At 58.8% G+C, this 230,686-nt stretch carries 201 protein-coding genes, 7 tRNA genes, 1 other RNA gene and 1 pseudogene (1 of these 210 cut by a window edge); 131 read left to right on the forward strand and 79 right to left on the reverse strand.

Annotated elements, in window-relative coordinates; all coding sequences use genetic code 11:
- Nucleotides 1–242 precede the first annotated feature (242 nt).
- Together IOD40_RS20250 and IOD40_RS00010 are read right to left on the reverse strand one after the other, a co-directional pair.
- Nucleotides 243–2,219 (reverse strand): tyrosine-type recombinase/integrase, encoded by a 1,977-nt coding sequence (locus IOD40_RS20250; RefSeq protein ID WP_210336750.1) that lies wholly within the window; start codon nt 2,217–2,219, stop codon nt 243–245.
- A gap of 302 nt (nt 2,220–2,521) precedes the next feature.
- Nucleotides 2,522–2,595, reverse strand: a tRNA-Gln gene (locus IOD40_RS00010).
- 263 nt (nt 2,596–2,858) lie between these two features.
- On the opposite strand from IOD40_RS00010, the gene IOD40_RS00015 reads away from it, so the two are divergent.
- Nucleotides 2,859–4,274, forward strand: a complete 1,416-nt coding sequence (locus IOD40_RS00015; protein WP_456061948.1) for a Ppx/GppA phosphatase family protein — start codon at nt 2,859–2,861, stop codon at nt 4,272–4,274.
- Nucleotides 4,275–4,276: 2 nt separating this feature from the next.
- Complete coding sequence (locus IOD40_RS00020) at nt 4,277–5,017, forward strand: RlmE family RNA methyltransferase (protein WP_198473049.1); 741 nt, start codon at nt 4,277–4,279, stop codon at nt 5,015–5,017.
- Nucleotides 5,018–5,062: 45 nt separating this feature from the next.
- Here IOD40_RS00020 and IOD40_RS00025 read toward each other — a convergent pair whose 3' ends face one another.
- Nucleotides 5,063–6,469: an MFS transporter gene (locus IOD40_RS00025; protein WP_198473051.1), complete on the reverse strand. Its 1,407-nt coding sequence runs from the start codon at nt 6,467–6,469 to the stop codon at nt 5,063–5,065.
- Nucleotides 6,470–6,688: 219 nt separating this feature from the next.
- Between IOD40_RS00025 and IOD40_RS00030 the strand changes: the two genes are divergently transcribed.
- On the forward strand, nt 6,689–7,672 hold the full coding sequence (locus tag IOD40_RS00030) for an MBL fold metallo-hydrolase (RefSeq protein ID WP_198473053.1): 984 nt from the start codon (nt 6,689–6,691) through the stop codon (nt 7,670–7,672).
- Between the two features lie 17 nt (nt 7,673–7,689).
- On the opposite strand, the gene IOD40_RS00035 is transcribed toward IOD40_RS00030, so the two are convergent.
- Nucleotides 7,690–8,871, reverse strand: a complete 1,182-nt coding sequence (locus tag IOD40_RS00035) for an amino acid aminotransferase (protein ID WP_198473055.1) — start codon at nt 8,869–8,871, stop codon at nt 7,690–7,692.
- A 245-nt stretch (nt 8,872–9,116) separates the two neighbouring features.
- Here IOD40_RS00035 and IOD40_RS19905 point away from each other — a divergent pair, with 245 nt between their 5' ends.
- Nucleotides 9,117–10,346 (forward strand): NAD(P)/FAD-dependent oxidoreductase, encoded by a 1,230-nt coding sequence (locus IOD40_RS19905; protein ID WP_198473057.1) that lies wholly within the window; start codon nt 9,117–9,119, stop codon nt 10,344–10,346.
- A 5-nt stretch (nt 10,347–10,351) separates the two neighbouring features.
- On the opposite strand, the gene pbpC is transcribed toward IOD40_RS19905, so the two are convergent.
- On the reverse strand, nt 10,352–12,421 hold the full coding sequence (gene pbpC / locus IOD40_RS00045) for a penicillin-binding protein 1C (protein WP_198473059.1): 2,070 nt from the start codon (nt 12,419–12,421) through the stop codon (nt 10,352–10,354).
- Nucleotides 12,418–17,883, reverse strand: a complete 5,466-nt coding sequence (locus IOD40_RS00050) for an alpha-2-macroglobulin family protein (RefSeq protein WP_198473061.1) — start codon at nt 17,881–17,883, stop codon at nt 12,418–12,420. Before IOD40_RS00050 ends, pbpC begins: the two co-directional genes overlap by 4 nt.
- Before the next feature lie 235 nt (nt 17,884–18,118).
- Here IOD40_RS00050 and IOD40_RS00055 point away from each other — a divergent pair, with 235 nt between their 5' ends.
- Nucleotides 18,119–19,756 carry an ABC transporter substrate-binding protein gene (locus IOD40_RS00055; protein WP_198473063.1) on the forward strand — a complete coding sequence of 546 codons (1,638 nt, stop codon included), beginning with the start codon at nt 18,119–18,121 and terminating at the stop codon, nt 19,754–19,756.
- An 18-nt stretch (nt 19,757–19,774) separates the two neighbouring features.
- Here the strand turns inward: IOD40_RS00055 and IOD40_RS00060 are convergent, their stop codons facing one another.
- Nucleotides 19,775–20,368, reverse strand: coding sequence for a transglycosylase SLT domain-containing protein (locus IOD40_RS00060; RefSeq protein ID WP_198473065.1), 594 nt, complete (start codon nt 20,366–20,368; stop codon nt 19,775–19,777).
- A gap of 212 nt (nt 20,369–20,580) precedes the next feature.
- Between IOD40_RS00060 and IOD40_RS00065 the strand changes: the two genes are divergently transcribed.
- From IOD40_RS00065 to IOD40_RS00080, 4 genes are all read left to right on the forward strand, one after another.
- Nucleotides 20,581–21,948: an NAD(P)-dependent oxidoreductase gene (locus IOD40_RS00065; RefSeq protein WP_198474165.1), complete on the forward strand. Its 1,368-nt coding sequence runs from the start codon at nt 20,581–20,583 to the stop codon at nt 21,946–21,948.
- A gap of 2 nt (nt 21,949–21,950) precedes the next feature.
- The gene (preA, locus tag IOD40_RS00070; protein WP_198473067.1) at nt 21,951–23,264 is read left to right on the forward strand and encodes an NAD-dependent dihydropyrimidine dehydrogenase subunit PreA; all 1,314 of its coding nucleotides are present in this window, start codon (nt 21,951–21,953) and stop codon (nt 23,262–23,264) included.
- Between the two features lie 229 nt (nt 23,265–23,493).
- The gene (locus tag IOD40_RS00075; RefSeq protein ID WP_233713774.1) at nt 23,494–24,450 is read left to right on the forward strand and encodes a DMT family transporter; all 957 of its coding nucleotides are present in this window, start codon (nt 23,494–23,496) and stop codon (nt 24,448–24,450) included.
- Nucleotides 24,451–24,514: 64 nt separating this feature from the next.
- Entirely contained in the window at nt 24,515–24,769 is a 255-nt protein-coding gene (locus IOD40_RS00080; protein WP_198473069.1) for a hypothetical protein, read from the forward strand.
- Between the two features lie 15 nt (nt 24,770–24,784).
- Here the strand turns inward: IOD40_RS00080 and IOD40_RS00085 are convergent, their stop codons facing one another.
- The gene (locus IOD40_RS00085; protein WP_198473071.1) at nt 24,785–25,420 is read right to left on the reverse strand and encodes a TetR family transcriptional regulator C-terminal domain-containing protein; all 636 of its coding nucleotides are present in this window, start codon (nt 25,418–25,420) and stop codon (nt 24,785–24,787) included.
- Between the two features lie 221 nt (nt 25,421–25,641).
- Between IOD40_RS00085 and IOD40_RS00090 the strand changes: the two genes are divergently transcribed.
- The 9 genes from IOD40_RS00090 (at nt 25,642) to IOD40_RS00130 (ending at nt 34,623) form a co-directional block, all read left to right on the forward strand.
- Entirely contained in the window at nt 25,642–26,970 is a 1,329-nt protein-coding gene (locus tag IOD40_RS00090) for an aspartate aminotransferase family protein (RefSeq protein ID WP_198473073.1), read from the forward strand.
- Nucleotides 26,971–27,043: 73 nt separating this feature from the next.
- Nucleotides 27,044–28,294 carry a Zn-dependent hydrolase gene (locus IOD40_RS00095; protein ID WP_198473075.1) on the forward strand — a complete coding sequence of 417 codons (1,251 nt, stop codon included), beginning with the start codon at nt 27,044–27,046 and terminating at the stop codon, nt 28,292–28,294.
- A gap of 71 nt (nt 28,295–28,365) precedes the next feature.
- A complete protein-coding gene (gene hydA, locus IOD40_RS00100) occupies nt 28,366–29,817 on the forward strand; it encodes a dihydropyrimidinase (protein WP_198473077.1) in 1,452 nt (483 codons plus the stop codon).
- A gap of 1 nt (nt 29,818) precedes the next feature.
- Entirely contained in the window at nt 29,819–30,286 is a 468-nt protein-coding gene (locus tag IOD40_RS00105; protein ID WP_198473079.1) for a hypothetical protein, read from the forward strand.
- Nucleotides 30,283–31,071: an ABC transporter ATP-binding protein gene (locus IOD40_RS00110; RefSeq protein WP_198473081.1), complete on the forward strand. Its 789-nt coding sequence runs from the start codon at nt 30,283–30,285 to the stop codon at nt 31,069–31,071. Before IOD40_RS00105 ends, IOD40_RS00110 begins: the two co-directional genes overlap by 4 nt.
- 174 nt (nt 31,072–31,245) lie before the next feature.
- Complete coding sequence (locus IOD40_RS00115) at nt 31,246–31,647, forward strand: endonuclease domain-containing protein (RefSeq protein ID WP_325099629.1); 402 nt, start codon at nt 31,246–31,248, stop codon at nt 31,645–31,647.
- A complete protein-coding gene (locus tag IOD40_RS00120; RefSeq protein WP_198473085.1) occupies nt 31,644–32,525 on the forward strand; it encodes an ABC transporter permease in 882 nt (293 codons plus the stop codon). Before IOD40_RS00115 ends, IOD40_RS00120 begins: the two co-directional genes overlap by 4 nt.
- Nucleotides 32,522–33,634 (forward strand): ABC transporter permease, encoded by a 1,113-nt coding sequence (locus IOD40_RS00125; protein ID WP_198473087.1) that lies wholly within the window; start codon nt 32,522–32,524, stop codon nt 33,632–33,634. Before IOD40_RS00120 ends, IOD40_RS00125 begins: the two co-directional genes overlap by 4 nt.
- Before the next feature lie 23 nt (nt 33,635–33,657).
- Nucleotides 33,658–34,623: an ABC transporter substrate-binding protein gene (locus IOD40_RS00130; RefSeq protein WP_198473089.1), complete on the forward strand. Its 966-nt coding sequence runs from the start codon at nt 33,658–33,660 to the stop codon at nt 34,621–34,623.
- Nucleotides 34,624–34,675: 52 nt separating this feature from the next.
- Here the strand turns inward: IOD40_RS00130 and IOD40_RS00135 are convergent, their stop codons facing one another.
- Nucleotides 34,676–35,566 (reverse strand): helix-turn-helix domain-containing protein, encoded by an 891-nt coding sequence (locus IOD40_RS00135; protein WP_198473091.1) that lies wholly within the window; start codon nt 35,564–35,566, stop codon nt 34,676–34,678.
- Between the two features lie 120 nt (nt 35,567–35,686).
- Between IOD40_RS00135 and pobA the strand changes: the two genes are divergently transcribed.
- From pobA to IOD40_RS00160, 5 genes are read left to right on the forward strand one after another with little or no spacing between them, the layout of a single operon-like run.
- Nucleotides 35,687–36,856, forward strand: a complete 1,170-nt coding sequence (gene pobA, locus IOD40_RS00140; RefSeq protein ID WP_198473093.1) for a 4-hydroxybenzoate 3-monooxygenase — start codon at nt 35,687–35,689, stop codon at nt 36,854–36,856.
- Nucleotides 36,857–36,868: 12 nt separating this feature from the next.
- Nucleotides 36,869–37,261, forward strand: a complete 393-nt coding sequence (pcaC, locus tag IOD40_RS00145; RefSeq protein ID WP_198473095.1) for a 4-carboxymuconolactone decarboxylase — start codon at nt 36,869–36,871, stop codon at nt 37,259–37,261.
- Nucleotides 37,261–38,016: a protocatechuate 3,4-dioxygenase subunit beta gene (gene pcaH / locus IOD40_RS00150; RefSeq protein WP_198473097.1), complete on the forward strand. Its 756-nt coding sequence runs from the start codon at nt 37,261–37,263 to the stop codon at nt 38,014–38,016. Before pcaC ends, pcaH begins: the two co-directional genes overlap by 1 nt.
- A gap of 3 nt (nt 38,017–38,019) precedes the next feature.
- Complete coding sequence (pcaG, locus tag IOD40_RS00155) at nt 38,020–38,634, forward strand: protocatechuate 3,4-dioxygenase subunit alpha (RefSeq protein ID WP_198473099.1); 615 nt, start codon at nt 38,020–38,022, stop codon at nt 38,632–38,634.
- An 11-nt stretch (nt 38,635–38,645) separates the two neighbouring features.
- The gene (locus IOD40_RS00160; RefSeq protein WP_198473101.1) at nt 38,646–39,704 is read left to right on the forward strand and encodes a 3-carboxy-cis,cis-muconate cycloisomerase; all 1,059 of its coding nucleotides are present in this window, start codon (nt 38,646–38,648) and stop codon (nt 39,702–39,704) included.
- Nucleotides 39,705–39,832: 128 nt separating this feature from the next.
- Here the strand turns inward: IOD40_RS00160 and IOD40_RS00165 are convergent, their stop codons facing one another.
- The 4 genes from IOD40_RS00165 to IOD40_RS00180 form a co-directional block, all read right to left on the reverse strand.
- Nucleotides 39,833–40,489, reverse strand: coding sequence for a TerC family protein (locus IOD40_RS00165; protein ID WP_198473103.1), 657 nt, complete (start codon nt 40,487–40,489; stop codon nt 39,833–39,835).
- Nucleotides 40,490–40,655: 166 nt separating this feature from the next.
- Nucleotides 40,656–42,305 (reverse strand): thiamine pyrophosphate-binding protein, encoded by a 1,650-nt coding sequence (locus IOD40_RS00170; RefSeq protein ID WP_198473105.1) that lies wholly within the window; start codon nt 42,303–42,305, stop codon nt 40,656–40,658.
- Nucleotides 42,302–43,477, reverse strand: coding sequence for a CaiB/BaiF CoA transferase family protein (locus tag IOD40_RS00175; protein WP_198473107.1), 1,176 nt, complete (start codon nt 43,475–43,477; stop codon nt 42,302–42,304). The genes IOD40_RS00170 and IOD40_RS00175 overlap by 4 nt, the downstream gene beginning before the upstream one ends.
- A gap of 54 nt (nt 43,478–43,531) precedes the next feature.
- Nucleotides 43,532–44,488 carry an alpha/beta fold hydrolase gene (locus tag IOD40_RS00180; RefSeq protein WP_198473109.1) on the reverse strand — a complete coding sequence of 319 codons (957 nt, stop codon included), beginning with the start codon at nt 44,486–44,488 and terminating at the stop codon, nt 43,532–43,534.
- A 183-nt stretch (nt 44,489–44,671) separates the two neighbouring features.
- Between IOD40_RS00180 and IOD40_RS00185 the strand changes: the two genes are divergently transcribed.
- The 3 genes from IOD40_RS00185 to IOD40_RS00195 all read left to right on the forward strand — a co-directional run bounded on the left by IOD40_RS00185 (nt 44,672) and on the right by IOD40_RS00195 (nt 47,358).
- Complete coding sequence (locus IOD40_RS00185) at nt 44,672–45,706, forward strand: ABC transporter substrate-binding protein (RefSeq protein ID WP_198473111.1); 1,035 nt, start codon at nt 44,672–44,674, stop codon at nt 45,704–45,706.
- Between the two features lie 72 nt (nt 45,707–45,778).
- Complete coding sequence (locus tag IOD40_RS00190) at nt 45,779–46,570, forward strand: ABC transporter ATP-binding protein (protein WP_233713776.1); 792 nt, start codon at nt 45,779–45,781, stop codon at nt 46,568–46,570.
- Entirely contained in the window at nt 46,567–47,358 is a 792-nt protein-coding gene (locus IOD40_RS00195) for an ABC transporter permease (RefSeq protein WP_198473113.1), read from the forward strand. Before IOD40_RS00190 ends, IOD40_RS00195 begins: the two co-directional genes overlap by 4 nt.
- A 70-nt stretch (nt 47,359–47,428) precedes the next feature.
- Here IOD40_RS00195 and IOD40_RS00200 read toward each other — a convergent pair whose 3' ends face one another.
- On the reverse strand, nt 47,429–47,839 hold the full coding sequence (locus tag IOD40_RS00200) for a curlin (protein WP_198473115.1): 411 nt from the start codon (nt 47,837–47,839) through the stop codon (nt 47,429–47,431).
- A 190-nt stretch (nt 47,840–48,029) separates the two neighbouring features.
- Between IOD40_RS00200 and IOD40_RS00205 the strand changes: the two genes are divergently transcribed.
- Entirely contained in the window at nt 48,030–49,895 is a 1,866-nt protein-coding gene (locus tag IOD40_RS00205) for a PhoX family protein (RefSeq protein WP_198473117.1), read from the forward strand.
- 64 nt (nt 49,896–49,959) lie between these two features.
- Here the strand turns inward: IOD40_RS00205 and csgH are convergent, their stop codons facing one another.
- From csgH to IOD40_RS00220, 3 genes are all read right to left on the reverse strand, one after another.
- Complete coding sequence (gene csgH / locus IOD40_RS00210; protein ID WP_198473119.1) at nt 49,960–50,331, reverse strand: curli-like amyloid fiber formation chaperone CsgH; 372 nt, start codon at nt 50,329–50,331, stop codon at nt 49,960–49,962.
- A gap of 63 nt (nt 50,332–50,394) precedes the next feature.
- On the reverse strand, nt 50,395–50,829 hold the full coding sequence (locus tag IOD40_RS00215) for a curlin (protein WP_198473122.1): 435 nt from the start codon (nt 50,827–50,829) through the stop codon (nt 50,395–50,397).
- A 104-nt stretch (nt 50,830–50,933) separates the two neighbouring features.
- Nucleotides 50,934–51,362: an AprI/Inh family metalloprotease inhibitor gene (locus IOD40_RS00220; RefSeq protein ID WP_198473124.1), complete on the reverse strand. Its 429-nt coding sequence runs from the start codon at nt 51,360–51,362 to the stop codon at nt 50,934–50,936.
- 352 nt (nt 51,363–51,714) lie between these two features.
- Between IOD40_RS00220 and ettA the strand changes: the two genes are divergently transcribed.
- The 3 genes from ettA (at nt 51,715) to IOD40_RS00235 (ending at nt 55,356) form a co-directional block, all read left to right on the forward strand.
- Entirely contained in the window at nt 51,715–53,364 is a 1,650-nt protein-coding gene (gene ettA, locus IOD40_RS00225; protein WP_198473126.1) for an energy-dependent translational throttle protein EttA, read from the forward strand.
- A gap of 166 nt (nt 53,365–53,530) precedes the next feature.
- A complete protein-coding gene (locus IOD40_RS00230) occupies nt 53,531–54,646 on the forward strand; it encodes a beta-ketoacyl-ACP synthase III (protein ID WP_198473128.1) in 1,116 nt (371 codons plus the stop codon).
- A gap of 95 nt (nt 54,647–54,741) precedes the next feature.
- Nucleotides 54,742–55,356, forward strand: a complete 615-nt coding sequence (locus tag IOD40_RS00235; RefSeq protein ID WP_198473130.1) for an MOSC domain-containing protein — start codon at nt 54,742–54,744, stop codon at nt 55,354–55,356.
- A 96-nt stretch (nt 55,357–55,452) separates the two neighbouring features.
- On the opposite strand, the gene IOD40_RS00240 is transcribed toward IOD40_RS00235, so the two are convergent.
- From IOD40_RS00240 to tsaA, 3 genes are all read right to left on the reverse strand, one after another.
- Complete coding sequence (locus IOD40_RS00240) at nt 55,453–56,706, reverse strand: Nramp family divalent metal transporter (RefSeq protein ID WP_198473132.1); 1,254 nt, start codon at nt 56,704–56,706, stop codon at nt 55,453–55,455.
- Between the two features lie 163 nt (nt 56,707–56,869).
- Nucleotides 56,870–57,187, reverse strand: coding sequence for a DUF2293 domain-containing protein (locus IOD40_RS00245; protein WP_198473134.1), 318 nt, complete (start codon nt 57,185–57,187; stop codon nt 56,870–56,872).
- Entirely contained in the window at nt 57,184–57,678 is a 495-nt protein-coding gene (gene tsaA / locus IOD40_RS00250) for a tRNA (N6-threonylcarbamoyladenosine(37)-N6)-methyltransferase TrmO (RefSeq protein ID WP_198473137.1), read from the reverse strand. The genes IOD40_RS00245 and tsaA overlap by 4 nt, the downstream gene beginning before the upstream one ends.
- 80 nt (nt 57,679–57,758) lie before the next feature.
- Here tsaA and IOD40_RS00255 point away from each other — a divergent pair, with 80 nt between their 5' ends.
- A complete protein-coding gene (locus tag IOD40_RS00255) occupies nt 57,759–58,763 on the forward strand; it encodes an ArsR/SmtB family transcription factor (protein ID WP_233713777.1) in 1,005 nt (334 codons plus the stop codon).
- A 640-nt stretch (nt 58,764–59,403) separates the two neighbouring features.
- On the forward strand, nt 59,404–60,624 hold the full coding sequence (locus IOD40_RS00260) for an alanine racemase (protein WP_198473139.1): 1,221 nt from the start codon (nt 59,404–59,406) through the stop codon (nt 60,622–60,624).
- 10 nt (nt 60,625–60,634) lie between these two features.
- Here the strand turns inward: IOD40_RS00260 and IOD40_RS00265 are convergent, their stop codons facing one another.
- Nucleotides 60,635–61,447, reverse strand: coding sequence for a glycoside hydrolase family 25 protein (locus tag IOD40_RS00265; RefSeq protein ID WP_198474173.1), 813 nt, complete (start codon nt 61,445–61,447; stop codon nt 60,635–60,637).
- A 241-nt stretch (nt 61,448–61,688) separates the two neighbouring features.
- On the opposite strand from IOD40_RS00265, the gene IOD40_RS00270 reads away from it, so the two are divergent.
- From IOD40_RS00270 to IOD40_RS00400, 27 genes are all read left to right on the forward strand, one after another.
- A complete protein-coding gene (locus tag IOD40_RS00270; RefSeq protein ID WP_198473141.1) occupies nt 61,689–61,868 on the forward strand; it encodes a hypothetical protein in 180 nt (59 codons plus the stop codon).
- Between the two features lie 114 nt (nt 61,869–61,982).
- Nucleotides 61,983–62,696 carry a J domain-containing protein gene (locus IOD40_RS00275; RefSeq protein ID WP_198473143.1) on the forward strand — a complete coding sequence of 238 codons (714 nt, stop codon included), beginning with the start codon at nt 61,983–61,985 and terminating at the stop codon, nt 62,694–62,696.
- On the forward strand, nt 62,693–63,460 hold the full coding sequence (locus tag IOD40_RS00280) for an N-acetylmuramoyl-L-alanine amidase (RefSeq protein ID WP_198473145.1): 768 nt from the start codon (nt 62,693–62,695) through the stop codon (nt 63,458–63,460). Before IOD40_RS00275 ends, IOD40_RS00280 begins: the two co-directional genes overlap by 4 nt.
- Nucleotides 63,461–63,640: 180 nt before the next feature.
- Nucleotides 63,641–64,225, forward strand: a complete 585-nt coding sequence (locus tag IOD40_RS00285; protein WP_198473147.1) for a lytic transglycosylase domain-containing protein — start codon at nt 63,641–63,643, stop codon at nt 64,223–64,225.
- 48 nt (nt 64,226–64,273) lie between these two features.
- Nucleotides 64,274–64,675: RNase P RNA component class A (rnpB, locus tag IOD40_RS00290), an RNA gene on the forward strand.
- A gap of 387 nt (nt 64,676–65,062) precedes the next feature.
- Nucleotides 65,063–65,530, forward strand: a complete 468-nt coding sequence (mraZ, locus tag IOD40_RS00295; protein ID WP_198473149.1) for a division/cell wall cluster transcriptional repressor MraZ — start codon at nt 65,063–65,065, stop codon at nt 65,528–65,530.
- Nucleotides 65,527–66,537: a 16S rRNA (cytosine(1402)-N(4))-methyltransferase RsmH gene (rsmH, locus tag IOD40_RS00300; RefSeq protein ID WP_198473151.1), complete on the forward strand. Its 1,011-nt coding sequence runs from the start codon at nt 65,527–65,529 to the stop codon at nt 66,535–66,537. The genes mraZ and rsmH overlap by 4 nt, the downstream gene beginning before the upstream one ends.
- Entirely contained in the window at nt 66,534–66,917 is a 384-nt protein-coding gene (ftsL, locus tag IOD40_RS00305) for a cell division protein FtsL (protein WP_233713778.1), read from the forward strand. The genes rsmH and ftsL overlap by 4 nt, the downstream gene beginning before the upstream one ends.
- Nucleotides 66,914–68,626, forward strand: a complete 1,713-nt coding sequence (locus IOD40_RS00310; RefSeq protein WP_198473153.1) for a peptidoglycan D,D-transpeptidase FtsI family protein — start codon at nt 66,914–66,916, stop codon at nt 68,624–68,626. The genes ftsL and IOD40_RS00310 overlap by 4 nt, the downstream gene beginning before the upstream one ends.
- 46 nt (nt 68,627–68,672) lie before the next feature.
- Nucleotides 68,673–70,124 carry a UDP-N-acetylmuramoyl-L-alanyl-D-glutamate--2,6-diaminopimelate ligase gene (locus tag IOD40_RS00315; protein WP_198473155.1) on the forward strand — a complete coding sequence of 484 codons (1,452 nt, stop codon included), beginning with the start codon at nt 68,673–68,675 and terminating at the stop codon, nt 70,122–70,124.
- On the forward strand, nt 70,121–71,566 hold the full coding sequence (locus IOD40_RS00320) for a UDP-N-acetylmuramoylalanyl-D-glutamyl-2,6-diaminopimelate--D-alanyl-D-alanine ligase (RefSeq protein ID WP_198473157.1): 1,446 nt from the start codon (nt 70,121–70,123) through the stop codon (nt 71,564–71,566). Before IOD40_RS00315 ends, IOD40_RS00320 begins: the two co-directional genes overlap by 4 nt.
- 24 nt (nt 71,567–71,590) lie before the next feature.
- On the forward strand, nt 71,591–72,673 hold the full coding sequence (gene mraY, locus IOD40_RS00325) for a phospho-N-acetylmuramoyl-pentapeptide-transferase (RefSeq protein ID WP_198473159.1): 1,083 nt from the start codon (nt 71,591–71,593) through the stop codon (nt 72,671–72,673).
- 2 nt (nt 72,674–72,675) lie between these two features.
- On the forward strand, nt 72,676–74,076 hold the full coding sequence (murD, locus tag IOD40_RS00330) for a UDP-N-acetylmuramoyl-L-alanine--D-glutamate ligase (RefSeq protein ID WP_198473160.1): 1,401 nt from the start codon (nt 72,676–72,678) through the stop codon (nt 74,074–74,076).
- A complete protein-coding gene (ftsW, locus tag IOD40_RS00335) occupies nt 74,076–75,230 on the forward strand; it encodes a putative lipid II flippase FtsW (RefSeq protein WP_198473162.1) in 1,155 nt (384 codons plus the stop codon). The genes murD and ftsW overlap by 1 nt, the downstream gene beginning before the upstream one ends.
- A 2-nt stretch (nt 75,231–75,232) precedes the next feature.
- Nucleotides 75,233–76,360 (forward strand): undecaprenyldiphospho-muramoylpentapeptide beta-N-acetylglucosaminyltransferase, encoded by a 1,128-nt coding sequence (murG, locus tag IOD40_RS00340; protein WP_198473164.1) that lies wholly within the window; start codon nt 75,233–75,235, stop codon nt 76,358–76,360.
- Nucleotides 76,357–77,757 (forward strand): UDP-N-acetylmuramate--L-alanine ligase, encoded by a 1,401-nt coding sequence (gene murC, locus IOD40_RS00345; RefSeq protein ID WP_198473166.1) that lies wholly within the window; start codon nt 76,357–76,359, stop codon nt 77,755–77,757. The genes murG and murC overlap by 4 nt, the downstream gene beginning before the upstream one ends.
- On the forward strand, nt 77,754–78,722 hold the full coding sequence (murB, locus tag IOD40_RS00350) for a UDP-N-acetylmuramate dehydrogenase (RefSeq protein WP_198473168.1): 969 nt from the start codon (nt 77,754–77,756) through the stop codon (nt 78,720–78,722). Before murC ends, murB begins: the two co-directional genes overlap by 4 nt.
- A gap of 285 nt (nt 78,723–79,007) precedes the next feature.
- The gene (locus IOD40_RS00355; RefSeq protein WP_198473170.1) at nt 79,008–79,934 is read left to right on the forward strand and encodes a D-alanine--D-alanine ligase; all 927 of its coding nucleotides are present in this window, start codon (nt 79,008–79,010) and stop codon (nt 79,932–79,934) included.
- Nucleotides 79,931–80,815: a cell division protein FtsQ/DivIB gene (locus IOD40_RS00360; RefSeq protein WP_233713779.1), complete on the forward strand. Its 885-nt coding sequence runs from the start codon at nt 79,931–79,933 to the stop codon at nt 80,813–80,815. The genes IOD40_RS00355 and IOD40_RS00360 overlap by 4 nt, the downstream gene beginning before the upstream one ends.
- The gene (gene ftsA, locus IOD40_RS00365) at nt 80,812–82,125 is read left to right on the forward strand and encodes a cell division protein FtsA (protein WP_198473172.1); all 1,314 of its coding nucleotides are present in this window, start codon (nt 80,812–80,814) and stop codon (nt 82,123–82,125) included. Before IOD40_RS00360 ends, ftsA begins: the two co-directional genes overlap by 4 nt.
- A 69-nt stretch (nt 82,126–82,194) precedes the next feature.
- Nucleotides 82,195–83,934: a cell division protein FtsZ gene (ftsZ, locus tag IOD40_RS00370; RefSeq protein WP_198473174.1), complete on the forward strand. Its 1,740-nt coding sequence runs from the start codon at nt 82,195–82,197 to the stop codon at nt 83,932–83,934.
- A gap of 235 nt (nt 83,935–84,169) precedes the next feature.
- The gene (gene lpxC / locus IOD40_RS00375) at nt 84,170–85,120 is read left to right on the forward strand and encodes a UDP-3-O-acyl-N-acetylglucosamine deacetylase (protein ID WP_198473176.1); all 951 of its coding nucleotides are present in this window, start codon (nt 84,170–84,172) and stop codon (nt 85,118–85,120) included.
- A gap of 138 nt (nt 85,121–85,258) precedes the next feature.
- Nucleotides 85,259–86,131 carry an outer membrane protein assembly factor BamD gene (locus tag IOD40_RS00380; protein ID WP_198473178.1) on the forward strand — a complete coding sequence of 291 codons (873 nt, stop codon included), beginning with the start codon at nt 85,259–85,261 and terminating at the stop codon, nt 86,129–86,131.
- A gap of 104 nt (nt 86,132–86,235) precedes the next feature.
- A complete protein-coding gene (recN, locus tag IOD40_RS00385; protein ID WP_198473180.1) occupies nt 86,236–87,909 on the forward strand; it encodes a DNA repair protein RecN in 1,674 nt (557 codons plus the stop codon).
- 67 nt (nt 87,910–87,976) lie between these two features.
- A complete protein-coding gene (ligA, locus tag IOD40_RS00390) occupies nt 87,977–90,133 on the forward strand; it encodes an NAD-dependent DNA ligase LigA (protein ID WP_198473182.1) in 2,157 nt (718 codons plus the stop codon).
- Between the two features lie 104 nt (nt 90,134–90,237).
- Nucleotides 90,238–90,939 (forward strand): AzlC family ABC transporter permease, encoded by a 702-nt coding sequence (locus IOD40_RS00395; RefSeq protein WP_198473184.1) that lies wholly within the window; start codon nt 90,238–90,240, stop codon nt 90,937–90,939.
- Nucleotides 90,936–91,229 carry an AzlD family protein gene (locus tag IOD40_RS00400; protein WP_198473186.1) on the forward strand — a complete coding sequence of 98 codons (294 nt, stop codon included), beginning with the start codon at nt 90,936–90,938 and terminating at the stop codon, nt 91,227–91,229. The genes IOD40_RS00395 and IOD40_RS00400 overlap by 4 nt, the downstream gene beginning before the upstream one ends.
- On the opposite strand, the gene IOD40_RS00405 is transcribed toward IOD40_RS00400, so the two are convergent.
- A complete protein-coding gene (locus IOD40_RS00405) occupies nt 91,226–93,046 on the reverse strand; it encodes an aminopeptidase P family protein (RefSeq protein ID WP_198473188.1) in 1,821 nt (606 codons plus the stop codon). The two genes, IOD40_RS00400 and IOD40_RS00405, sit on opposite strands and share 4 nt — an antisense overlap.
- 205 nt (nt 93,047–93,251) lie before the next feature.
- On the opposite strand from IOD40_RS00405, the gene IOD40_RS00410 reads away from it, so the two are divergent.
- Nucleotides 93,252–93,431, forward strand: a complete 180-nt coding sequence (locus tag IOD40_RS00410) for a hypothetical protein (RefSeq protein WP_198473190.1) — start codon at nt 93,252–93,254, stop codon at nt 93,429–93,431.
- A 74-nt stretch (nt 93,432–93,505) separates the two neighbouring features.
- Here IOD40_RS00410 and IOD40_RS00415 read toward each other — a convergent pair whose 3' ends face one another.
- From IOD40_RS00415 to IOD40_RS00425, 3 genes are read right to left on the reverse strand one after another with little or no spacing between them, the layout of a single operon-like run.
- A complete protein-coding gene (locus IOD40_RS00415) occupies nt 93,506–94,372 on the reverse strand; it encodes a 50S ribosomal protein L11 methyltransferase (RefSeq protein ID WP_198473192.1) in 867 nt (288 codons plus the stop codon).
- A gap of 5 nt (nt 94,373–94,377) precedes the next feature.
- Complete coding sequence (locus IOD40_RS00420) at nt 94,378–94,953, reverse strand: SCO family protein (protein ID WP_198473194.1); 576 nt, start codon at nt 94,951–94,953, stop codon at nt 94,378–94,380.
- Between the two features lie 37 nt (nt 94,954–94,990).
- Nucleotides 94,991–95,155 carry a hypothetical protein gene (locus IOD40_RS00425; protein ID WP_210336784.1) on the reverse strand — a complete coding sequence of 55 codons (165 nt, stop codon included), beginning with the start codon at nt 95,153–95,155 and terminating at the stop codon, nt 94,991–94,993.
- A gap of 100 nt (nt 95,156–95,255) precedes the next feature.
- Here IOD40_RS00425 and IOD40_RS00430 point away from each other — a divergent pair, with 100 nt between their 5' ends.
- The 3 genes from IOD40_RS00430 to IOD40_RS00440 all read left to right on the forward strand — a co-directional run bounded on the left by IOD40_RS00430 (nt 95,256) and on the right by IOD40_RS00440 (nt 96,922).
- A complete protein-coding gene (locus IOD40_RS00430; protein ID WP_198473196.1) occupies nt 95,256–95,750 on the forward strand; it encodes a cytochrome b in 495 nt (164 codons plus the stop codon).
- 2 nt (nt 95,751–95,752) lie between these two features.
- The gene (locus IOD40_RS00435; protein WP_198473198.1) at nt 95,753–96,382 is read left to right on the forward strand and encodes a DapH/DapD/GlmU-related protein; all 630 of its coding nucleotides are present in this window, start codon (nt 95,753–95,755) and stop codon (nt 96,380–96,382) included.
- 180 nt (nt 96,383–96,562) lie between these two features.
- On the forward strand, nt 96,563–96,922 hold the full coding sequence (locus IOD40_RS00440) for a hypothetical protein (protein WP_198473200.1): 360 nt from the start codon (nt 96,563–96,565) through the stop codon (nt 96,920–96,922).
- 411 nt (nt 96,923–97,333) lie between these two features.
- Here the strand turns inward: IOD40_RS00440 and IOD40_RS00445 are convergent, their stop codons facing one another.
- The 3 genes from IOD40_RS00445 to IOD40_RS00455 all read right to left on the reverse strand — a co-directional run bounded on the left by IOD40_RS00445 (nt 97,334) and on the right by IOD40_RS00455 (nt 101,614).
- A complete protein-coding gene (locus IOD40_RS00445) occupies nt 97,334–99,916 on the reverse strand; it encodes an ATP-dependent helicase (protein ID WP_198473203.1) in 2,583 nt (860 codons plus the stop codon).
- Between the two features lie 75 nt (nt 99,917–99,991).
- Entirely contained in the window at nt 99,992–101,050 is a 1,059-nt protein-coding gene (locus IOD40_RS00450) for a serine/threonine protein kinase (protein ID WP_198473205.1), read from the reverse strand.
- A gap of 75 nt (nt 101,051–101,125) precedes the next feature.
- Nucleotides 101,126–101,614, reverse strand: coding sequence for a thioesterase family protein (locus IOD40_RS00455; protein ID WP_198473207.1), 489 nt, complete (start codon nt 101,612–101,614; stop codon nt 101,126–101,128).
- Between the two features lie 112 nt (nt 101,615–101,726).
- Here IOD40_RS00455 and IOD40_RS00460 point away from each other — a divergent pair, with 112 nt between their 5' ends.
- Both IOD40_RS00460 and IOD40_RS00465 read left to right on the forward strand, forming a co-directional pair.
- Nucleotides 101,727–103,142 (forward strand): FAD-binding oxidoreductase, encoded by a 1,416-nt coding sequence (locus IOD40_RS00460; protein WP_198474179.1) that lies wholly within the window; start codon nt 101,727–101,729, stop codon nt 103,140–103,142.
- Nucleotides 103,143–103,228: 86 nt separating this feature from the next.
- Nucleotides 103,229–107,017 (forward strand): AsmA-like C-terminal region-containing protein, encoded by a 3,789-nt coding sequence (locus IOD40_RS00465; protein WP_198473208.1) that lies wholly within the window; start codon nt 103,229–103,231, stop codon nt 107,015–107,017.
- A gap of 55 nt (nt 107,018–107,072) precedes the next feature.
- On the opposite strand, the gene IOD40_RS00470 is transcribed toward IOD40_RS00465, so the two are convergent.
- Complete coding sequence (locus tag IOD40_RS00470; RefSeq protein ID WP_198473210.1) at nt 107,073–107,768, reverse strand: orotate phosphoribosyltransferase; 696 nt, start codon at nt 107,766–107,768, stop codon at nt 107,073–107,075.
- Nucleotides 107,769–108,146: 378 nt separating this feature from the next.
- On the opposite strand from IOD40_RS00470, the gene IOD40_RS00475 reads away from it, so the two are divergent.
- Together IOD40_RS00475 and IOD40_RS00480 are read left to right on the forward strand one after the other, a co-directional pair.
- Nucleotides 108,147–108,902, forward strand: a complete 756-nt coding sequence (locus tag IOD40_RS00475; RefSeq protein WP_198473212.1) for a sulfite exporter TauE/SafE family protein — start codon at nt 108,147–108,149, stop codon at nt 108,900–108,902.
- A gap of 60 nt (nt 108,903–108,962) precedes the next feature.
- Nucleotides 108,963–109,220, forward strand: coding sequence for a hypothetical protein (locus tag IOD40_RS00480; protein ID WP_325099632.1), 258 nt, complete (start codon nt 108,963–108,965; stop codon nt 109,218–109,220).
- A 63-nt stretch (nt 109,221–109,283) separates the two neighbouring features.
- Here the strand turns inward: IOD40_RS00480 and IOD40_RS00485 are convergent, their stop codons facing one another.
- Nucleotides 109,284–113,573, reverse strand: a complete 4,290-nt coding sequence (locus tag IOD40_RS00485) for a translocation/assembly module TamB domain-containing protein (protein ID WP_407649030.1) — start codon at nt 113,571–113,573, stop codon at nt 109,284–109,286.
- Nucleotides 113,573–115,510 carry an autotransporter assembly complex protein TamA gene (locus tag IOD40_RS00490; protein WP_407649032.1) on the reverse strand — a complete coding sequence of 646 codons (1,938 nt, stop codon included), beginning with the start codon at nt 115,508–115,510 and terminating at the stop codon, nt 113,573–113,575. Before IOD40_RS00490 ends, IOD40_RS00485 begins: the two co-directional genes overlap by 1 nt.
- 330 nt (nt 115,511–115,840) lie before the next feature.
- Between IOD40_RS00490 and IOD40_RS00495 the strand changes: the two genes are divergently transcribed.
- The 5 genes from IOD40_RS00495 (at nt 115,841) to hpaH (ending at nt 120,478) form a co-directional block, all read left to right on the forward strand.
- Nucleotides 115,841–116,227 (forward strand): 5-carboxymethyl-2-hydroxymuconate Delta-isomerase, encoded by a 387-nt coding sequence (locus IOD40_RS00495; RefSeq protein WP_198473214.1) that lies wholly within the window; start codon nt 115,841–115,843, stop codon nt 116,225–116,227.
- A 10-nt stretch (nt 116,228–116,237) separates the two neighbouring features.
- Nucleotides 116,238–117,749 carry a 5-carboxymethyl-2-hydroxymuconate semialdehyde dehydrogenase gene (gene hpaE / locus IOD40_RS00500; RefSeq protein WP_198473216.1) on the forward strand — a complete coding sequence of 504 codons (1,512 nt, stop codon included), beginning with the start codon at nt 116,238–116,240 and terminating at the stop codon, nt 117,747–117,749.
- Nucleotides 117,750–117,812: 63 nt separating this feature from the next.
- Nucleotides 117,813–118,793, forward strand: coding sequence for a 3,4-dihydroxyphenylacetate 2,3-dioxygenase (gene hpaD, locus IOD40_RS00505; protein ID WP_198473218.1), 981 nt, complete (start codon nt 117,813–117,815; stop codon nt 118,791–118,793).
- A 12-nt stretch (nt 118,794–118,805) separates the two neighbouring features.
- A complete protein-coding gene (locus IOD40_RS00510; RefSeq protein ID WP_198473220.1) occupies nt 118,806–119,681 on the forward strand; it encodes a fumarylacetoacetate hydrolase family protein in 876 nt (291 codons plus the stop codon).
- Entirely contained in the window at nt 119,678–120,478 is an 801-nt protein-coding gene (hpaH, locus tag IOD40_RS00515; RefSeq protein ID WP_198473222.1) for a 2-oxo-hept-4-ene-1,7-dioate hydratase, read from the forward strand. Before IOD40_RS00510 ends, hpaH begins: the two co-directional genes overlap by 4 nt.
- Nucleotides 120,479–120,481: 3 nt before the next feature.
- Here the strand turns inward: hpaH and IOD40_RS00520 are convergent, their stop codons facing one another.
- Nucleotides 120,482–121,648 (reverse strand): diphosphate--fructose-6-phosphate 1-phosphotransferase, encoded by a 1,167-nt coding sequence (locus tag IOD40_RS00520; protein WP_198473224.1) that lies wholly within the window; start codon nt 121,646–121,648, stop codon nt 120,482–120,484.
- A 128-nt stretch (nt 121,649–121,776) separates the two neighbouring features.
- Between IOD40_RS00520 and IOD40_RS00525 the strand changes: the two genes are divergently transcribed.
- Nucleotides 121,777–122,079 carry a hypothetical protein gene (locus IOD40_RS00525; protein WP_198473226.1) on the forward strand — a complete coding sequence of 101 codons (303 nt, stop codon included), beginning with the start codon at nt 121,777–121,779 and terminating at the stop codon, nt 122,077–122,079.
- Between the two features lie 8 nt (nt 122,080–122,087).
- On the opposite strand, the gene IOD40_RS00530 is transcribed toward IOD40_RS00525, so the two are convergent.
- Nucleotides 122,088–123,284, reverse strand: a complete 1,197-nt coding sequence (locus tag IOD40_RS00530; protein WP_198473228.1) for a pyridoxal phosphate-dependent aminotransferase — start codon at nt 123,282–123,284, stop codon at nt 122,088–122,090.
- A 25-nt stretch (nt 123,285–123,309) separates the two neighbouring features.
- Nucleotides 123,310–125,763 (reverse strand): GcvT family protein, encoded by a 2,454-nt coding sequence (locus IOD40_RS00535; protein WP_198473229.1) that lies wholly within the window; start codon nt 125,761–125,763, stop codon nt 123,310–123,312.
- Between the two features lie 165 nt (nt 125,764–125,928).
- Here IOD40_RS00535 and IOD40_RS00540 point away from each other — a divergent pair, with 165 nt between their 5' ends.
- From IOD40_RS00540 to IOD40_RS00560, 5 genes are all read left to right on the forward strand, one after another.
- Nucleotides 125,929–126,639 (forward strand): nitroreductase, encoded by a 711-nt coding sequence (locus tag IOD40_RS00540; RefSeq protein ID WP_198473231.1) that lies wholly within the window; start codon nt 125,929–125,931, stop codon nt 126,637–126,639.
- Between the two features lie 87 nt (nt 126,640–126,726).
- A complete protein-coding gene (locus IOD40_RS00545; protein WP_198473233.1) occupies nt 126,727–129,054 on the forward strand; it encodes a mechanosensitive ion channel family protein in 2,328 nt (775 codons plus the stop codon).
- Between the two features lie 95 nt (nt 129,055–129,149).
- Nucleotides 129,150–129,419, forward strand: coding sequence for a hypothetical protein (locus IOD40_RS00550; RefSeq protein ID WP_210336752.1), 270 nt, complete (start codon nt 129,150–129,152; stop codon nt 129,417–129,419).
- A gap of 120 nt (nt 129,420–129,539) precedes the next feature.
- Complete coding sequence (locus IOD40_RS00555) at nt 129,540–132,101, forward strand: GcvT family protein (protein WP_198473235.1); 2,562 nt, start codon at nt 129,540–129,542, stop codon at nt 132,099–132,101.
- A 125-nt stretch (nt 132,102–132,226) separates the two neighbouring features.
- Entirely contained in the window at nt 132,227–133,051 is an 825-nt protein-coding gene (locus tag IOD40_RS00560) for a DUF1194 domain-containing protein (RefSeq protein WP_198473238.1), read from the forward strand.
- 4 nt (nt 133,052–133,055) lie between these two features.
- On the opposite strand, the gene IOD40_RS00565 is transcribed toward IOD40_RS00560, so the two are convergent.
- Nucleotides 133,056–133,988, reverse strand: coding sequence for a GlxA family transcriptional regulator (locus IOD40_RS00565; protein WP_233713780.1), 933 nt, complete (start codon nt 133,986–133,988; stop codon nt 133,056–133,058).
- 564 nt (nt 133,989–134,552) lie between these two features.
- Here IOD40_RS00565 and IOD40_RS00570 point away from each other — a divergent pair.
- Nucleotides 134,553–135,449 carry a LysR family transcriptional regulator gene (locus tag IOD40_RS00570; RefSeq protein ID WP_198473240.1) on the forward strand — a complete coding sequence of 299 codons (897 nt, stop codon included), beginning with the start codon at nt 134,553–134,555 and terminating at the stop codon, nt 135,447–135,449.
- A 19-nt stretch (nt 135,450–135,468) separates the two neighbouring features.
- Here the strand turns inward: IOD40_RS00570 and IOD40_RS00575 are convergent, their stop codons facing one another.
- The 4 genes and pseudogenes from IOD40_RS00575 to IOD40_RS00590 all read right to left on the reverse strand — a co-directional run.
- Complete coding sequence (locus tag IOD40_RS00575; RefSeq protein WP_198473242.1) at nt 135,469–137,538, reverse strand: ASKHA domain-containing protein; 2,070 nt, start codon at nt 137,536–137,538, stop codon at nt 135,469–135,471.
- 11 nt (nt 137,539–137,549) lie between these two features.
- A complete protein-coding gene (locus IOD40_RS00580) occupies nt 137,550–138,521 on the reverse strand; it encodes a methyltetrahydrofolate cobalamin methyltransferase (RefSeq protein ID WP_198473244.1) in 972 nt (323 codons plus the stop codon).
- A 69-nt stretch (nt 138,522–138,590) separates the two neighbouring features.
- The gene (locus IOD40_RS00585) at nt 138,591–138,893 is read right to left on the reverse strand and encodes a virulence factor (RefSeq protein ID WP_198473246.1); all 303 of its coding nucleotides are present in this window, start codon (nt 138,891–138,893) and stop codon (nt 138,591–138,593) included.
- A 121-nt stretch (nt 138,894–139,014) separates the two neighbouring features.
- Nucleotides 139,015–139,614 (reverse strand): annotated as a pseudogene (locus IOD40_RS00590) (DUF1638 domain-containing protein); the annotation flags it as partial.
- Between the two features lie 53 nt (nt 139,615–139,667).
- Between IOD40_RS00590 and IOD40_RS00595 the strand changes: the two are divergent.
- The gene (locus tag IOD40_RS00595) at nt 139,668–139,829 is read left to right on the forward strand and encodes an entericidin domain-containing protein (protein ID WP_198473250.1); all 162 of its coding nucleotides are present in this window, start codon (nt 139,668–139,670) and stop codon (nt 139,827–139,829) included.
- Between the two features lie 22 nt (nt 139,830–139,851).
- On the opposite strand, the gene IOD40_RS00600 is transcribed toward IOD40_RS00595, so the two are convergent.
- The gene (locus IOD40_RS00600; protein WP_198473252.1) at nt 139,852–140,547 is read right to left on the reverse strand and encodes a corrinoid protein; all 696 of its coding nucleotides are present in this window, start codon (nt 140,545–140,547) and stop codon (nt 139,852–139,854) included.
- Nucleotides 140,548–140,799: 252 nt separating this feature from the next.
- Between IOD40_RS00600 and IOD40_RS00605 the strand changes: the two genes are divergently transcribed.
- From IOD40_RS00605 to IOD40_RS00620, 4 genes are all read left to right on the forward strand, one after another.
- On the forward strand, nt 140,800–142,365 hold the full coding sequence (locus IOD40_RS00605) for a trimethylamine methyltransferase family protein (protein WP_198473254.1): 1,566 nt from the start codon (nt 140,800–140,802) through the stop codon (nt 142,363–142,365).
- A 96-nt stretch (nt 142,366–142,461) separates the two neighbouring features.
- Nucleotides 142,462–143,118, forward strand: coding sequence for a hypothetical protein (locus IOD40_RS00610; protein WP_198473256.1), 657 nt, complete (start codon nt 142,462–142,464; stop codon nt 143,116–143,118).
- A 149-nt stretch (nt 143,119–143,267) separates the two neighbouring features.
- Entirely contained in the window at nt 143,268–143,819 is a 552-nt protein-coding gene (locus IOD40_RS00615; protein WP_198474191.1) for an RNA polymerase sigma factor, read from the forward strand.
- Between the two features lie 2 nt (nt 143,820–143,821).
- Nucleotides 143,822–145,786 carry a vWA domain-containing protein gene (locus tag IOD40_RS00620; protein WP_198473258.1) on the forward strand — a complete coding sequence of 655 codons (1,965 nt, stop codon included), beginning with the start codon at nt 143,822–143,824 and terminating at the stop codon, nt 145,784–145,786.
- A gap of 120 nt (nt 145,787–145,906) precedes the next feature.
- Here the strand turns inward: IOD40_RS00620 and bmt are convergent, their stop codons facing one another.
- Nucleotides 145,907–146,923 carry a betaine--homocysteine S-methyltransferase gene (bmt, locus tag IOD40_RS00625; protein WP_198473260.1) on the reverse strand — a complete coding sequence of 339 codons (1,017 nt, stop codon included), beginning with the start codon at nt 146,921–146,923 and terminating at the stop codon, nt 145,907–145,909.
- 250 nt (nt 146,924–147,173) lie between these two features.
- Between bmt and IOD40_RS00630 the strand changes: the two genes are divergently transcribed.
- A complete protein-coding gene (locus IOD40_RS00630; RefSeq protein WP_198473262.1) occupies nt 147,174–147,392 on the forward strand; it encodes a hypothetical protein in 219 nt (72 codons plus the stop codon).
- Nucleotides 147,393–147,455: 63 nt separating this feature from the next.
- Here the strand turns inward: IOD40_RS00630 and IOD40_RS00635 are convergent, their stop codons facing one another.
- Nucleotides 147,456–147,833, reverse strand: a complete 378-nt coding sequence (locus IOD40_RS00635; RefSeq protein WP_198473264.1) for a COG4315 family predicted lipoprotein — start codon at nt 147,831–147,833, stop codon at nt 147,456–147,458.
- Between the two features lie 130 nt (nt 147,834–147,963).
- Here IOD40_RS00635 and IOD40_RS20145 point away from each other — a divergent pair, with 130 nt between their 5' ends.
- Entirely contained in the window at nt 147,964–148,089 is a 126-nt protein-coding gene (locus IOD40_RS20145) for a hypothetical protein (protein WP_267905037.1), read from the forward strand.
- A 53-nt stretch (nt 148,090–148,142) separates the two neighbouring features.
- Nucleotides 148,143–149,519, forward strand: coding sequence for an aspartate aminotransferase family protein (locus tag IOD40_RS00640; protein WP_198473266.1), 1,377 nt, complete (start codon nt 148,143–148,145; stop codon nt 149,517–149,519).
- Nucleotides 149,520–149,928: 409 nt separating this feature from the next.
- Here IOD40_RS00640 and mmsB read toward each other — a convergent pair whose 3' ends face one another.
- The 7 genes from mmsB to IOD40_RS00675 form a co-directional block, all read right to left on the reverse strand.
- The gene (gene mmsB, locus IOD40_RS00645; RefSeq protein ID WP_198473268.1) at nt 149,929–150,819 is read right to left on the reverse strand and encodes a 3-hydroxyisobutyrate dehydrogenase; all 891 of its coding nucleotides are present in this window, start codon (nt 150,817–150,819) and stop codon (nt 149,929–149,931) included.
- Between the two features lie 65 nt (nt 150,820–150,884).
- Nucleotides 150,885–152,048 (reverse strand): isobutyryl-CoA dehydrogenase, encoded by a 1,164-nt coding sequence (locus IOD40_RS00650; RefSeq protein WP_198473270.1) that lies wholly within the window; start codon nt 152,046–152,048, stop codon nt 150,885–150,887.
- Nucleotides 152,049–152,157: 109 nt separating this feature from the next.
- On the reverse strand, nt 152,158–152,907 hold the full coding sequence (locus IOD40_RS00655; protein WP_407649035.1) for a TSUP family transporter: 750 nt from the start codon (nt 152,905–152,907) through the stop codon (nt 152,158–152,160).
- A 6-nt stretch (nt 152,908–152,913) separates the two neighbouring features.
- Nucleotides 152,914–154,560, reverse strand: coding sequence for an ABC transporter ATP-binding protein (locus tag IOD40_RS00660; protein ID WP_198473272.1), 1,647 nt, complete (start codon nt 154,558–154,560; stop codon nt 152,914–152,916).
- On the reverse strand, nt 154,557–155,423 hold the full coding sequence (locus tag IOD40_RS00665; RefSeq protein ID WP_198473274.1) for an ABC transporter permease: 867 nt from the start codon (nt 155,421–155,423) through the stop codon (nt 154,557–154,559). The genes IOD40_RS00660 and IOD40_RS00665 overlap by 4 nt, the downstream gene beginning before the upstream one ends.
- A complete protein-coding gene (locus IOD40_RS00670) occupies nt 155,420–156,367 on the reverse strand; it encodes an ABC transporter permease (RefSeq protein WP_198473276.1) in 948 nt (315 codons plus the stop codon). The genes IOD40_RS00665 and IOD40_RS00670 overlap by 4 nt, the downstream gene beginning before the upstream one ends.
- A 210-nt stretch (nt 156,368–156,577) precedes the next feature.
- On the reverse strand, nt 156,578–158,062 hold the full coding sequence (locus IOD40_RS00675; RefSeq protein WP_198473278.1) for an ABC transporter substrate-binding protein: 1,485 nt from the start codon (nt 158,060–158,062) through the stop codon (nt 156,578–156,580).
- Nucleotides 158,063–158,265: 203 nt separating this feature from the next.
- Between IOD40_RS00675 and IOD40_RS00680 the strand changes: the two genes are divergently transcribed.
- From IOD40_RS00680 to IOD40_RS00700, 5 genes are read left to right on the forward strand one after another with little or no spacing between them, the layout of a single operon-like run.
- Nucleotides 158,266–159,738, forward strand: a complete 1,473-nt coding sequence (locus IOD40_RS00680) for a DegQ family serine endoprotease (protein ID WP_198473280.1) — start codon at nt 158,266–158,268, stop codon at nt 159,736–159,738.
- Nucleotides 159,739–159,740: 2 nt separating this feature from the next.
- The gene (locus tag IOD40_RS00685) at nt 159,741–161,057 is read left to right on the forward strand and encodes a replication-associated recombination protein A (RefSeq protein ID WP_198473282.1); all 1,317 of its coding nucleotides are present in this window, start codon (nt 159,741–159,743) and stop codon (nt 161,055–161,057) included.
- Between the two features lie 12 nt (nt 161,058–161,069).
- On the forward strand, nt 161,070–161,444 hold the full coding sequence (gene crcB / locus IOD40_RS00690) for a fluoride efflux transporter CrcB (RefSeq protein ID WP_198473284.1): 375 nt from the start codon (nt 161,070–161,072) through the stop codon (nt 161,442–161,444).
- Between the two features lie 37 nt (nt 161,445–161,481).
- Nucleotides 161,482–162,471, forward strand: coding sequence for an RluA family pseudouridine synthase (locus IOD40_RS00695; protein WP_198473286.1), 990 nt, complete (start codon nt 161,482–161,484; stop codon nt 162,469–162,471).
- Complete coding sequence (locus IOD40_RS00700; RefSeq protein WP_198473288.1) at nt 162,471–163,256, forward strand: ATP12 family chaperone protein; 786 nt, start codon at nt 162,471–162,473, stop codon at nt 163,254–163,256. The genes IOD40_RS00695 and IOD40_RS00700 overlap by 1 nt, the downstream gene beginning before the upstream one ends.
- Here IOD40_RS00700 and IOD40_RS00705 read toward each other — a convergent pair whose 3' ends face one another.
- From IOD40_RS00705 to moaA, 5 genes are all read right to left on the reverse strand, one after another.
- On the reverse strand, nt 163,257–164,126 hold the full coding sequence (locus IOD40_RS00705; protein WP_198473290.1) for an NAD(P)-dependent oxidoreductase: 870 nt from the start codon (nt 164,124–164,126) through the stop codon (nt 163,257–163,259).
- A gap of 11 nt (nt 164,127–164,137) precedes the next feature.
- Complete coding sequence (gene mobB / locus IOD40_RS00710) at nt 164,138–164,650, reverse strand: molybdopterin-guanine dinucleotide biosynthesis protein B (protein ID WP_198473292.1); 513 nt, start codon at nt 164,648–164,650, stop codon at nt 164,138–164,140.
- Between the two features lie 9 nt (nt 164,651–164,659).
- Nucleotides 164,660–165,862 (reverse strand): multidrug effflux MFS transporter, encoded by a 1,203-nt coding sequence (locus IOD40_RS00715; protein ID WP_198473294.1) that lies wholly within the window; start codon nt 165,860–165,862, stop codon nt 164,660–164,662.
- A gap of 75 nt (nt 165,863–165,937) precedes the next feature.
- A complete protein-coding gene (locus IOD40_RS00720; protein WP_198473296.1) occupies nt 165,938–166,858 on the reverse strand; it encodes a DMT family transporter in 921 nt (306 codons plus the stop codon).
- Nucleotides 166,859–166,951: 93 nt separating this feature from the next.
- Nucleotides 166,952–167,962: a GTP 3',8-cyclase MoaA gene (gene moaA, locus IOD40_RS00725; RefSeq protein ID WP_233713781.1), complete on the reverse strand. Its 1,011-nt coding sequence runs from the start codon at nt 167,960–167,962 to the stop codon at nt 166,952–166,954.
- 169 nt (nt 167,963–168,131) lie between these two features.
- Here moaA and IOD40_RS00730 point away from each other — a divergent pair, with 169 nt between their 5' ends.
- Entirely contained in the window at nt 168,132–168,485 is a 354-nt protein-coding gene (locus IOD40_RS00730) for a gamma-butyrobetaine hydroxylase-like domain-containing protein (protein WP_198473298.1), read from the forward strand.
- A gap of 61 nt (nt 168,486–168,546) precedes the next feature.
- On the opposite strand, the gene IOD40_RS00735 is transcribed toward IOD40_RS00730, so the two are convergent.
- A complete protein-coding gene (locus tag IOD40_RS00735) occupies nt 168,547–169,044 on the reverse strand; it encodes an outer membrane protein assembly factor BamE (protein WP_198474197.1) in 498 nt (165 codons plus the stop codon).
- Nucleotides 169,045–169,155: 111 nt separating this feature from the next.
- Between IOD40_RS00735 and IOD40_RS00740 the strand changes: the two genes are divergently transcribed.
- The 6 genes from IOD40_RS00740 (at nt 169,156) to IOD40_RS00765 (ending at nt 173,502) form a co-directional block, all read left to right on the forward strand.
- Nucleotides 169,156–169,695 (forward strand): ubiquinol-cytochrome C chaperone family protein, encoded by a 540-nt coding sequence (locus tag IOD40_RS00740; RefSeq protein WP_198473300.1) that lies wholly within the window; start codon nt 169,156–169,158, stop codon nt 169,693–169,695.
- 7 nt (nt 169,696–169,702) lie between these two features.
- A complete protein-coding gene (locus tag IOD40_RS00745; protein WP_198473302.1) occupies nt 169,703–170,251 on the forward strand; it encodes a YceD family protein in 549 nt (182 codons plus the stop codon).
- 113 nt (nt 170,252–170,364) lie between these two features.
- Nucleotides 170,365–171,432: a phosphate acyltransferase PlsX gene (gene plsX, locus IOD40_RS00750; RefSeq protein WP_198473304.1), complete on the forward strand. Its 1,068-nt coding sequence runs from the start codon at nt 170,365–170,367 to the stop codon at nt 171,430–171,432.
- 3 nt (nt 171,433–171,435) lie between these two features.
- A complete protein-coding gene (locus IOD40_RS00755; protein WP_198474199.1) occupies nt 171,436–172,407 on the forward strand; it encodes a beta-ketoacyl-ACP synthase III in 972 nt (323 codons plus the stop codon).
- 129 nt (nt 172,408–172,536) lie between these two features.
- Nucleotides 172,537–172,860, forward strand: a complete 324-nt coding sequence (locus tag IOD40_RS00760; RefSeq protein ID WP_198473306.1) for an integration host factor subunit alpha — start codon at nt 172,537–172,539, stop codon at nt 172,858–172,860.
- A 93-nt stretch (nt 172,861–172,953) separates the two neighbouring features.
- On the forward strand, nt 172,954–173,502 hold the full coding sequence (locus IOD40_RS00765) for a MerR family transcriptional regulator (protein WP_198473308.1): 549 nt from the start codon (nt 172,954–172,956) through the stop codon (nt 173,500–173,502).
- Between the two features lie 18 nt (nt 173,503–173,520).
- On the opposite strand, the gene IOD40_RS00770 is transcribed toward IOD40_RS00765, so the two are convergent.
- Nucleotides 173,521–174,108 carry a hypothetical protein gene (locus IOD40_RS00770; RefSeq protein WP_198473310.1) on the reverse strand — a complete coding sequence of 196 codons (588 nt, stop codon included), beginning with the start codon at nt 174,106–174,108 and terminating at the stop codon, nt 173,521–173,523.
- A gap of 448 nt (nt 174,109–174,556) precedes the next feature.
- Between IOD40_RS00770 and IOD40_RS00775 the strand changes: the two genes are divergently transcribed.
- The 20 genes from IOD40_RS00775 to IOD40_RS00870 all read left to right on the forward strand — a co-directional run bounded on the left by IOD40_RS00775 (nt 174,557) and on the right by IOD40_RS00870 (nt 196,061).
- Nucleotides 174,557–174,630: transfer RNA gene (locus tag IOD40_RS00775), tRNA-Pro, on the forward strand.
- A 167-nt stretch (nt 174,631–174,797) separates the two neighbouring features.
- A complete protein-coding gene (locus tag IOD40_RS00780; RefSeq protein ID WP_198473312.1) occupies nt 174,798–175,973 on the forward strand; it encodes an MHYT domain-containing protein in 1,176 nt (391 codons plus the stop codon).
- Between the two features lie 183 nt (nt 175,974–176,156).
- The gene (locus IOD40_RS00785) at nt 176,157–177,020 is read left to right on the forward strand and encodes an FAD binding domain-containing protein (protein WP_198473314.1); all 864 of its coding nucleotides are present in this window, start codon (nt 176,157–176,159) and stop codon (nt 177,018–177,020) included.
- A gap of 11 nt (nt 177,021–177,031) precedes the next feature.
- Nucleotides 177,032–177,544 (forward strand): (2Fe-2S)-binding protein, encoded by a 513-nt coding sequence (locus tag IOD40_RS00790; RefSeq protein ID WP_198473316.1) that lies wholly within the window; start codon nt 177,032–177,034, stop codon nt 177,542–177,544.
- Nucleotides 177,541–179,961, forward strand: coding sequence for an aerobic carbon-monoxide dehydrogenase large subunit (locus tag IOD40_RS00795; RefSeq protein WP_198473318.1), 2,421 nt, complete (start codon nt 177,541–177,543; stop codon nt 179,959–179,961). Before IOD40_RS00790 ends, IOD40_RS00795 begins: the two co-directional genes overlap by 4 nt.
- Before the next feature lie 5 nt (nt 179,962–179,966).
- Entirely contained in the window at nt 179,967–180,842 is an 876-nt protein-coding gene (locus IOD40_RS00800; RefSeq protein WP_198473319.1) for an AAA family ATPase, read from the forward strand.
- Nucleotides 180,839–182,050 (forward strand): vWA domain-containing protein, encoded by a 1,212-nt coding sequence (locus tag IOD40_RS00805; protein ID WP_198473321.1) that lies wholly within the window; start codon nt 180,839–180,841, stop codon nt 182,048–182,050. Before IOD40_RS00800 ends, IOD40_RS00805 begins: the two co-directional genes overlap by 4 nt.
- A gap of 11 nt (nt 182,051–182,061) precedes the next feature.
- Nucleotides 182,062–182,886 carry an XdhC family protein gene (locus IOD40_RS00810; RefSeq protein ID WP_198473323.1) on the forward strand — a complete coding sequence of 275 codons (825 nt, stop codon included), beginning with the start codon at nt 182,062–182,064 and terminating at the stop codon, nt 182,884–182,886.
- 20 nt (nt 182,887–182,906) lie between these two features.
- Entirely contained in the window at nt 182,907–183,380 is a 474-nt protein-coding gene (locus IOD40_RS00815; protein WP_210336754.1) for an SRPBCC family protein, read from the forward strand.
- A 475-nt stretch (nt 183,381–183,855) separates the two neighbouring features.
- Nucleotides 183,856–184,482, forward strand: a complete 627-nt coding sequence (locus tag IOD40_RS00820; protein WP_325099634.1) for a sugar transferase — start codon at nt 183,856–183,858, stop codon at nt 184,480–184,482.
- Between the two features lie 334 nt (nt 184,483–184,816).
- On the forward strand, nt 184,817–186,160 hold the full coding sequence (locus tag IOD40_RS00825) for a UDP-glucose dehydrogenase family protein (RefSeq protein WP_198473327.1): 1,344 nt from the start codon (nt 184,817–184,819) through the stop codon (nt 186,158–186,160).
- Nucleotides 186,157–187,167, forward strand: a complete 1,011-nt coding sequence (locus IOD40_RS00830) for an NAD-dependent epimerase/dehydratase family protein (protein ID WP_198473330.1) — start codon at nt 186,157–186,159, stop codon at nt 187,165–187,167. Before IOD40_RS00825 ends, IOD40_RS00830 begins: the two co-directional genes overlap by 4 nt.
- A 46-nt stretch (nt 187,168–187,213) precedes the next feature.
- Nucleotides 187,214–188,272 carry a GDP-mannose 4,6-dehydratase gene (gene gmd, locus IOD40_RS00835; RefSeq protein ID WP_198473331.1) on the forward strand — a complete coding sequence of 353 codons (1,059 nt, stop codon included), beginning with the start codon at nt 187,214–187,216 and terminating at the stop codon, nt 188,270–188,272.
- Nucleotide 188,273: 1 nt separating this feature from the next.
- The gene (locus IOD40_RS00840) at nt 188,274–189,218 is read left to right on the forward strand and encodes a GDP-L-fucose synthase family protein (protein WP_198473334.1); all 945 of its coding nucleotides are present in this window, start codon (nt 188,274–188,276) and stop codon (nt 189,216–189,218) included.
- Nucleotides 189,215–190,480 carry a WcaI family glycosyltransferase gene (locus IOD40_RS00845; protein WP_198473336.1) on the forward strand — a complete coding sequence of 422 codons (1,266 nt, stop codon included), beginning with the start codon at nt 189,215–189,217 and terminating at the stop codon, nt 190,478–190,480. Before IOD40_RS00840 ends, IOD40_RS00845 begins: the two co-directional genes overlap by 4 nt.
- A gap of 2 nt (nt 190,481–190,482) precedes the next feature.
- On the forward strand, nt 190,483–192,027 hold the full coding sequence (locus IOD40_RS00850) for a polysaccharide biosynthesis protein (RefSeq protein ID WP_198473338.1): 1,545 nt from the start codon (nt 190,483–190,485) through the stop codon (nt 192,025–192,027).
- Nucleotides 192,027–193,454, forward strand: a complete 1,428-nt coding sequence (gene wzy / locus IOD40_RS00855) for an O-antigen polysaccharide polymerase Wzy (protein WP_198473340.1) — start codon at nt 192,027–192,029, stop codon at nt 193,452–193,454. The genes IOD40_RS00850 and wzy overlap by 1 nt, the downstream gene beginning before the upstream one ends.
- Nucleotides 193,448–193,939, forward strand: a complete 492-nt coding sequence (locus IOD40_RS00860; RefSeq protein WP_198473342.1) for an acyltransferase — start codon at nt 193,448–193,450, stop codon at nt 193,937–193,939. Before wzy ends, IOD40_RS00860 begins: the two co-directional genes overlap by 7 nt.
- An 11-nt stretch (nt 193,940–193,950) precedes the next feature.
- On the forward strand, nt 193,951–195,000 hold the full coding sequence (locus IOD40_RS00865) for a glycosyltransferase (protein ID WP_198473344.1): 1,050 nt from the start codon (nt 193,951–193,953) through the stop codon (nt 194,998–195,000).
- Nucleotides 194,997–196,061, forward strand: coding sequence for a glycosyltransferase family 4 protein (locus IOD40_RS00870; protein ID WP_198473346.1), 1,065 nt, complete (start codon nt 194,997–194,999; stop codon nt 196,059–196,061). Before IOD40_RS00865 ends, IOD40_RS00870 begins: the two co-directional genes overlap by 4 nt.
- A 46-nt stretch (nt 196,062–196,107) precedes the next feature.
- On the opposite strand, the gene IOD40_RS00875 is transcribed toward IOD40_RS00870, so the two are convergent.
- The 3 genes from IOD40_RS00875 to IOD40_RS00885 form a co-directional block, all read right to left on the reverse strand.
- A complete protein-coding gene (locus tag IOD40_RS00875) occupies nt 196,108–197,724 on the reverse strand; it encodes a hypothetical protein (RefSeq protein ID WP_198473348.1) in 1,617 nt (538 codons plus the stop codon).
- Nucleotides 197,724–197,984, reverse strand: a complete 261-nt coding sequence (locus IOD40_RS00880) for a spike base protein, RCAP_Rcc01079 family (RefSeq protein ID WP_198473350.1) — start codon at nt 197,982–197,984, stop codon at nt 197,724–197,726. Before IOD40_RS00880 ends, IOD40_RS00875 begins: the two co-directional genes overlap by 1 nt.
- Nucleotides 197,985–198,198: 214 nt before the next feature.
- Nucleotides 198,199–198,274: transfer RNA gene (locus IOD40_RS00885), tRNA-Val, on the reverse strand.
- A gap of 219 nt (nt 198,275–198,493) precedes the next feature.
- On the opposite strand from IOD40_RS00885, the gene IOD40_RS00890 reads away from it, so the two are divergent.
- Together IOD40_RS00890 and IOD40_RS00895 are read left to right on the forward strand one after the other, a co-directional pair.
- Nucleotides 198,494–198,570, forward strand: a tRNA-Asp gene (locus IOD40_RS00890).
- 160 nt (nt 198,571–198,730) lie between these two features.
- A tRNA-Asp gene (locus tag IOD40_RS00895) sits at nt 198,731–198,807 on the forward strand.
- A 164-nt stretch (nt 198,808–198,971) separates the two neighbouring features.
- Here IOD40_RS00895 and IOD40_RS00900 read toward each other — a convergent pair.
- Nucleotides 198,972–199,409 (reverse strand): MarR family winged helix-turn-helix transcriptional regulator, encoded by a 438-nt coding sequence (locus IOD40_RS00900; RefSeq protein WP_233713782.1) that lies wholly within the window; start codon nt 199,407–199,409, stop codon nt 198,972–198,974.
- Nucleotides 199,410–199,561: 152 nt separating this feature from the next.
- On the opposite strand from IOD40_RS00900, the gene IOD40_RS00905 reads away from it, so the two are divergent.
- The gene (locus IOD40_RS00905; RefSeq protein ID WP_198473354.1) at nt 199,562–201,481 is read left to right on the forward strand and encodes an FAD-binding monooxygenase; all 1,920 of its coding nucleotides are present in this window, start codon (nt 199,562–199,564) and stop codon (nt 201,479–201,481) included.
- 43 nt (nt 201,482–201,524) lie between these two features.
- On the opposite strand, the gene cobT is transcribed toward IOD40_RS00905, so the two are convergent.
- Together cobT and cobS are read right to left on the reverse strand one after the other, a co-directional pair.
- On the reverse strand, nt 201,525–202,538 hold the full coding sequence (gene cobT, locus IOD40_RS00910; RefSeq protein WP_198473356.1) for a nicotinate-nucleotide--dimethylbenzimidazole phosphoribosyltransferase: 1,014 nt from the start codon (nt 202,536–202,538) through the stop codon (nt 201,525–201,527).
- 8 nt (nt 202,539–202,546) lie between these two features.
- Nucleotides 202,547–203,317, reverse strand: a complete 771-nt coding sequence (cobS, locus tag IOD40_RS00915; RefSeq protein ID WP_198473358.1) for an adenosylcobinamide-GDP ribazoletransferase — start codon at nt 203,315–203,317, stop codon at nt 202,547–202,549.
- Between the two features lie 174 nt (nt 203,318–203,491).
- Between cobS and cobU the strand changes: the two genes are divergently transcribed.
- Nucleotides 203,492–203,989 (forward strand): bifunctional adenosylcobinamide kinase/adenosylcobinamide-phosphate guanylyltransferase, encoded by a 498-nt coding sequence (cobU, locus tag IOD40_RS00920; RefSeq protein ID WP_198473359.1) that lies wholly within the window; start codon nt 203,492–203,494, stop codon nt 203,987–203,989.
- On the opposite strand, the gene IOD40_RS00925 is transcribed toward cobU, so the two are convergent.
- The 7 genes from IOD40_RS00925 to IOD40_RS20255 all read right to left on the reverse strand — a co-directional run bounded on the left by IOD40_RS00925 (nt 203,982) and on the right by IOD40_RS20255 (nt 211,200).
- Nucleotides 203,982–205,160: a DegT/DnrJ/EryC1/StrS family aminotransferase gene (locus tag IOD40_RS00925; RefSeq protein ID WP_198473361.1), complete on the reverse strand. Its 1,179-nt coding sequence runs from the start codon at nt 205,158–205,160 to the stop codon at nt 203,982–203,984. The genes cobU and IOD40_RS00925 overlap by 8 nt on opposite strands.
- Entirely contained in the window at nt 205,157–206,164 is a 1,008-nt protein-coding gene (locus tag IOD40_RS00930; protein ID WP_198473363.1) for an SDR family NAD(P)-dependent oxidoreductase, read from the reverse strand. The genes IOD40_RS00925 and IOD40_RS00930 overlap by 4 nt, the downstream gene beginning before the upstream one ends.
- Before the next feature lie 63 nt (nt 206,165–206,227).
- On the reverse strand, nt 206,228–207,343 hold the full coding sequence (locus tag IOD40_RS00935) for a DegT/DnrJ/EryC1/StrS family aminotransferase (RefSeq protein ID WP_198473365.1): 1,116 nt from the start codon (nt 207,341–207,343) through the stop codon (nt 206,228–206,230).
- Nucleotides 207,340–208,377: a Gfo/Idh/MocA family protein gene (locus IOD40_RS00940; protein WP_198473367.1), complete on the reverse strand. Its 1,038-nt coding sequence runs from the start codon at nt 208,375–208,377 to the stop codon at nt 207,340–207,342. The genes IOD40_RS00935 and IOD40_RS00940 overlap by 4 nt, the downstream gene beginning before the upstream one ends.
- A complete protein-coding gene (locus IOD40_RS00945) occupies nt 208,374–208,874 on the reverse strand; it encodes an acyltransferase (protein WP_198473369.1) in 501 nt (166 codons plus the stop codon). The genes IOD40_RS00940 and IOD40_RS00945 overlap by 4 nt, the downstream gene beginning before the upstream one ends.
- A 141-nt stretch (nt 208,875–209,015) precedes the next feature.
- On the reverse strand, nt 209,016–210,128 hold the full coding sequence (locus tag IOD40_RS00950) for a glycosyltransferase family 2 protein (protein ID WP_198473371.1): 1,113 nt from the start codon (nt 210,126–210,128) through the stop codon (nt 209,016–209,018).
- Nucleotides 210,129–210,168: 40 nt separating this feature from the next.
- Nucleotides 210,169–211,200 carry a glycosyltransferase family 4 protein gene (locus tag IOD40_RS20255; protein WP_198473373.1) on the reverse strand — a complete coding sequence of 344 codons (1,032 nt, stop codon included), beginning with the start codon at nt 211,198–211,200 and terminating at the stop codon, nt 210,169–210,171.
- A gap of 226 nt (nt 211,201–211,426) precedes the next feature.
- On the opposite strand from IOD40_RS20255, the gene IOD40_RS00960 reads away from it, so the two are divergent.
- Complete coding sequence (locus IOD40_RS00960; protein WP_210336756.1) at nt 211,427–212,641, forward strand: GNAT family N-acetyltransferase; 1,215 nt, start codon at nt 211,427–211,429, stop codon at nt 212,639–212,641.
- A 36-nt stretch (nt 212,642–212,677) separates the two neighbouring features.
- Here the strand turns inward: IOD40_RS00960 and IOD40_RS00965 are convergent, their stop codons facing one another.
- The gene (locus IOD40_RS00965; protein ID WP_325099636.1) at nt 212,678–213,604 is read right to left on the reverse strand and encodes a glycosyltransferase family 2 protein; all 927 of its coding nucleotides are present in this window, start codon (nt 213,602–213,604) and stop codon (nt 212,678–212,680) included.
- A 369-nt stretch (nt 213,605–213,973) separates the two neighbouring features.
- On the opposite strand from IOD40_RS00965, the gene IOD40_RS00970 reads away from it, so the two are divergent.
- Genes IOD40_RS00970 through wecC form a run of 3 tightly spaced genes read left to right on the forward strand, consistent with a single transcriptional unit; the run spans nt 213,974 to nt 217,214 of the window.
- Complete coding sequence (locus tag IOD40_RS00970; RefSeq protein ID WP_198474205.1) at nt 213,974–215,140, forward strand: hypothetical protein; 1,167 nt, start codon at nt 213,974–213,976, stop codon at nt 215,138–215,140.
- Nucleotides 215,137–215,946 carry a WecB/TagA/CpsF family glycosyltransferase gene (locus IOD40_RS00975; RefSeq protein WP_198473377.1) on the forward strand — a complete coding sequence of 270 codons (810 nt, stop codon included), beginning with the start codon at nt 215,137–215,139 and terminating at the stop codon, nt 215,944–215,946. Before IOD40_RS00970 ends, IOD40_RS00975 begins: the two co-directional genes overlap by 4 nt.
- Nucleotides 215,947–215,957: 11 nt before the next feature.
- Entirely contained in the window at nt 215,958–217,214 is a 1,257-nt protein-coding gene (gene wecC / locus IOD40_RS00980) for a UDP-N-acetyl-D-mannosamine dehydrogenase (RefSeq protein WP_198473379.1), read from the forward strand.
- Between the two features lie 83 nt (nt 217,215–217,297).
- On the opposite strand, the gene IOD40_RS00985 is transcribed toward wecC, so the two are convergent.
- From IOD40_RS00985 to IOD40_RS01000, 4 genes are all read right to left on the reverse strand, one after another.
- On the reverse strand, nt 217,298–218,215 hold the full coding sequence (locus IOD40_RS00985) for an ExeA family protein (protein ID WP_198473381.1): 918 nt from the start codon (nt 218,213–218,215) through the stop codon (nt 217,298–217,300).
- Complete coding sequence (locus IOD40_RS00990) at nt 218,215–219,057, reverse strand: CpsD/CapB family tyrosine-protein kinase (protein WP_198473383.1); 843 nt, start codon at nt 219,055–219,057, stop codon at nt 218,215–218,217. The genes IOD40_RS00985 and IOD40_RS00990 overlap by 1 nt, the downstream gene beginning before the upstream one ends.
- A gap of 20 nt (nt 219,058–219,077) precedes the next feature.
- Nucleotides 219,078–220,637, reverse strand: coding sequence for a GumC family protein (locus IOD40_RS00995; RefSeq protein ID WP_210336757.1), 1,560 nt, complete (start codon nt 220,635–220,637; stop codon nt 219,078–219,080).
- A gap of 140 nt (nt 220,638–220,777) precedes the next feature.
- A complete protein-coding gene (locus tag IOD40_RS01000; protein WP_210336758.1) occupies nt 220,778–222,364 on the reverse strand; it encodes a GMC oxidoreductase in 1,587 nt (528 codons plus the stop codon).
- A gap of 138 nt (nt 222,365–222,502) precedes the next feature.
- Here IOD40_RS01000 and IOD40_RS01005 point away from each other — a divergent pair, with 138 nt between their 5' ends.
- Complete coding sequence (locus IOD40_RS01005; RefSeq protein ID WP_198473388.1) at nt 222,503–223,426, forward strand: glycosyltransferase; 924 nt, start codon at nt 222,503–222,505, stop codon at nt 223,424–223,426.
- A 430-nt stretch (nt 223,427–223,856) separates the two neighbouring features.
- Nucleotides 223,857–224,537, forward strand: coding sequence for a sugar transferase (locus tag IOD40_RS01010; protein ID WP_198473390.1), 681 nt, complete (start codon nt 223,857–223,859; stop codon nt 224,535–224,537).
- A gap of 4 nt (nt 224,538–224,541) precedes the next feature.
- Here the strand turns inward: IOD40_RS01010 and IOD40_RS01015 are convergent, their stop codons facing one another.
- Entirely contained in the window at nt 224,542–225,285 is a 744-nt protein-coding gene (locus tag IOD40_RS01015; RefSeq protein ID WP_198474207.1) for a LuxR family transcriptional regulator, read from the reverse strand.
- A gap of 738 nt (nt 225,286–226,023) precedes the next feature.
- Between IOD40_RS01015 and IOD40_RS01020 the strand changes: the two genes are divergently transcribed.
- Nucleotides 226,024–226,749: a Crp/Fnr family transcriptional regulator gene (locus IOD40_RS01020; protein WP_198473392.1), complete on the forward strand. Its 726-nt coding sequence runs from the start codon at nt 226,024–226,026 to the stop codon at nt 226,747–226,749.
- A gap of 28 nt (nt 226,750–226,777) precedes the next feature.
- Here the strand turns inward: IOD40_RS01020 and IOD40_RS20260 are convergent, their stop codons facing one another.
- Complete coding sequence (locus IOD40_RS20260) at nt 226,778–227,530, reverse strand: helix-turn-helix transcriptional regulator (protein WP_198473394.1); 753 nt, start codon at nt 227,528–227,530, stop codon at nt 226,778–226,780.
- Between the two features lie 309 nt (nt 227,531–227,839).
- Between IOD40_RS20260 and IOD40_RS01030 the strand changes: the two genes are divergently transcribed.
- Nucleotides 227,840–229,105, forward strand: a complete 1,266-nt coding sequence (locus IOD40_RS01030) for a polysaccharide biosynthesis/export family protein (protein ID WP_198473396.1) — start codon at nt 227,840–227,842, stop codon at nt 229,103–229,105.
- 133 nt (nt 229,106–229,238) lie between these two features.
- Here the strand turns inward: IOD40_RS01030 and IOD40_RS01035 are convergent.
- From IOD40_RS01035 to IOD40_RS01045, 3 genes are all read right to left on the reverse strand, one after another.
- Nucleotides 229,239–229,313, reverse strand: a tRNA-Glu gene (locus tag IOD40_RS01035).
- 503 nt (nt 229,314–229,816) lie between these two features.
- Nucleotides 229,817–229,891: transfer RNA gene (locus IOD40_RS01040), tRNA-Glu, on the reverse strand.
- Nucleotides 229,892–229,987: 96 nt separating this feature from the next.
- Nucleotides 229,988–230,686, reverse strand: partial view of a YcbK family protein gene (locus IOD40_RS01045; RefSeq protein ID WP_233713785.1) — the 3' portion only. The gene runs 312 nt beyond the window's last position; 699 of the gene's 1,011 nt are visible here — the last part of the coding sequence; the start codon falls outside the window, past its right edge — the gene reads right to left on this strand; its stop codon occupies nt 229,988–229,990.

Below are 230,686 nucleotides of genomic sequence, written 5' to 3' on the forward strand. Positions count from 1 at the left end.
ACTCCACGGTCGGCTCGACCGCCGCTACCGCTCAAAGGCTGAGAATACTATGCCATCTCAGGCCGTGGCACCCCTCCCGCGAAGCGGGTTCGTGCATGGGGGCGGGAGCAGACTAGGCACACTTTGCCTTTACCGCGAAATGGGAACGGCAGCTTACCGCCGAGCGAATCCCAAAACCGGAATATCCGCTTTCGGCCCCTGAATAGCCACTTTGCGCAGCAAGTTTATTGTCCCGAGGTTCGTCACACCCTGTCCTTCTTCGGACGGCGCCCGCGTTTGTCACCAAAGCGGTCGCCGCTCTTGCGACCAGCCCACGGGGGCGGCAACTTCTGCTCAACCCAAGGCAGCAGACGGATCGGACGAGGCTCGAGATGGTCGGTGATCGTCGGGTATTTCAGGAGTATATTTTCCAGGAGCGAAAGACCTGCGGGATTGGTGTATCTCGTTGCCGTCTCGGTGTTGCCGAGGCGCCCGGAAAGGTCCTCAATGACGCCCTCCGATACACCTTCCTGTTTCAGGGTGTCTGCGAAGCCGTGTCGAAGTGCGTGGATGGGGCGCTGCCATAGCTCATCTGACATGCACTTCTTCGCGATTCGGACGAAGTCCTTATAGAAGCGATCGCCAAGGTCCTGTGTCTTCCGGAAGGGCGAGTATAGCTCCGGGAACAGCAGTTCGTGGCCCAATTGCTTGAGGCGGGTGACGTAGTCGAGGAAGTTCAGGCGCAGTAGCTCTGTCGGGACGGGCAGCATGCGCTCTGACTGGGTGTTTTTGACTGTGCGGTACTTGTTTGGCTTGATGTCGATCGCCCACCGTCCGTCTTTCAGGACGATATCATTTACCATCAGACTCGCGAACTCGTTTCGTCGCGATCCAAGGTAGGTGAACAGCATCGGCAGGAAGTAATTAGCCGAGTGAAACACCAGATCGCCGTGTGCCTCCGGTTTGTCCGCGTTCAACTGTCCTGTGAAGATCGGTAAATCAAAGAGCGGCCGAACCTGGTCAGGGCCCGGCTTGATCTGTTGGTGGCGAACGTCGCCTCGTTTCGGTTTTCGCGGGCGCAGACTTTTGAGCGTCCAGTCCGCTATCGTGTAGTTGGAAGCCTGAAGATGCGTCTGAAAGTGGGTCAGATTGCCAAGATGGCGGCGGATGGTTGCGCCCGCCAATCCAAGTTTTGCGGGTCTGCCCTCTGCTTTCTTTTCCTCCACGATCCTAGCGGATTCCTCGCGCATGGCTTTGGTCGACAGTGCCCGCAGCCGGGCACTTCTGCCCCACGATGGGATCACTTGATTGAAGTGCTGTCTGAGCGCGGCTACGTGAGTCTGTGTTATCTGACCGGAATGCGTGACGCCGTGCTCCTCAAGGATGCCGCGGAATAGGTTGACAAGGACACGCGCGTCCGCTGCCGTCTCGGCGGTCCACTCCTTTCCCTTGTTTGCGATCATCTTGTCGACTTCATCGTCAAACCGTGACAGGGGCAGATCAGTTCTCCCTAGAGCTGCCGCGTCATGAACAGAGGTCGAGACATCGACAATTGGTGTAGCGGGAAGCGTCTGGATCTCAGGCTGCTGCTCCGGGATTGATGACGCCTGTAATGACGCGTCGGCCGTCCATATAACCTGTGGCTGCGGAGGTGGTGCAACCGCGAGTGCTTCGATGGGCGAGGGCGCTTGTGGGCGCGACAGCTTGTGCAGGCTCGGCTTTCTTGGATCATCTGCAGAGGCGAGAAAGGCGTCGGCGCGTGCGCGGAAGATTTCCTCTGACGCAGCATCGCGGTTCAGCCCTGTGTCGTCCAGCCCGACCTGCGCCATCCGCTGAAGAACGTCTCTCAGAAAACGGCCGCGCGATTGTCCGCGCAGGTCAGTGCGCACGCCTTCGCTTTCGGATCGGAATGTCTCGGCGATCGCGGGGATGTCGTCCTCGCTCGCCCTGGCCTCGATGAGTGCCTCACGGACCTCTGACCCAGGTTCAAAATTCAGCGTGCCAGTTGGACCGTAGGCTTCGAGCAGACGATATGCATATCCGACGTGTCGATCTGCATCCCGTTGTTCGGGATCGCGCAGCGACCCAAGCCGTTTGGCGCCGCGATCGAGGTTGTCTATCTCGGCGCGTACGGCCTCGCTTTCGAGCGCGAATATCTTTGCCAGCTGTTCCCTCGTCGCCATCCTCGCCCCCGGCAACAGTTCGATCTCCACAAGCAGGGCGTTAAGCCGCCGTGCCACGACGCTGGCGATCTTGCGGTCCGATAACCTAAGGCTCAGTGAAAGGCGGGTGTTCTTTCCAGCTGCCCTAAAACCGACGGGGATTCGGGCCCGCCAATAAAAGTTCGGACCTCTTCGGATGAGGTTTTCGACCTGGTGTCGACGCAGTCCCATTCGCCGTGCTCCCGCTTGGCCCGAGGCGAATGGGCATCACCTGTGGGCATCAGTTATGGGCACCACTTGTGGGAGACGGATTCGGCGCGGTATGCTGGCCTTTCGAAAGGCTTGCAGATCCAGCGTTTCAGGCGATTCTGGAGAACAATTGGCTGGGGAACCTGGATTCGAACCAGGACTAACGGAGTCAGAGTCCGCGGGTCTACCGTTAACCTATTCCCCAATTTCAGGTTCTGTTTGAGGCGTCCTGAAGTCGGTGGCGCCGTTGGGCGGCAGCGATGGGCTCGATATAGACAGCGTCAGAAAATAGTCAACCGCAATTTTGTCGGCAGGTCGAAAATCCCGAATTTTTGTCGCGCGGCAGGGGATGGGGATGCGCAAATGCGGGTCTTGGTGTTTCGGGTCGTCGCTGATATTCTGGCTGCAACGTAAGATATGAACGCGCCAGCAGCGTCTTTGGTTCGCGCGGCGTTGAAGGAAAATCGAGTGGAAGACCCTGATCGAGGCGCGAAGGCGCCACAGAACGGGGCGTTTGGCGGCGTTGGCGGGCGGAATCCGTCTGCAGCACCGCCTCGAGGCCGGCAATCATTGCAGGCTGGCGGTGACTCCGCAGATTCGCGAAGTGGCCGTAACGCTCCGCAAGGCAAGGGACCGAATCGAAAGCGGCGAAAGCGCCGGCGGGGCAGGAAGGTTTTTGCCCGCGAAGGCTCAGATTCAGCGCCTCCGGCTGCGGAAAAACGACCTGCGGCATCTGTCGGGTCGGCACAGTCAAATGCACGGCCCGTTGCGCCAGCCAAGTCGCGTGCGAACGCGCCTGTGGGGCCCCGGCAGGAAATGCCGGCCCGGCGGAGTGCGCCTGCCACCGGGAGCGGGGTTTCGTCCGGACCCAGATCGCATCAATTGCCGGTCTATGCAGCGCTTGATCTCGGCACGAACAATTGCCGCCTCCTTGTGGCTGTTCCAACGAGGCCAGGTCAGTTCCGGGTAATCGACGCCTTTTCGCGTATTGTTCGGCTGGGGGAGGGGCTGTCGACGTCCGGCCGCCTTGGGAAACCGGCAATGGACCGTGCAGTCGAGGCCTTGAAGGTCTGCGGTGACAAGCTGCGATCGCGACAGGTGCGGCGGGCCAGATTGATCGCTACCGAGGCGTGTCGCGCAGCGGAAAATGGCAGCGAGTTTCTCGACAGGGTTGAACGGGAGGCAGGCATCTCGCTTGAGATCATCGATCGGAAGACCGAGGCACGTCTGGCAGTTTCCGGCTGCGGCTCGCTGGTCGATCGAAGCACCGATGGGGTCGTCCTTTTCGATATAGGCGGCGGCTCCTCCGAGATCGCCCTTATCGACCTGTCCTCGGCAAGAACGCCGCGCCTCGCCAACCACATCGTGTCATGGACGTCGCTGCCGGTCGGCGTGGTCTCGCTGGCGGAACGCTTCGGCGGACGCGATGTCACTCCCGATCTTTTTCACGCGATGGTGGACGAAGTCGCGGGCATGCTCGACCGTTTTGAGGGCCGGTTGCGCCTCGCGCATGTTACGTCCGACCGCAAGCGCTTTCACCTGCTCGGTACTTCCGGGACGGTGACGACGCTGGCCGGCGTGCATCTTGGGCTTGACCGCTATGACCGTCGCAGGGTTGACGGGCTGTGGATGGACAATGCGCAGGTCGATGCGATGATCCAGAAGCTGCTGGGATGGAATTTCGAGCAGCGTGTGGCAAATGCGTGTATAGGCGCGGACCGAGCAGATCTGGTTCTGGCGGGCTGTGCCATTCTCGAAGGTATCCGCCGTCACTGGCCTGCGGAACGACTGCGTGTGGCAGATCGTGGCCTGCGGGAAGGGATGCTGTCGGAACTGATGGCAGATGACGGCGCATGGCGCCGATGGCGCAAGGGAGCGTCTTGAGTATGAAGAAACCCGGTAAAGGTCCGTCCACTGCAGGCAGTGGTGCGCGCGCGCTAAGGACGCGGGTCAAGAAAAAGAGCGGGTTGAAAGAATCGTCTCGCCGCTGGCTGGAGAGGCACCTGAACGACCCTTATGTGCATCGGTCGAAGGCGGAAGGCTGGCGCTCTCGCGCTGCATTCAAGCTCATAGAAATTGATGACAAGCACAAGCTCTTGAAGCCGGGGCATCGCGTCGTTGATCTGGGTGCGGCGCCAGGCGGCTGGCTACAGGTGGCGGCCAAGCGGATCAATTCTCCGGATGAAGCGCCTACGGTCGTCGGCATCGACTATCTGGAGATCGATACCATCCCAGGTGCCACGATCCTGCAAAAGGATTTTCTGGACGATGACGCGCCGGACATGCTGATCGAGGCATTGGGCGGTGCGCCGGACGTCGTTCTGTCGGATATGGCCGCGCCGACCACCGGACATCGCCGCACGGACCATATTCGGACGATGCATCTGTGCGAGGTTGCCGCTCATTTTGCGGTGTCGGTGCTGAAGCCTGGCGGACATTTCCTCGCCAAGACTTTCCAGGGTGGTACGGAAAATGTGCTGCTCGATATGCTCAAGCGAAACTTCCGCACGGTCCAGCATGTGAAGCCGCCAGCATCGCGCGATGAATCTGTCGAGCTCTACCTTCTGGCAAAGGACTTCAGGGGGCGAGACGTTTCGGCTCCGGATGATGCGGATGACGCTGCCTGAGGGTGCAGCAGGCCGGAAGCTGGAACCGGCTTCGCAACCGATTATTTAGCGGTCAGAGGAAGGCCGGGAGCGTTTCGGCGCGCCGTGGCCCGAAATGTTCACTCCCGCATCGGGCGGGAGTTTGAACAGCGGAATAAGGGCAAGACACGAGAGACCACCGACGGCGAAGAAGGCGATTGAGAAGGCCGCATTGCCGATCTCCTCGCCGGTGAAAATGTGATGCGCCTCCAGCATCATGCCCGCGACAGCCACGCCCAAAGCAATCGACACCTGCTGCGAGACAGACGCGAGCGCTGATGCCTGTGCCGTTTCACGATCATCAATATCGGCAAAGATCAGTGCGTTGCTGGATGTGAAGAACATGGCGCGTGTGAAGCCTATCAGCACTAGCGTCGCGATGATCAGCCAATAAGGCGTCTCCCGGGAAAAGAGCCCGGCGGATCCGATTAACGCCGACCCGGCCGCGATGGCGATGATGAGGACCGCGCGAAAGCCCATCTTGCGCAGCATCCACGTCACAACCACCTTCACTGACATTGCCCCGAGCGCTGTAGCGAAAGTCAAAAGCCCGGATTCGAATGGATTGAGGCCGAACCCGATCTGGAACATCAGCGGCAACAAAAATGGCACGGCGCCTATACCGATACGGAAGATGGTGCCCGCCAGAATAGAGATGCGCAGCGTGGGGTTGCTGAACAGTCGGATGTCCAGGATCGGTATAGGTGCCTGACGGGCATGGCGCACATAGCCAAAGGCGGCTAGCAGTCCGATGATCAGCGTGATGAACCCAACGACTGGCGGCAGTGCGGGCATGCTGACAACGGACAGGCCGAAGACGACGCCTGAAGCGGCTACACCCGCGAGTACAAAGCCGGGCCAGTCAATCCGCCCGGCATCACCGCCAGGCGTTGCGGGCAGCACCCAGCCCGCCAGAACCACGCCAATCAACCCGATCGGGACATTGATCAGGAAGATCCAGTGCCAGGAGAAGAAGGTGGTGATGAAGCCACCGACCGGGGACCCAAGAAGTGGGCCGATCAAAGCCGGCATGGTCAGCCAGGCCATTGCCGATACCAATTGCTGACGCGGTGTCGAGCGAACGAGTATGAGGCGGCCGACAGGTGTCATCAGGGCACCGCCCATGCCTTGAAGGAAACGAGCGCCAACGAATTGTAGCAGGGTGGCGGAGACCGCACAGGCGACCGAGCCGATCACGAAGACGAGGATGGCAGCCCTGAAAACCTGCTTGGCACCGTAACGATCAGCCATCCAGCCTGAGATCGGGATGAAGATGGCCAGCGAAACGAAGTAGCTGGTCAAGGCAAGCTTCAGGGCGATCGGTGTCGTACCGATATCCGCGGCGATCGAAGGAAGAGCGGTGGCAATGATCGTCGAATCCATTGTTTCCATGAACAATGCCACGGCAAGGACAAGAGGGATCGATCGTTTCAATGCGAAATGCCTGGAAATGAAGGACGGGGTGGGGTGTGCCGACAGGAAGCTTACGATGCGTTAGCACAGGCGAGGCTTGGACTTCAATCGATAAGCTTACCTTATTATTTCGAGCGGCGATCGGAGCGTTACGCTACGCCACTTTGATGTGAGGTTGGCGGCGCGGGGTTGCGCTCGCGCCGTCAGGCTGTGAACCTTTCCTCCCCAGGAGGAAATCCGATGACCTTCATCACTGACCGCAGATCTGCCCTGAAACTATCCATAGCCGCCGGAGTGGTGGGCTTGGCCACCCCGCAGATCATGGTGCGCGCCGCATATGCGCAAGCGTCATCAGGCCCAATCAATAATCCCGGACTTAGCAGCTTCAAGCTCGGTACCTTCAAGCTCCTCACTCTCAATGACGGGTTGGTCGCGTCGGACGCGCCCCACACGACGTTCGGCGTTAATCAAGACCCTGCTGACGTTGCAGCGTTGCTAGAGGAGAACTTCCTGCCAGCCGACCGGGCGATGAACTCGTTCACACCAGTCGTTGTTAACACCGGTGGCGACGTGGTCTTGTTTGACACGGGGCTTGGGGCGCGTGCGAGAGAGAATGGCGGGGGCTTGCTGCGTGAACGGTTGCAGGCTGCTGGCTACAATCCTGAGGATATAAGTGTTGTGGTGCTGACCCACTTCCATGGTGATCACATCGGCGGGATACTGGAGGAGGGACAGCCTGCGTTTCCCAACGCACGATATGTCGTGGGGCGCACGGAATTTGACTTCTGGACCGCCGAAGACCGGCTATCTGGTGCGACCGAAAACAGTGCGCGGGCCGTCCAGGCGTCCATCGTGCCCCTCGCCGAAAAGATCACCTTCATTGAAGATGGAGGGGAGGTTGTCCCGGGGATCAATGGTCTGCTGGCCGCCGGCCACACGCCGGGGCACATGATCTTCAACATTGAGTCAGGAGGCAGCCGGATCGTCCTGACAGCAGATACCGCCAACCACTATGTGGCTTCACTACGGCGCCCAGATTGGCATGTGAGGTTTGACATGGATAAGGAGGCAGGTGCGGAGACGCGCAAGCGGGTCTTCGACATGGTTGCCACCGACAGGGTGCCCTTCATCGGCTACCACATGCCGTTTCCGGCGGCGGGCTTCATCGAGAAGCTGGAAGTCGGATACCGCTATGTGCCGGTCAGCTACCAGCTGCTTCTGTAGCTGACCGGCGAGTTTTCTTAGAGAACTGCGACGATCTTGGCCGCAAGTTCCTCCAGGCGATCACCCGGCAGTCCCGCGACGTTGAAGCGGCTGTCCCCGACGATGTAGACACCATGCTCTTCGCGAAGGCGCTTCACCTCGTCGCCGGAGAGGCCCAGGCGGGAGAACATGCCACGCTGGTCCGCAATGAAGTCAAAGCGCGCGGAATTCGACTGGCGGCGCAGTGCCTCCGCAAGACCCTGCCGAAGGCCAAGCATGCGTGAGCGGGTAGCCTCAAGTTCCGCGCGCCAATCGGCGGCGAGTGCCTCATCTTCAAGGATAATGCGGACACATGCTGCCGCATGGTCTGGGGGCATAGACCACAACACACGGCCTGCGCCCTGGAGCTGGCCCTGTGCGATGTCTGCCTCGCCGGAATTGCGACCAAGAAGAAAAGCAACGCCCGCACGGTCGCGGTAGACGGAGAAGTTTTTCGAGCAGCTGGCAGCAGCCATGAGTTCCGGGACTGCATCGGCAAGAATTCGCAGGCCTGCAGCGTCTTCATCCAGCCCGTCGCCAAAGCCCTGATATGCGATGTCGACGAAGGGGATAAGGCCGCGTTCTGCCAGAACTCCTGCCAGGACGTTCCACTGCTCGATGGTGAGATCGGCGCCGGTCGGGTTGTGGCAGCAGCCGTGGAGAACGACGATGTCTCCCGCCGGCAGCGCCTTCAGCGCGTCGATCATGGCATCGAAACGCACGCTCGAGGTGGCTGCGTCAAAATATGGATAAGTCGCCGTCTTCAGAGTGGCGCTGCGCAGGATCGGGATATGGTTCGGCCAAGTTGGATCCGGCACCCAGACGGTGGCGTCCGAATTGGTGACCTTGATCAGCTCCGCCAGCATGCGGATGGCACCTGAACCACCGGGTGCCTGGACTGCGCGGAGACGGGTCTTGTCGACTGAGCCGCCAAACACAAGGTCCGTCATCTGTGCGTTGAAGCGGACGTCGCCAGCCAGGCCCAGATATGCCTTGGTATTCTGTTCCTCGAAAAGCCGTTTTTCGGCTTCACGCACCGCGCGCATAATAGGGGTATGGCCTTGAGCGTCTTTATAAACGCCGACGCCAAGGTCCAGCTTGTCGCTGCGGGGATCGTCTCGGTACAGTCCCATGAGCATAAGGATTGCATCGGGAGCTGCGGGCTTGAGGGTGTCGAACATTGTGGCTGCCTCCTGTTAAGGGGCAGAAAGCCGAAAATGCCGGGTTTGGCAACCTGTATCGGCCTCGGCGGCAGCCGTGCGTGTCATAGCTGGAAAATTGTATACCGCAACAGCGAGGGAGGGAATGTCTCCTAGTTGCCGGGCGCGTTTGTCCGTTGTTTTTCTGCGAGTTTCAGAAGTTTTGCGTTTTGTGGCTGTAGTGCCTGTGATACAGAAACTGCACGATTGTATACGGAGGAGCGGTCGTGAGCATTTCCAGAGTGGTGATTATCGGCAGCGGACAGGCAGGTGTCGAATGTGCCGTTGCGCTTCGGCATGAAGGATTCGAAGGCTCGATCGTGATGATCGGTGACGAGCCTGACCTGCCGTATCAGCGCCCGCCACTTTCCAAGGAATTCCTCAAAAGCGTTGAGGACAGCTCACTGCCGCTGAAAGGCGAGGGCGTCTACTCGAGCAGCCATATTGAGCGCAGGTTGGGTGAGACCGTCAGGCGCATCGATCGGGAGGCGAAGCAGGTTGAACTGTCATCCGGCGAGCGCCTTTCCTATGATCACTTGGTGATCGCCACTGGCGCGCGAAACAGGTTTCCGCCGATCGAAGGACTAGACGTATCCAAGGTCCTGGAGCTGAGGACGCTAGCGCATGCACGGGTGCTCACGGCGCGGCTGGATGGCCTGAGGCATGTCACGATCATCGGCGGTGGCTTCATAGGCCTCGAAGTCGCGGCACTCCTCCGCCAGCGTGACATTGCCGTCGATGTCCTGGAATTTGCTGATCGGCTGATGGGGCGGGTTCTATCGCCCCTGATGAGCGAGCAATTCTTGTCGCTGCACGCAGAGATGGGGACACGCATCAGGTTGCAGACGGTCGCGCATGCGGTCGCTGAGAATGCCACAGGCTTTACCGTGACCCTTTCCGACGGCGACACGCTGGAGACCGATGCGATCGTAATGGCTGCGGGTGTGGTTCCCAACGCGGAGCTCGCCATGGAAGCGGGCCTTGAGGTCGAGAACGGCGTGGTGGTCGATGAGATGCTTCGTACCTCGGATGCCTCCATCTCCGCGATTGGAGATGTCGCCGCTCACCCGAACAAGTGGGGTGTGGGGCGGATCCGTCTTGAATCCGTTCAGAACGCGGTCGATCAGGGCAAATGCGTCGCAGCCCGGATCGCCGGCAAGCCGTACGAATATTCTGACCTGCCATGGTTCTGGTCCCACCAGGGAAAGGCCAAGCTCCAGATCGCCGGGCTCAACATGGGCATGGATTCGTCGGTCCTCCGCGGCGATCCAGCCGACGGAAAATACTCGGTCTTCGTTTATCGCGGGGATCAGCTCGTGGCCGTCGAGAGCATGAACGCACCCGCAGATCACATGGTCGCTCGTCGACTGTTGGCCGCAGGCGTCAACGTGACAAAGGAGCAGGCGGCGGATCGGTCGGTGGATCTGAAGGGCATGATCCCGCGCCCTACGGCCTGAAAGGTCTATTCGACGTATATCTCGACGCTCGCGCTACGGCCGACCGCGTCAATCACCGTTAGGCGCGAGAAGCCGACACTGTCAGGTTCCCAGCGGCTGGTTCGCCGCCGGGAGGGCGTGTCGAGCGGCTTTCCATTGGCGAGCCAGCGAAACGGTGCGCGGCCGCCCTGCAATTTGAGCACCAGTGGCAAGATTTCGTTGCCCGCCGAGACAAGATCCACCCGCGCGCCGGATGGCGGAAAAACAATCTCAGGAGCCGGCTCGGCAATACCCTTCTCCTCGATGCTCTCCTTGCCTGATGAGTAGCGCTTGAGAGTGACCGGCAACTCGCTGCGTGCGGTTCTACTTGTCCCGGAAGGCGGTCGAGGTAGAGCAGCGATCGGAAAGCTGGAACGTGCGAAAGCCTCGAAAAGTATGGGAGCCGCAGACTGGTAGCCTGCTAGGCCTGGGACCGGCGCCCCGTCCGGCCTTCCCACCCAGACGCCAATTACGCGACGGCCATCAAACCCTACTGACCATGCATCACGGTAGCCGTAGCTGGTTCCGGTCTTGTAACCAATGCCCAGGCGCGTAGCTCCTTCAGGCGGCTGAATCCCGGACAAGATGTCGGCGATCTGCCAGTTCGCCCGATGATCAAGAAGCGTCGCTGTATGCCGGACACCAGTCTGGTTGCTGATGCTGGTTGCGAGGCCTCTGTTCGCGACCCCAGTGTAGAGTTGGACAAGATCTCGTAGAGTGAGGCCTGCGCCGCCGAGCGCGATAGCAAGCCCCGGAGCCTCGTCGCGAGGCAGCACCGGAGAGACGCCGATTTGCCTGAAGCGTGAAGTCAGCCGCGTCGGGCCAACCGTGTCCAGCAAGCGGACTGCCGGTACGTTGAGCGACATCTGCAGAGCCGTGCGCACAGATACGTCGCCTTGATATTCCATATCGAAGTTGCGGGGGCGGTATGCGCCAAAACTGGAAGGGCGATCCTCGATGATCGTTTCCTGCGCAACCATACCTTCCTCGAAGGCGAGGCCGTATATGAATGGTTTGAGGGTCGAGCCGGGCGAGCGCACCGCCCTCGTCATATCAATCCAGCCGCGACGACGATCGTCGAAATAATTGGCGGAGCCAACCTCGGCGAGAACATCACCGGTCTGTGCGTCAGCCATCAGAATGGCGACGGAAATATTCGGGCCGAGGCGTTCGGCGGCGTCGCGTGCCACGCGCTCAAGCCCTTCCTGCGCACGGCGGCTGAGCGTCAATTGGTGTCGCTCTGTGCCCGGGTTTTCTCGGAGGATGCGCTCAGCAGCATGAGCGGCGAGGAATGGGATAGGCTGTCGCTGGCGGGGAGCGCGGTCGTGAAGGCCCCGTGCGATTTCAGTTGGGTCGATCGCGCCGGCACTTGCCATGCGACGGAGAACGCGATCTTTCGCAGCTTCGGCACCTTTGGGGTTGCGATCCGGGCGACGACGCTCCGGCAATTGCGGGAGCGCTACAAGGAGGGCCGCTTCGCCGACGCTCAGTCGTTTGGGCTCCTTGCCGAACCACGCGAGTGTCGCTGCTCTTATACCTTCGAGATTCCCGCCATAGGGCGCAAGAGTCAGGTATCGCTCCAGAATCTCTTTTTTGCTTAACCGCCGCTCTACCTGCACAGCGCGCACCATCTGCCTCAATTTGGCGGTGTAAGACCTTTGCTGTCTTGGCTCCAGCAGACGCGCGAGCTGCATCGACAGGGTGGATCCTCCGGAGACGATCCTGCCATTCGTAACAAGCTGCCAGGCAGCACGGGCGATCGCCAGAAGGTCGACGCCGCCGTGCTCGTAGAAACGCTTGTCCTCATAGGCGATCAGCATGGAGACGAAATGCGGATCGATATCGTCGAGCGCAACCCGAAAACGCCAGGCACCTTCGCGCGTCGCGAGTGCGCGCAGCAAGGCACCATCGCGGTCGACTATCTCCACGGAGGTTTCAGCCGGATCGAGAGGGGGAGGATAGGCGCGATCCAGCCTGTCGAGGCCAAACATGACCAGCGTGCCCGCAACTGCCGTTGCTGACAGAGACATAAGGGCGCGCTGGAGCACTCGCTTCATCGTGCAGCAGTCACTTCCATCATCCCGGCGGAGGTGCGCCCGTTAAACTGAGGCCTGTACATGTCCTGCACAATTGCGGCTGGATGCGCGTAGACACCCGGCGTGACCGCTCGTACGACGTATGCCACCATGAACTCACCGCCGCCGTCTCGATCAAAGGCGGCGATGAAGCGATCATCCAGGAACTCGGAATGCACAGCGGCTGGCTCGCCCAGCCATTCAAAATTCGACAACGCCGCGCTGCCAACGAGGCTCGGATTGTCGATTTCGAAGCCCGCAGGCAGAAGATCGGTGACGATGACGCGTGAGAACCAGTCGTTGTGCTCGTGGACGCGAAGGACGACCACGAAGCGGTCATTCTGAGCCGCTTCCGTGATATTCGCCTGGTTGCCGTCGAACGTGTAGTAGGTGCGCTCGATCGAGAAACCGTTGCCGCCCGCAGGCAGTGGATCGATGGGAGCCGCGACGGTTGTGATAACCGCTTCCACGGGCTCACTGCCACGATTGGTAATGGTGAGTGGCGTTGACATCACCTCATCCCCGGTCATGCGGCGGGCAAAATTGCCTTCATACCCGGCACCATCCACTTCAAGTTTCAGATCCTTGCCAGCGTCGGCAATTGCGCGCGCGGCCAGCACCAGCCAGGCTTCTTCCTGCGTACTTGTATAATCTTTCCGATCTCGCTCGGAGGAAACGAAGCGGAGGAGTTCCGGGATCACGCCGGATGCCGCGTCAGTTTCGGCTGCCAATGCGAGGATTGCCGCACCGTCACGAAGAGGAGAGCCATAATCGGAGCGGTAGAGGCTGTTTCGCGCCGTATCCGTCTGTGCCTGCGAAACGGCGGAGTAGAAAACTGCTTCAGAGCGAACATTGTCGCCGTAAAGCGCTAGCGCGGCGGCAAGATGCGCACGAGCGAGCGGGCTCGTGAATTCATCCAGACGTGCGTCGGCGTAGTATCGCAGGTCCCCAATGGAGGCTCGACGATTGCGGGCCAGCACGTAGAGGGAGTAGGCAATCTCTGTTCCTCGTTCGGCTACATCTGTCGTGTAGGCCAGCGTGTTCTGAAGGTTGTCGAGTGCGCTGGCGAAACCTTGCACCGGAACGTCATAACCGGCTTCCCGGGCTCGGCTGAGAAACTCGGTGATGTAGGCGTCGAGCCACGGGTCGTTCCAGTCCGGTCCCCATAGACCGAACGTGCCGCCAGATGTCTGGAAGGTCATGACGCGCAGGATCGCATCTTGTACCCGCTTGCGAAGATCGGGGTCGACCGCAAGACCAGCCGTTGACGAGAGTTCGCTGACGTATAGCAGTGGCATCGCGCGGCTGACCGTCTGTTCAGCGCAGCCATAGGGATAGCGCTCCAGCGTCATCAGCAGCGAAGGTAGGTCAAGTGCTGCCGAACGCGAAACGCCCACCGACACGGATGCGCCATCAAGCAGGTGTTCGGCCAGGAGCTGGTTGTCGATACGGATGGAGCCGCCATCGCCGTTCAGCCTGACAATACGCTGGCTGGCCAAGGGCAGGGCAGGCTCGCGCACAGGCAGATATAGCGTACGTTCCACGTACAATCCGTCCGAATGCCGGAGTGCAATGCTGATCGTTGCGTCGCCGGTCGTCGTCGCTTTGATCGGGAGGAAGAGGGTCTCGCGTGCGTTTTCGCGAAGCGCGACAGACGAGGGCAGTCCGCCGAAGTCGAACGAGGCTTTCCCGTCGCTTTCAACGGAAATTGCGTAGTCGCCGGTTGGTCCATCGGTGTTGTGGATGTCGAGGCGGATCGTGGCGCTATCGCCCTTGGCGAGGAAACGCGGCTGACCGGCGGTAACGACCAGAGGATCGCGAACGATTACATCGCTTGCGGCTTGCCCGACCGCATGTTTTGACCATGCCACCGCCATCACGCGAACCGTGCCGTTAAATTCCGGCAAGTCGAAGGAGATCGCGGCATTGCCATCACCATCGACCTGAACCGGACCGGAGAAAAAGGCGACCAGCTCTTCTGTCGGCGGGTTTCCTTGTGTGACGATCCCTCCGCCATCTCCACCCGTTCGGATCCGCCCGAAGGTGCCCGCCGAGCCATCGATCAAGCGGCCATAAAGATCTCTGACTTCGACACCGAGTCGTCGCTGTCCAAAATAAAAATCGGTCGGGGAAGGTGGCGTATAGCGTGTCAGGTTGAGGATGCCGACGTCGACGGCGGCGACCATGACGAGGGCCTGTTCGTTGGGGGCCATGCCGCCTAGCGACACGGGTATGGACAGCGCTTCACGCGGAGCACCGCGCTCTGCCGTCCCTAACTCAACCTCAAGCTTGCGCTCTGCAGGCTCAATCGTAAGCCATTTCACACCGATCGCGCGCGCCGGCATCCGGGTTTCGGCATCAGCCGCACGAAAAAGCGTCGCTGTAATGTAAGCACCTGCACCCCACTCACTTGAAACTGGGATTTCGACTTCGCCGCCTTCAGCGGGGATGAATGCCGTTGTGGTGGTGAACAGCCGTTCCGATCCAATCGCTACCAGCAATTCACCTGCAAAGCGGGACGAGACTTTCAGCCGAGCCGTATCTCCAACCTTGTAGCTGTCACGATCGAGCGCGATCTCGAGACCATCCGGCGTTTCGGTCGAGACTTCGGAAACGAACCATCCGGCGTTGAACTCGACACTGGCTACCGGACCGTCCATCGACGATCCCGCTACTTCCAGACGATAGCGTCCCCACTCAACGGGCAGGGTCAACGCCGCAGGCTCTCCCGTCGAGAGCTCGATCTGTCCGCTCGCGACCTTTCGCTCAACGGTAATCGGCTCGTAGTTCCATGAATTGTTGCTGCGGTACCACTGGTAGCGGCGCTCAATGTTCGTAAGTGTCCATTGCGCGTTGCGGATGCCTATACGCTCACCTTGCGGTGACACGGCAATGACGCGGAAGCCGGCGGTGGAATTTTCAGCGACCTCATTTCCCGCAAAGTCAGGGCGGATGCCGATGATGTCGGCTTCGGGGCGGATGCGTATCGTCGTGCTGCGTTCAACCGCGCGACCGCCACCTTCCCGCATCCGCACATTGACCTTAGCGTCTAGCAGCCGCGTGGTTGCGGGAGCTTGGTCAACAAATGCCTCGAACTTGGCATTACCAGTCTGATCGGTCGGCTGCAGATCGAGTTCGCTGGAGAGACTTATCTGCTCTTCATCGGCGAGCCCGAAATGATATCCGGGGAATTTTTCCCAAATGCGAGAGGTCGTGACTGTCACATCCCCCTCCAGGGAAAGTCCTGCCGCAGGCGCGCCGTAGAGGTAGCGACCCTCGACACTCAATCCTGCAGGTTCGCCAAGGGCGATCTCCGGGGTCAGCGCTGTCAGCTCGAATTCGATCCGGTCAGGGACGAAATCCTCGACGAGGAACTTTACTTCGGCGATCGCGGGAGCTTTGGGATCGCTATGGATGCGGGCCGTCCACGAGCCCCGCATGGCCGTGGGCTGCAAGTTGAACGGCACGTGGTGCCCGCCAAGAGCTTCGCCTCCGCTGACTTTTGTCGCCTCAATCACGCCATCGGGCCGCTCGAAAACAAAGGTAAGCGGCAGGTTTTCTATTGCGTCAGCGCTGGCATCGCGAGCAAGTGCCGCGGCATGGACCGTCTCGCCAGCTCGATAGACGCCCCGTTCGGTCCAGGCGAAAACGTCGATTGCACCGGGCGACTTTCGGCCAGTGACGCCGCGATCGGACAAGTCAAAGCCCGCTCGGGTAAGGTCGAGAAATACGAAATCGGCATCGCCGGACTTTGCCGTGATTGCCGATGGAGCCATTCCGGCAGACCCGCGCATGGTACCTGGTTCCAGGAGAGCATGTCCCTTAGAATCGGTGGTGGCCCTGCCCAGAACCTCGTTATTGCGGGCGAGAAGCTGAATTTCAACGCCAGCAAGTGGTTTTGCCGTTTCGAGGGAGCGGGCGAATACGGTCAGGCCGTGATCGCCGGAATATGTTGTAAGGCCGATGTCCGATACGACGAACCATTGTGTGGCCTGGCTGGCCCAGCTTTCGCTAGTGTCGCCTTCCGCCTTCGCAGTCAGGACGTAGACGCCAGGCTGTCGCTCCGCCAGCGCTTCGTTGACCGGGAAGCTGGTGAGCACGTCCTTGTTCAGGTCAATCTCAAGATCGATCGAGCCTTCCCAAACCAGTTCGCCGAGATTTTGAGAGACGGTGCTCAGCGAGTACTCATCCACTTGTCGCAGGAAGAGATTGTTGTTGAGCATCGCTGCGAGCCCGCGATCGCCGACCCGGTGCAGTTTCAGTTTAGCGGATGCGGAATTGACGCTGACCATGGGGATGCCGTGTCGGCCAGCCGCAGGCAGAACGAAGTTTTCGGTCGAGAAGCGAACAGACGGCGCGCGGTCGCGAACATAGATCGAGAGATCAACGGGTGCGGTCGTTTTCTCGCCAATCGTCGAAGGCAGTCCCTGGCGCACGGTGATCTGGTATTGCTTGCCGTGGTCAAGGCCTTCGACACAGACCTGCTGTTCCCGAGCTTCAACGGCTTTTGGAGCAGCGCCATCGACGGTGAAGAAGGTTGCGTAATCAACTCCGGCCTTCACCAGATTTTCTGAGAACTGAACGCAGACGCGCGGGCTCGCGAGATCAGAATCCACAGTGTGGTTGAGGATACGGAAGCCCTTTCGTTCACGCAGATCCAGATATGCCGCCTCAATCTCGTCGTCCTGGACCAGGTCCAGGCTGGCCTCGTAGGCCGTGAGCGCTGCGCGAGACAGGCTGCGCATCTCCAGCCCGATGGCGAGAAGTTGAAGTGCGGTCGCACGGTCCTGCGTGCTGCGTGAGCGCGTATAGGCATTCAGCACCGGATAGAGCGCATTTGTCTGAGCTGAGTTGGCGTCGTTTCCTGTGCCGCCAGCAAGGGAAATGTAGGCCCGGGCAAGATCAAGCCAGGTTGTAACGTTGTCTGGCTCTATCGTGACTGCGGCACTGTAGGCTGCAACTGCATTGGCTGCGTCACCTGAGGAGGCGCTGGAGGCACCTTGAATAAGAAGTTGCACCAGCCCCGAGCCTTCTGGCTTCGGTCGCGCGGCAAGTTCCCGGCTAAAACGATTTGCTTCATCGCGTATATAGTCTGGCACGTAGCTTAACCCTGCCGGGGCGCCGATATCTTCTTCTTCGCCGCGCTCGACGATCTTGCCTGCGATCGCGCCGACGAAGGGCTTGGTGACGCCGTAGTCGCTCTTGAGGAAGCACCACTGCGCCTTGGTGTTATAGGTGAAAGCGCGGCAGTCATTGTCTGCCAGGCAAACCGCCTCGCAGGCATCGAGAGAGACGTTCGGTTCAGTCCGCAGATCAAAACCGAAATAGTCGGCATCCTGCGTGATCTCCACGCTGCGCTCTGCGTTTTGGGCGAAGGCAGGGAGAGTGGAGGTCAGCGCCAAGCCTGCGATTACTGAGATAAGTCTGACAGTGCGCAGAAACATGTTGTCCTCCAAACGTCACCTGTGCCGCAAGGGAATGTTGAGCAGCCTCCGCTTCGTATTGTCAACAAATTGCGGGGGGCTGCCGCAGTGAGACGATGTGCATTCTTAGATGTGCACTGGAAAAATCGGGACGGGCACATTTTCGTGCCAAATCCGTTTTAGGGGTCGCCGCTGATTTGTGATGATTCTGCGAGGCACGGTGATTTTTACTGTGTCGCAGTGGCGGGAGTTGTTGATGAGCATAAGGTCGGATGAGGTGCAAAAATGCGTGGAGCAGTTGGCTCGCTCCGCTTCATCCGGAGCTGTGAGCCGCCGTGACTTCCTCGCGCTGGCAACCTCGTTTGGTGCCACCGCCGCCGCTGCCTATGGTCTGCTGGGCCTGACCGCGCCTGCGCAGGCAGTGCACGCTGAACCTCGCCGCGGGGGAGTTCTGCGCGTTGCAATGGCTGTCCGCCCGGACAAGGACCCCCGGCTTTCCGATAGAGATGAAATCGGTAACATACATCGACAGGTGCTGGAGCCACTCATCCGCTACACGCGCGACTTCACCTTCGAGGGCTGCCTGCTCTCAGACTGGGAAATCAGCGAGGACGCTACACGCTATACGTTGCATGTTCGCCAAGGAGTGACCTGGAACAACGGCGACCCGTTTACGGCAGGTGATGTGGCGTTCAACATTGCGCGGTGGTGCGATGAAAGCGTTGCCGGCAACTCCATGGTCGAGCGAATGACAGCTCTCATCGAAGAAGGCAAAGTTCGGCGGGGAGGCATTGAGAAGGTTAATGATTTCACGCTTCGGCTGAACCTGAAGACGCCAGATGCAACGCTGGTGCCGAGCATGTCGGACTACCCGGCGCTCATAGTTCATCCGCAATATGCCCAGAACGAGGGTGGTTGGATCGTCAATCCCATTGGGACCGGTCCCTTCGAACTTGTGTCCCATGAAGTAGGCAAGGAGGCAGAGTTTCGTCGCCGTACTGGTGGCGGCGGCTGGTGGGGTGGAGAGAGCTATCTGGATGGGGTGACCTTCATCGACTTAGGGAGCAAACCCGAAGCCGTCGTGGACGCATTTGAGCGTGGCGAAATAGACATTAATTACCAGACGAACGTCGATTACCTCGACGCTCTCGACGCGCTTGGCCTGGTTCGTTCCGAGCTGCAGACTGCTAACACGATAGTAGCTCGGGTGAACGTCTCGCATGAACCCTACAATGACGGAAGGGTTCGGAGGGCGTTGCAGCTCGGGGTGGACAATGCAGCGCTCCTTGAGCTCGGCCACCGTAATGCCGGTGTGAAGGCAGACAATTTTTTCGTCAGCCCCGTCCATCCTGATTTTGCGAAACTTGATGAGGTCAAGCGTGACGTCAATCGGGCGAAGGCGCTGATGCAGGAGGCGGGTCAGCTCGATTTCACCCACGAGCTTATTTCGACCGACGACCATTGGCAGCGAAATACCGGCGATGCGATCGCCGCCCAACTACGTGAAGCGGGGTTCAAGGTGAACCGCAAGGTTCTGGCCAGCGACGAATATTGGCGCAGCTGGAAGGAGTTTCCGTTCTCTCTCACGACCTGGGGACACCGGCCGCTGGGCATCCAGAACGTCTCGCTAGCGTTTCGGAAGGGGGCAGCCTGGAATGAGACTGGTTTCTCGAGCGACGAACTGGACGAGGCTATCGCCAGTGCCTTGGCCGTAACCGATTCAGATGCCAGGCGAGAATTCATGTTCCAGATCGAGAAGATCATCCGCGACCCGGGTGTGTTCATCCAGCCTTTCTGGCGCAAGATCTATTGTCACTGCGCCCCGCATGTCCGCGGGCATGAGATCCACCCGGCATTTGCATTGGATCTCACGCACGTCTGGCTGGCGCAGTGACCTGCCAGCTAGCCGGGTCTACCAGCAAGACTGCATCTGCGATTGGAAGCGATTGGCCATCGCAGCGGTCTTTCGAGCGTAGCCCTGGATAGCAGCGTTGCCCCGCCACCTGCCGCGGGCGTAGCCTGCGTGGCCATGGTAATATGCCAAGTATAGGTTGTGGGTGTCATGCGGTGCGATGCCGAGCGTACGCACGGACTTGTTGTGATACCAGCCCACGAAATCTGCGGCGTCCCCGAAATTGGTGCGGCGCGCGGAGTAGTTGCCGGTTTCCTTCTGGTACTGAAGCCAGGTTCCGTCGAGTGCCTGCGAGTATCCGTAAGCAGAGGAAAGGCGCGAACCGGGGATCAGTCCGAAGAACGTACTCTTGCGTCGAGGCCTTGCCTTGCTGTCAAAGCCGGATTCCATCCTGATGGTGGCCATCATCACGTGGGGCGGAATCCCGTATTTTTTCGACGCCTTTCCGACGTCGCGGCGCCAGTTGTTGATCCACCCGTCGTTCTGAGCGAACACGGCGCAGACGTTGTTGATTTGTGACGGCTTGGTCGCGCAGGCGGAGACGCCGAGCAGGACGACCAAGGGCAGAAAACGCAGAACACGAGATCCAGACATGCGGAGGATGATAACTCAGCGACGTAAACTAAAACTTTCGGCAAATCTTAACGATTGTGTCCATGCAAAGGCAGATCATTGCGCCGTAAGGTGAGAAAATTAGTCAGGTATCTGTCTATGCTTTTCAATGAGTTGTTCTGTTTTTTGACCGATTGATAAAAAGTTGTTTCGTGTTACGATTTCCCCAAAACCAATAAAGGGGAACATCGATGATGGCCGAGGGCCAGTTGAAGCAGGGGATTGCCGCCGGCAGGTTGGCGCCCGGGCAGTATACTGCCAACTTTACTGATCTACATCCGCCGCTGACGCAGCATGAAGCAGTCGTCGAGGCGGATCGCTGCTATTTTTGCTATGACGCGCCATGCATGCAGGCATGTCCGACCTCGATCGACATCCCGCTGTTCATCCGTCAGATCGCAACTGGCAATCCGCTTGGAGCGGCAAAGACCATCTTCGACCAGAACATTCTGGGCGGGATGTGTGCTCGCGTCTGCCCTACGGAAACGCTTTGCGAAGAGGTTTGCGTCCGCGAGGTGGCTGAAGGAAAACCCGTTCAGATTGGACGGCTGCAGCGCTATGCGACCGATGAGGCGATGAACCGCAACAAGCAGTTCTATGAACGTAGTGGTTCGACCGGCCGCCGCATCGCAGTTGTCGGGGCCGGACCGGCTGGTTTGGCTGCTGCCCATCGACTGGCCATTTACGGGCATGACGTCACCATTTTTGAGGCGAAGCCCAAGCCCGGCGGACTGAACGAGTACGGTATCGCAGCCTACAAGGCGACGGATGATTTCGCACAGGCGGAAGTTGACTACGTCACGGATGTTGGCGGGATCGCCATCGATTATGACAAGGCGCTGGGCCGCGACTTTTCGCTGGACGAGTTGACGGCGAATTTTGACGCTGTTTTTCTTGGCATGGGGCTCGCGGGCGTCAACGCGCTGCGCGCTGAAGGTGAGGAAGCCTTCGGTGTGCATGATGCGGTGGACTTCATCGCACAGCTGCGGCAGTCGAACGATCTTTCTCAGCTCCCGATCGGGCGCAGGGTGGTCGTTATCGGCGGCGGCATGACAGCGATCGACGCCGCGATCCAGTCCAAGCTTCTCGGCGCCGAACAGGTCACGATCTGCTACCGGCGCGGCAAGGAGCATATGAATGCATCGGAATTCGAACAGGATCTGGCAGCGGCGAAGGGTGTGAGCATCCGTCATTGGCTTCAGCCAAGGCGCGTGATCACCGAGGGCGGAGCCGTGCGTGGCATCGAAGTCGAATACACCCAGCTCGTCGATGAGCGTCTGGTCGGAACAGGGATGACCGAGACGCTCGAAGCGGACCAGGTGTTCAAAGCCATTGGCCAAAGCTTCGAAAGCGCTCCGCTAAATGGCAGTGGCGACGCCATCGAGACGGAAGGTGGACGGATCAAGGTCGACAGTGAGGGGCGTACATCACACCTCAAGGTTTGGGCGGGCGGAGACTGCGTATCTGATGCCCGTGAAGACCTGACCGTCGCCGCGGTTGCTGCAGGGCGCGACGCGGCTGAAAGCATCAACCGGGCATTGACCTCTAATGGGAGGGCATGAGCATGGCCGATATTCGTTCTGATTTCGTAGGTATCAAATCACCGAACCCATTCTGGCTTGCTTCAGCTCCGCCGACAGACAAGGCCTACAATGTTGTCCGCGCCTTCAAGGCCGGATGGGGCGGCGTCGTCTGGAAGACGCTTGGCGAAGAGGGGCCGCCCGTCGTCAACGTCAACGGACCCCGCTACGGGGCCATTTGGGGGCCGGATCGCCGGTTGATCGGGCTTAACAACATCGAACTCATCACCGATCGCGACCTGCAGGTGAACCTTCAGGAAATCAAGCAGGTGAAGCGCGACTGGCCTGACAGGGCGCTTGTCGTCTCACTTATGGTTCCCTGCGTGGAGGAGGCGTGGAAGGCAATCTTGCCGGTCGTGGAAGACACCGGGGCGGATGGCATCGAACTGAACTTCGGTTGTCCGCATGGCATGAGCGAGCGCGGTATGGGCGCGGCCGTCGGGCAGGTCCCCGAATATGTCGAGATGGTTGTGCGCTGGTGCAAGCAGAATACGCGCATGCCGGTCATTACCAAGTTGACGCCGAACATCAGTGACATTCGCAATCCGGCGCGTGCCGCTCATGCAGGCGGCACGGATGCTGTTTCGCTGATTAACACGATCAATTCGATCACCTCGGTTAATCTCGACTCTTTCTCACCAGAACCATCGATCGACGGGAAGGGGACCCATGGCGGGTATTGCGGACCTGCGGTGAAGCCGATCGCGATGAACATGGTTGCAGAGATTGCCCGAGATCAACAAACGCGTGGTTTGCCGATTTCGGCCATCGGCGGCATTACTACCTGGCGAGACGCTGCGGAGTTCATGGCTCTCGGGGCAGGGACCGCGCAGGTCTGTACCGCAGCGATGACCTATGGCTTCAAGATCGTCGAAGAAATGATCGAAGGCCTCAAGAACTGGATGGACGAAAAGGGTCATTCAACACTCGATGACTTCATCGGGCGAGCAGTGCCAAACGTGACCGATTGGCAGTATCTCAACCTGAATTACGTCGCCAAGGCGCGCATTAATCAGGATGCGTGCATCAAGTGTGGCCGCTGCCACATCGCCTGTGAGGATACCTCGCACCAGGCGATCACGCATATGGTCGATGGTGCCCGCCACTTCGAAGTGATCGAGGCGGAATGCGTTGGCTGCAATTTGTGCGTCAATGTCTGTCCCGTCGAGGGTTGTATCACCATGGAGCCTCTCGCCGTTGGCGCACTGGATCAGCGAACGGGCCTTTGGGTCGACAGTGCCTACGCCAACTGGACGACGCACCCGAACAACCCATCTGCACGCCAAGCGGCGGAATAGTTCCTCCCGGAGCGGGGCCGCACGGCGTTCGAGTATCGCGCGGCCCCGTTTCAAACGTCAATTTGCGACGTCGCGCGCGGCGACTATCTTCCTTCCGTCTTTCGATCGGTCGCAAGCGCCCATGTGCAGCAAGCTCATCTTTATGCGTTCACGCGCGTCCGAAGCTCCTTAGCGCTCTTCCCTCGTCCAAGCCGCTCGGCTACTGATTGTATACATCAGGAGGAAGAGCATGAGTCTCGCGCAAAATTCTGTGGCGGGTGCCAGTAAGCCAGCGGCAGACGGTTCAGCCCTCGCGGTCGGAAGAGAGAAGTTGAAGGGCCATCTCGCGATGCTGCTCTTCACGGCTCTTGCTTCTGGCTCGTATTCTTTGGGCGCGATTGCGATGCGCGAGCTTGGGGCAAGTGCTGCCAATGGCGTGCGCTTCCTCATCGGAGTCGCAGCGATGATGCTGGCTGCATTCGTCCTATCTAAGGGGAGAGTCTATCGCGCGCCTGCGCCATGGCGGTTCCTCGTGCTCGGCGGACTGATGGCTGTGTTCTTCGTGACAATGTTCATGTCGTTGAAGCTAACCAGCCCCGTTTCCAGCGGCGCGGTCTTCACGCTGATGCCACTCATGGCAGCGTTGTTTGGCTATCTGCTCCTGGGGCAGGTCCCGCGCAAGATAGTCGTCGGTAGCCTGCTTTTCGCGGCGGTGGGTGCGATCTGGGTTATCTTCAACGGTAGTCTGGAAGCCTTGCTGGCTTTTGATATTGGCCGGGGGGAGATCATCTTTCTCGTTGGGGTGGCTGCGCACGCGCTCTACTCACCTATGGTGAAAAAGCTGAACAAGCCCGGAGAACCGCTTCCCTGGATGACTGCCTACACCATGCTGTGTACCGGCATCCTTATCGCGATCTACGGCTTTGATGAGATCATCGCCACTGATTGGGCATCGCTCTCCGCCAGCATGTGGGGCATTATTCTGTACCTTGCCATCGTCACCGGGGCGTTCTCGACATTCCTGGTGATGTACGGTTCGATGAAGCTGCCCGCAGCGAAAGTTCTCGCCTACACGTACCTATCGCCATGCTTCATCATCATTTTTGAGGGGCTGCTCGGGCATGGCTGGCCAAGCCTTTCCGTGGCGGTGGGAGCCTTGATCATCGTGGTAGGGCTGATCGTCATGGCGATGGCGAAGGAAGTTTGACGTAACGTTAACCTTGAACAGGCAACCATCGCATTGAAAGACAGCGTTGGAATGCAGGGAAGATATGATCGTCATCAAGGCCAGCGGGGCCCCTGATGTAAAATCGCTCAAGAAGCTCGCTCGATCACTTGGGGCGGAAGACAGCGATATCTCGATCGAAGATCTGGGGCCGGCCCAATCCGCTTCACCCGCGAAGAAAGCGGGAAAGCCGAGCGTAAGCACGTTGCCCGGGGCGACAGTCTCAGCAAGGACGCAAGCGGCGATGGAGCTGCTTCGTCCGGTAGAGATCGAGCGGTCGGGGCAGTACGAGCTGTCGTAGGCTGAAGGTTCGGTTTCAGACTTTTATGGGCTTCAGCCCGTCCAGGAACAGTTGTTCCAGAAACCGTGCTGCATCCTCGAACCGCCCTTCGCCGCCTCTGTCAGGACCCAGGACGGAGCGCACCTGAACGTCAAAATCTGCGTAATGCTGGGTTGTAGCCCAGATTGCGAAGATCAGGTGGTACGGATCCGCCTTGGCGATTTTGCCCTCGCGCATCCATCCTCTCATGACTGCTGTCTTTTCCTCAACGAGCGTCTTCAGCTCTCCCTCGATCATCGGCATGATGCGCGGGGCACCCTGGATGATTTCGTTGGCAAACAGACGGCTCTCACGTGGGAAATCACGCGCCATCTCCAGCTTGCGCCGTATGTAGCTGCGAAGCTCATCAATCGGATCGCCGGAGTTGTCGAGTTCATGAAGTGGCGCCAGCCAGGTTTCCAGCAGCCGCTGCATCAAGGTGACGTGCATGTCTTCCTTGGAGCGAAAATAATAGAGCAGGTTTGGCTTCGACATGCCGGCCGCTTCAGCGATCTGGTCGATCGTGGTTCCGCGATAGCCGTGCTGCGAGAACATGTCGAGCGCAGCCTCAAGAATCGTCTCACGCTTCTCGATCTGAATCCGTGTCCGCTTCCTTGGCTCTCCCGCGTCCACCAATGTCCCCCAGGCTAGATCTGGCCCAATTCGCTGGACCAGTTTTACTCTGGCCCGTGGAGCGCTTCAGGGACCAGTTAATTAGGCTAGTAATGTCTTGACCGCCTTAATGGCGGTGCTAACGTTTGTCCATTCGGTCAAAAATAAAGCGTAGCATATATGCGGCCGAAGCACCAAGCGTTGTCGGGAAATTGTGCGATTCAAGAAGGGGTAGCTTGGTCATGTCCAACAGGCTCAATGTAGCGCCGAACGATCTCAGCGCATTCTGGATGCCGTTTACCGCAAACCGGCAGTTCAAGCAGACGCCGCGAATGCTGGTTGCTGCAAAGGACATGCATTATACTGCCTCTGATGGCAGGCAGGTGCTCGACGGGACTGCTGGTCTGTGGTGCGTGAATGCTGGCCACTGTCGGCCCAAAATCACCGAGGCAATCCAGCGTCAGGCTGCAGAGCTTGACTACGCGCCAGCCTTCCAGATGGGCCATCCTGTCGTCTTCGAACTGGCTAACCGCCTGGTCGACATCGCGCCGGAAGGCATGGACCATGTCTTCTTTACCAATTCAGGCTCGGAATCGGTCGAGACAGCGCTGAAAATAGCGCTTGCTTATCATCGCGTCCGCGGAGAGGGCAGCCGCACCCGTCTGATCGGTCGCGAGCGCGGCTATCACGGTGTGAACTTCGGGGGCATCTCGGTCGGCGGCATCGTGGCGAACCGCAAGATGTTCGGCACTTTGCTCAACGGCGTGGACCACCTTCCTCACACGCACCTGCCTGCGAAGAACGCGTTCACAAGGGGCGTCCCTGAACACGGCGCGGAGCTTGCCGACGAACTCGAGCGTATCGTGACGCTTCACGATGCGTCGACGATTGCGGCGGTCATCGTCGAGCCAATGGCTGGCTCCACCGGTGTTCTGATTCCGCCGAAGGGCTACTTGCAGCGCTTGCGTGACATCTGCACCAAGCACGGCATCCTGTTGATTTTTGACGAAGTCATTACCGGGTTTGGTCGCCTCGGCACCCCATTCGCCGCAGACTACTTTGGGGTAACGCCGGACATAATGGTCACGGCCAAGGGCGTCTCGAACGGCGTGATCCCGCTGGGCGCAGTGTTCGTGAAGAAGGAAATTCACGACGCGTTCATGACGGGACCGGAGCATCTGATCGAGTTTTTCCACGGTTACACCTATTCGGGTAACCCGATCGCCTCCGCAGCAGCAATCGCCACTCTCGACACCTACAAGGAAGAGGGGCTGCTGACGCGCGGTGCGGAACTCGCGTCATATTGGGAAGACGCTCTGCATTCGCTGAAGGACGCTCGACATGTCATCGACATTCGCAACATCGGTCTCGTCGGTGCCATCGAGTTGCAGCCGTTGGAAGGGCATCCGACCAAGCGTGCATTCACTGCTTTCATCAAGGCGTTTGAAAAAGGGCTGCTGATCCGCACGACCGGTGACATCATCGCGCTCTCGCCGCCTCTGATTGTTGAGAAGGAACAGATTGACGAAATCGTCGACTGCATCCGTGACGTGCTACAGACGATAGACTGACGCATGACAGACCGAAGAGTCGGCGTCGGGAACCGCCGTCTCTTCGGGTTCATAACAGGGAGTGTTCATACCGATGGCAGCACCGGGGGAAAATCTGCGGATAAATCCTGATCGTCTGTGGGATTCGTTGATGCAGATGGCGCAGGTCGGCCCAGGCATAGCAGGGGGCAATAACCGTCAGACGCTGACCGACGGGGACGGCGAGGGGCGGCATCTGTTCAAGAAGTGGTGCGATGAAGCCGGACTGTCGATGGGAGTCGACAAGATGGGTAATATGTTCGCTCGACGTGAAGGCACAGATCCTTCGCTTCCACCCGTCTATGTCGGCTCCCATCTCGACACCCAGCCGACGGGCGGAAAATATGACGGTGTGCTCGGCGTGCTGGGCGGCCTCGAGGTTGTACGTACGCTCAACGATCTCGGCATCAAGACACGTCATCCCATTGTCGTTTCCAACTGGACCAACGAAGAAGGCACACGTTTTGCCCCGGCCATGCTGGCGTCGGGCGTCTTCGCCGGAATTCACGAGCTCGATTGGGCTTATGACCGGGTCGATGCGGCGGGCAAGCGTTTTGGTGATGAACTGGAGCGGATTGGCTGGAAGGGGGATGAGGAAGTCGGCAACCGCCCGATGAAGGCATTCTTCGAATTGCATATCGAGCAGGGACCGATCCTCGAAGATGAAGGCATCGACATTGGTGTCGTCACACACGGGCAGGGGTTATGGTGGCTGGAAGTCACGTTGACGGGCAATGCCGCACATACCGGCTCGACCCCAATGCCAAAGCGTAGAAATGCAGGTCTCGGCCTGGCGCGTGTCACCGAACTTGTTCACGAAGTCGCAATGGACTATCAGCCGGAAGCTGTAGGCGCCATTGGCCATATCGAGGTCTATCCAAACTCTCGAAATGTAATCCCGGGCGAGGTGGTTTTTACCATCGATATCCGCTCACCGAACGCAGATGTACTCGATGAGATGCGTGCGCGCATCGAGCACGGCATTGCCAATATCTGCGACGCACTCGACATTTCGTTCGACATCGAACCGGTCGGTCATTTTGAACCGGTTACCTTCGACGAGGGCTGCGTAACGGCCATACGCAATGCTGCGGATCGCCTGGGCTACTCTCACCGGAACATTGTCTCAGGCGCCGGGCATGATGCCTGCTGGATCAATCGCGTCGCGCCGACCGCAATGGTCATGTGCCCGTGCGTTGACGGCCTGTCGCACAATGAAGCGGAGGAAATCTCGAAGGAATGGGCGGCGGCAGGCGCCGACGTGCTGTTCCATGCAGTGGTGGAGACTGCGGAGATCGTCGAATGATCTGAATCCTTTAAGTTCGGATTTTGAAGCTGCTCGGCAGAAGCGGCTCGAAAGCATAGGGGAACTGAAGCATGACCAAAGTTATCAGGAACGGCACCGTCGTAACGGCGGATCGTACCTATAAGGCCGACGTACTGATCAGGGATGGCACGATCGTCGCGATTGGTAATGACCTGCAAGGCGATCATGAGTTCGATGCGTCGGGCTGCTTTATAATGCCCGGCGGCATCGACCCGCACACCCATCTCGAAATGCCCTTTATGGGCACTTACTCGGCCGATGATTTTGAAAGCGGCACCCGCGCGGCGCTGTCCGGTGGAACAACGATGGTGGTCGATTTTTGCCTGCCATCGCCGAACCAGTCGCTGCTCGAAGCCATCACCATGTGGGACAACAAGTCGACGCGCGCTTGCTGCGACTACTCGTTCCACATGGCGATCACCTGGTGGGGGGAACAGGTCTTCAACGAGATGCCGGAGGTCGTGAAGCGCGGCATTCCCTCGTTCAAGCATTTCATGGCTTATAAGGGCGCGCTGATGGTCGATGACGACGAGATGTTCTCGTCGTTCCAGCGCTGCGCCGAACTCGGCGCGCTGCCGCTTGTTCACGCCGAAAACGGGGACGTGGTTGCAGCCCTTTCGCAGAAGCTTTTGGCCGAGGGCAACAATGGTCCTGAGGCGCATGCCTATTCGCGTCCGCCGGAAGTCGAGGGCGAAGCGACCAACCGTGCGATCATGATTGCCGACATGGCCGGCGTTCCGCTCTATGTCGTGCACACGTCGTGTGAGCAGAGCCATGAAGCCATCCGCCGCGCCCGCCAGAAAGGCATGCGTGTCTTCGGCGAGCCGCTGATCCAGCATCTGGTGCTCGATGACAGCGAATATGCCAACAAGGATTGGGACCATGCCGCACGCCGCGTCATGAGCCCTCCGTTCCGCAACAAGCAGCATCAGGATTCGCTCTGGGCGGGTCTTGCGGCCGGCTCGCTGCAGGTCGTCGCGACCGACCACTGCGCCTTCACCTCCGAGCAGAAGCGCTATGGCGTTGGCGATTTCACAAAAATCCCGAACGGCACGGGCGGGCTTGAAGACCGTCTGCCGGTTCTGTGGACCTACGGCGTCAATACCGGTCGCCTGACCCCGAACGAGTTCGTTGCTGTCACCTCGACCAATATTGCCAAAATCCTCAACATGTACCCGAAGAAGGGCGCGATCCTCGAGGGCGCGGATGCCGATATCATCGTCTGGGACCCGGAAAAGACCAAGACGATCTCGGCCAAGACCCAGCAGTCGCAGATCGACTACAGCGTCTTCGAAGGCATCGAGGTGAAGGGCCTGCCACGCTATGTCTTCACCCGCGGCGAAGTCGCGGTGCGGGACGGCAAGGTCGAAGCCAAGCCCGGCCACGGCAAGTTCGTCCCCCGCGAGCCCAACATGGCGGTCAACAAGGCGCTCTCCACCTGGAAAGACCTCGTCGCGCCGCGAAAGGTCGAACGCACAGGCATCCCGGCGACTGGGGTGTGATGTGAGTGCCGCCGGCTCACGTCTCCCGTTTCTGAGGCGCGTGTCGGCCTACTTAATCGCAGTGTGCGTTGGTGGTTACGTCGGCGCGATGATCTTCTTTGCCGTGTGGGGCGAGTTCGGTCTATTCGCCTCGCTATTCGGAACGGTCACTGTTCTTCCGTTCCTGATGATCGCAGCACTGCCGTTTACTGCACTCGCGATGTTGGTGATCTGGGCACTGAAGCTGCGCGGGTGGGAGGTCTTTGTTTTAACTGGAGCTTTATGTTCGCCGACAATCTTGTTCTTGTTCCATAAATTCATGGGGTCAGACTTGGATTATTCGGTGCATCCAGCAAGAGAACTTCCATACCAAGACTTTTATCGCCTGGCTTTTTGGTCTCTGTTGTTTGCGCCGGCTGGGGCCGTTGCTGGGTGGGTGTTCTGGCGGCTTGGGTTCAGGCTGGATGATGGCAAGAAAGAAGTTTTATGACTGCTGCGATGCCCGTTATTGAGGCTAAAAAGCTCGGACTTACATTCGAGACAGGCGATGGGCAGGTTCATGCTCTGTCGAATGTCGACCTGACGATCAACACGGGCGAGTTTGTCTCGTTCATCGGGCCGTCAGGCTGCGGCAAGACGACGTTTCTGCGGGTCATTGCGGACCTTGAACAGCCAACGTCCGGCACCATCACCGTCAACGGCATGACGCCACAACAGGCCCGCGAACAGCGAGCCTATGGCTATGTGTTTCAGGCGGCGGGCCTGTTTCCGTGGCGCACCATCGAGCGCAACGTCGCGCTGCCGCTCGAGATCATGGGCTATTCCAAGCAGGAGATCGCCGAGCGCATCGGGCGCACGCTCGACCTCGTCAATCTCAAAGGCTTTGAGAAAAAATATCCGTGGCAACTGTCGGGCGGCATGCAGCAGCGTGCCTCGATCGCCCGCGCACTCGCCTTTGATGCCGATCTCCTTTTGATGGACGAACCTTTTGGTGCACTCGACGAGATCGTACGTGACCATCTCAACGAGCAGCTGTTGAAGCTGTGGGCGCGGACCGAAAAGACAATCGGTTTCGTCACGCACTCGATCCCCGAAGCCGTGTACCTCTCGACCAAAATCGTTGTCATGTCGCCGCGCCCGGGTCGCGTCACCGATGTCATCGAGTCCGACCTTCCGCGTGAACGCCCCCTCGACATCCGCGAAAGCCCCGAATTCCTAGCCATAGCCGCCCGCGTCCGCGACGGCCTTCGAGCAGGGCACAGCTATGAGGATTGAGGGCGCGATGATGCGGAGAGGTTTGCGCGAGGTTACCCCCACCCCTAACCCCTCCCCACAAGGGGGAGGGGAACGTTGGTCATTTCCAAGCGGCGTGCGTGCTTTCACGCTACAAGGTTTGGTGGGGCCAGGTGTGCAGCAAGTCTCCCTCCCCTTTGTGGGGAGGGGTTAGGGGTGGGGGTATATTTGACGCCAACATCGATCAAGAAAACCGCGATCTCCAGAGCCCGACGACTGCGCTGTGACATGACAGATGGCGAAAAGAGGTTGTGGGGCGAGTTGCGCCAGTTTCGCCGCTGGTATGGCATCCACGTGCGCCGACAGGTGCCGATTGGCAATTTCGTGGCAGACTTTGCCATCCACTCGCATAAGCTGATTATTGAGATCGATGGCGAACACCACTTTTTAGCCGGTCGACAGCTACGCGATCACGCGCGCGATGCGTGGCTTGCTGCCCAAGGTTTTCGCGTTCTGCGCTTTCATACGGGAGAGTTGCAGGAGCTGTTTGATGGCTGCATCGAGGAGTTGCTTGGCGCATTAGGCCTCACACCTAACAGACCGGAGACGCTCCAATGACCGATCGGTTGCGGGACAAGATTTGGCCGGTGACGGTGATCCTGATGGGGATTTTGGCCGCCTGGTATGTCGGGTCATACTCGATGAATGCGCCGTTTCAGCGGGATCTAGACCGTCGCGCGGGGGAGACGCCGAGTTTTTCGGAGTTTGTCGTCAAGACGATGAGCCAGCCGAAGCCGACATTGCCGGCACCGCATCAGGTAGCGCAAAACTTCTTCGAAAATACATTTCTGCGTAAAGTGACTTCGAGCCGCAGCCTTGTCTATCACGCCGGGATCACGCTTTCCTCGACCCTTGCCGGTTTCGCCATTGGGACGGTGCTCGGCATCTTGATCGCGGTGGGCATCGTCCACGTCACGGCGCTCGATCGCAGTCTGATGCCGTGGATCATCACCTCGCAGACGATACCGATCCTGGCGCTTGCGCCGATGATCATCGTCGTGCTCGCGGCTGTAGGTATCACTGGCTTGCTGCCAAAAGCGCTGATCTCGACCTATCTGTCGTTCTTCCCCGTCGCCGTTGGCATGGTGAAGGGCCTGCGCTCGCCCGATGTGCTGCATCTTGATCTGATGCGCACCTACAATGCCAGCCGATGGGAGACATTCTGGAAGCTGCGGCTACCTGCATCAGTGCCGTTCCTGTTTGCATCGATGAAGGTCGCCGTTGCGGCGAGCCTTGTTGGTGCGATTGTCGGCGAATTGCCGACTGGCGCGATCGCCGGCATTGGCGCTAAGCTCCTCAACGGATCCTATTACAGCCAGACCATCGACATGTTCTCGGCGCTCGTCGCCGGCTCCATCGTTGCGGCACTGCTCGTCGCGGCCGTCGGCATCGTCGGCAAGATTGTCGAGCGCAACATGGGTGGGAGGGCGGCATGAGCTTTCTGCTGCGCAACTGGCAGTCGAGCCTCGTCCTCGCGCTTGTCGTGATGTCGATGGCCTTCCTGCCGATCATTTCGAGCGGTGGCGTCGGTTCGGCATTTTTAATCGTCCTGCTGATCGTCGCAGGCGCGGTTGGCGCGATGGTGCTGAAAGACCGCATCGCCATTTTGGTTCTGCTGTTCGGTGCCGCGCATGGTGCCGTCTGGCTTCTAATCGGTGCGCTGTCCGGCAAGACTGGTGAGGCGACGACGTCGTTCTACCTTCTGCTCGCCGCATCATGGCTGCTCGCCTGGCGGTTGGTCACGGTGCTGTCGTCGATCAAGCCGAAAGGGCGGGGTGTGGACGTTTTCCTGCGCCTGTTTATCCCGCTGCTGTTTGGTGCTTGGCTCCTGATCCTTTGGGAAGCGATTGTGCGCGGGGCGGGCATTCCGTTCGTACTCTTGCCGCCGCCCTCTGCCGTTGCTGCGCGCTTTTCCAACTCGCTGCCGATCCTTGCAGCGGACGTCAACCAGACGATCTTCAAGGCCGTGCTGTTTGGCTACGTGGTAGGCTGCGGTACCGGCTTTCTTGCCGCGATCCTGGCAGATCGATTTGTTTTCATGCGTCGAGGGCTTTTGCCGATCGGCAATCTCGTCTCGGCGCTGCCGATCATCGGCGTCGCTCCGATCATGGTGATGTGGTTCGGCTTTGATTGGCAATCGAAGGCAGCGGTCGTCATTATCATGACCTTCTTCCCGATGCTGGTGAATACCGTGACGGGGCTCGCGGCCGCGGGGCATATGGAGCGGGACCTGATGCGAACCTACGCGTCCGGATATTGGCAGACGCTGGCTAAACTGCGTTTGCCCGCAGCGATGCCGTTCATCTTCAATGCTCTCAAGATCAACTCGACCCTCGCCCTGATCGGCGCGATTGTGGCCGAGTTCTTTGGGACACCGGTCGTCGGCATGGGGTTCCGCATCTCCACTGAGGTCGGGCGAATGAATGTCGACATGGTGTGGGCGGAGATCGCGGTTGCAGCGCTCGCGGGTTCCGTCTTCTATGGGGTGATAGCCCTCGCAGAAAGGGCAGTCACATTTTGGCATCCGTCTATCCGTGGTGGTTAGACGATCTCCAGAGGGTAAGAAAAATGAAAAAGCTGATCGTATCGATGCTGGCGGGAGCATTTTCTCTCGCCAGCGCTCATGCGTGGGCGGCGGACACCGTGACCTTGCAGCTCAAATGGGTCGTACAGGGACAGTTCGCTGGCTATCTGGTTGCTAAGGACAAGGGCTTCTACGAAGAGGAAAATCTTGACGTCACCATCAAGCCGGGCGGACCAGACATCGCGCCGGAGCAGGTCATTGCTGGAGGAGGTGCCGACGTTGTCGTGACCTGGATGGCAGCCGGACTGGCCGCGCGCGACAAGGGCGTCAACCTCGTCAACATCGCGCAGCCTTACAAGAAGGCAGGCATGCAGCTCGTGTGTCCGAAGGACGGGCCTATCCAGACCACGGATGATTTCAAGGGGCACACGCTGGGCGTCTGGTTCTTCGGAAACGAGTATCCGTTCTATGCTTGGATGAACTCGCTGGGCATTCCGACGGAAGGTGGCCCGGATGGTGTGACTGTCCTGAAGCAGTCTTTCGACGTCCAACCGCTGATCCAGAAGCAGGCCGACTGCATCTCGGTTATGACTTATAACGAGTACTGGCAGGTGATCGATGCTGGTTTCAAGCCAGAGGATCTGATCGTCTTCAACTATACGGAGATGGGCGTAGACCTGCTTGAGGACGGCCTTTACGTGATGGAAGAAAACCTGTCCGATCCTGCATTCAAGGACAAGATGGTCCGCTTCGTCCGCGCCTCGATGAAGGGGTGGCAGTATGCGATGGATAATCCGGAAGAGGCCGCTGAAATCATCATGGACAATGGCGGTCAGGATGAGAACCATCAGGCTCGCATGATCGGCGAGGTAGCCAAGCTGATCGATACACCGGACGCCAAGCTGCTGGTACCCGCCTATGAGCGTACCGCCAAGGCGCTGCTCGATCAGAAGATCATCGAGAAGGAGCCGTCCGGCGCGTACACGACGGAGATCACCGACGCGATGTAGTCATAAAGGCATGTAGGATGCGGAAAGGGGCGGGCGACCGCCCTTTTCTTTGTCAGAGCGCTTGCTTGCGACGCTCTGCTTCTCGGAACGCGCCCGGTGTCATCCCTGTCTGCCGGCGGAAGAAACGATTGAAGTATGCCGGATCGGAGAAGCCAAGCCCGTAGGCTATGCCTTGCACCGAGGTCGGGGTGAAGACGAGATCGCGTCGTGCTGCCTCCAGCAATTGCATGGTGATCAATCCCAGCACCGAGTAGCCGGTGGCCCTCCTGGCAATGCGGTTCAGGTGGGCGGCCGAAACACCTAGAGTTTCCGAGTAAAAGCTGACCGGTTTATGCTCCCGAAAATTAGCTGCGATCAGGGTCGCCAGTGTCTCAATCCGGTGCCGATCCCGGTCATCCAATCCGTCATCTGCAGCGCCGGCAGCACTTACCGAGCGTACGAGCCCGACGATGGCGCCCGTCATCAATGGTTCGAGAAGAAGCAGGCGGCAATGTGCCCGGCCTGTCAGTTCATCGAAGAGTTTACGCACGCATTCGATCGCGAACATCGCGTCCGCGTCTTCCGGTGCGGTCGGAACGATGCGGATCTTTGAAGCGAAAAGTGCAACTTGCCGGTCGGCTGCAGCCAAAGTTGTCAGTCTGTCGCTGACCACCGTGAGGACCAGGCCATCGACATCGCGTGAGTAGGAGAAGCCGTGTACTTCACGTGGCGGGATGAAGATCGCGCAAGGTGCCTTGAACCTGCTGCTGCCGTGTTGGCCGGCGATCTCACCCGCACCCTCGCTCATGAAGAATATTTGAAACAGAGATTCGTGCCGATGGGGCGAAATCTCCCAATTGTGCAGGTGTGTACGCTCGGGAATGGTCTCACAGTGGATCCAGAAATCGCCGGATTCCCCGTATTGTTCGCGATAAAGCCGGTAGGATGGAATGGAATTCGACATCAGGATCGTCCGAAAGGATGTTCGGATTGTGCAATCGTTTGAACGGAAAGTCCATTGTGGCGATATCTGGCGCGACGGTATACAAGCGCAACGCTGTAGCCACTGAGGAGGATCGCCGACATGCGTACCCAGGTCGCCATTATTGGTTCCGGTCCTTCCGGGCTGCTGCTCGGTCAGCTCCTTACCAATGCGGGCATTGATAACGTCATTCTCGAGCGTGCGACCAAGGACTACGTCCTTGGGCGCATCCGCGCAGGTGTCCTCGAAGAGGGCATGGCAAATATGTTGGTCGAGGCCGGCGCAGGTGAGCGAATGCGTCGTGAGGGACTGCCTCACGAAGGTTTCGATCTCACCTTCTCAGGCCGCCATCATCGCATCGATCTGCACAAATACACCGGCAAGCGCGTCGTTGTGTACGGACAGACCGAGGTTACACGTGACCTGATGGACTGCCGGGAAAAGACCGGCGGCGTCACTGTCTACGAAGCTGCAAATGTGCAGCCTCACGAATTTGATGCCGAAAAGCCGTACGTCACCTACGAGAAGGACGGCGTCTCCCATCGTCTTGACTGCGATTTCATCGCCGGATGTGACGGCTATCACGGTCCTTCTCGCAAGGCAGTTGAGGGCAAGGGCCTGGAGACATTCGAACGCGTTTATCCGTTTGGATGGCTCGGGATCATCTCTGAAGTTCAGCCGGTCAGCCATGAGCTGATCTACTCGAACCATCAGCGTGGCTTCGCTCTTTGCTCGATGCGCTCGCTCACGCGCAGCCGCTACTATGTGCAGTGTTCACTCGACGACAAGGTCGAGGAGTGGTCAGACGACCGGTTCTGGGACGAACTGCGTTCCCGTCTTCCAGCTGAAACGGCCGAAAAGATGGTCACGGGCCCTTCGATCGAGAAGTCGATTGCGCCGCTGCGCTCGTTCGTTGCCGAGCCGATGCGCTTTGGTCGACTGTTCCTGGTCGGCGATGCAGCTCATATTGTTCCGCCGACCGGCGCCAAGGGACTCAATCTGGCTGCGAGCGACGTGCGATATCTCTTTGACGGGCTGCGCGAATACTATCTCGACAAGAGCGACGCCGGGGTGGACGCTTATTCTCAGCGCGCGCTGCGTCGCGTCTGGAAGGCAGAGCGCTTCTCCTGGTGGATGACGAATACCATGCACCGTTTCCCCGACACTGGTGCTTTCGGCCAGCGTATGCAGGAGGCGGAACTCGACTACCTGTCCGGTTCCGATGCCGCGCAGAAATCGCTCGCCGAAAATTATGTCGGGCTGCCCTACTGAGCGGAGTAAGTAATGAGCGAAATTTCCAAGCGCCATGAGCAGGGGATGGCCACCCGTCGCAGTGTTTTGGGCAATGCCCATGTCGATCGCGCGGAAGCAAACAAGACCCCTTTTGATGCGCCCTTTCAGGAACTGATCACTGAAGCCGCATGGGGCCACGTCTGGTCACGCGACACCATCACGAAGCGCGAGCGCTCGATGATGACGATCGCGCTCCTCGCAGGCCTCGGAAATTACGAAGAAGTGGCGATGCATGTGCGCGCCACTGCCAATACCGGCGCATCGCGCGACGACATCATGGAGGCACTTCTCCACGTCGCCATCTACGCGGGAGTTCCGCGCGCCAATCACGCTATCAAGATCGTCAAGCAGACGTTTGACGAGATGGATGAGGAGAAGAAGTAATGAGCGAACCATCGCGCTCCAACAACAAGCCGGAGACAGGCGCGTTCTATCAGCGCGACCTAGACTGGCACCCCAAGGCTTTCACGCCGTGGTACAAGACATCGGTTCTGCGCTCGCCGCAGAAGTCGCTGCTGTCGCTTGACGGCACGATCTCCGAGATTACGGGGCCGCGTTTTGGCCACAACATCATCGGCGAGCTCGATAACGACCTAATCCACAACTTCGCCCGTCCGGGCGAAAGCGCGATCGGTCCGCGTATCGTCGTCTACGGCCGCGTCGTCGACGAAGACGGCCGTGGCGTTCCGGGTGCACTGGTCGAGTACTGGCAAGCCAATGCCGGCGGCCGCTATCGCCATCGCAAGGAAGGCTATCAGGCCGCTCTCGATCCGAATTTCGGCGGTTGCGGCCGTTCGATCACGGACGAAAACGGCGGTTACTTCTTCCGCACCATTCAGCCTGGTCCGTACCCGTGGCCGAACGGTCCCAATGACTGGCGTCCGGCCCACATTCACTTCTCGATCTTTGGCAGCGGTTTCTCGCAGCGCCTGATCACTCAGATGTACTTCGAAGGTGATCCGATGATTGCGATGTGCCCGATCGTTCGTACTCTGAATGATCCGGACGCAGCGAAGGCCCTGACGGCGAAGCTGGACATGCAGGAAACCCTGCCGATGGACAGCCGCGCTTACAAGTTCGACATCGTCCTGCGTGGCCGTCGCTCCACCTTCTTCGAGAACCGTCGCGAAGGAAACTGATCCATGGTCCAGTCTCTTAACCGTCTCAAGGAAAGCCCGTCGCAGACCGCGGGCCCCTACGTTCATATTGGCCTGACGCCAAACTTTGCCGAGATCACCGGTGTTTACCCGGAAGACCTTGGCATCCGCATGGTCAATGACAAGACCAAGGGTGAGCGTATCGTCGTCAAGGGCCGTGTGCTCGATGGCACCGGTACACCGCTGAAGGATGCACTGGTCGAGATTTGGCAGGCTGACGCCGACGGCCTCTACAATTCGCCTTCGGAAGTACGTGTCTCGGCGGACGCCAACTTCACGGGATGGGGCCGTTGCCCGTCAGGCATGGACGATGGTGTTTTCACCTTCGAAACCATCAAGCCAGGCCGGGTTCCGTATCCGGATGGTCGCCTGCAGGCACCACACATCACCTTCTGGGTCGTGGCACGCGGCATCAATATCGGCCTGCACACCCGCATGTACTTTGGTGACGAGGAAGCTTCGAACGCAGAAGACCCGATCCTGAACCGGATCGAACACCGCGTCCGCGTCCCGACCCTGATTGCCCAGCGCGAAGGGAATGTCTACACGTTCGACATTCACCTGCAGGGTGAGAAAGAAACGGTCTTCTTCGATATCTGACGTAGGACATTGTGAGCGCATCACCTTTTGACCACCCGTTCCTGTCGGGCCTCCTCGGTGACGAGGAGGTTTCGGCTCTCTTTTCAGCTCAGGCCGACATCGAGGCGATGATCTCGTTTGAGATCGCGCTCGCTTCTGCCGAAGCAGAGGCTGGGGTGATCCCGGAAGAGGCGGGCAGGGCGATCGGGGATGCGCTCGCTGACTTTGTGCCGGACATGGATGTCATTCGTGCCGGCACGGCCAATGACGGGGTTGTTATCCCGTCACTGGTCGCAACGCTGCGTAAGGCAGTTGGCGAAACCTACGGCTCAAAGGTTCATTTCGGTGCAACCAGCCAGGACGTCATCGACACGAGCCTCGCCCTTCGCCTGAAGAAATTCTCCGCTCTCATCGGCGCTCGGCTCGATCGCGTGATCGCGCTGATCGAAGATCTTGATGCCCGAGACGGATCTGTCGAAACGATGGGCCACACGCGCATGCAGGCAGCCATCCCGGTGCCCGCATCGCGAAAGATCGCAAGCTGGCGTGATCCTCTGACGCGCCACCGTGAAAAGCTCAGTGATGTAACCGCGGAAGTTGCCATTTTGACATTCGGCGGTGCTGCCGGAACGCTGGAAAAGATCGGCGATAAGGGGGCGGAGGTCACGCGGCTCCTTGCAACGCGCCTGGATCTGCGTGCGGTCGATCGTCCTCGTCATAGTGAGCGTGATGGCGTGGCCGCTTTCGGGTCCTATCTGTCGCTGATCACCGGCAGTCTTGGGAAGATCGGGCAGGATATCGCCCTGATGGCCCAGAATGAAGTTGCCGAGGTTAAGCTGGCAGCTGGCGGTGGTTCATCTGCCATGCCACACAAGGTGAACCCGGTCGGTGCCGAAACGCTCGTCGCGCTAGCTCGCTTCAATGCGACGCTGGTCGCCGGCCTCCATCAGTCACTGGTCCATGAGAACGAACGATCTGGCGCGGCTTGGACGCTCGAGTGGGTGCTGCTGCCGCAAATGGCTGTCGCGACCGGCGCGGCGCTGCGCACTGCTGCCGCGCTGATCCCGGCAGTATCTTTCAATCGTCCGTAAGCGCTTTCGACATTTCTGAGACCCGAAGGCCGCGAATTTCGCGGCTTTTCTTTTGCGTCACTCGCGAAGCAGCCATGAAAAAAGCCGGCCACAAGGGCCGGCTTTCATCGTTTTAATCTGCGTGAACGTTAACCGAGAAGGCCCGGAAACTGTTCGATCGTTCCGCGGTAGATCAGGTCCAGCGCAACGTAGAAGATGATCGCGAGGCCGACAAAGGCAATCCAGCGATACTTCTCGAGAAGGCGAGCGATGAAGGTTGCAGCAATACCCATCAGCGCAATCGCCAGCGCAAGGCCGATGATCATGATGGTCGGATGGTCGCGCGCCGCACCGGCAACCGCCAGGACGTTGTCCAACGACATCGAGACGTCAGCAATGATGATCTGCCAGACTGCCTGCTTCAGCGTCTTGCGCGGAGCGCGTTCAGCAACACCGCCGCTCTGGTCGAGGTCGGCGTCAGACAATGCTTCCTGAGCAGCGTGTGCCTCATGATGCGGGGTGCGCATGTCGCGCCACATCTTCCAGCAGACCCACAGAAGGAGCAGGCCGCCAGCGATGAGCAGCATAGGCCCAAGCTGGAGCAGTTGTGCTGTCACGGCGGCAAAGCCGATACGCATGACAGTGGCAGCAAGAATACCAATCAGGATGGCCTTGCGACGCTGGTCGGCTGGCAGGCCGGCAGCTGCGAGGCCGATCACGACGGCGTTGTCACCCGCCAGAACCAGATCGATCGCAATGACCTGTAGGAGGACTGCCAAGCCCTCCGCAGTAAATAATTCCGACAATGTCCCTCTCCGTTAGTCCGGGGTCATGTTAAAAAATGGCGGCGCGCGGCCGAAGACCCACGCGGGTGTGGAACCGGCGGGCGCTTTTAAATGGGCACTTCGAATTCTAGGTTCAAGCAGCGGCGGTGTTTTTCCGCCTCAATTTGCACAAATTTGCGAAGGCGGGCTATTTGCCCGCCCGCAGGTCGCTGAGGGTCTTTGTCGGCGTAATAGCCTCAGGGTCGAGATGCACGTCGATAATGGAAGGTCTGCCACTTGCACGGGCCCGCGCGAGCGCGTTGGCGAATTCAGACGTTTCTTCAACCGTCTCCCCATGGCCTCCATATGCCCGGGCAAGGGCGGCAAAATCCGGATTTGTCAGCATCGTTCCTGAGACCCTTCCAGGATATTCCCGCTCCTGATGCATGCGGATCGTGCCGTAGATGCCGTTGTTGAGGATCACAACGATGATCGGCAGGTCGTACTGGATCGCAGTCGCGAATTCCTGACCATGCATCATGAAATCACCGTCGCCGGCCCAGACGATGACTTCGCGGTCCCGATAAATGTGTTTTGCGGCGACCCCGGCAGGGACGCCATAGCCCATCGAGCCCGACGTAGGTGCCGCCTGAGTGTTAAACCTGCGGTAGCGGTGGAAGCGATGCATCCACGTGGCAAAGTTGCCAGCTCCGTTGCAGATGATGGCGTCATGCGGAAGCACCTGCTCCAGATGCTCCATGATCGGTCCCATAAGCACGCGTCCCGGACCTGTTGCGGGTGGCGTGGACCATTCAAGGTAGCTTTGATGAAGCTCGGCAGTCCGATTTGCCCATGCGGGCGTGCGGCTTGGGGCGGTCTTCGCGAATGCATCGGCGAAGCTGCTCGGGCTCGCATTGATTGCAATCGTCGGTCGATAGACACGCCCGAGCTCTTCCGGGTCCGGGTACACATGAACGAGCTTCTGGTCCGGATAGGGGCTCTTCATCAACGTGTAGCTGGACGATGGCATCTCACCAAACCTTGAGCCGACAAGGATGATGAGGTCAGCTTCCTTGATATAAGATGCCAGCTTTGGATTGATGCCGATGCCGACATCGCCCGCATAGCTTGGGTGTAACTGGTCGCAAAGAGCCTGGCGACGGAAGGCACAGCCTACAGGGAGAGACCAGCGTTCCAGGGCACCGCACATTTTGCTGACAGCATCTTCTGTCCAGCGTGTGCCGCCAAGAACGACAAAGGGCCGCTCCGCGTTTTCGAGCAGCTCGACCATGTCGGAGATTTCCTGTTCTCCGGGCCGCGTCTCAACCGGCGTGTAAGGACGTGGCGCAATTGCTTCGACCTCCTCCGTCAGCATGTCCTCAGGCAATGCGATTACGACGGGTCCGGGCCGACCTGACGTGGCCACGGCGAAGGCGCGTGTCACCAGCTCAGGAATGCGACGAGCGTCGTTGATCTCGACCACCCATTTTGCGATCGAGCCATAGAACGCCTTGTAGTCGACCTCCTGGAACGCTTCGCGCTCCAGCATGTCGCGCCCCACCTGGCCGATGAAGAGGATCATTGGCACGGAATCTTGTGCTGCAATGTGAACCCCGGCAGATGCATTGGTTGCGCCGGGGCCACGTGTGACAAAGCAGATGCCCGGTTTTCCAGTGAGGCGTCCATGACAGTCCGCCATCATTGCCGCTCCACCCTCCTGGCGGCAGACGACGGTTTCGACCGAGGAATCGTGAAGAGCGTCCAGCACCGCGAGGTAGCTTTCACCTGGAACGCAGAAGACGCGGTCAACGCCATTCACCTCGAGGGCATCAACAATAAGCTGGCCGCCGGTCCTCATGTTTTACTCCGCTTCAGTTCAGCTAGGATCTCTTCGGTGTGTTGGCCCAGCCTCGGGGAGGGGCGCTCATAGGTCAACGGTGTTTCGCTCATTACCATTGGAGAGCGGACCGAGGGCAATTGCGTGCCGAAACCATCCGCCAATTCAAGCTTCATCCCGCGGGCGATGGTTTGAGGATCTGCAAACGCGTCCGCGATGGAGTTGATCGGGCTTGCTGGCACTAATGCCTTTTCAAGTTCTGCCAACAGATCATCGCGCGTCCATTGTGAGGTCGTCGCAATGATCCGCTCGCGCAGCGGTCCGCGGTTGGTGACGCGTGCAGCATTGGTAGCGAAATCGGGGTTCGCCGCCATGTCGTCGAGGCCTGTCACCTTACAGAAGCGCTGGAACTGTCCGTCATTTCCTACAGCAAGAATGATGTGCCCGTCTGAGACCGGCACGACCTCATAGGGCGCTATATTCATATGGGCGTTGCCCATTTGATGGGGCGAGTTGCCGGAGATCAGATAGTTGAGGTTCTGATTGGCCAGAACCGAGATCTGCGTGTCGAACAGCGCCATGTCAATGTGCTGGCCCTGGCCGGTTTGTTCGGCGTGGCGAAGCGCCGCCTGTATCGCGATCACGGAGTAGAGGCCCGTGAAGATGTCCGTGACGGCAACGCCAACCTTCTGAGGCTCGCGACCAGGCTCCCCCGTGATAGACATCAAGCCGGCCATGCCCTGAATAACGAAATCGTAGCCGGCTCGTGGGGCGTAGGGTCCGTCCTGCCCAAAACCCGTTATCGAGCAATAGACCAGCTTCGGATTGATCTTGCGAAGGCTCTCGTAATCGAGGCCATATTTCTTCAGCCCACCCAGCTTGAAGTTCTCGATCAAAACGTCAGCGCTTGCGACGAGCTTGCGGATGGTCTCAGCACCTTCCTCGGTCGCAAAATCGATCGCGATGGAGCGCTTGCCGCGGTTAGTCGCATGATAGTAGGCGGCGGACAGGTTCTCGCCATCGGCTCCCTGCACGAAGGGAGGTCCCCATTTTCGGGTGTCGTCGCCGCCGTCCGGGTTTTCCACCTTGATGACGTCGGCTCCCAGATCGGCCAGCAACTGGCCTGCCCACGGACCTGCAAGGATCCGCGCAAGTTCGATTACCCGTATGCCCGAAAGTGGCGGCTGCGCCATGAAACTGTCACTCCAATCCTGTGCCAGAGGAGTAACAGACGCTGGCGCTGACTGTCACCTCGTAGGAGTTGTGCCAACGCTCAGAACGGCCTCTTGGGCCCATTGGACAAAGTCTGCCGAGATGAGGTTTCGATTCAACTCGTTGAGAGACTCGTGCCGCGTCTGCGCGTAAATCCTTGAATTCAGATTCAAAAAGCCCAGTCGGGACATCCGTCTTTCCAGCGCCGTTACTGCGCGTCCGAAATTGGTTGCAGGGTCTTCTGCCCCGCCAACGAGGCTGATTGGAAGGTTGCGAGGAATGCGAGCGAGGGTGCGATCACCGGCACCCGCGGCAGCGAGCTCAAAGATGGATCGCCACATCCCGACAGATGGTAGCCATCCGCAAAGCGGATCGGCGACATAGCGGTCCACTTCATCATGGTCATGGGAGAGCCAGTCGAAATCAGTCCTGCCATCGCTTGCCCGTCGCGCCCAATCACGGAAAGTCAGGCGGGGAAGCAGGCGGGATGGAACATCTGATCCTATTCTAAATTGCTCCCAGGCAAGAATGAGGTCGGCGGCTTTGGCAAGCATTCCCGATCCAAAATTCCCGTTCCAGATTGCTGCTCCTGCGACTCTGCCCGGAAATTTGCTGACGAAATTGAGGGTAATCAAAGCTCCCATCGAGTGCCCGAACACGATGATCGGGGTTCCGGGATAGCGTTCGGCGATGTGATCATGAACCGCAAGGATATCGATCAGCACAGCCTGGGCGCCGTTGCGTCCGCGCGCGAAAGATCCGAGCGTGGCATCAGGTGCGGTGGTGTGTCCATGCCCCCGATGGTCGTGCGCGAATGTCGCGAAGCCATGTGATGCCAGAAGCTCGGCAAAGCGCTTGTAGCGCCCCGAATGTTCGGCCAGCCCGTGATTGATCTGGATCGCGGCAAGCGGTGGCTGATCTGGACCAATGGTTCGAAGATTGACGTTCGCACCTGATGGCGACAGGATGCGCATGGGAGTATCAAAGGACATCTAAGTCTCCGCGGAACGCGGTGGAGTCTGCTGCCGAATTAGTTCTGCTGCGGCCTGTATCTTCTCGTTCCTGCTTAAGTATTGAGCTGGTAGATTTATGCATGGCTGCTATGCAGATTGGGCTTGCAATGTAGTCGACTACCGGATTTGATGGTTTTGCTATCTTGATCTGGGGTGTTCTACATGATTTCACGTAGGTTTTTCTCTGTGGCAGCGGCTGGCCTTCTGGCCGGAACGATGCTGGGCGTATTTTCTATCCCGGCGCAAGCGCAAACAAACATCTCTTTCACGCTTGACTGGCGCTTCGAAGGTCCGGCGGCAGGTTTCTTCCTGGCTCAGGACAACGGATATTTTGAGGCCGAAGGTCTCAACGTCACCATCGACACTGGCGCTGGCTCTGTAGAGGCAATTCCGCGGGTTTCTACCGGCACTTACCAGATGGGCTTCGGCGATATCAATTCGCTGATCAAATTCCTGGATCAAGACCCAAGCCAGAACGTCAAGGCCGTCATGATGATCTATGACGTGCCGACATTCTCCGTTGTCGGACGCAAGTCGCTCGGAGTGACGGAAGATCCGAAATCACTTGAAGGCAAGACCCTCGGCGCTCCGCCGCCGGATGGTGCCTATGCCCAGTGGCCGGCTTTCGTCGATGTGGCGAATATCGACACGAGCAACATCAAGATTGAGGGTATCGGGTTCCCCGTACGCGAGCCGATGCTTGCACAGGGCGAAGTCGATGCAGTTTTCGGTTTTGCCTTCTCGGTGATCTTGAATCTGAAGGCTCAAGGTGTGGCTGACGAAGACATCGTCCCGATCCTGATGGCCCAGAATGGGCTCGATCTTTATGGCAATGCCATCATGGTCAACACCGATTTCGCCCAGTCCAATCCAGATGCGGTGAAAGGATTCCTGCGTGCCCTGGCGAAAGGCTTTGCTGATGCCGTCGCGGATCCCGAAGCTGGTGCCGCCGCGGTTCTCAAGCGAAACGATATCCTCGACCACGATGTCGAGGTTGAGCGCCTGAAGATGGCGAACGAGATGAACATCAACACCGCTTATGTGAAGGAGAACGGCTTCGGTGGAATCGACATGGATCGCCTTGGACGCGCTTTCGAGCAGCTGACGCTGTCGATGGGACTGACAGGCACGGTCAAGCCGGAAGACGTTGTCGACCTGCAATACCTGCCACCGGTGGAAGAGCGCCGTTTCAAGTAGCAGCACGCTGCACAGTTGAGCTCCCGCTGGTCAGCCGGCGGGAGCGCTTGCATTACATTAGGCGAAACGTTGATGACCCAGCCATTGGTTAGAATTGAGAACGTCGACATGCGCTATGGCGGCGCAAATGGCGTTCTGGCCGTCTCAGGCCTCGACTTATCTGTTAAACAAGGTGAATTTGCTGCAGTGGTGGGGCCTTCCGGCTGCGGAAAATCCACCTTGATGCGTCTCGTCACTGGCTTGCACATACCGCAGACGGGAGCTGTGGATGTTGCCGGAACACGCGTGACGAAGCCCGTCTCGATCGTGGGTATGGCTTTCCAAAACCCGACCATGCTCCCCTGGCGCACGACGCTCGACAATATCCTGCTGCCGCTGGAAATTGTAGAGAAGCACCGGCGACGGCTGCGCCAGCACAAGGCGGAATATGTAGCTAAGGCCGAGAAGCTGCTGGAAACGGTGGGGCTGAAAGGCTTCGGAGAAAAATATCCGTGGCAGCTTTCGGGTGGCATGCAGCAGCGTGCAAATCTTTGTCGCGCGCTGATCCACGAGCCGCAACTGCTGATGCTGGACGAGCCGTTCGGCGCGCTTGATGCATTCACCCGCGAGGAGCTCTGGCAGGTTATCCGCGACCTCCATGCGTCGCAGGATGTCACCATCATCCTGGTGACGCACGACCTGCGTGAAGCGGTGTTTCTTGCGGATCGGATATTCGTGATGAGCGCGAGGCCGGGGAGGGTGCTTCATGAGCATACGATCACCTTCCCGCGGCCTCGTGATCTAGAGTTGATGTACACCGCTGAGTTTTCTGAAAAGGTTCACGAATTGCGCGGCGAAATTGCCGATGCGAGGCAAGCAGAATGATCATCGACGGAAAAGCCAAGAGAGGCATTAACTGGATTGGCCTTGCGCCTTGGATTTACACGATCGGGCTGTTCGTGATCTGGGAGGCTGCAGTATGGATCTTCAACATCAGGCCAGTGATCCTGCCTGCGCCATCGGCAATCATCGAGGCGCTTTATAAATATTGGCCTGCCATTCAGCGGCATTCGATCCAGACCCTCTTCACGACGACGCTTGGTTTCGGCCTCGCCGTCGTTGGAGGGTTGGCGCTCGGGTTGCTCGTTGGCTGGTCGCGTATGATCTACGCTGGCCTGTACCCGCTCATGGTCGGGTTCAATGCCATCCCGAAAGTCGCTGTGGTTCCGATCCTTGTCATCTGGTTCGGCATCGGGACCATCCCGGCAATCCTGACAGCCTTCCTGATCGCGTTCTTTCCTATCGTTGTGAACGTGGCAACCGGACTGGCGACCATCGAGCCCGAGACGGAGGATGTGCTGCGAGCCCTCGGTGCCAAGAAGATGGACATCATGCTGAAGGTGGGGATCCCGCGTTCGATGCCCTATTTCTTCGGCTCGCTGAAAGTGGCGATCACGCTCGCGTTTGTTGGCTCAGTCATTTCGGAAACCATCGCCGCCAATTCGGGCCTTGGCTACATGATGGCTGCCGCACAAAGCCAGTTCAACGTCCCGCTCGTCTTCGCAGGTCTGATCATGCTCGCTGTTGAGGGCATCATCATGTACGCACTCATGGCGTGGCTGGAGCAGCGGATGACCGGATGGGCTCATCGCAGCCAACTCGGAAACGCCTGACTGGCTGAGGGGTGCATTAAGGGGCGCGGAGATATCCGTGTCCCTTTCCTGTTCAGCTTCCGAGTTGCTGCTACCATCCCCACTGAAAGGTGGCACCGGTGCCGCCGCCGTTCTGAACGATTTCAGCATTGGTATTTCGTCCGAACTGGAACAGGCCGTGCGAGTTGCCGTTGCCGTTCTGGATCAGCGTGCCGGTATGACCGTCACCTTTTTGGCTAACGACGCCAAGATTACCCCGTCCGTTCTGAACCAGCCCCGCGACGTTGGCCAGGCCCTTCTGCTTGATGCTTCCGTCCTTGATGCCGTTGACGAGGGCATAGATGCCAAGGCCTGTCCTCAAGACACGCTCCTCGTCGGCGTTGCGCGGCTGAACGTTGAAGCTGATGAAGCCACCTGCCTGCGCAGGAGCAGCGAAAGCCGAGATCGCCAGCGCAGCGGTGATGAGCGCGGACTTGATCTTGACGAAAGAAGTGATGGTCATCTCTGTTCCTCTCCAGGCTGGCTCGTCAGTTGATGAGAGGAATATGCGCGGGTTCGGCTGAACCATATCGGAACCCGCCGTTCATATTGCGTTTAGATAACGATGCGAACTCCTGCGATGTTACACCCCCGTCATATCGCGCCTTCAGTTTTTGCTTGCGATTGTCACTCTAGCAAGCCTGAGGCCAGCAATGACACAGAACATGCACGACGATTTTTCATGGGATGAGTTCGACGAAATGCGCGATCCACGTCCCGCGCATAACCAGTTTGACGAGGTGGTAGAGCGGGCAATTTCGCGCCGTGGCTTCCTTGGCGGGACGTTGGCGTTTGGTTCGGGTGCGGCAGTGTTCGGCTCCGCTTTCCTGAAGAACTCGACATCTGTACAGGCGCAAGCTGCTTCCGGCTTCAAGTTCAAGCCAATCGATATCGCTACCGATTATTTGATCCAGGTGCCGGAAGGTTTCAAGTGGAAAGCCGTCGCCCGCTGGGGTGATCCGCTGTTTTCGGACGCGGCAGACAGTTACTCTCCAGAAGGTGGCGTCTCCGTTGACGTGTCTGACAAGGTCTTCGGCGAGAACACGGACGGGATGGAGCTGTTCGAGATCGACGGCCGGCAGATCATCGCCGTCAATTCCGAATATGTGAACCCGAAGATCAATCTTCCGGAAGCTTCTGACAGCAAGCCGCAAAGCGCGGCAGAAGCGCAGCTGCTCAAGAACCTGCAGGGCGTCACGGTTATGGAAGTCGCAGATAAGGGCGATGGCTATGAGGTTGTCGTCGACAGCCCCTATAACCGACGCATTACCAACGACACGCCGATGACGATGGATGGACCGGTTGCCGGCACGGATCTCGTGAGGACGGATGCGGACCCGGAAGGCCGTTCGCCGCTTGGCACGCTCAACAATTGTGGCTCGGGCCGCACGCTCTGGGGCACCTACCTGACCTGCGAGGAAAACTTCAACGGTTATTTCGGGATGGTGACGGAGCGCGAGCAGACGCAGGGCGAGAAGCGCTACGGCATCAAGGGCGAGAGCAACTACCTCTACGAAAAGTACGACGAGCGCTTTGACGTCTCAACCAATCCCAACGAGCCAAATCGCTTCGGCTGGATTGTTGAGATCGATCCATCGGATCCCAAGTCGGTTCCGGTGAAGCACACCGCTTTGGGGCGCTTCAAGCATGAGAATGCCGCGATGGTGCACGCTAGCGATGGACATGTTGTCGTCTATCTCGGTGACGACGAGCGAGGGGAATTCATCTATCGCTACGTATCGAATGCCAGCTGGGCGGAAGGGCAGCCCACGGACGGCTTGCTGGCCGATGGCACGCTTTATGTCGCCAAGTTCAACGACGATATGAGCGGCGAATGGCTGGCTCTTACGCCCGAGACGACCGGTATGAGCTTACCCGAGCTCCTGACCTTCGCCCGCATGGCCGGGTCCAAGGTCGGCGGTACGACGATGGACCGTCCAGAATGGATCGCTACCCATCCTCACCGGGCGGAAGCATATTGCGCGCTTACGAACAATTCCAAGCGCGGCGACGAGAAGATGCCGGTGAACGCCGCAAATCCGCGTCCCACCAATGAATATGGACAGATCGTGCGCTGGCGCCCGGATGGCGACAACCATTCCGCAGACACGTTCACCTGGGACCTTTATGTCATGGCTGGGAACCCGACCGTGCATGAAGATGCTTATGCCGGCTCGGTAAACATCAACGCCGGCAACATGTTCAATTCGCCCGACGGCATGATGTTCGACAGTGAAGGCATGCTCTGGATCCAGACGGATGGCGATGATTCCAACGAGGGAGATTTTGCCGGGCAGGGAAATAACCAGATGCTGGTTGGTAATCCGGATACTGGCCAAATCGCCCGCTTCCTCACTGGCCCGAAGGGCAGCGAAGTCACCGGCCTGTGCTGGTCGTCAGACCGCAAGGTTGCTTTCGTCGGAATTCAGCATCCAGGCGGCAGCTGGCCGGATGGACATGGAAAACCGCGCTCAAGTGTGATTGCGGTCTGGAGGGAAGACGGTGCGACGGTCGGCTAGCTGTTAGAAACGATCGAATGGCCTCGCAACTTGCGGGGCCATTTTCGCTCACAAATTCTCAGATTTAGCCCAAACGCTCGCTGCACTTTGAAATTGAACCGGAAGCATGGACCGACAGCTCAACATCTAGGGACTGCCCGGCAGTGAGCATGGCGGAGCCAAGAGATATCGTCTCGCCTGCTGCACCATCGAAGTCGCCGCCCTGGTTCAGGTTGGTACCGCTACCTGTAACGGAGAACTCATAGCTGCCGCTCACAGCTTTATCGGCGTGCGCCTGAGCCTGGATCGATATCAGTCCGCCCGACTTCTTGGTGATAATTTCGCATCGAGCGGCCGCCTGGCTCGTTTCCATGGCGCCTGCAGCGGTGAAAACTGCCCCCAGGCTCACGGCTACGAGCGCTGCCAGAATCCAAATAGGCTTTCTGGGGCTGGACATGTTCGTTCTCCCTAGCGGAGGGCGTGGGGTGCCGGAAGGGTCGGTCGCTTCCGGCGGCCAAAATCAGTAGCAAGTCTGGACGAACGCGGCGACGTTGCCGCGCCCGGTCTGCGTAACATTGCCGTCGCAGCCATTTCCAACCTGGACGCCTGCAGCGATGTTACCGTTTCCATCCTGGATGACGACCGCGTTATGGTTGCTGCCGAACTGGCCCACGCCACCCTGATTGAAGCGACCATTCTGATGCACCTGCGCGGTATTGCGGCGGCCATTCTGGCCGATGGCGATCGTATTGCGACGGCCGTTCTGATTGCCGATTGCAGCATTCCGGCGTCCGTCCTGGTGCATCCCGATGTCGTTATGGATCCCCGTCTGGCGACCGCCAGCTTCGTTGTGGATGCCGAACTGTTCGAGCCAGACGTTATTTGCGGAAGCCGGGAGCGACGTGAAGCCGATAATCGATGCGACGGCTGCGGAGAGAATGATCTTGGTGTGCATGGTCGTGTCTCCTGTTCGGGTGGCGTCGGTTGATGACGATGTGACTTTCGCACTCTTCATCAGAACCGACGCTGAACCCGCCGTTCACACGACGTTCACCGAGATCATTGCCGCCAGATCGTGATTTGCTGCCCGGTTGAAAGCTGCCCGGAGTAATGATCGGGCCCGTTGCGCTTCAGCACGGCGATGCGGTTGCCATTGCGCGCGTAAAGAAGAAGCTCCGCCTCAAGCCCGGATAGCGTCTCATCCAGGCGCCAATCGTTGATGCTTGCAAGTTGTGCGTTGTTGCAGCCGCTCGACCGGACATCGCCACGTGGCAGATTAGCGCCGGACCACGTTCCTGGTGCGGTAAAGCTGAGCGTGCAGGAACAGTTCGTTGACCCGTCATTCACCGTCCACTGCCCGCGTATGTCGAAACTTGAAGGCAGAACTCGAGCCGCAAGGTTGCCAGCGACCGCGCCACCCACGGGTCCCGCAACCAATGTACCGGCACCGGTGATGGCGCTACGTCCGACGGATTTGCCCATATTCATTGCGGTCGCCGTTCCGAAAGATGACAGCTTGTTGGGAGGTGGCGGCGGGCCTGAGGGGAGGGGGGCCGCGCACTGCAGCGGGCCAACACTGGGAGATTGCTCTTTTGCACCGTCCGCGCTGGACCCGCTCTGGCAGGCGGTAAGGATTGCGGAAAAGGTGACGAGCAGGCTGATTTTGGTGAGGGATGAAAGCACTTGTCTTCCCTAGGTTATCCCTCTTTGCCTGCATCAGGACAATGGCAAGAGTTTGATCTGTCGCGGCGCCTGCGCATTGCTCTGGCGTTCGGATTCGCCTACATACGCCGCGACCAAAATTTTTCCCCTTGCAGGAACAACGGAGTTTTCGCGCGCCATGGCACGCCAATTCATCTATCACATGTCGGGCTTGACCAAGTCCTACGGGGCGAAGAAGGTGCTCGATAACGTCCACCTTTCCTTCTATCCCGACGCCAAGATTGGTATTCTCGGCCCCAACGGCGCGGGTAAGTCGACCATCCTCAAGATCATGGCTGGTCTTGATAAGGAGTGGAGCGGCGAAGCCTGGCTCGCGGAAGGTGCGACAGTCGGATATCTGGCGCAGGAGCCCGAACTTGACCCGGCACTGAACGTTTTCGAGAACGTCATGGCTGGCGTTGCGAAGAAGACCGCCATCATCGAGCGCTACAACGAGCTGATGATGAACTACTCGGACGAAACTGCCGAGGAGTCCGCCCATCTGCAGGACGAGATGGATCGTCTGAACCTGTGGGATCTGGAGCAGCAGGTCGAGATGGCTATGGAAGCCCTCGCGTGCCCGCCCAAGGACGCGGATGTGACGAATTTGTCGGGTGGTGAGCGCCGCCGTGTTGCTCTGTGCAAGCTGCTGCTTTCCGAGCCGGATCTGCTCCTCCTCGACGAACCGACCAACCACCTCGACGCCGAGACGACCTCGTGGCTCGAAAAGCATCTGCGTGCCTACAAGGGCGCTGTAATGCTGATTACCCACGACCGTTACTTCCTCGACAACGTCACCGGCTGGATCCTCGAGCTCGACCGCGGTCGGGGAATTCCGTACGAAGGCAACTACACCAAGTACCTTGAGGCCAAGGCGAAGCGCATGCAGCAGGAAGGCCGCGAAGACGATGCACGTCAGCGCGCCATCTCCCGCGAGCGCGAGTGGATTGCTTCGAGCCCCAAGGCACGTCAGACCAAGTCGAAGGCGCGTATCAAGGCGTTTGATGAGCTGCTGGAGGCGGCTGACAGCCGTCGCCCGACCGATACGCAGATCGTCATTCCGCATGGCGAGCGGCTCGGCAATGTTGTCATCGAAGTCGAAGGCATCTCGAAGAGCTTTGGCGACCGCATGCTGATCGACGACCTGTCGTTCAAGCTGCCGCCCGGTGGCATAGTTGGCGTCATCGGCCCGAACGGTGCAGGTAAGACTACGCTGTTCAAGATGATCACCGGTCAGGAAACGCCGGACGCCGGTTCTATCCGGGTCGGTGAGACGGTACGTCTTGGCTATGTCGACCAGAGCCGCGACGCGCTTGACCCGATCAAGACCGTCTGGGAGGAAATCTCCGGCGGTGCTGAAGTCGTCAAGCTCGGCAAGCATGAAGCCAACACCCGTGCCTATTGCTCGTCCTTTAACTTCCGCGGCGGCGACCAACAGCAGAAGGTCGGCAACCTCTCGGGTGGTCAGCGCAACCGCGTCCACCTGGCGAAGATGCTTCGCACGGGCGGTAACGTTCTGCTGCTCGACGAACCGACCAACGACCTCGACACCGAGACGCTGGCAGCCCTCGAAGATGCGCTGGAAAACTTTGCCGGCTGCGCTGTTATCATCTCGCACGATCGTATGTTCCTCGACCGTCTGGCGACGCACATTCTCGCATTCGAGGGCGATAGCCACGTCGAATGGTTTGAAGGCAACTATCAGGACTACGAGGCCGACAAGGTTCGTCGTCTTGGCCCGGATGCCCTCAACCCGCACCGCGCGACCTACAAGCGCCTGACGCGCTAAACCTCGCACGAGATCTGACAGTAACACCCCGGCTGCAATTGCAGTCGGGGTGTTTTTTTGAGGCTGTGAGAACGGTTAATCTAGCTTAAACAGAGTTGAGCCTATCGTTCATCGCCGGGGACGTGTGGGAACGACTTCCCGGTGCCGTATTGCCTGGGAAAAGTTCATGAAGCGCGTCATTATCTCCGGTATCGGCCTCAATGTGCCGGATGCAGTTATTTCTAACGAAGAACTCGTTGATTGCTTCAATAGCTGGGTAGAGCGAGAAAACCGTACCCGGGACGACGGGGAACAGCTTCAGAAGTCGAGCGCTGACTTCATCTACCACGCCTCAGGGATCAAGCGCCGGCACGTGCACACTCCAGAGGGTATTCTGGACATCGATCGCATGACGCCTCGCATCCCCGCGCGCGGTGACGACGAGCTGTCGGTGACCGCTGAATTCGGTGCCAAAGCTGCTCGGAACGCGCTCGTGGACGCCGGTATGGACGCGGCGGATGTCGATCTGGTCATATGTGCAGGTTCGCATCTTCAGCGCATGTACCCTTCGATTGGGATCGAAATCCAGAATGCAATCGGGGCGAGAGGCGCGGCATTCGACATCTCCCTCGGCTGTTCGTCGGCTGCATCGGGCATTCACGTTGCCGTCAACCTTCTGCGGACAGGTGCGCACCGGCGAGCGCTGGTCGTAACGCCTGAGCTCATAACGGCGCATCTCAATTTTCGCGACCGACAGACGCACTTCATTTTCGGCGATGCCGCAACGGCTTTGCTGATTGAGAGTGTCGATGACGGTGCGCAGGAACCTGGCCGTTTCGAGGTGGTGGACACGAGCAACTGGACGCAGTTCTCGAACAATATCCGGTCGAACTTTAGCTACCTCAACCGCGCCGCTCAGGAAGATGTAAGCGTGATCGCAGCCGAGGGGAACTTGATCAAGCAGCAGGGCAACAAGGTATTCAAGGACGTCACTGTCGCCAGCCATCGCTTCATCGTCGACTTTCTGGCAAGGCACGGCCGCACACCGGAGACGGTACGTCGGTTCTGGCTGCATCAGGCAAATGCGAGGATGAACCAGATGATCCTCAAGCTCGCCTTTGGACGGGAAATCGGCCCTGACATCGCGCCGACCATCCTTGAGGAATTCGGGAATACAGCTGCTGCAGGCGCTGTTGTCGCACTGGCCATGAACCACAAGGACATGGTTGCAGGAGAATACGGTCTGCTTTGCACTTATGGTGCCGGATATTCGATTGGTGGAGCGCTTCTGCGGATGATGTGATGAGCAAGAAGCGCAGCTGATAGGTTCATCAGCTGTTTCTTCTGGACCTCCACGCCCCGGGAAGGCAACTTCGAGGCGTTTTTGGAGATATGCAAATGCTGGACCTGTTCAATCGTGATGTCAGTGAGATCCCAGTCCGTCCGGTGAGAAAGCTGCGGGGGCAGGTGGCAGGCGTTTATCACGCACCAGGAGATGACTTCGTCACGCGCAGGATCAATGCACTGGAACTCACGTTTAACGGCGTTGCTGGTGATTTTCACGAAGGTCCCACCCGCCGTTCTGGGTCACGCGAGCCTTGGTACAAGGCCGGTACCGAAATTCGCAATGAGCGGCAGCTCTCGATTGTCTCTCCAGAAGAGCTTGCGGTAGTTGCCGAGCGAATGAAATTGCCTGAGGTGAAGGCGGAGTGGATCGGGGCCAACCTCCTGATCGCAGGCATTCCGCACCTGTCCATGCTGCCGGCCGGCACGATGCTTTTCTTCAAGAATGGAGTTACTTTGAAAGTGGATGGACAGAACCATCCGTGCCGCCTTGCGGGGCGCTCCATTGCGGAATGTGCGGGACTAGAGGACATCAGAGACGTTTCACTCCAATTCGCACCGGCAGCCAAGCGTCTGCGCGGCCTGGTTGCGTGGGTGGAAAAGCCAGGCCGGATTGAAGCGGACGAAGAAGTGTCCGTGCGCATACCAGAGCAGTGGATTTATCCGTGACGCCAGATTTACCCATAAGCCGGATCTAGAACTCAGGTGGACGTGAAAACCCTCGTTTCCAGTCGGTAACGAGGGTTTTTACATGTGGTAAATGTGTCAGAAGATGAGACCACGCAATTGGTCTATGGCTAGCGCACCGAAGGTAAGAGTACACAACGTCAGCATGATGTTGGTGAAGCTACCATTGCGCCATTCTCGCGGCACGCGGTCTGTGTTGAGGATCCAGAGCAGTGTTACCGACATGAAAGGCATGAAAAGCGCGCCGAGAACGCCATAGGCGAGGATGAGGTAGACCGGCTGCCCGATATACAGCATCACCATTGGTGGGATTGTCAGCCAGAAAATGTAAGCTTTGTAGAAGACACCGCCGGCCAATCGGCTTTTGTCATCGTGTGGCCGACCAAGCATATACCCGGCGAAATCGGCGAACATTAGACTGACGCCGTTCCAAACTCCGACGAGTGAAGACATCGTCGCCGCGCAGAAGCCGATGAGAAACAGCTTGCTCATCCACTGGCCGTAGCGTTCGCCAAGAACGGTAGCAAGATCGACCATTCCACGGTCGCCAGCGCCGATGGCGATACCGGCCGAGTAGAGCAACTCTGCGCCGACGATCAGCGTCGCGACGACGAAGATGCCGGTAATGAGATAGGCCACTCCATTATCGATCCGCATGACCTTCATGTAACGCGTCGTGTTCCAGCCCTTTTCGCGTAGCCAGTAACCGTAAGCCGCCAGCGTGATGGTGCCCCCGACGCCACCCGCGACGCTGAGCACATTGATCAGCGCGCCTTCTGGAATGTACGGGATGAGGCCGGTCAAGACTTCGCCCAGATTGGGCAAAGTTAAAATTGCTGCGGTGATCGTGGTGATGAACATCAGGATCACCATTGCGGTCAGCGCTTTTTCGAACACGTCATATTTCCCCGACCAAACCAGGACGAGGCCAAGCAGTCCTGAGATCACGCCCCAGGTGAAGACGCTGAAGAACGGGAAGAGGGAATACAGAGCAAGTCCGGTTCCAGCCATTGCTGCGGCGCCGTAGACGAAGCCCCAGATCACGATGTAGGGGCCGAAATACCAGTGCGTCCAGCGTCCAAGGCTGCTCCAGCCTTCGAAGATGGTCTTGCCGGTCGCAAGGCTGTATCGCCCCGCACCTTCAACGAGGATGACTTTCATGATGCAGCCAGCGATCACCGCCCACAACAGCGCGTAGCCATATTTGCTGCCGGCGACAGTCGTGGCAATCAGATCGGCAGCCCCAACGCCGGTAGCCGCGACCACAAGGCCTGGGCCAACCAAATTCCATTTTGGCTCAGGGCCGGGTGCGGGGTGTGGGGCGTTTGCCATGCATGATCCTTGACGATAGCAATAAAAGAAATCTCTAATTTAGAGTTTCTTGATTTGCAGGTCTGGTCAAGGGAAGGGAACTAAGGAAACGCGCGCGCCAACCGGTATGTCTGCATGTGTGTCGTGTAACGCTTAACTGTTCGGAGCGTTGCGAGTCCTGTATTTAATCTGCTTCATCGCTGTCGAGGAGCCGTGTGGACCTCCAGCGCGTCAGCACCTCGTTGATCTCGTCGATCACGAAGAAGCGGGCGGAGTCCCGATCGTAGCCTTCCTCCAGGAGGCTGTCGTAAGCGGAATGCTCATGCCGAACATAAGTGATCGTCGCGATCCAGACCGCGATTGACGGCGGAAGCTCACGCATGTCACGCGCGCTCGCCATTTCACGGATCTTCTCGATATCGGCGTAAGGAGCCAGCGGCAAAAGCGTGGTCAGCGACTTGGCGATGGCTTTCTGCCGGTGGGTTGAAGGCCTGCCGTTCATGCTTTGGAGACAACCGCGTCCGATATCGCATCCGTCGATGCGTAATACGGCTTTATGTCGATAACAGGCGTTCCGTCCATCACGTCGATCGCATCGAGTGAAAGGATCCCTTCCTCGATGTTAAGTGACAGCAGCCGAGCGATGTGCAGCCCGATCGGATTCGGCCTCACGGGTGAGCGGAGGGAGAACGTACCTTGAGCAGAAGCGGCATGACGGGGTTTCTGCAGCATCAGGTCGCGCCTTGCCTCGTGAAGCCAGCTTAAAATTATGACATGGCTGGCGCGCTCGAGACCGGTCAGCCCGCTTCGCCACCTTGGGTCGATCTCGACGGATGCCGGGAGCGCACGCTCGCGCGCTGCGGACATGTTCCGCGGGCATTCGTCACGGCTGGTCCAGGGGGAGCGAAAGTGCCCGATGAAGATTACGGAAGCGTCGCTGGCAGTTTTTGCCGGGTCAAAGGTGAGGGCGACTTCGCCTTCGCGTATGGTCATACTCACTCCCGGTTGAGAACTCGCTTGTGTAGCACCTGCCGGTGATATAAATATATCTTTATGTCCAATCGGAATGTGCCATGTTGACCCGAACTGCGACCAGCCTCGCCACTATGGTTGATACGATGAAAGCGTCGGCCGAATCCAGCCGCCTTCGTATCCTGCTATTGCTTTCCCGCGGTGATCTCACTGTTACTGATCTAACCGAAATCCTGGCGCAGTCACAGCCGCGGGTTTCGCGACACCTGAAGCTCTTGATGGAAGCGCAGTTGGTGGAGAGGTACCAGGAGGGGTCCTGGGCCTTTTTCCGGCTGTCTGACGTCGAATCTTCGCGTGAATTCGTGAACGGGATTGTAGGACGCGTCGATCCAAACGATCCTACGGTTGAGCGTGACCTTGAACGTTTGGCGGCAGTTAAAGGTCGGCGGGCCGAACGTGCAGCCGCATACTTCCGCGCCAGCGCGGCCAGCTGGGATCAGATACGGTCGCTGCATGTTCCCGATGGGGCCGTCGAGGCAGCTTTGTTGGAGCTTGTCGGAGATGCTCCGTTTCAGTCCATGCTGGATCTGGGCACAGGCACGGGCCGTCTCCTTGAGTTGTTCGCCCCTTTATATCGACGCGGCGTAGGCATCGATCTTTCGCGCGAGATGCTTTCAGTGGCACGGGCCAATCTCGACAACGCGGACGTTGCCCACGCGCAGGTACGCCAAGGCGATATCTACGCTCCGCCGGTCGAGCGTGACGCTTTCGATCTGGTGACAATGCATCAGGTTCTGCACTTTCTGGACGAACCCGGGCAGGCAATCCGCGAGGCCGCGCGGCTGTTGCGTCCGGCAGGAAGGCTCGTCATCGTCGATTTTGCGCCGCACGGTCTTGAGTTCCTGCGAGAGAAGCATGCCCATGCAAGGCTTGGTTTTTCCGACCTGCAGATAGGCAACTGGCTTGCGGAATCCGGATTGGAGTTTGAGGCAACCCGCAGTTTTGCTCCCGCCGATGACGAAGGCCTGACCGTCAAACTATGGCTGGGCCGGGATCAACGCCTATTGATCGCCAACGACGATGAGGCGCGCCGGGAGATTGCCTGACGGCCTCCACCCAACTTTGCGGCCGGAATGTTTCTGGTGAAAGGCTCAAGGCTGAGCGGCTCTCTGGCCTGCATCACGATCTGCAGCGCGTTCTCGTCACGCATATCTCGCCCTTATGATCTGCCATCCGATCGAGATGCTACGACGACCGTTACAGCGCAGGCGGCGTGATTTTGGATAAAGAAAAGGCCGGTGGATCGACCGGCCTTTTCTCTTGTTTCCTTCGCGTCCTCTTGACGCTTCAGCCTCTACTCCGAGCGGACTAGATTAAGCCAGCACTCCGAAAACCAAGGCTGCTATAAATGTAAACGCAGCACAGATCATCAATGCATTGATAGGTCGTGCAAGTCCCATTGGCGATATCTCCTTTGCGGACTAGCTGTGGATTCTAAAGCCCAAATGGCGAGGCGCAAGCGCAAATTTACCGAAATTCAATCGTTTCGTTAGGATGGAATTGCGCACTGATCTGATAATGCCTTGTTTATCAACGACATTCCCTTCGATTCAGCGATGAACAAAAAGTGAGTGATGGCATGGTTTTCCATTCCCGGTGCCTCCTCAAAACCACCAATCATGCCGGTTGGGCTGGACATTGCGGAAGTGAGCTACACTCTTATTGCTCAATACTTCGGAGAGGCTCATGCAGCGATTTGAGAATGCACGCGAGGCGGCACTCGCGTTACGTCCTGACGATCCGGTTTATTGCTTCCGCCCCACCATTTTGAAAAAAGATTGCCAGAACTTCATGGGAATGTTTCCTGGCAAGACCGCCTACGCGGTCAAGACCAATGGCGAGCGGATGGTCCTTCAAACTCTGTCGGAAGCCGGTGTTACGGCTTTCGACGTCGCGTCGCCTGCTGAGATTGCAGATGTGCGCGCGGTGGCACCGAAAGCCGAGATGCTTTACATGCATCCGGTCAAGGCGCAGTCCCACATCCGTCTTGCGTTGGAAGATTACGGAATCCGGACAATCGTCGTCGATCACGAGGACGAGATCGTTAAACTCGTTCGGGTTGTCCGTGCACTCGACATAGATCCCTCCACCATCACGGCTTTCGTGCGCATCCAGACCAAGGGCAGCGCCGCATATGAATTGTCCAAGAAGTTCGGAGCGGGGCCGGCCTCTGCTGTAGAACTTGCTGATCGCCTGGGGCGTTCGGGGTTCAAGGTTGGCCTTTGCTTCCATGTCGGGAGCCAGATTGAGGACCCTGACACGTACCGGCGCGCGCTTGCATCTGCCGACTGGGTGCGTAACCGGATGAAGGTTCCCCTTGCGGCGCTGGATGTAGGTGGCGGGTTCCCTGCTGAATATGGCCATGATCCCAACCGCAAGCAGCCCAAGATGCCGTCTTTGGAAGACATCATGGCGAGGCTGCGGGCCGATATAGAAGAATGGGGCTTTGCGGATACCCCGCTCGTCGCAGAGCCGGGCAGGGTCATCGTCGCGCGCGCCTTTTCGCTCATTGTGAGGGTGCTGCTGCGCAAGGGGCGGCGGCTCTACATCAATGACGGAATATGGGCGTCATTATCGGATTCATGGACCGGCAAGATCACGCTGCCGGCCCGCTTTATCCCGGACCCGGCCATCCGCAATCGCAGCGGAGACAAGAAGAACATAGTTCCCTTCCGCGTCTGCGGCGCGACCTGTGACTCGGTTGATATTTTGTCCAGACCCTTCTGGCTCCCGGAAACGGTGGATACGGGTGACTGGATCGAGATCGGTCACATAGGTGCTTACTCATTGTCTCTGCGCACACGGTTCAACGGGTTCTATCCCAACACATTCGTCGAATTGACGGCGCCGTTCGACGAGGGTGGGATGCCGGAAGGCTTTGCGAGCCTCGAGACAATGGCCGACTAGCCAAGCTGGCTCAGCGAATGTGCTGCGCGAGCCAGCGACGCCACTGCGCTTCCGTTCCGTTGAACACGTTGATGTCCGCGTCGCCTTTGATGCCCGGCACTTCCCCAGTCCCGGTATACTGCCAGAACAGGAAGGGATGGCGATTGTAGCGCACGTCCGGGTGGTCGGCGACGGAACGAAGCCACCAGTCGTAGCCCTTGAACTCGTGCAGCCGGTTGTCGTGATAGAAGTCTACTGACGTGTAGATGATCGGACGTTTGCCGTAATGCCGTTCGATCATGTCGAGGAAGACCTTCATCTCCTTCTGGACGACATTCGCCGGGGGACGAAGCTTGCAGCTTGGTGACAGGTGGTTCCATTCCATATCTAGAACGTGCGGGAGCACACCTGCTTCGCGCGGCACGTTGCGGATGAACCACTGAGCTTGTTCTACGGCTGGTCGGCAGAAATAGAAGAAGTGGTAGGCGGAACGGGGAAGGCCTGCGGTCTTGGCTCCACGCCAGTGCTCGTGGAACTTGTCATCCAGCCGATCGCCCCCTTCCGTTGCCTTGATAAAGACGAATGAAATTCCCGAATTGCGCGCCTTCAGCCAATCAACCGAGGTCTGATATTTCGAGACGTCCGTTCCATGGACGGCGTAGCGATGGGGCGCACGGCCTGTCCAGGGGTGAGGCTTCCTGTCGCCGAAACGTGGATGGCTCACCGCTACATGTCCTGAGGTGGCGGCTGGCTGCGATTTCGGAGCAATGTCGCTGAAATCGTAGGAAATGCTCGTGCACGAAGCGAGAAGCAGGCAGGTCATCAGGGACCATAGTCGGCGCATCATTCCTCTTCCCTCTTTTGGCAGTGCTCGCTCGAATCGACCGGCGGAGGCAGGACCATATCTGCCCACCTTAAACCAGCTCCAGTTGATTTTCGGGTAAGGTGCTCACATCGGACCAAAGCAAGCTTGAGCGGGGGGTGTAACAACCGGTAATTCAAAGTGACGAAACCCCAACTAATAGAAAGCGTTTCTCTCCCGATCGCGGACCGCATTCCCGCCTTCACCACAAAGGAGATAGGAAATGAAAAAGCTGATCCTTGCTTCGATTTCCGGTATCGCCCTAATGGGCTTGGCAGCTTGCAGCGATACTGATGGCACGACCACTCAGGCTGTTCCGGATAATGAGCCGCCAGCAACGACGGCGCCGATGGACGCCACGCCTCCGGCCACTGATCCGGCTGCACCTGCGCCAGCTCAATAATCGCGTTACGTCTATTTCAAGGGCCGCCCCAAATGTTGGCGGCCCTTATTCTTTGCGCCACCAATGAGAAAAAAGTGCCTCGTCACCGGGGCCAATTCATCCTATGAAGCGCTAATGTCTATCTGGGCGCGCATAAGCGAATTTCTCTCTTCAATTTCCACCGTCGCGATGACCAATGTCATCGAACGGGTGCGTACTGTTTTTGAAGGTGATCCCGAGATGCGGCGGCGTGTGGCGTTTTCGATTGCCATGATCGCGCTGTCCGCCAAGATGGCGAAAGCGGATGGTGTCGTCACTCGTGATGAAGTGCAGGCGTTTCAGCAGATCTTCATCGTGCCGGCTGACCAGGCAAAAAACGTGGCGCGGCTGTTCGATTTGGCGAAGCAGGACATTGCCGGCTTCGACGCTTACGCGCAGCGCATCGCAGGATTGTGCGGCTCCGGCCAGCCAAACTGTGCGCTGCTGGAGGATGTGTTGGATGGTCTGTTCCACATTGCTAAGGCGGATGGCGTCGTTCACGAACATGAGCTCGGCTTCCTTCGCAGGGTAGGCGAGGTTTTCCAGATCGAGGACAGTCACTTCGAGACGATACTTGCCCGGCATACCATTGCGCGCGACGGCACCGATCCTTGGCGCGTTCTCGGTCTCGCGCCGAATACCCCCTTCGACAAGGTCCGGGCACGTTATCGATTGATGGTTGCCGAGAACCATCCCGACAAGTTGATTGCCCGGGGCGTTCCCGAAGAGTTTTTGGCTATTGCGAACAGCCGTTTGGCCGCGATCAACGGCGCTTATGAAGCTATCGAGCGCTCCATGAGGTTTGCATGACGGGTTTTCTCCCGGATTTTAAGGGGGCGGACGTTCGTGTCTCGCCAAATTTCGGACCCCGCGCGCCGAACGCGCGTCCGGATCTTCTCATTCTTCACTACACAGGCATGGAGACTGGGGAGGCTGCAGAAGTGTGGCTTTGCGCGCAGGAAAGTGAAGTCTCCTGTCATTATATTGTCCATGAAGATGGTCGGATCGTGCAGATGGTGCGCGAAAGCGATCGTGCCTGGCATGCCGGAAAAGGTTCATGGAAGGGGCGCGAGGACGTCAATTCCTGGTCGATCGGGATCGAGGTCGTGAATGCTGGGCCACTCGCCCAATTTCCCGATTTTCCGGACGTTCAGATCCACGCAGTCGCGGAATTGGCCCGCGATATTTGCGCGCGCAATCACATTTCTCCGGAACGAGTCCTGGCGCATTCGGACGTTTCTCCGGGGAGGAAGATCGATCCGGGCGAACGGTTTCCGTGGGACAGACTCGCGCAGATGGGCGTCGGTCATTGCGTCGTTCCGGCTCCCGTACAAGGAGGTCGGTTCCTCGCGACGGGCGATCGCGGCGAGCCGGTAGAAGCGCTGCAATCCATGCTTTCCGTCTACGGATACAGCATCGAAATCAATGGCTTGTTCGATGATGCAACCAAACAGGTCGTCGAAGCGTTTCAGAGACACTTCAGGCGCGACCGCGTTGACGGCGTTGCTGATAGATCAACTATCGAAACCTTGCATCGTCTTCTTGTTTCACTTCCAACGGAAGTTCTAAGTTAACCCTACGTCACAGCTTCTTCTGTGTGACTGCCTGTCACCTAATGTGACTGGCCTTGCCATTTTGCGTGCCAGTTTCCTCGGCAGATGGGCCTCAACGCCGTGCCGGCTCGTGAAGCGTCACTGCGAAAGGCCAAAAAGCTGCGCGTGACGCGGCTACACGCAAGAAGAAATGGAAGATACATGTCGAGACTTACCATAGCGGCGGCAGCCCTTGCCGCCGGGCTCATCGGTTTTGTGCCTGGCGCATCCGCTCAACCTGCTGCTGAGGCAGCCCCGAAGACGATTGTAGAACTGTTCCGCGGCAATGCCGCCAAGAAATCCGAAAACGGCGAAGTTGATAAGGTGACCACGGCATCTGTTGCTGCCGGCAGGGCCAAGGGGGCAGGCCAGCGTTCACCCTACGATGCAATCATTGCGAAATACGCGAAGCAGCACGGTATCCCGCTGGCGCTTGCGCATGGTGTCGTTCACACCGAGAGTAATTATCGTGCAAATGCACGTGGAGCGGCTGGCGAAGTTGGTCTGATGCAGATCAAGCCGGCTACCGCTCGCGGCCTTGGCTTCAAGGGTAGCACCAAGGCTCTCTATGACCCCGAAACCAACATTCGGTTTGGCATGAAGTATCTGGCTGGTGCTCACAAGCTGGGTGGCGGTGACGTCTGTGGCACCATCTTGCGCTACAATGCTGGCCACGGTGCAAAGCGTATGAACAAGATTTCCGCAGCGTACTGCGCCAAGGTAAAGAAGTTCATGCGCGCAGGATGATCGGCTTTCCTGTTGCATTTTTCGCCCTGAACGCCTTTATACGCCCGGTCAGTCGGCCGGGCGGCCGCACCGGCTAGGACCGAAAGGTTGCAGGTGAGGAAAGTCCGGGCTCCAGGGAAACACGGTGCCGGCTAACGGCCGGCGGGGGCGACCCCAGGGAAAGTGCCACAGAGAGTAAACCGCCCTTCCGCTAGTCGGAATGGTAAGGGTGAAAGGGTGGAGTAAGAGCCCACCGCGCAACTGGTAACAGAAGCGGCAAGGTAAACCCCACCGGGAGCAAAACCGAATAGGAACAACGCGAGGGGCAACCCTCAGGGTGGTTTCCGGCCCAGTTGTTCGGGTTGGTTGCGTGAGGCGGACGGCAACGTTCGCACAAGATGAATGGCCGCCACGTTCCTGCCTGTAAGGGCAGGGGCCATACAGAACCCGGCTTACAGGCCGACTGACAATTTCTCTTCATTTCCAAACAATTGCGACTGACTGAAGCGCTGATCTCGCCTGCAGTCGGAGCGCTTTTGTCTGGCTCTTAATAAGGATTCGTTAAGCCTAACAGAGGATAAAGAACGATAGCGTCCAAGCCGCTTACCGGGAAGGGGGATCGGGTAGTTGGTGAGGTCTCTTCCCGTTGACGCCCATATAGGCCCATGGTATCCCTTGTTCACCTTCACCAAATCGGTTCCTGTTCGAGTTCAGCGTTCCCCGAAGTTGCCCGCCCGTCAGCGTGGCAGCGCAGGTGTGCTGTGCCGAGAAGGATTCCCGAGGAGGCGCGGGAAAGGTCAATCGGCGGCGCGTGCGGCAGCATGCAGCCCGACGCGGCAAAGGCGGTGGCAGCAGGGAATGGACCGGTTTCTTTCGACCGCGACCAACAAGATCGATTCGAAGGGGCGGGTTTCCGTTCCTGCGCATTTCCGCGCCGTCGTCGCCAAGCGTGGTTATCAGGAGCTGTACGCTCTGAAGGCGCTGGATCGCCCTGCGCTGGATGTGGGTGGGCTCGATTTGCTGGACAGATACGAGGAGCGCATCGCGATGGAGGATCCATTTCTCCAGTCTGCGGACGACATGTCTTACTTCGTGCATGGCGACAGCGATTTTCTCAAGCTGGATCAGGATGGGCGCATCACAGTCTCCGAATTCATTCGAGCGCACACAGGAATCACGACAGAAGTCGCCTTTGTGGGGCGCGGTACATTCTTTCAGATGTGGGAGCCCGCTCGCCTCGCCGAATATGGCGCGCAGGTGCGGGCTCGGTTGCTGAAGATGCGGCAGGCCGCATCAAACGAGATTTCGAACGGGGGCACGGAATGATGGCGGGTCGCGGCGAAATGGGAGCCGCAGGCGGACCGACCCGTCACATTCCGGTCATGCTGCGTGAAGTTCTGGCAGCGCTGCAGCCGCAGCCTGGTCAGATTGTCGTCGACGGTACGTTCGGTGCCGGTGGGTACACGCGTGCTGTGCTCGCAGCTGGGGCGCAGGTCATTGCGATTGACCGCGATCCCGACGCAATTGCCGCCGGGCGCGAGTTGGAGCGCGAGGCCGCGGGAAAGCTCAAACTGGTCCATCGCCCGTTTTCGGAGCTTGATCAGGTTTCAGACGAACTGCTTGATGCGGTCGTGCTCGACATCGGCGTCTCGTCCATGCAGCTGGATGAGGCAGAGCGCGGGTTTTCGTTCCGCAATGATGGGCCGCTCGATATGCGCATGGCCCAAAGCGGACCGAGTGCAGCGGATGTGGTCAACCGGTTCAAGGTAAGCGACCTCACCCGTATCATCGGAATTTACGGCGAGGAGCGCCACGCCGGACGCGTGGCGCGCATGATCGAAAAGCGCCGGGAGCAGCGTCCTTTCGAACGGACCCGGGATCTGGCTGAAGCAATCGGTAACGTCGTCGGGCACAATCCGCGCGAAAAAATCCACCCCGCTACCCGCGCATTTCAAGGATTGCGGATCTTCGTGAATGACGAACTCGGGGAGCTTTCGCGCGCTTTGTTCGCTGCCGAGCGCGCGTTGAAGCCGGGTGGACGTCTTGTGGTCGTCACCTTCCACTCGCTGGAAGATCGCATCGTGAAGAAGTTCTTCGCCGAGCGCTCCAGCCAGGCCTCCGGATCGCGCCACATGCCCGCAGCTCACTTGAAGGTTCCGACGTTCGAAAAGCCTAGCAAGGCAATTGCGGCGAGCGAAGAAGAAGCCTCCATCAATGCGCGGGCGCGCTCGGCGAAGCTGCGCTGGGCCGTGCGGACGGCGGCAACTCCGCGCGACGAGGATGCGTCGATCTTCGGCCTGCCGGTCCTGCCCGATATTTCAGGAGCGAAATGATGCGCATGTTCCGGATCACCGATATCGTGCTGGTCATTGCGATGGTGGGGGCTGCCGCGTTCACCTACACCACCAAGCATGCTGCCGAGGCTGAATACGCCAAGATCCGCAAGCTGGAAGCGGCGATCCGCCTTGAAGAAGAATCGATCGACCTTCTCAAGGCCGATTGGAGCCTGCTGACACAGCCATCTCGCCTGCAGAAGCTGGCCGACCGCTATTATGACGATTTGCATCTGGTGCCGATCGAGCCGCACCAGATTGCCGAGTTCAATGAGTTGCCAGAGCGTGTTCTGCGCATTGAAGAACTGCTCGGGGGCACAGAGGCAACGGCGAATACACAGGGTGTCGATGATCTGACGACAAGCGGGGTGCAGGAATGATCGGCCGCTGGCGCAAAAAGAAGCTCGAGACGGATCTGTCGAGCGAGCCCATCGTCGTTGAAGGGTTTGCCAAGGGCAGCGGAGGCCGCGCACGCAACCGTGTCCGCATGACGATGCTCGTCTTCTTTTCGATCTACGCGGTGATCGGCGGACGACTGGTGTGGCTTGGTAGTCAGGAGCTTGAAGCCGGGGGCCCCGGGCCATCCCGAGTCACCACCTCTCGTCCGGACATCGTGGATCGAAACGGCGAGGTCTTGGCGACCGACCTGAACACGGCTTCGCTGTTCGCAGAACCGCGGCGCATCGTTGACGCGGATGAGGCGTTGGAAAAGCTGCTCACGGTTCTCCCGGACCTCAACATCGAGCAGACCTACAATCGTCTGAAGAGCAATGCCGGTTTCATCTGGCTTCGTCGCCAGCTGTCGCCAAGCCAGCAACAGGCAATCATGCAACTCGGCATTCCGGGGATCGGTTTCCGGACTGAAAAGCGTCGTTTCTATCCGGGTGGCCCAACGGCCGCTCACATTGTCGGCCTTGTCAATATCGACAATAAGGGCATCGCCGGCATGGAAAAATACATCGACGAACAGGGGCTTTCCGACCTGCAGGATGCCGGTCTTGCCAATCCCAAGGATCTGGAGCCGGTCAAGCTGTCCATCGATCTGCGGGTCCAGCACATCGTGCGCGACGAAATTGAGCAGGCGATGGAGCGCTACAAGGCGATCGCCGCAGGTGCTGTCGTGCTGAACGCGCGCACCGGCGAGGTTCTTGCAATGGCCTCGGTCCCGGATTTTGACCCCAACAATCCGTACAACGCGCACGAGAAGGACCGCCTCAACCGGATGTCTGCTGGCGTGTATGAGATGGGGTCGACCTTCAAGGGCTTCACGGTCGCCATGGCGCTGGATGCGGGTACGGCCAATCTGAACAGTCGGTTCGATGCTACCCGGCCGATCCAGATCGCGCGTCACACTATCCGCGATTTCCACGGCAAGAACCGTGTGCTGACAGTTCCAGAGGTGTTTATCTACTCCTCGAACATCGGCACCGCTCGGCTGGCTGAAACCGTCAGCATCGACCATCACCGTGAGTTCTTCCGCAGGATCGGGCTTCTGGAGCGCATGCAAACGGAGCTTCCGGAAGTGGCGCGACCAACCGAGCCTGCCGAATGGAAGCGCATCAACCAGATCACGATCTCGTTCGGGCACGGCGTCGCAACGACACCCTTGCAGACTGCGATGTCTGCCGCCGCAATGGTGAATGGTGGCAAGCTGATCCAGCCGACCTTCCTGCCTCGCACCGTTGAGGAGGCGGACAGGGTTGCCGATCCCGTCATCAAGCCGGAGACCAGCGAGATGATGCGCTATCTTTTCAGACTCAATGTGACGAAGGGATCGGGAAGCCGGGCCGAGGTTCCAGGCTATTTCGTGGGCGGAAAAACGGGCACGGCCGAGAAGGTGGTCAATGGCCGCTACGTCAGTGGCAAGCGCTTTAATGGCTTCCTCGGCGCGTTTCCTGCTCATGACCCTGAATATGTCGTTCTGGCGATTTTGGATGAGCCGCAGCGCGAGAAGCCCGGAACTGGCGCAACGGCAGGCTGGAATACGACCTATATGGTCAGCAACATTATTCGCCGTTCAGCCACGCTGCTTGGCGTGAAGCCCGATTTCGGCCATGAAAGTGATGCCCTGCTCGTATCTTCACAATGATTCTTGCCGGGCAGGGGTGTCCAACTAAACGGACCGAACGATAGCGATGAAGCTCAACCAGATATCCGGTGTTCCCTCACACGTTTCACTTCCGCAGGAAGTTGAGATCGTGGGGATCGCCTCAGACTCACGTCGCGTGGAGCCCGGCTTCCTGTTCGCGGCACTGGAGGGCACGAAGCTCGACGGCTCTTCGTTTGTTGAAGATGCCGTCCGTCGCGGCGCGTCCGCTGTTCTGGCAAAGACAGGAGCCATCAAAGCCGCACTCAGCGTGCCACTCATCGAAGTCGATGAGCCCCGGCAATCACTGGCAAAAACGGCAGCGACTTTCTTCAAGGCGCAGCCTCAGACGATGGCTGCCGTGACCGGAACGAGCGGCAAGACTTCAGTCGCCTCGTTCACTCGCCAGATATGGGCCTATGCAGGCTTCGCAGCAGCCTCGATCGGTACAACGGGCGTGATCGCCCCCGGGCGCGAAGAATATGGTTCGTTGACGACGCCTGACCCCATCGCCCTGCATCAGCTCCTTAGCGAACTTGCTGCATCAGGCGTGACACATACGTCGGTCGAGGCTTCGAGCCACGGCCTTGACCAGTATCGCCTTGACGGAGTGAAGCTCGCAGCGGGCGCGTTCACGAACCTTGGCCGCGACCACATGGATTATCACCCATCCGTCGAGGAGTATCACTCGGCGAAGATGCGGCTGTTCCGTGAGCTGCTCCCCGCGTCGGCCCCCGCTGTGATCTTCGCGGATGATCCTTGGTCCGAACGCACGATCGCATGCGCACGAAGTGCTGGTCTTGAGATCCTCACCGTTGGCCGTGCAGGCACGTTTCTCGAACTCAAGCGCGTTGAGCATGAGCGCAATCGTCAGAGGGCAGAGATACAGATTGGCACCGAACTCTACGAGATTGATTTGCCGTTGGCTGGCGATTTCCAAGTCTCGAATGCGCTGGTGGCTGCAGGGCTTGCAATTTCAACCGGCGTCGATTCCGCAAAAGCGATGGCTGCATTGGAGCACCTGAAGGGGGCTTCTGGCAGGCTCGAATTGGTTGGCTCCACCAAGGATGGTGCGCCGGTTTACGTGGACTACGCTCACAAGCCAGAAGCACTGGAAAACGTGCTGACAGCAGTGAGGCCATTCACGACCGGGCGCGTAATTGTCGTGTTTGGTTGCGGCGGTGATCGTGACCGGGGGAAGCGCCCGATAATGGGGGAGATTGCATCTCGCTTGGCCGACGTGGCGATTGTGACAGACGATAATCCGCGGACCGAAGAGCCCGCCTCCATTCGTGCAGAGATACTGGCCGCATCACCCGACGCGATCGAGATTGGCGACCGGCGCAAGGCCATCAGGGAAGCTGTCTCGATGCTTCATGCTGGCGATACCTTGATTGTTGCCGGCAAGGGCCATGAAGAAGGGCAGACCATCGGCAGCGAGACGCTACCGTTCTCCGATCATGAGGAGGTACGTTCGGCGCTGCGGGAGATGGCCACATGAACTATCTCTGGCGATCTGAGGCACTTTATCGGGCTATGGGCGGCCGTCCGCTCGGGAACCACCTGCCTGAAGGCATCACCGGCATCTCGATTGACACCCGAAGCCTGAAGCCCGGCGAGGCGTTTTTCGCCATCAAGGGCGACATTCATGACGGCCACGACTTCGCCACCTCTGCAGTCAAGGCCGGGGCGGGATTGTTGGTGGTATCCGAGCAGAAACTGCCAGCTCTCGGGCGTATCGCCGCGCCGTTGATCGTCGTCCCTGACGTTCTTCGCGGCCTTGAGGCACTCGGCGTTGCAGCGCGTGCCCGTTCTCGTGCGCGTGTGATCGCGGTTACCGGCTCGGCTGGCAAAACCACGACCAAAGAGGCGCTCCGGCTTGGCTTGTCTGCCTGCGGAAAGGTTCATGCGTCGGACAAATCCTTCAATAACCATTGGGGCGTGCCGCTGACGCTGGCACGGATGCCCGAAGATACCGATTTCGCAGTCTTTGAAATTGGTATGAACCACCCGGATGAAATCCGTCCGCTGGTGAAGATGGTTCGTCCGCATATCGCCATGGCGACTCTGATCGCTGCGGCACATCTGGGGCATTTTTCCAGCCTGGAAGAAATCGCCGACGCGAAGGCAGAGATATTCGAGGGCGTGGAGAAGGGTGGTCACGCTCTTATCAATCGTGACGACGCGATGTGGAAGCGGCTGGATACCGCTGCAAGGCAGGCGGGCTTGCAGCATGTCTGGAGCTTTGGCGAGCATCAGCGGGCCACGTTCCGTCTGGTTGACTGGGTGCAGGATTATGCCGGCGCGGAAATCGTCGCCAAGATGGCAGGCAAGGAATTTCCGGTTCGTATCGGTGCGCCCGGCAGGCACATGGTGCAGAATGCAATCGCAGTGCTCGGCGCTTCCTACCTTTCGGGAGCAGACGTCACCAAGGTTGCCAGTGCGCTGGCGCGGCTTCAGCCTGAGGCTGGGCGGGGCCGGCGTCATTTGCTTTCGCACCCTCAAGGCGGCGAGTTCCTGCTGATCGACGAGAGCTATAACGCCAACCCTGCATCGATGCGCGCGGCGCTTGATTTGCTACGCGTTGCCCCAATTAGCGAGGGCGGGCGCAGGATCGCGATCTTGGGTGACATGCTGGAACTTGGCGAGCATTCGCGTGAGCTTCACGCAGACCTGAAAGATCCGCTCCTCACCGCAGGTACTGATCTCTCCTTCCTGACAGGCTCGGAGATGTCTGCACTCGCGGCACAATTGCCTCCCGGCGCTTGCGCACATTTTGCGAATGTCGCGGAGCTAATTCCGGCTGTTATCGACACCGTGAGCCCGGGCGACGTCGTCGTGGTCAAATCCTCTAACGGCATTGGCTTTTCGAAGCTGGTTGCCGCCCTTTTGCAGCAATTCCCGGCAGCACCCACTGCCGACCCTACACAAATTGAAGCCTGATCGGTTCGCGAGGAAACAAGTCGAATGCTGATGCTGCTCGTTGGACTCGCTGAACAGGTCTCGGCGCTCAACGTCTTTCGTTACATTACCTTCCGTACGGGCGGCGCACTGATTACGTCGGCGCTGATCGTGTTCATGTTCGGTCCCGCGATCATCGACTCGCTGCGCTTGCGGCAGGGCAAGGGCCAGCCCATCCGTGCCGACGGCCCGCAAACCCACTTCAAGAAGGCTGGCACTCCAACGATGGGCGGCCTGATGATGCTGGTCGGCATCGTCGGTGCAGTCCTTCTTTGGGGCAATTTGGCGAGCCCGCTGGTCTGGGTTGTCATGATGGTGACGCTCTGCTTCGGCGCAATCGGCTTCTATGACGACTATCTCAAGGTTACCAAGCAGTCGCATATGGGCTTTTCGGGCAAGGCCCGCCTTGCAGCCGAGTTCGTCGTCGCCGGCGTTGCAGCATGGGTGATCATGAGCGTTGGCAATGAGCCGTTCTCTTCCTCGGTGACGTTTCCCTTCGTGAAAGACTTCGTCATCAATCTCGGGATTTTCTTTATCCCGTTTGGCGCGTTCGTAATGGTTGGCGCTGGAAATGCGGTCAACATGACGGATGGTCTTGATGGCCTTGCGATCGTTCCGGTCATGGTCGCTGCGGCATCGTTTGGCGTCATTGCGTATCTTGCCGGTAACGCCGTCTTTGCCGACTATCTCCAGATCCACTTCACCCCCGGCACAGGCGAACTGTCAGTCGTGCTTGGTGCCGTTATTGGGGCCGGCCTTGGGTTCCTGTGGTTCAACGCGCCTCCAGCTGCCATCTTCATGGGGGATACCGGCTCTCTGGCCTTGGGTGGCTTGATAGGTGCTGTTGCGGTTGCCTCCAAGCATGAGATCGTCCTGGCCATCATCGGCGGCCTGTTTGTGGTCGAGATCATGTCGGTGATCATCCAGGTCGCCTGGTTCAAGCTTACGGGCAAGCGCGTTTTCCTGATGGCACCGATACACCACCACTTTGAAAAGCTGGGGTGGACGGAAAGTCAGGTCGTGATCCGCTTCTGGATCATTGCCGTGATCCTCGCGCTTATCGGCCTCTCCACGCTGAAGTTGAGGTAGACATGACGCCAGCTACTACCTTCAAAGGTCGCAACGTTGCCCTGTTCGGGCTAGGCGGTTCGGGTCTTGCGACTGCGAAGGCGCTGGTCGCTGGCGGCGCGAAGGTGCAGGCTTGGGATGATAATCCGGACAGCGTTGAAAAGGCGCGCGCCGAGGGTGTTCCAGTGGCGGATCTGTCTCAGGCAGACTGGTCACAGTTTTCCTCTTTCATCTTGTCGCCGGGTGTGCCGCTGACGCATCCGCGACCTCATTGGTCAGTCGATCTTGCCGATGCGGCCGGCGTCGAGATCATTGGTGATGTCGAGATGTTCTCGCGGGAGCGCGCTGCGCTCGCGCCGGACGCTCCGCTGATCGCGATTACCGGTACCAACGGGAAATCAACCACTACCGCGCTCATCGCTCATATCCTGAAGAATGCAGGCCGAGACGTTCAGATGGGTGGCAATATCGGCCGCGCGGTGATGACGCTTGATCCACCTGCAAGCGGACGCCACTACGTCATCGAGTGCTCGTCCTACCAGATTGATTTGGCGCCTTCGCTTGCGCCCACAGCAGGGATTTTGCTGAACCTGACGCCCGATCACCTCGATCGGCATGGCACGATGCAGCACTATGCCGAGATCAAGGCGCGACTCGTTGCGGGGAGTGAAACTGCCATCGTCGGTGTCGATGACAGTTTCACTGTCCAGATCGCTGATCGCCTCATGGGTGAAGGCGCGGATGTCATACGTATTTCGAAACAGGCACCTGTTGAACCGGGCTACTTTGCCGACGGAACGGCGCTTTTCGAGCAGCGCAAAGGATTGAAACGCGAGGTCGCTTCTCTTGAAGACGTGGGATCGTTGCGTGGGCAGCACAATGCACAAAACGCGCTCGCCGCAATTGCTGCCTGCCTGAAAGTCGGTCTCACCGAGCAGGAAATTCAGTGCGGCATAGAGAGTTTCCCGGGCCTTGCTCATCGGATGGAACAGGTCGGATGGCACGGGGACGTTCTGTTCGTGAACGACTCGAAGGCAACCAATGCTGAGGCTGCGGCTCCTGCCTTGTCGAGTTTTTCACGCATCTACTGGATTGCGGGCGGTTTGCCCAAAGAAGGCGGCATCGAAACTCTCCATCCCTATTTTTCTCGGATCGCCAAGGCATACCTGATCGGCGAAGCTGCCCCGTCTTTCGCTGCGACGTTAGGTGCCGAGGTGAATTACGAGATTTCGGGAACGCTCGCGACCGCTGTCGAGCACGCGGCCGCCGACGCGATGAATGACCGGAGCGGTCAAGCGGTCGTCCTGTTGTCGCCGGCTTGCGCCAGCTTTGACCAGTTCAGAAATTTTGAGGTTCGTGGTGACGCCTTCCGGGAGGCGGTGCTGGCGCTAGGTGACGTTCAACCTGCAGGAGGAAAACTCTGATGGTCAGTCGCGTTGACAGAGGAGCCGTCGCCAATTGGTGGTGGACTATCGATCGCTGGTTCCTGGCCGCATTCCTCTCGTTGATGGGGCTGGGCCTTGTCCTTTCATTTGCCGCATCTCCTGCTGTGGCCGAACGCATCGGGCTCGACAGCTATCACTTCGTCACCCGGCAGTTCATGTTCATGCTTCCGGCGATCGCCGTAATGCTGTTCGTCTCGTTCTTTGATGCACGCCAGGTACGCAGGCTGGCTTTGCTGATGCTCATTGGCTCGCTGGTTCTGACAGTCGCAGCGCTGTTTTTCGGGGTTGAGGTCAAGGGATCGCGCCGATGGATCCATATCCTGGGGATTTCGGTGCAACCTTCCGAGTACCTGAAGCCCGGCTTCGTGGTTATTTGCGCTTGGCTTTTTGCGGAGCAAGGTCGTCGCTCGGACATTCCGGGTAACCTTTTCGCTATGATCCTCCTGGGACTCGTATTGGCGCTTCTTGCAGCGCAGCCTGACCTCGGTCAGACGCTCTTGGTCCTTGCCACTTGGGGCGTGATGTTCTTCATGGCAGGCCTGCCTTGGTTCTGGATCATCGTGCTGGGTGGCGCATCGATCGGGATCGGTCTTGGCGCCTACCTGGCATTCCCGCACGTTGCGGGACGAATTGACCGGTTCCTGACCGGTGAGGGTGACACCTTTCAGGTGGATATGGGCCGTGAAGCCTTGCTGCGCGGCGGCTGGCTGGGCCAGGGCCCGGGTGAAGGGACGGTCAAACGTATCCTTCCTGATAGCCATACCGACTTCATCTTCTCAGTTGCCGGAGAGGAATTCGGCATCGTCGTGTGCATGCTTATCGCAGCTCTCTTCGCGTTCGTTGTGCTGCGAGGACTTAGCATGGCGATGCACGACAAGGACGATTTCTCGCGCTACGCGGTCGGAGGCCTCGTCGTCCTCTTCGGCCTGCAATCAATCATCAATATGGGCGTGAACCTCCAGCTTCTGCCTGCCAAGGGCATGACCCTGCCATTTATATCCTACGGAGGATCTTCGCTGGTTGCCGTTGCGATCTCGATGGGCATGGTGCTGGCGCTGACGCGGCGCGATCCGTTGAAGCGCCTAAAGATGAGCCGCGCTCCCTACGGACGGCAGGTTCAGCCGGCGGAGTAATTATGAGCGGTGATACGATATTGCTAGCTGCCGGTGGTACCGGCGGCCACCTTTTCCCTGCAGAGGCCTTGGCGCATGAGCTTGGTGCGCGCGGTTGGCAGGTTCATCTGGCGACCGATAATCGAGCCGACCGTTTTGCCGGTTCCTTCCCCGCGGTCGAGATCCACCAGATCGCTTCTGCAACCATTGGTTCCAAGAATCCGCTGGCTCTTGCCCGGGCGTTCTGGTCGATTTGGACGGGGGCGAGGCAGGCGGGAAAGATCATCAGGAAGATCAAACCCAAGGCCGTGGTCGGCTTCGGTGGTTATCCGACCCTGCCTCCAGTGTGGGCAGCGACGAGAAGAAGTGTACCAACGCTGATCCACGAGCAAAACGCAGTGATGGGACGAGCCAACAAAGCGCTCGCGCCACGCGTGTCGGCGATCGCGGGAGGTTTTTTGCCGCAGGGCAGCGGTACATATGCGTCAAAGACCGTCACCACAGGCAATCCGGTGCGTCCGGCAGTGATCGACGCCGCGCGGGTGCCCTATGAGCCGGCATCACCCGGGGGCGAATTCAGGCTTCTCGTGTTTGGCGGTAGCCAGGGCGCGCAGTTCTTTTCGGACGCGCTACCGGGCGCCATCAGGCAGATCGCTCCCGAGATGCGCAAGCGTCTGAAGGTGACGCAACAAGCGCGTCCGGAAGATCAAGAAACGGTGCGCAAGGCTTACGCCGAGCTCGGCCTGACGGCTGAAGTTGCTCCCTTCTTCACCGACATGGCCTCACGCATAGCCAGTGCACATCTCATTGTGTCGCGCTCAGGTGCATCAACTGTCTCGGAAGTCGCGGCGATAGGCCGTCCTGCGATCCTGGTGCCTTATCCTCATGCTCTCGATCATGATCAGGCAGCCAATGCAGCTTCTCTTGCTGCAGCAGGCGGTGCTGAAGTCTGCCAGCAGGGCACTCTGACCCATGATGTTCTGGCACAAAAGCTGACACGCTACATGCAGGACCCGTCGGGGTGCGCGCGTATTGCTGCTGCAGCGCGAAGCGTTGGCAAGCCGGATGCAACAGAGTTGCTTGCGGACCTCGTGGAGGTTATTGCATCGGGGAAATCCATAGAAGCGTTTGAAGGAAGGATGCGCGCATGAAGATGCCGCAGACAATCGGCGTCGTGCACTTCATTGGCATCGGCGGCATCGGAATGAGCGGCATCGCGGAGGTGCTTCACACGCTCGGCTACAAGGTTCAGGGCTCCGACCAGGCCGACAGCCAGAATGTGCAGCGTCTGCGTGAGAAGGGCATTGACTGCATGGTCGGCCACCGGGCCGAAAACCTCGGGGATGCCGAGGTGGTCGTGGTGTCCACTGCCGTCAAGAAAGACAATCCCGAGCTGGTTGCGGCAAGGGAAAAACTACTTCCAGTTGTCCGCCGCGCAGAGATGCTGGCTGAGATTATGCGCTTCCGGAACGCGATTGCCATCGGCGGAACCCATGGCAAGACGACGACCACTTCGATGGTTGCAGCGCTTCTGGATGCCGGTGGCCTCGATCCGACCGTGGTCAATGGCGGCATCATCAACGCCTACGGGACGAATGCTCGCATGGGCAATGGCGACTGGATGGTTGCTGAAGCCGATGAGAGCGATGGCACCTTCCTGAAGCTTCCGGCAGATGTCGCAGTCGTCACGAACATCGATCCGGAACACCTCGATCATTACGGCTCCTTCGACAAGGTACGCGACGCGTTCCGTCAGTTTGTCGAGGGCGTGCCTTTTTATGGTTTCGGTATCATGTGCATCGACCATCCGGAGGTGCAGGCGCTGGTCTCCAAGATCGAGGACCGACGGGTCATCACCTACGGTGAGAACAAGCAGGCCGATGTGCGTTTCTCGAATCTGCGCATGGAAGGGATCGTCTCGGTATTCGACGTCACGATTCGCGACCGGAAGCTCGACCGCGTGACCGAGATTGAGGGATTGCGCCTGCCCATGCCGGGCCTGCACAATGTTTCGAACGCGACTGCCGCCATTGCTGTGGCGCACCAGCTCGGTATCGGTCCCGAAGAGATCCGGACGGGGCTTGCCGCGTTCGGTGGCGTAAAGCGGCGCTTTACCCACACGGGCTCGTGGAACGGCGTCGAGGTGTTCGACGATTACGGACACCATCCTGTAGAGATCAAGGCCGTTCTCCGTGCGGCACGCGAGGCATGTGAGGGGCGTGTCATCGCCATTGCTCAGCCGCATCGCTATACCCGCTTGCGCGATCTGTTCGACGAGTTCGCCTCCTGCTTCAACGATGCCGATACCGTGCTGATAAGCCCGGTCTATCCGGCGGGGGAGGAGCCAATTGAAGGCGTGGATGCAGAGGAGCTCGTTTCGCGTATACGGGCTGGCGGTCATCGCGATGCCCGACATATCGAAGGTCCGGCCGCCATACCCGCAGCAGTGAAGGAACTGGCTCAGCCTGGTGATTTTGTTGTCATGCTCGGCGCAGGGAATATCACGCAATGGGCCTATGCCCTCCCGGGTGAATTGGAAGCGCAATGACAACGACTGGAACGGAACTGCTTGCAAGGTTGGGCGATGGCGTCTCGGGATTGCGCGGTCGTCTGACGGCCGATGCGCCGATGGATGCCATTACCTGGTTTCGCGCTGGCGGAACTGCTGACCTGCTGTTCCAGCCTGCCGATGAGGATGATCTCGCGGCGTTTCTCAAAATGCTGCCCGAGGATGTCCCGGTTCTCGTGGTTGGCGTCGGATCCAATCTGCTGGTCCGAGAAGGCGGGATCCGCGGCGTCGTGATCCGGCTGTCGGCAAAGGGGTTCGGTAGTGTCGAGCACCTTGGTGGCAACCGGTTGCGTGCCGGTGCTGCCTGCCCGGACAAACGCCTGGCAGGCGCAGCGCTTGAAGCCGGGATCGGCGGTTTCCATTTCTACTATGGAATTCCGGGCTCGATTGGTGGCGCGTTGCGCATGAATGCCGGTGCCAATGGGGTCGAGACGCGTGAGCGCGTCGTTTCTGTTCGTGCACTGGATCGAAAGGGCGAGCTGCACATTTTCAGCAATGCCGAGATGGGCTACGGCTATCGTCACTCTTCGATGGCGAAAGACCTCATTTTTGTCAGCGCGGACTTCGAGGGATATCCGGAGGATCGTGAAACGATCCGGCGCGAGATGGACGCGGTTCAGAGCCATCGCGAGACGGTTCAGCCGATCCGGGAGAAGACGGGTGGCTCGACATTCAAAAATCCGGAAGGCAGTTCTGCCTGGAAGGAAGTTGACAAGGCTGGCGCTCGCGGACTTATGGTGGGCGGCGCGCAGATGTCGCGGATGCACTGCAACTTCATGATCAACACCGGCTCTGCGACGGGCTACGATCTCGAAATGCTGGGAGAAACGGTCAGGGCTCGTGTCCTTGCCAATTCAGGCGTGCGTCTTGAATGGGAGATCAAGCGGATCGGCGACTTTCTGCCAGGCAGAGAAGTCGAGGAGTTCCTCGGTCAGAAGAGCTAAGGACTTACCCTGCGTTAGATGCCATCAGAAAGCGGGCCTGTTGGTCCGCTTTTTGCATTGTTGCTGAAACGTTCCGCGAATTCCCTAAAATTGTATCGAAATGTGAATCGCGGCTGAATCTCAAGGGCTTGCCACGGAATCCAACCTCTGATTCCTTAAGGGTCGAATCGTTTCCTGATTTGGGTCGAGCGTGTTTGGGGCGCTGGCGGCTGCGGTCGCCGGGCATCTTGGATTCAACTCTGCGAAACAATGGAATGCGGCCGGCGCAACGAGGGGATTCCGAGCATGGCGAGAAAGCACGTAGCCGTTTTGATGGGCGGTTTTTCCTCGGAACGGCCAGTGTCGCTTTCCTCGGGGAATGCTTGTGCAGACGCGCTCGAGGCCCAAGGTTATCAGGTCTCGCGAATTGACGTCGGCCGTGATGTTTCGTCGGTGCTTGCCGAGGTTCGCCCGGATGTGGCGTTCAACGCGCTTCATGGGCCATTTGGCGAGGATGGCACCATCCAGGGTATCCTCGAGTACCTGGAGATCCCGTACACCCATTCCGGCGTTCTTGCTTCCGCTCTTGCGATGGACAAGCAGCTCGCCAAGGAGGTCGTGAAGGCGGTTGGTGTTCCGGTTGCCGAATCGATGGTCATGTCGCGATTCGATATTGGCTCGGAGCATCCCATGGCTGCGCCCTATGTCGTTAAGCCCGTCAATGAAGGGTCAAGCTTCGGTGTCGTGATCGTCAAGGAGGATCAGTCGAATCCGCCGCAAGTCATCGGTTCTTCCGAGTGGAAATATGGCGATACCGTAATGGTTGAGCGCTACGTTTATGGGCGTGAGTTGACCTGCGCTGTGATGGGTGATCAGGCCCTTGGCGTGACGGAGATCGTTCCGCTGGGTCACGCCTTTTATGATTACGACTCCAAATATGTCGCAGGGGGATCAAAACACGAATGCCCCGCGAAAGTTTCACCGTTTATTTACCAAAAAATACAGACACTGGCGCTTAAGGCACATCAGGCAATTGGCTGTCGCGGCGTATCGCGTTCCGATTTCCGCTTCGATGACCGTCATTCCGAAAATGGCGAGTTGATCTGGCTGGAAGTGAATACGCAGCCCGGCATGACGCCCACGTCCCTGGTGCCAGAGATTGCCGCTGCGGCGGGGTATTCATTTGGTGAGTTGTTGAGTTGGATGGTGGAGGACGCGTCTTGTTTGCGTTGAGGCCCGGACGTGGTGATGGCGGGTTCGTGCTGCCGCGCTCTATGCGCAGGCCGGCGCGCTTCGTCTCGCGCTTCATCTCGGGTGAGGTCGAGGCTCCTCCGTATCTGATGCTCGCGCTGTCTGCTGCGCTGATTGGCGGCTTCTCGGTCTACGGTATGGTTGCAGGTGGGCATACCTCCAGCGTGTTGCAGGCTGTCACCGCGCGAACCGGGTTTGCTATCGATGAGATCCGCGTCGCCGGAAATGTCGAGACTTCGGAAGTCGATATTTTCGATCGTGTCGGGCTGGATGGCTACACCTCTCTTATCGGTTTCGATGCTGAGGAGGCGCGTAAGCGTATTGAGAGCTTGCCGTGGATTCAGAGTGTCGAAGTTCGCAAGGTCTACCCCGCGACACTGGAAGTGGCAGTCACTGAGCGTCAGCCGTTTGCGATCTGGCAGCGCGGTAGTCTCCTGTCGCTGGTTGAGGAGGATGGTTCGGTCATTGCTCCTCTCGCGGGCATGCAGCACGTCACGCTTCCCCTTGTGGTTGGTTCAGGTGCTGCTGAGGCGGCTGCTGGTTTTGTGGCCAAGGTTGCTGAAGTGCCGGGGCTGGCATCGCGCGTACGTGGTTACGTCCGAATCGCTGAGCGTCGCTGGGATCTGCACCTGCACAGCGGGCTGACAGTGAAGCTGCCCGAGAAGGACGTTGAAGCTGCGCTGCGCGAACTGGTCGAGCTCGATCGCGAGCATGATCTGCTGACCCGCGATGTGGAGGTCGTGGACATGCGATTTGCTAATCAGGTCGTAGTGAAGTTGTCCCCAGATGCAGCGTCGGCGCGGGCTGTCTCAATGAAAGAGCGTCTCGGTAAGCATTATCGCCCCGCGGAGCGTCGCACATGAGCTGGTTTCGCGGAAAATCTGACGCTTCTCTCGGGCGCTCGGGCATCGTGACGGTGCTCGATGTTGGATCTACCAAGGTTTGCTGCGTCGTCGGTCGATTGAAGCCGTGCGAAGAGAGCGAGCGGCTGCCAGGGCGCACACACAAGGTCAAGGTGATTGGCATTGGCCACCAGAAGTCTCTGGGTGTGAAGTCGGGCGTCATCGTTGATCTTGCGCAGGCCGAGCAGGCTATTCGGCTGGCTGTCGATACTGCTGAGCGCATGGCTGGCGTAACCGTGGAATCGCTCCTCGTAAACGTTTCCGCCGGGCGGCTGGGCAGCAACGTCTTTTCCTCGACCGTCAATCTTGGCGGGCATGAGGCAGGCGCGAGCGATATCAAGCGAGTGCTTGCAGCTGGCGCAAAGCAGGCCATGCGCGCTGAACGTGAGGTGATACACTCGCTGCCGATCGGCTTTTCGCTGGATGCCGAGCGCGGGGTTCGCGATCCTTCCGGCATGATCGGTGACGTTCTTGGCGTCGACATGCACGTTCTGACCGCGGATGCAGCTCCGTTGCGCAACCTCGAGCTCTGCGTCAATCGTGCGCATCTTTCCGTGGAGCGCATGGTGGCGACACCATATGCGAGCGGGCTTGCGACCCTCGTCGATGACGAGGCGGAGATGGGCGCGGCTTGCGTCGACATGGGGGGCGGGACGACCACCATTTCCATCTTCGCAGAGGGCAAGTTCGTGCATGCTGAAGTGATTCCGATTGGTGGCCTCCATGTCACAATGGACCTGGCCAAGGGATTGTCGACGCGTCGCGAATATGCCGAGCGCCTCAAGGTGATGCACGGTTCCGCCTTGCCGGCGACCGGTGATGACCGCGACATGGTCACCGTCCATCCGATGGGTGCTGATGATGGCGAGTCGCCGCAGCAGGCACCGCGGGCAATCATGAACAAGATTATCCGTGCACGCGTCGAGGAGACGCTCGAGCTTGTGCGGGACCGGTTGAACAAATCCGGCTTTGGCGGCGTGATCGGGAAACGCGTCGTGTTGACCGGTGGTGCAAGCCAGCTTGCGGGTCTGCCCGAAGCAGCACGGCGTATTCTTGCTCGTAACGTGCGGCTGGGGCGGCCGCTCGGCGTGACGGGCCTTCCGGAGGCTGCGAAGGGACCGGCGTTTGCGACGACGGTTGGCCTCCTGATCTATCCGCAGATGGCGGGTTTTGAGAGCCGAAGCGGGAAGGGGGGTGGCCTGCCTTTCAGGGCCACTGGGACCGGCGGTCGGCTTCAGCGTGTCAGTCAGTGGTTGCGAGAGAGTTTTTAAAGGATCAACGGAGCCAGGCTCCGTGTTCCGCGGCGGCGAGCAGCGGGAAAAGGTAAAAGGACGAGGACAATGACCATCAATCTTCAGAAGCCGGACATCACCGAGCTCAAGCCGCGCATCACCGTTTTCGGTGTTGGAGGCGGTGGCGGAAATGCCGTCAACAACATGATCACGGCCGGCCTGCGCGGCGTGGAATTTGTGGTCGCTAACACTGATGCACAGGCGCTGACGACATCGAAGGCAGAGCGCCTCATTCAGCTGGGTGCGCATGTCACGGAAGGCCTGGGTGCAGGCTCTCAGCCGGAAGTCGGCCGTGCGGCGGCTGAAGAGTGCCTCGATGAGATCGTCGACTACCTCACCAACACGCATATGTGCTTCGTCACCGCCGGTATGGGCGGCGGCACGGGTACCGGCGCAGCTCCGGTGGTCGCACGCGCAGCCCGCGAGAAGGGTATCTTGACGGTTGGCGTGGTCACCAAGCCGTTCCACTTCGAAGGCGCACGACGCATGAAGACTGCGGACCTCGGCATCGAAGAACTGCAGAAAAACGTCGACACCCTCATTGTCATCCCGAACCAGAACCTTTTCCGTATCGCCAACGACAAGACCACCTTCGCTGACGCTTTCGCGATGGCTGACCAGGTGCTCTACTCTGGCGTTGCCTGCATCACCGACCTGATGGTCAAGGAAGGTCTGATCAACCTCGACTTCGCAGACGTTCGCTCCGTCATGCGCGAGATGGGCAAGGCCATGATGGGCACCGGCGAAGCCTCCGGTGAGGGCCGTGCGATGGCCGCTGCAGAAGCAGCTATCGCAAATCCGCTGCTCGACGAGACGTCGATGAAGGGCGCCAAGGGCCTGCTGATCTCGATCACCGGCGGCCGCGACCTGACCCTGTTCGAAGTCGACGAAGCAGCTACCCGCATCCGTGAGGAAGTCGACCCGGACGCGAACATCATCCTCGGCGCGACTTTCGATGAGGAGCTTGAAGGCGTCATCCGTGTTTCGGTCGTTGCGACCGGCATCGACAAGTCTGCAATCGAGATCAACACGCCACCGATCATGGTACGCCAGCAGCCGGTGCAGGTTCAGCAGCGTCCGGCGGTGGCCGCCGCCACCCAGCAACGTCCCGTAGAGGTCCGTCAGTCTCCGGCAGCACCGTCGCCGGCGGCTCCGGTCTCAGCACAGGCAGCGCGCGCGGTTGACCCGGTCGCCGAGGCGATCCGTGTAGCAGAGGCCAATGTCCAGATGGCAGCGGAAGCAGCGCCTGCACCGGTCGCACAGGCACCGGTACAGCAGCCCGCGCCGGAATTCCGTCCGATGAGCAACCTGTTCAAGCAGCCGGCAGAGCAGCAGCCGGTGGCCGCAGCCCCCGTCGCTCCTGTAGCAGCACCGGTCGCAGCTCAGCAGGCGGCACCGGTTCGTGCGGAAGTGGCACCGCAGGTGGAAGCAGCGCAGCCGCGTATGCCGCGGGTCGAGGATTTCCCGCCAGTTGCACGCGCTGAGATCGAAGCCAGCCGCGCTGCACAGCCTGAGCAGGAAGACCGTGGGCCGATGGGCCTCCTGAAGCGCCTGACGGCTGGCTTGTCCCGCAGGGAAGAAGAGACTGCACGCCTGCAGCCGGCACAGCCGCGTGAGCCGCGCCTTCGTCAGCCGGCCCCGGAAGCGCGTCGTGCGCCGGATGCGCAGCTTTACGCACCGCGTCGTGGACAGCTCGACGATCACGGCCGGATGTCGGTACAGCCGCGTGTCCACCAGGAAGAAGATCAGCTGGACATCCCGGCATTCCTTCGTCGTCAAGCTAACTGACCTGAATGTACTGATTTGAAAAGGCGGGCTCTCGCGGCCCGCCTTTTTTCGTGTGTTGCTCGACTTGCCGGCGTTAACGTTTTGTTATCGAGCGTAACAACCGGAAAGAAACAGTGATTTGGTCAGGGGCGGGGCCCTCGCTATTTTCCGCCCGACATTGATTGGCAAAGTGCGTTTCGGAGCGCCTCTTTGCGTGGGGCCACAACCTGCCTTTGGTGGCCCGTCGGACCAGAATATGAGGACCGAGTTGTACGACTTCCAGACGACGCTCAAATCGCGCGTATCCCTTTCCGGTGTTGGCGTACACAGCGGCCAGCCTGTAAGTGTTCACTTTTCTCCTGCAGATCCCGATACCGGTATCGTCTTCACCCGCGTCGACACCGACGGTAATACGGTTGAGATCCGTGCCCTCTCGTCAGAGGTGGGCTCGACGGACCTCTGCACCGTGCTGGGTGATCCTGCGGGCACTTACGTTGCGACGGTAGAACATCTTCTTGCGGCAGTGACGTTTGCAAGCATCGATAATGTCCTCATCGAGATCGATGCCAATGAGGTTCCGATCCTGGACGGAAGTGCCGGACCCTTTGTTGAGGCTTTCGATCAGGCTGGAATTGAGGTTCAAGCTGTTCCGCGTCGATACATTCGCATTCTGAAGAACGTACGAATCGAGAGCGGTGCCTCTTGGGCTGAGTTCCGTCCTCATGATGGCACTCGCTTCGAGGTGGAGATCGATTTCGAAGCACCTGTCATTGGCAGGCAGTTCTTCGCCCTGGACGTTACCCCCGCATCGTTTCGTGCAGAGGTCGCTCGTGCGCGCACCTTCGGTTTCATGAGGGACGTGGAGAAGCTTTGGGCGGCTGGCTACGCACTTGGTTCCTCACTCGAGAACTCCGTCGTGATCGGAGAGGACAACACTGTCGTCAACATGGAAGGGCTGCGCTACCCCGACGAGTTCGTGCGCCATAAGATGCTTGACGCGATGGGCGACCTGTCGCTTGCGGGAGCTCGTTTCATTGGCTGTTTCCGTTCCTATCGCGGGGGACACAAGCTTAACGCAAATGCTCTGCGTCGCCTGATGACAGATCCGACCGCCTATGAAGTGGTGGAAGCACGCCGACCTTCGAGCGGACGCCGTGCCGAGATGGTGGCGGTTAACGCTCCGGCTTTCGCGCCCTGGGTGCTCTAGGCTTCGTTTTTGGACCGCCGCGTCTGAACCACGCCACAAAAAAGCACCATTGCGCCCTGACAACGTTGCCGAGCGAGCGCTGTTAGACTAAGACTGCCGCGACGTACGATTAGCCACGCCAGAGGGGCGAGACCCGTCATGAGTGAATACAATACAGCTGAAACCGGCTCGCCGCGCCGCAGTCTGGCATTGGCAGTTGCGGCAGCTGTTCTGCCGTTGATGGTTACGGCCTGCGCGTCCGACAAGAACGTCGATCTGGCGTCCTACGTGGAAACCGTCGAGCCGGCCGAGACCCTTTACAATCAGGCTCTTGCGAATCTTGACGCCGGTCGCATGGCAGAGGCATCACGTAAGTTCGAAGCGGTTGATCGCCAGCACCCCTATTCGGAGCCAGCGCGCAAGTCGCTGCTGATGAGCGCTTTCACGAATTACCGCTCGGGTAAGTACGAAGAGGCGATCACGGCAGGGCAGCGCTATGTATCGCTCTATCCTACGAGCGATGACGCCGCTTACGCGCAATACTTGATCGGCCTGTCTCACTTCCGCCAGATCCGGGACGTGACGCAGGATCAGAAGGAAGCGCGCCGCACAGCCGAGGCTATGCGCGAGCTCGTCGAGCGCTGGCCTGATTCTGAGTACGTCGAAGACGCTCACGCGAAGATTCGCTACGCTCGCGATCAGCTCGCTGGCAAGGAAATGCAGATCGGCCGCTATTATCTTGAGCGCCGCGAGTATGTAGGCTCGATTAAACGGTTCCGGAACGTCGTCGAGATGTATTCCGACACGCGCCACATCGAAGAAGCCCTTGCTCGCCTGACCGAGACATATCTTGCAATGGGTCTTGCCTCAGAGGCACAGGCAGCGGCAGCAGTTCTTGGCCACAACTACCCGGACAGCCAGTGGTACAAGGACACGTACAAGCTTCTGCAATCTGGTGGTCTTGAGCCGCGCGAGAGCCGTGGGTCGTGGTTGAGCGGCGTCGGTAAGCTTCTCGGCGCCAGCGAAAGCTGATCCGTACGCAGGCAAGTTAGCTTGTCTGCGTCGGGTACTTCACCTTTTCGTCGGGTCGTGGTCTTCTCCAGGAATCAGTATTCCAAACTTGGTCCCAGTTCCTGATGCTCGCCCATCTGTCGATCCGCGACATTGTTCTGATTGAACGGCTCGACCTAGATTTTTCGTCGGGCCTGTCGGTGCTGACCGGTGAAACCGGTGCCGGTAAATCCATTCTCCTCGATTCTCTGTCGATGGCGCTTGGTGCACGGGGCGATGCGTCGCTCGTCCGTCACGGGGCGTCTCAGGGCAGTGTGACGGCCGTTTTCAGCGTGCCGCAAAACCATCCCGCACGTGAAGCCATTCGTGAGAACGGGCTTGATGATGAGGGAGGGGACCTGATCCTGCGGCGCATACAGTCCGCCGACGGACGAAGCCGCGTCTTCATCAACGATCAAGCTGCCAGCGTGACGCTCTTGCGCTCCGTCGGGCGGATGCTGGTGGAAATTCACGGGCAGCACGACGATCGTGCATTGGTTGATGCTTCTGCTCATCGTGAGCTTCTTGATGCGTTTGGCGGCCATGTAGGGCTCGTCCAGTCCCTCTCCAGGATGTGGCAGGCGTGGCGGGATGCCGAACATGCCCTCGCGCGCCATCGCGCAAGGGTGGAAGCAGCTGCGCGCGAGGCTGATTATCTGCGTTCATGCGTTGATGAATTGTCCAAGCTGGCGCCGCAGGCTGGTGAGGAAACCGATCTGGCAGAACGACGTGCCGCGATGATGCGGGCCGAGAAGATCGCGACGGACATAACGGATGCTCAGGATGTTCTGTCGGGTTCCAATTCGGCGGTGCCGCAGCTCGCCAGTCTGTTGCGCCGGCTTCAGCGGAAGGCTGCCGAGGCACCCGGCCTCCTCGACGAAATCATCAAGACGCTGGACGAGGCACTGATATCGCTCGATGCGACCCAGGAAGCGGTCGATGCCGCATTGAGGGCGAGCGAATATGACCCCAAGATGTTGGACGACACCGAAGAGCGTCTCTTCGCGCTGCGCGCCGCCGCCAGAAAGCACTCAGTTCAGGTGGACGATCTCGCAGCACTTCGCGACAAGATGGTTGCCGATCTCGCCGATCTGGATGCGGGCGAGGAGCGGCTGATGAAGCTTGAGGAAGCATCGATCGCTGCTTGTCAGGCGTTTGACGAGGCGGCCAGCCACCTTTCGGAACTGCGGAGGGGGACCGCAACCTCTCTTGCCAAGGCGGTCATGAAAGAACTGCCCGCGCTCAAGCTTGAGCGAGCTGAATTTATCGTTGAGATCAGTTCGGACCCCAACGAGCGGTCCGAAAGCGGTATCGACCAAGTGGAATTCTGGGTGAGGACCAACCCTGGAACCCGTGCCGGTCCCATCATGAAGATTGCGTCTGGTGGCGAGCTATCACGGTTTCTTCTGGCACTGAAGGTTGCCCTCGCGGATCGTGGCTCCGCACCGACGCTCGTGTTTGATGAGATCGACACCGGCGTGGGTGGCGCCGTAGCGGATGCAATCGGCCAGCGGCTGGCTCGGCTTGCCCAGAAGATTCAGGTTCTTTCAGTTACACACGCGCCGCAGGTCGCTGCACGCGCTCATTCCCATTATCTCATCTCCAAGTCCGGCACCAACAAGGTCGCAACCGGTGTGCAGACGCTTGAGCGTCAGGCACGCCAGGAAGAGATCGCGCGGATGCTTGCCGGTGCGACCATTACGGATGAAGCGCGCGCCGCAGCCGATCGACTGTTGCGGGAGAACGCGTCCGTCGAGTGATGGAGGGCTTGAGCCCGGCGGCTGCAACGCTAGTTTAGCGCACCAGTTGTAGCCTCGGATTCGTGTCATGCCCCATCTCCGCAAGCCTGTCGAAGACCTCACGCCTCAGGAGGCAGCAGAGGAGCTGGCCACGCTAGCTGCCGAGATCGCCGAGCACGACCGGCGATACTATGCAGAAGATGCGCCGACCATCTCCGACGCGGAGTATGACGAGCTGCGTCTGCGCAATGCTGCAATCGAAGCAGCGTTCCCGGAGCTGATGCGCTCTGATTCCCCATCGCAGGTTGTAGGAACTGCTCCTTCGGGCGCTTTTGGCCAGGTGCGTCATGCGCGGCCGATGCTTTCGCTCGATAACGTCTTCACCGACGAAGATATGAATGACTTCGTGGCTTCGGTTCGGCGCTTCCTTTCGCTTCGCGCAAGCGATGAGCTTGTCTTCACCGCCGAGCCCAAGATTGATGGCTTGTCGATGTCCTTGCGCTACGAGGATCGCCGGCTGGTAACTGGCGCGACCCGCGGCGACGGAGAGACCGGTGAAAACGTCACCGCCAACGTTCTTACCATCACTGAAATTCCTCAGACGCTGCCTGCGGATGCACCTGATGTGGTTGAGGTGCGCGGAGAAGTTTATATGCGCCGGGACGACTTCCTGGCGCTTAACGAGAAAAGCGCGGCCGAAGCCGGGCGCACATTCGCCAACCCGCGAAATTTTGCCGCCGGAAGCCTGCGGCAGAAGGATCCGGAAAACACCCGCAAAAGGCCGCTGAAATTTTTCGCCTACGCCTGGGGGGAGACCGGCGAGGCATTGGCTGAAACCCAATATGACGCGGTTCAGCGGCTGGGAGCCTGGGGGTTCAAGGTCAACGAGCTGACCGCGATCTGCAAGTCAGCTGAAGACATGCTCGCGCACTATCGTGCTATCGAAGCCCAGCGCGCCGAGCTGCCCTATGACATTGACGGCGTTGTCTACAAGGTAAACCGGCTGGATCTTCAGGAGCGCCTGGGCTTCCGCTCACGCAGTCCGCGCTGGGCAACCGCGCACAAGTTCCCGGCAGAGAAGGCAACAACGATCCTTAACGGTATCGATATTCAGGTCGGTCGCACCGGCGCGTTGACACCGGTTGCAAGGCTTGAGCCTGTCACAGTCGGTGGCGTGGTTGTCACCAATGCCACACTGCACAATGAGGACTACATTCGCGGCATCGGCAATGATGGCAAGCCGCTCCGGGAAGGCAGGGATATCAGGGTGGGCGACACGGTGCTCATCCAGCGCGCGGGCGATGTGATCCCACAGATCCTCGATATTGTGCCGGAGAAGCGGCTCGCTGACTCGGTTCCGTATCAGTTTCCCCATACCTGTCCGGCATGCGGCAGCCATGCGGTTCGTGAAGAGGGGGAGGCTGTATGGCGATGCACCGGTGGTTTGATCTGCCCGGCGCAGGCAGTCGAGCGAATCCGGCATTTTGTTTCCCGAAATGCCTTCGACATTGAAGGTCTTGGAGAAAAGCAGATCGAGTTCTTTTTCTCTCAGGAAGACCCATCGCTGCGCATTCGCACTCCCGCCGACATTTTCACCCTGAAGCGCCGGCAGGAGAGTTCGCTCAAGAAGCTGGAAAAGATTGATGGCTTTGGGGCGGTCTCAGTTCGAAAATTGTACGCGGCCATAGATGAGCGTCGCTCAGTTGCGCTTTCAAGGTTCTTGTTTGCGCTCGGCGTTCGCCATGTTGGTGAAACCAACGCCAAGCGCCTTGCAAGGCACTACCTTTCTTTCGCAGCCCTCAGGGATGCCGTAGTCACGGCGGAAGCGCCGGCGGCAAAGGGCCTGCCGGGAAACGCGCAGTGGCAGGAACTGGTGAACGATATCGAAGGCATCGGGACGGTGGTTGCCCAAGCGCTGATCGATTTCTTCAAGGAACAGCACAACATCGAAGCGATCGACGAATTGCTGGTAGAGGTTACGCCGCAGGATGAAGAGCCCGTTGGCGAGGTTTCCTCGCCTGTTGCGGGCAAGACGATTGTCTTCACCGGAAGTCTGGAGCGCATGTCTCGTGATGAGGCAAAGGCCATGGCAGAGAGACTGGGCGCAAAAGTTTCCGGCTCGGTTTCGAAGAAGACAGACCTCGTGGTGGCGGGGCCTGGTGCGGGGTCAAAATTGAAACAAGCGACCGAATTGGGCGTCGAGGTCATCGATGAGGACCAATGGTTTGTACGCATTGGTCAATAAATAAGATGATTGGTTCAATCGAAATCGTATGACACCTCCAGGCCGGTGCCTTAGACAGGGGCACCGGCTGGCACCATTGGTCTTACGACGGCAGAATTTGTTTTATGCATTCCAGTAACGTGCGTGATTTTATCCAAGGCGCGAGAAAGTCCGTTCCCGTGGTCGTCGCCTCAGCGCCTTTCGGAATGCTGTTTGGCGTTGTCGCTGTTCAAAATGGGCTCAGCATCAGCGAAGCAGCGTTGATGAGTGCGATCGTCTTCGCGGGCGCAAGCCAGCTTGTAGGTCTCGAACTGTTCGGACAGTCGATTCCGGCCTGGGTTGTCGTCCTGTCGATATTCGCGGTGAATTTTCGCCATGTCCTGTACTCGGCGGCGTTGTCGCGCCACGTGATGCACTGGACCCCGCTGAAACGCGTAATCGGCTTCTTCTTTCTCACGGATCCGCAATATGGGGAGTCGGAGCGACGGAGTGTCGGCGGACAGCTCACCTTTGCATGGTACATTGGCATGGCCACGCCAATCTACGTGTGCTGGGTGATGGAGGCCGTCATCGGTGCGGCCTTTGGCAACCTCATTCCCGATCCTCACGCTATCGGGCTCGATTTCCTGTTGCCCATCTATTTCCTCGGGATGGTGATGGACTTTCGCGACCGGCCACTGTGGTTGCCGGTGGTTGCGGCGAGCAGCATAGCGTCGGTGATCGCTTACAACACCGTTGGCTCTCCCTGGCACGTGTCGATCGGTGCTCTGGCTGGTGTCTTGTTGGCAGCAGTCCTCGCGCCGTCGCAAAGCGAGCGCGCGCGATGAGCACCACATTCTGGATCATCATTGCCGGGGCGATTGTCACCTATCTCACCCGGATAGGCGGGCACCTGGTCTTGTCGCGTTTCAAGACCATCCACCCGCGGGTGGAGGCTGGCCTGAATGCGGTACCAGCCGCAGTGTTGACCACCTTGGTAGCGCCGCCTGCTATCTCCGGTGGGATCGCCGAATGGGCGGCTCTCGCCGTGGCAGCTCTCGTCGCCCTGCGAGGCAATTTGATCGTGATGGTGGCGAGCGGTGCAGCAGTCTTGATCCTGCTGCGAAATACGCTTTAGCCGAGGGCAGAGATCGGCGCTGCTGCCTTTTCGAGCCAGGCAAGCGCTTCATCGTCCAGCATGGGACCAATCTCCTGCACCACACGCGCGTGATAGGAGTTCAGCCAAGCCAGTTCCGCGCCACTCAGCAATTCCGGCCGGATCAGACGGCGATCGAAAGGCGCAAGTGTGAGCGTCTCGAAGCTGTGCATCTGCATGTCGCCGCCCGGAATGTCAGTCGCTTCTTGAACAACGATCAGGTTCTCGAGGCGGATGCCGTACGCGCCTTCCTTGTAGTAGCCGGGCTCGTTCGAGATAATCATGCCGGGCAGCAGCTTTCCGGTTCCCGTCTTGGCAATACGCTGAGGTCCCTCGTGCACGGCGAGGAAGGAGCCGACGCCGTGACCGGTGCCATGGGCGTATTCAAGGCCAGCTGACCATAGCGCCTGACGCGCGATCGGATCGATGTCCATTCCACGTGTGCCTCGTGGGAAGCGCAACGTGGAGACGCCAATCAATCCCTTCAGGACAAGCGTATAACGCTCGCACATCTCGCGCGTCGGTTCTCCAACTGCGATCGTGCGAGTGATGTCGGTGGTGCCGTCTTGATATTGACCGCCAGAGTCGATCAGAAACAATTCTCCGTCACCCAGGACACGGTTCGTATCGGTTGTCACGCGATAGTGGATAATGGCCCCGTTGGGGCCGGCTCCCGAAATCGTGTCGAAGGAAATATCGCGCAGTTTCATTTGGGTTTCTTCACCCACCATCACCCGAAACTGCTCGAGCGCTTGCACCGCTTTGATCTCGTCGATCGAGCCCGGCTGCTGCTGATCGAGCCAGAAGAGAAAGCGGGTGACTGCGGCGCCGTCGCGACGGTGCGCTGCTCGGCTGCCATCCAACTCGGCCTGATTTTTTGTGGCGCGCGGTAGCCTGGCAGGATCAGGGAGATCAAGCACCGTGCCGCCATTCTCCTCGATAATCATCTGGAGCTGTTCAGCGGCGAGCGCGGGATCCAGCGATATCCGGCCGCCCAGGGCAGCGATGCGCGCAAGCCCGTCCTCAAGAGCAGACGGATCGAGGACGTCCGCGAGCTGCGTCAGATAAGCATCCGTCTCGATTGTCAGCTTTTCCCGGCTGATAAAGAGCTTTGGCCGCTCGTTGGCGCACAGGATAGCAAACCCGAGGGCGAGGGGAGTGTGTGCCACATCGCTGCCGCGGATATTGAACGCCCAGGCAATGGATGCCGGATCGGTGAGAACCGCGTGTGTTGCATCCTGTTTTGCTAGCGTCTCGCTCAGGGCAGCGATCTTGTCTTTGGCAAGGACGCCCGAAAATCCGTGAGGCTGGATCTCAACCTTCCCGAGGGGCGCAGCCGGCCGGTCTGTCCAGATTTCATCGACGAGGTTGCGAGTGGGATGAAGATCTATCCCGGCAGCTTCATAGGCGCGGACTTCGGCGATGGTGTGCAGCCAGGGATCAAAGGCTATCTTCAGATCACGCCCATTGGCCTCAAGCCATCTTACAGGTGGATTTTCGACGAGGCTTTCAATCTGGAAGGTGCCACCGTCTACCTGAGCTCGCACCTGGAGCGTGTAGCGTCCATCAACGAACAGAATGGCTCGGTCTCGAAGAATGAGGGCAGCCCCCGCGGAGCCAGTAAATCCTGTCAGCCATTGCAAGCGCTCGGAGCACGCCGCAACATATTCGCCCTGGTGCTCATCGGCACGCGGCACAAGAAAGCCGTCGACTTTCATTTCCTGCAGCCTGGCGCGAAGCAGCGCAACCCTCTCGATGCCTTGAGCGGGATCCGTTCGGACGTCGAAAGACTGAAACATCGTGCTGCTCTATCGCTGATTGCTCATCTTAAGCAGGTCTAGACCTGCAGAACCGGCATGGCAACGGTTGCGTCATGGTGCGCTGCACAACTACTTCGCACTTGCAAAAAACGCATGGTTCCCATGCGTTAGCGGCACTACTCCTTTAGGTCAGCAGACCTTACCTAAGGTTCAAGAACATCGGACGAGCGCAAGGAGAGATGAAATGGCACAGAATGGCTTTTTCCGTAATGCAATGAACGCAATGGTTGCTTCGCGGGAGCGCCAGGCGCGCCGTTACGTCGCTAACGCTCTCCTTCTCCTTGATGACGAGACCCTGAAGGCGGCTGGCCACAACCGTGCCGACCTCGAGCGTCGCAGCAAGGGTGCACCTTATATGTTCTGAATGCGTGGGGCGACGCTTTCAGAACAACAAAAAGGCGGTCTTCGGGCCGCCTTTTTTCGTTTCGTCAATCGATGTCAGCGCTTCAGGTGGATGGTTACCCAACCTTCAAGGTGCGTCGTACGGATGTGGCGGAAGCCGGTCGCCTCGTAGGCGGCGATGACCCGATCCCCTTGTGTGTCGAGAATGCCCGACAGGATTAGCGATCCGTTTTCAACCACGTTACCCAACATCTCCGGTGCCAGCTGGATCAGGGGATTGGCGAGGATGTTGGCGATGATCAGGTCGAAGGGGCCGCGCTCAGCAAAGATCGGGTCGTCGAAGCCGGGTGCCGTCGCGGTCGATACCCAGTCCGATACGCCGTTCAGTTCCACATTTTCTGCTGCCACCTCGGTCGCGACTGGATCGATATCGGTTGCAAGGACCGGGACCTCAGCCAGCTTCGCGACAGCGATCGCAAGCACGGCGCTGCCGGTGCCAAGATCGAGCACGTTCTTCGGGGCTTCATCCTGGATAACAGAAGCTATCATCTCGAGACAGCCAGCAGTGGTGCCGTGATGACCGGTGCCAAAGGCCTGGCCGGCCTCGATCTCAATTGCAATGTCTTCATCGCGGATTTCATCGCGGTCGTGTCGGCCATGGACGAGAAATCGCCCTGCGCGTACTGGCTTCAGGTCCTCCAGCGATTTTGCCACCCAATCAACATCGGGTAGCTCCTCGCGCTGAATATCGAGTGCCTCGCCCGTCAGCGCACGGAGCCGTTTTTCGATGGCGTCCACATGCTCTGTGTCGGCGTAGACGGAGATTTCATCAATTCCGGCATCCTCATCAAGCTCGACTGAGGCGAGTGCATAACCGTCATCTTCGAAGTGAGCTTCCATCGCGGAGAAAAGTGCAGTGGATGCCGGGCGCTTGGTCACGAGGAAAAGACGGGTCTGGGTCATTCAGCTTAACCTTTTGCCAGCCGCTTGAGTTTGGCTAGGGCGTTGTCGGGATTCTCTTCATACGCAATGGTTCCCGCGAAGTCGCCATTCGAGTTCAGGAGGATGATCGATGCGGTGTGGTCCATCGTGTAGTCGCCGCCCTCAAGCTCGACGCGCTTGGTGTAGATGCCGAAGGACTTGGCCATGGCCATGACTTTTTCCGGTTCGCCCGAAATTCCGGTGATGCGATCGGACACGTTTGAAACGTAGCTATGTACCGCTTCCGGCGTGTCGCGCTCGGGATCAATGGTCACGAAATATGCGCGAATATTCTTGCCTTCATCGCCCAGGGTTGAGAGCCATCCATCGAGCTCGAACAGCGTTGTCGGGCAAACTTCCGGGCAGTGGGTGAAGCCGAAGAACACTGCGCTCGGCTGGCCACGAAACGCGTCCTCGGTGATCGGTGCTCCGTCTCCCTGAACGAGCGTGAACGGCGCGCCGAATGCGTGAACCGAATGCTGCTCGCGGTACCAGTCGAATGTCATCCAGCCCACCGCAAGAGCCACAACGATGAGCATGCCGACGAGGATCGATCGCATCATGGGAAAAGTCCTTGCTTCAGGATATGGGGCGCTTCGCCTAGAAGCACCACGCCATGCCGGTTTCGACCAGCGCCATGAAAATACCCGGTCCCTGATCGACCCATCCAGCTAAGGCGACACCTGCCAATGCGGCAAAACCAATGGCAAGCACGCAGATGGCAGCGGGACGGGCGAGAATGGTAGCGAGACCGGACATAGCCATTGATACCGTGTAGTCGCTGCAGTTTAAAGATGTCATCTTGCCGCCACGTTGAGAACCACAAAGCTGTGACGTGCTTGGCGAGGGATCGGGAGGCATGGGTATGAAAAATACGGGATATTCTGCAACGCAGATCATGCTGCATTGGACCGTGGCGATCCTGATTGCTTTCCAGTTTTTCCTCAATGACGGAATATCTGAGGCTTGGCGCGTGATCATGAACGCAGAGCAGCCGTCAGAGGAGGCTATCGGCGCAGCCAATATTCACGCGACAATGGGCCTTCTCATCCTGATGCTGGCCCTTTGGCGGATCGTGCTGCGTCTCACCTTCGGCGCTCTCCCGCAGCCGCAGAATGAACCGCGGGTTCTGCGTCAGCTCTCCCGAGCAACGCATGTCTTGCTCTACGCGCTCCTTCTACTTGTGCCGCTATCGGGGGCAGCTGCCTGGTTCGGTGGCATTGCTGCAGCTGGCACGGCGCACAATCTCTTCAAGCTGCTGCTGCTTTTAGTTGTAGCTGTACATATAGCTGGCGCTCTCGTGCAGCACTTCATATTCCGCTCTGATGTGTTGATGCGGATGCTCATTAATCGGGACTGAAAATGACCAAACAGCAAGAGAACGTGCGAACGTCGCAACCGCGCGTTCATCCAAGCGCTGAGCTGAAATCCTGCAAGCTCGGGCGTTACGTCGTGGTGGGTCAGCGCGTGGTGCTACGAGAGGTGCAAGTCGGTGACTTTACCTATTTCGAGCGCAATGGTGAGGCGATCTACGCCACGGTCGGAAAATTCTGCTCGATCGCGGCAAATGTGCGTATCAACGCGCTCGAACATCCGATGGAGCGTGTCACCACGCACAAGATCACTTATCGGCCCAATGAGTTTTTCAAGCTCCATGGCATCGACCAGGAGTTCCGGGAGAGGCGGCGCGCCAAGCACGTTACGATCGGCCATGATGTCTGGATAGGACACGGGGCAGTTATCATGCCAGGCGTGTCGATTGGCAACGGTGCAGTGATTGGCGCAAATGCGGTCGTGACGTCGCCTGTTGCTGATTACGAAATCGTTGCTGGTGTGCCCGCACGCCCCATTCGCATGCGCTTCGATCCGAACACGGTCGCTGCGTTAAAGGGCATGCGCTGGTGGGATTGGTCCGATGAGGTTCTGTCAGAGGCGATCCCGGACATGCAGGCGATGGACATAGATGAGTTCATTAAAAAATGGGATCAGTAAAGAAGTGGGGGGGGGGAGTAATAAAGTTTAAATCAAATAGTATCCGTTAGTATTAATCCGGATATAACTGGTTGTGGTAAGTTCTTTACGCACTTTTAGGTTGTATTAATTTTCGGTTAGTGGTTTGCTCTCAGTTGGAGGTAGTTGCTGGAGAAGTAGCCTTCAAATGGGAGAAGAGAAATGCTGAAGTACATCGCGTTCGCAGCCGTTTCTACATGCCTCACTTTTTCTGCCCTGCCGGCAATGGCAGGCGGATGGGGAAAAAGCGGTGCCAGCCAGAGCTCCTATGGCGGGTTCGTCAATATCTCGCCGTCGGTACAGACCGGTAACCTAGCGCTCCTGAGCGGTATCGGCGTGCTCAACAACTCCAACATCCTGAGCGGAAACGTCATCTCCGGTCTCGTTAAGGGAAACAACAACAACGTCGGTCACGGCAACACCACCGGAAGCCAAAACGCCGTCGGCAACGGCATCATCGGTGGTGGCTCCTTCGGCAATGCCTGGAGCAGCATGCAGCTTGGAAAGCTCGGTCGGCGCTAACCATTTCGGTAAGGAGATGACGCAGCAGCCTCTTCCCTTGCGTCATCTTCGTCCTGCGACGAGCGTCTCCCGATCCCGTGCCCCCCGCTAGATGGAGACGCTCAGGTCGAGGGGAGGTAAAATTTCCTCCACCTCCCTTCGACCGCCAACTAAAGAAAAGCTGGCTCAAGCCGGCTTTTTTGTCGTCTGGGGAGTGCTTTCGGAGTCCCTTCCGTCGCGGGGGTGATGTGACGGAAGGGACCCGGAGGTTCAGCCGCTGGAGCTGCTGTACAAGCACCATTGCTTGCAGTTGTAAGAATAACCAACGGCGCGTAAGGAACGGATAAAGCAAAATGCAACCGCGACGTGTATTTGGTTGCTCACACGGTAACAAAGCAAGTAGGTCCTGCTTAGCTGGTTCGGCTGTTCGGATCAGGCAGCTGTAACGAAACCGTCGAGCACGCGCTTTTGACCGGCCTTGTCGAAGTTGATGGTCAGCTTGTTGCCTTCTATCGCCGAGATATTGCCGTTGCCGAACTTCTGGTGAACCACGCGATCGCCAACCTTGAAGGGCGATTTCGTCGTGGTGACCGATTTGGCCACAAGTTCACCATCGATGGTGCGACCTTTCACCGAAGTGCGGCCCGCACCATAGCCTGAGTCAACTTCCCCATAGCCGATACGTTCAACCGCATGGCCAGAACGGGAGCCCCAATTGCGGTTGGTTGCTTCGGTCTTGTTCTGCTGCGCGCGCTGCCAACCCGGTGTGGAATAGCTGTTGTTGAATGATCCGTTTCCGGCTGAGTCAAAGCGGGATGCGCCATAGGGATTGCGACCGCCGATCTGGCTGCCGTAACCCGAGCCATACCCGCCGTAGTTGGAGCTGGTCTCGGCGATCTCGATATGCGCTTCCGGCAACTCTTCAAGGAAACGGGAAGGGATCGTGGATTGCCAGAGGCCGTGGATGCGCCGGTTGGAGGTGAACCACAGATGCAGGTTCTTTTTTGCTCGCGTCAGGCCGACATAGGCGAGGCGTCGCTCTTCCTCGAGGCCGGATCGTCCCCCTTCGTCCAGCGCGCGCTGATGCGGGAACAGGCCTTCCTCCCAACCGGGGAGGAATACGGTGTCGAACTCAAGACCTTTTGCAGAATGGAGGGTCATGATGTTGACCGCATCGAGATTCTCATTCTGCTCCGCATCCATGACCAGAGCGACATGCTCGAGGAAGCTGCGCAGGGACTCGTAGTCCTCCATCGAGCGGATGAGTTCCTTGAGGTTCTCCAGCCGCGTGGGAGCGTCTGGTGACTTGTCGTTCTTCCACATGTCGGTGTAGCCGGATTCCTCCAGCACCATCTCGGCAAGTTCCGTATGTGGCGTGTTGTCGAGGAGGTCGCGCCAACGCGTGAAGTTCGCCGCCACCCCACGAAGAGCGGCGCGCGGCTTGGGCTTCAACTCATCGCTTTCCGCCAGCCGTCCAGCTGCTTCGAGCATCGGGACTCCCAGGGCGCGGGACGCGTCATGCACCTGCCGGACAGCAGCTTCACCAAGCCCGCGCTTGGGGACGTTGACGATCCGTTCAAATGCGAGATCATCACCCGGGTTCGCGATCACGCGGAAATATGCCATCGCGTCGCGGATTTCCTGTCGCTCATAGAAGCGTGGTCCGCCAATGACGCGGTAATTCAACCCGAGAGTGACGAAACGATCTTCGAACTCGCGCATCTGGAACGAAGCGCGCACCAGGATCGCCATGTCGTTGAGGTTGTGCTGCTTTCGCTGCAGCGCCTCGATTTCCTCGCCGACAGCGCGGGCTTCCTCCTCGGAGTCCCAGGCGGCATGCACCATTACCTTTGGATCGTCGGGATTCGGCTTTTCCGTGAAAAGCGTCTTGCCGAGCCGGCCTTCATTGTGGGCGATGAGGTGAGAGGCAGCGCCGAGGATATGCGCAGTCGAGCGGTAATTTCGCTCAAGGCGGATGACCGTTGCGCCGGGGAAGTCACGCTCGAAGCGCAGGATGTTATCCACTTCCGCCCCACGCCAGCCATAGATTGACTGATCGTCGTCACCGACACAGCAGATATTGACAGTGGCAGGCGCTGCATCTTCGGACGCGGCGAGAAGATGCTCAGCGTCGCGACCAACAGCAGGCGTGTCGCTGGTGCGCATGCGGCTCGGCCGCTGCGCCAAGAGCCTCAACCACATATATTGAGCGGTGTTGGTGTCTTGATACTCGTCAACGAGGATGTACCGGAACCTGTCGTGGTACTCCTTCAGGATGTCCGGATTGCTGCGCAGAATGCGGATTGGATGACAAAGCAGGTCGCCGAAATCGCACGCGTTCAGCGTCGTCAGCCGGTCCTGGTAGGCGCGATAGAGTTCGCGGCCGCGCCCATTTCCGAATGCACGCGCATCGCCTTCGGGAATCTCATTGGGCGCAAGGCCCTTGTTCTTCCACCCGTCAATCATCTGCGCGAATTGACGTGCCGGCCAACGCTTGTCGTCGAGGCCGTCGGCCAGGATCAACTGCTTGATCAGGCGGATGACGTCATCGGTGTCCAAAATCGTAAAGTCTGATCGCAATCCAGCAAGCTCGGCGTGACGGCGCAGGATCTTGACGCCAATCGAGTGAAACGTGCCAAGCCAGGGCATGCCCTCGACGGCCTCGCCAACCAGGACCCCGATGCGCTGCTTCATCTCGCGTGCGGCCTTGTTGGTGAAGGTCACCGCGAGTATCTGCGACGGCCAGGCTTTGCCCGTGGCCAGAATATGGGCGATGCGCGTTGTCAGGACGCGTGTCTTGCCGGTGCCAGCGCCTGCCAGAACCAGGACCGGACCTTCAGTGGTCTCGACAGCCTGACGCTGCTCGGGATTGAGGCCGGAAAGATAGTCCGGCGGTCGATGCCCACCCGAACGCGCGGCCATTGCGCGCGCGGCAATACCCGAAGGTCCCGCGGCGGGGCGGGGTGGCATGTCATCTTCATCGAAGAAGGGTATGTCGTCTGCAAAGCCTGGCATGTGGCGGGAATGTAGTGATTCTAAACGGAAAGGCCAGACTTTGTTCGCATCTTGTTCCGGGCGAACAGAGAAAGCCTATGTGTCGGTTGCGGTTTCTAGCCGGGAGATGCGCCGGTCGGTGAAGTTCAGTCTGCCTGCGATAATAGGCGACACGATGGCCGCCATGTCGCTGTCGTTCTCAAGCAGGGCTGTCAGGTTCGGAATCTGGTTCATCGCGACGAGATTGAGCAAGTCGAGCCTGATCTGACCGTCAGCGGTGCGCGGCAGAGCAGGCACCTGCTGGACGAGGTCGGCACGTGCACCGTTTTCCAGACCTTCCTGGGATGCGCGAAGTTTGCTTTCCACATCGCCGTCCGCCTCGACAAACGCGTAAATTCCGACGCCCTTGCGGGGGAGCGGGTAGAGGGTGAGGGCGACGTCGCGAACGCCCGGAACCCTGAAGATCGCATCCGTGACGATCTTGCCCTCATGGTCGAGGCGGTCGCCTGTGCCTTCGCCATCAGACCAGTTGAAAATACCGCGGGTGACGAAGTTGTAGACCTTCTTGCCGGTCGCCATCCATATCCGGCTGGGGAGGGAGCGTCGGGCAAGAATCCGCTTTGCTGTTGGCGTCATCAGCTCCGGAGCAAACGCGCGCATCTGCTTGAGCAGATGGCGGAAATCCTCGTACGCCATTACCTGGTAGCGACGACCACGCTTGCGGTGGATCGAGGAAAGCTGAAAATCGATGACCGCAGCCAGCCCGTCAGGGGACATCAGCCAGTTTTGTGGCTTAGCCAGATCATTGTGGGTGATACCAGCCCGCCGAAGTGCCCTTAGCAGCTTGAACGCGGACAGGTAGAATTCGCGCTTGGCAGGCCGCGCAAGATGCAACGGCGCACCGTCTGTCCAGGTGCGTTCCAGGCCATCCTTGTCTGTGCTCAGTAGCTGCGGTGTCCCCCGGATACCGACCACGGCACGTAGGGCTGCAATTTCTCGACGAGCCAGAAACCATGCAAGCGGGCGCGACCAGACAGGCGAAGCCGTAACGACACGGCGGATCACCACCTTGTCGGGCTCACCGGCGAGATAGCCTTTCTGCGTCTCCGAAAAGATGTCTCTCTTCAGAACGGCCTGCGCAATGAAATCGGTCATGTTCGGTCCTGTTCGTCGGCAAGTCCCTACCTGTCAGGCCCCCCCGAGACAAGTCCGGTCGCGCTGAGAGCTCCCTTAGCGCGGGTTTTTGCGCTTGATCGCGATCGAGCGGCCAGCGCGCTCGGGGCGCGGCAACACAGCGTGTTTCGCTAGCATCGCATCGAGGTTTGACATGATGTCCTCTGGCATCGGGCAGACCTTCGGGCCATTCATGTCGACATGAAGGACGAGGTTTTCGCAGGTTGCCGCCAGCCAGCCATCAACATGGCGCAGCTCCTGGTAGAAATGGAAACGCTTCTCGTCAAAATCCAGTAGGTGGACCGAACATGTGACCTTATCGGTCAAATGCAACTCGCGGACGTAGCAGACATGTATCTCGGCCGTGTACGTCGTGAGCCGCCGCTCGCGCGCATAATCCGTTCCAAGCCCGAGCTGCACGAACGCTTCGTCGGCACCCATGTCGAACAGGACGTTGTAGTAGGCCATATTCAGATGGCCGTTATAGTCGATCCAGTCTTTCTGGATTTCCAGGACGCGGGAAATAAATGGTGATGCAACAGTCATATCGGATTGGCTCAATTGCAACTCTGGCGCTGGACAAGCAATTCGGCAATTGTTCATAGCGGTAATGGAAAGAAAGTGGTTGCACAAGGGTAGCCACATCGAGGGGTTTGCGATGGCTCTGGCCGATCTTCAGCATGTCGTACGCAACGAGGAAGGCATCTCTTCCGTAATCGAAATTCTTGGGCAGCGGTTCGGCAATCGCTTCCAGACGGGCGAAGCGGTTCGCGCTCAACATGCGCACACGACGACTTACATTCCGGCTCAGCTGCCCGACGGTGTCGTTTTCGCCACCTCCACCGAGGATGTTCAGTCCGTGGTGCTTGTTTGCGCAGAACATCGCGTGCCAGTGATCGCGTTCGGCACTGGAACCTCGCTTGAGGGCCACGTGAATGCGCCGGGTGGCGGCATCTCGATAGACCTTTCGGGGATGAACCGAATTGTCGCGGTCAACGCCGAGGATCTGGACTGCACGGTCGAGCCAGGGGTGACGCGTGAAGATCTCAACGCATATCTGCGTGATACCGGCTTGTTTTTTCCGATCGATCCAGGGGCAAATGCGAGCCTTGGCGGTATGGCAGCGACGCGGGCCTCCGGAACGAACGCCGTCAGATATGGCACAATGCGGGAGAACGTCCTGTCGCTGACGGCCGTGATGGCTGATGGACGCGTAATCAGGACGGGCCAGCGGGCAAAAAAATCATCCGCCGGATACGATCTGACGCGGTTGCTGGTCGGCTCGGAGGGAACACTCGGCATCATAACCGAACTGACGTTGAAGCTATATGGAATACCGCAGGCCATTTCCGGTGGCGTCTGCCCTTTCCCGAGTGTCGAAGCCGCCTGCGAAGCCGTGATCACGACAATCCAGATGGGGATTCCGGTCGCGCGCATCGAACTGGTGAACGCGTTGGGAATGAAGGCGCTTAACGGTTACGCCAAGCTTGGCTATCCCGACACGCCGTGCCTGTTCGTGGAGTTTCACGGCAGTGAGGAGGGTGTTAAAGAGCAGGCGGAGATGTTCGGCGAGATCGTCGCCGAATTTGGCGGGGGACCGTTCATGTGGGCGGCTGCCGCCGAAGAGCGTACAAAGCTCTGGAAGGCTCGGCACGAAGCTTACTGGGCGATGATGACCTTGCGCCCCGGAGCTAGAGCGTTGGCTACCGATGTATGTGTGCCGATCTCGCGGCTCGCCGAATGCATCCGCGAAACCGAAGAAGATATTGCGAGGTCGGGCCTTGTCGCGCCGATCGTGGGGCACGTCGGTGACGGCAATTTCCACGTGCAGGTCATGACGGATCCTTCCAGCGCTGAGGAGATTGCAGCGATGGAGGCTTTCGTTTCGAGGCTCAACATGCGTGCCATCGCAATGGATGGCACGTGTACGGGTGAGCATGGGGTCGGACAGGGCAAGACGGAGTTCCTTGCGCACGAAATGGGCGCCGGTGTCGATTTCATGCGAATGATCAAGCAGGCATTGGACCCGCTGAACATAATGAATCCGGGGAAGACGTTGCCGCCTGCCGCATAAGCGGTGATTGCCACTTTATCGACACGCGATTGCGGATAAAGTACCGCCAGATTTGATAAATTGGCGGGAGAAGAAGGCTGGCCCGATTGTTCGTCGCCATTGGCGGGTTGCTTGTGCTGGCGCTGACCGCAGCGCTGGTCGGGCCATATTTCGTCGACTGGACATCCTATCGCGCCGACTTTGAGCGAGAGGCGGAACGCATTCTTGGCCGACAGGTCTCGGTGCGGGGTGATGCGTCTGCGCGCCTGCTGCCGTTTCCGTCGATCACCTTCACTGATGTTGTGGTGGCAGGGATCAGCCCGGGGCAGCCGGCGATGACGGTCGAGACGTTTTCGATGGATGCCGAGCTGGCGCCGTTCATGCAGGGCAACATCCATATCTTTGACATGCGGCTGGTCCGACCATCAATGGCGATCGACGTTGCGGAAGATGGCGCTGTCGATTGGGCAGTACGCCCCTCGGTTCCACTGGGGGCGGATCACGTCTCCCTTGAAAAGCTGACCATTACCGAAGGGCGGGCTTATATCCGCCACGCCGCAAGCGGCCGCACGCACACCCTCACCGAAGTAAATGCGGAGCTGTCCGCACGCTCCCTGGCTGGTCCGTGGCGGATGGAGGGATCGCTACGCCTCGACGGGATGCTGACTGCGCTCTCGGTCACGACTGGCGCCGCGGAAGCAGAAGGCATGCGCATCCGTCTCCGCGCGCAGCCCGAGCGCTATCCGCTTACTCTTGAAACAGATGGCAGTGCTCGGGTTGAGGACGGCAGAGCGCAATATTCAGGCATCTTTCGGCTTAATGCGTCAGCGCCTGGTGCGCGGCCGAGCGATGAAAAAGCGCCACCTGCCTATCGCCTCTCGGGTGACTTCGATTTCGACCATGCAGCGATCACTGTCGACGGCTTCCGAATGGAGACCGGTCCGCTGGACGATCCGTATGTCGCGGAAGGGGCCGCGGAGTTCGCGCTGGGACAGCAGCCCAATTTCTTCATTCGCGCCGATGGCGCTCAGATCCGCTTCGACGAAACAGTCGTTGCCGCAGAAGGCGGGGTCACGTTCGACGCGCGGCTGGCAGCAATCCGGGATGCACTGATCGATCTGCCGCGACCCGCAATTCCAGGCCGCATCGAGGTTGCGCTCCCAGCAGTTGTGGCAGGTGACACGACCATACGAGACGTGCGCCTGAATGCGGAACCGGCTGGCGGTGGCTGGAAAATCTCGTCGCTCGGCGCAACGCTGCCGGGCAGGGCCACCCTCGAAGCGAGCGGGCAGTTGTCAGTCGAGGATGATCTGGGGTTCACGGGATCGCTTCTCCTTGCGGTGGGCCAGCCGTCCGGATTTGCCGCCTGGCTCGCGCATGATGTGGACGATGTGATCCGCCGTCTGCCAGCTGCGGGCTTCAGCGCGGAGGTGGATCTTACCCAAGAGCAGCAGGTCCTTGAAAACCTTGAACTGATCCTTGGTACCGCAAAATTCACCGGAACGATGACAAGCCGGACCCCTGCCAACCAGAAGCCCTCGATAAAGCTTCAACTGGAGGGGGAAGCTGTCGATCTGGAAGGCATGAGTGCGCTCGCTTCGATTTTTGTGAATGAAGACGGCGCAACGCGGCATGAGAATCGCGACCTCGAACTGGAACTCGTTGCGGGACCAGTCAGCGCTGGCGACATCGTCGCCGAGACTGTCGACACGGCATTACGGTTGAAGGACGGTGCGCTGGAGATCGACCGCCTCGCGATCAGCGGTCTGGAAGGTGCGAATGTCAGCGCGACCGGCTCAGTCAAGAATGTTGGTGGGGAGCCGGCTGGCACCGTTGATGCCACGATCATTGCGCCGGACCTTGCACCCCTTGTCGAGGCAGCGGCGGCGCAGTATCCCGCCAACTGGCTGCTCACGCGATTGGCAGACAGCACCGCAGGCTATTCCGGACTTCTTGAGGATTCCTCGATCCGCGTCGTCGGGACCACGGCGCGGGCCGGGGCGGTCCTTGGCCTTGCGGTTAGTGCCTCTGGTGATGCCGGAGGAACCACCTTCTCGCTGGCTGGTTCGGCAAGCGACGTTCTCGGTGGCCTGAATAATAGCCCGATGAAGCTTGAGCTCACCGCTCGCAATGACGACGCCACAGCGCTCTATGCCATCGCTGGAGTTCCTACCCTGCCTTTGGGGCTCGTCGGTCCCGGCAATGTGGAGTTCAGTTTCGAGGGGCGCCTGTCGAGCGGCGTGGATGCAAAGCTCGCCTTTGCCGGCGATGCGATGTCCGCAACATTCGAAGGGCAGGCAGCCCTGATGAACGGCAACCTTTCCACCCATGGTGCAGCCCGGATTGAGGCGGATGATCTTGAACCGTGGCTGGCGACCGCCGGCGTCTCGTTCCCGCGTTTTGGATATGGCTTACCGGTTTCAGCTACGGCGGAAGTCGACGAGCAGGATGGCCTGATCGTCATTTCCAATCTGCGTGGCACTTTCGCGGACACGCAAGTCGATGGCGATATTAATGCGCAACTGGATGACGCCGGCGTGCAGCTAAGCGGCGAAGTCGCGCTGTCATTCCTGGAGCTCACGCTTATTTCGGAGATGCTGGTCGGTTCTGACGCCCTTCAACCGGACGGTAGCCCTTGGCCGAACGCGGCGTTTGCGACATCGGCTTCGATGCCTTTCACCGGCGAACTTGGTCTGACGGTTGAACAATTATCTGCGGCAGGGTGGCAGGCCAACGATGCGCGCTTCTTGCTGAACCTCAGATCCGACGGAGCTTCGCTCAGCAATTTTGCGGCAGAAGCGTATGGCGGTCAGGTGAGCGGAAACGCGGATTTCGCCAACAATGATGGAACGGGGCTGATGTCCGGCCAGATCCGTGTGGCAGGAGCGGACACCACCGCGCTGTTCGGCGACACCGGGCTGACAGGGGTGGTCGAACTGGCGACCACGTTTAGCGCCAGTGGCAAGTCGATCGATGGTCTGGTGGCATCGCTTGCGGGTTCTGGTTCGATGCATCTTGATGGGGCGGCCATATCCAACGTCGCGCCCGATGCCTTCGATGGTCTTTTGCGCGCTGCCGATGAGCGGGGTCGTGAGATCGACGCGGATACGACGAAAAGCATCGCCGAGGATCACATCAGGAAAGGAAGCTTCCCGGTTGATGAAGCAGATGTGGCGTTCACAATTGCCAACGGCACGTTGCGAGCGCCGCCTGTGCGGCTTCAGGCGTCTGGAGCAATTTTGTCTGTCGACGCCCAGGCCGACTTGCGCCAGCGCACCTTAGCCGCCAACGCGCTTTTGACATACGATGCGGGCAACAATTCACTCGCGGGTTCCGAGCCTGCAATCCGGTTTTCGGCGATCGGACCACTTGAGAACATACAGGTCTCGACAGACACAGATCCTCTGAGACAGTTCTTCACCCAAAGGGCACTGGAGAAAGAGCAGGAACGCACCGAGGCGATGCAGGCAGCCCTTCTGGAGCGGCAGCGTCTGCGCCGGGAAGTCCGCTACTATTCCAGCCTTGAGGAAGAGCGGCTGAGGGCAGAGCAGGAGCTTGAGCAGACGAGGAACGAGGCAGAGCGTCTGGAGAGGATGCAACGCCAATTCGAAAAGGACGCCGTCCAGCGAAGATCAAGCGAGCGCACCGAAACCGCACCACTTGTGCCGGTCGAGCCGTGGACGATCCGAGACAACCAGGACGATGCGTCCAGAGCTTCCGCCGAAGAAAGCGCGGAGCAGCCAGCAGAGAGCGGGTCACCGCGGTCGTTGGACGAATTCGTTCCGGTTCTTCCGGAACGCGCCCCGAGGGAGGTAAGCGGAGAGCCTTCCGAGAGAGAGAACGGCGCTGAATTCTCTTTCGATGCTATTCAGAAAGTGATCGAAGAGGCTCAATAGGAAAACCACGGTCACCTCAACCTTTATGGCAGAGGCGACCAGGACTTCCTTGTGCTTAGCGCTTCAGTTCGGAGATTCCACCGTGGGCGGCCGACCACTTGAGAGGCTCGTTGAGGAACTGCTCGACCGAAGCAAGAGCTTCTTCCGGGAAACGCTGTTCTTCGCGGCAAACCTTCAGGACATCCCACCAAGTTGCGACGTAGTGCAGCTTGAGGCCTGCCTCAGCGAGGCGCTGGGGCGTGTCTGAAAAAATGCCGTAATAGAACGGCGAGAAGGTGTGCTCAACGATTGCGCCGGCATTGCGGAGCGCTTCAGCAAATTTCAGCTTGCTGCCACCATCCGTGGTCAAGTCTTCGACGAGGAGAACACGCGCACCTTCGTTCAGCGCACCCTCAATCTGCGCGTTGCGGCCAAAGCCCTTTGGTTTCTTGCGAACGTAGACCATAGGCAGACCAAGCTTGTCTGACATCCAGGCGGCAAAAGGGATGCCTGCAGTCTCACCACCCGCCACCACGTCAAACTGCTCGAAACCAGCGTCACGCAGAACGGCTGAGGTTCCCAGATCCATGATCGCGGAGCGGATGCGCGGAAACGAGATCAGCTTGCGGCAATCCGTATAGACCGGGCTCGCGAGACCAGAGGTGAATGTGTAGGGCTCATCGGCGCGGATATGCACCGCGCCGATCTCCAGCAACATCTTCGCGACAATTTCGGCTGCGACTGCGCGGTCGGGAAACGTGTTGGAGAACATGGCTCACTCCTTGGTTGAGTGGATTTTCTGCTATCAGCTTACGCAGGCGCTATCCAGCGACTGCGGCGAGAATCCGGTGGATGGGAAAGGTGGGCGACTGCCGCTTCGAAGACCCATGACCTGATGTTGCAACGGATACACGCGTTGAAACAGAGCTCCCAGCCGGGCGATCGCGCGGCTTCGCATGGCCAGCGTCCGGAGGGCGGAGCGAGAGCTTGGTCAAATGGTCCTCGATAATGCAGGAGGTCCGGGCTTTTTGGCACGAAGTTGTGTGGGTTGGAACACCCCCGCCGACTTTTTTAACGTGCTTGACAGTCGAGTAGATGAGGGCGGAGAAGCAACACCGGCTGGAAGCTCCAGGCTGCGAGGAGAAGATAATTGGAATTCGAGTTCACGAGCATATTTTTTGTGACGATTGCTCTCGCATTGGGCGGTGTACTTAAAGGCGCGACTGGGGCAGGCGCGCCCGTACTCGCGGTTCCGGTGCTGACGATGTTCTTCGGTGTCAAGTTTGCCGTGATCGTCATGTTGATGCCCAATCTGCTGACCAATATCTGGCAGTCGTGGGCGTACCGGGCCTCGCAGCCTTCGCGGCTTTTTGTCTGGAGCTTCGCCATCGCCGGTTGCGTCGGGGTCGTGATAGGCACCGCCATGTTGGTCACCTTCTCTCAGGCAACGCTCACAATTCTCGTGGCAATCGCAGTGTTCGTCTACATCGCGTTGAGGTTGGCGAAGCCTGACTGGAAACTCGAACTGGCGCTGGCAAAGCTGCTAAGCGTGCCGGCCGGTGTTGCTGCTGGGTTCCTGCAAGGGGCTACGGGACTTTCGGCACCGGTTTCGATGACCTTTATCAACGCCCTTAAATTGGATCGCGCGGGATTCATCGCATCGATCTCGGTCTACTTCTCGTTTTCCACGCTGCCGCAGATTGCCGCCCTTTGGTACTTCGGGCTCCTGAGCTGGACCAACCTGGCGATCAGCCTTTGTGCCTTCGGCGTGATCAGCCTGTTCATGCCGCTCGGTGCTGCTCTTGCAAAGAGATTGTCGCGTCAGGCGTTTGATCGTCTGGTGCTGATCTTGCTGGCGGTCATCGGCTGCAAGCTTCTCTGGGACGCGGTTTCGCACGTCGCTTGAGAGGTTGGGAGCAAAAACCCGACTTGGACGTTCCCCCTTTGAAAATAGGGAGAACGCGTCATGTCGACAACAATGTGGGTTATCCTTGTCCTGGTTCTGGTGGTGGTGGGCGTTTACGCCTTCTCGCGCTCCAGCCGGCGGGATGCTGCCCCGATCCGGGAAACGGCGGCTACAAGATCACTTGAGGCTGAGCGGGCAAAAAGTGCCGCGGCGGGCGACGAGCTGGAAGAAGGATTGGAAGACACCTTTCCGGCCAGCGACCCGGTATCCGCCACAAGTACGGTGACGCCCGGTGCGCCGCCGAAGCAGTCACTCTGACACGCAAAAAAACGGCCCGGACGATGTTCCGGGCCGTTTGTCTGTCTGGGAACGCCTTCGGGATCAGTAGTCCCGTTCGTAGAACACACCAAGCGAGGTGTCGCCGTCGGAGCCGATCGCTCCGCGTGCCTTCAAATCCTCGGTTATGTCGAGGTTGATTGAACCTCGAGTGGTTCCTCCTGCGCCTGCCTCAACACCGAGATAGATGTTTTCCTGGATGTAGCGCCCGGCGCGTACGGCAGCATTTCCCTGGCTGTCGGTGACAACGTCGAGATCATCGAGACCCACCGCATCACGCAGGCTGCCGAGCAGGTTTGTATTGCCGCCGCCCGCAAGTTCGGCGGCTGCCGCTGCAAGCTGTGCGATCTGCAGCGGTGACAATTCAGAGATGCTGCGGTTGAAGATCAGGCGAGCAAGAACTTCGTCCTCCGGCAATTCAGGCTGCGACGAGAACGATATGTCGAGCGCCGACACGCGACCGCGCACGTTGATATAGACGATGGTGTCGCCGGAATCTGAGCGAGCGACGAAATCCAGGTAGGGATCGAGGTCGCCGACCAGCGTCACAGTGCCTTCATCGAAGGTGATGCGCTGTCCCAATATGCCGAGACGGCCGCGAATCAGCGTGAAGCCGCCCACGGGCTGGATATCTGTAACTGGGCCTGTGAGTTGCACCCGGCCGCCAAGTTCTGCATCCAGTCCGCGCCCGCGGACGAAGATGCGGGCAGGGGCATTGATACCGACATTGAGGCGCAGCACGCTCGGGCGAGATGACGGCACGGGAGTTCCGTCATTGGCACGCGCACGCACCAGCGTTTCTCTGACACCTGCCGGCGCGTTCTTATGAATGACATCCAAAGACGCGGCGCTGCCGCCGAAATTGTCGGGGACAGCAATTTCCGCTCGATCAACATTCAGTTCGCCGCTGATCTGCGGGTCGCGTGCAAGGGCACCACCCACTGCAAGATTTCCGCTGACGGTGGCGACTACCATGTCACCGTCGGCATAGCGCGCCTGATTTAGCTGGATGCGAATGTCTGCCGGGAAACCGGCATCAGCGTTGATGGAGACGTTGCCGCTTGCGCTGACCGAACCGCCCGAAGCTAGAGCCGCGTTGGCAGTTCGAATGGTGACGGTCTCTCCGTCCATCGCACCCATAATATTGATCGCGGACAGCCGCAGGTTTGAGTCAGGATCGACGAGCTGCGCGCCGCTCGTAGAGAACATGCCCCGGACCGACGGGCTTTGCAGCGAGCCGGAGACAGACCCGTTCACTTCGACGATGCCGGTAATCTGGGTTCCGCGATCTGCGAGAAAGCGATTGGCAAGCGACAGCGGCGCGGAACCGTTGAGGTTTACCGAAAGGCCATTGCCCGACAACGGTATCGCGCCTGAGGCGGTCAGGGTCAGGCCCTGAGGGCTGTTCGCCGAAGCTGACGTCAATGTGACAGTCTGATTGGCGAAGCTCCCCGACAATGCGGCGTCCATTGTAGAGATGCCAGCTGCCTCAAGTGCTGATGCCTGCAGCGCCGACCCTCTCATTGAGAAAATAGCCTGTGGCTCCGAACGCGAGCCGCGCACGCGCGCTTCGCCTTCAAGGGCCCCGCCCAGCCCGAGATCTGCGCGGACGAGGTTAGCGATCGACAATGGCAGACGGGACACGACGACGTTAAGATCCAGCGCCTCTGACGCGTCGCCCTGTACAGTGACCCGGCCACCGGCAACGTCAATCTCGAATGTATCGATGGCGACGCGATCCCCCGCGACGCGGATCGCTGCGGGGCGAGCCAGTCGCGCCGCGATCTGGTCCTGTCCAAATGATGCCGCGTCGAGTGCCAGGCGCCAGCCATCATCCTGCGCCGCAAGCGACCCTCGCGCATTGCCTCGAGCCCCATTCGCGAGGACAGTATCAGCGGCAAACTGGGTCACGTTGTTCGACGTGCTCGCATTCGCATTGATGGACGTGATGTCGACACCGCCCGCGCTAATGCGTTCGGCTTTCACTGTGCCGTCGATCGCCGGTACGTCGAACAGATCGCGTGCCTGGGCCGCTATTTCGGCAGCGCCGATGCGGTTCTCGGCGATACGCAGATCGCTTGCGTCGGCTTTAACTTCGGCATACTGCAGGCCGTCGGCGTGAGAAAGCTCGATGGCTGCGTTCAGCGCGCCGCTGGCCTGCGTCAGGAATAGCGCGGCGGCGGTCGATATGTCAGCGGCCTGGACATCAATTGTGCCCTCAAGGAGGCCGTCGGCATTCTGAGTGACCGCGCCTGTCGCGCGTGCTCCGCCTGCCGTGAAGTCGAGATCTGTCAGGCGGTGAACTCCGTCCGCAACAGAGACACCGGCGGCTAGCTGCGTGCGTACTCCGTCCAAGAACGCGTCACCGCCAAGTGTGCCTTCTAGCGCTCCGTTTTCGAGCGTACCATCGAAATTGATTTTGGCGTCGGTCAGGCGTTTGCCTGCAAGTGAGCCGGACGCTACCTGCGCAACGGTCGTCAGCGTTAGGTTTCCGTCGGCTCCGGCAATACGGCCACCCGCTTCAAGGCGCCCAGCGGCCTGTGGTGTCAAAAGTGCCAGGTCGGAGAGGTCGAGGCCGTAGTTGAAATCAGCCGTGCCGGTGGCAATACGGCCATCTGCAGTGATTTCGACACGATCATTGCCGACCCGCAGGTCGCTCACAGCCAGGCCCTGTTCGCCACGCCCAACCTTGCCGGTGATCGTCGTTCGTCCCGCGAGCAAATTATCAGCGGCGTCGATGCCGACGGAGAGTTCATTGCTGGCGCTGTCGATGGTGAGATCGAACGCGCCGGTTAGCGGCTCTACCGTGCCGTTGGCGCGAAGGTCGAGTGAGCCAGCCAGATCGCGACCTGCGATTGCTGAGAATGGTGCGATGCTGTCGGCCTTGACGGCGATGTCACCGTTGAATGCCATTTCGGCAAATTCGCCAACAAGCGATATCGCCAAGCCATTCCCAGAAAGCAGTGCCTGCGCCAGTTTCACTGCTTCGCCCGCATTCCACGAGCCGATGACGTCAAGATCGATCCGGTCGCCTAGCGCCTGCCCAACATCGGCCCGCTTGGCAACGATGCCGCTGAGGCCGCCGCCAACCGTGAAGGTAACACGGCGATCTTCAGGCCGGTCCAGATTTTGGGCAGCGCCGCCCATAGTTATTTCGGTATTGGCGGCTGCGAATTCAGCGGTAGCAAGATCCTTGACCGTCAGAAGACCAGTCCATTCCTCATTGGCGCTTTCGCCGAATGAGAGGGTGAAGTCAGCGCGGTTGACGGTCGTTTCGCCGCCCGGAACCGGCAAGATAACGCTGCCATTGGTGCCGTCATCCAACGTCGCCTTGAGATTGAGGCGGCGCAGAAAACTGTCGGCGCTGGTTTCTGCAGAGGCGGTCAGGTCGAGCGCGCCACTGTCCAGGTTGAGTGCGTCAAGACGCATGCCACCAGCATCAAGGGAGACGCCATTGGCGGTAAGGCGAGTTTCGGAGCCAAAGAAGTCGCGAAACTGCGCGGGGATCAACCGGGCAATTGGGCCACCGAGATTCGTGTCCCAGGCAAGTCCGTCTGCCTGGCGACGAAGCGCCATCTCTCCCGTAAGGGTGCGTTCACCGTCCGCGTCCAGCGTGAGTGCCAGATCAAGTCCTGATAGGGGGCCGCTACCTGTCAGGGACAGGGCGACTGGAGGGCGGCCTTCAATATTCAAGAGATTCGCGACAAGGCCATTTTCTGGCTCAGAAAGGTTGAGCGAAACGTCCAGCTGCTCGCTTTTGCGTGTGTAGGTCGCCGCAAGGTCGAACTGGCCGCCCGGGCCGTCGAGGCGGGTGATGTCGAGAGCGGTGTCAAGATTGCCATCCTCAAGGCGGATACGTCCTGTGATCGCAAGCTCGGACGCCAGACCAAACACATTGGGACCAAACACCACGCGGGGCACTTCGAGAGCATCGAGATTGACCGCGACCGGAAGCTCCGGGATCTGGAACGACGTCGCTTCAGGAGCGGGAGCGCTTTCGTCTGGCAAAGGCTGCCTGACAACTTCGATCAGGTCTGCGGCGAGTGTATCGATCTGAAGGCGTTGGCTGAAAACCAGCGCGGTCCGGCTCCAGACAATCCGAGCGTTCTCGATACGGAGCCACACGCCGTCGGCGTCTGAGACGGTGATCAGCCCGATAGCCGCGTCAGAGGACAAAACACCCTGAATGTTCTGCAACCGAACCTGCCGGTTGGGGGCGGAGATCGTGTCCTCGATGAATGACAGCAGCCATCCACGCTCCTCCTCTGGTGTAGCATCTTGCGCAAAAGATGGAGCGGCGAAGAGGAAGAGGAGCAGTGCAATGAGGATACGCATCAGAACGCCTGTCCTATGCCGACATAGACAGCCACGCTTGGATCGTCGACTCGACGATCGAGGGGAACTGCAACATCAAGACGGATCGGTCCGAGCCCTGTCAGATAGCGCAGGCCGGCACCAACACCGATTCGGACGTCCTCGCTGAAATCGGGAATGGTGTCAGCGCCGACGTAACCAATGTCAGCAAAACCGACGACGCCAATCGAATCGGTAACGCGCATGCGCGCTTCAATGGAAGCTTCACCCAGCGAGCGCCCGCCGATCACGTTTCCTGCGGGCGTGGTGACGCCGATATTGCGGTACGCATAGCCACGGACCGAGCCACCGCCACCGGCGAAGAACAGAAGGTCCGGCGGCAATTCGGCGACTGAAGGCCCGACGAGGGAGCCAATCTTGACCCGACCGGCGAGAACGAAACGGTCGTCTTTACCGAACCCGTAATAGGCTCGTGCTTCCGCGACCGCTTTGACCCCGGGGTTACCGTACTGGAACTCGTAAAACGGGGTCAGGTTCGCCTCAAGGAACACGCCTTCCGTGGCATCCGCAGGATTGTCGCGGCTGTCATAGGTGAGGGTGCCCTGTAGTCCGAAGGTCGTGAAGTCGCGGCGGCCAAACTCGTCATCGTCATAGCGCGATTGCGCAGCTGTCGCGAAGATTTTCCCGGACAGTTCTTCGTTGAAGATGTGAGAGAAGCCTGCCGTGCCGGTAATTGCGGTTCTCGTATAGGCTTCGAGCACTTCTCGATCGCCGAAAATGGACGCGGAAAAATCCGTGTCCGGCGTCAATACGCCCGGCTTAACGAAGGTTGCACCAACCCGGTAGGTGAACTCATCCGGCTTCAGTGTCTCGCCAATTCCGCCGACCTTGCCTTCAATGCGAAGGCGCTCCGCCCGACCAAAGAGGTTGCGGTGCAGCCAGAACGCCTCGACGCCAAGCCCGTCAATGCTCGACCAGGTGCCGCCGACGCCAAAACGGCGAGCCTTGCGTTCCTGCACGATGTAGGTGATCGGCAACAAACCACCGGGACCCAGTTCGTCTGCCTCGTGGAAGCGCGCAGCGCTGAATAGGTCGAGACGGGCAATCCGGGTGGAGGCACGCTTCAAATCGTCCGGATCGTATTCTTCGCCCTCGCGAATTCCCGTCATCCAGGCAAGCCATTGCGGGTCGATCCGCTCTGCACCCTGAACCGTCACCGGGCCGTAAAACGCCTTGCGGCCTGGATCGACGGTGAGCGTGGCATCGATGACATCTGCGTCATGCGCCGCCTCAACTCTGCGGTTGGCGATGATTGCCTTTGCGTGCCCCTGTTGGCGCCACGCTTCGACTGCCAGTCGTTCGGCCTGAAGGATGGTCGCGGAGCGAGCGGTTTCACCTGACGCGTAGCCTTCGTCACGAGGGTCAGCGACGACGTCCCGTTTGTTGTCCGTTGCAGGTGCTTGATTGACGATTTCCGCGTTGCGGAAAATGAATGTCGGACCCGGATCAACGCGGACGTTGACATTGGCCACGGTCGCGACGCTGGCATCAGGTGGCAGGTCGGCGGCCTCGCGGCCGTCGATACGGATTGAGATCGTGCCACCGTAGTGGCCTTCGCCATAGAGCGCAGCGAGCAGGCGTCGGTAATCCGCGCGCGCCTTTGCGATCAGACCAGCTGCGCCGGAGGCAGGCTCCTCGCGATCACTCCAAAGGTTTGATGCGGCTTTCAGCACGCTTTCAAGGTCTTCGTTTTCCCCTGAGAGGGAAAACTCGACCTGATAATTTTGTGGTTCGCCAATCGTCATATCCTCGGCGGTCTCCGCCTTCTTCTTGCCGAAGAGGTGAATGCCGAAGAGTTCGAACGAATATGCTGGAAGGGGCGCGGCGAGAAATGTTGCGCTAAGGGCGGCAACACACAACCGGCTCCAGCGCCTGGTGGGCGGGCTCTGCTCGGTCAAGATACTCCTCGCACTGTCGACTCACACATGGTCGAAGGCCCACATCTGAAGTGTACTCACCTTACGATGAACACAGCCGAGGCCTTCGGTTCCGCCCTTGCCCGCAGATCCATATCCAATACCGGAATCAGCAAGCAAATGTGGCGAACAAGCGCAGTCAGCATGCGGAAAAACTAACGCAGCGTCGTGAGCTTGTCCAACCGGACGCGTTCACAAATGGTGGCACCTCTTCATTGACATATAGTTTCCAGCAAGTTGATCGCGGTGGTTGACAAGTGGGTTATTTTAATTCACACGTTAACTAAATAGCCCTGTTTGGAGGAGGGTGTCATGCCGCACATGACGGTCGATTATTCGGCCAATCTGGAGGAGCAGATCGATATTCGCGCGCTGTGTCAGGCACTGCATCGCGCGATGGTCGAAACGGGCATGTTCGAGATCGGTGGCATCCGGGTACGGGCGCTGCGGGCCGATCATTGCGTCATCGCCGATGACGACCCGCAGAATGCCTATGTGCATCTGAGTTTGCGGGTTGGGGCAGGGCGCTCGGTCGAAGACCGCAAGGCCGCCGGCGAGTACATTTACAAAGCGGCAGTCGCCTATCTCGCAGACCTTTTTGCCACCCCGCATTTCGCGCTCTCGTTCGTTATGGACGAACTCGATGCCGACCTGAACTGGAAAAAGAATTCGATGCACGCGCGGCTGCGCGGTGCCTGAGGGAGGTTCCATGTCTGAATTCGAAGACAATTTGAAGAAAGCCCAAGCCTGGCTCGAACGTTTTCGCGCTGAGGGGGTCAAGAACCAGATCGGCGGCGAAGCTGTTGATGCGGCCGATGGTTCGACCTTTGAGACGATCTCGCCGATCGACCTGAAGCGGCTGGCCACCGTTGCGCGCGGCAAGGCGGAAGACATAGACAGCGCCGCAAAGGCTGCCAAGGCAGCGTTCGGCGAGTGGTCGCGCATGGATGGCGACAAGCGCAAGAAGATCCTGCACAAGGTCGCCGACGCGATCGTCGCACGTGCCGAAGAGATCGCCTTTGTCGAATGCATGGATACCGGCCAGGCGCTGAAGTTCATGTCGAAGGCGGCACTGCGCGGCGCTGAAAACTTCCGCTTCTTTGCAGATCGCGCACCGCAAGCGCGCGACGGCAAAGCGCTGCGTGGTCCGGGCCAGGTCAATATGACGACGCGCGTGCCGATCGGCCCGGTCGGCATCATTACGCCGTGGAACACGCCGTTCATGCTGTCGACGTGGAAGATCGCCCCGGCGCTGGCGGCTGGCTGCACCGTCGTTCACAAGCCGGCTGAACTGTCGCCGCTGACCGCCCGCCTGCTTGTCGAAATCGCCGAGGAAGCCGGTCTGCCGAAAGGCGTCTGGAACCTCGTTAACGGGTTTGGCGATGAGGCCGGCAAGGCGCTGACCGAGCATCCGGACATTAAGGCAATTGGTTTTGTCGGCGAGAGCCGCACCGGCTCGCTGATCATGAAGCAGGGCGCCGATACGCTGAAGCGCGTCCACTTCGAACTCGGCGGCAAGAACCCGGTCGTCGTCTTTGCCGATGCTGACCTTGAACGCGCGGCAGATGCTGCGGTCTTCATGATCTACTCGCTCAACGGCGAACGCTGCACCTCGTCGTCGCGTCTACTCGTTGAAGCCTCGATCCATGACGAGTTCGTCGCAATGGTCGCCGAGAAGGCCAAGCGCATCAAGATCGGCCATCCGCTCGATCCGAAGACGGTGATCGGCCCGCTGATCCATCCGGATCACGAGGAGAAAGTTCTGTCGTATTTCGACCTCGCCAAGGAGGAGGGCGCAACGATCGCAATTGGTGGCAAAAAGGTTGATGGCGAAGGCTGCTTCGTTGAGCCGACGCTGTTCACCAATGCCAACAACACGATGCGCATCGCCCAGGAGGAAATCTTCGGGCCGGTCCTGACGGCGATCCCGTTCAAGGACGAGGACGAGGCGATCGCGCTGGCCAATGACGTCAACTATGGCCTTGCCGGATATCTTTGGACGTCGGACGTCACCCGCGCCTTCCGGTTCTCGGATGCGATGGAAGCCGGCATGATCTGGGTGAATTCGGAAAATGTCCGCCACCTGCCAGCGCCGTTCGGTGGCGCGAAGAGTTCGGGCATTGGCCGCGATGGCGGCGACTGGTCGTTCGACTTCTACATGGAAACCAAAAACATCTCGTTCGCCACGGTCGCGCACGCTGTGCCGAAACTTGGCGGTTGATTAAGAACAAGAACTTGGAGGCTTTTCCTCGCCAGTCTGGAAAGTGGAAAAGCGGAGGAGCATATGCCAGTACCATCACCTAACCTGACGCCTGCGTTCAATATTTTGCGTCTGAGCCATGTCGAACTGGTCGTTCGCGATCTGGCGGCGAGCAAGGCGTTTTACGCCGACACGCTCGGCCTGCAGGTGACTTACGAAGACAGCGACACATTGTGCCTGCGCGCCATGGAAGAGCGCGGCCACCATTGCATCGTCCTCAAGAAGGGCGATGTGCCAGTCGCCAATGTCATGGGCTTCAAGGTGTTTTCGGAAGAAGACATCGACCGCGCCGAAACCTTTTTCAAGGGTAAGGGCCTGCCGGTCTCCTATGTTGAGCGTCCGCATCAGGGCCGTACGCTGCGCACCACGGACCTCTTCGGTGTGCCGCTCGAGTTCTACCACAAGATGGACCGTCTGCCGTCGATCCATCAGAAATACGCGCTTTACCGGGGCGTGAAGCCGCTTCGCATCGACCACTTCAACTTCTTCACCACGAATGTCGACGAGTCGGTCGCGTTTTGGAACGAGATGGGCTTCCGCGTCACCGAGTACACGGAAGATTCTGAAACCGAGAAGCTGTGGGCAGCCTGGATGCACCGCAAGGGCGGCGTCCATGACGTTGCCTTCACCAATGGTCGCGGCCCGCGTCTCCACCACACCGCATTCTGGGTTCCGACGCCGCTCAACATCATCGATCTGCTCGATCTGATGTCGACGACTGGCTACCTCCCAAATATCGAGCGTGGTCCGGGCCGTCACGGCATCTCGAACGCCTTCTTCCTCTATGTTCGTGATCCCGATGGCCACCGCATCGAAATCTATTGCTCGGACTACCAGACCTGCGATCCGGATCTCGAGCCGATCCGCTGGGACCTCAAGGATCCGCAGCGTCAGACCCTGTGGGGAGCGCCTGCACCCCGTAGCTGGTTCGAGGAAGGTACGGTATTCCCCGAAGTCGAAGTGAGCGAGCCATCGCTCAAGGCGCAGCCGATCATCGCGCCGTAAGGGAGACCAGACATGACCAGACCACGCCTTGCAAGTTTCCATGCCGAGGGCGCCGACCGATACGGCGTCATGACCGATCGCGGCATGATCGACCTTTGGCCACGCTTTCGCGACCGGTGGGCAAGCTTGCAGGCCGTGGTCGAGCAGGGTGACCTTTTGGAACTCGCTGACCTCGGCGAAAAATACCCGGTGACCTATTTCGAAAACGAGATCACGCTTCTGAAGCCCTTGGCCTCGCCGGAAAAGATCATCTGCGTCGGGGTCAATTATCCGGACCGCAACGAGGAGTACAAGGACGGGCAGGAGGCACCGCGCTTCCCCTCGCTCTTCCCGCGTTTTGCGCGCTCCTTCGTGGCTCATGGGCAGCCGCTGGTGCGCCCGACCGCGTCCGAGCAGCTCGACTATGAGGGTGAGGTCGTCATCGTCATCGGCAAGGGTGGTCGCCATATTGCCGAAGCCGATGCGTTGAATCACATTGCGGCGCTAAGTCTCTGCAATGAAGGCACAATCCGCGACTGGGTCCGCCACGCCAAATTCAATGTTACGCAGGGCAAGAACTTTGAATCCTCGGCCGCGATGGGGCCGTGGCTGATCCCCTTCACCGATGAAGCGCAGATCGCCGACATTCGCCTGACGACCCGCGTCAACGGCGAAGTGCGTCAGGACGATCGGACCTCGCGCATGATCTTCTCGTTCCGCCGCCTGATCAATTATATCTCGACCTTCACCAAGTTGGTGCCGGGCGATGTGATCGTCACCGGCACGCCGACGGGCGCTGGCGCGCGTCTCGACCCGCCGGTCTGGCTGAAGCCGGGTGATGTGGTCGAAGTTGAAGCCGAAGGCATCGGCATTTTGCGCAATGGCGTTGTCGACGAGGCAGCTCAATGACCCCGCAAGCGGCGAAGGACGCCGCTGCAGCGCTTGATGAGGCCGAGCGCACACGCAAGCAAATCGGCCTTCTGTCGCTGCGATATCCTGGCATGACCATGGACGACGCCTATGCCGTTCAGGGCGCGTGGACGGCAAAGAAGCTCGCAGATGGACGCCGGATCATCGGTCGCAAGATCGGCCTGACGTCGAAGGCGATGCAGCAGGCGCTGAACATCGATATCCCAGATTCCGGCATCCTGTTCGACGACATGCTGTTTGAGAACGGCGCGACGATCGCCAAGGATCGTTTCATCCAGCCGCGCATTGAGGCGGAAATCGCGTTTGTGATGAAGTCGGATCTGGCAGGGCCGGACGTCACCGTCGATGACGTTCTGGCAGCGACGAATTACGTCACGCCATCGCTCGAAATCCTCGATACACGCATCTTGCGTGTTGATCCCGAGACGAAAAAGACCCGCAATATCTGCGATACGATCGCGGACAATGCGGCGGATGCCGGCATCGTCATCGGCGATCAGAAGCTTGATCCGCACCAGATCGACATGCGCTGGATAGGCGCGATTGTCTTGCGCGATGGCGAGGTTGAGGAAACCGGCCTTGGCGCTGGCGTGCTCAACGATCCGGCTGCCGGCATTGCCTGGCTTGCCAATCGCCTTGCCATCTATGGCGACAGCATTCGCGCTGGTGAGATCGTTTTGTCGGGCTCGTTTGTGCGGCCGGTGGAAGCACCATCCGGCTCGCATATCGTTGCGGACTTTGGTCCGTACGGCACGGTGGAGTGCCGTTTCGCCTAGATTTTACACAAAGGGCTTTGCCGGGTCGAAGCGGCGCGGCACCAGCCTTTCGAGATAGGCGATCCCCTTTGCCGACAGGCGATTTTCCTCTGCGTCGAGGAAATCGTCAGGCATGTGGCGGGTCTTGCCGGCGACGTTCTCGAGCGGCACGCGGCGGGTTACGGTTTTCTCACCATCAAATTTCAGCGCAACCGAGCCACCGCCTTCACCGGCAACGGTGACGGCGTAGGCGCCAGCCTCAAACGCTTCGCCTGCGTCGACTTCGCTGATCATGCCGATATTGCCGCGTGGCAGATAGCCAAACGTGTCAACGCGGGCGCGGATGCCCTTGAGGTCTTCGGCGATGACGCGCTCAATGGCCTGGCCGAGATCGGTGCCCGAAAGGCGCACATTGCCATGCGCATCGCGTTCCAGCCGGTCGGGCGCGACGAGTTCTTCGACCATGGACTTGCCCGACGGCGCGGAAATGCCTTCCGAGATGGCGACAACGCAGCGGCCATGTTTGGCCATTGTGCGCTTGACGTCATCAACGAAGCGGGCGCGTGCGAAAGGACGCTCTGGCACGTAGACGAGATGCGGACCGCTTTCTTCATCGAGACGCCATGCAGCGGATGCAGCGGTCAGGAAGCCGGCGTGACGGCCCATGACGATGCCGCAATAGAGGCCGGGCAGGGCGCAGAAGTCGAGATCTACTGACAGGAACGAGCCGGCAACAAATTCCGCTGCCGAGATGAAGCCCGGCGTGTGGTCATTTTCTTCAAGGTCATTGTCAATCGTCTTTGGTGCGTGGACGAAGGCGATGAAGCCATCCGAGGCGTCGCGCAGGATCGCTTGTGTGCCCGACGTGTCATTGCCGCCAATATAGACGAAGGCGGTCGCGTTTATGTTCCGCAGGCCTTTCAGAATTTGCTCGCAATACGCCGCGTCTGGCTTGTCACGGGTGGAGCCGAGCGCCGCGCTGGGTGTGGCTGCGATCTGCCTAAGCCGGGCCTCTGGGATATCCGTCAGATCGACAAAGTTGCTATCACGAATGCCACGCACGCCGTGCTTAGATCCGAGAATACGGCAACCGGGATGCTGGCGTCGCGCCTCGAGCACAATGCCTGCTAGCGTTTGATTGATCACGGCAGTCGGGCCGCCGCCCTGCGCAATTACAAAAGTCTCGCTCACGGCATCCTCCTAAAATTGTGAAAATTCTTTAAATCGATTGAAGTTCAACATCAACTTCAAGCAGGTCTGTTCGAGTTGTCTTAACGAGCTACATCACTGCAAAAGCTGTATATAGAAAGGAACATGTCATGCGAGGACGTATCGCGACTGCGCTCGTGTTTATCGCGGCGTTTACTGCGCCTGCATTGGCGCAGGGTCGGCCCGACGCGCGACGGATGACCTGCGAGCAGGTTCAAGAGCTTATCTGGCAACGTGGCGCTGCTGTCGTCACGACAGGACAGCATACTTACGAACGTTTCGTCTCGGCGCGGCGCTTCTGCGATATCCCGAATGTGCCTCGCCCCAGAGTGATCAGCACGAGGGACACGCAGCGATGCGAAGTCTATGCCTGCGAGCGTGATCCGTTCGAAGACATGTTCGAACGCTGGTAATCACTGGATCAGGCTCGGCGTTCGAGCTTCTGATCCGCATATGTGCCTGCAAAGCGGGCAATCCGACCTGCCGCCTCGCGAAGCAGGTCGTCTGGCTGGCAGAGGCTGATGCGGATGTGCCCGGCCGCGGACTGGCCGAAGCTGCTGCCTGGCATGACTGCGACCTGCTCCTTTTCGAGAAGGCCCCAGGCAAAGGCCTCATCGTCAGTCTCCAGTTCTGAAACGTCCAGCATGATGTACATGCCACCTTCGGAGCCGCGCACGCTTATGCCGTTCATGCTGCGCACCGCATCAAGAAAGACGGTACGCCGACTGGAATATCGCGCAGCGATTTTCGCGACGCCATGCGAGTTTTCAAGCGCATCGATCGCGGCGCGTGAGAGGAAATCGGGCAGACCGTAGGTCGAAACAAGGTTCAGGCTCACAAGGGTTTCGATTGCGCTCTCTGGCCCGGTCAGCCAACCAACGCGCCATCCCGTCATGCCGTGGCTCTTTGACATCGAGTTCACGACGAGAGTGCGCTCCGCCATGCCGGGCAAAGAGCGCGGGGAAATGTGTTCGCGGTCACCGGCGATGGTCCAGTAAACTTCGTCCGAAATCAGCCACAAATCATGCTTGCGGCAAATGTCTGCAATGCCCTCGAGCGTTTCACGGCTGTAGACCGCACCTGTCGGGTTGTTTGGCGTATTGATCAGGATGACGCGCGTGTTCGGCTTTACCGCAGCCTCGATCGCTTCGGCGCGTGGCTGGAAACCATCTTCGGCAAGCGCATCCACCACCGAGACATCCACTTGAGCTGATCGGAATGTCGGTGGGTAAGTGGCGTAGTAGGGCGAGATGATGATTGCGTGATCGCCGGGATCAGCTGCGGCGAGTGTCGCAGCGAAGAGTGCAGCCTGACCGCCCGGATTCGCAAGGATCTCGCTCGATGATGTTTCAACCCCGGTGCAGGCACTGGATGCCTCTGCCATCGCCTCGCGCAGACGCGGGATGCCTGGAAGCTGGGTATAGTGATGATGACCGGCACGCAGTTCGCGAATGCAGGCCTCCACCGTCGCCTCCGGCGTGTGAAAATCATGGTCGCCGACCGACAGCATGATGATCGGCTCACCGGCTTGCTTACGGGTCATGGCCTCGAAGTGAACCTCCCAGCCATCCTTGCCGGAAGGGGTGATACCTGCGACGCGCGATGAAAGCTTTGGCATTCTACGTCTCTCTGTCTCCTGCGGCTCAGCTTCTCAGCCGCTCATTCTCCGGGTCCCACAGAGGGCGGTCCGGATGGATCGTTGCAGTGAAGCGGTCGCCGAATATTTCCATCTCAACCTTATCGCCCGGAACCGCAAGATCCGGGCGCAGCATGGCAAAGGCTATTGATTGGTCAACCCGGTGGCCCCATCCGCCCGAAAGCGTCTCTCCGACGATCTGTCCATCGTGCCAGAGCGTCGACATATAGGGTGCATCGCACGGCCCCGGATTGTCGATGGTCAGAACCACGAATTTTTTTGATGAACCCAGTTGCTTCTCGCGCTCAAGATCGGCTTTGCCTGGGAAGTCGGATTTGTCCCGGCGAACAAAGCGCTCAAGCCTACCCTGCAGGATGGTGTAGTCCGTGGAAAGCTCCGTCTTCCACGCCCGGTAGGCTTTTTCGAGACGCAAAGAATCGAGGGCGAACATGCCGAAGGGCTTCAGGCCATGCTTTTGTCCGGCAGCCCAAACCCTGTCGAAGATGGCAGCAGTATCCTCAACCTTCGAGTGGATTTCCCAGCCAAGTTCACCTGCAAAGGAGACGCGGACGAGTTGACACCAGTGATCGCCAATTTGCGCCGACTGGTGTGTGAGCCAGGGTTGGGTGACGTCGGCGTTGGAAATTTCAGCGAGAATGTCGCGCGATCTGGGTCCAGTCAGGATCTGGCATGAAAAGCCCTCCGTGACGTTATCAAGAGTCATTTGAGTCGTTTGCGGCAGGTGGTTTCGAAGCCACTCGAAGTCGTGGCTCTCGGCAGCCGCTGCTGTGATCAGGAAGAAGGATTCCTCACCAACGGCCATAACCGACATTTCGGTGACAATGCGCCCCCTCTCATCTGGGAAGTAGGCAAGGCCGATCCGGCCGGGTTTGGGAACCGAGCCGGTGATCAGCGACGAGAGCCAAGCACGTGCGCCATCGCCTTGCAGACGGAAGCGCGAGAAGCCGGGGAGGTCGAGGATGCCGGCTGCATCGCGCACCGCATGGCACTCTTCGCGTATGCGGGTGAACCAGGGCCCGTCGCGATCGAATGTCTGCGTCGAGGCTTCCGAGGTATCGTCGCCTGGCATAGCGTACCAGTTGGCGCGTTCCCAGCCATTATAGGCGCCAAACTGCGCACCTAACGACGCGAGGCGGTCGTGTAGGGGAGACTTCTTGATGCCACGTGCAGCGGGCCAGGTATGACGTGGAAACTGGATGGCATACTCGTTGCCGTAAATCTCCATCCCTTTCGCAATCGCGTATGAGGGCTCGGCGGCAAAGCTCGTGAACCTGCGTGGATCGCACGACCACATGTCCCACTCGGTTGCGCCCTCGGTCACCCATTCGGCCAGCACCTTTCCGGCACCGCCTGCCTGAGCGATCCCGAAGGTGAAGACGCAGGCCTCATAGGCGTCGGGCACGCCGGGCATTGGCCCGATCAGTGGATTGCCATCTGGCGCATAAGGGATGGGGCCGTTGATGACTTTCGAAAGGCCCGCGGTGCCGAGGATGGGCACGCGTTTGACGGCATCATCAAGATACCATTCGAGGCGCTCGAGATCGTCGGGGTAAAGCTGGAACGAAAAATCGTCCGGCATAGGATCGTCAGGCGTTGCCCAATGGGCGCGGCAGTTGCGCTCATAGGGGCCGAGATTCATGCCGTGCTTTTCCTGCCGCAGATAATAGGAGGAATCGACATCGCGCAGCAGCGGCAGCTTGTGGCCGACTTCCTCCGACCAGGCCTTCAGCTCGGGGATTTCGTCAAAGAGGATGTACTGATGGCTCATCACCATCATCGGCACGTCACGGCCGAACATCCTGCCGACCTCGGCGGCGCGGTAGCCGGCGGCATTGACGACCTTTTCACAGCGTATTTCGCCCTTTTCGGTAGAGATCACCCATTCATCGTTCTCACGACGAACCCCGATGACGGGGCAGAAGCGAATGATCTTTGCTCCGAGATCGCGAGCTCCCTTGGCGAGTGCTTGCGTGAGCTGCGCGGGGTCGATGTCGCCGTCATTCGGGTCGTAAAGAGCTCCAACGAGGTCATGCGTTTCGAGGAACGGATACCGGCTGCGGATCTCTTCGGGGCCGATGACGTCAATATGCATGCCTTGGTAGCGGCCCATGCCCTTGGCGCGCTGAAACTCGCGCATCCGCTCCTTGCTGTGAGCCAGGCGCAATGACCCGGTGACGTGATAGTTCATAGGATAGTCGACCTCTTCTGCGAGGCCTCGATAGAGCTCCGCAGAATAGCGCTGCATGTTCATCAACGACCACGATGAAGAAAAGGTCGGCACGTTTCCGGCTGCGTGCCAGGTGGACCCAGACGTCAGTTCATTTTTCTCCAGAAGGACGCAGTCAGTCCAGCCGGCCTTCGCCAGATGGTACAGGCATGACACCCCAACGGCACCGCCACCAATGATGACCACCCGCGCGGTTGCTGGAAGCTCTGACATGTCTCCTCCCTTAGTATCTCATGCAGCAGCAGACATGATTGAGGGCCGCGCGCAGTTCCGCAAGCTGGAGGACCGGCTGGGCCAAAGGATTTGCGCGCCGTGCCAGTTTCGCCTATGCGAGGTTTCCAGGGAGGTTATTTTGCCCTAGGCACCGAAAGGCGTGAAATGCTCTCACCAGACGCGAAGATCGGGACGTCCGAAACTACTAGCATTGTTGATGAGGCACTCGATTCTCGAAAGTCAGTCCGCGCCTTCCTGCCCGATCGTGTTGATGAGAAGACGATTAAAGACATCTTGCGCGTCGCGTCGCGGGCTCCCTCCGGGACCAATATGCAGCCCTGGAAAGTCTACGTCGTCTCCGACGAGAAGAAGCAGCAGCTTTCTGATGCTATTCTGAATTCCGGAATCCGTCCTGAAAAGGCGGTCTGGGACGAATATGTCTATTACCCCGACAGCTTCTTCGAACCTTATCTGACACGCCGGCGTACTGTCGGCTTTGCGCTTTACAGTCTTCTCGGGATTGGCCGCCGCGAAGTGGAGAAGATGCGTGCGCAGCATGATCGCAACTTCACATTCTTCGATGCTCCGGTCGGTATGATCTTCACGATTGACCGCCGGTTGAACAAGGGCTCCTGGATCGATCATGGCATGTTCCTTCAGTCGATCATGATCGCCGCGCGCGGGCGGGGCCTTCATACCTGTCCGCAAGCTGCATTCGCGCCGTATCACCGTTTGATCAGGCCGTTGCTTGGCATCCCCGAAGAAGAGATCGTCGTGTGCGGCATGGCCCTTGGCTATGAGGACGAAAGCAAGCCGGAGAACAGCCTGCGCACCGAACGCGCACCGCTGGAAGAGTTTGTGAGCTTCGTGCGGTAGGCAAAGATGCCGCTTCGTCGACTTGCCCCATCTGGTCTGCTTACATAACTATTCCGGTCTCGATCTTGCTCAGGACCGCCAGCACGCATGATGCTATCCATCCGTTTTCTCACCAGGGTTCTGCTGCTCCTTCTGCTCTTGCTCGGAGGGCAGGTGCTGGCGCAGGAGCCCGTTGCGGACGATGCCGCATCGACCAAGGCAACTGGTCTGCAGGTCAACGCTGAGCAGCGCACTGAAATTGCAGCCATCGCGAAGCGCACGGACCTGCTGAAAGCTCAGTTGGAGCTGAACGCGACGGACGACGCGGTGCTGGTCGAAATCCGGACGCAGCTAGAGGAGATCAACCGCAAGCTCCTTGCCAGTGGCGTTTCCTTTCGACCTCGTCTGGAAACCCTCAACGCGCGCCTGGACGAAATCGGAGATCCGGCTGAAGATGAACCGGCTTCGCTCGCAGACGAGCGGCAAAATCTGACGGCTGAAAAGACGGACATCAACACGCTTTTGGGTGAAGCTGAGGCACTGTCCCTGCGCGTGAACGGCATGATCGAGGAAATCGCGCGCACCCGCCGCGATCTCTTCGCCAACACGCTATCGCGGCGCTATGACATCAGCGCAGCAGTCAATCAGGATGTGTGGAGGGACCTGCGGGCCGAGAGTGCGAAAGTTGCCTCAGCGGTTGGATCCTGGGTGAGCTTCGTCCTGAACTACAAGCTCAGCAGCGTGCTGATCGCGACCGGCCTTGCACTTCTGGCCGCGATTACGCTTGCAGTTGGGAGCAGAAGGGTCTTCGGTCGTCTGTTCGTGGCTGAGCCGGGCGAACTTGCGCCGTCATATCTCGGTCGTTTGTCGGTTACCTTCTGGTCGACGCTTATCCCAACCGCCGCATTGTGTGTCTTCCTTGCGCTGACGTGGTTCTTCTACGACTATTTCGGAATTCTTCGACGCGACATCGAGCAGTTGATGGTCGCGCTGTTCAACGTGATCGCGGTTGTCTTTTTCGTCTTCCGACTGGCCAGCGCGTTTTTTTCGCCGAACCTTCCGGCGTGGCGACTCCTGCCAATGCGCACGCCCGCAGCCCACACTCTGTTCTGGCTTGTCTTTCTGACAGCCCTCGTCACTGCGGCTGATTTTTTCGGAAACAGCGTCAACGAGGTGATGCGTTCGCCGCTTTCTCTGACGGTTGCCAAAAGTTTTTTCGCCACCATTCTGGTTGGCATTCTTGTCATCGTCATCGCGAGGGTGCGCCCCTACGAAGATGACGAAGGCAATCCCAAGGCGTGGCACCCGCTGCTTCGTATCGTCCTCTACCTTCTCGGGGGCGGAACACTCGTCGCTGCGCTTCTCGGATATATCGGCCTTGCCCGTTTTATCGCGCAGCAGATTGTCATTACCGGCGCCATCCTGACGACGATGTATGTCGGCTATCTGTCGGCTAGCGCGATCTCGGAAATAGGAGCTTTCAGTCGCAGTCGACTGGGGAAAAAGCTGGGCGCTCGGTTCAAGCTGGATGAAGCGAGCGAGGACCAGATCGGCCTCATCCTCTCAATGGTGATCAACATCCTGGTGCTGGCGATTGGCGTGCCGCTGATCTTCCTCCAATGGGGCTTCCGGTGGGGGGATATCAGTTCCTGGACCTATAATTTCGCCAATGAGATTAAAATCGGCTCCTTCTCGTTCTCGCTGATCGGCATCGTTACCGGCATCCTGGTCTTCTTGATAGGGTATTTTGGTACCAAGGCGTTCCAGCGCTGGTTGGACGGGAAGGTGATGGCGCGCGGCCGGGTTGACGCAGGCGTGCGCAATTCGGTGAGCACGGCCGTCGGTTACGCCGGCGTTGCCCTCGCTGGCTTGATCGGTCTTTCAGCGGCGGGCATTGACCTTTCCAACCTCGCATTGGTGGCTGGCGCGCTGTCACTTGGCATCGGCTTCGGCCTCCAGAACATCGTCAACAATTTCGTTTCCGGGCTCATCCTTCTGGCCGAGCGACCCTTCAAGGTTGGAGACTGGATCGTTGCGGGTGGCTTTGAGGGGAATGTCCGCAAAATCAGCGTCCGGGCCACCGAGATCGAGACGTTCCAGCGCCAGACGGTCATCATGCCCAATTCCACCTTCATCAATGCAGCGGTCGGAAACTGGACACACCGAAATCGGCTCGGGCGCGTCGATATTCCCGTTCTGGCCCACTACACGAACGACGCTCGTGAGGTTCATTCCGTTCTAATGGAGATTGTCAGCGCTCATCCGCAGACGCTCAAGAACCCGGCGCCATCGGTAACGTTCGACGGCTTTACCGATGCTGCTCTCAACTTCACGATCAAGGCGTTCGTCGCCGATATTGCCAGCACCAGTTCGTTCAAGAATGAATTGCGTTTCCAGATAGTGGAGCGGTTCAAGGCCGAGGGGATCAAGATCTGATCGGAGAACTCGTTCAGTTGGCGTTCAGCCAAGCTGGACTATACGGATAAGACAGGCAGTGGAGCTTGTTGTGCGGTAGAGGTGGCGAGTAGCCCATGACCAAGATACTCAGGATCGCAACGCTCTCCCTTGCGGCGATTGTACCGGCGCCTTTACTCGCCGCCACGATCACGAATCTCGATGAGGTCGAGTACACCCTGGTTATTGCCGAAGGCAGCAGCCAGTCGCAGGTCACGATCGGTGCGGGTCAATCGATCGAGATTTGCTCGCAAGGCTGTTTCCTCACTTTACCAAACGGTGACCGGGAGGTGCTGACCGGGCCGGAACAGTTCGAGATCAGGGAAGGACGGGTCAAGTTTCTTTGACACCCACGAGCGGGAAGTGTGCGCCGTCGCGCCGCGCTTCTGCAATGTCGCAAACAGGCTTCGTGCCGCACATGGCGTAGCCCTATAGTCGCCCGGCAATTTCGTGTCGGAGCAGTGGGCATGGCAGAATTTCCCAAGAAGGCGAAGGTCGTAATCATCGGCCTCGGAGGAATCGTCGGAGCATCGATCGCACACCATCTGGTTGAGCGGGGATGGGATGATATTGTCGGCATCGACAAATCCGGCATACCCACGGACATCGGCTCCACCGCCCACGCGTCCGATTTCTGCTACACGACCGCCCACGACTATCTGACGGTCTGGACAACGCAGTACTCAATCGATTTCTTCGAGAAGATGGGCCATTACGCGCGCGTCGGTGGTCTTGAGGTCGCGCGTAAAGGTGACGACGCCTGGATGTTGGAGATCAAGCGCAAGCTGATGTCCGCCCGCGCATTTGGCACGCGCGCCCACTATGTCTCTCCTGAGGAAATCAAGAAGCTGTTCCCGCTGATCGAGCAGGACCAGGTCATGGGCGGCATGTTTGATCCTGATGCAGGTCTTGTCATCCCGCGTTCGCAGACCGTTGCCGGGAAGCTGGTAGATGCAGCGGAGAAGTCAGGAAAGGTGCGGGCTTTCGCCAACACTCCGGCCCAATCGCTTATCGTCGAGAATGGACGGATCAAGGGCGTGGTGACGCACCGAGGTACCATAGAGGCCGATCATGTGGTCGTTGCCGCAGGCCTTTGGGGGCGCGTGATCGCGGAAATGGTGGGAGAAGACCTGCCGGTGATGCCCGTTGATCACCCGCTGACCTTCTTCGGACCCTTCAATGAGTTCGAAGGAACCGGCAAGGAGATCGGCTACCCGCTTCTGCGCGATCAGGGCAACTCTGCCTATATGCGCGATACGGGTGATCCCAAGACGACCGAGGGAGGACAGATCGAGTGGGGCTATTACGAGACCGAGGATCCCCGACTCTGCCACCCGCGCGACCTTCTTGAAAAGCATGAGGCGCGGCTTTCGCCATCCCAGCGTGATCTCGACATGGAGCAAATCCTCGAGCCGCTGGAGCGCGCGATCGAACTGACGCCGATCCTGGGCGAGCTCGGCTACAATGAAAGCCACTCGTTTAACGGTCTCCTTCAGGTTTCCGCCAGCGGCGGGGCATCATGCGGCGAAAGCCAGAAAGTTCGCGGCCTTTGGTACTGCGTCGGTATCTGGGTGAAGGATGGCCCCGGTTACGGGAAGCTTCTCGCGGACTGGATGACTGACGGCCGCACCGTGGTCGACCATTCAAGCATCGACTATTCGCGGTTCTATCCCTACCAGCTCACTGAAGACTACATCGAAGCACGTACCCGCGAGGCGGCACAGAAGATCTACTTCCCGGCCGTCCATCCGCGCGAGCCGTTTGCTTTCGGGCGTAATATTCGGCGCTCCCCATTTTATGAGCGGGAAGTTGAGCTTGGCGGCTATTTCATGGAACTCGGAGGGTGGGAGCGAGCCCACGGCTACGCGGCCAACGAGCATCTTCTGGAAAAGTACGGCGATCGCGTTCCGGTCAGGGCGAACGAATGGGATAATCGCCACTTCTGGCGGGTCTCAAATGCTGAACACCTCGCCATGAGCGAGGATTGCGGCATCGTGAACCTTTCTCACTTCGCCATGTACGATGTCGAGGGACCGGATCATGTCGCGTTGATGGAATGGCTCTGCGCCGCTCGTATTGGTGGCGACGGCAATATCGGCAAGGGCATTTACACCCATTTTCTCGATGACGAGGGAATGGTACGGGCCGATCTGACTGTGATCCGCATGGCAGATCGCTGCCGGGTCATTGATGGCGCCGATGCCGGGCCTCGCGATTATCACTACATGCGCCGTGTGGCGCAGGACAAAGGCTTCGACGTCACCATCACTGACGTCACCGAGAAGTTCATCACGATCGGCATCTGGGGGCCCAACGCCCGGGCCAATCTGCAAAAGGTGGTTGAAGATCCTGACGGCCTTTCGCCGGAGAACTTCCCGTTTGCTGCAATCAAGCCAATCCGGATTGCAGGAAAGGAAGTCTCAGCCTTCCGCATCTCTTATGTCGGTGAGCAGGGCTGGGAACTTCACATGCGCTACGAGGACGGGCTCGCTGTCTGGGATGCACTGCGCTCAACAGGCGTGATTGCAGTTGGCGTCGAGACCTACGCAAACTCAAGACGAATGGAGAAAAGCCTGCGCCTGCAAAATGGGGATCTTCTTACGCAGTACAATCTGCTCGAGGCGGACCTTGCACGTCCGAAAGTGAAGGACGCAGACTTTCGTGGAAAAGCTAGGCACCTGGAGTACAAGGCGCGACCACATCAGCCTGCGATGCTGTGCACTCTTGTACTGACGGACACGACAGATTCCAGCGGCACTGCCCGTTACCCGGTGGGCATCATGCCAGTCGTTGACCCGGAGACCGGGGAGACACTCGTAGATTCGCTCGGTCGTCGTTCGTACACCACTTCGGTTGCCTTCGGTCCGACGATTGGCAAAAACATCGCTCTCGCCTACCTGCCGCATGAGTATGCCCAGGAAGGTCGGAAGCTGGCCGTCGAATACTTCACCGAGCGTTTCCCGGCTGAGGTCGCGGCTGTGGGGTACAAGCCGTTGTACGACCCGGAAAATCTGAAGCCGCGAAGCTAGACAAGATATTGTCAGTCACCCTCTCCAACTGCGGGAGGGTGACGTAACGTCATCGTGAAGTTGGTGCTGGCGTTTCGGCTTCAACAGGTCTGTTCATGTAGCCGACATTCCGTATTCTGCGATAGATGACGCGGTTACGGCACATAGAGCTTGCCTTACTGGCGGCTTTGGTACCTGCAGCGGTGACAACCGCAACCAAAACTGTGTTCGCGGAGCCGGTGGACGTCGAGCTCGTGCTCGCGGTGGACGTCTCCCTGTCGATGTCACCGGACGAACTGGCGATCCAGCGCGACGGCTATGTCGCCGCTCTAACCCATGAGCAAGTTCTGCGTGCCATCACTGATGGCATACACGGCAAGATCGCTCTTACCTACGTTGAGTGGGCAGGGGATCGGATGCAAGATGTTGTTGTTCCGTGGACAGTCATTTCCAATGAGGCCGAAGCGGCCGCATTTGCGCAGCAGCTTACCATGCACCCGCCAGCCAGAGCCCGGCGTACGTCTCTTTCAGGAGTGCTGACATTCGCGTCTGATCTGTTCGCCGAAAGCGAATATGTCGGAATGAAGCGCATCGTTGACATATCCGGCGACGGCCCAAACAATCAGGGCCCCCCGGTCGCTGACGCTCGCGATGCTCTGCTTGCGCAGGGCATCGTCATCAATGGCCTGCCATTGATGACGAGAGGAGACGGCTTCATCAGCTCATACGACGTTCCTGAACTCGACCTCTATTACCAGTCCTGCGTCGTCGGCGGGCCCGGCTCGTTCATGATACCGGTCAACGACTGGTCGCAATTTCCGGAGGCCGTGCGCCGCAAACTTGTGCTCGAACTCGCTGGTTTACCGGACATTGAGGCACCGCAGATAATCCGTGTCGCCTCAAGCGAGGGAACCGATTGCATGATCGGTGAAAAAATGTGGCGTCAGCGAAATATGTGGGACAGCCCGTGAAGCCTCAGGCAGCGAGCCGTCGGTCGGCACGCTCCTGCTGTGGAGAGCGCGCATAAAGCTCCCGGTAGCACTTCGAGAAATGCGAAGCCGAAACAAAGCCGCACGCCACCGCCACCTCAACAACCGGCATTGTTGATTGGATCAGCAAATGACGGGCGCGGTCGAGCCTTATCTCCAGATAGTAGCGAGCGGGTGAGCGTCCCATCTCCTGGCGAAACAGCCGCTCGATCTGGCGGCGCGACAAACCGACATGATCGGCAATCTCAAGCAGCGACAGCGGTTCCGCAAGGTTGGCTTCCATAAGCTCGATTATCGTCAAAACCTTCGAGTTCTGTACGCCCAGACGTGCACGCAGTGGAAGTCGTTGCCGATCACTCGGGCTGCGGACGCGGTCGGTCAGCACTTGCTCGCAGACCCGATTGACCAGATTGTCGTCGAAGTCTTCACCGATCAGCTTGAGCATCATGTCGAGTGCCGCGGTGCCGCCGGCGCAGGTGTAGATGTTGCCGTCCACCTCAAACAGATCGGCATAGACATTCACCTTCGGGAAGGCTTCGGCAAAGCCAGGAAGGTTCTCCCAGTGGATCGCGCAGCGCTTGCCAGACAGCAGTCCCGCTTGCGCCAGAATGTGAGCCCCCGTGCAAAGGCCACCAATGGCGACGCCGCGATTATATTCCTCTCTTAGCCACGCATAGACACTCTTCTGGCGATAGTTTTCGACGTTCAAGCCCGAGCAAACGATGACCATCGATGGGCGACCCTCGCCAGACATGCGGCGACGTTCCTCTTCGAGGGAGGTGTCGACCCCGCATTCAACGCCGTTGGACGCACGTACCGGCTGACCATCTACACTTGCAAGGCGCCAGCGATATGCTTCGTAGCCAAGCATTCTATTTGCCGACCGCAAAGGCTCCAGCGCGGTCGCGAACGCGATCATTGTAAACTCGGGTGTAAGGAAGAATACGATCGACCTTTTGACTGCAGATTTAAGGGACACGATTGCCTCATAGGTAGTGTGGCCCGCAGACAGGTCATGTCGCGATCAACAAAGCCTCATCAGGAATAGATAGAGTTGTCAATGGACTGGCAGCGTCGCAATGGAACAATAGTATCAGCTGTCAAACAACCATAGAGCGTAAGAGGAAATATTGGTGGAGGCGCCGCCTTCGGCCAATGGACAAGCCGTCGGCGGCGCCGTGACACGGCGTCATGGACGGGTGCGCTTGTCTGAATAAACGGAGCGCTCGTGCATGTCGGGCCAACCAATATCTTTCTGGATTTCTGCCGGGAGACTCGAAACAAAAAGTATTGTCTGAGCCTGCCGATGACGCCGGCGCAGCCGGTCGTGAAACAGGCGGACGGTAGACAGCAGAGACATCTTACTCTCCTTGAATCTGGACTTCTTCTGTTGGAACCAGATTGACTATGGGGTCTGCCTAGTGTTCAATCAAACGAAATGAAATGATCTGATGGATCAGAAAAGTTGATGTAGGAGCATCCAATGAACGCGCCGCTGAATCACCCGATGCCGCTGTTGGACCTCGATGTCCTCAGAACCTTCGTGGCGATCGCGGAGACGGGGAGCTTTACCCGAGCTGCAAGTGCGGTGTTTCGTACGCCATCTGCCGTTTCGATGCAGATCAAGAAGCTCGAAGAGATACTCGGCGTCGCGGTTTTCACGCGGGATCCGCGCACGGTGTCGCTCACCAACGAGGGTGAGATGCTGATGGGCTACGCGCGTCGCTTGTTAGCCCTCAACCGCGAGGCGGTTTCGAAGTTCATTCTGCCGGACATTTCGGGGGTCGTGCGCGTCGGTTCCCCGGACGACTATGGCGAGCGCGTGCTTCCGAACGTGCTTCGGCGGTTCGCGCAAACGCATCCGTCTGTGGCGGTCGATGTAACAATCGACATGAGTAGCCAGCTCTTGCGGCGCATGGCCGAGCGCCAACTGGATATCACCTTGTTCACGGTGTGCCGCGAAATCCCGCTGGACGCTGAGGTGCTCCTGACCGAACCTGTCGTCTGGGGCGGCGCTCGCGGGGGTACAGCGCATCTGCGTGACCCGTTGCCGGTCTCGCTCTGGGAGGAGGGCTGCGTGTGGCGTGCAGATGCTTTGGAAGCGCTTAGTAAGGGCGGACGCGACTATCGTATCGCCTACATGAGTGCGCATACGGCGGGGCAGCGGGCTGCAATCCTCTCAGATCTTGCCGTCGCGCCGCTACCTCGCTCCTTTACTGGCGATGATATAGTCGCGCTGGGCCCGAACGAGGGGCTACCGAAGCTGTCGAACTATCATCTTGCAATGCGGGTTGCACCCGAGGCGTCCGCTCCCGTCCGGGCTGCGGCTGACCATATACGCGCGACCTTTGAAGCGTTCCGCGAGACGGGCAAGTTCTGAAGCGCAGGACGCGCTTCATCTATTCCCTGGAACGACGAGCGGCACGCTCCTCGCGCGACCTGCGGCGCGGGACAGCCTCGCCGCCGGCACTATCGCCGCTCCTCGCCTTGCGTTGTGGCAGCGTGACCTGCTCTGAGAGCTTCGTGAACGGGTCCACCTTGTTTGGAAGCGCCATCGCATTGACGAACAATTGCTGGAAGTTCGGCTCCAGCGCGGTCTCGATTTTCTCGATCCGATGAACCGTGCCCTCGATTTCGCGACGATGCGTGCGGTTGAGGAGCGCCATCAACGCGCCATTTCCAGCCGCATTGCCGACCGCCTTCACCTCGTCCAGGTCACAGTCCGGGATCAACCCGAGAACCATGGCGTATTTCGGATCGATATAGGATCCAAACGCACCAGCGAACCGGATCGAATCGACGGTCTCGATTCCCTGCTTTTCCATCAATAGCCGAATTCCGGCGTAGAGCGCTGCCTTGGCGAGCTGGATCGCACGGACGTCATTTTGTGTCACCGTGATGCGCGGGCTGCCATCATGCAGCAGGTAGGAGAATGTTCGCCCGTTCTGCAGGATGCGCGGAGACGATGAAGCCAGCTGGCCATCAATGACGCCGTCCTCCGAGATGATGCCGGAGAGGAACATCTCCGCAACGACCTCGATGATAGCCGAGCCGCAAATGCCGGTTATGCCGAGGCGAGCTGCTTCTTCATCGAAGCCCTCTTCATCCGACCATTTCTCTGACCCGATGATCCGGAAGCGCGGTTCGAGGGATTGAGGATCGATGCGGACTCGCTCGATCGCTCCTGGCGCCGCGCGCTGACCTGACGATATTTCCGCGCCTTCAAAGGCCGGTCCCGTTGGAGACGAGGCAGCTACAGTGCGGTGGCGGTTGCCGAGGATGATTTCAGCATTGGTACCCACGTCGACGAGCAGCATCATGCTGTCCTGGCGGTGCGGCCCTTCCGATAGTGCTGCCGCGGCAGCGTCCGCACCAACGTGGCCAGCGATGCAGGGCAGGAGGTAAACCCTGGCGCCCCGGTTGATCTCCAGATCAAGATCTTGTGCACGCAAATGCACCGCGCCCGACACCGCAAGTGCGAAGGGGGCCTGTCCCAGCTCCGTAGGGTCGATGCCGAGAAACAGGTGGTGCATGATCGGGTTGGCGACGAACACTGCGTCGAGAATGTCATCCGGCGAAACACCGCCGTCCGCACACACTTTGCCAATCAGATCTCTCAAGGCCGCGCGAACGGCCTCGGTCATCGCCTGACGCCCATCCGGGTTCATCATCACGTAGGAGACGCGGCTCATCAGATCTTCGCCAAAGCGAATCTGAGGGTTGGAGGCACCCGCTGATGCGACGACGCGTCCTGACAGCAGCGATACGAGATGCATTGCGATCGTTGTCGAACCAATGTCGCAGGCAATTCCGTAGGCTTCATTGTGAAGTCCGGGCCAGAGCGCGGTAATTGTGGGGCGAGGGTCGTCCTCATCGCGATGGACGGCAGCTGTCACGCCCCAATCGCCCTTCCGGATAACCGACTGAAGCTCGGAAAGCAGATGGGCGTCAATCGCCGGCTCTTTCACGCCCCAATCGCGCTCAAGCATCACTTTCAAGCGATCAAGGTCACCTAGCGGTTTGTGCATGTCGGGTTCATCGACCTCGACGTAGCAAAGGCGAACTGCAGGATTGCGTTCAAAGACCCGATCGGTTGCTGCCTTGCGTACCACCTGAGCATTGATGACCGTGTCTTGCGGCACATCGATGACAAGGTCGCCCTCAATCGTCGAAGAGCACGAGAGGCGGCGTCCGTCGGCCAGTCCGCGCACACGTTCGTAACGCTCTTCCTTGGCTCCCTTCGCAGAAAGGTGATCGTTTGAAGAGACGATGCCGTGCTTGGCAAAATTGCCTTCCTGCACAACCACCTGGCAACGTCCGCAGGTGGCGCGGCCGCCGCAAACGCTTTCAACATACACGCCGAGCTGACGCGCAGCGTCGAGCACAGCTGTGCCTTTGGGGAACCTGCCCCGCTTGCCGGAGGGCATAAAGAGGACAAGCGGGTCGGTGGTGGTGACGGGCGGCTTCATTTTTTTGCTTCTTAGTTGGTCACAGCAGTTCTGCGCGCTTCACGGCCACCGCGGCGGCGGCTGGATGAGGCTGTGTCGCCGGGCGCATTGACCTGGACCGGGGCAGGGGCGGCATGTTCACCCGGCTTGTAGTCCTTGTAAGTCTTGATCCAGCTTGCGCAGTCACGGTCAGTGCCATTGAGCACGTTTGCCCCGCGAACCATCTCCATCTCCTGCGGACGGCAGGGGTTCATGATCGCCGATGTCATGCCAGCACCGATCACCATCGGGATGAAGGCAGCATTGATGCCATGACGGTGGGGCAGGCCGAATGAGATGTTCGACAGGCCGCAGGTGGTGTTGACCTTGAGCTCTTCGCGCAGTCGGCGCAGAAGCGCGAAAACTTGAAGACCGGCGGTGCCCATGGCTCCGATTGGCATCACCAGAGGGTCGACGACGATATCGTGAGGCTTGATGCCGTAATCCGCAGCGCGCTCAACAATCTTCTTCGCTACGGCAAAGCGGACATCCGGATCCGGCGAGATGCCGGTCTCGTCGTTGGATATAGCGACGACGGGCACATCGTATTTCTTGCACAGAGGAAGGATTGCTTCGAGCTTCTCTTCTTCACCGGTCACCGAATTCACCAGTGGACGGCCCTTGGCCACTTTCAGCGCCGCCTCGATGGCCGCTGTAACCGATGAGTCGATTGAGAGCGGGACGTCGACGAGACCCTGCACGATTTCCAGGGTCTGTACCAGAAGCGCAGGTTCGGTCGCGTTTGGATCGACTGCCGTCACGCCGGCGTTCACGTCGAGCATGGTAGCACCCGCAGCCACTTGCTCGATGGCGTCTCTGCGCACAGTGTCAAAATTCCCGGCAACCATCTCCGCCGCCAGCTTTTTTCGGCCTGTCGGGTTGATACGCTCGCCGATCACGCAGAAGGGCTGATCGAAGCCGATGATGACTTCGCGGGTCGCGGAGGCGACGATGGTGCGTGTCATAGAAGTTTTGCTCCTAATTGATATAACGAGTTGCTTATATCGCTGTTCTTTTTCATCGGGCGTAAGGGCTCAAGCTGTCTCCCGCCCGCCGGCTTTCACCAAAGCAACCAGCCGCTCCCGATCGTATTCCGCTTCCAGCGACGAGAATGCCTTTTCGGCCTCAGCTTCGAGGTCGTCGCTAACGGGCACAGGATCAGCCTTGCGCCACTCAGCCAGATAGGCATCCGTGTCTCCGGCACCGGTGCGCATCGCGCACATGTCGATAGCTTCGGTAAAGCGCAGTGGCAGCTCGCGCTTGGCGCTCTGCCTTCCCTTCTTGACGATCACCTGCGCAGGAATATCCCGCCAATAAACGATAATGAGATCAGCCATTTCAGTTCCGTTCCTGAGTGATGGAAGAATTGCCGGGCTGGGCACAATACGCTTGTTGCGGGACGACGCGGGCAGGTTGAAAAGCGACAGTGTGAACGTCGCTCATGAATTCGTGGAGGACGGCAGCTGCTCTGAGCGCAGGGATGAGGTCGCCATATCCCGTAAAGCGCTTTTCGTAGGCGAGACCCAGCATCTTGGCCGCGTCGACAGCCACCTTTTCCAGTTCCGCATCGTCGGTTTGTGCAAGGTAGACGACCTTTTCGTAATTACCGAAAAGGTCGCGAGCCAGCTCCGGATGACGGTCAAGCCCCAAGGGCTTGATGAAGAAGGCATCGAACTGACGGCACAGAAAATCGGTGAAGTAGAAGGCTGTGATGTCGCCATCGGACACCGCGTCGAACGCTTCAAGGCCTTGGTAGAATGCAAAGCAGTGCGGCCCGGCGATGCGTTTGACGGCATGCTTTTCGCAAACCCGGTCAAGCATCCCGCCGGTCCCGCAATCAGCGTAGCCGACGAAGATGTTCGCCCACCCGTCTGCTCTCGCTCTGGTAATCGCCGCATCGATGCCCGGAGCGATGCGGTCTGGGTGAAAATGGTACTCTGCCGGGAGGCAGGTCAATTCCAGATGATCGAGGCCGTTTGCTGCCTTAACCGCAAGAATCTCCCTCGCAAGCATTCCGCATGCGATGATGAGAACTTTTTCCGGGGCCGTGCGTTGCATGTGGGTCACTGATCTGGCGCAAACCGCGCGCTATTCCTACACGGAGAGAGACTATGAACCTGAAGGCCATTTCCAAGGTTGCAGCATTGCTTTTTGTTGCGGGTATTGCTGCGGGCTGCGCTAACACTATTCGCGGTGTAGGTGCCGACACGGCAAATGCGGTCGATGCAACGCAAGCTGCTGGCCGTAACGTCGAGCGCTCGGCCAGCTACTGAAATGCAAATTAGTCTGCGCGGCTCAGGCCGCGCGGACGTTGTGACGACGCTTCATAAACTCTTTTGCCGTTTCCACGGCGACGGCTGCGTCGCGGCAATAGGCATCGGCGCCTACAGCGGTCGCGAATTCCTCATTTAGAGGTGCGCCGCCGACGAGGACCACATAATCTTCCCGAATGCCCTTTTCCTTCATCGTGTCGATCACGACCTTCATGTAAGGCATGGTCGTGGTAAGCAGGGCTGACATGCCCACGATGTCCGGTTGGTGCTCTTCAATGGCGACCAGGTAGTTCTCGACCGGATTGTTGATGCCTAGGTCAACGACGTCGAAGCCAGCACCCTCCATCATCATACCTACGAGGTTCTTGCCGATATCGTGGATGTCGCCCTTCACGGTACCGATGACAAGCTTGCCTTGCTTGGGCGCGTCTGTCGCGGCGAGCAGTGGGCGAAGGATGGTCATGCCCGCCTTCATCGCGTTGGCGGACAGGAGAACTTCCGGCACGAAAAGGATGCCGTCGCGGAAGTCTTCGCCTACGATACGCATGCCTTCAACCAGCGCTTGCGTAAGAACGTCGTAGGGAACCCAGCCGCGTTCAAGAAGGATCTTTGTACCTTCCTCGATCTCTTCCTTAAGTCCATCATAGAGGTCGTCATGCATCTGCTGCACGAGTTCATCGTCGGAGAGTTCGGAGAGGATGATTTCGTCGTCGGACATTCCCAAGGCTCCTGAAGACATGGCGGTCTCGCAGCGTCGCTGAGAGGCTGACCAATTCTTATGTCCCCCGACGAGTTTTGCTTATCTGATTTGCGACGTCCCGCAAGTGGAAAGCGACCCAGCGTCATTTGGGCTGCGTTCGGGTTTCTTCCGATTGTCGAATTGCGACAGGCTCTGGCGCTCTCTGGCCGCTTCCATCACGCCGCTGCGCTACGATCAGTCAAAGCCTTATCGAAGCAGGGATAGTTGGGCATGGAAGACAATCTGATCGGGGAACAGGATGTCGGCGGCGGACGCCGCGCGCGCGGCGGTGCGGCAGCACGGCGAGCGGCGCGTACGAGCGGAAGCGCCGGTACACAGCTGACATATATCAAGCGCGAAGTCCCCGTTTACGAGGTTTTAAACGAAGAAGGGCTGGCTCTCATCGAGGCCAATGCCGACACGATACTTGAGGAAGTCGGCATCGAATTTCGTGACGATGCAGAAGCCTTGGCAATGTGGAAGGAAGCTGGTGCGGATGTGCGCGGAGAGCGTGTGCATTTCCCGAAGGGGCTCCCGCGTTCGCTTCTGAAGACGGCACCGTCCACCTTCACCCAGCATGCCCGCAATCCCGAACGTTCAGTTCAGATTGGCGGAAATGCTACGGTATTTGCTCCGGTTTACGGCCCGCCCTTCGTCCGCGACCTCGATGGCAACCGGCGCTATGCCACGATCGAAGACTTTCGCAATTTTGTGAAGCTGGCCTACATGGCGCCGTCGATCCACCATTCGGGTGGAACGGTTTGTGAGCCCGTCGATGTGCCGGTCAACAAGCGTCACCTCGATATGCTGCTGGCGCATATGACGCTGTCAGACAAGCCATTCATGGGGTCGGTCACCGCGCCTGAGCGCGCCGAAGACACGGTCTCGATGGCCAAGATCTTGTTCGGCGAGGAGTTTGTCGACCAAAACACTGTTGTCATCAACCTGATCAACGCCAATTCGCCCATGGTCTTCGATGACACCATGCTTGGCGCGTTGAAAGTCTATGCGCGCAACAATCAGGCGTGCATCGTGACGCCGTTTATCCTGGCTGGAGCCATGAGCCCAGTGACCGTGGCCGGTACCTTGACGCAGGTTCTCGCGGAAGTTCTGGCCGGTGCCTCCTTTACCCAGCTTGTACGGCCGGGTGCTCCGGTGGTGTTCGGTACCTTTGCCTCGTCGATCTCGATGCAGTCGGGTGCGCCGACGTTCGGGACGCCGGAGCCGACGCTTGTTTCGTATGGTGCAGCACAGCTGGCACGCCGGCTTGGTCTGCCCTTCCGAACCGGCGGATCGCTTTGTGCGGCAAAAATTCCGGACGCGCAGGCCGCTTATGAGAGCGCGAACACGCTGAATTCGACATTGCTCGCAGGTACTAATTTCGTGCTGCACGCGGCGGGCTGGCTGGAGGGCGGTCTTGCCTCCTGCTACGAGAAATTCATGATGGACATTGACCAGCTGGGTATGGCCCAGAAGATGGCCCAGGGCGTTGATCTCTCGGAAAACGGCCAGGCGATGGATGCCATCCGAGAAGTCGGACCCGGCAGCCACTACCTTGGGTGCTCACACACACAGGCGAACTTCCAAACCGCGTTCTATCGCTCCAGCATTGCCGACAACAACTCCTACGAACAATGGCAGGCGGAGGGACAGAAGACCGCATCCCAGAGGGCGAACGAGCTGGCACGTCGCTGGCTTGAGAACTACGAGGGGCCGCAGCTTGACGCGGGCATCGCCGAAGGTCTGAAAGACTTTATCGCCCGCAAGAAGGAGTCGATGCCTGACGCGTTCACTTGAAAAGAGCCCGAATCAGGCCGGGCTAAAGTGGCCAACATTATTCATAAGGAAGTCTGGCGCAGCGCCTTTCGCGATCCGGACAGTGGGAGGCGTTGATTGCCCAAGGATGTCGCCGAACTGGCAATAGCGTTGTCAGCGTCGGGACTTTCGTTGAGAAGTGTCGTTCGTCTTGAAGCGGGCGAGTGGCAGAGTGCCCGTGCAGTAGCCCTCATCGGAAATGAGGGCGCTGCCTATTGGCACCATTTCCAGAACTGGTGTGATGACCAGACGGAGAGCGTCGAAAATCCGCTCGACAGCTGGTCACGTCAGGTCATCAACGAGGTAGCCAACCGTTTCGGCGGGGTGGTCCTCATGCCTAATGATCGACCGTATCCACCTTTTCAGCGATGGGCAATGAAAGCTCATGGACTTCGTCCGTCGCCAATCGGGCCGCTGATCGATGCGCGTTTCGGGCTATGGCATGCTTATCGAGGCGCGATCCTGTTCGATGATGATATTCTGATTCAAGACGCTGAGGATCAGATTCATCCTTGCGGCGTATGTGCTGGAAAATACTGCGTTAAGTCGTGTCCCGTAGGGGCGTTCGATGGAGGCGTATTCGACTATGCGCGCTGTCTGGCACACGTCCGTGGCCCCAACGCGGGCGAATGCCGGCACAAATGTATCGCGAGGAATGCTTGCCCCGTCGGACCGGAATGGCGGTATCCCGATCACGTTCAGGCGTTCCACCAGAAGGTGTTTGCAGGTCTTTGAGCAGACGTCACATCCGCATCTCATCGCCGGGATATGATGTCAGGAGAGCATTCTCTCACGACATGGCGGAACATCCTTTAAGTTGTTCCACGCATATTTTTTGCTCGGGACCCAAGGATTGGCGTGCATGACTCGTCCTACCGTTGATGATGGCACTCGCGCAGATGGAACAGAGCTTGGCTGACCGGGAATTGGCGCGCGCCGCAGGTCGTGGCGACCGTGCAGCTTTCGCCGCTTTGGTCGAACGTCATTACGACTTCATTTATCGTGTCAGCTGGCGGCTGACCGGTAGCAGGACTGAGGCCGAAGACATTGCGCAGGATGTCTGCGCCCGGTTGGGGGTGGCGATCCGGACCTATCGCGCTGATAGCGCATTTACGACCTGGCTCTACGCGATCATCACCAACGCTGTGCGCGATGCGGGACGAAAACGCGTGCGTGAGGGCGAAAAAATATCGGCATGGGCGCGTGATCTCTCAATCACGGATACAGGTCCCGGAGATGGCCCTGCTGAGGCGCTCTGGGCTGCCGTGCGCGGATTGCCTGCGAAGCAGCAGGAAGCTGTGACCCTCGTTTACGGAGAGGGACTGTCTCACGCGCGGGCAGCTGAAATCATGGCTGTCTCGGAGACGACCGTCTCCTGGCATATTCATGAAGCGAAAAAGCGGCTGAAACAGATCGTTTCGGTCGGGGATGCTTGATCATGGCAAACAAGCTGAATGACGATTTCGATATTCTGCGTAGCACCAAGGTGCCGCAGCCGAGCAAGGAGGCACGTGATCGCGCGCTTCACGCAGCGCTGGCAGCGTTTGATGACGCCGCTGAAAATAATGCGCCGCGCACCCAAGGAAATGCGAGTGGCGGACGTCTTACCGACAGAACATTTCGTTTCTGGAGGGAAGTCATGCAGAAGAAATTGATCGCAGTGCCAGCTTTCGCCGGGCTCGTTGCGCTGCCAATCGCAGGCGTCATCGGGTGGCAGCTGATGGACGAGCTTCGTCCGGACATGACTTTGCCCAATGATGGTGCGTCTAGCGAGGCAGCTGAGACCACAGCCAGCGGCCACTTGGGGCGACGTGTTGCGCCGCAAAGTGCGATCGTTGAGGATAGCGGAGCATTTGTTCCGAGCGCGATCAGTCCCCGGAGCGTCATCTCGGGCGAAGCGCTGATCGAGCGCTCTGCACGGCCAGGCTATTTGCCGCAGCCAGTGCCGATGATGGTGCCTTCATCGGCGCCAAGTGACGGAAGAGAGCGCTTTGCGAACGGCGACACGAACCCGTTGAAAGTGACTGCTGAAGCACCAGTGTCGACCTTTTCGATCGACGTGGACACAGCCTCATACGCGTTCGTTCGTCGATCGCTGCGAGAAGGGGTGCTTCCACTGCCTGAAAGCGTGCGGGTCGAAGAGCTGATCAACTATTTTCCTTACGACTGGCAGGGGCCGTCGAGCGCATCGGTCCCCTTCAACACGCGCATCACCGTCATGCCGACGCCATGGAATGAGAACACGCAGCTGATGCACGTCGCCATCAAGGGCTACGAGATTAACCAGACGGCAAAACCTCGATCGAATCTGGTGTTTCTCGTCGACGTTTCCGGGTCGATGAACGAACCGGACAAGTTGCCGCTGCTGAAAAACTCTTTCCGGCTTTTGCTGGACAAGCTCGATAGCGACGACACGGTGTCGATCGTAACCTATGCGGGAAGGGCGGGGACTGCGCTTGAGCCGACAAAGGTGTCGGAGAAGCAGAAGATTCTTCAGGCGCTCGATCACCTTGAGGCAGGGGGAAGCACCGCTGGCGAGGATGGGCTGCGGCAGGCCTATCAGCTGGCGGAATCCTCGTTCGTTGAGGGCGGCGTCAATCGTGTCATGCTGGCGACGGATGGCGACTTCAACGTCGGACAAACCAGCGATGATGATCTCAAGCGGCTTATCGAGGACAAGCGAGAGAGTGGCGTCCTCCTCTCTGTGCTCGGTTTTGGCCGCGGCAATCTCAACGACAGGATGATGCAGACCATCGCTCAAAACGGCAATGGCATTGCCGCCTACATCGATACCCTGTCCGAGGCCGAAAAGGTGTTGGTTCAGGAAGCTTCATCCAGCCTTTTCACAATCGCGCAGGACGTGAAGGTTCAGGTCGAATTCAACCCGCAGCAGGTCGCAGAGTACCGCCTCATTGGTTACGAGACGCGTGCTCTTGCGCGCGAGGATTTCAATAATGATCGGGTTGATGCCGGAGATATCGGCTCAGGTCACAGCGTCACAGCGATCTATGAGATTACGCCTGTCGGCAGTCCTGCCCGCATGACAGATGAGTTGCGCTATGGCGGGGCGCGAACGCAAGGCAGCCCTGCCGGCGAAATGGAAGAACTTGCCTTCGTCAAATTGCGCTACAAGCAACCGGGAGAGGCGCATAGCAAGCTGATCGAGACGCCGGTGACTGAAGATAATGTCGTTGCTCGTTTTGACGAAGCTGGTGAGAGCGAGCGCTTTTCCGCTGCGGTTGCCGCGTTCGGCCAGAAACTCCGTCGTTCGTCCGACCTCTCGAGCTTCGGCTATGATCAGATCATCGATATTGCGAACGCGTCCCGCGGCGCTGACCCTTATGGCTATCGAGCGGAGTTTTTGTCGCTGGTCCGGCTGGCCGCCGCGTTGGACACAAAATAGTAGCGAGAAAACGACCGGTGGTGCCGAAGGACAACTCTCCGGGACCACCGGACAAAAGAAAGAGCGCGGCGACGATGCCAGCAGCAAGTCGGAAGCCGCTAGAAATACTCTACCGCTTGTTCAGTGTCGGGCGCGGCGCCGTTCTCGGCGTGAGGCCCCCTCGATTGCGCCGCTCTGATTTGCCTGTTTGTTACGGAGCGGTCCGATGGATGTCACGATCTCGTCGACGTCCGGCCGCTCGCCACCGCGAACGTAATGATCCAATGCGTCGCGCATTGCTCGCAAATGTTCGCAAGATGTGCCACAGCACCCCCCGATGATCGATGCACCGGCGTCAAACGCCATGCAGGCATATCTCGCCATCAATTCTGGCGTGCCAGAGTAGGCAATCTCGGTTCCGCGGAATTCCGGAATGCCGCAATTTCCCTTGACCACGATGATCGCGTCGGACTTTGCCTCGCTCATATCAAGCAATGAAGCGAGAATGTCGGAAGCCCCCACGCCGCAATTGGCTCCGACGGCGACAGGTGGCGCGAGGCCATCAACAACGCTGTGGATGTCTCGTGGGGCAAGGCCCATCATGGTGCGCCCGGCGGTGTCGAACGACCCCGTGTAGACGTAAGGAAGTCCAACGCGAACCGCGGCTTCCGCGGCCGCCCGGATTTCACCCGGAGCAGACATCGTCTCGATCCAGGCAACTTCAGCGCCGCCAGCTTTCAATCCTTCGATCTGCTCTGCAAACGCTGCGACCGCTTCATCGTGGGTGAGAGCCCCAAGCGGTTCCAAAAGCTCCCCCGTCGGGCCGACTGATCCTGCGACTATGACCTTGCGGTCCGCCCTGTCCGCGACGGAACGGGCTATCTCTGCCGCCTTGCGGTTAAGCTCATGTACCCGGTCTTGGGCATGGTGCAGCTTCAGTCGATGGCGAGTGCCGCCAAAGGAGTTCGTCAGGATGATGTCCGCGCCAGCATCAACGAAGCCCTGATGCAGGGTGACGATTTTTTCCGGGGCATTGTCGTTCCAAAGTTCAGGTGCCTCTCCTGATGTTAGTCCCATCGCAAACAGGCTTGTCCCGGTTGCACCATCGGCGAGCAGCACACCTTTTTGGGCAAGGAGTTCGTGGATCGGGTTGGGCATCACGGCCTCCGCCTCTAGTTGGATGAATAATGATATAAAGAAATGCTTATGTCGTCAATTATAAATCAGTGCTGCGCTGTGGTCACCGAAAAAACAGTAAAAATCAAAAGAGTTTGAAGCGACGTGTCTTGACATTCATGAAGTTGCCAAGCAGCGGACGAAAAAAAATAAAACAACGAAATCCGCTACTTATTAGGGAACCACTCGCGCCCTGCCGAGTTCGATGCTGTCACAGGACAGGAGTGTTGACGTGAAGAGGATTTCGGTTGCTTCTTTTGCAGAGCAGGCCATCGCGGAGAGTAGGTCGCGTCTGATTTCGGTCCCGAACGTGGTTGCAGGCATCCGCGAGCGAATTCCCGGCTGTGAGCACACTGATGAGGAGCTCGCCCATATAGTCTCTATGATCGCGATCAATCGCGGTTGCCAGCTCTCATACGTTCGAGCGATTGGCTACGAGCCGGTCAGGTAGTTTTCAGCATGCTAAGAAGTTGACGCGGCGCGAAATCGCCGCGTCTCTTTTTTCCGTGCGTGTCTAGTCCGCGGTGGCGAGATGCCAGACCCCTCCAACCCCGTCGCCGGTGGTATCGCCAGGCTGCTTGTCATCCACCCAGGTGTAGAGCGGTTTGCCCTTGTAAGCCCACATCTTCGTGCCGTCGGTTGCGTCGACAATGGACCAGTCGCCTTCGGCGGTTGCGCCTTCTTCTGCTTTGAAGGCGGGCCACTTCTCGAGACAGGCTGCATCGCAATTTGATTTGCCCGCCTCGTCCTTGTCGAATGTGTAGAGCGCCATGCCATTTTGGTCTGTGTAGACTTTTGCGTCGCCAATGGTCTGCACCTTGGCCGGCTCGGCTGCATAAGCGCTGGAGATGCCGATAAGCACTGCAGCGAATGTGGTGATCGCAACTTTCATAGGAACTGCTCCTCCCGCGAGCGTGATCGGGGTCAATCGCCGATCAACCTGACGAACGAACAGAGCAACTTCATGTTCCGGTAATCACGTACACTTGTTGAGATGTAGAAAGCCGGGCTATGCTGCAATCATGACGATAAGACTGCATCATATCGAGGCGGAACGTATCGCGGTGAAGCCGTCAGCTCGGACCCGCCATTCCGAGTTGCTGATCCTTTGCGCCCGGATCGGGTACTCGCCCCCTTCGTTCGATTGAATTTTCGCTCGGCAGCAAGCTGCCGCACCGATTCAATTGATGCGAGAAATCCCGTGACTTATCAAAATTTTTCCCTGAACCAGCTTCAGGATATCGACGCCGCTCACCATCTGCATCCTTTCACGGATCACAAGGATTTGCGCGGCGCTGGAAGCCGGATGATCACCCGGGCTGATGGGCCGTTCATCTACGATTCGGAAGGCAAACAGATACTCGACGGCATGGCCGGTCTCTGGTGCGTGAACGTAGGCTACGGGCGGCACGAACTCGCTGAGGCCGCCTACGAGCAGATGAAGGAGCTTCCGTACTACAATTCCTTCTTCCGCTGCACGACCCCGACGCCAGTTCTCCTGTCGAAGAAGCTGGCCGAAGTGGCTCCGGCTCACATCAATCAGGTATTCTACGGCTCTTCTGGCTCTGAAGCTAATGACACAGCGCTCCGCCTGGTTCGCCATTATTGGGCGCTGGAAGGTAAGCCGGAAAAGAACATCATCATCTCACGCCACAACGCCTACCATGGCTCGACAGTGGCGGGGACTTCTCTTGGTGGGATGTCGGCCATGCAGAGCCAGCTTGGCGGTGCCGTCCCGAACATCGTGCATGTCATGATGCCTTATGCTTTCGAACTCGCCGAGCCCGGTGAGAGCGATCATGATTTCGGCATTCGCGCGGCAAAGGCCATCGAAGATGCGATCCTCGAAGCTGGCCCGGAAAACGTCGCCGCTTTCATCGGCGAGCCGATCATGGGGGCGGGTGGCGTCAAGATCCCGCCGGCGAGCTATTGGCCTGAGGTTCAGCGTATCTGCCGCAAATACGATGTGCTGCTGATGCTGGACGAAGTCATCACAGGGTATGGCCGCACCGGCGCATGGTTTGCCGCTCAGTCGATGGGCATTGAACCCGATACGATCACAACTGCGAAAGCGCTTACTTCAGGCTATCAGCCGCTTTCGGCGCTGCTCGTCGGTGATCGGATCGCGTCGGCGTTGGTTGAAAAGGGTGGGGAGTTTTTCCACGGCTATACCTATTCAGGGCATCCTGTAGCCTGCGCGGTCGCTCTGGCCAATCTCGAGATCATCGAAAAAGAGGGTTTGATCGAACGTGTTCGCGACGAAACAGGGCCTTACTTCAACAAGGCTTTGAAGGAGCGGATCGAGGGACACCCCATCGTGGGCGAAGTCCGTTCGTTCGGCCTGATGGGTGCGATTGAGATCGTCAAGGACAAGGAAAGCCGTGCTCGCTTCCCGGATGAGGGTACGGCCGCGGTAGCGGTTCGCGACCACGCCATCGCAAACGGCATGATGCTGCGTGCAACCGGCGACACCATGATCCTTTCGCCACCCTTGATCTGGACCAGGGAGACGATCGATCTTGCAATCGAACGGATCGCCAAGGCGCTGGACCTCGCTGAACGCGATCTGCGGAAGTAGGATATCTGGACCCGGGGACGAGGAAAGATCTCGCTCCCCGATACCCCGGGTGTGGCAAGGAGTTCGGTAAGCGAGCGCTGACATATCCAAACAGCGGCAGAACCGCGCTCTCCCGGCGTGGGACGAACGCGGTCTTGCCAAAGATACGCATGGCGCTTCGCTTACGCAAAACTCTAGCGAACTGTACACTCCGGTACGCAATACCTGATCCGGAGTTTCGGGCGGCTGCGTTTGCCGCTCGCCAACCGTTTTATCCGGACATCGTTACCGGGGAGTTATCAAGACCTTAAGCAATTCTAAATTCGGCGTTTTTTTCGATTTTTGTTGCAAAAGGAGCGCCGGAAAAGCCGATTATTGCGGGATGCAATCGGGGGGTGGTTTCCCCTAAGTGGATGCAACTTGATTGCGCTTAATCCTGGTGATCGTCACCGCGCAGGAAGCGAATTATCCCAGAAAAATCCTCACCGCCGCCCCCCGAGGCTTCGTAAAGCGTATAGAGCTGCGCAGCTGCGGCTCCCATTGGCGTCGCAGCCCCGGCGGCCTGCGCAGCTTCCTGGGCAAGGCGCAGATCTTTCAACATCAGCGCTGCCGCAAAGCCCGGAGCATAATCGCGGTTGGCAGGAGAGGCGGGGACAGGCCCCGGAACAGGGCAATAGGACGTTAGCGACCAGCATTGCCCCGAAGACGTTGAGGCGACGTCGTACAACGCCTGATGCGAGAGGCCGAGTTTTTCAGCGAGGACGAATGCCTCACCAACCCCGATCATCGATATGCCAAGCAGCATGTTGTTGCAGATTTTAGCGGCCTGGCCGGCGCTTGCGTTACCACAATGGACGATCTTTCCGGCCATCGGCTGTAGCACCGGCTGAGCCTTGGAGAATGCTTCGCTGGATCCGCCGACCATGAAGGTCAATGTTCCGGCAGCAGCTCCGCCGACGCCGCCTGAAACCGGAGCATCTATGGAAAGCATGCCTGCTTCATTAGCGACCGTGTGCGCCTTTCGAGCGGACATCACGTCGATGGTGGAGGAATCGATAAACAGCGTGCCTGGCGCAGCCGCAGGAACGAGATCGGCGTAGACCGACAGCACATGGGCACCAGCGGGAAGCATGGTGATCACGACCTCAGAGCCGGTAACGGCCTCAGCCGCGCTCTTGGCGACTGTGATCCCGTTGCTTTCCGCAGTGTTCAAATTCGCTTCCACGAGATCGAACCCACGCACGGTGTGCCCGGCCTTGACCAGATTGGCCGCCATGGGATTGCCCATGTTGCCGAGGCCTATGAAAGCGATCGTGTTCATATGTTTCCTCCCAAGAAAGGGGCGATTTTTGACGAAGCTGCCGGCAGATCGGGGGCGTTCCTTGGCTACCGTCCCACTAGATTCCTTGCGATGATGACGCGCATGATCTCGTTTGTGCCCTCGAGAATCTGATGGACACGAAGATCGCGGGCCAGCTTCTCGATGCCATATTCATGCAGGTAGCCGTAGCCGCCGTGCAGTTGCAGCGCTTCGTTGGCGACGTTGAAGCAGGTATCGGTAACGAAGCGCTTGGCCATTGCTGACCAATTTCCGGCGTCATGCGCCTTCCGGTCCAACTTGGACGCGGCCGTGTAGAGCATCATTCGGGAGGCCTGAAGATCGGTCTCCATGTCTGCCAGTTTGAATTGCAGCGCCTGAAACTGATTGAGCGTTTTACCGAAGGCGGACCGCTCACCAGAATAGGCGAGAGCCTTGTCGAACGCTGCTTGGGCACCTCCCAACGAGCAGGCCGCGATGTTCAGCCGTCCGCCATCAAGGCCCGCCATGGCGATGCGAAACCCAGCGCCTTCCTCCATCAGAAGGTTTTTGACCGGGACGCGGCAGTCCTGAAAGATGACCTGACGCGTAGGCTGCATGTGCCAGCCCATCTTGCTCTCAGACGGGCCAAAGGAGAGCCCAGGCGCATCCTTGGGAACTACAAAACTCGAGATGCCTCTTGAGCCCTCTTCGCCTGTACGCGCCATCACGACGTAGAGATCCGATTCACCGGCACCAGAGATGAACTGTTTGGTTCCGTTAAGAACGTAGTGCTCACCATCCCGGACAGCTCGCGTGCGCAAAGCGGCAGCGTCTGAACCTGCACCTGGTTCGGTCAGGCAGTAGCTTGCCATCCACTCGAACGAGGTCATCTGCGGTAGCAAGCGCTGGCGCATTTCCTCCGATCCGAACGTGTCGATCATCCACGCAGCCATGTTGTGGATCGAGATCATCGAGGAGAAGCCGGGGCAGGCATTTGCCAGTGCCTCAAAGATCAGCACGGCGTCTAGGCGTGTCAGACCAGAGCCGCCCACATCTTCTCGCACATATATTCCACCCAGCCCGAGCGCCCCGGTCTCGCGGATGATGTCAGACGGAAAGAAGCGATCCCGGTCCCATTCAAGCGCATAGGGCGCGACACGATCGGCAGCAAATGCCGCCGTCATCTCCCGGATGGCGCGTTGATCTTCATTGAGTTCGAATTGGCTTGCAGCCTGAACAGCAGTGTCCATGGTTCTCCTCCCTATGGACAAGAATGCCCGCTACCTCAAAGCCAATTTAATCCATTGCCGAACATGCGCAACTGAACGGTGCGCACACAGGATGTGCGCTGGCCGTCGTTCAATTCAGCAAAAGTCGGATGGCCAGACCGACGCAGGTAATGACGAGAAGGGGTTTGATCAGTTTTGCGCCGCTCCTCATGGCAAGGCTCGCACCCAGCCGTGCGCCCAGGAACTGAGCGACGCCCATGACAAGGCCAATTTTCCAGTGGACCACACCAACCGAAGCAAACAGTGCGAAGCCGCCAAGATTGGAGGCGAAGTTGAGGAGCTTGGTGTGCGCGGTCGCTTTCAGAACGCCGTAGCCTGCCAGCGATACAAACGCGATCATGAAGAAGGAGCCGGTTCCCGGCCCGAAAACACCATCGTAAAAGCCGATCACTGGAACGATCGTTAGCCCGAAAAAAAATGGTGTAATCCGCTGGGCTCGATCGAAATCGTCCATATTGGGCTTGAAGGCGAAATAAAGGGCGATGGCTATGAGGAGCGCCGGAAGAATTGCTGCGAGCCACTCGCCCGGCAAAATGGTTGCAAGCCCTGCGCCCGCAACTGAGCCGATGAACGATACAAGCGCGGCGGGTAACTGCTTGCGAAGATCCACATGGCCTTTTGAAGCATATGCCAGCGTGGCCGAGCCAGAGCCGAACAGGCTCTGGAGTTTGTTGGTTCCGAGCGCATCGACAGGGGGATATCCGGCGAGCAACATTGCCGGGACCGTGATGAGGCCGCCGCCGCCCGCTATCGAGTCAATGAACCCTGCAAGAAGCGATGCGCCGATCAGCAGGACAACTATTTCCGGGGCAAGGTCCATCAGCATTCAAATTCGGCCAATTCTGGCAAGACGCCGTTCGAGAGCTCTTTGAAGGTCCGGCGCTGCTGCCACGAGCGCTTTTGCGGCATCCGACTGTGGCCGATCCAGAATGTCGTCCGTACGCCCGCTTTCGACAATCTTGCCCTCATGCATGACCATCACCCGATCAGTAATGGCGCGAGCCACCGTCAGATCGTGGGTGATGAACAGATAGGCGACGCCAAGACGCGCATTCAGATCCGCGAAGAGATCAAGCGCCTGAGCTCGGATCGAAACGTCGAGCGCGGAAACAGGCTCGTCGGCAACAATGAGTTTGGGACGTGTGATGATCGCACGCGCAATGGAAATGCGCTGACGCTGGCCGCCCGAGAATTCGTGCGGGTATTTATCCATGTCAGCCGGTGCCAGGCCGACCTTATCGAGCGCATCCGCCACCATGTCGCGGCGCTCGGAGATCGACGGCGCGATTTCCAGCAGGTGAAGCGGCTCTGCCACCAGGCGCTCAACCTTATGACGAGGGTCGAACGAGCCATAGGGATCCTGAAACACGATCTGCATGTTTCGACGCGCTGGCTTGAGCTTTGCCTCGGGGAGCGCACTGACGTCGTATCCGCTGAGATTGATCGTTCCGGAGGTGGGGCGATCGAGCGCGAGGATCATGCGCGCGAGCGTCGACTTTCCGCAGCCGGAACGGCCCACCAGCGCGACCGACTGCCCTTCGTCTAACGTGAATGAAACACTATCGACCGCCCGGAACACACCCGGCTTGCCGAACAGCGACGTACGGCGGTGGGGATAGTCACGGGTGACATTGTTGACCGAGAGCAGGGGGGCGGATCGTGCCTCTTCAGGCCCCTGTCGGTCGGCCGCTTTCTCTCCCCGATCGGGGACGTGCATCGACGCGAGTGCGAGCTGACGCGTATAGGGATGGCGTTGCTGGCTTAGTGTGTGCGCTGTCTCACCAGCTTCCATCACCTCGCCGTTGCGCATGATGGTCACGCGGTCTGACATGTCGGCGACGACTGCGAGATCGTGGGAGATGAGCAGGAGGCCCATCTTATGCTCGTCGACGAGATCGCGGAGAAGTTCGAGGATCTGCTTTTGTAAAACGACGTCGAGCGCAGTGGTGGGCTCGTCGGCAATCAGCAACTTCGGGGCGAGGGCACAGGCAATGGCAATCACCACTCGCTGACGCTGACCACCCGAAAGTTCATGAGGATAGCGGCTCAAGGGGAATTTCGCTTCGGGCAAACCGACACGGTCGAGCATCCGACGTGCGCGTTCCTCGGCTTCTGCGCGGGACGCGCGCGTGTGCCACCTTATCCCTTCCGACACCTGTTCGCCGATCGTCTTGACCGGGTTCAGGGCGGTCATCGGCTCCTGGAACACCATGCCAATGTCATTGCCGCGTAAGCGGTTCATCGCCGCTTCTGGTGCGCCAAGAAGGCTGATGCCATTGAAGGATATCCGACCTGACGCTTGTATCGCCGCTGGAAGGAGCTGCATCACAGCCAGCGCGGTCATCGATTTGCCAGACCCGCTTTCGCCGACAAGACCCATCACCTTGCCTTGGCCAAGTGTCAGATTAATACCTTTCAGGATTGGCAGATTGCCAATGTGGAGACGAAGATCCTCAATCTCGAGAAGGCTCATCGCTCACGCCTCAACTTCGGATCGAGGAGATCACGCAGGCCATCGCCCAGCAGGTTGAGGCCAAGTACCGTGACAACGATTGCAAATCCGGGAAACAGGGCCTGATACGGCGCGATCATCATCCGTGTCTGCGAGTCGAACAGCATCCGCCCCCAAGAGGGCATCGGCGGCTGTGCCCCAAGGCCGACGTAGGAGAGACCGGATTCCGCCAGGATTCCGAGCGCGAACTGGATCGTGCCCTGGATCAGCAGGATCGCCGCGATGTTCGGCAGGATGTGCTCGATGGTGATCTGCGCGCGGCCTTTTCCGGACGCCCTTGCTGCCAGGACGTACTCGCGAGGCCAGATCGACATTGCGCCTGCACGCGCCACCCGCGCAAACACCGGGACGTTGAAGATGCCGATCGCGATGATTGCATTGATCGCGCCCGGACCAAAAATTGCTGTGATCATGACCGCCGACAACAGCGCCGGGAAGGCGAAAACAATGTCATTCATACGCATCAGGGTTTCATCGACCCAGCCGCCGCGGGCGGCGGCCCAGCAACCGATTGGAATGCCGATGCCCATGCCAATACCAACGGCCACCAGTGCGACGGCGATCGAATTGCGCGACCCGATCATGATCATCGACAGGATGTCGCGCCCGAAATGGTCGGTGCCGAACGGGTGCGCCCATGATGGCGGCTTCATCTTGTTCGCAACAACAAGATGGGTGATGTCATAAGGGGTCCAGAAAAACGAGACGAGGGCGACAAGCGCTATCAGCACCGTGATTGCGCTTCCGATCAGGAACGAGCGGTTACCGAAGGCGTGCAGCAACAAGCCGAAACTACGAGACGGAGCGGCTTGGTGCGCGCTCATGCCTTCACCCGGAGTCTTGGATCAACAGCTGCGTAGAGGATGTCCACTACGAGGTTCACGACCACCACGCTGGCGACCAGCAGCATGACGACGCCTTCGACGACGATGAGATCGCGCTGGGTAATCGCTTGAAAGACGAGACGGCCCAGCCCCGGAAGGTAGAAAACGTTCTCGATGATGATCGTGCCTGCCAGAAGGAAGGCGAACTGGAGACCCAGGATCGTCAGAACGGGGATCATGGCGTTGCGAAGGGCATGCCGCCACAGCACTGTTCGGCGTGACATGCCTTTGGCCCGAGCTGTCCTGATGTAGTCCTCACCCAGCACCTCAAGCATCGCCGAGCGGGTGACACGGGCAAGGATTGCAGCTTGAGGCAGCGCAAGCGCCAGTGACGGCATGATCAGCGCCTTTAGCGCGGGCCATATGCCGGCGCCCCAGCCGGGAAAACCGCCTGCAGGAAGTACCCTCAGCCATACCGCGAAGAGGTAGACGAGCAACAGCGCAAACCAGAAATTGGGTATGGCGACGCCAATTTGCGCTGCTCCCATCGACGCGGAATCGGCAATCGTGCCACGGCGGGATGCTGCGAAAATACCGACGGGGATTGCTATAGCCGTCGATAGAAAGAGAGACAGGATCGCGAGGGGGAGCGAGACTATGCCTCGCTCGATGATCAGGTCGAGGACCGGTGATGAGTAGGTCCATGAACGACCGAAATCGCCCATCAGCATACCGCCGATCCAGTTGAAATATCGAACCGGGATAGATTGATCGAGACCCATCTGGCTTCGAAGTGCCTCAAGCGCTTCCGGGGTTGCGTTCATGCCGAGCATCAGCAGGGCAGGATCCCCCGGAACGATCTCCAGCACGGCAAAGACAACGATAGAGGCTACGATCAGCGTCACCAGGCCGATCAACAGTCGCTTCGCAAGGAAGGCGCTCACGCCAGCCTCGAGGGAGGCGTGTGAAGCATCCCCTTTCGCGCTTGGATAGTCCGCAGCAGTCTGGGCCGGGACGAAGTCTGGCTACCGATCAGGCACATTTTCTTCCGGTGCCGTGTTTTCGCGACAGTTTCAAGGGCCGATCCGCCCAACGTGCGGGCGGATAGCAACTTGTAGGCCGGAAAAGCGCGGCAGCGTGTCAAATGCGGCCCGCTATTGCTTCCACTTTACCTTGGTCAGATCGTTGGCCTGAACCGGCATGTTGTGCCACATCCCTTCCAGGTTGGCGTCCCAGACGCCGATCTTCGGCAGTTCGAACAGGAAGCCGACGGGTGTGTCCTTCGCGAGAATTTCCTGTGCCTTGCGATAAAGCTCGTTTCGCTTGGCCTCATCGGCGGTGACGTCCAGCTCCTCAATGACCGCGTTAAAGTCCGGGTTCTGATAGCTGATGTAATAATCCGGCCGCGAATAGATATCGATGTCGTTCGGCTCGGTGTGCGAGATGATGGTGAGGTCGTAGTCCTTTTCCTTGAAGACCGTGCTAAGCCAATCTGCCCATTCGACGGGGATGATTTCGAGATTGATACCGATCTGGCGAAGCTGCGAAGCGATGACCTGACCGCCTTCGCGAGCATAAGGCGGCGGCGGGAGCTTGAGCGTAGCTGAGAAACCATCGGGATAACCGGCCTCTGCGAGCAGAGCCTTCGCCTTCTCCGGATCGTAAGGGTAGGTGCCAGTTAAGTCTTCATATGCGGCGTTGGCGGGTGAGAAGTGGGAGCCGATCGGGGTTCCCAAGCCGCCCATGCCATTGCCTGCGATGACCTCGTCGCGGTTGATTGCGTGGGCGATAGCCTGGCGCACCTTGATGTCGTTGAATGGCTCCTTGCCGTTGTTCATGCTGAGGATCGTTTCGCCCTCGGTAACGCCGACAACGACCTCGAAGCGCGGATCGGCTTTGAACTGCTCGAGGACTTCTCCAACCGGCGCCATTGGAAACGCGTGCACGTCACCCGAGAGTAGAGCCGGGACTGCGGCAGCGGCGTCAGGGATGACACGGAACTCTGCCTTTTCGAGCGCGACCGGCTCACCCCAGTAATCTGCGTTCTTGACGATTGTGATCGATGAGCCGCGCGCCCAATTTTCGAATTTGAACGGCCCGGTGCCGACTGGTTTCTCCGCGTTGGTGGCCGCACTTTCTGGTGCCACCATCACCGCATCGCCCCATCCCATGTTATAGAGGAAGGAGCCCTGCGGACGCTTCAACGTCACCTTGAGAATATATGGGTCGACCACCTCGACAGTGTCGATGGCGGCGAAGAGGGCCTTTTGTGCGTTGGTGGAGTCGTCGGCGCGGGCGCGGTCGAGCGAGAATTTTGCATCATCAGCGTCGAAGGCGCTGCCGTCATGGAATTTCGCGTTCTGCCTGAGATAGAAGGTGTAAACCTTCCCGTCGTCAGAGATATCCCAACGTTCGGCAAGGGCGGGCAGGACTTCGCCAGACTGGCCGATGCGCGTCAGACCTTCGAAGACGTTCGCATACAGGATTTCGTCGATCGCCGCGGCCGCTCCCGCGGTTGGGTCAAGGTGAGGCGGCTCCAGCACCACGCCAAGAACCAGATCCGCTCGCTGCGCAAATGCGGAGGTCGACGTTACCAACGCGAATGCGGTTGCAGCCAAGACCGATTTGACAAGCGTCATTGAACTCTCACCTATCATCAAAAATCTGCATCGGATCAAAGCGCGAAACTGACGTTGAGTAAATCGCATTTGACGAAGTTGTACCGCAATGCACAGAAGACACGCGGCAGACCCTACGAAAAAGATGTCTCGTTTGGCCACGGCCTTCCATTTTGCACATTGATCGCGACAATGCGCAGGCATACGCGAACTGAGGATTCTCCATGCGCCTGAAGATTCTTGTCCCTGCTGTCCTGTCCCTGGCCCTCGTTGCTGGAGCGGCCTCAAATTTGGCAGCGCAGGAGAGCAGGGGGCTCGCCGACGCGCTGAGCGATCTCCTTCGAGGCGGAACCCCATCGGAAGAAGCCACCCGCAGACTGCCATTCGGCCGTGAGGAGGTTCAGCTGTCCTATGCGCCGCTGGTGCGAGCCGTTTCACCGGCGGTGGTGAACGTCTACGCATCTCAACAGGTTCAGGTGCGCTCGCCCTTTTCCGGCGACCCTTTCTTCGAACAGTTTTTCGGACGCAGACAGCTACCGCCGCGTGCGAAATCCTCGCTCGGATCCGGCGTGATTGTCGATCCGAGCGGTTTCATCGTCACCAACTACCACGTCATTGAAGGTGCTGACGAAGTAAAGGTCGCGATGGTCGATGGTCGTGAGTTCAACAGCAAGATATTACTGCGCGACGAATCCTTGGATCTTGCCGTGATCAAGATCGACGGAGCCGAACCGTTTCCCGTCGCCCCGCTCGGCGATTCAGATGCGCTTGAGGTAGGGGATCTCGTCCTCGCTATCGGAAATCCGTTTGGGGTTGGTCAGACAACCACAAGCGGCATCGTCTCGGCACTGGCGCGCACGCATGTCGGCGTGAACGATTTCGGCTTTTTCATCCAGACGGATGCGGCGATCAACCCAGGTAATTCCGGTGGCGCTCTTGTCTCCATGCGAGGCGACGTGATCGGCATCAATACGGCGATCTACAGCAAGAGCGGCGGATCCATCGGAATTGGATTTGCGATTCCTTCCAATATCGTGCGGGCGGTTGTTGAAGCAGCACGTTCGGGTAACGATTTCTTCGAGCGACCCTTCGTCGGCGCTACTTTTGAGAATGTGACAGCGCAGATTGCGGAAGCACTCGGGATGGCACGGCCAACGGGCGCGCTCGTGCAGCAGGTGGCTCCCGACGGGCCAGCAGCCAAGGCTGGCCTGCGCCCGGGCGATGTTGTTCTGGCGATGAACGGTGCGGCGATCGAGCATCCCGATGCGCTGGGCTACCGCCTTGCCACACAGTCCATCGGCAGCATGTCGGAGCTGACGGTTTTGAGCCAGGGAACGGAACGGACGCTGGAGATCGAACTCGCGCGTGCCCCCGAGGGAGTATCCAGCGCGGAGATCATCATCGAAGGGCGCAGCCCATTTGCAGGAACGAAAGTCGCATCTTTGTCGCCAAGGCTTGCGCAGCGGCTTGGACTGAGAGGTCAGGCAAGCGGCGATGGTGTCGCGATCCTTGAAGTCAGCCGGGGCTCGCCTGCAGCAAGCTTTGGTCTGCAGCCTCGCGACATAGTCAGAGAGGTGAATGGCGAAGCCATCGAGACGCCTGAGAAGCTCAGAGAAATCGCCATGTCCAATTCCCGCTGGTGGCGCTTTACCATCGAGCGCGACGGCCGGCTGATGAACCAGATTTTACGCTACTGATAATGACAGATCTTTTTTCACACGGGCCGGAGAATTCGGCGCCGCAGCCGGGAAGGCCGCTCGCGGATCGGCTGCGTCCTTCAACTTTGGTCGAAGTGGTCGGACAAGAGCACCTGACGGGGGAAGATGGCGTACTCACCCGGATGATCCGTTCAGGATCATTAGGCTCAATGATCTTTTGGGGCCCGCCCGGGACTGGCAAGACGACCGTTGCGCGTCTGCTCGCCGGTGAGACGGATCTGGCGTTCGAGCAGATTTCCGCAATTTTTTCTGGCGTGGCCGACCTGAAGAAGGTCTTCGAAACCGCGCGCATGCGGCGAGCAAGCGGTCGTCAGACACTGCTGTTCGTGGACGAAATCCATCGCTTCAATCGCGCTCAGCAAGATTCGTTTCTGCCTGTGATGGAGGACGGCACCGTCATTCTCGTCGGCGCGACGACGGAAAATCCGTCATTTGAGCTGAATGCAGCGCTGCTCTCCCGCGCGAGAGTCCTCACATTTCGGTCACTCGAGCCGGAAAGCGTGATGAGTTTGCTTGAGCGTGCGGAGCGTCTTGAGGGACGCCCGCTTCCTCTCGACGCCGAGGCCCGTACTGTCCTTGTCCGCATGGCAGACGGGGACGGTCGCGCCTCGCTGACGCTCGCTGAGGAAGTCTGGCGCGCGGCTCGTCCAGATGAAATCTTCGACGCTGAGGGGCTGCAACAGGTCGTTCAGCGCCGCGCGCCGATCTACGACAAGAGCCAGGACGGCCACTACAATCTGATATCGGCGCTGCATAAATCCGTTCGCGGATCGGACCCGGACGCAGCGCTTTACTATCTCGCCCGTATGTTCGATGCGGGAGAGGACCCTCTCTATATCGGACGGCGCCTTGTGCGGATGGCGGTTGAGGACATCGGACTTTCAGACCCGCAGGCGCTGGTGATCACCAACGCAGCCAAGGACGCATACGATTATCTCGGATCCCCCGAGGGTGAGCTCGCGCTGGCGCAGGCCTGCGTCTACCTCGCGACAGCACCGAAATCCAACGGCGTCTATGTCGCCTTCAAGGCGGCGATGCGTACCGCAAAGGAACACGGGTCGCTGCGCCCACCGCCCCATATTCTCAACGCGCCCACCAAGCTGATGAAGGCTGAGGGCTACGGCAGCGGCTATCGCTACGATCACGATGAACCTGACGCATTTTCCGGTCAGGACTACTTCCCGGAAGCGCTGGGGCGCCAAAAACTCTATGATCCGCCAGATCGCGGCTTCGAGCGTGAAATTCGCAAACGGCTGGACTGGTGGGCGAAGCTTCGGCGCGAGCGGCAGCAGCGATAAGGCTGATTGGCGATGAACCAGCTCTTACTTGTGGCACTGGGCGGTGCCGTCGGTTCAGCTTTCAGGCATCTCACCAATCAATGGTCGCTGCGGGCGTTCGGCACGGGCTTTCCGTGGGGAACGCTGATCGTCAATCTGTTCGGATGTTTCCTGATGGGGGTGATTGTCGAACTTCTGGCGAGGCGTTCGGCAAGCCCGGAACTGCGGCTGCTACTGACAACAGGGCTACTTGGCGGTTTCACGACTTTCTCGGCCTTCTCGCTGGATTTTGCCTCGCTTTACCAGCGCGGAGCCATGTTTGAGGCCTTCACTTATGTCGCCGGAACCGTCGTTCTTTCTCTCATTGGCGTGTTTCTCGGATTGTGGCTCGCGAAAATAGCGGCGTGATGCTATCTGGCCCGCTTGATACGAAGGTTGGCGTTATATGGCAGGCGTAGAACAAATTACTGTCGAGCAAGGCGAAACGGGCATGCGGCTCGATCGCTGGTTCAAGACTCATTTCCCCGGTCTCGGCTTCGGTCACCTGCAGAAGCTGCTGCGATCGGGACAAATTCGCGTGGATGGAGGGCGGGCAAAGGCTGACACTCGGCTTGAGCCGGGGCAAGTCGTGCGCGTTCCGCCGCTTGGCGTGGATCGCAAGGGCGACGAGCCGCTGACGGCAAAGACCATACGCGGTCAGGATGACGGCGCGGTCCTGCGGAAGATGATGCTGTATGAAGACCAGTCGGTCTACGTCTTCAACAAGCCATCAGGGCTTGCCGTTCAGGGCGGATCTGGCGTCGTGCGCCATGTCGATGACATGCTTGAAGCCTTCCGCAACAAAAAGGGTGAAAAGCCGCGCCTGGTCCACCGTCTCGACCGCGACACATCCGGCGTGCTTGTTGTTGCGCGCTCCCGTCTGGCCGCGATGAAGTTGGCGGAAGCCTTTCGTGGCCGCGATGCGCAGAAGACCTATTGGGCTCTGGTGAAAGGCATCCCGAAGAAGCATGAGGGCCGCATATCCACCTGGTTGCTGAAAGAGCAGACCCCGCTGGATGGCGATCGCATGCGCGTGGCCAAGCATGGCGAAACCGGTGCCGACCACGCCATCTCCAACTATCGTCTCATCGAAACGGCGGGACAGCGGCTTTCATGGCTGGAGATGGAGCCTTACACCGGGCGTACGCACCAGCTGCGCGTTCATGCAGCGCATATTGACTGCCCGATTATCGGCGATCCAAAATACTTTGAAGCGGACACCAACTGGGAGTTTCCGGGGGGGATGCAAAACCGCCTGCATCTTCACGCGCGCAGGATCGTTATTCCGCATCCAGATGGGAAAGGCGTGATCGACGTCACAGCACCTTTGCCGCCACATATGAGGCAGAGCTGGAACCTGCTTGGCTTTGACGAGACGAGTGCGGAGGAAGAGTGATGAGCGATCTTTTCCAGGGTGACGTTCCGGAGCCTTCCGATCCGGATCCGGTCAAGCGTGCACAGGCGAGCCTGAAGCCACAGCTTCCCAAGCGCTTCTACAACGATGCCGCCGTAGCTGTCGTAGCTGAGGGATATGCGGTCCAGCTCGATGGGCGTCCAGTCCGCACGCCAGGCCGCGCCGTACTGGCGCTTCCGAGTGAAACTGCCGCACAACTCGTTGCAGCTGAGTTTGCGGCTCAGGGAGAGCATATCGATCCCATGTCGATGCCGGTTCTGCGTCTGGCAAATTCCGCGATCGATGGGGTGATCCCACAGATGCAAGCGGTGCTGGAAGACATCGTGAAATACGCATCGTCGGACCTTCTGTGCTACCGGGCCGAGGGACCTGAAAAGCTGGTCGAGCGGCAACGCGCAGTTTGGGATCCGGCACTCGAATGGGCGCGGTCGACGCTGGGTGCGCGTTTCTTCCTCGCCGAAGGTGTGATGCATGTCGAGCAGCCGTCAGAAGCTCTCGACGCTGTGAGGTTGTGGCTGCAGAAGCGTGAGGAGCCGTTCCGGCTGGCGGCAATCCACACGATGACCACCATAACGGGATCCGCGCTTCTTGCTCTTGCAGCGGAGGCGCGTGCCATGCCCGCAGATGATGTTTGGGAAGCCGCTCATCTTGATGAGCGCTGGACCAGCGAGCATTGGGGCGAGGACGCCGAAGCCATTGCCCGCGAAAAGAACAGGCGGCGTGACTTTGACGCCGCCTTGCAGCTGTGTGAGGCTATTCCCGCCTGATCATTTTTCCAGGCGCGCCAGAAGGGCGGAGGTGTCCCAGCGACCGCCGCCCAACTGCTGCACATCCTTGTAGAACTGATCGATCAGGGCCGTTACGGGCAGTTTGGCACCGTTGCGATCTGCCTCGTCGAGGCAAATCGCGAGGTCCTTGCGCATCCAGTCGATGGCGAAGCCGAAGTCATATTTGCCTTCATTCATGGTCTTGTGCCGGTTTTCCATCTGCCAGGAGCCTGCCGCGCCCTTGGAAATGACGTCCACCACCTTTTCGATATCCAGCCCGGCCTTTTTGCCAAAGTGGAGAGCTTCGGAGAGACCCTGAAGAAGACCGCCGATGCAGATCTGGTTGACCATCTTAGTCAGCTGACCAGCGCCTGCCGGCCCCATATGTCCGACCATCCGCGCAAAGGATTCGATGATCGGGCGCGCGCGGTCAAATATATCCTGATCACCACCGCACATGACGGTAAGGACGCCGTTCTCGGCACCTGCCTGACCACCTGACACCGGAGCGTCGATGAAGCCGATGCCGCGCTCTCGGGCAGAAGCGTAAAGCTCCCGCGCGACTTCTGCGGACGCGGTCGTGTTGTCGATGAAGATCGAGCCCTTCGTCATGGCGGAGAAGGCCCCCTGATCGCCAAGCGTCACCTGACGCAGATCATCATCGTTTCCGACACAGGCGAATACATAGTCCTGGCCTTCCGCGGCTTCAGCTGGCGTTGCTGCCGCGCGTCCGCCGTTCTCTGCTACCCACTTTTCTGCCTTGGCGCTCGTGCGGTTATAGACGGTGACTTCGTGACCACCCTTTTCCTTGAGGTGGCGGGCCATCGGATATCCCATTACGCCCAATCCAAGAAATGCGACCTTAGCCATGCGGCTCCTCCCTAATCGTTTGCTGCGAGACCGATCGTGGTCTCGATAAAGTCTGCAATGGCAGCGATGTCATTCAGATCAAAAGCCGGCACCGTGGCGTCTTCGACTGCATGATCCGCGGCAATTGCGATGATGTTCGATGATCCAGGCAGGGGGGCGCGGTCGCGCGCTTCGAGCCTTCGCACCTCGATTTTCGGGTGGCGATCCCGCTTGAACCCTTCGACCAGAACGATGTCGCAGGGAGAAAGCCGAGACAGTAGTTCTTCGAGAGTTGGCTCGACCCCATCTCTTATCTCATGCATCAGGGCCCAGCGGCGGCTGGTCGCCAGCAGAACTTCACCGGCTCCGGCAGCCCGGTGGCGAAAGCTGTCTGTACCTACCTGGTCTACATCCGTCTCATGGTGTGCGTGCTTGATGGTCGACACCCGCCGACCGCGGCTGGTCAGTTCAGAAACCAGACGCTCGGTCAGCGTTGTCTTGCCTGAGTTTTTCCATCCGGAGATGCCGATGACATGGTGTTGCACGGGCTACCCTCAGTCAATTTCCGGTCGTTTGGGCAGGCTCTTGACGTACAGCGAACAGATGACGGACGCAAAGGATGAAAGCACCATCAGCCACAGGAGCGGGAAGGGTCCTGTCTCGCGTGAGATGATGACGCCTGCGAGAACCGAAAGCGCTGCACCGCCGGCAATTTGCAGTGCACCACCCAAGCCAGAGGCACTGCCTGCAAGGTGCGGGCGCACGCTGACGATGCCTGCATTGGTGCTGGGAAGCGCAAGTCCATTACCGATGCCGACGAAGCCCGCCGGTAGGAACAGCGCCAGCGGGTGATCAATGCCGACCGAGAAAAGCACCAGCGAGACAAGCATCGCAACCACCGCAATAACGTTGCCGCTGACGATCATTACGTCAACACCGAGCTGCATCGTGTATCGGCCCGACAGGAAATTACCGATGATGTAGCCCATCGACATGATGCCGAAATAGAAGCCATAGGCTGCGGGGCCAAGGCCCAGAATTTCAGTTGCTACAAACGGTCCGCCACCCAGGAACGCAAAGAATGTGCCGGTGGTGAAGGCAGCCGTGGCTGAATAGCCCCAAAAACGCCTCGACGTCAGAAGCTCCGGGTAACTACGGAACTGTGCTGCCATGCTCGAGGAGGTAACGCGGTTGGTTTCACCCAGATCGAGCCAGACCAGCGCAACGCCCAATATCCCGAAGATCAGCATGGCGAAGAACGAGGCTTGCCAGCCGTAGACGGCGTCAAGCATGCCACCGATAACAGGAGAGATTGTCGGCACGAACGCCATGCCCATCGTGATGTAGGCGATCTTGCTGGCCGCCTCATTGGTTGGGACGGTATCGCGCACCATGGCGCGCGCCAGAACCATGCCTCCAGCCGCAAAGGATTGCAGCACGCGTGCTGCAAGCAGGATCTCGATCGTCGGGGCCAGCAGCGCGATGATTGTCCCGATCACGAACGTAACGAGCGAGAACAACATGACTGGACGCCGGCCGAACCGATCGGATGCCGGCCCGATGAATAGCTGAATGACCGCCTGGGCGAAAAGATAAAGCGTTACGGTGAGTTGCATCACCGAATAATCAGCCTGAAAATCCCTCGCCATTCCCGGCAGAGAAGGGAGGAACATATTAATTGCCAAGGGCCCGATAGAAGCTGCGAGGGTGAGCGTCACAATGTGGGGCGGAGTGGCACGGTTAGGAAAAGCGCGCATAACATTCCGATTCGAAATTAGATTAACAGGTTAGGCATTTGCCGCGCATTTCCAAGGCGGCAGTGGTCCCACCTGTCAAAGACCGTCAGGAGCCATGCTCGGGCCGGTGCTTTTGGTCACGACTTTCGGCTTGCCGGCCTTACGCTCCCGGTAGAGCGTATAGATACCCGAAGCGACAACGATAGCAGAGCCGGTTAGGGTGAGGGCATCGGGAACGTCCCCGAAAACCAGATAGCCGAGGGCTATCGCCCAGAGGAGCCCTGTATATCGGAAAGAGGCGACAAATGAGAGGTCGCCCTCGCGCATCGACATGATCAGGAAGTGGTAGCCGAACAGGAGGATGACTGCGGCAGTCAGAATCAGGCCCAGATGATAGGAGCCCAGCGGCTGCCATCCGCCCTGAGGAACGATGATCAGGGCACCGGCGACCGTGACGATCGCCGCCGTCAGAGTCGAGACGAGCATGGACGGGACTTCGCGGGGTATCCTGTTGGTTGCAAGATCGCGAAGTGCGCAGAATGCAACCGATATTAAGGTCAGGATGGAGTAGCCGGTAAAGCCCTCCATGCCAGGGCGTACGACGATCAACACCCCAATGAAGCCGGCTGCAATTGCCATCCAGCGCCGCCAGCCGACTTGCTCCGCCAGGAAAAGCGCCGCTCCCATCGTGACGGCCAATGGCAGTGCCTGCAGAATCGCGTGGACGTTTGCCAAGGGCATTTGCGACAACGCAGCCATGAAGGTAAGGGTGGCACCTACCTCCCCGACACATCGCCACAAGACGCTGATGTGCAACAGCTTTCTGGAATGTGCGAACAGTCCTTTGCGCCAGACGATCACCGCTATGATGGCCGTCGCGGCGCACCCTCGCACGAACAGGAGCTGGCCGAAGCTGATGTGCCCAATAACCGCTTTCGAGATCGCGTCGCTGATCGTGAAGCCAGCCATAGCAACAATCATGAAGATCGCGCTGCGCATGTTTGAGGAGAGGGGCAATTCAGGCTCCGGAATGGCAAGTTACGAAAGCAGTATTCCGCAACCGTAAATTCCGCAACGTACAACATGGCCCAAACGCTGGGCCATAAAATCTCAGCCGCCCGTTACACTCATATGGCGAGCAACTGCTGGTTTGCGTGTGCGCCGATCTATCACGAAGTCATGTCCCTTGGGCTTGCGGCTGATCGCTTCATCAATGGCGCGAGACACGGCTTCATCACCTTCGGACGCACGGAGCGCTGAGCGCAGGTCGGCCGCGTCGTCCTGACCAAGGCACATGTAAAGGGTGCCAGTGCAGGTAAGCCGCACGCGGTTGCAGCTCTCGCAGAAATTATGGGTCATCGGCGTGATGAAGCCCAGCCGACCGCCAGTCTCCGCCACCTCAACATAGCGTGCCGGGCCGCCGGTCTTGTAAGGGATGTCGCTCAGCGTGAATTGCTGCTCCAGATCAGCCCGCAGCTTTGATAGCGGAAGATACTGGTCAGTTCGATCCAAATCGATCTCGCCCATCGGCATGGTTTCAATCACCGTGAGATCCATGCCGCGGCCATGCGCCCAGCGCAGCATGTCCGGGAGCTCGTGATCGTTGAAGCCCTTGAGCGCAACGGCGTTGATCTTGATCTTCAGGCCAGCTGCCTGTGCCGCATCGATCCCGCTCATCACCTTCGAGAAATCGCCCCAGCGTGTAATCTCGCGGAATTTCTGCGGATCGAGCGTGTCGAGCGAGACGTTGATGCGGCGAACACCGAACTGGAACAGATCGTTCGCGAACCGCGATAGTTGCGAGCCGTTGGTCGTTAGCGTCAGCTCCTCAAGCGCGCCACTTTCCAAATGACGGGAAAGATCGCGGATGAGGTGCATGACGTTCCGACGTACCAGAGGCTCGCCTCCGGTCAGGCGCAGCTTGCGGACGCCCTTCGAGATGAAAACAGAGCAAAGGCGCTCGAGCTCTTCGAGAGTCAGCAGATCTTTCTTCGGCAGAAAAGACATATCTTCCGCCATGCAATAGGTGCAGCGGAAGTCACATCTGTCGGTGACCGAGACGCGCAGGTAGGAAATTGCTCGCCCGAAGGGGTCTATCATGTCGCCGCTAGGAAATGCCATTGATCAAAGGTCCTCCGCCCGCCTGCACCATTGAGGCGCCAGCGTGTCTTTGGTTGAATGTCGGATAATACGTGAGCTAATTCAAGAGACGCCGCCGCGGCGATCTGGCAAGACGAATTACCCTGGAGTATCGTCCGGCCGAACTTACTCCAATATGTCGAGGTAATTTATGAGTGCTCCCAGCGAGCTGAGGGTGTCTAAGGACCGGCGCCTGCTCACGGTGACATTCCCCGGCCATCAGCCGTTCGAATTTTCTGCTGAAATGCTGCGCGTTTTGTCACCATCGGCAGAAGTGCAGGGGCACTCGCCGGATCAACGGGTTACCGTTCCGGGCAAAATCGATGTCACGATTACGAAGATGGAGCCAGTCGGCAACTACGCGGTCCGGATCACGTTCAGTGACTTCCACGACACCGGCATCTTTACCTGGGACTATTTCCACGAGCTCGGCCACGAGCAAGACGCAAGATGGCAGAGCTATCTGGATGAACTCGCGGCCAAGGGACTATCAAGAGAAAAGTAGCGAACGGACAAAAGAAAAGGCGCGTCCGAAACGCGCCTTTCGGTATCCAATGAAGGTGACGTCAGTTTCCGGTCGGCAGTTGCGGAGTGCCTGCGACACCCGTGATGAGCTGGCCGATAAAACTCTGATCCTTGCCGCCCGTCGGGGTCGTGCGGGAAATGAAGTCGAAGACCTTGCCGTCTTGCATCCCGTAATGGGCTACATTCTCAACCCGGCCATCCTGGCCAAGGTAGATCGCCAGGACCTGCTGGTCTGTGACGCGCGGGTTCATAAAGGCGACCGGACGACGGCGCGTCTGAGAAATGTAGTACAAGACCTCATTGTCGAACGTGGCAGTTGTCGACGGCGAGCCAAGTGCAAGCAGAACCTGTTCGCGGCTCGAGCCCACCGGCACCATATCGATGGTATCCTGATCGATGACATAGCCATGAGTCAGGGTCTCGCTGGGCGTCAATTGGAGACTGTTCGTGGCGTTGCAGCCCGCGAGAAGGAGGGCGAGCCCAGCAGCCGCAAATACGCCACCCGCTTTGATGTTACGCGATCCCACCAGATACTCCATCAAGTTCGTGTTCCCAGTACGGCTTGCACCGAACGGCAAAAGCGGTAAACCAGCTTTCAAAGCGATGCAACCGCGCTGCTTAGAGAAACCGCGTTCCAGAAGCCATTCGCCATGTTCAAGTTCCTGCGGCTGTTTCGCCGCAACTCCAATCGCGAAGTCACGGATTCGCTCTACGAGGCGATCGTGGCATCTGCGCGGCAGCCGGTCTTCTATTCGCAGTGGGACGTTCCGGATACGCCGATCGGGCGGTACGAGATGCTGTCGATCCACATGTTTTTGTTCTTGCAGAGGGCAAGCTCAGGATCTGATGCGCTTGTCCATCTTTCCCAGGATCTGACCGACGAATTTTTCAAGGATGTCGATCATTCGCTGCGAGAGCTTGGGATTGGCGATGCTGGTGTTCCGAAGCGAATGAAAAAGTTGGCCAAGATGTTCTATGGCCGTGCCGATTCCTATGCGCGTGCGCTGGCAGCCGAGGATAAAGAGGCGCTGGAGGCCGCGCTGTCACGCAACATTATGCCCCAACGAGATACGCCATGGCCACAAGTTGGACATTTGGCTTCCTATATAGAGCGAGCCACGAAATCGCTTGCCTCCCAAGAGGACAGTGAATTCCTCTCCGGTCGCATCAATTTCCCCGTCGCGGAGTAATCACGGGATGTATGAAGACAAAGTCAGCCCGATCAGCAGCAGGGTCCAGGTATCACGGCTGCCAAAAAATGGGTTGGAAATCATCGTCGAAGCCGATGCCGAGCAGCGTGAAGCGTTGGCAGATGAGCATGATCTGCGTTCAGTCGAGACCTTTAAGGCGGTGCTGAACGTCACCGCATGGCGCAAGGGCGGAGTAAAGGTCGCGGGGCGGGTCAAAGCGGTCATCGTGCAGGACTGTGTCGTCACCCTCGAGCCAGTCGAGCAGGTGGTAGATGAGGAAGTCTCCGGACTCTTCCTGCCGGAAGGATCCAAGCTGGCGGTTCCCACCCGCTCGATCGAGGGGGAGATCCTGCTCGACGCCGAGGGAGAGGACAGTCCTGAGCTGTTCAGCGGGGACTTTGTCGACGTCGGTCAACTTGCGGAAGAGTTCTTCGCCATGGGGATCGATCCTTATCCACGCCGACCCGATGCGCAGGTTGGCGTTACGGAAGAGGAAGATGAGGAGTCGAAAGGTCCGCTCTACGAGCAGCTCAAGGCATTGCAGAAGAAGTCCTAATTTCATCTGTTTGCTGTTGAATCCGGTTGTGCAGCAACCCAAAAACGCTATTTTCGCCGAAACTTCGCCACCCTCCCCACGGTCTGGGGACCAGATACGAGACGAACCAGCACTTGATACGCATCGCCATTGACGCCATGGGCGGAGACCACGGGCCGGAGGTAGTTATTCCCGGCCTCGACAAGGTGGCTGAGCGCCGCCCTGATGTCCGCTTTCTGATTTTTGGCCGCCACGAGACGGTGATGCCGGTGCTCGCGCGCTATCCACGCGTTGAGCAAGCGTCCGAATTCTTCCACTGCGAGATCGCGGTCCGAATGGACGACAAGCCAAGCCAGGCGTTGCGCCAGGGTCGCTACAAATCGTCCATGTGGAGAGCGATTGAGGCGGTGAAGGACGGCAGCGCCGACGTTTGCGTTTCGGCCGGCAACACCGGCGCGCTTATGGCGATGTCGAAGTTTTGTCTTCGCACGATGGTTTCGATTGAGCGCCCTGCGATCGCTGCAATTTGGCCCACTGTGCGGGGGGAGAGTGTCGTCCTCGACGTCGGAGCAACGATCGGCGCGGATGCAGATCAGTTGATCGACTTCGCCATTCTCGGCTCGGCCATGGCCCGCTCCATCTTCGGGATCGAACGTCCCTCAGTCGGTTTGCTGAATGTAGGCGTTGAGGAGATTAAGGGCCAGGAGGAGGTCAAGGAGGCGGGACGCCTGCTGCGTGAAGCCAATCCGAAGTCGATGGACTATCACGGTTTTGTCGAGGGCGACGATATTGGCAAGGGTACCGTCGATGTTGTGGTGACCGAGGGTTTCGCCGGCAATATCGCACTCAAGACTGCGGAAGGCACTGCCAAGCAGATCGGGCAATATCTGCGCTCAGCCATGACGCGCACCTTGATGTCCAAGATCGGGGCGATATTTGCGCGGGATGCATTCCGGCGTCTGAAAGAGAAGATGGATGTGCGACGCGCAAATGGCGGCGTGTTCCTTGGTTTGAACGGCATTGTGGTCAAGAGCCACGGCGGCGCTGATGACGAAGGTTTTGCTGCAGCCGTGGACCTTGCTTACGACATGGGCCGTAGCAAGCTGATCGACGCCATCCGTCGCGATCTGGAAACATTCCATGGCAGTGCCGGAAAACGTGATGTAGCTGGCGCGAAAGATGCCGGCAGTGAGGATTTGTAAGTGATGCTAAGATCAGTCGTGCGGGGGGTGGGCACTGCCCTGCCACGCCGCATTATGAAGAATGCCGAATTCGAGACCATGATGGAGACGTCCGATGCCTGGATTGTCCAGCGCACCGGCATCAAGCAGCGGCACATCGCGGCGGAAGACGAAACGACAGCTTCACTTGGTGAGGCAGCTGCACGCGCTGCGCTCGACAATGCCGGCCTGACCCCTGACGATATTGATCTCATCGTCCTCGCAACTTCCACCCCGAACAACACGTTCCCGGCCACTTCGGTTGACATTCAGAACCGTCTTGGCATGCGTCATGGCTTTGCGTTTGACATGCAGGCTGTGTGCTCGGGTTTCGTTTACGCCGTCACGACGGCTGACGCACTTTTGCGCGCTGGCGGAAATCGTCGCGCTCTGGTGATCGGCTCGGAGACCTTCTCGCGCATCCTTGACTGGGAAGATCGCACGACGTGCGTCCTCTTTGGCGATGGTGCGGGTGCAATCGTTCTCGAGGTCGAAGAGGGCGCGGGGGAGATGTCCGACCGTGGCATTCTCGCGACCAGCCTGCGCGCCGACGGCAGCCACAAGGAAAAGCTCTTTGTCGATGGCGGTCCGTCGACGACTGGGACCGTCGGACATTTGAGGATGGAAGGGCGCGAAGTCTTCAAGCATGCCGTTGGAATGATCACGGATGTCATTGAAGACGTTTTCGCGAAGGGCGGCATTACTGCCGACGACCTGGACTGGTTTGTCCCGCATCAGGCCAACCGCCGGATCATTGAGGCGTCTGCGAAAAAGCTTGGAATTGATCTTGAGAAGGTAGTTATCACCGTCGACCAGCACGGTAACACCTCGGCAGCCTCTGTTCCGTTGGCACTTGGGGCGGCGGTTGCGGATGGCCGGATCAAAAAGGGCGATCTTGTGCTGCTTGAAGCCATGGGGGGCGGTTTCACCTGGGGCGCAGTGCTTCTTCGCTGGTAAAAAAAAGATCGCCCCGCGCCGCATACCACTAAACTTGTGGGCGCGGGGTGCTTGACCTTGGCGGGTACATTCCTTAACGTCCCGAAATATTGAGCCTTTTTCAACACTTTGAAATGGTTGGACGACCCGATGGGGGGAACTACAGTCACACGAGCTGACCTTGCCGAGGCCGTGTACCGTAAGGTTGGCCTATCTCGGACGGAATCCGCTCAGCTCGTCGAGATGGTTCTCGATGAAATCTGTGAGGCGATTGTCCGTGGAGAGACGGTGAAATTGTCGTCGTTCGCAACCTTTCAGGTGCGTGACAAGAATGAGCGGGTAGGTCGCAACCCGAAGACTGGCGAGGAGGTTCCTATTCTTCCGCGCCGTGTCATGACCTTCAAGGCTTCGAACGTGTTGAAGCAGCGTATCCTTGAAGCTCATCAGGAAGCTAACGGAAAGGGGCGCGACTAGCGCCCTTCGTTTTGTGCGCAGTCCTCAGGTTGAATGACCTCGGCCAAGTATCTGTGATACCATACGATTCGTTCAATCGGAGCGCTTGATGATATGGACAAGAGCCCGGACGCTTTCCGCACGATCAGCGAAGTTGCCGAACAGCTAGATCTACCCCAGCATGTCCTGCGTTTCTGGGAAACGCGGTTCACGCAGATTAAGCCCATGAAGAGGGGCGGTGGACGCCGCTACTATCGGCCACAGGATGTGGAGCTCATCAAGGGCATCCGCCACATGCTCTATGATCAGGGTTATACGATCAAAGGCGTTCAGAAACTTCTGCGCGAAAACGGCGTGCAGTTCCTCGTTGCGGTCGGAAATGGCGATGTCGCTGCCATTGACCTGATCGCACAACGGCGACGCGCTGAGGCTGCTGCCGATGATGAGTTGAACCAGGAGGCGAGTAACCGCCTCGATAATGAAATGTTGGTGGGTCAGCCTCGGGTAAAACCCGGAAGGCGTTTCTTCGGTCTGGGTAAATCAGATGAAGATGGGCCTGTCAGCGCTGATGATGGTCGGCTGTCGAGGGATAATCGTGCGCTGCTGCAGGAAGCGCTATTTGATTTGCTTGAGTGCAAGCGACTGCTGGATCAGGTGCGGTAGGGTGTCGTTTCGCCCGCGTTAGGCGCGGCTGAGTATCTGGTGGATCAGGCGCGGCGGCGGTGTCGCGTAACTGGTCGGAATTTGCTTGTATTCGACCACCCAGTCCGAAAACCAGGTGATGCAATCGGCCAGCTCGTAGATCTCGCGAGCTGCATGCTCGATCTCGCTCACGGTGTACCTGGGCGTGCGCGCGGGGAGTTTCCTTTCGTCTCGAGGCGTCGGCGAAACCGAATCATCGCCGGACGAGGCATAGGCCGATAACCGAATTTGCGGTTGTGAGTTGCCTAGCGCCAGTTGGCGGCGATATTCTGCCAGCTCGAGCTGTACTGAATAGCTTTCATAGACGCGCGCTGACAGTTGATGCCATACCTGTCGAGCCCCTTCTTCTTCGACGCAGAGCTCAAACATTGCGGAAGTTACCTTAAGCTTCTGCTTGAACAAGACGATGTTGTCCCAAACAGCGCCGGCTGCGCCGGGATCTCGCGCATCCATGCACCGCGATAAGAAGTCGGTGAGGGAGTTTTCGAGGCGACACCAGTGATGAAGTGCACGCGCGATAGACGCCAGCATGTACTCGGTTTCAGATTCGTCGATCGCTCTCGCCACGCAATCAGTCCCCGTCACGTCGATGTCTCTGTGTATGGTTTATATACTAGCGGTTTCCTTGAAAGGAAACAGACATATTATTTTCGAAAAATAAAGATGTTGGTAAAAATTAGTGCAATTGGTGGATGGAAGGTAAGATACTTATATTTAGCCGGATATATATTGGGTTTTTGTGTGTACGGTATCGTGCGTACAAATAGCCGGGGATTCTGAGCTGTTGAGTAGATATTATATCGATCTTGCCAAGAAGCGGCGCCAGGCGGCTAAGCGGGCGCAAGTGGTCGAGTTTCCACTGAGTTCGGAAAAATTGGACTTGCTTCACGGGGCGGCAATCTGTAGGGCTTCCATCGTTCGGAACGCAGCGTGAGCGCTGGCTTACGGCATAGCCAAGGCACAGCCGTTCAGTTTCCGAGTTGTCATGAGCAATCATGACGCTGCATTTTCCCGTCGGGCAGTAGCGCAGCCCGGTAGCGCACTTGACTGGGGGTCAAGGGGTCGTCGGTTCGAATCCGGCCTGCCCGACGGGAAAATGCCAATCCTGCCTTCCGTTCCTTTCCAGTGCTAGAAGCGTCGACATGTTGCGGGTCTCGAAGCGCGTTGGTTCTTGACGTTGAATTCGGGACTGGCGGATGTAAAGGTGAGCCCGGGAGGAGCCGTAGCGTCGGGAGAATGCTACGGCGTTGAGCGGGATGTTCTCAGGACATGATCCGTATCTGGTCGCGCTTTCTATCGTTATCGCGATCATGGGCGGCTACACGGGTTTCGGCTTGGCGACACGCGTGCGCGGCACGCCGGGCGCTAGTCGCCGGATTCTGCTTGCGGGCGCCGCCTTTTTCCTCGCGGTCGGAATCTGGACCATGCATTTTGTTGGCATGCTGGCTGCGCCGCTGCCGCCGGATGCCTCCTATCTCATCCTTCCAACGATCATTTCGTTTCTGCTGTGCGCGCTCGTAGTTGGCGTATCGCTGTTTTTCGTCTCGGTAGGAGAACCGTCAACCTTTCGCGTGGCGGCGTCTGCTCTCTTGATGGGGGCGGGGATCGTGTCGATGCATTATGTAGGCATCCACGGCCTTGCCGGAAATTTTCACATCGAACACGAACGGGCACTGATGCTTGCGGCTGTGCTGATTGCAGTGGGCACGGCATATGGCGGATTGCGTGTCTTTCTGACAAGGCAGGTGGGCCGCCAGCTCGCCCTGAGCGCGATAGTCTTCGGGATAGCTGTTTCTGGCATGCATTACACCGGTATGATGGGAATGCGGTTTGTACCCGGAGCAGGGGCGCATCACATGACTGCGGCCGACGGACTGGTCGCGTCACCGCAGGTTTTGACGCTGGTTGTCGCCTTCCTGTGTTTTATCATCGCCGCGGGATTTCTGCTTTTTCTTGTCCCGGAGCCACGGCCACGATCAATCACAACAAGCGGTAACGCAGGGGATCTGGGTGAACTTGCGGCGTCAACGGACGATTCGGTTGGGGAGGGGATCTCGTCCCGCGAGGCGATCCAAGCGCGGTCAGCCGGGGTGACCAAAGTTCCGGTCGAAGCTGCGGAGGGCACGCTCCTGCTCGATGCAAGCGAGGTACGCAGCATTCGGGCGGACGCGCATTACACCCGAGTCCACGACGGCACTCGCGAACGCATGTCGCCTTGGGCAATTTCCTATGCCGAGGCACAACTTGACCCAGAGATTTTCATGCGGGTTCACCGCAGTCACATCATCGCCATCCCCCATGTGACGTTGATCCGTCGTGAGGGCGACGGTGCGGTCGTTGAGCTTAAGGGATCGGTGGCCCACCTTGTTCCGGTGAGCCGCTCCAAGGTTGCTGAAGTACGCGCGCGCCTGGGATTGCGGCGTAACGCGTGAGTGAATTGCGTCAGAATGACTGACGCAATTCGTGCTCCGCTGGCCGCATTTCGTGCGAAACCCTGATCTTAGTGAAGGGCGGTCATCCCTTGGCCTTGCCTCCTTTTGGTGCTGGGAACAGCCTCTCTCAAAGCCTGCATGACCGGTCGGCCATAACGTCGGCATGTGGGTGGAGGAGGAAACATGATCCCAGGACCATTTACCTATCATCGCCCCGGCAGCGTTGCCGATGCGCTGAAACTACTGGCTGAACTTGGCGACGAGGCGCGGCCATTGGCTGGCGGACACAGTCTCATCCCGATGATGAAACTGCGGCTCGCATCACCAGAACACCTGATTGATCTCCACGGCATCACCGCTCTGAAGGGCGTCGTTCGTGAGGGCGATCGTGTCGTCGTTCGCGCGATGACCACGCAGCATGAATTGCTGGGGTCAGATGTAATTGCATCGATCCTGCCGATCCTGAAAGAGACGTCGCTGCTGATCGCCGATCCGCAGATCCGCTATTGCGGCACGCTCGGCGGCAATGTCGCTAACGGCGATCCCGGAAACGACATGCCAGCGTTGATGCAGCTGTTAAACGCGGATTTTCTTATTGAAGGACCGGATGGCCAGCGCACAGTCGCGGCGCGCGACTTCTATCAGGGTGCCTACTTTACCGCGCTTGAACCCGGCGAGATTCTCACGGCGATTTCGATCCCGGGACCAGCTTCAGGTCACGGCTACGCCTACGAAAAGCTCAAGCGGAAGGTTGGCGACTATGCCACGGCTGCTGCTGGCGTCGTGATGACCATGGAGGGAGGCATTGTGACGTCGTGCTCCATCGGGCTGACAAACCTCGCGGACACGCCGCTCTGGGCTCAGGAGGCTGGAGAGGCTGTCGTTGGTACGTCGCTTGATGATGCAGCGCTCAAGCGCGCGGCTGATGCGGCGATCGCCATCATGTCGCCAGCCGCCGATGGTCGCGGACCCGTTGAATATCGCAAGCATGTTGGCGGCATCATGGTGCAACGGGCGCTGAAGCGCGCCGCAGCCCGCGCTGCCTGAGGAGGAACCAGATGGCAACCCAGGCAAAAAAGACCCAGGTCAGCATGAAAGTGAACGGCGTAGAGGTCGAAGGCCTCGTCGAGCCGCGCACGCTGCTTGTCCATTTTATCCGCGAGAACCTGCAGCTCACTGGCACGCATATCGGCTGTGAAACGACGCATTGTGGTGCATGCACCGTCGATCTCGATGGCCGCTCCGTAAAGAGCTGCACGGTTTTCGCCGTACAGGCGGATGGTTCAGAGATCATCACAATCGAGGGCATTGCCAACGCCGACGGAACCCTGTCGGCACTGCAGGAAGGTTTCCGCATGATGCATGGCCTTCAGTGCGGATTCTGTACGCCGGGAATGATTACGCGTGCGCATCGCCTGCTGCAGGAGAATCCGAACCCGAGTGAAGAAGAAATCCGCTTCGGTATCGCCGGCAATCTTTGCCGTTGCACCGGCTATCAGAACATCGTCAAGGCGATCCAGTACGCGGCCGCCAAGATTAACGGAACAGAATACCAGGAGGCGGCGGAATGAACGACATGACCCCGACGCGCGAACAGCGCGAAGCCAGACTGGAAGGCATGGGTTGCAAGAGGAAGCGCGTTGAGGACGTGCGCTTCACGCAGGGCAAGGGCCAGTATGTTGATGATGTGAAGCTGCCGGGCATGCTGCATGGCGACTTCGTACGCTCGCCCCATCCGCATGCGCGTATCGTTTCGATCAACACCGAGAAGGCGCTGCAGGTGCCGGGTGTACTCGCCGTTCTCACGGCCGAGACGTTGAAAACTGTGAACCTTGCCTGGATGCCGACGCTTGCCGGTGACGTGCAGATGGTGCTCGCCGACGGCAAGGTGCTTTTCCAGAACCAAGAAGTTGCGTTTGTTGTCGCGACAGACCGCTATGCGGCCGACGACGGCATTAACGCCGTCGAGGTGGAGTATGAGCCGCTTCCAGCGCTGGTTGACCCGTTCACATCAATGAACGATGACGCGCCGGTGCTGCGAGAGGATCTCGCTGGAAAGACTGAAGGTGCACACGGTCCTCGCCGGCATCATAACCACATCTTCGAATGGACCGTCGGCGATCGCGATCTGACCGATGCGGCTTTCCGCAAGGCCGATGTGACGATCAAGGAAATGATCTCCTACCACCGGACCCATCCGTCGCCGCTCGAGACATGTCAATGTGTCTGCTCGTTTGACAAGATCCGGGGGGAACTGACGATCTACGGCACTTTCCAGGCACCGCACGTCATCCGCACGGTTGTGGCGCTGATAGCCAAGATCCCCGAGCACAAGATCCACGTCATCGCGCCGGATATCGGCGGAGGTTTTGGCAACAAGGTTGGCGCCTATCCCGGCTACATCTGCGCGGCGGTAGCGTCGATCGTCACCGGCAAGCCCGTCAAGTGGGTGGAGGATCGCATCGAGAACCTGACGGCTACCTCGTTTGCGCGCGACTACCACATGACGACCGAGATCGCCGCGACCAATGACGGCAAGGTCACCGGCCTTCGTGTGCACGTGCTTGCTGACCACGGCGCCTTTGATGCCTGCGCCGATCCTTCAAAGTGGCCAGCAGGCTTCTTTAACATTGTCACGGGCTCGTACGACTTTCCGGTCGCTCATCTGTCAGTTGATGGCGTTTACACAAACAAGGCACCGGGGGGCGTGGCTTATCGCTGCTCGTTCCGCGTGACGGAAGCTGCCTATTGCATCGAACGAGGAATGGACATCCTCGCGCAGAAGCTGGGCATGGATCCGGCCGAGCTCCGCCTGAAGAACTTCGTCAAGGCAGAGCAGTTCCCCTACAACTCGGCGCTCGGGTGGGAATACGATTCCGGCGATTATCACACTGCCATGCGCCAGATGATGGAGAAGGTCGACTATGCCGGCCTTCGCCGTGAACAGGCGGAAAAGCGCGAGGCCTTCAAGCGCGGCGAGACGCGTGAAGTTATGGGGATCGGCATCTCGTTCTTCACCGAAATCGTCGGCGCAGGTCCGTCAAAGAACTGCGACATTCTTGGCATCGCCATGTTTGACAGTTGCGAAATCCGTCTTCATCCGACGGGAGCCGGCATTGCGCGCGTTGGCAGCAAGAGCCAGGGACAGGGGCACGAGACGACCTGGGCGCAGATCATCGCAACCGAGATCGGCATCCCTTCCGACGACATCATGATCGAGGAAGGCAATACCGATACGGCACCCTATGGACTTGGCACATACGGCTCGCGCTCGACCCCCGTGGCGGGTGCTGCCATCGCCATGGCCGCGCGAAAAATTCGCGCCAAGGCGCAGATGATCGCTGCCTACAAGCTCGAGGTACACGAAGACGATCTCGAGTGGGACATTGACGGGTTCCGCGTCAAAGGGCTTCCCGAGAAATACCTTGGGATGAAGGACATTTGCTGGATCGCCTACAACTCTCCGCCGCCAGGAATGGAGCCCGGCCTTGAAGCGGTGAGCTACTACGACCCGCCGAACATGACTTACCCGTTCGGGGCCTATCTCTGCGTTATGGACATCGACGTTGATACGGGTGTCTACAAGGTCAAGCGCTTCTATGCGCTGGACGATTGCGGCACGCGTATCAACCCGATGATCATCGACGGGCAAGTCCATGGTGGCCTGACGGAGGCTTTCGCCATCGCGATGGGACAGGAGATCCACTACGACGAAAACGGCAACGTCACGACCGGCTCGTTGATGGACTTCTTCATGCCAACCGCCGTCGAAACGCCGGTTTGGGAAACCGACTTTACGGTTACCCCGTCACCACACCATCCAATCGGTGCCAAGGGTGTCGGTGAAAGCCCGAACGTTGGAGGCGTGCCGGCATTCTCCAACGCCGTCAACGACGCATTCTCGTTCCTCGGGACAACGCACATCCAGATGCCGCACGACTATTGGCGCAACTGGAAGGTGGCGAAAGAACTGGGAGTGGTCGGGTAAACTCGATGACATTCACTCCCGCCGAGATCACCTCGCGTCTTGCCGTTGGCGGCTATATTGCCGACGACGAACTGGCGACCGCAATTGCCATCATGCAGTTGCTGAAACGACCGCTGCTTCTGGAGGGCGAAGCAGGGGTCGGCAAGACCGAGGTGGCCCGGGCTCTTGCAGCCGTTCACGAAACCGACGTGATCCGTCTGCAGTGCTATGAGGGGCTGGATCAGTCTTCCGCACTCTATGAGTGGAACTACCAGCGCCAACTCCTTGCTATCGAGGCGCACAGGGGGCGTGAGCCCGACAGCGTGGAGGAGCAGGTATTTTCGGAAAAATACCTGCTCGAACGTCCTTTGCTGGCCGCAATCCGTCGCAAGCGGGCGCCAGTTCTGCTGATCGATGAAGTGGACCGAGCCGACGAAGAGTTCGAAGCTTTCCTGCTCGAACTTCTGGCTGACTGGCAGGTCTCGATCCCCGAACTTGGGACAATCACCGCAACGACCATTCCGCATGTGGTGCTGACGTCCAACGGAACGCGGGAACTGTCCGACGCGCTACGGCGTCGATGCCTATATCACTATGTCGATTATCCAGACCTCGACCGTGAAGCAGCGATCATCGTCTCTCACCTTCCGCAGGTGAGTTCAGCTCTTTCATCTCAGATTGCGCAGATGGTGCAGAAAATCCGCAAGGAGGACCTGCGTAAGGTGCCGGGGGTGGCGGAGACGCTTGATTGGGCGGCCGCGCTCGTTGGTCTTGGCGTCAGCGATCTGCATGAGCCGCCAGAGGTCGTGCATGACACGCTGATGTGTCTTCTCAAGACGCGTGAAGACAGCGCTCGCATGACGCGCGAGGTGACTAACCGTTTGCTGGGGAAGGTCGCATGAGCTGCTGCGGCACGCCCCCAAGCCCCGAGGAACTGGACGAAGTCGGCAAGCTGATTACGCAGAAGCTCTCAGGCTTTATCCGTACATTGCGCGATGCCGCTTTTACAGTCGGCCTGCGCGAGGGCGAGGACGCTGCCAGGTTGATCGCCTCTGGCTACGCGAGGAGCCCGGATCTTCTGCGGCAGGCTCTCAAGCATCTCCTCTCGTCTCGTAAGGAAGAGTGGGACCGCTTTGATGGCATATTTGGTGCCTACTGGCAGGGAAAACGCGCGCGGTCGAAGATCGTGACGGCCGGCACCTCGTCTGGCTCGGCCAACTCGCTGGTCAAACCGGCCATCGAGCGATCCGATATGTCCGCCGAAGGAGCAGTACCTGATCAGGCGAGTGGATCGCTCGATGAGGATGGCACGCATGAGCGCACCGGAGAAGGGCGCGCCGAAGGCGCGTCACGTGCTGACGTTCTTGCGTCGACGGACTTTCGCAAGCTGAACGATCCCGCGGAAATTGCGGAAGCTCACGACGTTGCTGCGCGACTGGCGCAAGCGATGCGCACGCGCTTAACACGGCGTGATCTCGCCCGCCGACGCGGCTATCGCCTTGATCTTCGGCGCACCATTCATCGCAACATCTCTCATGGGGGTGTCCCGATCAGCCTGGTGAAACGGCAGCGCAAGCATAAGCCACTGCGACTGGTGATCCTGCTCGACGTCTCCGGATCAATGAGCATGTACACCGGCACGTTCCTGCGCTTCATTCATGGCGTTCTCGACGAGTTCCGCGAGGCTGAAGCATTCCTGTTTCATACCCAACTGGCCCATGTGTCGGATGCGATGAAGGAGCGAGATCCCGCCCGCGCACTCGACCGGTTATCGCTGATGGCTCAGGGCGCCGGTGGCGGCACCAGGATTGGCGAGAGCCTGGCGACCTTCAATCGCTGGCACGCCTCCCGCGTGATCCACTCGCGCACCTGCGTGATGATCGTTTCCGACGGCTATGAGACCGGTGATGCGCAGTTGCTGGGGCGCGAGATGACGCAACTCGCCAGACGATGCAAACGCATCGTTTGGCTCAATCCGATGCTGGGATGGGACGGCTATTCGCCGGATGCTGCGGGAATCAAGGCGGCGCTTCCTCACGTAGATCTGTTTGCGCCGGCCAATACGCTGAAAAGCCTGGCGGATCTCGAACCGTACCTTGCACGGCTGTAGTGGAGGTGCAGATGACGGCTCATGTCGACGTTCTCGATCTCGTTGCCCAGCTGAGGGACGCCGAGAAGCCTTTCGTACTTGCGACTGTGGTTCGTACATTATCCGTGACGGCCGCAAAAGCGGGCGCAAAGGCGATCATCAGTCCCGACGGTCGGATAGAAGCCGGATGGATCGGCGGGGGCTGTGCGCGCGGAGCAGCGCTGAAGGCAGCCAGAGAGGCGCTGGTCGATGGCCGCTCGCGGCTGATCTCGATCCAGCCGCATGAATTGCTCGCAGAACAGGGGCTCCGTCCCGGCGATGATCGGGAAGGTGTTCGCTTTGCCAAGAACATGTGCCCGTCAAAAGGCACGATGGACATCTTTATCGAGCCGGTGCTGCCGCGACCGAGCCTTGTCATTTTCGGTTCCAGCCCGGTTGCTTTGGCACTGATCGAGCAGGCGCGACTGCTTGGGTACCATATCACCTTGGCTGCACCTGCTTCAGAAATCCCGGAGATGCCGTACGTCGACAAGTTCAATGACGGCTTCAGTGTTTCAGATGATGTCCAGCGTCGTTTCATCGTCATTTCGACGCAGGGACGGGGTGATGAAGCCGCCGTGAAGGCTGCGCTTGCCGTGCAGGCGGAGTATCGCGGCTTCGTCGGCAGTGGGCGCAAGATGGCATCGCTACGCCAGGACCTCGCTGAAGCAGGGTACGAAGATGTGCTTCTCGATACGCTCAAGGCACCTGCCGGGCTCGATCTCGGCGCGATTACACCTGAAGAAATCGCCATGTCGATCCTGGCGGAAATCACTCAACTCCGTCGCGTGGGCCAGCGTCACGCGGCACAATCATAAAAAGCAGAGAGGGCATCTTCATGGATATGAACGGCGAGGAACGCATCAACGCGCCGATCGAGGCGGTATGGCGCGCGCTCAATGATCCGCAAGTGCTGCGCGCTTGCATTCCAGGCTGCGAAAGTCTCGACAAGACATCCGACACGCAGATGACGGCGCGAGTAGTGCTCCGAATTGGGCCGATCAAGGCCGGTTTTGACGGCATGGTCGAATTGAGTGAACTCAATCCACCCAACTCTTACGTCATCTCCGGCGAGGGCAAGGGTGGAATAGCAGGCTTTGCAAAGGGACAGGCGAACGTCTCGCTCACCGAGGAAGAGCCGGAAGTAACCTTGCTTACCTACGTCGTGAGCGCTGAAGTGGGTGGCAAGATCGCCCAGCTTGGCAGCCGCCTCATCGACTCCACCGCCAGGAAGCTGGCGGCGCAGTTCTTCTCCAATTTCGGGGAGCATTTGACGAAAACGATCCAGGAGCCGCATCTCGCATCTGCCTGACTACCCGCCACATCAACGCAGAAAAAGGTCGCCGTGCTCCGCATCTGGCGGCCTTTCTGTGTCACGCTATGCTGTCTTTGCCGTACGTTGTTACGTCCAGAAATATGCAAAGATGAAACATGCTCGGCTGCCTCCTGGATGCTCAGTTTTGCCAGTAATGATGAGTCCCGTCTTGTATTTGTCGGGCGAGTTGTAGTCGGTTGCAGAAAATACTAGCGTTTAAATTAATCTATGTTAATTTAGCAGAAGATTAACGACATTTCGTATTTGCGTTTTGGGTCCGGCGGTGGAGGCATCGTTGGTGGGCGGGGGCGTCATGCGTGTTGTAGCTGCGAGTAGGGCACAGCTGTTGGGGCTTAACAGCGTTTCGGACAGCAAGTCTGCGACGCGCGCAGAGTTAACCTTCCAGTCCGGTCTCCCTTTGCGTGCAATCGCGGGTTGCCCGGTGCCACCCGAATTGGATTGGGCTTTCCGAGTGAGGCTCGGCATCAAGCGGGTATTTGACGTGGTGCTGGCGCTGCTCGCGTTGCTGGTGTTTGCGCCATTTTTGCTGGTGATCGCCGCAGCAATACGCCTCTGCGATGGAAAAGAGGTCTTGTTTCGTCAGGATCGAGAAGGGCTCGGTGGAAGACCTTTTCAGCTCCTCAAATTCAGGACCTGGCATCTCGGTGCGTGCGACCATTCGGGCATTTCTCAAGAGGCGGATAGGGACCGTAGGGTCACGTGGTTAGGCGCAGTTCTGCGACGTACCAGCATCGATGAGCTGCCGCAGCTGTTCAACGTGGTGAAGGGGGACATGTCGCTTGTCGGCCCGCGACCCCACGTCCCTAACATGCGCGCGGGTAATGGTCTGTACCATCAGCTTGTTGCGTATTACTATCTGCGCACCCGTTATCTGCGTCCGGGGATGACGGGATGGGCTCAAATTAACGGGTTTCGTGGCCCGACGCGTAACGCTGCATTGGCAAGGCGCAGAATTGATCACGATCTGGCCTACATCCAGAACTTTGCGCTTACCTTGGACCTGTGGATCCTGCTGCGCACTGCACTGGGCGGGTTTATGGTGAAGCCTTCTTCAGTGACGGCGGCCAGGCTGCCATGAACGGCGCGTTGGCAAGCACTTTGGTGATTGGTCGCCATCAGCGGCGGCCACGACCGAATGAGGGGCAGCGCTGCAGTTCGGCCAAGTGGCTAATGTGCCAGCTCGTTAACGGTGATTTCGAATTCCGCCTGACCTCTAAAAAACCTCCATATATCTACTGTAAATATCGCCTCGGTCTTCAATGCTCCGTTCGACTCCTGCCGAACTCGGACGGTCTTGAGCGGATGAAGGGCAAAAGAGATATCGTCGATGTTGGCGATGGCGATTGGCAGTGGTGAGGCGCGGTGCGGGGGGGCACCGAGGCCAGCAATATAATCCCCGGGAGAATTAGCTGATGCGCATCTCAATATTGGGATCGGGTTACGTTGGGCTGGTGAGCGGAGCCTGCTTTGCCGATTTCGGCCATTTCGTCACCTGCGTTGATCTGGATGAGAAGAAGATCGAGCGCCTCAAGCGCGGTGAAATTCCGATTTACGAACCTGGGCTGGATGCACTGGTCGCGGATAATTCAGCGGCCGGCCGGCTCACATTTTCTACGGACGTTAATGCGGCGGTGGCCGATGCGGAGGTGATATTCATCGCTGTCGGAACTCCGTCGCGCCGCGGCGACGGCCACGCCGACCTTGCCTATGTCGCAAGCGCGTCCGAGATGATCGGACGCGCGATGAAGGACTTTACGGTGGTTGTGACCAAATCCACCGTGCCCGTCGGGACAGGCGATGAAGTCGAGCGTATCATCCGAAAGGTAAACCCAGCCGCAGATTTTGCTGTGGTTTCGAATCCTGAATTTCTGCGCGAGGGCGCGGCTATTGAGGATTTCAAGCGCCCTGATCGCATCGTTGTCGGTCTCGAGGATGAGCGTGCCAGACCGGTCATGGAGAGCGTTTATCGCCCGCTCTATCTCAACCAGGGACCGCTGATGTTTACCGGTCGCCGGACGGCGGAACTGATCAAATATTCCGCCAACGCCTTTCTTGCGATGAAAATCACGTTCATCAACGAGATCGCGGATTTGTGCGAAAAAGTCGGGGGCGACGTTCAGGCAGTTGCGCGAGGGATCGGCCTTGATAACCGCATCGGCTCAAAATTCCTGCATGCCGGGCCTGGCTATGGCGGAAGCTGCTTTCCGAAGGACACGCTGGCACTACTGAAGACCGGCCAGGATTACGACGTTCCGCTTCGCCTCGTGGAAGCCACGGTGTCAGTGAATGACAACCGCAAGCGCGCGATGGGACGCAAGGTGATCGCGGCCTGCGGTGGCAGCGTGCGCGACAAGACGATCGGGTTGCTCGGTCTCACTTTCAAGCCGAACACCGATGACATGCGCGATGCGCCCTCTCTCGCGATTATCCAGACCTTGCTGGATCATGGCGCGCGGGTACGGGCCTACGATCCTGAAGGCATGGATGCCGCGCGAGCCTTGATCGAAGGGATCGAATTTGGCGCAGACGCCTATGACGTCGCAGAGGGCGCAGACTGTCTCGTCCTCGTGACCGAATGGAACCAGTTTCGCTCGCTCGATCTGTCGCGGGTAGCTTCCCTTATGAAGACCCCCCGCTTGGTCGATTTGCGCAACATCTACCGAACTGATGAAGTCGCGCGCGCCGGGATCGAATACACCAGCGTCGGTCGCCGGGCAGAGCTGTCCGAAATTGAAACTCAGGAAGCCGCTGAATGAAGTTTCTCGTTACAGGATCGGCCGGCTTTATCGGGTTTCATCTGGCCTGTCGCCTTCTTGATCAGGGGCATGAGGTGCTCGGCTATGACGGGATGACACCTTATTATGATGTCACCCTGAAGCGATCACGCAATGAGATCCTGCTTGCTAAGCCAAACTACCAGTTTGTCGAGGCCATGCTTGAAGACAAGCCTGCTCTCGATGACGCATTCGCCAGGTTTCAAGCCGATGTGGTTGTCCATCTGGCGGCGCAGGCGGGCGTTCGTTACGGGCTCGATCATCCGGAAAGCTACATTTCGGCGAATATAATTGGGACCCAAAATCTTTTGGAAGCGGTACGCTCGTGGCGACCAAGGCACCTCCTGATTGCCTCGACTTCTTCGGTTTATGGGGGAAATGAGGAAGTGCCGTTTTCAGAAGATGAGCGCACAGATTTTCCCGTTTCTCTTTACGCCGCGACCAAAAAGGCATGCGAGGCGTTGAGCCACTCCCATGCCCATCTCTGGAAGATCCCGACGACATGCTTCCGCTTCTTCACCGTCTACGGTACGTGGGGCCGCCCGGACATGGCGCTCTACAAATTCGTTGACCTCATCGAACGTGGAGAGCCGCTGGAGATTTACGGCATGGGCCAGATGCGCCGCGATGCGAGCTATGTCGGCGATCTGATCGAGGCGATCGTTCGCCTGACAGATTCCCCGCCTGAGGAGGGCATGCCGGTGAAGGTTGAGGGCGGCAAGGATTCGCTGTCTCCTGTAGCGCCTTGGCGAACCGTGAATATCGGCGGCGGCGAGCCGGTCCCATTGCTTGAATTCGTGGACACGATCGAGCGTCACCTTGGAAAGACGGCGCAGCGGATCATGCTGCCCATGCAAAAAGGGGATGTGGTCGAGACCTATGCGGACGCGGCGCTGCTTCGCGCGCTGACGGGTTTCGTCCCCACAACATCAATTGAAGAGACGGTGCGCAGCTTCGTCGATTGGTACCGGGAGTACAGGCGCACGTGAACTGACAGCATACGCATGATCGAGGAACCTACGGACGGGGGAGTTCGTGACCAAGACTGCGTTAATTACCGGAGTAACAGGGCAGGATGGCGCGTTTCTCGCGCGGCTTCTGCTCGACAAGGGGTACATCGTTCACGGGCTGCGGCGACGCGCGTCAACACCCAACACCAGTCGTGTAGACGGGATTTTGGACGAGTTTGGGAAAGACGGTCGTTTCGCCCTTCACTACGGCGATATGACCGACGCCACCAACCTCATCCGGGTCATCCAGACCTGTCAGCCTGTCGAGATTTACAACCTCGCAGCGCAAAGCCATGTCCACGTCTCGTTTGCGACCCCCGAATACACCGCGAATGCGGATGCATTGGGGACGCTGAGAATGCTGGAGGCCATCCGCATCCTGGGGTTGGAGAAGACGTGCCGCTTCTATCAGGCGTCGACGTCCGAGCTCTATGGCGATGCCGCTGAGATACCGCAGCGCGAGACGACACCATTCCGGCCGAGGTCGCCCTACGCCGCCGCGAAGCTCTACGCCTACTGGACCGTGGTGAACTACCGTGAAGCTTACGGACTGCACGCCTCAAACGGGATCCTGTTCAACCATGAAAGTCCTCTGCGTGAAGAAACCTTTGTTTCCCGCAAGATCACCCGAGCGGCTGCAGCGATCAGCCTGAGGCAGCAAGATCGCCTTCGCCTTGGCAATCTGAATGCGCAGCGCGACTGGGGTCACGCGCGCGATTATGTTCACGGCATGTGGCAGATGCTGCAGCAAGATGAGCCTGGAGACTATGTATTGGCCACTGGCGTCGCGGCGAGCGTGCGAGACTTTGCGACGCTCGCTTTTGCTGAGGCAGGAATAGATCTTGAGTGGGACGGCGAGGGTGTCGAGGAGAAGGCCTTTGACAGATCTTCCGGTGCTTGCCGGATTGATATTGATCCCGGCTACTTCCGTCCCACCGAAGTCGACATCGTCGTTGGAGATGCGAGCAAGGCTCGGCAACAACTGGGATGGTCACACCGTATCTGTCTTCAGGAACTCATCAGAGAAATGGTTCGCGAGGACATCGCCATGCTGAACCACCAACCCGTACGGTTGGAGATCTGAGATGAGTTCGGCGATCGGCAAACGAGTATGGATTGCCGGCGACCGAGGAATGTTGGGAAGTGCGCTGGTGCGTCGAATGGCTGGCGAAGGCTCGCAATTGATTAGCGCAGAGCGAGCGGAGCTGGACTTTCGCAGGCAGGCAGAGGTCGAAGCATTCCTGCAGCGTCAACGGCCTGATGTGGTTGTAGTTGCCGCTGGTACTGTCGGCGGTATCGCTGCCAACGCAGCTTATCCCGCGGATTTCCTGCAGGACAATCTTCTCATTGCCGCCAACATCATAGGCGCGGCTCATGCGGCAGACGTTCAGAGACTGCTCTATGTCTCGTCAAGCTGCTCCTATCCAAAGTGCGCTGCTCAGCCGATCGTGGAGGATGCTCTCTTATCAGGCCCCCTTGAACCGACGAACGAGGCCTATGCCACGGCCAAGATCGCGGGCGTCCAGCTGACCAGAGCGTATCACACGCAACATGGGCGCGACTATTTCGTGGCTGTGCCAACCAATCTTTACGGTCCGGGTGACCGTTTTGATCTTGAGCGAGGGCACGTGCTGGCAGCGCTGATGAGGAAAGCGCATGAGGCCAAGCGATCCGGTCACACGGAGATCGTCGTCTGGGGTAGCGGGATGCCCTTGCGCGAGTTCCTCCACGTTGATGATTGTGCGGATGCACTTATCCATCTCCTCATGCATTACCGAGGCGGCGGCGAATTCAATGTCGGCTCAGGCGAGGAAATATCGATCCTTGAGCTTGCACAGACGATCTGTGAGGTGGTCGGTTTTCGAGGCCACATCACTCACGACCGCTCCAAGCCCGACGGGACCCGGAGGAAACTTCTGGATTGCTCACGGCTGCAAGCGCTGGGGTGGGAGCCTCGCATTTCGTTCCGGGAGGGGGTGCAGCAGACCTATCGGTGGTATCTCGACCACATGGTGGAGGAACCGGCATGAGGTTCCTCATACTCGCGATCAATTATGCGCCGGAGCCGGTTGGCGCGGGTCGCTATACCGCGGATATGGCACGTTGGCTGGCCGCCAATGGGCACGATGTCACGGTGGTATGCGCCCAGCCATACTATCCTCAATGGCAAATCAGCGAAGGCTATGGCCAACGCTTCTCAAGCTCGTGGGAGGAGGGCGTCCGCGTCGTTCGCTGCCCACTCTATGTTCCGGAGAAGCCAACGGGCGCGCGTCGGCTTCTTCACTATGCAAGCTTCGCAGCGAGTGCGTTGGTGCCGACCATTCTCTCGTCCTTCCGGTACAGGCCCGATCTTGTCTTTGCGGTCGCTCCGACGTTGATGGCGGCCCCGATTGCTGGTCTCGCTGCACAACTTACTGGTGCCCGTAGCTGGCTTCACGTCCAGGACCTTGAGGTCGATGCGGCTTTCGCAACTGGCCTTCTGCGCTCCGATGGAGCAGTTTCACGCATCGCCAGAGCGTATGAGGTATTCGTACTTCGGCGCTTTGATCACGTCAGCAGCATATCGCTTCAGATGTGCGAGCGGTTGCCCGCATCTCGTCGCGGCAGTGAAGCGATTACGCTGTTCCAGAACGGTGTCGACGTCGAGGCGATAAAGCCGCTCGAGGGCCCTTCGCCCTATCGTGCCGAGTGGGGAATAAAGGCGGACCACGTCGTCCTTTACAGTGGAAGCATTGCGCGAAAGCAGGGCCTGGAGATCGTCGTTGAGGCAGCTCGCATGCTTGCTCATCGGCCGGACGTCGCCTTCGTGATCTGCGGCAACGGACCGAACCGCACGGAACTGGAAATGAGCGCATCGGGCCTTTCCAACATCTGCTTCAAAGATCTGCAGCCAGAAGCGCGTCTGCGCGAACTTCTTGGCCTTGCGACTATTCATGTGTTGCCGCAGATCGAGGGCGCGGAGGATCTCGTGCTTCCGTCCAAGCTGGGGAACATGCTCGCTTCTCAGCGCCCCATCATCGCAACCGCACGCGAGGGCTCCGGCATCGCAAATGAGCTTGCTCACACCGGGATGATCACCGAGCCGGGTGATCCCGCCGGCCTTGCACGCAGCATCGAGAGCCTGGTTGATGACCCGGTCCTGCATCAGCGTTTGGCCACGGCGGCGCGGCGCCGCGCTCTCGAATGCTGGTCACGCGAGAAGATATTCGCGCAACAGTTCAGGGAGTTTCAGAAGCTCCTGAAGCGTCCCGCGGAAGCGCAGGGCCCTGCAACGGCAGTGACGGCGGATTGATCATGTCGAGGGAGGTGGCACCGATCATCTCTGTCGAAGCTGCCTCGACCCCATATGCAGGCGTCAGTCTTACGAAGAACCTGGTTGCCAACTATTTGCAATTCGCGTGTGCCGCGCTCGCGAACTTCTTGGTCAGTCCCATCCTTCTGGCGGCGTTCGGCACGACGGGCTTCGGTATGTGGAAATCGTGCCAGCGCATCGTCGAATTGCTACTGCCTGGCGACGGTGGTCCGCCGCAGGCATTGAAATGGCTCGTAGCAAATGCGGGAGATGACCTTTGCCGCAAACGCATGATGGTCAGTGCGGCACTCATGACTTGGCTCCGTTGGCTCCCTGCCGTCGCGGCGCTTTCTGGCGTTGTAGTCCTGTTATTCTCTAGCCTTGCAGAAACGGAAGTACCCGCCACCATGGACATAGGCCGGTTGGCGGTCCTGCTCTGTATCGCTGCACTCTTGAGCGGCCTTTCAGCCATCCCCGCGGCCGCAATGCTTGGTGACGGTCTAGGATATTATGCCGCCTACGCAGCTAGTGCCGCGATTGTCCTGACGAGTTCGGTGATCGGACTAGCGGCTTATACCGGTTACGGGTTGGTGGAAGTGGCCGCACTGACAGTCGGCGGTGCACTGCTGCTCTTATGCGTGACCACTGCCCTTGCTAGCTTGACCCTGGACTGGTGGGGCGCGCAATGGCCAAGCGAAGTGGCGCGCGAGCAATTCGCCCGGCATTCGGCGTCAATGCTGGTCTGGAGCTATGTCCAGAAGCTTCTCCTTTGCAGCGAAGTCCTTCTGCTGCTTGCCTTCTTGGGTGCGGAAGCCGTCAGCCAGTATTTTTTCACGGCATTTGCATCCCAGTTCATACCCGCGTTGTGCTTGCTGTCGACAAACGCTTTCCTGCCGCAGCTGGCAACGTGCCTGAGCGGTGGTGATTGGGGCGACGCAAATCGCCTAATCCGCGCAATCGTGGAACTGAACGCCGCGATCATCATGGTTGCAGGCGCCGGCATCCTGATCGGCAATGCCGAATTTGTCTCGGTATGGGCGGGCGACGATCAGTTTCTCGGCGACATCAGCAGCGTCCTCATTCTCGTCGTCGCGATCCAGCTCGTACACATACGTCTTCATGCTCAGCTTCAGGATGCTGCACTTGCCGCGAGAGCGAGGGAAGGATGGGCGGTCCATGGCGCTGTCGCCGGTATCGCCGGCGGAACATTAGGCTGGTGGGCTCTTGAGAGCGTAGCGGGAATCTTGGCCGGTCTTATTTTCGGGCGATCCATCTTGAGCTTCATGTTTCCTCAGCTTTCGCGCCGCGCCATCGGAGCCCCCGGTTTCAGCGGTCTTGAACCCCGGCATTTGCTGTTGCCTGCTACCGTCCTTCTCGCCGCATGGGCTCTTGGCAATTTGTTGGAAGAGGTAGCCTTTGATCGATTGCTGATTGTCAGCCCGGCTCTTGCCGCGTTGTTTATCTGGCTTGCCTGGCGGTTTCTGCTGTCGGAGGAAACGCGATCGCTCTTTGCGCATAACTTCCTGCCAAACGCGGGGAGGTGTTGATGTTGCGAAAGAGCCAGAGCTCCGCAGCACTTTTTGTCTTCCTGTCCCTCCTGCTCGTCGGACTGATTATTGCGACCTTTCTGATCGAGAACGGGGCGGATGCAGCCGTCATCATCTGCTGCCTGACCATATTTTATGGACTGCTGTGGCGGCCGCTGGTCGTTCCGATCAATATCCGGCCGGAGATCAGGACGTTCGTCAGCATCGAGCTGCTGTTCCTGTTGTTCAGCTTCATGATCTTTTTCGCTCCCTATCAGCTCTATCTTTTAGGCAGGCTGAACCTAGAGGTGAGCCGGTTCGTGCCGCACACCTTCGCGGAAAAGTCGAACCAGGCGATCCTGTTATCCACTGCCGGGATGGTTGCGTTCTGCCTCGGGTGCCGTTGGAGAGCGTATTTCCCGCGCAGGACGCAGCCTGCACCGCATGGGCCGGAAGATCGTTCCAGCTTATTGCCCTATCTGGTCTTGTTCCTCCTGACCGGGCTGATGGCGCTCTACCATCTTGCTGGTTGGCGCGCCGAAGGTGAGGGGCGTTATACCGGCACTGCGGCAGGAGGCGTGATGGCAGACGGTGTTTCGCTGTTGATCACGATGCTGTCCATGATGGCGTTCGCGATGCTCATCGTCCGGAAACAGCGGAGTGAACGGGCAATACTTCCGGAACTTTGCGCCGCGATCCTGGCAGGTTTCTGGACCTGCAGGCTTGTGAGCTTTGGCGACCGCAATTCCGCGCTTCTGTTGCTGTTCGTACTATTCGCTGGTGTGGCGACCTTTCGTTGCACGATCAGCCGGTTGTTGTTGCTCGCGATCGCGCTCTTCGGACTGCAGGTTTATGACCGTATCGAAGCTTACAGAATGACTGGAGACTGGGCAGCAGGACATCTGCTTTCGTTCGGGCACAATGTTGGTGAGACGAGTTTCAACATTACCACAATCAGTGTTCGTGCCGCTTTGGCTACGGTCCATCACGCTGGAGAGCTTGGCCTGGGCTTCTATAAGGTCTTTGGATTTGCCGGCGTCGTTCCATTTGTGCGAGGGCTGATTATTGGCGAGCATGAGGTAACGGTCACGAGCGCGGATGTACTGACCGCTGCCATGCTACCCCCGCATGCGGGATGGAACGTGGGGAGCAATATCATCGCCGATATCTATCTCGATTTCGGGATCATCGGCGTTCCGATTGTCCTGTATCTGTTGGGCCGGTTTGCCGGTTGGATACAACGCAGGGCGGCGGCTCAACCCTTCTCCACCCACCGGGCCGTCCTTTACTTGATGACTGTGGCGCTCTTCGCTGAATTGCCCCGATACGCGGTCGATTTTCCGGTGCGCTATCTGGTCTGGGCGGTGCTGGTGATGATTTTGGCACGCTGGATGAGCCCACCGGTGTCGATAGTTCATGTTCCGAGAGACGAGCGGGTCTCATGCTGAAGGCGGTATTCCATGCCATCTACAAACGCCTGGACGGGGTCGGATATGCCCGCTCCCTTGGCGTACGCGTGGGTGACGGCTGCAGGCTTCTCAACGTCAGCTTCAGCACGGAACCATATTTGGTCACAATCGGAAATCATGTCAGTGCCACTCATACGCACTTTGAGACGCATGATGGGGGTGTCTGGGTTTTCCGCGAGCATCATCCAGAGCTGGATCTGATCAAGTCGATCGAGATCGGGAATAATGTGTTTATCGGCCGTGGCTGCATCATTCTCCCGGGGGCCAAGGTCGGCAACGATGTCGTGATAGGGGCGGGAGCGGTCGTGACCGGCGAAGTTCCCGATGGTTGTGTCGCAGCCGGGGTGCCGGCCCGGATCATTGGATCTGTCCGCGATTACGAAGCGAAGGTTCTCGCTGCTGGCAGTCCCACAAAGAATATGTCCCCCAAACAGAAACGGGCGTTTCTATGCGGAAGCAGATGAGGATCTGCTTCATGATCCAGGGCTTTGGCGACGGCGGCGCGCAGAAGCAGTGCATCTATCTTCTGAACGAACTTCAGCAACGAGTCGGGGTTGAGCTTTTCCTGATCCGCTTTCATGACGGGCAGGTGCACGACAGCCTCCTCGAGATTGAAAATTTGACCGTGTACACCATCCAGACGAGTTCGAATTATGACCCGCGCAACATCGCGCGCGCCTACCGTCTCATCCGCCGATTGAGCCCAGACATCCTGATGTCGTGGCTTCCATGCCGCGATGTCTATGCTGGATTTATTCGGGTGCTTTCGCCCCAGCTGAAATGGGTCATGACGGAACGGGATTCATCTTATCCGCGCGCACTGAAGTTCGTGATCCGACGCTGTGCAGCGCAATTTGCCGATGCGATCATCAGCAACTCAGCAGCGGGGGATGCTTACTGGGCCCGGCGTTCGTCCCGCCCAACGCGCTTCAAGGTGGACAATATCGTGCCTGGCGGCTTGTTCGCATCGTGTCGCGAGCGGCCTCACTATGATGCGATACATGTCGGTCGGATGGAGCCTCAAAAGAACATCCTGCCAGTTGCCAGAGCTTTTATTTTACTGGCGCAACGCCGACCAGAGCTGAGCTTCGCGTTTGTGGGCGAGGGGAGCCTGAGGCCGGAGATCGAGCGATTGGTGGCGGAGGCGAAGGTAGATCAACAGGTCGAACTTCTGGGCTTCCAGCATGATGTGGCATCCGTGATGCGACGCAGCAAGCTGGTAGTCACAATGAGCGACCATGAAGGAACGCCGAACGTTCTCCTTGAAGCGGTGGCCTTTAATATCCCTGTCTTGTGCTCAGATATTTCCGGTCATGGCGACGTGCTCGGCAAAAACTACCCTCACTATGTGCGCGAGCGGCACGATCCCGATGCGATTGCCAGCCGGCTGGAGAGAATGCTGTCAGCGCATGAGACGCGAGAGCTTCTTCGAGAGCCAAAATTACGCCTGAGAAGCATGTCGGCAGGTGCGGTCGGCGACGCGTATATGATGGCGTTCAGGCAGATCGTGGGTGCAGACGGATGATCATTGTTATCGCCCCGATCCCACCGCCGCTTGATGGAGCCTCGTCAGTCTCCAAGGATGTCGTGAACCTTCTGACAGAAGAGAGAATCGCGCATCGGGTTTTCACCATGTCTCCCGCGTTGGGAGGAGGGCGAGCGATTTATCATGTCTCCCGTCTGGCGAGGTATCTGAGAGCCTGTCTGGGCGTCGCCACAGCGCGACGTTCAGACCAGATATACCTGTCACTGGCAGGAGGCTGGGGGCAGGTTTATGATCTCGCGGTAGTCGCACTGGCTAGGTTGCGCGGCCTGAACGTTCACTTCCACCACCATAACTTCACCTATGTCGACCGGCGAGCTGCTACGTTTAGTGCGATCATATTCGCTGCGGGTGAGCGGCAGTTTCATTATGCGCTATGTGAACGCATGAAGGAGTTGCTGGAGCAGCAATACCCGGCGATCAAGAACGTGAGCGTCATTTCGAACGAAGCCTGGTGGCCGATTGCCACCGACATCCCGCCTTCTGAAGCGCCGCTTCGCCGGATCGGTTTCATCGCAAACATCACCCGCGAAAAAGGGGTGCTCAACTTCCTCGACCTCATACGCGAGTTGCGAGCGCGAGGCTCTAACATCGAAGGCTGGATCGCTGGTCCTTGCACGGATAAACGCCTTCTGAGCGATGTCCTGGCGCGGGCGGAGTTCCTTGGCGGCGTCGAATATCGGGGGCCGGTGTATGGCTCCGAGCGGGACGCTTTCTTTCGTGAGATCGATCTGCTGGTGTTTCCGACAGCTTATCCGAATGAAGCTGAGCCGCTGGTCGTGCTGGAGGCTCAGCGGTTAGGCGTGCCGGTCGCGGCAAGTGATCGTGGTTGCATCGCCTCGATGCTTGGTTCGGCGCCCGGACTGTTGCTCGATCGTGACGGGCGGGAAATCGCCAGTTTGGCAGACAAGATCATCATGCTGTCGGAAAATCCGACGCAGATGGCCCATCTGCGCCAATCCGTGCGTTCTTTGCTGAGAGGACGCACTGCCGAGAATTCGGCAGCACGCAGCGCATTTCTTTTCGCCCTCGGTCGAAGGTGAGCAGACAGGGCCGCGCCGGACAATATGGCAACGCGACCGCGCTCTCTCACCATCCTTTTGCAGTGATAAAATTTGCGATGGCAGCCGCCATTATCTCCATCGCAGTACCGGAGAGGTGTGTCGCATCAAGATCCGGATCGCGAAACATCTCTCTTGCAGGCGCACCGTTTGGGTCGAGGTCCAGACGATCGCGCCAATCCAGAACGTTGTGAGGCCACCGAGCCTTCAGCTCGTCCCGGATGGCGTCTGAGATTGTCATGTCGGTCTCCAGCAAATTCGCGCATGCCGGAATAATGACGAAGCGCTGATGTCCGATCTGCCGCAGTCCGGTTGCCAGACTTTCACAGTACGGTGCCACCTGAGAGAGGGTATCGACGGGGTTTTCCGATCCATCCCAAATCACAGTCGTCTTGGGACGCAGATGCCGGAATTCTGTCGAGCTCAGCCGTTCGCTGATTTCTGGCATGGTCGAATTGCCCGATGCAGTCGTCATCACGGTGCGGTCCGTGATGGATTCCAGCCTTGAGATAATGGATCCGGCAGGGCCGCCGCCGTGGCCGTGCGTCATGAAGCTGTCGCCTTCGCAGCGGATCAGATTGGGAATCAGCGAGTAAAACGCCTCGACGCCACTTTCCCTGTAGAGGGTCAGTCGTTCAATCTCGCCATTCCAGACTTGGCCGTGAAAGCTGTGTCCAAGCCGCATGACTGCGAGGCCGGGTAAAACACCAAGATCATCATGAACGGCCTTCCCATCATCAAGCTGCGCGAAAAACGCATTTGCGGCAAAACCGGCTCGGATGAAAAACCGGGTTTCGGGAGCAACAGTACCCAGGTTGAGCGCGGCCTGCACGTGTGACGCAGCCCGCACTTCGACCACGAGAGAGCCGTCTAGCTGGTAGGCGACCAGAGTTTCATCTCCCGGGTCCGCGGTCATGAGGTGACCACACGACCAGAGCACCTCGCGAGCTGTGGGGGATGGTGGCGTTTTCGCTGCGATCTCGATGGTCATACCCGAGCCGGAAAGCCCCTCGAGCGGCAGACAGGGTTTTACGCTCACGTCGCTCACCATTGTCGTCCCGGCAGATGCGCGGAACGCATAGAAATGGGAAATCGGACCGCGCGCAGAGAACGTATCCGTGTGAATGCCTGGTCCACGGGTGCCGCCCGCTGCGCCAGGAGCAGTTTCTCCTGTCGTCCCGCCTATCCGGAAATTCGTCGTTCCTCCTGAGACGGTGTAGGTCACCGAGTACGCAGCGCCTTCCGTCGTCATAATCGGTTGGGTAATGCCCGCACCGCCGCCGCCCACGCCTGTCGTCCCATCCGAGAAGAGCCGGGCAGCGCCAGGTAACGCAGTTGCGGTTGAAGTGCCGTTGACGATCTGGTTCCAGCCAGCCAGCTCCAGCTGTTGAAAGTCGCCGTTCGTGATCAGTTCTGGCGAGTCGGGGCTGCTATACGGTTTGAACGCGACGGTCTTCCCGTAAGGGGTGCCGCCCGCCGCAATCAGAAAATCAGTTTCAGTCGCATAGCTCACGCCGTTGAACCGGTAACGACCTTCCTGGAAATTCGCGTCAAGTAGCGCGCCTTGCGCCCACGACGAATCGGAAGGAGGTCTTATGGCGGCTGCCGGCGATAGCCTGCCGAGATGGAGACCGGTACCACTCATCAGCACAGCCCCACGAGATAGGCTGCCGTTGTTTGCTGGAGAACCTTGCGGACCCGCAGCGGAAGAATGGATCCCTGAGGCACGTCCTTAAAAGTCAGGGACGCGCCATCCCGCATTTCCACTGCAAGATCGCCTCCTTCACCCACGTAAAGGGCGCGTGTGACCTGTTGAAGATCGGAGGAATCGCTCGGGGTAATGGCGAATCCCTCATTCGCCGGCGAGTCGAGTGCGGGTGCTAGGGTGGCGTATTTGTCCTGCATGGAAAGTCCTCTCTGCTGAGCTTCTGGTGAAACTCTAGGGGCAGAAGGGAGGAGGGGGATAAATCGGCCGGCGACAGCGACCAGGCCACCTGCGCGCGGCTTTTCAAGCGTGAGTATCTAATGACACCGCTATTCTGGGTGATTGCACATCGGTCAACGCCCCAGCGACGACAACGCCGCTGGCGAACAAATGCAAATCAAGCATAGGGAAATCTGGTGGGCGATGAGAGACTCGAACTCCCGACATCTTCGGTGTAAACGAAGCGCTCTACCAACTGAGCTAATCGCCCCTACAGGCGCGGACCTTTAAGGGGTCCTGTTCTGTTTCGCAAGCGAAATTTCTCACGAAAGTGACCATTGATGTGAATGGAACGACAATTCGTGGTTCGGGAAAAAAGAAACGTCACAAAGGTGGAAATTGCGGCGAGGTGTGCTTGACACCGGTCAAGGAACCGCCTAATTCACCGCCCACAACGACGCCGCAGCAAGCGCTGCAAAACGTCGGATGCGCGGGTGTAGCTCAGTCGGTTAGAGTGCCGGCCTGTCACGCCGGAGGTCGCGGGTTCGAGCCCCGTCACTCGCGCCATTTATTTTCCCCACTTCTCGCTGATAATTTCTCCCATTTTTTCCGTGCTTTACGTCTGCGTGTGAATTTAATTTTGTACGCTTGACAGGGGCGCAGGAACAGCCTAATCCAGCGCCAAGAACGAAGCGCCGCAACAAATCGCGGACGGAGCGTTCGATGCGCGGGTGTAGCTCAGTCGGTTAGAGTGCCGGCCTGTCACGCCGGAGGTCGCGGGTTCGAGCCCCGTCACTCGCGCCATTTTTACAAAGGCCTAGGCCTTTAATCCTCCCAATTTGAAATTGTTGTACGATCCGCGGTCTGCTGGCATTTGTTGATCGGACAAAATGCAGATGCAAGCTCTTGGCTTTTGTCGATCAACCACATCTGGCTGATATGAGAGGGCAGCCAGATGGTGTTGTGCTTCAATCTTCGGCGACTACCCCGGCGGCTCGCGCGGCCTTCGTGGCAAGTTCAATGAATTGCTGAAATTCCTTGTCGTTTAATCCCGGTAGCATCTCGATCTGGATGTGTTCGACTATGGGAAAAGCTTTCTCGAGCAGTTCTTTCCCCTCTGGCGTCAACGCCAATTTGAGCGCCCGGCGGTCGCTTGGGCTGGCCTCGCGGGTGACGAGTCCTTTTTGTTCGAGCCGATCCGCAACCGAGCCTACCGTTGCCTTGTCCTTGCCGATTGCCTGCGCGAGCCCGGCCTGATCGGTGCCGGGGCGGTGCCGTAGAGCGTCCAGCGCTGCATATTGGACAGGAGTGAGGTCGAAACCAGCTTCGCGCATGCGCGTCATGAAGATCTGTGTCGATAGTTGATGCAGGCGCCGGATGAGGTGGCCCGGCATTTTCGAACTCATATACATCACACCTTCTCCGCAGCCATGCCTTGTAAGTCTTGAGCCTGGTGATAGCGAAAGCCGCTGTGGCGTCCCAGCGTTTTCGGTTGACTGCTAAATGATAAGTGCACATATAGTATGCCAACATACTAATTCCGACCGGGAGGTCAAACGTGCAGTATCACTTCAACGGCTTTCGTCCGGGCGATCCGGAAATCGCGGAAATCGCAGCTGGACGCAGCGAGAATCAGCAGGATTTACCTGATAAAGTCGATGTGCTGATCGTCGGATGTGGGCCCGCCGGGTTAACCCTTGCCGCCCAGCTTTCTGCGTTTCCGGAAATTTCGACGCGGATCGTCGAACGAAAGGATGGACCTCTCGAAAAAGGTCAGGCGGACGGAGTCTCGTGCCGCTCGATGGAGATGTTCAATGCATTCGGCTTCGCTGATAAGGTTTTGAAGCAGGGATATTGGGTCAACGAGACTACGTTCTGGAAGCCGGACCCGCAGCAGCCCGACCGCATCATCCGAAACGGCCGTGTTCAAGACGTTGAAGACGGCCTGTCAGAGATGCCGCACATGATTCTCAACCAGGCACGTGTCCACGACATGTATCTTGAGGTCATGCGCAATTCGCCGTCGAGGCTCGTTCCAGACTATTCGCTTGCCTTTGCAGATCTGGTCATTGACGAGGACGCCGATGATTACCCGGTCCTGGTCACGCTTGAGCGGCAGGACGAGGGGCATGTCGGAGAGACATTGACGGTTCGGGCCCGCTACGTCGTTGGCTGTGACGGTGCCCGAAGCGGCGTTCGGAAGGCGATCGGGCGGGAACTGCTTGGCGATTCTGCGAACCAGGCTTGGGGCGTTATGGATGTGCTTCCGAGCACGGATTTCCCGGATATCCGCTGCAAGACGCTCATCCAGTCGGCGAATGAAGGCAACATCATCATCATCCCGCGGGAGGGTGGTTTTCTCACGCGTCTTTATATCGAGATGGACAAGCTGGCCTCCGGCGAGCGGGTCGCGAATCGGGCCATCACCGTCGACCAGCTGATCGCTGCCGCGCAGCGGATCATGAAGCCGCACAGCTTCGAAGTGAAGGACGTCGTGTGGTGGTCGGTCTATGAAATCGGCCAACGCCTGACAGACAAGTTCGATGATGTACCTGAGGAGTTGGTGGGTCAGCGCCAGCCGCGCGTATTTATCGCTGGCGATGCGTGCCACACCCATAGCCCGAAGGCCGGGCAGGGCATGAACGTCTCGATGGGTGACGCGTTCAACCTCGGCTGGAAGCTTGTGTCGGTCCTCACCGGACGCTCTGCGCCAGAGATTTTGCACAGCTATTCCGCAGAAAGGCAGGCGGTCGCCCAGGACCTGATCAATTTCGATCGGGAATGGTCACGGATCATCAGTGAGCGTCCAGCTGAGGATGATGGTGCGAACGGCGAGGAGCCGAAATTCCAGCGCTACTTCATCCAGCACGGCCGCTACACGGCGGGCATGTCGGTGACATATCAGCCGTCCGGACTTGTCGGGACCAGCGAGCACCAGTCACTGGCCGCGGGTTTTCCGATCGGCGAACGTTTCCATTCCGCTCCGGTGATACGCGTTGCCGACGCGAAGCCGATGGAGATCGGTCATACGATTCTCGCCGATGCACGTTGGCATCTCTACGCGTTTGCAGGAGAGGGCGATGATGGCGGAGACGGATCTGCGGTCCGCGCTCTTTGCGAGTTCCTTGAGAATGCGCGGAATTCGCCGCTGCGCGTTTACACTCCAGCCAACGGTGCCGTCGATTCGGTGATCGACGTTCGTGCAATCTTCCAGCGGGGCTTCCGCGACCTTTCTATTGAAAAGATGCCGTCGTTGCTGCTGCCCAAGAAGGGCAAGTTTTGTCTCACCGACTATGAGAAGATTTTTGCGCCCGACCTGAAGAGCGGTCGTGATATTTTCTCCATGCGTGGAATCGACCGGAAAAACGGTGCGATCGTGATCGTGCGCCCAGATCAATATGTGGCCCACGTCTTGCCACTCGATGCTCACTCTGAAATTTCAGCGTTTTTCGGTGGCTTCCTGCTACCTGTAGCCTGATACTTCCGCGTTAAAAGTTACGGGGGCCTCGCGGTCCCCGTATCTATTTTCCGGCCACCCCGGCTTCCTCGAATGTCGCCATCCCGGAATGACAGGCAACGGCGCTGCGCAGGATGTTGATTGCCAGACAGGCCCCGGTGCCTTCTCCGAGCCGCATGTCCATATCGAGCAGGGGAGACAATCCGAGGTGGTCCAGAAGGCGCTGATGCTGCGCTTCTGCCGACACGTGACCCGCAATCGCATGCCGCAGCCCGCCTTCCGTCTGTCGGGCGAGTACGGCGGCCGCCGCTGTTGCGACAAAGCCGTCGATGATAACCGGGATCCGGCGTAGCCTGGCAGCCAGAACCGCGCCGAACATTCCGGCAAGCTCGCGTCCGCCGACCCTTCGAAGCGCCTCCACTGCGTCGATGATCGCGGGGGTGTGCAGTGCAAGCGCAGCGTCAACGGTCTCAGCCTTTCGCCTGAGCCCTTCATCATCAACGCCTGTCCCACGCCCGACCCATGATGCGCCATCGCCACCGAACAGGGCGGCAGCGATTGTGGCTGCGGTCGTCGTGTTCCCGATCCCCATTTCACCGATGGTGATAAGGTCAGCGTCAGTTCCGATGGCGTTGAAGCCGGATGCGACGGCGTCGACGAACTCCTCCTCGCTCATTGCCTCCGACTGGGTAAAGTCATTGGTCGGTGTGTCGAGAGCGAGCGGGAAAATCTTCAACGAGGCACCAGCAATACGGGACAGCTGGTTGATTGCGGCACCGCCCGCCTCGAAATTGGCTACCATCTGCGCGTTTACGGCATCGGGAAAGGCAGAAACCCCTCGGCCGGTAATCCCGTGTGCGCCGGCAAATATCAAAACCTCAACATTCTCAAGGGTGGGGATCTCCCGGTTCTGCCAAGACGCAAGCAGAAGCGCGAGTTCTTCCAGACGCCCGAGGCTGCCCAGAGGCTTGGTCAGGACCGCCTGCCGCGAAGCCGCTGCCTCCCGTGCGTCAGCGCTCGGGTCGGGCAGCTGGGCACATAGACCGCGAATTGCGTCGATTGAATCGGGGGGTGTCATTGCATCTCTCAAATCATGATTGTCGCGGCGAGAACGAGAAGGCCGATTTCGCCGGTTTGTTGCAGGGCACCCGCAACGTCCCCTGTTTGGCCCCCAATTTGGCTTTTGGCCAGCTTGCCGACCATGAGAACGAGGACGCAACACAAAAGGGTGGCGCAGATTGCATATGCCGGACCTGCCAGCAGTGCGAAGGCGATCCCGTTGGCAGCGGCTATGGCCGCGACATTCACCGGTGGTACGCCGGCGCTTGCCGAAAGGCCATCACGTCGCGCTGGAGGGATGCGGACCATCAAGGCAGGTATCATCGCGCGCGAACCGGCATGTGCGGCTACTATGCATGCGACCATGAGGGGAGCCGAAGCAGTGGCCACGGAACAGATCGCAGCCCAGCGCACCAACACCGACACGATCAACGCGAGAACGCCATAACTTCCGATCCGGCTGTCGCGCATGATCTCCAGTTTTCGTTCACGTGTTTGTCCGCCACCAAAGCCGTCCGCGGTGTCCGCGAGTCCATCCTCATGCAGTCCACCCGTCAGAACAAAGCTGCCGGCAAGCGTCAGAGCTGCGGCGACGTCGATTGGGACCCCAAGGCGAAGCAGGACCCACAAAAGGGCACTGAGGCCCAGCCCTATCAGGGCGCCAGCGCAGGGTGCTGCCCATTGGGTAGCCATAAATGGACGCGAGCCATCATGGGAAAGGCTGACCGGAATTCGGGTGTAGAAGCCGATACAGGCCGCGAGATCGCCGAGAACCTGATGCCTGTTTGGAAGTGACACGACGGAACTTTCATTGGCGTTTCGAAGCAATTGAAATATCAGCCTGCCTGCTGACCGGGAAGCGGCTGCTAAGTGACCGACAAACTATCCAGTGCAGAAGTGTCGCGACAATACAGCGAGCGACATGCTATCGATGATCTGCGAACAGGGTAGGGGATTGTGACAGGCTGCCATTTGACCTTTCTGCTCGGAGGGGCGCGTTCTGGAAAGAGCCGGTACGCGGAGGAGCTCGTCACCGCGCATCCTGCGCCGTGGGTCTATATCGCGACGGCTCAAGCTTTCGACGAGGAGATGAAAGAGCGTATCGCTCATCATATGCAACGGCGGGAGGGAAACTGGCAGACGCTTGAAGCTCCGCTTGATCTCATCAAGACGCTTGATGGCGTTCCTGATGGTGCTCCCGTCCTGATCGATTGCCTCACCTTGTGGCTCACGAATGTCATGCTAGCGGAACATGACGTTGAGGCGGAGGCGAAGCGGCTGGCTGAACATTTGTCGAAGCCGCGTGGGCCCTGGTACGTGGTATCGAACGAGGTAGGCTTGGGCATCGTGCCAGACAATGCCTTGTCGCGGCGGTTTCGAGATGCTGCAGGCCGCCTCAATCAGTCGGTCGCAGCCCGTGCGGACAGCGTCCTCTTCATGGTTGCGGGCTTGCCGATGAGGGTCAAATAGCCTTCGCTACTGTTAGTGTTGCGCGTTGAATGACGAGATCAGCAAGCGCGTCCGCCACTTGATACACGTCATCATCACTCATCTGCACCGAGAGGGGCAACACGAGGCCGCGATCTTGAGCGGCGATGCCGAGTTCGAGCGATGAGCCAGCCCGGTAGGCGCCAGATTCTTGATAAGCCGCTTCAATGTGGCTGTTCATCACCCCGCGTCGGGTCGAAATTCCCCGGTCGAGCAGGGCCTGCATCGCTGTCATCTGGTCGATGCCCTCAGGAAGAAGGACGCAATAGGTCTGCCAGTTGCTGCGGATATTGCTGGGCTCTGCGGGTGTCTTGAAGCCCGGTATGTCATCGATAACCTGCGTATAGAGTGCCGCAAGCTCGCGCCGCCGCGCGATGATTTCCGGCAAGCGCTTGAGTTGCTCCCGGCCGATCGCCGCTTGTACGTCGGTCATCCGGTAGTTGTAGCCGAGCACAGGATAGTTCTCGTGAATTACAACTGACGATCCATGCCTGACCGTGTCGGGAACGCTCATGCCGTGTTGACGCCATAGCCTGAACATCCGGTCATAATCCGGGTTGCGAGTGGTCAGCATGCCGCCATCGCCTGTGGTGATGACCTTGCGCGGATGGAAAGAAAAGCACGCGATGTCGCCGTGCGGCTTGCCTATCTTCTCCCACACTCCTTGCCAGAGTAATTCGCTGCCGATTGCGCAAGCCGCATCTTCAATGACGGGAATTCCCCGTCGCCTTGCGACTGCAAGAATTGATGCGAGGTCGCAGGGCATCCCCAGCTGGTGAACGCACACGATCGCTTTGGTTTTTGGTGTTATCGCCCCTTCAAGAAGGTCCGGCTCCATGTTGAAGCCATCGGCCTCAATATCGATGAACACCGGTGTTGCTCCGCAGTAGCGGATTGCATTCGCTGTCGCGATGAAAGAGTGGCTGACCGTAATCACCTCATCGCCAGCCTCAACCCCGACGGCTTTCAACGCGAGGTGCAGAGCGGTGGTGCAGTTCGACATGGCGCAAGCGTGGGGAGCGCCGACATAGTCAGCAAATTCACTTTCGAACGCCGCGACTTCCGGCCCCTGCGTTACCCAGCCAGATAGGATAACCCGACGAACGGCATCGGCTTCTCTTTCATCAAGAACAGGGCGCGCAACCGGGATCATGATGCCTTCTCCAGCGTCCAGTTGCGAACGCGCTCGTCGGCGAGAAGCTGTGCGGGTGAGTGTCCGGAATTCCGATACCAGTCGTAAAGCCGCGCCAGTCCATCTGCCAAACTAACCTCCGGCTTGAAGCCAAGAAGTTCGCGTGCGGCAGTGCTGTCGGCATACAGCCGCAAAACATCGCCCGGCCGGGAATCGTCGTAGACAATTGCTGCATTGTCCTTGCCGATGGTCTTGGAAATAATCGTGGCAAGGTCACGGATCCGGACTTCAGAGCCCTGACCGACGTTCAAGGTGCGGCCCATCACGGAATCGACTTCACCCGCGAGCATGATCCCTCGGGCCGTGTCAGCGACATAGGTGAAATCGCGAGTCTGCTTGCCATCGCCAAAGATAACCATCGGCTTTCCGGCCATCGCGCGCAGCATGAATTTGGGGATGACTTCGCCGCTGTCGCCCTCGTGGTGACTGCGCGGGCCGAAGGAGTTGAACGGGCGCACAACGACCGTGGGATATCCGTAGCTTTCCCAATAGGCACGCGTGTAGCACTCTCCTGCCAGTTTGCCGCCACCATAGACGGTGAGCGGGTAGGTAGGATGCTCCTCGTTCATCGGGGTGCGACGCGCTGTGCCGTAAACCTCGGAGCTCGACACGTAGACGAAGCGTTTGACGTCGGATTTTCGCGCCAGTTCGAGCAGGTCAAGCGTGCCGGTGGCGTTGACCGAGTGATTTTCCGCCGGTGCATGAAGGCTGTGCCGTACTCCGAGGCAGGCGAGATGGTAGACGATGTCGATGCCGCTCATCAGCCTCGCCATTGCGGGGAGGTCGCGGATATCGACAGCCGCGAGTTCAACCTGCTCGCTGTTCAGATGGGCGAGATTGGACCGCTTACCGTTCACCAGATTGTCGACCACAGTGATCCGGTGTCCATTGGAGGCAAGCTGCGTGACCAGCTCTGAACCGATAAAGCCTGCGCCGCCTGTAACAAGAATGTTCGTGAGTGGCATGTCCCGCCAATCCTCTAGCTAGCCGCCTTGCTGTTGACCTTGCCGTCGGCTCAGTACCGGTGCTCAAGCATCCGCATCTTCGCGCACAGCTGCATGGACGGCATCCACGACTTGTATGATCTGTTCTGATGTGAGTTCCGGGTACATTGGCAGCGACAGCACCTCGGCGGCAGCTGTCTCTGAAACCGGGAAATCGCCGCGTGCGTATCCCAAATCAGCGTGCGCCAGCTGCAGATGAACCGGCACCGGATAATGAAGACCGGTGCTGACACCCGCGTCGTCCAGCCGGGCTCGCAGAAACTCACGACTTGGCCTCCGGATAGCGTAGACGTGGTAGACGTGCCGGCGGCCAACCGCCTCTGTAGGTGGGACCGCGATGTCAGATTCCGCGAGCAGTTGATCGTAGAGCGCGGCGTTCCGTCGCCTCGCATCGGTCCATGCGTCGAGGTGGCGCAATTTGATCCGCAAGATTGCACCCTGGACGCCGTCCATTCGATAGTTGAAGCCCTTTACGTCGTGATGGTAACGGCGGCTTTGCCCCCAATCGCGAAGCATTCGGATTTTCTTTGCATGGCGAGGATCGTTGGTTACAACGATGCCGCCTTCGCCGCAGGCACCGAGATTTTTTCCAGGATAGAAGCTGAAGCATCCCGAGATGCCGATGCTGCCAGCGCGCCGACCTCGAAATTCGGCGCCATGAGCCTGGCAGGCATCTTCGATGACGGGTACGCCGTGACGTCGGGCGATATCGGAAATCGCATCCATATCAGCCATCTGCCCGTAAAGATGAACAGGCATGATCGCTTTGGTGCGTGTTGTGATGGCAGCCTCGAGCTTTTCCGGGTCCATCGTCAGGGTCACCGGATCCACATCCACAAAGACGGGCGTCGCGCCGGTGTAGCAGATGGCGGAAACGGTCGCGACGAAGGTGAAGGGGACGGTGATCACCTCGTCACCGGGGCCGATCCCGGCGGCAAGCAATGCCAGATGAAGCGCGCTCGTGCCGGTGTTTACCGCGATCGCATCGGCCGTGCCGCAGTAACCTGCAAACTCGCGTTCGAACGCCGCAACTTCTTCTCCAAGAACGTACTGCGTTGAAGCCAGCACCTGCAAAACGGCAGGCTCGATTTCGGCCCGGATGCTCGCATACTGCGCCTTCAGATCAAGAAGAGGGATCATGCGACTTGTCTCGCGGGTTCGAGATCGATCGGGCGGCCGCGCTGGGCGAGCGACATCGTTGCGGCTTCGAGAATGCGCACGACGCGAAGCCCCGCCTGTCCGTCAGCTGTTGGCGTCTGCGTGTGCTCTATGCACTCTACAAACTCGCGCAGCTCGGTATTCAAGGCTTCTGTCACGTCGAGATGCGGCGCCCACATGTCGCCGGTGCGGTATCCCACCAGCGCCTTGTAGACCTCGCTGCCTTTGTCAGCGCCGCCGTCCTTTAGAGTGATGCCTTTGTCGTAGACCTTGATTTTCTCGCTTGGCTCGAGATCGTCGTAGACGATCATCTTGCGGCTGCCGCCGATCAGGGTTCTGCGGACTTTCACCGGTGCAAGCCAATTCACATGGATGTGCGCGATCAGATTACAGGGGAAGTGCAGCGTCAAATAGGCGATGTTCTCCGGCTCACCCGGAACGTGGCTGACACCGGTTGCGGATACGGCGACCGGACGTGTTTGCAGCACGTAATCCATGATCGACAGATCGTGGACCGCAAGATCCCAGATTACGCTGACGTCGTGCTGGAACAGGCCGAGGTTCACGCGCACGGAGTCGTAATAGTACATCTCGCCAAGACCACTATCGACCAGCTCGCGCATCTTTTTGACCGCGCCCGTATGGACAAAGGTGTGGTCGACAGCCAGAACCAGGCCTCGCCGCGCGGCCTCTTCAACAAGGCGTTCAGCTTCCTCAGCAGACGAGGCGATCGGTTTCTCGACGAAGACGTGTTTTCCGGCCTTCAAAGCGGCCATCGCCAGGCGGAAGTGCGAAGAGACCGGTGTCGCGATCGCAACCGCATCAATGCTGTGGTCGCGAAGTAACTCGTCAAAGTTGGCGGTGATAGCGACGTCGGGATAGCGCAAGCTCACCGGCTTCAGGCGTTCAACGTTGAGGTCGCAAACGGCAGCGAGGCGAGCACCTGGTACCTCGGCGATATTTCTGACAAGATTCGGGCCCCAATAGCCGTATCCAACCACGGCAATACTGATCATCGCACGACCCTCGCAGTTTGCGCGGGTGCGTCCTTGGCCCGTCCGGTAATTGCCGCCGGGACACCAGTGACGATCGCATAGTCCGGCACGTCGCGGGTGACCACCGCGCCAGCGCCAACCACAGCTCCGTATCCGATGGTGACGCCGGGAAGGATGGTCGCGTTGCTGCCGATTGATGCTCCAGCACGAACGGTCGTCGAGATGACCGTCCAGTCGGCGTCCGTTTGCAGTGATCCATCCTGTGCAAGAGCGCGGGGGTGCAGGTCATTGGTGAACATCACGCCGTGGCCGACGAAAACACCATCTTCGATGGTGACGCCCTCACAGACAAAGCTATGGCTGGAAATCTTGCAGTCCGCGCCAATCGAGGCGTTCTTCTGGATTTCTACGAATGTACCGATGCGCGTACGCGCGCCGATACGGCACCCATAGAGATTGACGAGTTCAGGGTGGTGAATGACCACGCCCTCTGCCATGGCAACGTCGGAAGAAATCATCTGATCGAGGTTCCTCTAGCCGGTTTCGGCCTCTCGCAACGAGACGGTTTTTCGTCCTTCCGGTAAACCGACGAAAACGCGGTATCGCGGCTCATCGAAAGGAGTAGAAGGTTAAGCGGTGGCGGAATTTCAGTGGGGCACTCACACGCCAATGCGGTGCCATCGCTGGCGCAAATATCGCCCTCTGAGCCCGCGATAGATACGCTCCGCAACAAAGGGAAGGTGTCGGCGCGCGCGGCCGGGCCCCAACGCCGCACGTTTTTCCAGCCCCTGCCAACCGCGAAGTCGCGTGGGGTCAGGCACCAAAGAGATGGCGATGTCGCGATAATGGTGGACCAGGCTCAAGTCGGGATTGAGGGTGTCGTACTGCCTGTTCGCCAACTCAATCGCGTCAATTGCGATGGCGGCCATGGCCGTTTGGTGCATTTCAGAGGCCTCAGGTATCCCGCCTGCGATGCCAGAGAAAAGGACCCGGAATGCGTCGCGGCGCTCCAGAAGATCCCGAAGCGCATTCACTTGCCTTGCCGAAAGGCTATCCGGATGATCGCGATGCAATGCCTGATCAGCGCCGTGAATGTAGCCCACGTCGCTGAATGCCGAGATGCGCAGCCACATCTCCATGTCGTGCGTGTGTGCCAGATCCTGCTGGCCACCTACGAGGTCTACCACCGACCTGCGCATCAGGACTTCGGGGGATGTGATCACGTTGTAGCCAAAGCGGCAGCGGTCGCGGAGCCAATCCCGGCCAGGCCACAGCGTCCAGCCCGTGGCCTTCTGCCGCGCTTTGGGCAGCTCTGATGTGAAATGCAGCGGATGACCATACGCCAATCCGATCGAGGGATGAGCCTGCATCATCGAGACGGCCCGGGCGAGGGAACCCGGCGTCAGCATGTCATCAGCATCGAGACGCACCAGGAATTCGCCTCTGGCTTGCGCCAGTCCGTTGTTGAACGTGATGACCGGCCCCGAATTTTTCCGGTTGGCGATAACCGTCACCCGTTCATCGCGCTGAGCCAACGCTTGGGCTACCGAGAGGCTATCATCAGTAGAGGCGTCATCGACGACAATGACGTCAGGCTGCACATGCTTCTGTGCAAGTGCGGTGAAAACAGCCTGCGGCAGGTAACGCGCATAGTTATAACAGGGGATGACGATCGTGACCGTCGCGGTGCGGTCGGGAACCTGCAATGCAGGCACACTGGTATGACGTCGGATGCTGCCCGGAGCAGTGACAACCTTCCGCTCCAAGAACATTTTGGGGCTACCTCCCCCGTGGGCGCTCTCGATGGCGATCTTAGGCTCCTACGATGATTTTCGCGCGCGCGGCACCGATGAGTGACGCATAAAGCGCAGTCACTTCCGCTCGTTCGCGTTCTGCTGGATATTGGGAGAGGACATAGCGGGAGGCTGCACGACCTTTGGTTTCGCACCAGGTCGGATCGCTCGCATCCTGGTTGAGCGCATGGGTAATCGCGTCGAAGAAGCCGACGACGTCACCGTTTTCGACGCGAGCCGAGAAGCGCGGGTCGAAAAACTCCCGTCCCGCAAAGCCGTCGTTTCCGATGACGTAACAACCGCATGCCATTGCCTCCGCAGGCGGCAGCCCGAAGCCTTCCTGCCGGGTGAAGGCGAGGAAGATCCGAGCTTTCCGCAACTCATCTGCCACCGCTTCGTGCGACAGGCCGTCGATCGCCTTGATTTCCCACCCCTCTGGCAAACCGACCTGACGCAGAAACGCGATGACGAGCCGGGCATCATCCGCGCCGCGCCGCGGCATGTAGGCAATCCGTAGCGGACGCCTGTTCTGGCCAGGATGAAAGATACGATCATCAATGCCGAGATGAATACGCCTGATCGGTGCTTGCGCGAATGCCTTTGCGAGCATGTCACGGTTATGCTCCGATACGCAGACAACGGCCGACAGCTGGGCGCCGGCATAGTAGCGCCCCATGTGGTAAGGGCTTCGGGCCCAGGTGAGGTGACTGTTCTGATTGAAGATTACGTAGTCGATGGCCGGAGGGATGTCAGAAAGCACATCTGCCTCCAGCTCGGAGACAACGAGTAGGTCGCCCTGCGATATGGTCACCGAGCCGATATCTGCGACCTCGGTCTCGTTCTCGAACCATGTGCAGCGAAAGCCGGGATGACGATGTAAAACCCTCGCTCTTATGCCGGCCTCGTTAAGAAAATCGACATGCCGGTAGATGACCCGAATACCTCCGGCAGGCGTGCGGTAATCTGGGGTCAGAAAATACACCGTTGGCTGCGGTGTTGGATTGGTGGCGTAGCTGATTGGGTAGCGGCGACGTTCATAGCGGTCGGCCACGTCAGACACCTTCCGCCATACGGTCTTTGCAATCTCGCTTGGGGACGTCACGTTCCATGCCTTCAAACCGAGTTGCCAGCAAAACGCCGGAATACTCTTTGAATCTCGTCTTCAAGACCATGTTCGGGCAAGTAGTAAGCGGCTAAGCCCATTTGGGGATCGCGGTGGACGTTCGTTCCGCTTCACCCATCCCCGCAAAAAGGGGAGGGTGGCGCCAACAAGACCCATGTGCGGTACCACCATGCAAGACAGGCCTCAGGCTTCAGGCGCTGAAGTTCATGTAAGCGTTGCGCAGACCATCGCGGAGGTCGAGGCGCTGCGCGACATCTGGAACGCGCTTGAGCCTGCCCATGTTGACAGCGAAATCGGCTACTTTTCCGTTGTCGCCGCCAATGCAGATCAGGTCATCTCTTCGTACGTCGTTCGCCTGCAGCGCGCGGGTCGCCCCGACATCCTGGTTGCGGCTCGTCTGGAGAACTTACCGGTGCCATTTCGGCTCGGATATTCGTCGATCGGCTCGACGCAGATGAAGGCGATCGTGGTCGCCTTTGACGGAGTCATCGGCGCTCAGGGTCCTTTGGATCAGGCCGCCGTCATTGAATCGCTCGAACAACTTCTAAAGAACCGCGTCGCCGACGTTCTTTTGATGCGCAATGTCGATCCGGACAGTTCGCTCTACAAGATCGTGCAGGAGAAGACGCCAAAGCTGCGGTGGGGCCGAAATCAATCCATCGAGAATACCTGGCTGGCAGCATTGGCACCCAGCCTAGATGCGTTTCTGGCAAACCGGTCTTCAAAGGCGCGGGCAAAGTTGCGGCGAGAAGATAAGCTCCTCAGAAGTGCGTTCGGTGAGAGCCTGCGTGTCCGATGTTTCCGGCATCCCGAAGAGCATGATCTTCTCTGTCAGGACCTCTACCGCGTCTCCAGCCAAACGTATCAAGCTGGCCTTGGCGCGGGGTTCGGAAATACCAGGATGGAGCGTGAACTGATCGCCTACGGGCTCCGCCGGGGAAATTATCGTTGCTGGATGCTCTATATCGGCGACGAGCCGGTCGCGTTCTGGGCAGGCTTTGGCAACGGATCTAGCTTCTACACCGCAACGCCCGGATTCTTGCCTGAGTTTGCGCAGCACAGAGTAGGGCGGTTCACGATGCTGAGGATGATTGAAACGCTCTGCGCAGATGGGGGCTATAAATACATCAACTTTGGACGAGGCGATGCCGCGTACAAGGAGGCGTTCTCCTCGTCGAGTCATCGAAGCACTGATGTCTGGATAGCTGCTGACAAGCTTTGGCCAATTTCGGTCCTGGGGCTCTACTCCTTGAACAGCCTGATCAATCAAAAGGGGAAAGTCTGGCTTCAAAGCTCAGGTTGGACACAAAAGCTCAAGTCGCGATGGCGGCGGCGCATCCAAAGCACGCAGCAGCGAGCCGGGCCCTGACCTTGTTGCGCCGACTTGGTAGTATTATCTCGGATATCAGCGTCGCGGCGCAGTGCACGCGGCTTTAAGTGAAGCGCGTTGGACCTCACCGAGGGGCAGCCGCAATACCGCTCCCGCTATCACGCCCAGCCTGAACATGGTCGTGGCGAGAAAGCCGTGACGGCGTCCAAAATCACGAATCTGATTGGTTGTGAGGAGCGCTGCCAGATACGGATTGCTGTCGGCTTCTCCGCCTATGTGAGTGACCGCCAATTCGCTCACATAGTGGACTTTCAAGCCTGCAGCCCGGGCTCGGCGCATGTAATCGACTTCTTCGCTATACAGGAAGAAACTCTCGTCCCATGGGCCGATCGAATGGCGAGCGGCTGCGGAAATCATCAGGACTGCACCGGTCGCCCATTCGATATCGCCCGATTTCCGATATCGCCGCGCGTTGCCGATTATATCGCTGGTGCCGAGCCATTCTGATAGCCTGCCTCCGAACACAGCGTTGGACCAGACGGTAGTCAGGCTCGGCTCGCGCCGGAGTGAATGTGCGAGGGTACCGTCCTCATTCATGATCCTTGGTACGACTATGCCCCGATCTTCCTGGTGCAGTTCTTCCTGAAGTCGCTTGCACACGCCCCGTGGGAGCCGAACATCGGGGTTCAGGACGAGGATATCGTACCCGTTGCCGACCTGCTCGGCTGCGATGTTTATGCCGGCAGCATAGCCAGCATTGCGTCCCGTCTCGATGATTTCAGGTAAGACCGGGTGCAGACGGGCGATGTCGACACTCGCATCTGAAGAATTGTTGTCGACGATTACGATCCGCGAAGATGGCATGTCCTCCAGCCCCGGCCCAAGAGAGGCCAGGAGACCGGGCAGGACGTCGGCGCTGTTATACGTCACGACGACGACGGCGAGCGGTGGCAGAAAATGCTCCAGCCTGTCGCTCGGGTTCAGCTGATGTTGAGTATTCACAATCCCTCGCCGGCGCTTGCGGTCGCTGAATGTCACAGCGCTGCCGAGCATTGTCAGGAGATGGCAACGCTGCAATCTCAGACTGCGGCGTATGACTCATCCACGTTTGGACAGGGGCGAGTGTCGGCCATGCTTTTGATCCGCCATTGGACGTAGGCAGCGTCATCCCGAAGGGTCGCAGACGCTTCCTGATCATCCAATCTGCCTTCTGGCGAGCGCGCACCTGATCCTGTCTGCTGGCATCCGGGGTCTCGGCTCTAAGCCGCATCAGCGAACTCAACTCGGACCAAATGGGATGCGCTCGTGGAAGCCACTAACCAGATAATACAGGGTGCAGCGGATAGCGCAGGAGAGCTTGCCAGCAGCCGAATGGGCGATCTCAAGGCCGTTGCACCGAAGACGCATGCTCGGACGGTGCAACTTATCGAACTCGCGAAGAACGGGCTGCCGCAGATGCACGACGGCGGCTTTTTTGCCCATACAGTTCGAAAGATTGACGACAGAGCGCAAAGTGGCGTTCGCGCCGAAGGTGACAGTCTGCGCTATGCTGCGAATGTCGCCTTAGGGCTGTCTTACGTCGATGAAGAGACACAGCACCGCGTGTTAGGCGGTCGATCTGCGCCCGATCTGGCCATCCAGTGCGCAGAACGCGCCATGAGTTCATCAGATGCTGGGGCGATCGCTTTGTCGGCCTGGACTGCAGCGGAAGCTGCCGATCACTTCGCGTCGGATCTTTTTGATCATCTCGTCGCCTTGCTCGAGTCGCGCCAGCCGATAGACACCGTTGACTGCTCCTGGACGTTGATCGCTGCCGTGGCGGGCGCTCCGTTAGGTGATACGAGAACGCTGACGAGGCTTACACGGGATCGTCTTCTCAAGGGGCAGGGACCCCATGGGCTCTTCCCTCACCACCTGCCGCAATCGGCCAGCGGACGCTGGCGCGCTCATATCGGCTGCTTCGCCGACCAGGTCTATTCGACCCAAGGTCTTTCTCGTCTTTCGATGTTAACGCATGACCCTGAAGCACTGGCAGCTGCGAATGCGAGTGGCGGCGCGATTTGTCGGCTTCAAGGGCCGCAGGGCCAATGGTGGTGGCACTATGACACCCGCAACGGAACGGTCGTTGAGGGCTATCCAGTCTACAGCGTCCACCAGCACGCGATGGGTCCAATGGCGCTGCTTGATCTGCGCGAGGCTGGCGGAACCGACCACATGGAGGCGATCGCAAAGGGCATAGACTGGCTCGATGGTCCCAATGAGGCCGGCCAGTCTCTTGTGTGCGAGGCAAACAATGTGGTTTGGCGGAAAGTCGCGCGCCATGAGCCCAAGAAGCTGGTACGCGCGATTTCAGCTGCTACCACCGCGGCTGCTCCCGGCCTCAAGGTGCCGGGCCTAGACAGCGTCTTCCGCCCAGGTCGCATCGACTACGAGTGCCGTCCATACGAACTTGGGTGGCTGCTCTTCGCATGGCTGTCGGACGGAATGAAGGGCAGGCTGGCACGGACACAGCCGACGGGTGGGGAGCGCTCAGCATGAATGTGCAGCCGCGCCACGACCGTAGGCTCCTGTTCGGCTTCCAGCTTGATCCGCTAACGCTGGATGAGGTCGTGCGGCGATGTTCCGTCGCGATTGCTCTGCGGCAGCCGATGCTGATCGGCGTGCTGAACGCAGCCAAGATCGTCAAGGCGCGTCGTGACGACCTGCTTTTGCACTCCCTCCTCGACTGCAACTTGCTCCTCGCGGACGGACAGGCTGTCGTCTGGGCCAGTCGTTTGCTCAAGCGGCCGCTTCCTGAGCGGGTAGCCGGGATTGATCTCTTCGAGAAGCTACTTGCCTTGGCGGACAGGGAAGAACGCTCGATCTATCTCCTCGGCGCAAAGCCGGAGGTCCTGGGGGCGGTGAAAGAGGCAGTGAGACAACGATTTCCCGGCGCAAGGATCGCTGGCAGCCATCACGGCTACTTTGCCGAAGACGACAGCGAAGAGATCGCGCGCGAAATTGGTGCGTCGGACGCGGACATGCTGTTCCTTGGCATGACCTCGCCGCGCAAGGAGATATTCGTCGCCAAGTTTGGCCCGGCCCTCAATGTCTCCGTTGTCCATGGCGTGGGTGGATCCTTCGATATCATGGCGGGTCAGACGAAGCGGGCTCCGGTGGCCTGGCAACGAGCCGGAATGGAGTGGGCGTACAGGGTGGTCCAGGAGCCCCGACGGATGTGGTGGCGCTATCTCAGCACCAACACCAGCTTCATTCTTCTGACGATCGGCGAATTGTTGCGACCTGCTCACCCTTTCGAGGGAGCAGGCTCAGGCAGCGCAGCATCAGGCATCAGGCACATCTAGGACCTATCGTCATGGACGAAAAATTTACGGGCAAGGTCGCAATCATCGGCCTTGGGTATATCGGGCTGCCCACAGCAGTGGCTCTTGCCACGCGTGGTATTGATGTCATCGGCGTCGACCTGAACCCCTCGATTGTTCAGGCGGTTTCCCGGGGCGAAGTCCCCTTCGCCGAACCTGATCTGGCTGTAGCGGTAAGCGGTGCCGTCGCGATGGGGCGGCTGGTCGCGACAACGGAGGTGCCCGAAGCGGATGCGTATATTATCGCGGTCCCGACTCCCTTCACGGCCGAGCGGACGGCAGACCTTTCCTACGTTGAATCTGCGTCACGGCAGATCGCTCCCAAGCTTCGGCGAGGGGCGGTGGTGGTTCTGGAATCAACCTCGCCGCCTGGAACAACTGACAAGGTTAAAGGCTGGATCGGGGAGATGAGGCCCGACCTCAAGCTTCCCCACGATACGGAGCCCCAGCCCGATATCCATCTGGTACATTGTCCGGAACGGGTGCTTCCTGGCCGCATCATGATCGAAATGATCACGAACGATCGCATCATCGGCGGCATCACGCCCCGCTGCGCGCAAAAGGCTGCGGCGATCTATCGGGTGTTCGCCCAGGGCGAGATCCTGCTCACCGATGCGGCGAGCGCGGAGATGGCAAAGCTCGTTGAGAACGCGTATCGCGACGTCAACATCGCATTTGCAAATGAGATCTCTCTCATCAGCGAGTATCTTCACATCGATGTTTGGGAGGTCATCCGCCTGGCCAATCGCCATCCGCGAGTGAACATCCTCAGCCCAGGCCCGGGAGTGGGCGGGCATTGCATCCCAGTGGACCCTTGGTTCATCGTCGCCGCGGCGCCCGAGCTCTCACCACTTCTGAAGACTGCGCGCGAGGTAAATGATGGAAGGCCGAACCACGTTGCCGAACAAGTTATCGCCAAGGCCCAGCGCTTCCGTGCGCCATCGATTGCGTGTCTCGGTTTGACGTTCAAGGCCAATGTCGACGACATTCGAGAGAGCCCTGCGGTTGAGGTCGTCAGCCTGATCGCCAAGGGGTTGCCCGACGTAGAGATATCAGCGTGCGATCCCTACGTCTCGGAACTGCCACCGTTGCTCGGCTCTTATGAGAACCTGCGGTTGAAGAACGCCGTTCAGGCCGTCGATGAGGCAGACATCGTGGTACTGCTCGTCGAGCATGAACCGTTCAAGGCGATGAGACATACCCGGCTCGGCGGCAAGGTTGTCTACGACACGCGCGGCGTCTGGCGTTAGAAGAAAATGCAAATGAGCGGTGCCGATACATCTCGGCACCGCTCTAGATTGTTTCCCCGACGCTCATTCTACGCGTGCTTCTTTCAGCCTTCGGGCCGGGGAACGAGCGCTCGAATGCCGCGCTCTTCAATGACCTGCTCGACGAGGTCATTGGCGACGACGGTGCGTCCTTCGGCGAACGCGTAAACCAACGCGTAGTCGCAGATCTGATTGATCACCCGCGGCAGGCCGCCGCTTGATGAGGCGACCAGATCGCACGCACCAGGGGTGAAGATCCAGGATCTGGCGCCGGCTGTAGCAAGACGATGCGTGATATAGGGGCGTACCGCCTCGGCAGGCATGCCCGGCAGATGGTGCTTGGCCGACACACGCTGCGCGAATTGCAGCAGCCTGGGGCGGGCCAGCATGTCGTTCAGCTCAGGCTGCCCAACCAGAAGGATCTGCAGCATCTCAACGTTTCCGCCGTTAAGATTGGAAAAGCACCGGAGCTCCTCGAGCATCTTTTCCGACAGGTTCTGTGCTTCATCGAACACCAACAAGGTGCGGTTTCCGGCTTCGGTCTGCCGCCTCAGATATTCTTCGAACCGCGAAAACCTTTTGACGTATGACATCGGGCCATCAGCCTGGTCACCGAGTGCACGCAGTATCCATTGCAGGATTTGCCCGCGATGTCCGTGAGCGTTGGATACAAGGCCGACGTGCAAATTGTCGGGTGCCGATGAGAGAAGATGTCTTACAAGCGTCGTTTTTCCGGCGCCGATTTCACCCGTGATGACGATGATGGGGGCAAAGCTGGCGAGCCCGTATTCCAGCATGGCGTAGGCACGGGCGTGGGCGTCGGACCAGAAAAGGTAGGCCGGGTCCGGCTGCAGGCTGAAAGGGCGCTCTGTCAGGCCGAAATGCTGCAGGTACAAGCCGCCGGCCGGCTTCGCGGTCGGCTTGTCGGCCTCCGGTACTCCACCTGCAGTTCCATTTTCGTCGGTCAGGATCGGAACCACCATCAGCCCCCATACCCGTATGCCGAGGTATGTGGCGCATGCCGTGACTTGTTGAGGATCGCGCCGAGGAAGTTCGTTTTGGAGATCAGTTCGTATTCGCAGCCCTCGACTTGCTCAGGTGTATTTTTCTCAGCTTCCACAACGAGGATCGCGCAATCGACATTCGGCAAAAACGCCATGACGTCGTCGGCCACAAGCATCGGTGGGAGGTCGTAGAGGATCACATCGGGGGCGAGCTGCTGCTTGATATCTCGAACGCACCTGGCCGTGTCGGGGCCCTGTAGAAGCTCCGCCGGAAAATGAACTGGCCGGCTGTTGACCGCAACTGCGAGGTTTTCTCGAACACGCCGGAATGCTTGGTGGACGCTACGGGAGCCTCGGATGAAATCCTCGATCGGAGAGGATCCGTACGCTCCTAGTGTCGACGCAATAGACGGACAGCGCAGGTCGAAATCCACCACTGCGGTTCGGCAATCCTGCCGGCTCGATAAGCTGAAGGCCAGGTTGAGGGCGACAGACGATTTTCCTCCGCCGGCGGTTGGAGATGTGATCGCGACGGAGGTCCAGTCGTTCTGCCGCAGCTTCTGCAGTATTCGCGTTCTCAGAATGTCAAATGCGGATGAGGCCGGGTTGTGCTTGTCTACGGCGACTATTCGGTGTTGCTCAAGGATTGCTGCCTCCGGTTCTATCAGTGGTAGTGTGTCCCAGACGGTTCCTCGTGCTGGTTTAAGTGGAGCTACGGGCTCGCTTGGCCGTGCCGAGGCGTAGCTCGCGCCGGCTTTCTGCATTGCTGTACGAATATGCTCCATAGGCACGATACGCGTCTCGTGGTCTTCCTGATGCATGTGCTGTGCCTTTGTCGGCTTTACATAAGTCTGCTTGAATCAAGGCTTTCGATGATGTTCTCGAACGTCGCAGCAAGAGGTTCGCGGAAATGGTGGATGGTTGCCGCGATCGCCATCAGCGCGCAAATTGCTGCCGTCAAACTTACCGAGAGATGAAGCTGCCGGCGCTGTTGTTCGCCAGGGGTCCATATGTAAGGTACTGTACCCAGCAGGGGCTCCTCAAGAATATCACCCAGATCCGTGGGTCTACGAACCGTTCGGTTCATCAATTCGAGCGCGATGACCGCGCCCATGGCGAGGAAGATGCCCATGGCGACACCCATGCCAGCGATACGCTTTCGGTTGGGGCTAACGCGGCTTTCGGGTGGGGTGGCAGGCTCTACCAGAGTAAACCTGCCTGCTTTGGCGCGGATTTCTATCTGCTCGCCTGTCGAGGCTTCAGCAAGCTTGGCTACGGCGTTGGTGTATTGCGCCTGAATGTTGGCGCGATGGCGCTCCAACCCATTCAAGGTTGTCTCGTTCTGAGGCGTCGCTTCAATGGTGCGCGCCAGATCGCCCAGGTTCTTCGTGATTGACGTTTTTTCGCGTTCAATGAAGGCGAGACGTTCATCAATGTCCGACAACTGCAAGTCGAGATCGGACATAACGCCGTCGCTCTTGTGCGCGGACTGGCTCTTCTGCACTTCGTCCTGCAGTCCCACAATCCGTGCCCGCAGTGCGACGATCTTGGGGCTGTCTTCCGAGAAAATGGAAAGCTGCTCTGAAAGCGACCGTTTCAGATCCCTGAGCATTTCCTGCTCCAGCGAGACGGGTCCGTTGCTCGTGACCTGCCCGGTGGTCTCGAATATCCTGACCAGGTTGGTTCGCCGTACGCGAAGTGACGATTCTTCGCGCTCCAAAAGCAGCATTCGCTCTTGAAGGTTGCTTAACTGGTTGCGCCTGAACTCAACGCTGTCCGGCAAGGCGTTGATGTTGGCATTTCGGAATTCGAGAACAGCTTCGTCATGCGCCTCAAGCTCGCGCGCCAGACGCGCAACTTCCTTGTCAAAGAATTCCAGGGTGTCGCCCGCCTTGCTGGCGCGCATATCCATGTTCTTCTCAAGGATGATAGAAACGAGCTCGTTTACCACCCGCGCTGACAATTCGGGTTCCCGGGCCTGAAATGAGACGCTGAATATCGTTGCACCCTGGGTGTCGGCAGGTACCAGCGCGAATTCCGTGCGAGCGCGCAGGTTTTCTACGATCTCGCCTTCCGACAATCTGGCAGCAGCGTCGCCGAAAATGTCGAGCCGCTCTGCGAGTTCCAGGAGATTTTCACGTCTGGTGATTTCCTGCTGGATGATCTGCAACTGCTCAAGCGGATGCGTTTGAACCGTCGGCTTCGCCATCTCGGCCGGGATCTGCGGCGGCTCAACGAGGATCTTTGCGCTGGCGCCGTACACTGTCGGCATAAGATAGGCGATGGTTAGGGCAATTCCCGCGACGACGATGGATATTCCGAGGATGTGCGGCAACCGCGAAAGGAGAATCGAGAAATAGAAGCGAATGTCACTGTCAGTCATTACGTTGCCTGTCGTCATTCGCGGCGATGTGCCGGCTGATGCTATTTTCGCAACATCCCTGACTGGAGATAGATCGCCTATAGGGGGGGCTGGAGTGTTCAAGCTTCACCTCCAGTTACTCTTTTTGGAGGTTTCCCTTACTCCTCTCGACGCTTAGTTCAGGACGCATGGACGGCGAATACGGCCTTCTCGTGAGAGTGCTGACGCAGGTATTGGTCCGCCAGCCAGAGAGACAATTTCATGATGGTGAGTGTGGGGTTAGCACTGCCAGCGCTCGGAAAGACGGAGGCGCTGGCCACCGAGATGTTCGGCACCTCGTGACAGTGAAGGTCTGGCCCCACAACTGACGTGGCCGGATCCGTTCCCATCCGCGTTGAACCAGAGGGGTGAGCACACGCCTCCGAGATATCTATCAGTGGAACCATCTCTTCTTGCGCCGCAGTTACCCATTCGAGAGGACAGATTTCCTTGAAGCCCGTTAGCTCCCAATAGCTGTCGATGGCTTTGACAGCTGCACGAAAGGTTCGCTCGTCAGTCGAGTTTGGTCCCCAATCGCAATGGACCCGCGGGGCCCCTAAAGCATCGAGAGTGCGGGAGAGCGTGATCCGGTTGTTCCAGCTCGGAAGCTGCTCAACGCAGACCATAAGACGGAAATCGATGTCTGGCGGAACGTAGAGCTGCTTCCTCACCATTCGCCAGGCTGCGGAGCGGGCAATCAGGCCCATATTGCTGGACAAGCGCATGGTGGCCTTCAGGTCCACTTCGCGGCGCTGGATACCTTGCGCAATCTGCTTTACGTGAGAGAGGGGACTTTCATCCAGGTCCATAGCGACATAGGCGAACGCGCTACCGACCGCCTCGCGTTCCTGGGCTTTCGGCGCCAACTCCAGATGAAGATCGCGGCGGGTGCCTTTCACAAAGCGGTAACCGAAGAGCCGGTTCGTGGTGGCTGAATCCTTCCGGTTGATTACGGCAACCTGCGCCTTCAGGTGATCCTGAAAGTACCGTCCTAGCACGCGACATCGTGAGAATGCCCTTTCACTGGTTTGTCGATTTAATAGAAGCAGCAGGCGTGTCGTCTCGATGCTTCCGGCTGCGAAAATGAACCGCTCCGCCCGGACGAGGAGCTCTTTGCCGGCCAGACTGCGGGCGCGCACCGCGTTAAGCATCCCGGATTGGCGATCTACTTCAAACTCGCAAACCGTTGCGTCCAGCCAAATGTCGATATTGGGAGATCGCTTCAGTTCGTCCTTCAGGAGCGTCGCAATGTTGCAGTTCTTGAAGCGTGGGCATTTTGCCCAGCGGGGAATGAGCGAGTTCTCGTCTGTTGGGAACTCGTTGGTTGTTGTCCCCGCGTCGCTCAGCAGGTCTTCGTGGGAGCCGCTGGCGACCTTGAACAGAGCTTCGATTTCGCTCTCATATGCGTCGAGTTCGGCGAGGGGGATGCCCCAGGCGCCCTCCGGCACATGCGACCGGGCCGAAGTTTCGTGGGGGCTGAGCCGGATCATGCGTCCGCCCCAAAGAGGCGAAGTCCCGCCAAGTCCACGTCGGCGCCCTGTGAGCTGCCGCGTGTACCTCCCCTCAGGGTTGCCGAACTCATTGAGCTGGTTCGCGTCGTCCGAGCCTTCATCGCCGCCGCTTTCGACCACGATGACTTTCCTTCCCGCTGCGCACAGGCGCCTGGCAATCAGCAAGCCTGCGATGCCGGCCCCGATGATGCAATAGGGGGCTAGGGCATAGTTCATGGGGCTGGCGTTGGAGTTTATACTAAGTATAGCCATTTAGGCCCTCAAGTTTTTCTCGATGTAAAAATGAGTTGACTTTCATGAAAGTCGCACTCAGCGTGTGATGGTGCAAGTATATTCTTTTGGGTGCTGAAAATAATGAAGAGAAAAACCGAAGTCAGTATAGTGATACCCCATCTGAATGAGCCAGGTGAGCTTGGTCGGTGCTTGACTTCTCTTAAGGGACAGGAAGCAGAGAGCGTAGAGTTTGAAATCATCGTGGTCGACAACGGATCCGACACCCCGCCCTCTGATGTCTGCGCAGCGTTTGAGAATGTCAGGCTTGAGGTGGAGCGGCAGCCGGGTCCCGGGCCAGCGCGAAACAAAGGCGCTGCGGTCGCTCGGGGGGAGATACTCGCCTTCATCGACGCAGACTGCGTTGCAGCCCCCGACTGGATCCGCCAGATCGTCGCCTTCATGAGTGCGCGGGAGGATGTTGACTTCATCGGAGGCGACATAAGGATTTTGCAAGCAAGTGCGAGAGCCCTCACACCCATCGAGGCGTATGAGAGTATCTACAGCTACCGCAACGACCGTTACGTCACGCAGTACGGTTTCTCCGCGACGGGAAATATGGCTGTGCGGAAGAAGGTATTCGAAGCGGTCGGGCCTTTTGGTGGTATTGGCACGATGGAAGACACGGACTGGGGTATGAAGGCCACTGCCATGGGCTTCAAGATTGCCTACGTCCCGAGTGCGAAAGTTTTTACGGAGCCGTGCGCTTCCTATGCGGCGCTGACCTTGCGGTGGGATCGCCACGTTGCCCATGAGTTCGAACAGATCCGCCATCATTATACGCGTTACCCAAAATGGCTCTTCAAGAGTGTAGCGATCGCAGCTTCCCCCCTGGGCGAACAGCTCACCGTCATCAAGACGCGTCGCATAAGCGGAGTTCGGACTCGTCTGGGGGCATATCTAATTCTCACCCGCGTACGCCTTCATCGCGCCAAGCGCATGTTTGGTCTCCTGTTCTCGAATAGTACTTCGAGCGCGGTGGGAACGTGGAATAGGGAAAAGACGTGAGCTCGCTTCATCCGTCTGGGGGAGGGGGTACTCCAGATGCGGCGAGATGAGGTTGCGAGCACCGCCCTTGTGTTGTCACTGCTTCTGAGGGAGTAGCGAGCTAGAACGGTCGGCGCCTGGTCGTGGTCGAAACTGGCCACTACGCACCCTCCTGTCGGGGACAACAATACCGCTCCAGTTAGCTAATACGGGTCACATATGTCCGCCCACACGGCGGGCACTGTTTTGTCATCGAGCCCCATAGTCAAACTAAAACAACGTCGTAGCTCTTAAAGACTAAGTGGCGATTGATTGAGCGCCGCGGCGAACAAGAATAATTTTTCCTTAACTACCAGAGATCGCGAACGCAGCAACTCGCTGCTTCGACCTGCCGCGTCTGCGCGCGGCCGGGGCGGTCTTTTGCGGAAAATTCCGTGGGAGGCGGGGAAAAATGGCGGACATTCAACACGAACTCGTGCCGGGCGCTGGTCTCGACATCATCGGGGGGGTGGAGGCCGAGCCAAGACGGCGGATCTACCGCATGGCAAAGCGCTGTCTCGACATTGCTGCAACGCTTGCCGCAGCGCCGGTCGTGCTTCCAGTGGTGGGCGTGGCAGCGCTACTGATCAGGATTGAGGGAGGCCCTGCCTTCTACAGCCAGATGCGCGTTGGCAAAGATGGTCAGGTGTTCCGAATGTGGAAGCTGCGGTCGATGCGACCCAATGCTGCGCAAATGCTGGAGGAATATCTTGAGAAATGTCCCGAGGCTCGCTGTGAATGGGAGCTCCATCAGAAGCTGCGTCAGGATCCGCGTATTACCAAACTAGGAAGATTTCTGCGCAAATATTCGCTGGACGAGCTGCCGCAGCTCTGGAACGTGTTTGCGGGGCAGATGGCGCTGGTGGGGCCGCGCCCCTTTCTGCCTGAGCAACGTAGCCAGTATCCAGGCTACGAGTACTATTCGATGCGGCCAGGGCTGACTGGGCTGTGGCAAGTTAGCGAGCGCAACAATTGCACTTTCGCGGAGCGGGCCCTTCACGACACTCGCTACGCGAAAATGATGTCATTCGGCACTGATATCAAGATTATGATCAAGACCGTTGCCGTGGTCATCAACGGCACCGGTCATTGAGGTGTCAGCTACCGTGAGCTCGGGTGCTGGCTGAGGAGGGGAAGAGGTCGTTGATCTTGTACGCGACTTCGGTCCTGTTCGTTGCCTTCAACTTGCGCATGATGTTTCGGATGTGCACCTTCACGGTGCTCTCGCGCAGGTTCAGCTCGTAGGCGATGATCTTGTTGGCCTTGCCCCGGCGAAGAGCTTCCACCACCTCTGCCTGGCGCGACGTGAACATGCTGGCGAAGGGGTGGCTCTCGATGTTCGTCTCGACCAGTTTGCGCATTGCAAGGACGCTGCTGGCAGGAACAAAGACGCCACCGGCCATAGAGAGACCGATCGCTTCAATGCACACTTCGATCCCCACAGATGTCGGGATGAACCCGCGAACACCCAGCTCAAGTGCCTGCATGATTTGAGGCAACTCGTCGGTGTCAGCAAGAAGGATCAAAGGGATCCGACCAAGCTCGGCAATGAGCTTCTTGATCTCTTCCGCAACAGACGGCTCATTGATGCGGCGGCCGCCGACGTTGAGCAGCACCACCGAAAGCGATGATAGTGGCTGTTTGGTTGCTTTAAATGCATCTATGGATGCGACGGGAAGTACTTCCATCCCAATTCCATGAGAGGCCAAGCTCTGCGCAAAGCATTCTCGATCTAAAGCACGGTGGTCCACGATAAGCAGGCGTCGATCCACTTGCGCGTCCTCCGAGGCGCCATTTGCGGGCGCAGGAATATCGTCCGGAAGCGGGCGAGGCGTGATCATGTTGTATGAATGACGATTGCCAGTGGTGACGATACCCGTTTTCATTACCTGATCCTCTTCCGTGGTGGTTTTATCCATGAGTTCTTCATGGTCGGAGTATTCTGATCCGCCCAGCCCACCTTGTTTCTACTCTTGAATGCCCCCCTGATAAGCATTTCGTCGGCGATCGACGTAGTTCAACCGCCGAATACAACCATAGCGATTTTGATTAATCTGAAAATTGATCCAGATTAACCCAACGTTAAATGTTGTGGTCTTGTATGGGGTGTGGCCAAACTGCCGCAGTGTCTGTGATCTGCTGCAGATGGGGGTGGTGCACGACGATGGCTCGCTACTACGTGTGTGCAACGTTTTGCTATGACTGGCGTTACCTGATGCCTTCCGAGGGGGCGGACTGGGATTTTGGCGTGCTAAGCCAATCTCGATCCTGCTCTGTTTCCCCAAAAAGTTGTCGCGAAACTCGTGTTCGTAAAAGACAATGAGTGATCGAAGCGACAGTCACCACTCTAAAGGGTGTGTTTTTTATAGGTATTACTCCACAAAAGGAGTAGATACTCCTCGCGTATCTATTGGAATAAGATGCCAGAATAGTCGAAAATCCCGGATTTTATAGACTGTAGATCAAATGTCGCTGTCGTACGTTATAAATTCAAATTTATAAGCTTGCGCAAGAGGGGCGAATACACGCGCTCATGACGGCAGCAAGTGGGCAGGCTGGACATGCGCAAGAGACTACACATGGAACATTTCGATGATGCGCTGGCGCGTAAGCTGGAGGCGTTTGAGCGTCTTGGCGACCTTGAGATGGAGAAGCTCAGGGAGCTGCAGAGCAAGCGGGTCCAGATCGCGGGAGGCAACGAAATTGGTTACCAGGCTGCCTCTGCCAGAGGCGCTTACATCTTAAGGAGAGGCTGGGCCTGCTCGTACAAGCGTCTGCGGGATGGCAGTCGGCAAATCATTGATATTCACATTCCGGGTGATTTTTTAGGTGTGCGTAGTTTGCTGCTTCGTAGCTCCAACTACAGCTTCATTACCCTTACAGACGTCGAAGTGGCAAAGGTCACCGTCGAGGCGTTGCGGGAGATGTTTCAGACAGCTCCGAAACTCGCGGTTGCCTTCCTATGGGCTGCATCGCGGGATGAAGCGCTGGTTGTCGAGCATCTCGTCAGTGTCGGCCGGCGCGGAGCTCTGGAGCGAACAGCACACTTCCTGTTGGAACTGGGTGCGCGTTTGCACCTAATCGGCTGCGGAACCGGCGATAGTTACGAGTGCCCGATCTCTCAGGCAGTTCTCTCGGATACGCTCGGCATGACCACGATCCATCTGAACAGGGTTCTCAGGCAGCTGCGGGAGATTGGCCTCGTGGTGTTTCGGGAGGGGATGGTCAAGTTTCCCGACATCCAGCGCGCGGCCGAGTTCACGGGCTTCGAACTTGGCTACCTTGATCACAGCCGTCGCTCGTAGCTCAATTGGCGGCGAAGTTACATATCAATCAGAAGCCATCGGCTGTGCGGCGGGTAGCCGCTTCCCTGTACTTTGCAGCAGCCTGCGTCCTGTTGCTGACGCCGAGCTTTGCAATGATGTTGTGAAGGTGGATCTTCACCGTGTGCTCCGACAACGAGAACGCTGCCGCGATCGCCTTGTTCTGCATCCCCACTGCCACCATTCCCAATACCTCGATCTCACGAGGAGTAAGTTCAGGAAGGTAGGGTGTGGAGGGGGCAGCGCTTAGATCCGGGCGCTGTGCACGCTCTGTTTGTTCCTCGGAGACTTGGTGCCGATTCAGCATTTGAGGCGGATAGTACTCACCGCCGCTCAGCATCAAGCGAATAACGGACAGCCAGATATCGAGCCGGAGATTCATCGGCAGGACGCTCCGCACCGTTCTCGATGACGAGATGAGGGCTAGCGTCGTGTCCCTTTCGCGGCTGTCGTGCTCGATCAGCGCCACAAGCGGCTGCGGCGGCGACATTGGCTGAGCCGCGTGTATCGACTCAAGCGAGCTCAGAAAAGCCGGATCGAGCAGGACCAGGGCAAGAGAGTGATGATATCGGGCAAAGGCCGCAGTCGCCTCCGTCCTATGCTCGACGGTGATCCAGGGAAACTCCCGTTCGAGGGCGTGCACCATGCTGTGCGGGAGCATTCCGTGTGATGCGATCACCAACAGGGTTCTTCGTGGCTGGCCGGTGCTTGGGCAGATGATACTTGCGTCGCCGTTCTTTTCGTCCGTTGCTGCGAAATTCACGAAATAGCTCCTGCGTCGGGTGCGGCGTATGAACCGCACATTTGCCTCCCCGCCGACGAAGCAAGGCCCCGGTCGAAGCGACCATAGCTCGGAGCGAACGCGCTCGCGATGAAGCAATAGGGTGAGTGGCTGGCTATTGTTGGCGTCAAGAGACGACTGGGTGTGAGCCTGTTTTCGCCTTCGGGCGTCCTGATGTCGAAGGTTGCTATCCATAAGGATGAGGTGCGCCGCCGAGCGTCCACCTTACCCCCGGAGCCGATCTTGCAGAGACTGAGGCGCTGCACTCCACCGGAAGGTTCGTAGTCCCTCATGTCGATTTTTCATCTGGCTCAAATGCGTCGAACCGCGTTGTGCAGCGTTGCAACCGCGGCATTCTTTTCTGGCGTTGTCAGTGCCTATCCGTCTGACGACATCATCGTTCCGCAGACGCGGCTTCGGGTGACAGTCGTGCAGTGGATGCCGATGCGAGGTGCGTACGAACAATGGAACGCACTGGGCGGCGAGTTCACGGTTGGAGATGAAGGGACCATCTCGATTCCGGTGGTGGGTGTGGTTCCAGTCAGTGGTTCAGATAGCAAGTCCGTAGCAGCAGAGATTTCCAAGCGGCTCCAAGCCGCGATAGGCACGGTAGATGCGCCCAACACAACTGTCGAAATTGTTGAATACCCCCCGGTCTACGTTGTGGGCGATGTGAAGGCGCCAGGCGCTTTCAGCTATCGACCCGGAATGAGTGTCCTGAAGGCAATGGCCCTTAGCGGTGGTCGGCAGGAATCACCCGTGCAGCCCGCAGACGAGATCCAGCTGGTCGGGGAATTGCGTTCGCTGGAAAATGAGGTCCTGCGGACGCGGGCTCGCATCGCAAGGCTCACAGCTGAACGTGAAGGCGTAGCGGAGATCCAGTTTCCCCAGGCTCCGTCAGATACAGAGGGCAGATCCCTGGCGGAGGAAGTTCAGGCCCAGGAGCAGTTGATTTTGACCTCACGGGCAAACGAACTTCAGCGCCAGATCAAATCACTCGACGAGTTGCGAGATCTTCTCCACGCCGAGATAGGGGTTCTGGAGCAGAAGATAGTTGCATCCGAACAGGCGATCGCTTCCGTCGAGCGAGAGCTGAAGGGGGTGACCGAATTGGTGCAAAAGGGAATCGCTATCGCGTCCCGACAATCGGATCTGGAGCGGGCTCTCACGTCTCACCGCGCCGAGCGCCTCGATCATGTCACCGCCATCATGCGTGCAAGGCAGGGCGTTGCTGAGGCGACAAGGGATCTGGATGGGCTTGAGGATCGTCGAAAGACCGAAATCGCGGGCGAACTGCAGAAAGATCAGAGCTCTCTCGAGCAGACCCTCTTGCGCAGAGAGACGGCGCAGAAACTGCTTTTAGAATTGCTCGCAAAGAAGGCACCGAGTCGCAATGACGATGCAGTGTCATTTGCTGTGATTCGAATCGAGGGCGGGCAGGCGATCGAAATCGACGCCAAAGAGTCGACGCTGCTGAAGCCAGGCGACGTCGTCAAAGTTAAGTTCAACGACTCGACGAATCGTCCCGCTGCAGGGCTGATTCCAGCCAGTCAGTGAATGGGTTTCTGAAAAAGTCTGTTTGCTTTCCGTAACTGCTCGCGCTGGCGGACGCGATGCGCGTTTCTGTCTCCCGGTCAATCGACCCGTCCAGAAGTTTGCTGAACGATCACAATGTATTGGAGAGAGAAACTGGTACGCCCAAGGGGAATCGAACCCCTGTCTGCGCCGTGAAAGGGCGCTGTCCTAACCGCTAGACGATGGGCGCTGGCCAGTTACGAGGAGGCTTATATGAGGCATCTTACGGGAGTGCAAGCCCCCCGCGGGCTCTCACGTCTCACCTCGCCGAACGCCTCGATCATATTACTGCCATCATGCGGGCAAGGCAGGGCGTTGCTGAGGCGACAAGGGACCTGGATGGGCTTGAGAATCGTCGAAAGACCGAAATCGCAGCCGAAAGCGCCGGGTCGCAATGACAATGCAGTGTCGTTCGCTGTTATTCGAATCCACGGTGGGCAAGCGGTCGAAAAAAATCGATGCCAAAGAATCGACGCTGCTGAAGCCAGGCGACGTCGACAAAGTGAAGTTCAACGACTCGATGAATCGTGCTGCTGCATGGCTATTTCCGGCCAGTCAGTAAGCAGGTTTTTGGGAAGGTGAATTTGCCGCCGTAGCTGCTCGCGTTGGCGGACGCGACGCGCGTTTCTGTCTGCCGGTCAAGCGACCTGACCGGAATTTACTGAACGATAACAATGGACTGGAGAAAGAAACTGGTACGCCCAAGGGGAATCGAACCCCTGTCTGCGCCGTGAAAGGGCGCTGTCCTAACCGCTAGACGATGGGCGCTGGTCAGTTACGAGGAGGCTTATATGAGGCATCTTACGGGAGTGCAAGCCCCATATTCACGGAAATGCGAACTTATTCACATTCCCGCGAAAAAAATCATTTGCGGCGACGGCAGCGCCAGTTCCAGTCGCGCTCAGGGCCGACATCGATGTGCACAGCGTCGGTGTGGCAGTAGGTGCCAACCCCACCGCGACCGGGCATTGAGCGAGCAAAAGCAGCAAGTTGCGCCTTGCTGACGCCCTGAACCTTCACATCAGCTGCCGCGCAATACATGTGCAGCGAGTTCTTCGCTCCACGTGCTCGCGCGTTGCGCGTCGGGTTTCGATAACCTGAAGTGACGATGACCTTGCGACCGAAATGATTCTCGATCGCCTTCAGTGTGCGAACGAGAGAAGGCTTCAGGCATGCGACGTCGACATGGTCTGTTTGGCGCATCAGCCCGTTAGGCGCGAGACGTGCGAGACCGGCAGCAGAAGCAACCTGGACCGGAACGTCCTCACCCTCGTAAACGTCGATATCGTCGCTCTCCTCCACGCCTGCCCGCCGCGAGATTTCATAAAGCGAGTTCGTGCGGACACCGGGGAGGGCAGCTTGGGATGCGCTGGCGGATACAGCGCCATTAGAAGAGCCATTCGCCGAAAGCTGAACGATGGGACGCGTTGGTTTCGGCGTCGGCGCGGCCACAGGAACGGTTTCCTGATTGGCTGGCTGCGCGGAGGCTTGCGGGATGATTGGCTGCGCGGGCTTTGGCTGAGTCTGGTTGCCAAACAGGGTTGCAAACAGACCGCGTTTTTT

Origin of the sequence: Aquamicrobium zhengzhouense, from assembly GCF_016124105.1 — a bacterium.
In the GTDB taxonomy this organism is placed as follows: domain Bacteria; phylum Pseudomonadota; class Alphaproteobacteria; order Rhizobiales; family Rhizobiaceae; genus Aerobium; species Aerobium zhengzhouense.

Coding starts and splice junctions, on each gene's coding strand:
- preA (WP_198473067.1), top strand. CDS start 21,951: ATGGCCGATATTCGTTCTGATTTCGTAGGTATCAAATCACCGAACCCA.
- IOD40_RS00800 (WP_198473319.1), top strand. CDS start 179,967: ATGACATTCACTCCCGCCGAGATCACCTCGCGTCTTGCCGTTGGCGGC.
- IOD40_RS00450 (WP_198473205.1), bottom strand. CDS start 101,050: ATGACCGATTTCATTGCGCAGGCCGTTCTGAAGAGAGACATCTTTTCG.
- IOD40_RS00265 (WP_198474173.1), bottom strand. CDS start 61,447: ATGCGCCGACTATGGTCCCTGATGACCTGCCTGCTTCTCGCTTCGTGC.
- IOD40_RS00655 (WP_407649035.1), bottom strand. CDS start 152,907: ATGGACCTTGCCCCGGAAATAGTTGTCCTGCTGATCGGCGCATCGCTT.
- IOD40_RS00975 (WP_198473377.1), top strand. CDS start 215,137: ATGAATGTGCAGCCGCGCCACGACCGTAGGCTCCTGTTCGGCTTCCAG.
- IOD40_RS00415 (WP_198473192.1), bottom strand. CDS start 94,372: ATGACCCAGACCCGTCTTTTCCTCGTGACCAAGCGCCCGGCATCCACT.
- IOD40_RS00735 (WP_198474197.1), bottom strand. CDS start 169,044: ATGGAGTATCTGGTGGGATCGCGTAACATCAAAGCGGGTGGCGTATTT.
- IOD40_RS00550 (WP_210336752.1), top strand. CDS start 129,150: ATGACCAAGATACTCAGGATCGCAACGCTCTCCCTTGCGGCGATTGTA.
- IOD40_RS00195 (WP_198473113.1), top strand. CDS start 46,567: ATGATCATCGACGGAAAAGCCAAGAGAGGCATTAACTGGATTGGCCTT.
- IOD40_RS00545 (WP_198473233.1), top strand. CDS start 126,727: ATGATGCTATCCATCCGTTTTCTCACCAGGGTTCTGCTGCTCCTTCTG.
- IOD40_RS00985 (WP_198473381.1), bottom strand. CDS start 218,215: ATGGTGGTTCCGATCCTGACCGACGAAAATGGAACTGCAGGTGGAGTA.
- IOD40_RS00595 (WP_198473250.1), top strand. CDS start 139,668: ATGAACCTGAAGGCCATTTCCAAGGTTGCAGCATTGCTTTTTGTTGCG.
- mraY (WP_198473159.1), top strand. CDS start 71,591: ATGCTGATGCTGCTCGTTGGACTCGCTGAACAGGTCTCGGCGCTCAAC.
- IOD40_RS00285 (WP_198473147.1), top strand. CDS start 63,641: ATGTCGAGACTTACCATAGCGGCGGCAGCCCTTGCCGCCGGGCTCATC.
- IOD40_RS01005 (WP_198473388.1), top strand. CDS start 222,503: ATGAAGAGAAAAACCGAAGTCAGTATAGTGATACCCCATCTGAATGAG.
- IOD40_RS00065 (WP_198474165.1), top strand. CDS start 20,581: ATGGCCGAGGGCCAGTTGAAGCAGGGGATTGCCGCCGGCAGGTTGGCG.
- IOD40_RS00570 (WP_198473240.1), top strand. CDS start 134,553: ATGAACGCGCCGCTGAATCACCCGATGCCGCTGTTGGACCTCGATGTC.
- IOD40_RS00035 (WP_198473055.1), bottom strand. CDS start 8,871: ATGTTCGACACCCTCAAGCCCGCAGCTCCCGATGCAATCCTTATGCTC.
- murC (WP_198473166.1), top strand. CDS start 76,357: ATGAAGATGCCGCAGACAATCGGCGTCGTGCACTTCATTGGCATCGGC.
- mmsB (WP_198473268.1), bottom strand. CDS start 150,819: ATGAACACGATCGCTTTCATAGGCCTCGGCAACATGGGCAATCCCATG.
- IOD40_RS00355 (WP_198473170.1), top strand. CDS start 79,008: ATGGCGAGAAAGCACGTAGCCGTTTTGATGGGCGGTTTTTCCTCGGAA.
- murG (WP_198473164.1), top strand. CDS start 75,233: ATGAGCGGTGATACGATATTGCTAGCTGCCGGTGGTACCGGCGGCCAC.
- IOD40_RS00245 (WP_198473134.1), bottom strand. CDS start 57,187: ATGAACGGCAGGCCTTCAACCCACCGGCAGAAAGCCATCGCCAAGTCG.
- IOD40_RS00095 (WP_198473075.1), top strand. CDS start 27,044: ATGGCAGCACCGGGGGAAAATCTGCGGATAAATCCTGATCGTCTGTGG.
- IOD40_RS00525 (WP_198473226.1), top strand. CDS start 121,777: ATGCGAGGACGTATCGCGACTGCGCTCGTGTTTATCGCGGCGTTTACT.
- IOD40_RS00055 (WP_198473063.1), top strand. CDS start 18,119: ATGAGCATAAGGTCGGATGAGGTGCAAAAATGCGTGGAGCAGTTGGCT.
- murD (WP_198473160.1), top strand. CDS start 72,676: ATGACGCCAGCTACTACCTTCAAAGGTCGCAACGTTGCCCTGTTCGGG.
- IOD40_RS00860 (WP_198473342.1), top strand. CDS start 193,448: ATGCTGAAGGCGGTATTCCATGCCATCTACAAACGCCTGGACGGGGTC.
- IOD40_RS00200 (WP_198473115.1), bottom strand. CDS start 47,839: ATGACCATCACTTCTTTCGTCAAGATCAAGTCCGCGCTCATCACCGCT.
- IOD40_RS00275 (WP_198473143.1), top strand. CDS start 61,983: ATGTCTATCTGGGCGCGCATAAGCGAATTTCTCTCTTCAATTTCCACC.
- IOD40_RS00990 (WP_198473383.1), bottom strand. CDS start 219,057: ATGCATCAGGAAGACCACGAGACGCGTATCGTGCCTATGGAGCATATT.
- IOD40_RS00110 (WP_198473081.1), top strand. CDS start 30,283: ATGACTGCTGCGATGCCCGTTATTGAGGCTAAAAAGCTCGGACTTACA.
- IOD40_RS00795 (WP_198473318.1), top strand. CDS start 177,541: ATGAACGACATGACCCCGACGCGCGAACAGCGCGAAGCCAGACTGGAA.
- IOD40_RS00950 (WP_198473371.1), bottom strand. CDS start 210,128: ATGTTCTTGGAGCGGAAGGTTGTCACTGCTCCGGGCAGCATCCGACGT.
- IOD40_RS00535 (WP_198473229.1), bottom strand. CDS start 125,763: ATGTCAGAGCTTCCAGCAACCGCGCGGGTGGTCATCATTGGTGGCGGT.
- IOD40_RS00755 (WP_198474199.1), top strand. CDS start 171,436: ATGCTAAGATCAGTCGTGCGGGGGGTGGGCACTGCCCTGCCACGCCGC.
- cobT (WP_198473356.1), bottom strand. CDS start 202,538: ATGACACCCCCCGATTCAATCGACGCAATTCGCGGTCTATGTGCCCAG.
- IOD40_RS00850 (WP_198473338.1), top strand. CDS start 190,483: ATGTCGAGGGAGGTGGCACCGATCATCTCTGTCGAAGCTGCCTCGACC.
- IOD40_RS00315 (WP_198473155.1), top strand. CDS start 68,673: ATGAAGCTCAACCAGATATCCGGTGTTCCCTCACACGTTTCACTTCCG.
- crcB (WP_198473284.1), top strand. CDS start 161,070: ATGAACCAGCTCTTACTTGTGGCACTGGGCGGTGCCGTCGGTTCAGCT.
- lpxC (WP_198473176.1), top strand. CDS start 84,170: ATGAGGACCGAGTTGTACGACTTCCAGACGACGCTCAAATCGCGCGTA.
- IOD40_RS00840 (WP_198473334.1), top strand. CDS start 188,274: ATGAGTTCGGCGATCGGCAAACGAGTATGGATTGCCGGCGACCGAGGA.
- IOD40_RS00280 (WP_198473145.1), top strand. CDS start 62,693: ATGACGGGTTTTCTCCCGGATTTTAAGGGGGCGGACGTTCGTGTCTCG.
- IOD40_RS00935 (WP_198473365.1), bottom strand. CDS start 207,343: ATGATCCCTCTTCTTGATCTGAAGGCGCAGTATGCGAGCATCCGGGCC.
- IOD40_RS00080 (WP_198473069.1), top strand. CDS start 24,515: ATGATCGTCATCAAGGCCAGCGGGGCCCCTGATGTAAAATCGCTCAAG.
- IOD40_RS00745 (WP_198473302.1), top strand. CDS start 169,703: ATGTATGAAGACAAAGTCAGCCCGATCAGCAGCAGGGTCCAGGTATCA.
- moaA (WP_233713781.1), bottom strand. CDS start 167,962: ATGGCATTTCCTAGCGGCGACATGATAGACCCCTTCGGGCGAGCAATT.
- IOD40_RS00510 (WP_198473220.1), top strand. CDS start 118,806: ATGACCAGACCACGCCTTGCAAGTTTCCATGCCGAGGGCGCCGACCGA.
- IOD40_RS00255 (WP_233713777.1), top strand. CDS start 57,759: ATGTTGACCCGAACTGCGACCAGCCTCGCCACTATGGTTGATACGATG.
- IOD40_RS00230 (WP_198473128.1), top strand. CDS start 53,531: ATGAAGCGCGTCATTATCTCCGGTATCGGCCTCAATGTGCCGGATGCA.
- IOD40_RS00620 (WP_198473258.1), top strand. CDS start 143,822: ATGGCAAACAAGCTGAATGACGATTTCGATATTCTGCGTAGCACCAAG.
- pbpC (WP_198473059.1), bottom strand. CDS start 12,421: ATGAAGCGAGTGCTCCAGCGCGCCCTTATGTCTCTGTCAGCAACGGCA.
- ftsA (WP_198473172.1), top strand. CDS start 80,812: ATGAGCTGGTTTCGCGGAAAATCTGACGCTTCTCTCGGGCGCTCGGGC.
- IOD40_RS00190 (WP_233713776.1), top strand. CDS start 45,779: ATGACCCAGCCATTGGTTAGAATTGAGAACGTCGACATGCGCTATGGC.
- IOD40_RS00425 (WP_210336784.1), bottom strand. CDS start 95,155: ATGGCTATGTCCGGTCTCGCTACCATTCTCGCCCGTCCCGCTGCCATC.
- IOD40_RS00945 (WP_198473369.1), bottom strand. CDS start 208,874: ATGATTTCTTCCGACGTTGCCATGGCAGAGGGCGTGGTCATTCACCAC.
- IOD40_RS00205 (WP_198473117.1), top strand. CDS start 48,030: ATGACACAGAACATGCACGACGATTTTTCATGGGATGAGTTCGACGAA.
- IOD40_RS00715 (WP_198473294.1), bottom strand. CDS start 165,862: ATGCGCGCTTTTCCTAACCGTGCCACTCCGCCCCACATTGTGACGCTC.
- IOD40_RS00455 (WP_198473207.1), bottom strand. CDS start 101,614: ATGACTGTTGCATCACCATTTATTTCCCGCGTCCTGGAAATCCAGAAA.
- IOD40_RS00220 (WP_198473124.1), bottom strand. CDS start 51,362: ATGAATATGGGCAAATCCGTCGGACGTAGCGCCATCACCGGTGCCGGT.
- ftsL (WP_233713778.1), top strand. CDS start 66,534: ATGATGCGCATGTTCCGGATCACCGATATCGTGCTGGTCATTGCGATG.
- recN (WP_198473180.1), top strand. CDS start 86,236: ATGCTCGCCCATCTGTCGATCCGCGACATTGTTCTGATTGAACGGCTC.
- IOD40_RS00680 (WP_198473280.1), top strand. CDS start 158,266: ATGCGCCTGAAGATTCTTGTCCCTGCTGTCCTGTCCCTGGCCCTCGTT.
- csgH (WP_198473119.1), bottom strand. CDS start 50,331: ATGTCCAGCCCCAGAAAGCCTATTTGGATTCTGGCAGCGCTCGTAGCC.
- IOD40_RS00740 (WP_198473300.1), top strand. CDS start 169,156: ATGTTCAAGTTCCTGCGGCTGTTTCGCCGCAACTCCAATCGCGAAGTC.
- IOD40_RS00120 (WP_198473085.1), top strand. CDS start 31,644: ATGACCGATCGGTTGCGGGACAAGATTTGGCCGGTGACGGTGATCCTG.
- IOD40_RS00940 (WP_198473367.1), bottom strand. CDS start 208,377: ATGATCAGTATTGCCGTGGTTGGATACGGCTATTGGGGCCCGAATCTT.
- IOD40_RS01000 (WP_210336758.1), bottom strand. CDS start 222,364: ATGAACTATGCCCTAGCCCCCTATTGCATCATCGGGGCCGGCATCGCA.
- IOD40_RS00270 (WP_198473141.1), top strand. CDS start 61,689: ATGAAAAAGCTGATCCTTGCTTCGATTTCCGGTATCGCCCTAATGGGC.
- ftsZ (WP_198473174.1), top strand. CDS start 82,195: ATGACCATCAATCTTCAGAAGCCGGACATCACCGAGCTCAAGCCGCGC.
- IOD40_RS00925 (WP_198473361.1), bottom strand. CDS start 205,160: ATGATCCCGGTTGCGCGCCCTGTTCTTGATGAAAGAGAAGCCGATGCC.
- IOD40_RS00310 (WP_198473153.1), top strand. CDS start 66,914: ATGATCGGCCGCTGGCGCAAAAAGAAGCTCGAGACGGATCTGTCGAGC.
- IOD40_RS00215 (WP_198473122.1), bottom strand. CDS start 50,829: ATGCACACCAAGATCATTCTCTCCGCAGCCGTCGCATCGATTATCGGC.
- IOD40_RS00580 (WP_198473244.1), bottom strand. CDS start 138,521: ATGACACGCACCATCGTCGCCTCCGCGACCCGCGAAGTCATCATCGGC.
- IOD40_RS00960 (WP_210336756.1), top strand. CDS start 211,427: ATGTGCGGTACCACCATGCAAGACAGGCCTCAGGCTTCAGGCGCTGAA.
- IOD40_RS01010 (WP_198473390.1), top strand. CDS start 223,857: ATGGCGGACATTCAACACGAACTCGTGCCGGGCGCTGGTCTCGACATC.
- IOD40_RS00180 (WP_198473109.1), bottom strand. CDS start 44,488: ATGTCCTTTGATACTCCCATGCGCATCCTGTCGCCATCAGGTGCGAAC.
- tsaA (WP_198473137.1), bottom strand. CDS start 57,678: ATGACCATACGCGAAGGCGAAGTCGCCCTCACCTTTGACCCGGCAAAA.
- IOD40_RS00485 (WP_407649030.1), bottom strand. CDS start 113,573: ATGCGTATCCTCATTGCACTGCTCCTCTTCCTCTTCGCCGCTCCATCT.
- IOD40_RS00235 (WP_198473130.1), top strand. CDS start 54,742: ATGCTGGACCTGTTCAATCGTGATGTCAGTGAGATCCCAGTCCGTCCG.
- IOD40_RS00030 (WP_198473053.1), top strand. CDS start 6,689: ATGACCTTCATCACTGACCGCAGATCTGCCCTGAAACTATCCATAGCC.
- bmt (WP_198473260.1), bottom strand. CDS start 146,923: ATGCCCAACCCGATCCACGAACTCCTTGCCCAAAAAGGTGTGCTGCTC.
- pcaC (WP_198473095.1), top strand. CDS start 36,869: ATGAGCGAAATTTCCAAGCGCCATGAGCAGGGGATGGCCACCCGTCGC.
- IOD40_RS00765 (WP_198473308.1), top strand. CDS start 172,954: ATGGACAAGAGCCCGGACGCTTTCCGCACGATCAGCGAAGTTGCCGAA.
- IOD40_RS00445 (WP_198473203.1), bottom strand. CDS start 99,916: ATGCCAGGCTTTGCAGACGACATACCCTTCTTCGATGAAGATGACATG.
- IOD40_RS00575 (WP_198473242.1), bottom strand. CDS start 137,538: ATGAAGCCGCCCGTCACCACCACCGACCCGCTTGTCCTCTTTATGCCC.
- IOD40_RS00435 (WP_198473198.1), top strand. CDS start 95,753: ATGACCAAACAGCAAGAGAACGTGCGAACGTCGCAACCGCGCGTTCAT.
- IOD40_RS00970 (WP_198474205.1), top strand. CDS start 213,974: ATGGGCGATCTCAAGGCCGTTGCACCGAAGACGCATGCTCGGACGGTG.
- IOD40_RS00460 (WP_198474179.1), top strand. CDS start 101,727: ATGGCTCTGGCCGATCTTCAGCATGTCGTACGCAACGAGGAAGGCATC.
- IOD40_RS01030 (WP_198473396.1), top strand. CDS start 227,840: ATGTCGATTTTTCATCTGGCTCAAATGCGTCGAACCGCGTTGTGCAGC.
- IOD40_RS00130 (WP_198473089.1), top strand. CDS start 33,658: ATGAAAAAGCTGATCGTATCGATGCTGGCGGGAGCATTTTCTCTCGCC.
- pobA (WP_198473093.1), top strand. CDS start 35,687: ATGCGTACCCAGGTCGCCATTATTGGTTCCGGTCCTTCCGGGCTGCTG.
- IOD40_RS00995 (WP_210336757.1), bottom strand. CDS start 220,637: ATGACGACAGGCAACGTAATGACTGACAGTGACATTCGCTTCTATTTC.
- IOD40_RS00685 (WP_198473282.1), top strand. CDS start 159,741: ATGACAGATCTTTTTTCACACGGGCCGGAGAATTCGGCGCCGCAGCCG.
- IOD40_RS00605 (WP_198473254.1), top strand. CDS start 140,800: ATGGAAGACAATCTGATCGGGGAACAGGATGTCGGCGGCGGACGCCGC.
- IOD40_RS00075 (WP_233713774.1), top strand. CDS start 23,494: ATGAGTCTCGCGCAAAATTCTGTGGCGGGTGCCAGTAAGCCAGCGGCA.
- IOD40_RS20145 (WP_267905037.1), top strand. CDS start 147,964: ATGACGATAAGACTGCATCATATCGAGGCGGAACGTATCGCGGTGAAG.
- IOD40_RS00810 (WP_198473323.1), top strand. CDS start 182,062: ATGACGGCTCATGTCGACGTTCTCGATCTCGTTGCCCAGCTGAGGGAC.
- IOD40_RS00900 (WP_233713782.1), bottom strand. CDS start 199,409: ATGAGTTCGAAAATGCCGGGCCACCTCATCCGGCGCCTGCATCAACTA.
- IOD40_RS00060 (WP_198473065.1), bottom strand. CDS start 20,368: ATGTCTGGATCTCGTGTTCTGCGTTTTCTGCCCTTGGTCGTCCTGCTC.
- ftsW (WP_198473162.1), top strand. CDS start 74,076: ATGGTCAGTCGCGTTGACAGAGGAGCCGTCGCCAATTGGTGGTGGACT.
- IOD40_RS00825 (WP_198473327.1), top strand. CDS start 184,817: ATGCGCATCTCAATATTGGGATCGGGTTACGTTGGGCTGGTGAGCGGA.
- IOD40_RS00930 (WP_198473363.1), bottom strand. CDS start 206,164: ATGCCACTCACGAACATTCTTGTTACAGGCGGCGCAGGCTTTATCGGT.
- IOD40_RS00665 (WP_198473274.1), bottom strand. CDS start 155,423: ATGAGCGCGCACCAAGCCGCTCCGTCTCGTAGTTTCGGCTTGTTGCTG.
- IOD40_RS00495 (WP_198473214.1), top strand. CDS start 115,841: ATGCCGCACATGACGGTCGATTATTCGGCCAATCTGGAGGAGCAGATC.
- hpaD (WP_198473218.1), top strand. CDS start 117,813: ATGCCAGTACCATCACCTAACCTGACGCCTGCGTTCAATATTTTGCGT.
- IOD40_RS00565 (WP_233713780.1), bottom strand. CDS start 133,988: ATGATCGCGTTCGCGACCGCGCTGGAGCCTTTGCGGTCGGCAAATAGA.
- IOD40_RS00395 (WP_198473184.1), top strand. CDS start 90,238: ATGCATTCCAGTAACGTGCGTGATTTTATCCAAGGCGCGAGAAAGTCC.
- IOD40_RS00815 (WP_210336754.1), top strand. CDS start 182,907: ATGGATATGAACGGCGAGGAACGCATCAACGCGCCGATCGAGGCGGTA.
- IOD40_RS00730 (WP_198473298.1), top strand. CDS start 168,132: ATGAGTGCTCCCAGCGAGCTGAGGGTGTCTAAGGACCGGCGCCTGCTC.
- wecC (WP_198473379.1), top strand. CDS start 215,958: ATGGACGAAAAATTTACGGGCAAGGTCGCAATCATCGGCCTTGGGTAT.
- wzy (WP_198473340.1), top strand. CDS start 192,027: ATGTTGCGAAAGAGCCAGAGCTCCGCAGCACTTTTTGTCTTCCTGTCC.
- IOD40_RS00830 (WP_198473330.1), top strand. CDS start 186,157: ATGAAGTTTCTCGTTACAGGATCGGCCGGCTTTATCGGGTTTCATCTG.
- IOD40_RS00785 (WP_198473314.1), top strand. CDS start 176,157: ATGATCCCAGGACCATTTACCTATCATCGCCCCGGCAGCGTTGCCGAT.
- IOD40_RS00170 (WP_198473105.1), bottom strand. CDS start 42,305: ATGAGGACCGGCGGCCAGCTTATTGTTGATGCCCTCGAGGTGAATGGC.
- IOD40_RS00660 (WP_198473272.1), bottom strand. CDS start 154,560: ATGAGCCTTCTCGAGATTGAGGATCTTCGTCTCCACATTGGCAATCTG.
- IOD40_RS00845 (WP_198473336.1), top strand. CDS start 189,215: ATGAGGTTCCTCATACTCGCGATCAATTATGCGCCGGAGCCGGTTGGC.
- IOD40_RS00790 (WP_198473316.1), top strand. CDS start 177,032: ATGGCAACCCAGGCAAAAAAGACCCAGGTCAGCATGAAAGTGAACGGC.
- IOD40_RS00405 (WP_198473188.1), bottom strand. CDS start 93,046: ATGTTTCAGTCTTTCGACGTCCGAACGGATCCCGCTCAAGGCATCGAG.
- IOD40_RS00430 (WP_198473196.1), top strand. CDS start 95,256: ATGAAAAATACGGGATATTCTGCAACGCAGATCATGCTGCATTGGACC.
- IOD40_RS00090 (WP_198473073.1), top strand. CDS start 25,642: ATGTCCAACAGGCTCAATGTAGCGCCGAACGATCTCAGCGCATTCTGG.
- IOD40_RS00260 (WP_198473139.1), top strand. CDS start 59,404: ATGCAGCGATTTGAGAATGCACGCGAGGCGGCACTCGCGTTACGTCCT.
- IOD40_RS00175 (WP_198473107.1), bottom strand. CDS start 43,477: ATGGCGCAGCCGCCACTTTCGGGCATACGGGTAATCGAACTTGCGCGG.
- IOD40_RS00870 (WP_198473346.1), top strand. CDS start 194,997: ATGATCATTGTTATCGCCCCGATCCCACCGCCGCTTGATGGAGCCTCG.
- IOD40_RS00880 (WP_198473350.1), bottom strand. CDS start 197,984: ATGCAGGACAAATACGCCACCCTAGCACCCGCACTCGACTCGCCGGCG.
- hpaE (WP_198473216.1), top strand. CDS start 116,238: ATGTCTGAATTCGAAGACAATTTGAAGAAAGCCCAAGCCTGGCTCGAA.
- IOD40_RS00555 (WP_198473235.1), top strand. CDS start 129,540: ATGGCAGAATTTCCCAAGAAGGCGAAGGTCGTAATCATCGGCCTCGGA.
- IOD40_RS00615 (WP_198474191.1), top strand. CDS start 143,268: ATGGCACTCGCGCAGATGGAACAGAGCTTGGCTGACCGGGAATTGGCG.
- ettA (WP_198473126.1), top strand. CDS start 51,715: ATGGCACGCCAATTCATCTATCACATGTCGGGCTTGACCAAGTCCTAC.
- IOD40_RS00135 (WP_198473091.1), bottom strand. CDS start 35,566: ATGTCGAATTCCATTCCATCCTACCGGCTTTATCGCGAACAATACGGG.
- IOD40_RS01015 (WP_198474207.1), bottom strand. CDS start 225,285: ATGATCACGCCTCGCCCGCTTCCGGACGATATTCCTGCGCCCGCAAAT.
- IOD40_RS00635 (WP_198473264.1), bottom strand. CDS start 147,833: ATGAAAGTTGCGATCACCACATTCGCTGCAGTGCTTATCGGCATCTCC.
- IOD40_RS00440 (WP_198473200.1), top strand. CDS start 96,563: ATGCTGAAGTACATCGCGTTCGCAGCCGTTTCTACATGCCTCACTTTT.
- IOD40_RS00480 (WP_325099632.1), top strand. CDS start 108,963: ATGTCGACAACAATGTGGGTTATCCTTGTCCTGGTTCTGGTGGTGGTG.
- pcaH (WP_198473097.1), top strand. CDS start 37,261: ATGAGCGAACCATCGCGCTCCAACAACAAGCCGGAGACAGGCGCGTTC.
- IOD40_RS00410 (WP_198473190.1), top strand. CDS start 93,252: ATGGCACAGAATGGCTTTTTCCGTAATGCAATGAACGCAATGGTTGCT.
- IOD40_RS00420 (WP_198473194.1), bottom strand. CDS start 94,953: ATGATGCGATCGATCCTCGTCGGCATGCTCATCGTTGTGGCTCTTGCG.
- IOD40_RS00865 (WP_198473344.1), top strand. CDS start 193,951: ATGATCCAGGGCTTTGGCGACGGCGGCGCGCAGAAGCAGTGCATCTAT.
- IOD40_RS00380 (WP_198473178.1), top strand. CDS start 85,259: ATGAGTGAATACAATACAGCTGAAACCGGCTCGCCGCGCCGCAGTCTG.
- IOD40_RS00320 (WP_198473157.1), top strand. CDS start 70,121: ATGAACTATCTCTGGCGATCTGAGGCACTTTATCGGGCTATGGGCGGC.
- IOD40_RS00695 (WP_198473286.1), top strand. CDS start 161,482: ATGGCAGGCGTAGAACAAATTACTGTCGAGCAAGGCGAAACGGGCATG.
- IOD40_RS00470 (WP_198473210.1), bottom strand. CDS start 107,768: ATGTTCTCCAACACGTTTCCCGACCGCGCAGTCGCAGCCGAAATTGTC.
- IOD40_RS00780 (WP_198473312.1), top strand. CDS start 174,798: ATGTTCTCAGGACATGATCCGTATCTGGTCGCGCTTTCTATCGTTATC.
- IOD40_RS00050 (WP_198473061.1), bottom strand. CDS start 17,883: ATGTTTCTGCGCACTGTCAGACTTATCTCAGTAATCGCAGGCTTGGCG.
- murB (WP_198473168.1), top strand. CDS start 77,754: ATGACAACGACTGGAACGGAACTGCTTGCAAGGTTGGGCGATGGCGTC.
- IOD40_RS00125 (WP_198473087.1), top strand. CDS start 32,522: ATGAGCTTTCTGCTGCGCAACTGGCAGTCGAGCCTCGTCCTCGCGCTT.
- IOD40_RS00185 (WP_198473111.1), top strand. CDS start 44,672: ATGATTTCACGTAGGTTTTTCTCTGTGGCAGCGGCTGGCCTTCTGGCC.
- IOD40_RS00540 (WP_198473231.1), top strand. CDS start 125,929: ATGCTCTCACCAGACGCGAAGATCGGGACGTCCGAAACTACTAGCATT.
- IOD40_RS00240 (WP_198473132.1), bottom strand. CDS start 56,706: ATGGCAAACGCCCCACACCCCGCACCCGGCCCTGAGCCAAAATGGAAT.
- pcaG (WP_198473099.1), top strand. CDS start 38,020: ATGGTCCAGTCTCTTAACCGTCTCAAGGAAAGCCCGTCGCAGACCGCG.
- hydA (WP_198473077.1), top strand. CDS start 28,366: ATGACCAAAGTTATCAGGAACGGCACCGTCGTAACGGCGGATCGTACC.
- IOD40_RS00020 (WP_198473049.1), top strand. CDS start 4,277: ATGAAGAAACCCGGTAAAGGTCCGTCCACTGCAGGCAGTGGTGCGCGC.
- IOD40_RS00875 (WP_198473348.1), bottom strand. CDS start 197,724: ATGAGTGGTACCGGTCTCCATCTCGGCAGGCTATCGCCGGCAGCCGCC.
- ligA (WP_198473182.1), top strand. CDS start 87,977: ATGCCCCATCTCCGCAAGCCTGTCGAAGACCTCACGCCTCAGGAGGCA.
- IOD40_RS00705 (WP_198473290.1), bottom strand. CDS start 164,126: ATGGCTAAGGTCGCATTTCTTGGATTGGGCGTAATGGGATATCCGATG.
- IOD40_RS00600 (WP_198473252.1), bottom strand. CDS start 140,547: ATGTCCGACGACGAAATCATCCTCTCCGAACTCTCCGACGATGAACTC.
- IOD40_RS00585 (WP_198473246.1), bottom strand. CDS start 138,893: ATGGCTGATCTCATTATCGTTTATTGGCGGGATATTCCTGCGCAGGTG.
- mraZ (WP_198473149.1), top strand. CDS start 65,063: ATGGACCGGTTTCTTTCGACCGCGACCAACAAGATCGATTCGAAGGGG.
- IOD40_RS00650 (WP_198473270.1), bottom strand. CDS start 152,048: ATGGACACTGCTGTTCAGGCTGCAAGCCAATTCGAACTCAATGAAGAT.
- IOD40_RS00400 (WP_198473186.1), top strand. CDS start 90,936: ATGAGCACCACATTCTGGATCATCATTGCCGGGGCGATTGTCACCTAT.
- IOD40_RS00530 (WP_198473228.1), bottom strand. CDS start 123,284: ATGCCAAAGCTTTCATCGCGCGTCGCAGGTATCACCCCTTCCGGCAAG.
- IOD40_RS00675 (WP_198473278.1), bottom strand. CDS start 158,062: ATGACGCTTGTCAAATCGGTCTTGGCTGCAACCGCATTCGCGTTGGTA.
- IOD40_RS00560 (WP_198473238.1), top strand. CDS start 132,227: ATGACGCGGTTACGGCACATAGAGCTTGCCTTACTGGCGGCTTTGGTA.
- IOD40_RS01020 (WP_198473392.1), top strand. CDS start 226,024: ATGGAACATTTCGATGATGCGCTGGCGCGTAAGCTGGAGGCGTTTGAG.
- hpaH (WP_198473222.1), top strand. CDS start 119,678: ATGACCCCGCAAGCGGCGAAGGACGCCGCTGCAGCGCTTGATGAGGCC.
- IOD40_RS00700 (WP_198473288.1), top strand. CDS start 162,471: ATGAGCGATCTTTTCCAGGGTGACGTTCCGGAGCCTTCCGATCCGGAT.
- rsmH (WP_198473151.1), top strand. CDS start 65,527: ATGATGGCGGGTCGCGGCGAAATGGGAGCCGCAGGCGGACCGACCCGT.
- IOD40_RS00760 (WP_198473306.1), top strand. CDS start 172,537: ATGGGGGGAACTACAGTCACACGAGCTGACCTTGCCGAGGCCGTGTAC.
- IOD40_RS00805 (WP_198473321.1), top strand. CDS start 180,839: ATGAGCTGCTGCGGCACGCCCCCAAGCCCCGAGGAACTGGACGAAGTC.